The sequence below is a fragment of the Amycolatopsis tolypomycina genome (genome assembly GCF_900105945.1).
In the GTDB taxonomy this organism is placed as follows: Bacteria; Actinomycetota; Actinomycetes; order Mycobacteriales; family Pseudonocardiaceae; genus Amycolatopsis; species Amycolatopsis tolypomycina.
Genome location: NZ_FNSO01000004.1, coordinates 1246297 through 1476982 on the forward strand (window position 1 = coordinate 1246297; position 230686 = coordinate 1476982).

The 230686-nt window shown below is 72.3% G+C and carries 214 protein-coding genes (2 of these 214 running past the window's edge); 127 read left to right on the top strand and 87 right to left on the bottom strand.

Annotated features, from left to right (window positions below; translation table 11 throughout):
* The 3 genes in view from BLW76_RS16470 to BLW76_RS16480 are tightly spaced (at most 41 nt apart) and all read right to left on the bottom strand, a layout consistent with a single transcriptional unit that may run on beyond the window.
* Nucleotides 1–919, bottom strand: the 5' portion of a protein-coding gene (locus tag BLW76_RS16470) for an amino acid permease (protein ID WP_091319469.1). The gene continues 515 nt to the left of window position 1, outside the view; the window shows 919 of its 1434 coding nt (coding positions 1–919); it begins with the start codon at nucleotides 917–919; the stop codon falls past the left edge of the window.
* A 41-nt stretch (nucleotides 920–960) separates the two neighbouring features.
* Entirely contained in the window at nucleotides 961–1629 is a 669-nt protein-coding gene (locus BLW76_RS16475) for a response regulator (RefSeq protein ID WP_091308077.1), read from the bottom strand.
* Entirely contained in the window at nucleotides 1626–2792 is a 1167-nt protein-coding gene (locus BLW76_RS16480; protein ID WP_091308078.1) for a sensor histidine kinase, read from the bottom strand. Before BLW76_RS16480 ends, BLW76_RS16475 begins: the two co-directional genes overlap by 4 nt.
* A gap of 109 nt (nucleotides 2793–2901) precedes the next feature.
* On the opposite strand from BLW76_RS16480, the gene BLW76_RS16485 reads away from it, so the two are divergent.
* From BLW76_RS16485 to BLW76_RS16545, 13 genes are all read left to right on the top strand, one after another.
* Nucleotides 2902–3540: a hypothetical protein gene (locus BLW76_RS16485; RefSeq protein ID WP_091308080.1), complete on the top strand. Its 639-nt coding sequence runs from the start codon at nucleotides 2902–2904 to the stop codon at nucleotides 3538–3540.
* A complete protein-coding gene (locus BLW76_RS16490) occupies nucleotides 3537–3731 on the top strand; it encodes a hypothetical protein (protein ID WP_091308083.1) in 195 nt (64 codons plus the stop codon). The genes BLW76_RS16485 and BLW76_RS16490 overlap by 4 nt, the downstream gene beginning before the upstream one ends.
* A 58-nt stretch (nucleotides 3732–3789) precedes the next feature.
* Nucleotides 3790–5772, top strand: coding sequence for a 4-alpha-glucanotransferase (gene malQ / locus BLW76_RS16495; RefSeq protein ID WP_167384979.1), 1983 nt, complete (start codon nucleotides 3790–3792; stop codon nucleotides 5770–5772).
* Between the two features lie 78 nt (nucleotides 5773–5850).
* On the top strand, nucleotides 5851–7977 hold the full coding sequence (gene glgX, locus BLW76_RS16500) for a glycogen debranching protein GlgX (protein ID WP_091308088.1): 2127 nt from the start codon (nucleotides 5851–5853) through the stop codon (nucleotides 7975–7977).
* On the top strand, nucleotides 7974–10238 hold the full coding sequence (gene treY, locus BLW76_RS16505) for a malto-oligosyltrehalose synthase (protein WP_091308091.1): 2265 nt from the start codon (nucleotides 7974–7976) through the stop codon (nucleotides 10236–10238). Before glgX (BLW76_RS16500) ends, treY begins: the two co-directional genes overlap by 4 nt.
* Nucleotides 10235–11944, top strand: a complete 1710-nt coding sequence (treZ, locus tag BLW76_RS16510) for a malto-oligosyltrehalose trehalohydrolase (protein WP_091308094.1) — start codon at nucleotides 10235–10237, stop codon at nucleotides 11942–11944. Before treY ends, treZ begins: the two co-directional genes overlap by 4 nt.
* Nucleotides 11945–11994: 50 nt before the next feature.
* Nucleotides 11995–14142 carry a glycogen debranching protein GlgX gene (glgX, locus tag BLW76_RS16515; RefSeq protein ID WP_091308097.1) on the top strand — a complete coding sequence of 716 codons (2148 nt, stop codon included), beginning with the start codon at nucleotides 11995–11997 and terminating at the stop codon, nucleotides 14140–14142.
* A gap of 312 nt (nucleotides 14143–14454) precedes the next feature.
* Nucleotides 14455–16437: a maltotransferase domain-containing protein gene (locus BLW76_RS16520; protein WP_091308099.1), complete on the top strand. Its 1983-nt coding sequence runs from the start codon at nucleotides 14455–14457 to the stop codon at nucleotides 16435–16437.
* A 40-nt stretch (nucleotides 16438–16477) separates the two neighbouring features.
* Entirely contained in the window at nucleotides 16478–18289 is a 1812-nt protein-coding gene (gene treS, locus BLW76_RS16525) for a maltose alpha-D-glucosyltransferase (protein ID WP_091319472.1), read from the top strand.
* Nucleotides 18290–18294: 5 nt separating this feature from the next.
* The gene (locus tag BLW76_RS16530; RefSeq protein ID WP_091308101.1) at nucleotides 18295–19674 is read left to right on the top strand and encodes a maltokinase N-terminal cap-like domain-containing protein; all 1380 of its coding nucleotides are present in this window, start codon (nucleotides 18295–18297) and stop codon (nucleotides 19672–19674) included.
* Entirely contained in the window at nucleotides 19671–21878 is a 2208-nt protein-coding gene (gene glgB / locus BLW76_RS16535) for a 1,4-alpha-glucan branching protein GlgB (RefSeq protein ID WP_091308103.1), read from the top strand. The genes BLW76_RS16530 and glgB overlap by 4 nt, the downstream gene beginning before the upstream one ends.
* A gap of 66 nt (nucleotides 21879–21944) precedes the next feature.
* On the top strand, nucleotides 21945–22337 hold the full coding sequence (locus tag BLW76_RS16540; protein WP_091308106.1) for a hypothetical protein: 393 nt from the start codon (nucleotides 21945–21947) through the stop codon (nucleotides 22335–22337).
* A gap of 40 nt (nucleotides 22338–22377) precedes the next feature.
* Nucleotides 22378–23565 (top strand): hypothetical protein, encoded by a 1188-nt coding sequence (locus BLW76_RS16545; RefSeq protein ID WP_091308109.1) that lies wholly within the window; start codon nucleotides 22378–22380, stop codon nucleotides 23563–23565.
* 55 nt (nucleotides 23566–23620) lie between these two features.
* Here the strand turns inward: BLW76_RS16545 and BLW76_RS16550 are convergent, their stop codons facing one another.
* The gene (locus BLW76_RS16550) at nucleotides 23621–25024 is read right to left on the bottom strand and encodes an RNA polymerase sigma factor (RefSeq protein ID WP_091308111.1); all 1404 of its coding nucleotides are present in this window, start codon (nucleotides 25022–25024) and stop codon (nucleotides 23621–23623) included.
* Nucleotides 25025–25197: 173 nt separating this feature from the next.
* Nucleotides 25198–25965: a polyphosphate--glucose phosphotransferase gene (ppgK, locus tag BLW76_RS16555; protein WP_091308114.1), complete on the bottom strand. Its 768-nt coding sequence runs from the start codon at nucleotides 25963–25965 to the stop codon at nucleotides 25198–25200.
* A 64-nt stretch (nucleotides 25966–26029) separates the two neighbouring features.
* Here ppgK and BLW76_RS16560 point away from each other — a divergent pair, with 64 nt between their 5' ends.
* Nucleotides 26030–26848 carry an inositol monophosphatase family protein gene (locus BLW76_RS16560; protein WP_091308117.1) on the top strand — a complete coding sequence of 273 codons (819 nt, stop codon included), beginning with the start codon at nucleotides 26030–26032 and terminating at the stop codon, nucleotides 26846–26848.
* Between the two features lie 121 nt (nucleotides 26849–26969).
* Here BLW76_RS16560 and cei read toward each other — a convergent pair whose 3' ends face one another.
* Complete coding sequence (gene cei, locus BLW76_RS16565) at nucleotides 26970–27653, bottom strand: envelope integrity protein Cei (RefSeq protein ID WP_091308120.1); 684 nt, start codon at nucleotides 27651–27653, stop codon at nucleotides 26970–26972.
* A 515-nt stretch (nucleotides 27654–28168) separates the two neighbouring features.
* Between cei and BLW76_RS16570 the strand changes: the two genes are divergently transcribed.
* Nucleotides 28169–28477 (top strand): DUF4193 domain-containing protein, encoded by a 309-nt coding sequence (locus tag BLW76_RS16570; protein WP_013224476.1) that lies wholly within the window; start codon nucleotides 28169–28171, stop codon nucleotides 28475–28477.
* 136 nt (nucleotides 28478–28613) lie between these two features.
* Here BLW76_RS16570 and BLW76_RS16575 read toward each other — a convergent pair whose 3' ends face one another.
* Nucleotides 28614–29096, bottom strand: coding sequence for a DUF3093 domain-containing protein (locus tag BLW76_RS16575; RefSeq protein WP_091308122.1), 483 nt, complete (start codon nucleotides 29094–29096; stop codon nucleotides 28614–28616).
* Nucleotides 29097–29120: 24 nt separating this feature from the next.
* On the opposite strand from BLW76_RS16575, the gene dut reads away from it, so the two are divergent.
* The gene (gene dut, locus BLW76_RS16580) at nucleotides 29121–29624 is read left to right on the top strand and encodes a dUTP diphosphatase (RefSeq protein ID WP_091308125.1); all 504 of its coding nucleotides are present in this window, start codon (nucleotides 29121–29123) and stop codon (nucleotides 29622–29624) included.
* Nucleotides 29624–30286, top strand: coding sequence for a DUF3710 domain-containing protein (locus BLW76_RS16585; RefSeq protein WP_091308128.1), 663 nt, complete (start codon nucleotides 29624–29626; stop codon nucleotides 30284–30286). The genes dut and BLW76_RS16585 overlap by 1 nt, the downstream gene beginning before the upstream one ends.
* 40 nt (nucleotides 30287–30326) lie before the next feature.
* Here the strand turns inward: BLW76_RS16585 and BLW76_RS16590 are convergent, their stop codons facing one another.
* A complete protein-coding gene (locus tag BLW76_RS16590; protein ID WP_091308129.1) occupies nucleotides 30327–31010 on the bottom strand; it encodes an alpha/beta fold hydrolase in 684 nt (227 codons plus the stop codon).
* A gap of 137 nt (nucleotides 31011–31147) precedes the next feature.
* Between BLW76_RS16590 and BLW76_RS16595 the strand changes: the two genes are divergently transcribed.
* Both BLW76_RS16595 and BLW76_RS16600 read left to right on the top strand, forming a co-directional pair.
* Nucleotides 31148–31528 (top strand): OB-fold nucleic acid binding domain-containing protein, encoded by a 381-nt coding sequence (locus BLW76_RS16595; protein WP_003074944.1) that lies wholly within the window; start codon nucleotides 31148–31150, stop codon nucleotides 31526–31528.
* Nucleotides 31529–31537: 9 nt separating this feature from the next.
* Complete coding sequence (locus BLW76_RS16600) at nucleotides 31538–32257, top strand: DUF3159 domain-containing protein (protein WP_091308132.1); 720 nt, start codon at nucleotides 31538–31540, stop codon at nucleotides 32255–32257.
* A 454-nt stretch (nucleotides 32258–32711) separates the two neighbouring features.
* Here BLW76_RS16600 and BLW76_RS16605 read toward each other — a convergent pair whose 3' ends face one another.
* Nucleotides 32712–33368, bottom strand: coding sequence for a potassium channel family protein (locus tag BLW76_RS16605; protein ID WP_003067924.1), 657 nt, complete (start codon nucleotides 33366–33368; stop codon nucleotides 32712–32714).
* Nucleotides 33365–34030: a potassium channel family protein gene (locus BLW76_RS16610; protein ID WP_091308135.1), complete on the bottom strand. Its 666-nt coding sequence runs from the start codon at nucleotides 34028–34030 to the stop codon at nucleotides 33365–33367. The genes BLW76_RS16605 and BLW76_RS16610 overlap by 4 nt, the downstream gene beginning before the upstream one ends.
* 91 nt (nucleotides 34031–34121) lie before the next feature.
* Here BLW76_RS16610 and BLW76_RS16615 point away from each other — a divergent pair, with 91 nt between their 5' ends.
* The 5 genes from BLW76_RS16615 (at nucleotide 34122) to BLW76_RS16635 (ending at nucleotide 39404) form a co-directional block, all read left to right on the top strand.
* Complete coding sequence (locus BLW76_RS16615) at nucleotides 34122–36155, top strand: APC family permease (protein ID WP_208613310.1); 2034 nt, start codon at nucleotides 34122–34124, stop codon at nucleotides 36153–36155.
* The gene (locus tag BLW76_RS16620) at nucleotides 36152–37339 is read left to right on the top strand and encodes a class I SAM-dependent RNA methyltransferase (protein ID WP_091308139.1); all 1188 of its coding nucleotides are present in this window, start codon (nucleotides 36152–36154) and stop codon (nucleotides 37337–37339) included. The genes BLW76_RS16615 and BLW76_RS16620 overlap by 4 nt, the downstream gene beginning before the upstream one ends.
* 33 nt (nucleotides 37340–37372) lie before the next feature.
* Nucleotides 37373–37936, top strand: coding sequence for a TIGR03086 family metal-binding protein (locus BLW76_RS16625; RefSeq protein WP_091308141.1), 564 nt, complete (start codon nucleotides 37373–37375; stop codon nucleotides 37934–37936).
* Nucleotides 37937–38235: 299 nt separating this feature from the next.
* The gene (locus tag BLW76_RS16630) at nucleotides 38236–38526 is read left to right on the top strand and encodes a transposase (protein ID WP_091304319.1); all 291 of its coding nucleotides are present in this window, start codon (nucleotides 38236–38238) and stop codon (nucleotides 38524–38526) included.
* Nucleotides 38523–39404: an IS3 family transposase gene (locus tag BLW76_RS16635; RefSeq protein ID WP_091304318.1), complete on the top strand. Its 882-nt coding sequence runs from the start codon at nucleotides 38523–38525 to the stop codon at nucleotides 39402–39404. The genes BLW76_RS16630 and BLW76_RS16635 overlap by 4 nt, the downstream gene beginning before the upstream one ends.
* Before the next feature lie 442 nt (nucleotides 39405–39846).
* Here the strand turns inward: BLW76_RS16635 and BLW76_RS16640 are convergent, their stop codons facing one another.
* Nucleotides 39847–40281 carry a hypothetical protein gene (locus BLW76_RS16640; protein ID WP_091308143.1) on the bottom strand — a complete coding sequence of 145 codons (435 nt, stop codon included), beginning with the start codon at nucleotides 40279–40281 and terminating at the stop codon, nucleotides 39847–39849.
* Nucleotides 40282–40302: 21 nt separating this feature from the next.
* Complete coding sequence (locus tag BLW76_RS16645; RefSeq protein ID WP_091308146.1) at nucleotides 40303–41772, bottom strand: aldehyde dehydrogenase family protein; 1470 nt, start codon at nucleotides 41770–41772, stop codon at nucleotides 40303–40305.
* Nucleotides 41773–41947: 175 nt separating this feature from the next.
* On the opposite strand from BLW76_RS16645, the gene dxs reads away from it, so the two are divergent.
* A complete protein-coding gene (gene dxs / locus BLW76_RS16650) occupies nucleotides 41948–43861 on the top strand; it encodes a 1-deoxy-D-xylulose-5-phosphate synthase (protein ID WP_091308150.1) in 1914 nt (637 codons plus the stop codon).
* Nucleotides 43862–44011: 150 nt separating this feature from the next.
* Here the strand turns inward: dxs and BLW76_RS16655 are convergent, their stop codons facing one another.
* The 5 genes from BLW76_RS16655 to BLW76_RS16675 are packed head-to-tail and all read right to left on the bottom strand — an operon-like array spanning nucleotide 44012 to nucleotide 50886.
* The gene (locus BLW76_RS16655; protein WP_091308152.1) at nucleotides 44012–45454 is read right to left on the bottom strand and encodes a purine-cytosine permease family protein; all 1443 of its coding nucleotides are present in this window, start codon (nucleotides 45452–45454) and stop codon (nucleotides 44012–44014) included.
* Nucleotides 45451–46809, bottom strand: a complete 1359-nt coding sequence (locus tag BLW76_RS16660) for an aminobutyraldehyde dehydrogenase (protein ID WP_091308155.1) — start codon at nucleotides 46807–46809, stop codon at nucleotides 45451–45453. Before BLW76_RS16660 ends, BLW76_RS16655 begins: the two co-directional genes overlap by 4 nt.
* Nucleotides 46806–48449 carry a thiamine pyrophosphate-binding protein gene (locus BLW76_RS16665; protein WP_091308157.1) on the bottom strand — a complete coding sequence of 548 codons (1644 nt, stop codon included), beginning with the start codon at nucleotides 48447–48449 and terminating at the stop codon, nucleotides 46806–46808. The genes BLW76_RS16660 and BLW76_RS16665 overlap by 4 nt, the downstream gene beginning before the upstream one ends.
* Entirely contained in the window at nucleotides 48446–49390 is a 945-nt protein-coding gene (speB, locus tag BLW76_RS16670; RefSeq protein ID WP_091308160.1) for an agmatinase, read from the bottom strand. The genes BLW76_RS16665 and speB overlap by 4 nt, the downstream gene beginning before the upstream one ends.
* Nucleotides 49391–49395: 5 nt before the next feature.
* Nucleotides 49396–50886: a sodium:solute symporter family protein gene (locus tag BLW76_RS16675; protein WP_244170185.1), complete on the bottom strand. Its 1491-nt coding sequence runs from the start codon at nucleotides 50884–50886 to the stop codon at nucleotides 49396–49398.
* 151 nt (nucleotides 50887–51037) lie between these two features.
* On the opposite strand from BLW76_RS16675, the gene BLW76_RS16680 reads away from it, so the two are divergent.
* The 3 genes from BLW76_RS16680 to BLW76_RS16690 are packed head-to-tail and all read left to right on the top strand — an operon-like array spanning nucleotide 51038 to nucleotide 54314.
* Nucleotides 51038–52477 (top strand): PucR family transcriptional regulator ligand-binding domain-containing protein, encoded by a 1440-nt coding sequence (locus BLW76_RS16680; protein WP_091308163.1) that lies wholly within the window; start codon nucleotides 51038–51040, stop codon nucleotides 52475–52477.
* 35 nt (nucleotides 52478–52512) lie between these two features.
* Nucleotides 52513–53193, top strand: a complete 681-nt coding sequence (locus BLW76_RS16685; RefSeq protein WP_167384631.1) for a response regulator transcription factor — start codon at nucleotides 52513–52515, stop codon at nucleotides 53191–53193.
* The gene (locus BLW76_RS16690) at nucleotides 53190–54314 is read left to right on the top strand and encodes a sensor histidine kinase (protein WP_091308169.1); all 1125 of its coding nucleotides are present in this window, start codon (nucleotides 53190–53192) and stop codon (nucleotides 54312–54314) included. Before BLW76_RS16685 ends, BLW76_RS16690 begins: the two co-directional genes overlap by 4 nt.
* 119 nt (nucleotides 54315–54433) lie before the next feature.
* Here BLW76_RS16690 and BLW76_RS16695 read toward each other — a convergent pair whose 3' ends face one another.
* Complete coding sequence (locus tag BLW76_RS16695) at nucleotides 54434–55519, bottom strand: alpha/beta hydrolase (RefSeq protein WP_244170186.1); 1086 nt, start codon at nucleotides 55517–55519, stop codon at nucleotides 54434–54436.
* A gap of 32 nt (nucleotides 55520–55551) precedes the next feature.
* The gene (locus tag BLW76_RS16700) at nucleotides 55552–57078 is read right to left on the bottom strand and encodes a PHP domain-containing protein (protein WP_091308172.1); all 1527 of its coding nucleotides are present in this window, start codon (nucleotides 57076–57078) and stop codon (nucleotides 55552–55554) included.
* Nucleotides 57079–57148: 70 nt separating this feature from the next.
* On the opposite strand from BLW76_RS16700, the gene BLW76_RS16705 reads away from it, so the two are divergent.
* Entirely contained in the window at nucleotides 57149–57577 is a 429-nt protein-coding gene (locus BLW76_RS16705; RefSeq protein WP_244170187.1) for a hypothetical protein, read from the top strand.
* Here BLW76_RS16705 and BLW76_RS16710 read toward each other — a convergent pair.
* The 11 genes from BLW76_RS16710 to BLW76_RS16765 form a co-directional block, all read right to left on the bottom strand.
* A complete protein-coding gene (locus BLW76_RS16710; RefSeq protein ID WP_091308177.1) occupies nucleotides 57574–59685 on the bottom strand; it encodes a 3-hydroxyacyl-CoA dehydrogenase NAD-binding domain-containing protein in 2112 nt (703 codons plus the stop codon). The genes BLW76_RS16705 and BLW76_RS16710 overlap by 4 nt on opposite strands.
* On the bottom strand, nucleotides 59685–60875 hold the full coding sequence (locus tag BLW76_RS16715; RefSeq protein ID WP_091308179.1) for a thiolase family protein: 1191 nt from the start codon (nucleotides 60873–60875) through the stop codon (nucleotides 59685–59687). Before BLW76_RS16715 ends, BLW76_RS16710 begins: the two co-directional genes overlap by 1 nt.
* Before the next feature lie 127 nt (nucleotides 60876–61002).
* Nucleotides 61003–61632, bottom strand: a complete 630-nt coding sequence (locus BLW76_RS16720; RefSeq protein ID WP_091308182.1) for a DUF998 domain-containing protein — start codon at nucleotides 61630–61632, stop codon at nucleotides 61003–61005.
* Nucleotides 61633–61692: 60 nt separating this feature from the next.
* Nucleotides 61693–62661 (bottom strand): hypothetical protein, encoded by a 969-nt coding sequence (locus BLW76_RS49610; RefSeq protein ID WP_244170188.1) that lies wholly within the window; start codon nucleotides 62659–62661, stop codon nucleotides 61693–61695.
* Entirely contained in the window at nucleotides 62658–63908 is a 1251-nt protein-coding gene (locus tag BLW76_RS49615; protein ID WP_244170189.1) for a hypothetical protein, read from the bottom strand. Before BLW76_RS49615 ends, BLW76_RS49610 begins: the two co-directional genes overlap by 4 nt.
* Nucleotides 63905–65089 carry a hypothetical protein gene (locus BLW76_RS16740; protein WP_143060633.1) on the bottom strand — a complete coding sequence of 395 codons (1185 nt, stop codon included), beginning with the start codon at nucleotides 65087–65089 and terminating at the stop codon, nucleotides 63905–63907. Before BLW76_RS16740 ends, BLW76_RS49615 begins: the two co-directional genes overlap by 4 nt.
* A gap of 31 nt (nucleotides 65090–65120) precedes the next feature.
* Nucleotides 65121–66716: an allophanate hydrolase gene (locus BLW76_RS16745; protein ID WP_091308186.1), complete on the bottom strand. Its 1596-nt coding sequence runs from the start codon at nucleotides 66714–66716 to the stop codon at nucleotides 65121–65123.
* Nucleotides 66713–70261, bottom strand: a complete 3549-nt coding sequence (gene uca, locus BLW76_RS16750) for an urea carboxylase (protein WP_091308189.1) — start codon at nucleotides 70259–70261, stop codon at nucleotides 66713–66715. The genes BLW76_RS16745 and uca overlap by 4 nt, the downstream gene beginning before the upstream one ends.
* On the bottom strand, nucleotides 70258–70893 hold the full coding sequence (locus BLW76_RS16755) for an urea amidolyase associated protein UAAP2 (protein ID WP_091308192.1): 636 nt from the start codon (nucleotides 70891–70893) through the stop codon (nucleotides 70258–70260). The genes uca and BLW76_RS16755 overlap by 4 nt, the downstream gene beginning before the upstream one ends.
* The gene (locus BLW76_RS16760; protein ID WP_091308193.1) at nucleotides 70890–71723 is read right to left on the bottom strand and encodes an urea amidolyase associated protein UAAP1; all 834 of its coding nucleotides are present in this window, start codon (nucleotides 71721–71723) and stop codon (nucleotides 70890–70892) included. The genes BLW76_RS16755 and BLW76_RS16760 overlap by 4 nt, the downstream gene beginning before the upstream one ends.
* Nucleotides 71720–73204 (bottom strand): amino acid permease, encoded by a 1485-nt coding sequence (locus BLW76_RS16765; RefSeq protein ID WP_091308196.1) that lies wholly within the window; start codon nucleotides 73202–73204, stop codon nucleotides 71720–71722. The genes BLW76_RS16760 and BLW76_RS16765 overlap by 4 nt, the downstream gene beginning before the upstream one ends.
* Nucleotides 73205–73379: 175 nt before the next feature.
* Between BLW76_RS16765 and BLW76_RS16770 the strand changes: the two genes are divergently transcribed.
* Nucleotides 73380–74045 carry a TetR/AcrR family transcriptional regulator gene (locus BLW76_RS16770; protein ID WP_091308199.1) on the top strand — a complete coding sequence of 222 codons (666 nt, stop codon included), beginning with the start codon at nucleotides 73380–73382 and terminating at the stop codon, nucleotides 74043–74045.
* The gene (locus BLW76_RS16775) at nucleotides 74042–75067 is read left to right on the top strand and encodes a tetratricopeptide repeat protein (protein ID WP_091308201.1); all 1026 of its coding nucleotides are present in this window, start codon (nucleotides 74042–74044) and stop codon (nucleotides 75065–75067) included. Before BLW76_RS16770 ends, BLW76_RS16775 begins: the two co-directional genes overlap by 4 nt.
* A gap of 25 nt (nucleotides 75068–75092) precedes the next feature.
* On the opposite strand, the gene BLW76_RS16780 is transcribed toward BLW76_RS16775, so the two are convergent.
* From BLW76_RS16780 to BLW76_RS16790, 3 genes are all read right to left on the bottom strand, one after another.
* Nucleotides 75093–76094 carry a hypothetical protein gene (locus tag BLW76_RS16780; RefSeq protein ID WP_244170655.1) on the bottom strand — a complete coding sequence of 334 codons (1002 nt, stop codon included), beginning with the start codon at nucleotides 76092–76094 and terminating at the stop codon, nucleotides 75093–75095.
* A gap of 147 nt (nucleotides 76095–76241) precedes the next feature.
* Nucleotides 76242–77465, bottom strand: coding sequence for a ribonuclease D (locus BLW76_RS16785; RefSeq protein ID WP_091308206.1), 1224 nt, complete (start codon nucleotides 77463–77465; stop codon nucleotides 76242–76244).
* Nucleotides 77466–77563: 98 nt separating this feature from the next.
* A complete protein-coding gene (locus tag BLW76_RS16790) occupies nucleotides 77564–78280 on the bottom strand; it encodes a response regulator (protein ID WP_091308207.1) in 717 nt (238 codons plus the stop codon).
* Between the two features lie 885 nt (nucleotides 78281–79165).
* Between BLW76_RS16790 and BLW76_RS16795 the strand changes: the two genes are divergently transcribed.
* Nucleotides 79166–80317: an IS481 family transposase gene (locus tag BLW76_RS16795; protein WP_091308210.1), complete on the top strand. Its 1152-nt coding sequence runs from the start codon at nucleotides 79166–79168 to the stop codon at nucleotides 80315–80317.
* 90 nt (nucleotides 80318–80407) lie between these two features.
* Here BLW76_RS16795 and BLW76_RS16800 read toward each other — a convergent pair whose 3' ends face one another.
* Nucleotides 80408–80971, bottom strand: coding sequence for a DUF3000 domain-containing protein (locus BLW76_RS16800; RefSeq protein ID WP_167384632.1), 564 nt, complete (start codon nucleotides 80969–80971; stop codon nucleotides 80408–80410).
* Nucleotides 80972–81059: 88 nt separating this feature from the next.
* Here BLW76_RS16800 and hemE point away from each other — a divergent pair, with 88 nt between their 5' ends.
* Genes hemE through BLW76_RS16820 form a run of 4 tightly spaced genes read left to right on the top strand, consistent with a single transcriptional unit; the run spans nucleotide 81060 to nucleotide 85628 of the window.
* Nucleotides 81060–82130, top strand: coding sequence for a uroporphyrinogen decarboxylase (gene hemE / locus BLW76_RS16805; RefSeq protein ID WP_091319478.1), 1071 nt, complete (start codon nucleotides 81060–81062; stop codon nucleotides 82128–82130).
* The gene (hemG, locus tag BLW76_RS16810; protein WP_091308215.1) at nucleotides 82127–83527 is read left to right on the top strand and encodes a protoporphyrinogen oxidase; all 1401 of its coding nucleotides are present in this window, start codon (nucleotides 82127–82129) and stop codon (nucleotides 83525–83527) included. Before hemE ends, hemG begins: the two co-directional genes overlap by 4 nt.
* Before the next feature lie 56 nt (nucleotides 83528–83583).
* Nucleotides 83584–84276: a hydrogen peroxide-dependent heme synthase gene (gene hemQ / locus BLW76_RS16815; protein WP_091308218.1), complete on the top strand. Its 693-nt coding sequence runs from the start codon at nucleotides 83584–83586 to the stop codon at nucleotides 84274–84276.
* Nucleotides 84277–84290: 14 nt separating this feature from the next.
* Nucleotides 84291–85628, top strand: a complete 1338-nt coding sequence (locus BLW76_RS16820) for a CoA transferase (RefSeq protein ID WP_091319480.1) — start codon at nucleotides 84291–84293, stop codon at nucleotides 85626–85628.
* A gap of 150 nt (nucleotides 85629–85778) precedes the next feature.
* On the opposite strand, the gene BLW76_RS16825 is transcribed toward BLW76_RS16820, so the two are convergent.
* From BLW76_RS16825 to BLW76_RS16860, 8 genes are all read right to left on the bottom strand, one after another.
* On the bottom strand, nucleotides 85779–86117 hold the full coding sequence (locus BLW76_RS16825; RefSeq protein ID WP_091308221.1) for an SCO6045 C-terminal-like domain-containing protein: 339 nt from the start codon (nucleotides 86115–86117) through the stop codon (nucleotides 85779–85781).
* On the bottom strand, nucleotides 86114–86914 hold the full coding sequence (locus BLW76_RS16830; protein WP_091308223.1) for an MbnB/TglH/ChrH family RiPP precursor modification enzyme: 801 nt from the start codon (nucleotides 86912–86914) through the stop codon (nucleotides 86114–86116). Before BLW76_RS16830 ends, BLW76_RS16825 begins: the two co-directional genes overlap by 4 nt.
* The gene (locus BLW76_RS16835) at nucleotides 86907–87824 is read right to left on the bottom strand and encodes a TIGR04222 domain-containing membrane protein (protein ID WP_091308226.1); all 918 of its coding nucleotides are present in this window, start codon (nucleotides 87822–87824) and stop codon (nucleotides 86907–86909) included. Before BLW76_RS16835 ends, BLW76_RS16830 begins: the two co-directional genes overlap by 8 nt.
* Before the next feature lie 66 nt (nucleotides 87825–87890).
* A complete protein-coding gene (locus tag BLW76_RS16840; protein ID WP_091308227.1) occupies nucleotides 87891–88790 on the bottom strand; it encodes a TIGR04222 domain-containing membrane protein in 900 nt (299 codons plus the stop codon).
* Between the two features lie 89 nt (nucleotides 88791–88879).
* Nucleotides 88880–89302, bottom strand: coding sequence for a peptide-methionine (R)-S-oxide reductase MsrB (gene msrB, locus BLW76_RS16845; protein ID WP_091308230.1), 423 nt, complete (start codon nucleotides 89300–89302; stop codon nucleotides 88880–88882).
* A gap of 19 nt (nucleotides 89303–89321) precedes the next feature.
* Complete coding sequence (locus tag BLW76_RS16850; protein ID WP_043781162.1) at nucleotides 89322–89627, bottom strand: hypothetical protein; 306 nt, start codon at nucleotides 89625–89627, stop codon at nucleotides 89322–89324.
* Nucleotides 89628–89680: 53 nt separating this feature from the next.
* Nucleotides 89681–91315 carry a serine/threonine-protein kinase gene (locus tag BLW76_RS16855; RefSeq protein WP_244170191.1) on the bottom strand — a complete coding sequence of 545 codons (1635 nt, stop codon included), beginning with the start codon at nucleotides 91313–91315 and terminating at the stop codon, nucleotides 89681–89683.
* Between the two features lie 166 nt (nucleotides 91316–91481).
* A complete protein-coding gene (locus BLW76_RS16860; protein ID WP_091308237.1) occupies nucleotides 91482–92144 on the bottom strand; it encodes a TVP38/TMEM64 family protein in 663 nt (220 codons plus the stop codon).
* Between the two features lie 296 nt (nucleotides 92145–92440).
* Between BLW76_RS16860 and BLW76_RS16865 the strand changes: the two genes are divergently transcribed.
* A complete protein-coding gene (locus BLW76_RS16865) occupies nucleotides 92441–93496 on the top strand; it encodes an IS110 family RNA-guided transposase (RefSeq protein WP_208613288.1) in 1056 nt (351 codons plus the stop codon).
* A 14-nt stretch (nucleotides 93497–93510) separates the two neighbouring features.
* Nucleotides 93511–94527 (top strand): DNA polymerase domain-containing protein, encoded by a 1017-nt coding sequence (locus tag BLW76_RS16870; RefSeq protein WP_091308238.1) that lies wholly within the window; start codon nucleotides 93511–93513, stop codon nucleotides 94525–94527.
* A 3-nt stretch (nucleotides 94528–94530) separates the two neighbouring features.
* Here BLW76_RS16870 and BLW76_RS48530 read toward each other — a convergent pair whose 3' ends face one another.
* On the bottom strand, nucleotides 94531–95157 hold the full coding sequence (locus tag BLW76_RS48530) for a hypothetical protein (protein WP_167384633.1): 627 nt from the start codon (nucleotides 95155–95157) through the stop codon (nucleotides 94531–94533).
* Nucleotides 95158–95498: 341 nt separating this feature from the next.
* On the opposite strand from BLW76_RS48530, the gene BLW76_RS16880 reads away from it, so the two are divergent.
* Both BLW76_RS16880 and BLW76_RS16885 read left to right on the top strand, forming a co-directional pair.
* Complete coding sequence (locus tag BLW76_RS16880) at nucleotides 95499–95891, top strand: DUF6221 family protein (RefSeq protein WP_091308242.1); 393 nt, start codon at nucleotides 95499–95501, stop codon at nucleotides 95889–95891.
* Between the two features lie 36 nt (nucleotides 95892–95927).
* Nucleotides 95928–96926: an LLM class flavin-dependent oxidoreductase gene (locus BLW76_RS16885; RefSeq protein WP_091308245.1), complete on the top strand. Its 999-nt coding sequence runs from the start codon at nucleotides 95928–95930 to the stop codon at nucleotides 96924–96926.
* Here BLW76_RS16885 and BLW76_RS49145 read toward each other — a convergent pair.
* The 4 genes from BLW76_RS49145 to BLW76_RS16900 are packed head-to-tail and all read right to left on the bottom strand — an operon-like array spanning nucleotide 96851 to nucleotide 99753.
* A complete protein-coding gene (locus BLW76_RS49145) occupies nucleotides 96851–97315 on the bottom strand; it encodes a hypothetical protein (RefSeq protein WP_208613312.1) in 465 nt (154 codons plus the stop codon). The genes BLW76_RS16885 and BLW76_RS49145 overlap by 76 nt on opposite strands.
* On the bottom strand, nucleotides 97288–97509 hold the full coding sequence (locus BLW76_RS49150; protein WP_208613313.1) for a DEAD/DEAH box helicase family protein: 222 nt from the start codon (nucleotides 97507–97509) through the stop codon (nucleotides 97288–97290). Before BLW76_RS49150 ends, BLW76_RS49145 begins: the two co-directional genes overlap by 28 nt.
* Entirely contained in the window at nucleotides 97506–98162 is a 657-nt protein-coding gene (locus BLW76_RS16895) for a maleylpyruvate isomerase N-terminal domain-containing protein (RefSeq protein ID WP_167384634.1), read from the bottom strand. The genes BLW76_RS49150 and BLW76_RS16895 overlap by 4 nt, the downstream gene beginning before the upstream one ends.
* A gap of 19 nt (nucleotides 98163–98181) precedes the next feature.
* Nucleotides 98182–99753: a PucR family transcriptional regulator gene (locus BLW76_RS16900; RefSeq protein WP_091308246.1), complete on the bottom strand. Its 1572-nt coding sequence runs from the start codon at nucleotides 99751–99753 to the stop codon at nucleotides 98182–98184.
* 89 nt (nucleotides 99754–99842) lie between these two features.
* Between BLW76_RS16900 and pruA the strand changes: the two genes are divergently transcribed.
* Nucleotides 99843–101471: an L-glutamate gamma-semialdehyde dehydrogenase gene (gene pruA, locus BLW76_RS16905; RefSeq protein ID WP_091308249.1), complete on the top strand. Its 1629-nt coding sequence runs from the start codon at nucleotides 99843–99845 to the stop codon at nucleotides 101469–101471.
* Between the two features lie 21 nt (nucleotides 101472–101492).
* Here pruA and BLW76_RS16910 read toward each other — a convergent pair whose 3' ends face one another.
* Nucleotides 101493–102692, bottom strand: a complete 1200-nt coding sequence (locus tag BLW76_RS16910; protein ID WP_425266053.1) for an IS110 family RNA-guided transposase — start codon at nucleotides 102690–102692, stop codon at nucleotides 101493–101495.
* Between the two features lie 242 nt (nucleotides 102693–102934).
* Here BLW76_RS16910 and BLW76_RS16915 point away from each other — a divergent pair, with 242 nt between their 5' ends.
* Entirely contained in the window at nucleotides 102935–103864 is a 930-nt protein-coding gene (locus BLW76_RS16915) for a proline dehydrogenase family protein (RefSeq protein ID WP_091319485.1), read from the top strand.
* A gap of 55 nt (nucleotides 103865–103919) precedes the next feature.
* On the opposite strand, the gene trxA is transcribed toward BLW76_RS16915, so the two are convergent.
* Nucleotides 103920–104291, bottom strand: a complete 372-nt coding sequence (gene trxA / locus BLW76_RS16920; RefSeq protein ID WP_091308252.1) for a thioredoxin — start codon at nucleotides 104289–104291, stop codon at nucleotides 103920–103922.
* A gap of 85 nt (nucleotides 104292–104376) precedes the next feature.
* Between trxA and BLW76_RS16925 the strand changes: the two genes are divergently transcribed.
* From BLW76_RS16925 to BLW76_RS16935, 3 genes are all read left to right on the top strand, one after another.
* Complete coding sequence (locus tag BLW76_RS16925) at nucleotides 104377–104619, top strand: DUF2630 family protein (RefSeq protein WP_091308255.1); 243 nt, start codon at nucleotides 104377–104379, stop codon at nucleotides 104617–104619.
* Between the two features lie 97 nt (nucleotides 104620–104716).
* On the top strand, nucleotides 104717–105127 hold the full coding sequence (locus tag BLW76_RS16930) for a YciI family protein (protein ID WP_091308256.1): 411 nt from the start codon (nucleotides 104717–104719) through the stop codon (nucleotides 105125–105127).
* A 35-nt stretch (nucleotides 105128–105162) separates the two neighbouring features.
* Nucleotides 105163–106317: an RNA polymerase sigma factor gene (locus BLW76_RS16935; protein WP_091308260.1), complete on the top strand. Its 1155-nt coding sequence runs from the start codon at nucleotides 105163–105165 to the stop codon at nucleotides 106315–106317.
* Between the two features lie 133 nt (nucleotides 106318–106450).
* Here the strand turns inward: BLW76_RS16935 and BLW76_RS16940 are convergent, their stop codons facing one another.
* The 10 genes from BLW76_RS16940 to BLW76_RS16985 form a co-directional block, all read right to left on the bottom strand.
* Entirely contained in the window at nucleotides 106451–107998 is a 1548-nt protein-coding gene (locus BLW76_RS16940; protein ID WP_091308263.1) for an alpha/beta hydrolase, read from the bottom strand.
* 68 nt (nucleotides 107999–108066) lie between these two features.
* Entirely contained in the window at nucleotides 108067–109146 is a 1080-nt protein-coding gene (locus BLW76_RS16945; RefSeq protein WP_091319488.1) for an ATP-dependent DNA ligase, read from the bottom strand.
* Between the two features lie 214 nt (nucleotides 109147–109360).
* Nucleotides 109361–109960, bottom strand: a complete 600-nt coding sequence (locus BLW76_RS16950) for an alkaline shock response membrane anchor protein AmaP (RefSeq protein ID WP_091308266.1) — start codon at nucleotides 109958–109960, stop codon at nucleotides 109361–109363.
* Nucleotides 109957–110493 (bottom strand): DUF6286 domain-containing protein, encoded by a 537-nt coding sequence (locus BLW76_RS16955; protein ID WP_091308269.1) that lies wholly within the window; start codon nucleotides 110491–110493, stop codon nucleotides 109957–109959. The genes BLW76_RS16950 and BLW76_RS16955 overlap by 4 nt, the downstream gene beginning before the upstream one ends.
* A gap of 2 nt (nucleotides 110494–110495) precedes the next feature.
* Nucleotides 110496–110846, bottom strand: coding sequence for an Asp23/Gls24 family envelope stress response protein (locus tag BLW76_RS16960; RefSeq protein ID WP_091308270.1), 351 nt, complete (start codon nucleotides 110844–110846; stop codon nucleotides 110496–110498).
* On the bottom strand, nucleotides 110843–111019 hold the full coding sequence (locus BLW76_RS16965) for a hypothetical protein (RefSeq protein ID WP_013224542.1): 177 nt from the start codon (nucleotides 111017–111019) through the stop codon (nucleotides 110843–110845). Before BLW76_RS16965 ends, BLW76_RS16960 begins: the two co-directional genes overlap by 4 nt.
* Before the next feature lie 34 nt (nucleotides 111020–111053).
* Nucleotides 111054–111491, bottom strand: a complete 438-nt coding sequence (locus tag BLW76_RS16970; protein WP_091308273.1) for an Asp23/Gls24 family envelope stress response protein — start codon at nucleotides 111489–111491, stop codon at nucleotides 111054–111056.
* An 80-nt stretch (nucleotides 111492–111571) separates the two neighbouring features.
* The gene (locus BLW76_RS16975; RefSeq protein ID WP_091308274.1) at nucleotides 111572–111955 is read right to left on the bottom strand and encodes a hypothetical protein; all 384 of its coding nucleotides are present in this window, start codon (nucleotides 111953–111955) and stop codon (nucleotides 111572–111574) included.
* Nucleotides 111955–112509 carry an RNA polymerase sigma factor gene (locus tag BLW76_RS16980; protein ID WP_091308277.1) on the bottom strand — a complete coding sequence of 185 codons (555 nt, stop codon included), beginning with the start codon at nucleotides 112507–112509 and terminating at the stop codon, nucleotides 111955–111957. The genes BLW76_RS16975 and BLW76_RS16980 overlap by 1 nt, the downstream gene beginning before the upstream one ends.
* Nucleotides 112506–113246, bottom strand: a complete 741-nt coding sequence (locus BLW76_RS16985) for a pyrimidine reductase family protein (RefSeq protein ID WP_091308278.1) — start codon at nucleotides 113244–113246, stop codon at nucleotides 112506–112508. Before BLW76_RS16985 ends, BLW76_RS16980 begins: the two co-directional genes overlap by 4 nt.
* Nucleotides 113247–113335: 89 nt before the next feature.
* Here BLW76_RS16985 and zapE point away from each other — a divergent pair, with 89 nt between their 5' ends.
* Both zapE and BLW76_RS16995 read left to right on the top strand, forming a co-directional pair.
* A complete protein-coding gene (gene zapE, locus BLW76_RS16990) occupies nucleotides 113336–114346 on the top strand; it encodes a cell division protein ZapE (RefSeq protein WP_091308280.1) in 1011 nt (336 codons plus the stop codon).
* Between the two features lie 11 nt (nucleotides 114347–114357).
* Entirely contained in the window at nucleotides 114358–114900 is a 543-nt protein-coding gene (locus tag BLW76_RS16995; protein WP_091308282.1) for a hypothetical protein, read from the top strand.
* On the opposite strand, the gene BLW76_RS17000 is transcribed toward BLW76_RS16995, so the two are convergent.
* Nucleotides 114889–115455, bottom strand: coding sequence for a phosphatase PAP2 family protein (locus BLW76_RS17000; RefSeq protein ID WP_244170192.1), 567 nt, complete (start codon nucleotides 115453–115455; stop codon nucleotides 114889–114891). The two genes, BLW76_RS16995 and BLW76_RS17000, sit on opposite strands and share 12 nt — an antisense overlap.
* A 173-nt stretch (nucleotides 115456–115628) precedes the next feature.
* Between BLW76_RS17000 and BLW76_RS17005 the strand changes: the two genes are divergently transcribed.
* The gene (locus tag BLW76_RS17005) at nucleotides 115629–116513 is read left to right on the top strand and encodes an FAD-dependent oxidoreductase (protein ID WP_091308286.1); all 885 of its coding nucleotides are present in this window, start codon (nucleotides 115629–115631) and stop codon (nucleotides 116511–116513) included.
* Here BLW76_RS17005 and BLW76_RS17010 read toward each other — a convergent pair.
* The 3 genes from BLW76_RS17010 to rocD all read right to left on the bottom strand — a co-directional run bounded on the left by BLW76_RS17010 (nucleotide 116500) and on the right by rocD (nucleotide 120654).
* Nucleotides 116500–117798, bottom strand: coding sequence for a glycoside hydrolase 5 family protein (locus BLW76_RS17010; RefSeq protein ID WP_091308289.1), 1299 nt, complete (start codon nucleotides 117796–117798; stop codon nucleotides 116500–116502). The genes BLW76_RS17005 and BLW76_RS17010 overlap by 14 nt on opposite strands.
* Before the next feature lie 76 nt (nucleotides 117799–117874).
* Nucleotides 117875–119233: a DUF2252 domain-containing protein gene (locus BLW76_RS17015; protein ID WP_091308291.1), complete on the bottom strand. Its 1359-nt coding sequence runs from the start codon at nucleotides 119231–119233 to the stop codon at nucleotides 117875–117877.
* A 200-nt stretch (nucleotides 119234–119433) separates the two neighbouring features.
* Entirely contained in the window at nucleotides 119434–120654 is a 1221-nt protein-coding gene (gene rocD / locus BLW76_RS17020; RefSeq protein ID WP_091308294.1) for an ornithine--oxo-acid transaminase, read from the bottom strand.
* 144 nt (nucleotides 120655–120798) lie between these two features.
* Here rocD and BLW76_RS17025 point away from each other — a divergent pair, with 144 nt between their 5' ends.
* From BLW76_RS17025 to BLW76_RS17045, 5 genes are read left to right on the top strand one after another with little or no spacing between them, the layout of a single operon-like run.
* Nucleotides 120799–121119, top strand: a complete 321-nt coding sequence (locus BLW76_RS17025) for an ArsR/SmtB family transcription factor (protein ID WP_091308296.1) — start codon at nucleotides 120799–120801, stop codon at nucleotides 121117–121119.
* A complete protein-coding gene (locus BLW76_RS17030) occupies nucleotides 121116–121583 on the top strand; it encodes an SRPBCC family protein (protein ID WP_091308298.1) in 468 nt (155 codons plus the stop codon). Before BLW76_RS17025 ends, BLW76_RS17030 begins: the two co-directional genes overlap by 4 nt.
* 17 nt (nucleotides 121584–121600) lie before the next feature.
* Nucleotides 121601–122440: a PPK2 family polyphosphate kinase gene (locus BLW76_RS17035; RefSeq protein WP_091308299.1), complete on the top strand. Its 840-nt coding sequence runs from the start codon at nucleotides 121601–121603 to the stop codon at nucleotides 122438–122440.
* A 20-nt stretch (nucleotides 122441–122460) separates the two neighbouring features.
* Nucleotides 122461–124560: a S9 family peptidase gene (locus BLW76_RS17040; RefSeq protein ID WP_091319490.1), complete on the top strand. Its 2100-nt coding sequence runs from the start codon at nucleotides 122461–122463 to the stop codon at nucleotides 124558–124560.
* Nucleotides 124557–125507, top strand: a complete 951-nt coding sequence (locus BLW76_RS17045) for an LLM class F420-dependent oxidoreductase (protein WP_091308301.1) — start codon at nucleotides 124557–124559, stop codon at nucleotides 125505–125507. Before BLW76_RS17040 ends, BLW76_RS17045 begins: the two co-directional genes overlap by 4 nt.
* Nucleotides 125508–125567: 60 nt before the next feature.
* Here BLW76_RS17045 and crcB read toward each other — a convergent pair whose 3' ends face one another.
* On the bottom strand, nucleotides 125568–125930 hold the full coding sequence (crcB, locus tag BLW76_RS17050; RefSeq protein WP_091308302.1) for a fluoride efflux transporter CrcB: 363 nt from the start codon (nucleotides 125928–125930) through the stop codon (nucleotides 125568–125570).
* Between the two features lie 4 nt (nucleotides 125931–125934).
* Entirely contained in the window at nucleotides 125935–126336 is a 402-nt protein-coding gene (locus tag BLW76_RS17055; RefSeq protein ID WP_091308305.1) for a fluoride efflux transporter FluC, read from the bottom strand.
* Nucleotides 126337–126480: 144 nt separating this feature from the next.
* On the opposite strand from BLW76_RS17055, the gene BLW76_RS17060 reads away from it, so the two are divergent.
* The 11 genes from BLW76_RS17060 (at nucleotide 126481) to BLW76_RS17115 (ending at nucleotide 142296) form a co-directional block, all read left to right on the top strand.
* A complete protein-coding gene (locus BLW76_RS17060; protein WP_091308306.1) occupies nucleotides 126481–128208 on the top strand; it encodes a pyridoxal phosphate-dependent decarboxylase family protein in 1728 nt (575 codons plus the stop codon).
* On the top strand, nucleotides 128205–129482 hold the full coding sequence (locus BLW76_RS17065; RefSeq protein WP_091308307.1) for a lysine N(6)-hydroxylase/L-ornithine N(5)-oxygenase family protein: 1278 nt from the start codon (nucleotides 128205–128207) through the stop codon (nucleotides 129480–129482). Before BLW76_RS17060 ends, BLW76_RS17065 begins: the two co-directional genes overlap by 4 nt.
* Nucleotides 129479–131212, top strand: a complete 1734-nt coding sequence (locus tag BLW76_RS17070; protein ID WP_091308309.1) for an IucA/IucC family protein — start codon at nucleotides 129479–129481, stop codon at nucleotides 131210–131212. Before BLW76_RS17065 ends, BLW76_RS17070 begins: the two co-directional genes overlap by 4 nt.
* Nucleotides 131209–132513, top strand: coding sequence for a type I glutamate--ammonia ligase (locus BLW76_RS17075; protein WP_091308310.1), 1305 nt, complete (start codon nucleotides 131209–131211; stop codon nucleotides 132511–132513). Before BLW76_RS17070 ends, BLW76_RS17075 begins: the two co-directional genes overlap by 4 nt.
* Before the next feature lie 54 nt (nucleotides 132514–132567).
* Entirely contained in the window at nucleotides 132568–133977 is a 1410-nt protein-coding gene (sthA, locus tag BLW76_RS17080; protein ID WP_244170193.1) for a Si-specific NAD(P)(+) transhydrogenase, read from the top strand.
* Nucleotides 133978–134160: 183 nt separating this feature from the next.
* A complete protein-coding gene (locus BLW76_RS17085) occupies nucleotides 134161–136050 on the top strand; it encodes an intein-containing Rv2578c family radical SAM protein (RefSeq protein ID WP_208613314.1) in 1890 nt (629 codons plus the stop codon).
* A 284-nt stretch (nucleotides 136051–136334) separates the two neighbouring features.
* Nucleotides 136335–136937 carry an organomercurial lyase gene (gene merB, locus BLW76_RS17090; RefSeq protein WP_091308317.1) on the top strand — a complete coding sequence of 201 codons (603 nt, stop codon included), beginning with the start codon at nucleotides 136335–136337 and terminating at the stop codon, nucleotides 136935–136937.
* Between the two features lie 155 nt (nucleotides 136938–137092).
* Nucleotides 137093–138868 carry an aspartate--tRNA ligase gene (gene aspS / locus BLW76_RS17095; RefSeq protein ID WP_091308319.1) on the top strand — a complete coding sequence of 592 codons (1776 nt, stop codon included), beginning with the start codon at nucleotides 137093–137095 and terminating at the stop codon, nucleotides 138866–138868.
* Nucleotides 138868–139815 (top strand): DUF389 domain-containing protein, encoded by a 948-nt coding sequence (locus tag BLW76_RS17100; protein ID WP_167384635.1) that lies wholly within the window; start codon nucleotides 138868–138870, stop codon nucleotides 139813–139815. The genes aspS and BLW76_RS17100 overlap by 1 nt, the downstream gene beginning before the upstream one ends.
* A gap of 79 nt (nucleotides 139816–139894) precedes the next feature.
* Complete coding sequence (locus BLW76_RS17105; protein ID WP_091308320.1) at nucleotides 139895–141076, top strand: phosphotransferase; 1182 nt, start codon at nucleotides 139895–139897, stop codon at nucleotides 141074–141076.
* A gap of 389 nt (nucleotides 141077–141465) precedes the next feature.
* A complete protein-coding gene (locus tag BLW76_RS17115; RefSeq protein ID WP_091319495.1) occupies nucleotides 141466–142296 on the top strand; it encodes an SGNH/GDSL hydrolase family protein in 831 nt (276 codons plus the stop codon).
* Here BLW76_RS17115 and BLW76_RS17120 read toward each other — a convergent pair.
* The 3 genes from BLW76_RS17120 to BLW76_RS17130 all read right to left on the bottom strand — a co-directional run bounded on the left by BLW76_RS17120 (nucleotide 142268) and on the right by BLW76_RS17130 (nucleotide 144994).
* Nucleotides 142268–142996 carry a metallophosphoesterase family protein gene (locus tag BLW76_RS17120; RefSeq protein WP_091308324.1) on the bottom strand — a complete coding sequence of 243 codons (729 nt, stop codon included), beginning with the start codon at nucleotides 142994–142996 and terminating at the stop codon, nucleotides 142268–142270. The two genes, BLW76_RS17115 and BLW76_RS17120, sit on opposite strands and share 29 nt — an antisense overlap.
* Nucleotides 142997–143058: 62 nt before the next feature.
* Nucleotides 143059–144267: a cytochrome P450 gene (locus BLW76_RS17125; protein WP_091308326.1), complete on the bottom strand. Its 1209-nt coding sequence runs from the start codon at nucleotides 144265–144267 to the stop codon at nucleotides 143059–143061.
* A 31-nt stretch (nucleotides 144268–144298) separates the two neighbouring features.
* Nucleotides 144299–144994: a TetR/AcrR family transcriptional regulator gene (locus BLW76_RS17130; RefSeq protein WP_091308329.1), complete on the bottom strand. Its 696-nt coding sequence runs from the start codon at nucleotides 144992–144994 to the stop codon at nucleotides 144299–144301.
* Between the two features lie 141 nt (nucleotides 144995–145135).
* On the opposite strand from BLW76_RS17130, the gene BLW76_RS17135 reads away from it, so the two are divergent.
* From BLW76_RS17135 to BLW76_RS17145, 3 genes are all read left to right on the top strand, one after another.
* Nucleotides 145136–146512, top strand: a complete 1377-nt coding sequence (locus BLW76_RS17135; RefSeq protein ID WP_091308331.1) for a replication-associated recombination protein A — start codon at nucleotides 145136–145138, stop codon at nucleotides 146510–146512.
* A 501-nt stretch (nucleotides 146513–147013) separates the two neighbouring features.
* Complete coding sequence (locus BLW76_RS17140) at nucleotides 147014–147394, top strand: VOC family protein (RefSeq protein ID WP_091308333.1); 381 nt, start codon at nucleotides 147014–147016, stop codon at nucleotides 147392–147394.
* Nucleotides 147395–147431: 37 nt separating this feature from the next.
* Complete coding sequence (locus BLW76_RS17145; protein ID WP_091308336.1) at nucleotides 147432–148277, top strand: NAD(P)-dependent oxidoreductase; 846 nt, start codon at nucleotides 147432–147434, stop codon at nucleotides 148275–148277.
* A gap of 37 nt (nucleotides 148278–148314) precedes the next feature.
* Here BLW76_RS17145 and BLW76_RS17150 read toward each other — a convergent pair whose 3' ends face one another.
* Nucleotides 148315–149214 (bottom strand): hypothetical protein, encoded by a 900-nt coding sequence (locus tag BLW76_RS17150; RefSeq protein ID WP_208613315.1) that lies wholly within the window; start codon nucleotides 149212–149214, stop codon nucleotides 148315–148317.
* Nucleotides 149215–149343: 129 nt separating this feature from the next.
* Between BLW76_RS17150 and BLW76_RS17155 the strand changes: the two genes are divergently transcribed.
* From BLW76_RS17155 to BLW76_RS17185, 7 genes are all read left to right on the top strand, one after another.
* Complete coding sequence (locus tag BLW76_RS17155; protein WP_091308338.1) at nucleotides 149344–149730, top strand: DUF948 domain-containing protein; 387 nt, start codon at nucleotides 149344–149346, stop codon at nucleotides 149728–149730.
* Nucleotides 149727–150032, top strand: a complete 306-nt coding sequence (locus tag BLW76_RS17160) for a hypothetical protein (protein ID WP_091308341.1) — start codon at nucleotides 149727–149729, stop codon at nucleotides 150030–150032. The genes BLW76_RS17155 and BLW76_RS17160 overlap by 4 nt, the downstream gene beginning before the upstream one ends.
* Before the next feature lie 77 nt (nucleotides 150033–150109).
* Entirely contained in the window at nucleotides 150110–152770 is a 2661-nt protein-coding gene (gene alaS, locus BLW76_RS17165; RefSeq protein ID WP_091308342.1) for an alanine--tRNA ligase, read from the top strand.
* Nucleotides 152771–152834: 64 nt separating this feature from the next.
* Nucleotides 152835–153263, top strand: a complete 429-nt coding sequence (gene ruvX / locus BLW76_RS17170) for a Holliday junction resolvase RuvX (RefSeq protein WP_244170194.1) — start codon at nucleotides 152835–152837, stop codon at nucleotides 153261–153263.
* Nucleotides 153260–155452, top strand: coding sequence for an endolytic transglycosylase MltG (mltG, locus tag BLW76_RS17175; RefSeq protein ID WP_091308346.1), 2193 nt, complete (start codon nucleotides 153260–153262; stop codon nucleotides 155450–155452). Before ruvX ends, mltG begins: the two co-directional genes overlap by 4 nt.
* 16 nt (nucleotides 155453–155468) lie before the next feature.
* Nucleotides 155469–156296 carry a shikimate dehydrogenase gene (locus tag BLW76_RS17180; protein ID WP_244170656.1) on the top strand — a complete coding sequence of 276 codons (828 nt, stop codon included), beginning with the start codon at nucleotides 155469–155471 and terminating at the stop codon, nucleotides 156294–156296.
* A 61-nt stretch (nucleotides 156297–156357) separates the two neighbouring features.
* Nucleotides 156358–157602 carry a GrpB family protein gene (locus BLW76_RS17185; protein WP_091308349.1) on the top strand — a complete coding sequence of 415 codons (1245 nt, stop codon included), beginning with the start codon at nucleotides 156358–156360 and terminating at the stop codon, nucleotides 157600–157602.
* Here the strand turns inward: BLW76_RS17185 and BLW76_RS17190 are convergent.
* The gene (locus tag BLW76_RS17190) at nucleotides 157589–158248 is read right to left on the bottom strand and encodes a TetR/AcrR family transcriptional regulator (protein ID WP_091308350.1); all 660 of its coding nucleotides are present in this window, start codon (nucleotides 158246–158248) and stop codon (nucleotides 157589–157591) included. The two genes, BLW76_RS17185 and BLW76_RS17190, sit on opposite strands and share 14 nt — an antisense overlap.
* Nucleotides 158249–158358: 110 nt before the next feature.
* Between BLW76_RS17190 and BLW76_RS17195 the strand changes: the two genes are divergently transcribed.
* Both BLW76_RS17195 and BLW76_RS17200 read left to right on the top strand, forming a co-directional pair.
* The gene (locus BLW76_RS17195) at nucleotides 158359–159552 is read left to right on the top strand and encodes an endonuclease/exonuclease/phosphatase family protein (protein ID WP_091308352.1); all 1194 of its coding nucleotides are present in this window, start codon (nucleotides 158359–158361) and stop codon (nucleotides 159550–159552) included.
* Nucleotides 159553–159556: 4 nt separating this feature from the next.
* Nucleotides 159557–160492, top strand: a complete 936-nt coding sequence (locus BLW76_RS17200) for a D-2-hydroxyacid dehydrogenase family protein (RefSeq protein WP_091308355.1) — start codon at nucleotides 159557–159559, stop codon at nucleotides 160490–160492.
* Between the two features lie 187 nt (nucleotides 160493–160679).
* Here the strand turns inward: BLW76_RS17200 and BLW76_RS17205 are convergent, their stop codons facing one another.
* The 4 genes from BLW76_RS17205 to BLW76_RS17220 form a co-directional block, all read right to left on the bottom strand.
* Nucleotides 160680–161507, bottom strand: a complete 828-nt coding sequence (locus BLW76_RS17205) for a serine hydrolase domain-containing protein (RefSeq protein WP_091308357.1) — start codon at nucleotides 161505–161507, stop codon at nucleotides 160680–160682.
* Nucleotides 161508–161578: 71 nt separating this feature from the next.
* On the bottom strand, nucleotides 161579–161845 hold the full coding sequence (locus BLW76_RS17210; protein ID WP_091308360.1) for an HPr family phosphocarrier protein: 267 nt from the start codon (nucleotides 161843–161845) through the stop codon (nucleotides 161579–161581).
* A gap of 38 nt (nucleotides 161846–161883) precedes the next feature.
* Entirely contained in the window at nucleotides 161884–163119 is a 1236-nt protein-coding gene (locus tag BLW76_RS17215; protein ID WP_091308362.1) for a PTS transporter subunit EIIC, read from the bottom strand.
* Nucleotides 163116–163904, bottom strand: coding sequence for a GntR family transcriptional regulator (locus BLW76_RS17220; protein WP_091308367.1), 789 nt, complete (start codon nucleotides 163902–163904; stop codon nucleotides 163116–163118). The genes BLW76_RS17215 and BLW76_RS17220 overlap by 4 nt, the downstream gene beginning before the upstream one ends.
* A 242-nt stretch (nucleotides 163905–164146) precedes the next feature.
* Here BLW76_RS17220 and BLW76_RS17225 point away from each other — a divergent pair, with 242 nt between their 5' ends.
* The gene (locus BLW76_RS17225; protein WP_167384636.1) at nucleotides 164147–164386 is read left to right on the top strand and encodes a PTS sugar transporter subunit IIB; all 240 of its coding nucleotides are present in this window, start codon (nucleotides 164147–164149) and stop codon (nucleotides 164384–164386) included.
* Nucleotides 164383–164838 carry a PTS sugar transporter subunit IIA gene (locus BLW76_RS17230; RefSeq protein WP_091308374.1) on the top strand — a complete coding sequence of 152 codons (456 nt, stop codon included), beginning with the start codon at nucleotides 164383–164385 and terminating at the stop codon, nucleotides 164836–164838. The genes BLW76_RS17225 and BLW76_RS17230 overlap by 4 nt, the downstream gene beginning before the upstream one ends.
* A gap of 70 nt (nucleotides 164839–164908) precedes the next feature.
* On the opposite strand, the gene BLW76_RS17235 is transcribed toward BLW76_RS17230, so the two are convergent.
* The gene (locus BLW76_RS17235) at nucleotides 164909–165346 is read right to left on the bottom strand and encodes a QcrA and Rieske domain-containing protein (RefSeq protein WP_091308376.1); all 438 of its coding nucleotides are present in this window, start codon (nucleotides 165344–165346) and stop codon (nucleotides 164909–164911) included.
* Between the two features lie 105 nt (nucleotides 165347–165451).
* Here BLW76_RS17235 and BLW76_RS17240 point away from each other — a divergent pair, with 105 nt between their 5' ends.
* From BLW76_RS17240 to BLW76_RS17280, 9 genes are all read left to right on the top strand, one after another.
* Entirely contained in the window at nucleotides 165452–165820 is a 369-nt protein-coding gene (locus tag BLW76_RS17240) for a hypothetical protein (protein ID WP_091308378.1), read from the top strand.
* Nucleotides 165821–165824: 4 nt separating this feature from the next.
* Entirely contained in the window at nucleotides 165825–166337 is a 513-nt protein-coding gene (locus BLW76_RS17245; protein ID WP_091308381.1) for a sigma-70 family RNA polymerase sigma factor, read from the top strand.
* Nucleotides 166334–166975: an anti-sigma factor family protein gene (locus tag BLW76_RS17250; RefSeq protein WP_091308384.1), complete on the top strand. Its 642-nt coding sequence runs from the start codon at nucleotides 166334–166336 to the stop codon at nucleotides 166973–166975. Before BLW76_RS17245 ends, BLW76_RS17250 begins: the two co-directional genes overlap by 4 nt.
* Nucleotides 166976–167257: 282 nt before the next feature.
* Nucleotides 167258–168445, top strand: coding sequence for a chorismate synthase (gene aroC, locus BLW76_RS17255; RefSeq protein ID WP_091308386.1), 1188 nt, complete (start codon nucleotides 167258–167260; stop codon nucleotides 168443–168445).
* Nucleotides 168442–168966, top strand: coding sequence for a shikimate kinase (locus BLW76_RS17260; protein ID WP_208613316.1), 525 nt, complete (start codon nucleotides 168442–168444; stop codon nucleotides 168964–168966). The genes aroC and BLW76_RS17260 overlap by 4 nt, the downstream gene beginning before the upstream one ends.
* Nucleotides 168967–168975: 9 nt before the next feature.
* Complete coding sequence (gene aroB, locus BLW76_RS17265; RefSeq protein WP_091308391.1) at nucleotides 168976–170094, top strand: 3-dehydroquinate synthase; 1119 nt, start codon at nucleotides 168976–168978, stop codon at nucleotides 170092–170094.
* Nucleotides 170091–170522, top strand: coding sequence for a type II 3-dehydroquinate dehydratase (gene aroQ, locus BLW76_RS17270; protein ID WP_091308394.1), 432 nt, complete (start codon nucleotides 170091–170093; stop codon nucleotides 170520–170522). Before aroB ends, aroQ begins: the two co-directional genes overlap by 4 nt.
* The gene (locus BLW76_RS17275) at nucleotides 170519–171427 is read left to right on the top strand and encodes a GNAT family N-acetyltransferase (RefSeq protein WP_091308397.1); all 909 of its coding nucleotides are present in this window, start codon (nucleotides 170519–170521) and stop codon (nucleotides 171425–171427) included. Before aroQ ends, BLW76_RS17275 begins: the two co-directional genes overlap by 4 nt.
* Before the next feature lie 234 nt (nucleotides 171428–171661).
* Complete coding sequence (locus BLW76_RS17280; RefSeq protein ID WP_091308400.1) at nucleotides 171662–173182, top strand: glycoside hydrolase family protein; 1521 nt, start codon at nucleotides 171662–171664, stop codon at nucleotides 173180–173182.
* 85 nt (nucleotides 173183–173267) lie between these two features.
* Here BLW76_RS17280 and BLW76_RS17285 read toward each other — a convergent pair whose 3' ends face one another.
* The gene (locus BLW76_RS17285; protein ID WP_167384637.1) at nucleotides 173268–173687 is read right to left on the bottom strand and encodes a B-4DMT family transporter; all 420 of its coding nucleotides are present in this window, start codon (nucleotides 173685–173687) and stop codon (nucleotides 173268–173270) included.
* A gap of 42 nt (nucleotides 173688–173729) precedes the next feature.
* Here BLW76_RS17285 and BLW76_RS17290 point away from each other — a divergent pair, with 42 nt between their 5' ends.
* The 3 genes from BLW76_RS17290 to nusB are packed head-to-tail and all read left to right on the top strand — an operon-like array spanning nucleotide 173730 to nucleotide 175882.
* Entirely contained in the window at nucleotides 173730–174818 is a 1089-nt protein-coding gene (locus BLW76_RS17290) for a M24 family metallopeptidase (protein WP_091308404.1), read from the top strand.
* Nucleotides 174819–174863: 45 nt separating this feature from the next.
* A complete protein-coding gene (gene efp / locus BLW76_RS17295) occupies nucleotides 174864–175427 on the top strand; it encodes an elongation factor P (protein WP_091308408.1) in 564 nt (187 codons plus the stop codon).
* A complete protein-coding gene (nusB, locus tag BLW76_RS17300) occupies nucleotides 175427–175882 on the top strand; it encodes a transcription antitermination factor NusB (protein WP_091308410.1) in 456 nt (151 codons plus the stop codon). The genes efp and nusB overlap by 1 nt, the downstream gene beginning before the upstream one ends.
* 92 nt (nucleotides 175883–175974) lie before the next feature.
* On the opposite strand, the gene bldD is transcribed toward nusB, so the two are convergent.
* A complete protein-coding gene (gene bldD / locus BLW76_RS17305) occupies nucleotides 175975–176463 on the bottom strand; it encodes a transcriptional regulator BldD (RefSeq protein WP_003096372.1) in 489 nt (162 codons plus the stop codon).
* Nucleotides 176464–176712: 249 nt separating this feature from the next.
* Here bldD and pyrR point away from each other — a divergent pair, with 249 nt between their 5' ends.
* The 16 genes from pyrR (at nucleotide 176713) to BLW76_RS17385 (ending at nucleotide 194072) form a co-directional block, all read left to right on the top strand.
* Nucleotides 176713–177315, top strand: a complete 603-nt coding sequence (pyrR, locus tag BLW76_RS17310; protein WP_091308413.1) for a bifunctional pyr operon transcriptional regulator/uracil phosphoribosyltransferase PyrR — start codon at nucleotides 176713–176715, stop codon at nucleotides 177313–177315.
* Entirely contained in the window at nucleotides 177312–178244 is a 933-nt protein-coding gene (locus BLW76_RS17315) for an aspartate carbamoyltransferase catalytic subunit (RefSeq protein WP_091308415.1), read from the top strand. The genes pyrR and BLW76_RS17315 overlap by 4 nt, the downstream gene beginning before the upstream one ends.
* Nucleotides 178241–179527: a dihydroorotase gene (locus BLW76_RS17320; RefSeq protein ID WP_091308417.1), complete on the top strand. Its 1287-nt coding sequence runs from the start codon at nucleotides 178241–178243 to the stop codon at nucleotides 179525–179527. The genes BLW76_RS17315 and BLW76_RS17320 overlap by 4 nt, the downstream gene beginning before the upstream one ends.
* On the top strand, nucleotides 179527–180021 hold the full coding sequence (locus BLW76_RS17325; protein ID WP_091308419.1) for a PH-like domain-containing protein: 495 nt from the start codon (nucleotides 179527–179529) through the stop codon (nucleotides 180019–180021). The genes BLW76_RS17320 and BLW76_RS17325 overlap by 1 nt, the downstream gene beginning before the upstream one ends.
* A complete protein-coding gene (carA, locus tag BLW76_RS17330; RefSeq protein ID WP_091308421.1) occupies nucleotides 180018–181139 on the top strand; it encodes a glutamine-hydrolyzing carbamoyl-phosphate synthase small subunit in 1122 nt (373 codons plus the stop codon). Before BLW76_RS17325 ends, carA begins: the two co-directional genes overlap by 4 nt.
* A complete protein-coding gene (locus tag BLW76_RS17335) occupies nucleotides 181136–182293 on the top strand; it encodes an AAA family ATPase (protein WP_091308424.1) in 1158 nt (385 codons plus the stop codon). Before carA ends, BLW76_RS17335 begins: the two co-directional genes overlap by 4 nt.
* On the top strand, nucleotides 182290–182895 hold the full coding sequence (locus BLW76_RS17340) for a DUF4276 family protein (protein ID WP_244170195.1): 606 nt from the start codon (nucleotides 182290–182292) through the stop codon (nucleotides 182893–182895). Before BLW76_RS17335 ends, BLW76_RS17340 begins: the two co-directional genes overlap by 4 nt.
* A complete protein-coding gene (carB, locus tag BLW76_RS17345; RefSeq protein WP_091308427.1) occupies nucleotides 182895–186209 on the top strand; it encodes a carbamoyl-phosphate synthase large subunit in 3315 nt (1104 codons plus the stop codon). The genes BLW76_RS17340 and carB overlap by 1 nt, the downstream gene beginning before the upstream one ends.
* An 8-nt stretch (nucleotides 186210–186217) precedes the next feature.
* Nucleotides 186218–187066: an orotidine-5'-phosphate decarboxylase gene (pyrF, locus tag BLW76_RS17350; protein WP_091319502.1), complete on the top strand. Its 849-nt coding sequence runs from the start codon at nucleotides 186218–186220 to the stop codon at nucleotides 187064–187066.
* Between the two features lie 107 nt (nucleotides 187067–187173).
* The gene (gene mihF, locus BLW76_RS17355) at nucleotides 187174–187491 is read left to right on the top strand and encodes an integration host factor, actinobacterial type (RefSeq protein WP_003096398.1); all 318 of its coding nucleotides are present in this window, start codon (nucleotides 187174–187176) and stop codon (nucleotides 187489–187491) included.
* Nucleotides 187488–188141 carry a guanylate kinase gene (gmk, locus tag BLW76_RS17360; protein WP_091308429.1) on the top strand — a complete coding sequence of 218 codons (654 nt, stop codon included), beginning with the start codon at nucleotides 187488–187490 and terminating at the stop codon, nucleotides 188139–188141. Before mihF ends, gmk begins: the two co-directional genes overlap by 4 nt.
* Nucleotides 188138–188407, top strand: coding sequence for a DNA-directed RNA polymerase subunit omega (rpoZ, locus tag BLW76_RS17365; RefSeq protein WP_003096400.1), 270 nt, complete (start codon nucleotides 188138–188140; stop codon nucleotides 188405–188407). The genes gmk and rpoZ overlap by 4 nt, the downstream gene beginning before the upstream one ends.
* Nucleotides 188400–189620 (top strand): bifunctional phosphopantothenoylcysteine decarboxylase/phosphopantothenate--cysteine ligase CoaBC, encoded by a 1221-nt coding sequence (gene coaBC, locus BLW76_RS17370; protein ID WP_167384638.1) that lies wholly within the window; start codon nucleotides 188400–188402, stop codon nucleotides 189618–189620. The genes rpoZ and coaBC overlap by 8 nt, the downstream gene beginning before the upstream one ends.
* A 93-nt stretch (nucleotides 189621–189713) precedes the next feature.
* Nucleotides 189714–190916: a methionine adenosyltransferase gene (gene metK, locus BLW76_RS17375; RefSeq protein ID WP_167384981.1), complete on the top strand. Its 1203-nt coding sequence runs from the start codon at nucleotides 189714–189716 to the stop codon at nucleotides 190914–190916.
* A gap of 172 nt (nucleotides 190917–191088) precedes the next feature.
* Nucleotides 191089–193185 (top strand): primosomal protein N', encoded by a 2097-nt coding sequence (locus BLW76_RS17380; RefSeq protein WP_091308431.1) that lies wholly within the window; start codon nucleotides 191089–191091, stop codon nucleotides 193183–193185.
* A gap of 95 nt (nucleotides 193186–193280) precedes the next feature.
* Nucleotides 193281–194072, top strand: coding sequence for a DUF3616 domain-containing protein (locus BLW76_RS17385; RefSeq protein WP_244170196.1), 792 nt, complete (start codon nucleotides 193281–193283; stop codon nucleotides 194070–194072).
* On the opposite strand, the gene BLW76_RS17390 is transcribed toward BLW76_RS17385, so the two are convergent.
* Nucleotides 194073–195722, bottom strand: a complete 1650-nt coding sequence (locus BLW76_RS17390) for a CotH kinase family protein (RefSeq protein WP_091308433.1) — start codon at nucleotides 195720–195722, stop codon at nucleotides 194073–194075.
* Between the two features lie 400 nt (nucleotides 195723–196122).
* On the opposite strand from BLW76_RS17390, the gene BLW76_RS17395 reads away from it, so the two are divergent.
* The 5 genes from BLW76_RS17395 (at nucleotide 196123) to BLW76_RS17415 (ending at nucleotide 202146) form a co-directional block, all read left to right on the top strand.
* Nucleotides 196123–196725 (top strand): RNA polymerase sigma factor, encoded by a 603-nt coding sequence (locus BLW76_RS17395; protein WP_091319509.1) that lies wholly within the window; start codon nucleotides 196123–196125, stop codon nucleotides 196723–196725.
* A gap of 212 nt (nucleotides 196726–196937) precedes the next feature.
* Nucleotides 196938–198743 (top strand): gamma-glutamyltransferase, encoded by a 1806-nt coding sequence (gene ggt / locus BLW76_RS17400; protein ID WP_091308436.1) that lies wholly within the window; start codon nucleotides 196938–196940, stop codon nucleotides 198741–198743.
* Between the two features lie 547 nt (nucleotides 198744–199290).
* Nucleotides 199291–200217 (top strand): methionyl-tRNA formyltransferase, encoded by a 927-nt coding sequence (gene fmt / locus BLW76_RS17405; protein ID WP_091308438.1) that lies wholly within the window; start codon nucleotides 199291–199293, stop codon nucleotides 200215–200217.
* Complete coding sequence (locus BLW76_RS17410) at nucleotides 200214–201638, top strand: RsmB/NOP family class I SAM-dependent RNA methyltransferase (RefSeq protein ID WP_091308440.1); 1425 nt, start codon at nucleotides 200214–200216, stop codon at nucleotides 201636–201638. Before fmt ends, BLW76_RS17410 begins: the two co-directional genes overlap by 4 nt.
* A gap of 10 nt (nucleotides 201639–201648) precedes the next feature.
* On the top strand, nucleotides 201649–202146 hold the full coding sequence (locus tag BLW76_RS17415) for a flavoprotein (RefSeq protein ID WP_091308443.1): 498 nt from the start codon (nucleotides 201649–201651) through the stop codon (nucleotides 202144–202146).
* Nucleotides 202147–202299: 153 nt separating this feature from the next.
* On the opposite strand, the gene BLW76_RS17420 is transcribed toward BLW76_RS17415, so the two are convergent.
* The 3 genes from BLW76_RS17420 to BLW76_RS17430 all read right to left on the bottom strand — a co-directional run bounded on the left by BLW76_RS17420 (nucleotide 202300) and on the right by BLW76_RS17430 (nucleotide 205368).
* A complete protein-coding gene (locus BLW76_RS17420; RefSeq protein WP_208613317.1) occupies nucleotides 202300–203397 on the bottom strand; it encodes a serine hydrolase domain-containing protein in 1098 nt (365 codons plus the stop codon).
* Nucleotides 203398–203509: 112 nt separating this feature from the next.
* Nucleotides 203510–204172: a response regulator transcription factor gene (locus tag BLW76_RS17425; RefSeq protein ID WP_091319510.1), complete on the bottom strand. Its 663-nt coding sequence runs from the start codon at nucleotides 204170–204172 to the stop codon at nucleotides 203510–203512.
* Complete coding sequence (locus BLW76_RS17430) at nucleotides 204169–205368, bottom strand: sensor histidine kinase (RefSeq protein ID WP_091308448.1); 1200 nt, start codon at nucleotides 205366–205368, stop codon at nucleotides 204169–204171. Before BLW76_RS17430 ends, BLW76_RS17425 begins: the two co-directional genes overlap by 4 nt.
* Nucleotides 205369–205490: 122 nt before the next feature.
* On the opposite strand from BLW76_RS17430, the gene rpe reads away from it, so the two are divergent.
* From rpe to BLW76_RS17455, 5 genes are all read left to right on the top strand, one after another.
* A complete protein-coding gene (rpe, locus tag BLW76_RS17435; RefSeq protein WP_091308450.1) occupies nucleotides 205491–206162 on the top strand; it encodes a ribulose-phosphate 3-epimerase in 672 nt (223 codons plus the stop codon).
* Between the two features lie 79 nt (nucleotides 206163–206241).
* Complete coding sequence (locus tag BLW76_RS17440) at nucleotides 206242–206862, top strand: riboflavin synthase (protein ID WP_091308453.1); 621 nt, start codon at nucleotides 206242–206244, stop codon at nucleotides 206860–206862.
* Nucleotides 206859–208181, top strand: coding sequence for a bifunctional 3,4-dihydroxy-2-butanone-4-phosphate synthase/GTP cyclohydrolase II (locus BLW76_RS17445; RefSeq protein WP_091308455.1), 1323 nt, complete (start codon nucleotides 206859–206861; stop codon nucleotides 208179–208181). The genes BLW76_RS17440 and BLW76_RS17445 overlap by 4 nt, the downstream gene beginning before the upstream one ends.
* Nucleotides 208178–208684, top strand: coding sequence for a 6,7-dimethyl-8-ribityllumazine synthase (gene ribH / locus BLW76_RS17450; protein ID WP_091308458.1), 507 nt, complete (start codon nucleotides 208178–208180; stop codon nucleotides 208682–208684). Before BLW76_RS17445 ends, ribH begins: the two co-directional genes overlap by 4 nt.
* A complete protein-coding gene (locus BLW76_RS17455) occupies nucleotides 208681–209124 on the top strand; it encodes a PH domain-containing protein (RefSeq protein ID WP_091308460.1) in 444 nt (147 codons plus the stop codon). Before ribH ends, BLW76_RS17455 begins: the two co-directional genes overlap by 4 nt.
* 5 nt (nucleotides 209125–209129) lie before the next feature.
* On the opposite strand, the gene BLW76_RS17460 is transcribed toward BLW76_RS17455, so the two are convergent.
* The gene (locus BLW76_RS17460; RefSeq protein WP_091319513.1) at nucleotides 209130–209906 is read right to left on the bottom strand and encodes an exodeoxyribonuclease III; all 777 of its coding nucleotides are present in this window, start codon (nucleotides 209904–209906) and stop codon (nucleotides 209130–209132) included.
* A gap of 71 nt (nucleotides 209907–209977) precedes the next feature.
* Complete coding sequence (locus tag BLW76_RS17465) at nucleotides 209978–210700, bottom strand: S1 family peptidase (RefSeq protein WP_091308462.1); 723 nt, start codon at nucleotides 210698–210700, stop codon at nucleotides 209978–209980.
* Between the two features lie 165 nt (nucleotides 210701–210865).
* On the opposite strand from BLW76_RS17465, the gene uvrC reads away from it, so the two are divergent.
* The 5 genes from uvrC to BLW76_RS17490 all read left to right on the top strand — a co-directional run bounded on the left by uvrC (nucleotide 210866) and on the right by BLW76_RS17490 (nucleotide 216947).
* Nucleotides 210866–212821, top strand: coding sequence for an excinuclease ABC subunit UvrC (uvrC, locus tag BLW76_RS17470; protein ID WP_091308464.1), 1956 nt, complete (start codon nucleotides 210866–210868; stop codon nucleotides 212819–212821).
* A gap of 42 nt (nucleotides 212822–212863) precedes the next feature.
* Nucleotides 212864–213721, top strand: coding sequence for an RNase adapter RapZ (gene rapZ / locus BLW76_RS17475; RefSeq protein WP_003101350.1), 858 nt, complete (start codon nucleotides 212864–212866; stop codon nucleotides 213719–213721).
* A 1-nt stretch (nucleotide 213722) separates the two neighbouring features.
* The gene (locus tag BLW76_RS17480) at nucleotides 213723–214709 is read left to right on the top strand and encodes a gluconeogenesis factor YvcK family protein (protein ID WP_091308466.1); all 987 of its coding nucleotides are present in this window, start codon (nucleotides 213723–213725) and stop codon (nucleotides 214707–214709) included.
* Nucleotides 214709–215701, top strand: coding sequence for a DNA-binding protein WhiA (gene whiA / locus BLW76_RS17485; RefSeq protein ID WP_043788299.1), 993 nt, complete (start codon nucleotides 214709–214711; stop codon nucleotides 215699–215701). The genes BLW76_RS17480 and whiA overlap by 1 nt, the downstream gene beginning before the upstream one ends.
* Before the next feature lie 286 nt (nucleotides 215702–215987).
* Nucleotides 215988–216947: a glucosyl-3-phosphoglycerate synthase gene (locus tag BLW76_RS17490; RefSeq protein ID WP_091308468.1), complete on the top strand. Its 960-nt coding sequence runs from the start codon at nucleotides 215988–215990 to the stop codon at nucleotides 216945–216947.
* Here BLW76_RS17490 and BLW76_RS17495 read toward each other — a convergent pair.
* Complete coding sequence (locus tag BLW76_RS17495; protein ID WP_091308470.1) at nucleotides 216897–217793, bottom strand: sterol desaturase family protein; 897 nt, start codon at nucleotides 217791–217793, stop codon at nucleotides 216897–216899. The genes BLW76_RS17490 and BLW76_RS17495 overlap by 51 nt on opposite strands.
* Before the next feature lie 70 nt (nucleotides 217794–217863).
* Between BLW76_RS17495 and BLW76_RS17500 the strand changes: the two genes are divergently transcribed.
* Nucleotides 217864–218472: a TetR/AcrR family transcriptional regulator gene (locus BLW76_RS17500; protein ID WP_244170197.1), complete on the top strand. Its 609-nt coding sequence runs from the start codon at nucleotides 217864–217866 to the stop codon at nucleotides 218470–218472.
* Nucleotides 218473–218867: 395 nt separating this feature from the next.
* Nucleotides 218868–219236 carry a hypothetical protein gene (locus tag BLW76_RS17505; protein WP_091308472.1) on the top strand — a complete coding sequence of 123 codons (369 nt, stop codon included), beginning with the start codon at nucleotides 218868–218870 and terminating at the stop codon, nucleotides 219234–219236.
* Between the two features lie 48 nt (nucleotides 219237–219284).
* Here BLW76_RS17505 and BLW76_RS17510 read toward each other — a convergent pair whose 3' ends face one another.
* The 3 genes from BLW76_RS17510 to BLW76_RS17525 all read right to left on the bottom strand — a co-directional run bounded on the left by BLW76_RS17510 (nucleotide 219285) and on the right by BLW76_RS17525 (nucleotide 223665).
* Nucleotides 219285–221849, bottom strand: coding sequence for a PQQ-dependent sugar dehydrogenase (locus BLW76_RS17510; protein ID WP_091308504.1), 2565 nt, complete (start codon nucleotides 221847–221849; stop codon nucleotides 219285–219287).
* 509 nt (nucleotides 221850–222358) lie between these two features.
* Nucleotides 222359–223189 (bottom strand): coproporphyrinogen III oxidase, encoded by an 831-nt coding sequence (locus BLW76_RS17520; protein WP_091308510.1) that lies wholly within the window; start codon nucleotides 223187–223189, stop codon nucleotides 222359–222361.
* 38 nt (nucleotides 223190–223227) lie between these two features.
* Nucleotides 223228–223665 (bottom strand): PPOX class F420-dependent oxidoreductase, encoded by a 438-nt coding sequence (locus BLW76_RS17525; RefSeq protein ID WP_091308513.1) that lies wholly within the window; start codon nucleotides 223663–223665, stop codon nucleotides 223228–223230.
* 62 nt (nucleotides 223666–223727) lie between these two features.
* Between BLW76_RS17525 and BLW76_RS17530 the strand changes: the two genes are divergently transcribed.
* The 4 genes in view from BLW76_RS17530 to BLW76_RS17545 are tightly spaced (at most 37 nt apart) and all read left to right on the top strand, a layout consistent with a single transcriptional unit that may run on beyond the window.
* Nucleotides 223728–225209, top strand: a complete 1482-nt coding sequence (locus tag BLW76_RS17530) for a hypothetical protein (protein WP_167384639.1) — start codon at nucleotides 223728–223730, stop codon at nucleotides 225207–225209.
* Nucleotides 225209–226009: a hypothetical protein gene (locus tag BLW76_RS17535; protein WP_043788290.1), complete on the top strand. Its 801-nt coding sequence runs from the start codon at nucleotides 225209–225211 to the stop codon at nucleotides 226007–226009. The genes BLW76_RS17530 and BLW76_RS17535 overlap by 1 nt, the downstream gene beginning before the upstream one ends.
* An 11-nt stretch (nucleotides 226010–226020) precedes the next feature.
* A complete protein-coding gene (locus BLW76_RS17540; protein WP_091308516.1) occupies nucleotides 226021–230478 on the top strand; it encodes a hypothetical protein in 4458 nt (1485 codons plus the stop codon).
* Between the two features lie 37 nt (nucleotides 230479–230515).
* Nucleotides 230516–230686, top strand: the start of a protein-coding gene (locus tag BLW76_RS17545) for a TIGR03620 family F420-dependent LLM class oxidoreductase (protein WP_091308519.1). The gene runs 615 nt beyond the window's last position; 171 of the gene's 786 nt are visible here — the first part of the coding sequence; it begins with the start codon at nucleotides 230516–230518; its stop codon lies off the right edge, out of view.

Sequence of the window (230686 nt, forward strand, 5' to 3'; positions counted from 1 at the left end):
GCTGGCCGACCCGGTCGAACGCGTCGGCCAGCGGCGCGCCCGTGTCGATGTCGGTGAACGGGACCATGCCGGTCAGCACGATCGAGACGCTGATGTAGAGCAGGGCGCAGACACCCAGCGCGCCGAGGATGCCGACGCGCAGGTCCTTGCGCGGGTTCAGCGTCTCCTCGCCGAGGTTCGCGAGCGCTTCGAAGCCGGTGTAGGCGAAGAACACCACGGCGGCCGCGGTGATCATGCCGGCCAGGCCGTAGACCGACTGCTCCAGCCCCAGCGCCGCCTGGACCACCGGCTGCTCCAGCACCGTCGTGCCGGCTTCGGGTGCCTTCGCCGGCGGGATGAACGGCGTCAGGTTCGCGCCCTTGACGTAGAACAGGCCGACCGCGAGCACCAGCACGCAGACCGCGACCTTCACGCAGACCAGCAGGTTGGTCACCCAGGCCGACTCCTTGATGCCCCGCACGGCGACCACGGTCAGCACGGCGATGATCAGCACCGCGCCGATGTTGACCTTCGCGTCCTCGCCGAACCACTCCGGCGACAGTCCGAGCAGGTTCGCCAGGTACCCCGACCAGCCGCGCGACACCACGGCGGCGCCGAGGGCGAACTCCAGCAGCAGGTCCCAGCCGATGATCCAGGCGAACACCTCGCCGAGGGTGGCGAAGGCGTAGGTGTAAGCGCTTCCCGCCGTCGGGACGCTGGAGGAGAGTTCGGCGTAGCACAGCGCCGCGAGCCCGGCGACGACCGCGCCGAGCACGAACGACAGCGTCACCGCGGGCCCCGCGTGGGTCTTCGCCTCGACGCCGGCCAAGGTGAAGATGCCGGTGCCGATGATGATCCCGACACCCATTCCGACCAGATCGCGCCCGCGCAGCCGGCGCTTGAGGTCACCGGACTCCTGGCGTTCCAGGACCTCGTCCACGTTCAGCGTTCGCCGCTCACCCATGGAGAGAAGTTAAAAGGTCACGGGTCTTTCCGCAGATCGGCGCCGGTGATGCCGGTCTCCTGGGCGAGGATCGCGGCCTGCACGCGGGAGCGCAGGTCGAGTTTGGCCAGGACGCGCGAGACGTGCGTCTTCACCGTCGCCTCGCCGATGTGCAGCCGGGACCCGATCTGGGCGTTGGACAGGCCCTCGCCGAGGCAGCCGAGCACCTCGCGCTCGCGGTCGGTGAGGTCGCCGAGGCCGTGCGGGAGCGGGAGCTGTGCCGGGGCCGACGCGGCGAATGCGGTGATCAGCCGCCGGGTGACCTGCGGGGCCAGCACGCCGTCGCCGGCAGCGACGAGCTTGACGGCTTCGATCAGCCGGGGCGCTTCGACCGATTTGAGCAGGAAGCCGGCGGCTCCGGCCCGCAGCGCGCCGTGCACGTACTCGTCGAGGTCGAACGTGGTCAGCACGAGCACCTGGGTGAGTCCCGCGGACACCAGTTCGCGGGTGGCGGCGATGCCGTCGGTGCCCGGCATCCGGACGTCCATCAGGGTGACGTCCGGCCGCAGCGCCCGCGCCTGCCGGATGGCGGCGGCACCGTCGGCGGCCTCGCCGACGACCTCGATGCCCTCGGCGTGGCCGAGGATGGTGGTGAGGCCGAACCGGATGGCGCTGTGGTCGTCGGCGACCAGGACTCGGACAGTCATCGGTTTCCGACCGGGAGCTCGGCGCGGACCAGCCAGCCGTCGCCCGCCGGGCCCGCGGTGAGGTCGCCGCCCACCGCGTCGGCGCGCTCGCGCATGTTCAGCAGGCCCGTTCCGCGGCCCGGGGCGGGCCGCGGGGTGCGGACGTCGTTGCGGACCTCGACCGCGAGGACCCCGCCGCCGCAGTGGACGGCGACGTCCACCCGGCCGCCCGGGGCGTGCTTCGCGGCGTTGGTCAGCGCCTCCTGCGCGATCCGGTACGCCGTCAGGTCGACCGCCGCCGGCAGCGGCACCCGGGAGTCCACAGTGGACTCGACGTGCACCTCCAGCCCGCTGGCCCTGGCCGACTCCACCAGCTTGGCCAGGTCGGCGAGCCGGGCGGGCGCGGTCGTCTCCGCTTCGCCGCCGTCGGCCTTGAGCAGCCCGATCATCGCGCGCATCTCCTCCAGGGCGCTGACACTGTTTTCCCGCACCGATTCCAGCACGGCCTTCGCCAGTTTCGGGTCCGGCAGCGACAGCGCCGCCTCCGATTGGATGGCGATGGCCGAGAGGTGCCCGGCGATCACGTCGTGCAGGTCGCGGGCCATCCGCCCGCGCTCGGCGGCGACCGCCGCCCGCCGGTCGAGTTCCGCGATCTTCGCCAGCTGGGCGGCGTTGGCGCGCTCGGCCTCGGCGACGTCGCGTTGCTGGCGGACGTTCGCCGCCCACCACACCGGCGTGATGACGAACGGCAGCACGGCGATCGCGGCCAGCACCGCCGCCCGCCACTCCTGCGCGACCAGGAGCACCGCGGCGAGCACGCCCACCACCGAGAACGCGGCGAGGCCGATCATCACCCGGCTGGTGCGGCGGGAGCCGTAGAGCGTCGCCGCGTACAGGAAGTCGGTGTAGATGATCAGCACCGGCAGCGACGGGCTGAGCCAGACGTCCACCGCGAGCACCGCCGTGGCCAGGACGACCGCGAGGGGCACCCGCCGCCGGAGCAGCTCGAGCCCGCACAGCGCGGTCAGCTCCAGCAGCCGCACCGCCAGCGGGGCGTGGTCGTACCCCGTCACGATCCCGTGGACGCCGGTCGTGTAGACGAGGAACCCGAGCAGCCAGGTGGCCAGCGCGATCAGGCCGTCCTGCTGCCACACCGGGAGCGAGCGCAGGCGGGGGAGCGGCACCTGATCATCCCAGCACACCGCGCGCCGGGCCCGCGTCCTACGAAGTGATGACACCCGGTCCGTCCGTCCGCGGACGCGCCCGGGGGCCCGGGCGCGGGAGCGTGACGGGGTGGAAGAGATCGGGAAGTTCTTCGCGGAGAACCCGATGGCCGCCGTCATCGCGGCGGGCGAGATCGGGTTCTGGGTGTTCATCGCGGCGGGGCTGGCGGTGCGGTACGTGCTGCGCGCGCGGCGCGCGTCGGCGGTGGTGCTGGCCATGGTGCCGCTGGTCGACGTCGTGGTGCTGGTGGCGACCGTGCTCGACCTGGCCAACGGGGGCAAGCCGGGGTTCACGCACGGCCTCGCCGCGGTGTACCTGGGCTTCAGCGTCGTGTTCGGGCCGAGCATGGTCCGGTGGGCTGATGAGCGGTTCGCGCACCGGTTCGCCGGCCGCTTGTCGGGGGTTCCGGGTGGCGGAGCCCCCGGCCCGGGGCGCAGCCCCGGTTGTCACAGCGGGCCGCCGCCACCGCCGAAGCGGCAGGGGCGGGAGCGGACGCGGTACGAGTGGCGCGAGTGGGGGAAGTGCCTGCTGGCCTGCGGGCTCGCCGCGGTGGCCCTGCTGGTGGCGATCTTCGCGATCGGCGACCCGGAGCGCGTGGCGCCGCTGTGGGGCTGGTTCTCGCGGCTGGGCACCGTGACGGTGATCTGGCTGTTCGCCGGCCCGGTGTGGCAGGAGCTGTTCGGCGAGCGTGAGGAGGTGCGGCGGTGATCGAGCTGATCGGGATCCTGCTGGTGGTGCAGGGCGGTGGCGGGCTGCTCAACCGGCTGCTGGGTGCGCATTCGCCGAGCTGGTTCGTCCAGTTGCACGTGCTGCCGCCGGCGCTGCACGTGGTGGCGAGCGTGGTGATGGTGCTCCTGGGGGTGGCGGTGCTCACCGGAACCCGGAAGCGCCGGGGGTGACGGGCCGCGGGGGCGGCTGGGGGTCGCTCCCGCCGCCGGGGTGACGTCGGCCGTGCGGATGGCGGGAACCGCCCGGCACCGGAATGCTGGTCCCGTGCCCGAACAGATCCCCGCCCTGCACGAGCTCGCCGCCTCCCACGGTGTCGCCACCCGGTACGAGAACGCCGACCGGGTCTGGGTCGACGTCGACGACGAGGTGGTCATCGCCGTCCTCGGCCAGTTCGGCGTCGATGCCACCAGTGACGAGGCCATCGCCGCCGCCCTCGCCGCCGCGCGGGCAGCCCCGGCCGCCCTGCCGCCGACCGTCGTCGTGCGGGAAGGCACCGGCCGGACGCTCGGCGTCGATGCCGAGGTCGTCCTCGAAGACGGGACGCGGCGGCGGGTCGGCGGGGAACTGCCGGCGGACCTGCCGCTCGGCTGGCACCGGCTGGTCACCGCCGAGCAGGACGTCACCCTCGCCGTCGTGCCGGCGAAGCTGCCGGAGGTCCGGCCCGCCTGGGGGTGGATGCTGCAGCTCTACTCCCTGCACTCGGCCGGCTCGTGGGGCATCGGCGACTACGCCGACCTCGCCACCTTCGCCGCCCGGTCCGCCGCCGAGCTGGACGCCGGCGTCGTGCTGGTCAACCCGGTGCAGGCCATCAGCCCCGCGCACCCGATCGAACGGTCGCCGTACTCCCCGGCGAGCCGGCGGTTCGCCAACCCCGTCTACCTGCGCGTCACCGCGACCGAGACCTTCCGGGAAGCCGACGCCGCCACCCAGGCCGCCGTCGAGTCGCTGGCTCCGGACCGCGAAGGCGAGCTGATCGACTACGACGCCGTCTGGACCGCGAAGCGGGCCGCCCTCGAACTGCTGTGGCCGCACCGCGTCGAAGCGGTGCCCGAAGACGACGATCTCACGGCCTTCGCCCTCTTCTGCGCCCTCGCCGAACAGCACGGCGCGGACTGGCGGGACTGGCCCGAAGAACTGCGCGACCCCGCGGGCCCCGCGACGGCGAGGGCGCGCGAGGAGCTGAAGGAGCGCGTTGCCTTCCACGCGTGGCTGCAGCACCTCTGCCGGGTTCAGCTCGAAGCCGCGCGGACGGCCGCGCGCGAGGCCGGGATGACCGTCGGGATCGTGCACGACCTGCCCGTCGGCGTGCACCCCGGCGGTGCCGACACCTGGGCGCTCAACGACGTCTTCGCCGCCGACGTGCGGGTCGGCGCGCCGCCCGACGCCTTCAACCAGCAGGGACAGGACTGGAACCTGCCGCCGTGGCGGCCGGACAAGCTGGCCGAGGCCGGGTACGCGCCGTTCCGGGACGTCATCCGGGGCGTCCTGCGCTTCGCCGACGGCATCCGGGTCGACCACATCGCCGGCCTGTGGCGGCTGTGGTGGATCCCGCCGGGCGAGCCCGCGCACCGCGGCACGTACGTCCACTACGACGCCGAAGCGATGGTCGGCGTGCTCGCGCTCGAAGCGCACCGGGCCGGCGCCGTCGTCGTGGGGGAGGACCTCGGCACGGTCGAGGAGGTCGTCACCGACACCTTGCACGAACGGGGGATGCTCAGCTCGGCCGTGCTGTGGTTCGAACGCGACTGGGACGTACCCGGCCGGCCGTTCACCCCGCCCGAGAGCTGGGACCCGGACGCCATGGCCAGCATCTCCACGCACGACCTGCCGACCGTCGAGGGCTGGCTGAAGAGCGAGCACGTCCGGGTCCGGGCCGAGCTGGGGCTGCTGGACCGGGGGGTGGAAGCCGAAGAACGAACCGCCGCCGAGGAGCGCAAGGCACTGCTGGAACTCGTTGCGCGGGAAGGGATTCCGGACGACGACCCGGTCGTCGCGCTGCACACGCTGCTGGCGAAGGCGGCGTCGCGGCTCGTGCTGACGTCGCCGGCCGACGTGGCGGGCCAGGTGCGGCAGCCGAATCTGCCCGGAACGGTCGACCAGTACCCTAACTGGCGGATTCGCCTGCCCGTCAGCGTTGACGGCTTCTTCACCGCGAAGGGGGTCCGCGCCGCGGTCGCACCGCTGGCTGCGGCCCGGCCGCTGCCCCGGTAACGACGGTAACGACCAACCCGTCGCGCGCGACCCCCGGTGATACGTCACCGGCACGACCCAAGCTCGAGGAGAGATCCAGTGCGGCCCTGGCCCGGAACGCCCTACCCGCTCGGCGCCACCTACGACGGAGTCGGGACGAACTTCGCCCTGTTCTCCGAGGTGGCCGAGCGCGTCGAACTGTGCCTGTTCGACGCCGAGGGCAAGGAGACCCGCTACGCGCTCGAAGAGGTCGACGGCTTCGTCCACCACGGCTACCTGCTCAACGTCGGCCCCGGGCAGCGCTACGGCTTCCGCGTGCACGGCCCGTACGACCCGAAGCGCGGCCTGCGCTGCAACCCGAACAAGCTGCTCATCGACCCGTACGCGAAGGCCGTCTCGCACGGCGTGAAGTGGGACGAGTCGCTGTTCGGCTACCAGTTCGCCAACCCGGCCGAGCGCAACGACGACGACTCCGCGGGCCACGTGCCGTATTCGCTGGTGGCGAACCCGTTCTTCGACTGGGGCAACGACCGGCAGCCGAAGCGGCCGTACAACGAGACGGTCATCTACGAGGCCCACGTCAAGGGCATGACCGTGCATCACCCGTTCGTGCCCGAAGCGCTGCGGGGCACGTACGCCGGCCTCGCGCACCCCGCCGTCGTCGAGCACCTGCAGAAACTCGGTGTGACCGCGGTCGAGCTGCTGCCGGTGCACCAGTTCGTCACCGACCACGGCCTCGCCGAAAAGGGGCTGACGAACTACTGGGGCTACAACACGATCGGGTACTTCGCGCCGCACGACTCCTACGCGGCGATGCCCGGCGAGGGCGGTCAGGTCCAGGAGTTCAAGGGCATGGTCAAGGCCCTCCACGAAGCCGGGATCGAAGTCATCCTCGACGTGGTTTACAACCACACCGCCGAGGGCAACCACCTCGGGCCGACCCTGTCGATGCGCGGCATCGACAACGAGGCCTACTACCGCCTGGTCGAGGGGGAGCCCGAGTACTACATGGACTACACCGGCACCGGGAACTCGCTGAACGTGCGCAACCCGCACACCCTGCAGCTGATCATGGATTCGCTGCGCTACTGGGTGACGGAGATGCACGTCGACGGCTTCCGGTTCGACCTCGCCTCGGCGCTGGCGCGCGAGTTCTACGACGTCGACCGGCTGTCGACGTTCTTCGACCTCGTGCAGCAGGACCCGATCGTCAGCCAGGTGAAGCTGATCGCCGAGCCGTGGGACGTCGGCCCCGGCGGCTACCAGGTCGGCAACTTCCCGCCGCTGTGGACGGAGTGGAACGGGCAGTTCCGCGACACCGTGCGCGACTTCTGGCGCGGCGAGCCGTCGACGCTGGGGGAGTTCGCGAGCCGGATCACCGGCTCGTCGGACCTCTACCAGGACGACGGCCGCCGCCCGTTCGCGTCGATCAACTTCGTCACCGCGCACGACGGCTTCACGCTGCGGGACCTGGTGTCCTACAACGAAAAGCACAACGAGGCCAACGGCGAGGACGGCCGCGACGGCGCCGACGACAACCGGTCGTGGAACTGCGGCGTCGAGGGCGAGACCGACGACCCCGAGGTCCTGAACCTGCGCGTCCGGCAGCAGCGCAACATGCTCGCGACGCTGATGCTGTCCCAGGGCGTGCCGATGCTCCTGCACGGCGACGAGTTCGGCCGCACCCAGCGGGGCAACAACAATGTCTACTGCCAGGACTCGGAACTGTCCTGGATGGACTGGGAACTGGCGAAGGAGAACGCCGACCTGGTCAAGTTCACCGGCGGGCTGGGCGCGTTCCGGCACCGGCACCCGGTGTTCCGCCGCCGCCGGTTCTTCCAGGGCGGGCCGGTCGGCAAGGGCGAGAAGCTCGGCGACATCGCCTGGTTCACCCCGGCCGGCGAGGAGATGACCGAGCAGAACTGGGACGACGGCTTCGGCAAGGCGGTCGTCGTCTTCCTCAACGGCAAGGCGATCCCCGACCTCGACCAGCGCGGCATGAAGGTCGAGGACGACTCGTTCCTGCTCGCCTTCAACGCCCACTACGAGGACATCGACACCACGCTCCCGGGCAACGGCTACGGGGAGAGCTGGACCGTCGTGGTCGACACCGCGACCGGCGAGGTCGAACCCGCCGACGCCAAGCCGATCGAAGGCGGCGGCCGGCTCACCCTCCCCGCCCGGTCCCTGATCGTGCTGCAACGGACGGAGACGGAATCCGCATGACGGTCCCGGAGTCGACCTACCGGGTGCAGCTGCGCCCGGAGTTCACCTTCGCCGACGCGGCCGGCATCGCCGGCTACCTGCGTGACCTGGGCATCGGGGCGCTGTACGCGTCGCCGGTGCTGGACGCGGCGCCGGGTTCGACGCACGGCTACGACGTCGTCGACCCGACCCGCGCGCGGCCCGCGCTCGGCGGCGAAGGGGCGCGCCAGGAGCTGTCCGCGCTGCTCAAGGAGCTCGGGCTGGGCCTGGTGGTCGACATCGTGCCGAACCACATGTCGGTCGAGGTGCCGAAGGCGAACCGCTGGTGGTGGGACGTCCTGAAGCACGGCCGCGACTCGGAGTACGCCTCCTACTTCGACATCGACTGGGACCGCGGCCCGCTCCTGCTGCCCGTCCTCGGCGACGACGACGCTGTCGCCGAGCTGACCGTCGAAGGCGACGAACTGGTCTACTACGACCACCGCTTCCCGCTCGCCCCCGGCACGGAATCCGGGACGCCGCAAGAGGTCCACGAGCGCCAGCACTACCGCTTGTTCGGCTGGCGCCGCGGCAACGCCGAGCTGACCTACCGCCGGTTCTTCGACATCACCAACCTCGCCGCGGTCCGCGTCGAGGACCCGAAGGTGTTCGCCGCGACGCACGGCGAGGTGCTGCGCTGGGTCGCCGACGGCGACGTCACCGGCCTGCGCGTCGACCACCCGGACGGCCTCGCCGACCCCGGTGGCTACTTCCGGCGGCTGCGCGCGAACGCGCCGAACGCGTGGATCGTGGCCGAGAAGATCCTGCACCCGGGCGAGCCGCTGCCGCAGAGCTGGCCGGTCGACGGCACCACCGGCTACGACGCCCTGCGCGAGATCGCCGGCGTCTTCGTCGACCCGGCGGGCGAACCCGACTTCACCGCGCTGGCGAACGAGCTGGGCGTGAAGACCGGCTACCACCGCGTGGAGGCCGAGGCCCGGCGGCTGGTCACCGACCGCATCCTGGTCGCCGAGGTCCGGCGGATCGCCGCGCTGCTGCGGGACGTCGACCCCGAGGCGGCGCGCGCGGCCGTCGCCGAGACGATGATCGCCTTCCCCGTCTACCGCTCGTACCTGCCCGAGGGCGCGGCGCACTGGGCCGTCGCGATCGAAGGCGCCCGCCAGGCCCGGCCCGACCTCGCCGAGGCGCTCGCCGCCCTGGACGCGCAGGTCCGCGCCGAGCCGGACGGCGAGCTGGCCACCCGGATCCAGCAGACCTCCGGCATGGTCGTGGCCAAGGGCACCGAGGACACCACGTTCTACCGCTACACCCGCTTCGCGGCGCTCAACGAGGTCGGCGGCAACCCCGACCGCTTCGGGCTCGACGTCGAGGAGTTCCACCGGCTGGCCGCCGAGCGCGAAGCCGGGTACCCGGCCGCGATGACGACGCTGACCACGCACGACACCAAGCGGTCCGAGGACACCCGCGCCCGGATGGCCGTGCTGGCGGAACTGCCCGGCGAGTTCGCCGACGCGGTCCGGCGGTGGAGCGCGCGCCACGGCATCGACGAGCCGTCGCTCAACCTGCTCGCCTGGCAGACGCTGGTGTCCACCTGGCCGATCGAGCCGGCCCGGCTGCGGGACTACCTCGACAAGGCGGCCAAGGAAGCCAAGCTCCGGACCAGCTGGACCGACCACGACGAGGCCTTCGAGGCCGCCGTCGCCGCCTGGCCCGACGTCGTCGTGAACGACCCCGACGTGGCCGCGTTCGTCGCGCGGATCGAGCGACCGGGCTGGAGCAACTCGCTCGGCCAGAAGCTCGTCCAGCTGACCGCGCCCGGCGTCCCGGACGTCTACCAGGGCACCGAGCTGTGGGACTTCTCGCTGGTCGACCCGGACAACCGCCGCCCGGTCGACTACGCGGTCCGGCGCGAAATCCTGGCCCGGATCCTCGACGGCGAGCTGCCGGAGATCGACGCGTCCGGCGCGGCGAAGCTGCTGGTGGTGCATAGGGCGCTGAAGCTGCGCCAGGAGCACCCCGCGTTGTTCCGCGGCTACCGACCGCTGCGGGCCGAGGGCCCGGCTGCCGCTCACTGCCTGGCCTACACCCGCAGCGCCGATCTGGCCGTCGCGGTGACCCGGCTGCCCGTCGGCCTCGAAGCCGGCGGCGGCTGGCGCGACACCGTGCTGCCGCTGCCGGACGGCGTCTGGACCGACGTCCTGACCGGGCGCGAGGTCACCAGCGACCTGGCCGCCCTGTTCGACCGTTACCCCGTCGCGTTGCTGGTGCGAGGAGACGCATGAAGTTCAGCGTGTGGGCCCCGGCGGCCCGCCGGGTCCGGGTGAGCGTCGACGCGGGCGTGCACGAGATGACCGAGGGTGACGGCGGCTGGTGGCACGCCGAGGCCGACGGCGTCAACTACGCCTTCCTGCTGGACGACGAGAAGCCGCTGCCCGACCCGCGGTCGCGGTGGCAGCCGCACGGCGTCCACGCCGAGTCGCGCGTCTACGACCACGCCGAGTTCGCCTGGACCGACGACGCCTGGACCGGGCGGCAGCTGCCCGGCGCCGTCCTCTACGAGCTGCACATCGGCACCTTCACCGAGGGCGGCACCTTCGACGCGGCCATCGAGCGGCTCGACCACCTCGTCGACCTCGGCATCACGCACGTCGAGCTGCTGCCGGTGAACTCCTTCGACGGGACCGCGGGCTGGGGCTACGACGGCGTTCTCTGGGGCGCGGTCCACGAGCCCTACGGCGGCCCGGACGGCCTCAAGCGGTTCGTCGACGCGGCCCACGCGCGCGGCCTGGCCGTCGTGCTCGACGTCGTCTACAACCACCTCGGCCCGTCGGGTGCCTACCTCGACAAGTTCGGGCCGTACTTCGCCGGGCAGAACGACTGGGGGCCGGGCCTCAACCTCGACGGTCCCGGCTCCGACGAGGTCCGCCGGTACGTGATCGACAACGCGCTGAGCTGGTTCCGCGACTTCCACCTCGACGCCCTGCGCCTCGACGCCGTGCACGCGCTGCTCGACCGGCGCGCGGTCCACCTGCTCGAACAGCTCGCCACCGAGGTCGACGCGCTGTCGGCGGCGCTCAACCGGCCGCTGACCCTGATCGCCGAGTCCGACCTCAACGACCCGCGGCTCGTCACGCCCCGCGAACGCGGCGGCTACGGCCTGCACGCGCAGTGGTCGGACGACCTGCACCACGCCCTGCACGTCAAGCTCACCGGCGAGACGACCGGGTACTACACGGACTTCGCCGCGCCGGACGCCCTCGAGCGGGTGCTGCGCGAAGTGTTCTTCCACGCGAACACGTGGTCGTCGTTCCGGGAGCGGACGCACGGCCGCCCGGTCGACACGCGGACCGTGCCCGGCCACCGCTTCCTCGGCTACCTGCAGAACCACGACCAGATCGGCAACCGCGCCACCGGCGACCGGCTGTCGGCGACGGTCTCGCGCGACCGGCTGGCCTGCGGCGCGGCGATCCTGTTCTGCTCGCCGTACACGCCGATGGTGTTCATGGGGGAGGAGTGGGCGGCGAGCACGCCGTGGCAGTTCTTCGCGTCCTTCCCGGACCCGGAGCTGGCCGAGGCCGTCCGCACGGGCCGCCGTCGCGAGTTCTCCCGGCACGGCTGGGGCGAGTCGGACGTGCCGGACCCGATGGACCCGGCCACCGTCGAGCGCTCGCGGCTGGACTGGTCCGAGCCGGAGCGTCCCGGTCACCGGGACATGCTGGAGCTCTACCGCGCGTTGATCCGGCTGCGCCGCGAACGGCCCGAGCTGGCCGACCCGGGGGTCGCCGACCTGCGGATCGACTCCGCGCCGGACGGTTCCTGGCTCGTGCTGCACCGCGGCACGCTGCGGCTGGCGGTCAACTTCGGCGCCGGCCAGGTCACGCTCCCGCTCGGCGCCACCGAAACCCTGCTGACCTGGGCGCACGCCACTGTGGACGGGGGTGCCGCGCAGCTGCCGCCGGACGGTTTCGCGCTGGTCGAGACGAAGTAACCGCCCGGCACACCGCGCACGAAGCACCCCCGATCTGGGACGATTCAGGAATGGCCACACGACCCTCCGCCGACCACGTCCTCGCCGGCCGTCCCTTTCCGCTCGGAGCCCACCCCGAGGCCGGCGGGGTGCGGTTCGCGATCACGTCCGCCGTCGCGGACGCCGTCGACCTGTGCCTGATCGACGCCGACGGGTCGGAACGCCGGATCGCGCTGACCGAACGCACCTTCGGCGTCTGGCACGGCCTGGTGCCCGGGGTGACGCCGGGGCAGCGCTACGGCTACCGGATCCACGGCCCGTACGACCCGGCCCGCGGCCTGCGCTGCAACCCGCACAAGCTGCTGGTCGACCCGTACGCCCGGCAGATCACCGGCGGCCTGACCGACCTGGCCGCGGCCCAGGGCTTCACCGGCGACCCCGAGCGCGGCCCGATGTCCACTGTGGACTCCCGGGGCAGCGTGCCGCTGTCGGTGGTCACCTCGCCCGGCGGCCCGGACACCGGGATCAAGCCGGAGGTGCCGTTCGAGGAGGCGGTGGTCTACGAACTGCACGTCAAGGGCTTCACCCGGCAGCACCCGTTCATCCCGGAGGCCCTGCGCGGCACCTACCTCGGCCTGGCCCACCCGGTCGCGATCGAGTACCTGACCCGCCTCGGCGTCACCTCCGTCGAGCTGCTGCCGGTGCACGCGTTCCTCGACGAGCCGTCGCTGATGCGCGCCGGCCGGCACAACTACTGGGGCTACTCGCCGCTCGGCTTCTTCGCTCCGCACGCCGGGTACGCCAGCGAACCCGGCCACGAGGTCGAGGAGTTCCGGCTGATGGTGGCCGCCCTGCACGCGGCGGGCATCGAGGTGATCCTCGACGTCGTGTTCAACCACACCTGCGAAGGCGGGCCGGACGGGCCGACGCTGAGCTTCCGCGGGCTGAACGCGCCGGTGTACTACCTGCACACCGACCGCGGGCACATGGCCGACATCACCGGCTGCGGCAACACCCTGGAGGCGGGCTCGCCGACCGTGGTCCGGCTGGTCACCGACTCGCTGCGGTACTGGACGCAGGAGATGGGCGTCGACGGCTTCCGGTTCGACCTCGCCAGCACGCTCGGGCGGCCGCGCGGCGGCGCGTTCGACGACGCCTCGACGCTGCTGACGGCGATCACCACCGACCCGGTGCTCTCGCGGTGCAAGCTGATCGCCGAGCCGTGGGACGCGACCGGCGAGGGCTACCGCGTCGGCGGCTTCGGCGCCCAGTGGGCGGAGTGGAACGGCCGCTACCGCGACACCGTGCGCGACTTCTGGCGCGGCGCGACCGGCGTCCGCGACCTGGCTTACCGGCTGTCCGGTTCGTCCGACCTGTACGACCACAACCTGCGGCGGCCGTGGCAGTCGATCAACTTCGTCACCGCGCACGACGGCTTCACCCTGCGGGACCTGGTGTCGTACAACGAAAAGCACAACGAGGCCAACGGCGAGGACAACCGCGACGGCACCAACGACAACCGCTCGTGGAACCACGGCGCCGAGGGCGACACCGCCGACCCGGGGATCCGGGAGCTGCGGGCCCGGCAGGCCCGGAACATGTTCGCGACGCTGCTGCTGTCCACCGGCACCCCGATGCTGACCATGGGCGACGAGTTCTGGCGCACCCAGCGCGGCAACAACAACGCGTACTGCCTCGACGACGAGACGTCGTGGTTCGACTGGACCCCGGACGACCCGGAGGCCGAAGCGATGCTGGCGTTCGCCCGCCGGGTGGTGCGGCTGCGCGCGAACAGCCCGGCGCTGCGGCAGCCGGAGTTCTTCGAGGGCCGGACCACGCCGACCGGCAAGCCCGACCTGGTCTGGTTCCGCCCGGACGGCGAGGAGTTCGGCGAGAGCGACTGGTTCGAGGACCGCCACACGCTCGGCATGTGGATCGACGGCTCGAACAGCCAGGCCCGCAACCGCGAGGGCGAGCTGGTGCCGGACCACTCGTGGCTGCTGTGGCTGCACGCGGGCGACGCCCCGGCCGAGGTGATCCTCCCGGGCCGCGAGTACGGCGAGACGTTCAAGCCGACCCTGGACACGAGCACCGCCGACGGCAGCCCGGCCAACCCGGGCCCGCTCGAAGCGAAGAGCCGCCTGACGCTCCAGTCCCGCTCCCTGCTCCTGCTGCGAGCCCCCCGCCTGGCGGCGGAACCCCACCCCGAACCCTACTGACCGGTACGCGGTGGGCCGGGACGTCATGAAAGAGTCGTTCATGACGTCCGGCGTCATGAACGACTCTTTCATGACGTCTCCGGCGGTACGCGAATCGTCCGTTCGGGTACGGGTGTTGGCCGTTCGGGTTCGCGTGTCGGCGCGCGCCTGGGCGTAACCTGCCGGACATCCGCTCGAAATTCGTTGCGGCGAAAGCGTTTCGGATGATCCGGTTTGGGTACAGGGATAGAGAACCCTGCCTCGTGGGCGCTTGATCGAGTCAGGCAGACTGTCGCCGTCTGCGTCCAACCGACACACCGAGGGGCGTTGCCCATGACCGGCCGGCTCGGCATCGACGACGTCTCCCCCAGCGTGAGCTGCGGCCGGTATCCGGCCAAAGCCGTTGTGGGGGAACACATCCCGGTCTTCGCGACCGTCTGGCGCGAGGGCCACGACGCCGTCGCGGCCACGGTCGCGTGGCGTGGTCCGGAAGACCGGCTGACCCGCCAGACGCGGATGGTGCCGCGCGGCCCCGACCACCCCGACGAGTTCGCCGCGGTGATCGCCCCGGACACCACCGGCCTCTGGACGTTCCGGATCGACGCGTGGGGCGACCCCTGGGCGACGTGGGAACACGCCGTCGAGGTGAAGGTCGCCGCCGGGCAGGGGCCCGAAGACCTCGCCAACGACCTCGAGAACGGCGCCCGGCTCATCGAGCGCGTCTCCCGCCGCCCCGACCGCCGGGGGGAGAAGGCGCTCCTGGTCGGTGCGGTGAAGGCCCTGCGCGACGAGGAACGCAGCCTCGCCGAGCGCGTCGGGCCCGCGCTCTCGCCCGAGGTCCGCCAGGTCATGCACGAGTTCCCGGTGCGCGAGCTGATCACCAAGGGCAAGCCGCACAAGGTGTGGGTCGACCGCCGCCGCGCCGCGTACGGCTCGTGGTACGAGCTGTTCCCCCGCTCCACCGGCGGCCTCGACGCCGAGGGCAAGCCGGTGCACGGCACGTTCGCCACCGCCGCGACCGCGCTCGACCGGGTCGCGAAGATGGGCTTCGACGTCGTCTACCTCCCGCCGATTCACCCGATCGGGCGAGTGAACCGCAAGGGACCCAACAACACCCTCGACGCCAAGCCGGAGGACGTCGGCTCGCCGTGGGCGATCGGCGCCGACGAGGGCGGCCACGACTCGATCCACCCCGAGCTGGGCACCTTCGAGGACTTCGACGCGTTCGTCGCGCGGGCGGAGGACCTCGGCATGGAGGTGGCGCTCGACTTCGCGCTGCAGGCCGCGCCCGACCACCCGTGGGTCCTCAAGCACCCCGAGTTCTTCACCACCCGCCCGGACGGCTCGATCGCGTACGCGGAGAACCCGCCGAAGAAGTACCAGGACATCTACCCGATCAACTTCGACAACGACCCCAAGGCCGTCTACGAAGAGATGTTGCGGGTCATCACCGTCTGGATCGACCACGGGGTCAAGATCTTCCGGGTCGACAACCCGCACACCAAGCCGCCGGACTTCTGGGCCTGGCTGATCCAGTCGGTCAAGGACGCCCACCCGGACGTGCTGTTCCTCGCCGAGGCGTTCACCCGCCCGGCGCGGCTGTGGGGCCTGGCCCGGCTCGGCTTCACCCAGAGCTACACGTACTTCACCTGGCGCACCGGCAAGCAGGAACTGATCGACTTCGCCATCGACCTGCGCGAGCACTGGAACGAGGGCCGGCCGAACCTGTTCGTCAACACCCCGGACATCCTCCACGAGTCGCTGCAGCGCGGCGGCCCCGGCATGTTCGCGCTGCGGGCCGCGCTCGCGGCGACGATCTCGCCGACGTGGGGCGTCTACTCCGGCTACGAGCTGTTCGAGCACGTCCCGGTCCGCGAAGGCAGCGAGGAGTACCTCGACTCCGAGAAGTACCAGCTGCGCCCGCGCGACTTCGAGCGCGCGCTCGCCGAAGGGCGGTCGCTGGAGCTGTGGCTGGCGAAGCTCAACGCCGTCCGCAAGGCGCACCCCGCGTTGCAGCAGATGCGCACCCTGCACTTCCACCACGTCGACAACGACGCGCTGCTGGCCTACTCCAAACAGGACCCGGCCACCGGCGACACCGTGGTCACGGTCGTCACCCTCGACCCGTACGGGCCCCAGGAGGGCACGCTCTGGCTCGACACCGGCGCGCTCGGCTTCGAAGCGCACGAACGGCTGATCGCGCACGACGAGGTCACCGGTGACACCTGGGACTGGGGTCCGGCGAACTTCGTCCGGCTCGAGCCCTGGCGGGCGGTCGCGCACGTGGTGTCGGTGCGGCGACGGCTGGCCGGCTGAGAACGGAAGGACAGGAATCCGAGGGACTGAGGTGGAACAGATGGCGGATGAGGCCCGGCCCGACGCGGCGTTGTCGGGGCTGGAGGGCGTGCCGCACACCGGCGAGGCGATGACCGCCGACGGCATGCTCGTGGAACCGCAGGCCGGGGACTTCCGGTCGGCGCAGCAGGCGCCGAGCAACCCGGCGTGGTTCAAGGGCGCGGTGTTCTACGAAGTGCTGGTGCGCGCGTTCGCCGACTCCAACGGCGACGGCACCGGCGACCTGCGCGGCCTGGCCGGGAGACTCGACTACCTGGCCTGGCTCGGCATCGACTGCCTGTGGCTGCCACCGTTCTACGCCTCGCCGCTGCGCGACGGCGGGTACGACATCAGCGACTTCCGCGCGGTGCTGCCGGAGTTCGGCAGCGTCGAGGACTTCGTCTTCCTGCTCAACGAGGCGCACCGGCGCGGCATCCGGGTGATCACCGACCTGGTGCTCAACCACACCTCGGACGCGCACCCGTGGTTCCAGCAGTCCCGCAGCGAGCCCGACGGCCCGTACGGCGACTACTACGTGTGGAGCGACGACGACTCCCGCTACGCCGACGCGCGGATCATCTTCGTCGACACCGAGACGTCGAACTGGACCTACGACCCGGTCCGCGGCCAGTTCTACTGGCACCGGTTCTTCTCCCACCAGCCCGACCTGAACTACGAGAACGTCGACGTCCAGAACGCGATGATCGACGTCCTGCGGTTCTGGCTCGACCTGGGCATCGACGGCTTCCGCCTGGACGCCGTGCCGTACCTGTTCGAGCAGGAGGGCACCAACTGCGAGAACCTGCCGCGCACGCACGAGTTCCTCAAGCGCTGCCGCAAGGTCGTCGACGACGAGTACCCGGGCCGGATCCTGCTCGCCGAGGCCAACCAGTGGCCGTCGGACGTCGTCGAGTACTTCGGCGACCCGGCCGTCGGCGGCGACGAGTGCCACATGGCGTTCCACTTCCCGCTGATGCCGCGGATCTTCATGGCGGTGCGGCGCGAGTCGCGGTTCCCGATCTCGGAGATCCTCGACCAGACCCCGGAGATCCCCAGCGGCACGCAGTGGGGCATCTTCCTGCGCAACCACGACGAGCTGACCCTCGAGATGGTCACCGACGAAGAGCGCGACTACATGTACGCGGAGTACGCCAAGGACCCGCGCATGAAGGCCAACATCGGCATCCGCCGTCGGCTCGCGCCGCTGCTGGACAACGACCGCAACCAGCAGGAGCTGTTCACCGCGATGCTGCTGTCCCTGCCGGGATCGCCCGTTCTGTACTACGGTGACGAGATAGGCATGGGAGACAACATCTGGCTCGGCGACCGCGACGCGGTCCGCACCCCCATGCAGTGGACCCCGGACCGCAACGCCGGGTTCTCCTCCTGCGACCCGGGCCGGATCTACCTGCCGGTGATCATGGACCCGGTGTACGGCTACCAGGGCCTGAACGTCGAGGCGCAGTCGAACAACGACGCCTCGCTGCTCAACTGGACCCGCCGGATGATCGAGGTGCGCAAGCAGCACCACGCGTTCGCCGAGGGCGAGTTCGTCGACCTCGGCGGGTCCAACCCGAGCGTGCTGGCCTACAAGCGCCAGTGGCGGCGCCCGGACGGCGGCGAGGACGTCGTGCTCTGCGTGAACAACCTCTCCCGGTTCCCGCAGCCGGTGGAACTGGACCTGTCCGCGCACCGCGGGTGCACGCCGGTGGAGCTCACCGGCGGCGTGCGGTTCCCGAGCATCGGCGAGCTGTCGTACCTGCTGACGCTGCCCGGGCACGGCTTCTACTGGTTCCAGCTGACGAGCACGGGAGACGAAGGCGAAGCGAGGTGAGTCCCTTGTCCGACCCGCGCGAGCTGGTCGACGACCTGACCGGCGACCTGAAGCGCTGGCTGCCGGAACAGCGCTGGTTCGCCGGCAAGGACCGGCCGGTGACCGGCGTCCGGCCGCTCGGCGTGACCGAGCTGGTGTCCGGCGACCCGCAGCTGCTGCACGTCGTCGTCGAGGTCGCCCAGGACGACCGGCGCGAGCCCTACCAGCTGCTGGTGGGCCGGCGGACGCACCCGCCGGAGATCGCGTCGACCAGCTGGATCGGGGCCGTCGGCGACCTCAACGCCTACGAGGCGTCCGGTGACCTGGACGTCACCGGTGTGCTGCTGGACCTGATGGCCCGCGACGAGACCGTCGGCTCGCTGGTCTTCGAGCACGAGCCGGGGGTGGAGCTGGAGACCGGCCTGCGGGCCCGGCCGATCACCTCCGAGCAGAGCAACACCTCCCTGGTCTACGCCGGGCAGTACATCCTCAAGCTGTTCCGGAAGCTGACCCCGGGCAAGAACAAGGACCTGCTGCTGCACCGCGCGCTGCAGGCGGTGGACAGCAAGCACATCGCGCCCGTGCTCGGCTCGATCACCGGCGACCTCGACGGCGAGCCGACCACCGTCGGCATGCTCCAGCAGTTCGTCTCGGACGCGGTCGACGGCTGGGCGATGGCCACCACCAGCGTCCGCGACCTGATGGCCGCACCGGAACTGCACGCCGCGGAGGTCGGCGGCGACTTCGCCGGCGAGGCGGAGCGGCTCGGGCGGGCCGTCGCCGAGGTGCACGCGGACCTGGCCGAGGCACTCGGCACGGAGGCCGTCGACGCCGACGAGCTCGAGCGGTCGGCGAAGGCGATGCTCGACCGGCTCGACACGATCGCCGGCCGGGTCCCGGAGCTGGCCCAGCACGCCCCGAAGCTGCGAGCGGCGTACGAGAAGCTGCGCACGCTGCCCACCGGCTCGGTGGCCATGCAGTACATCCACGGCGACCTGCACCTCGGCCAGGTGCTGCGGACCGTCGGCGGCTGGCTGCTGATCGACTTCGAGGGCGAGCCGGCGGCCCCGGTGGAGGAGCGGCACGCGCTCCGGTCGCCGTTGCGCGACGTCGCGGGCATGCTGAGGTCGTTCGACTACGCGGCCCAGCAGATGCTGGTCGGCCAGCCGGACGACCCGGCGCTGGCCGAGCGCGCCCACGAGTGGTCGGAGCGCAACCGGACGGCGTTCTGCGAGGGGTACGCCGCGATCGCGGCCGACCCGCGCGACCAGGGCGAGCTGCTGCGCGCCTTCGAACTCGACAAGGCGGTCTACGAGGTGGGCTACGAACACGCGAACCGGCCGGACTGGCTGGGCGTGCCGCTCGCCTCGATCGCCCGGATCACCAGCGGAGGGACGACACCGTGAACGCGGCTGGAGAAGGCCTCCCGGCCGCGGCCCCGGCGGCCGCGGACATCGACCGGCTGCTCGCCGGCTCCCACCACGACCCGCACTCGGTGCTGGGCGTGCACGCCGTCGGCAAGGGCTTCGCGGCCCGGGCGCTGCTGCCCGGCGCGAAAGCCGTCACGCTGTGCGCCGGCGGGGAGAAGTACCCGATGGAGCCGGTGATCGACGCGCTGTTCGCCGTCGCCGTGGCCGAGCACCCCGGCGACTACCGCCTCGAGGTCGAGTACGACGGGCACACCACGACCGCCGACGACCCGTACCGCTGGCTGCCCACGGTGGGCGAGCTCGACCTGCACCTGATCGGCGAGGGCCGGCACGAGCGGCTGTGGGAAGCGCTCGGCGCGCACGTGCGGTCGTACGAGACTCCTGGTGGCGTCGTCGAGGGGACGTCGTTCGCGGTGTGGGCGCCGAACGCCCGCGGCATCCGCGTGATCGGCGACTTCAACGGCTGGGACGGGCGCGGGCACCCGATGCGCTCGCTCGGCTCGTCCGGGGTCTGGGAGCTGTTCGTGCCCGGCGTCGGCGCGGGCACCTGCTACAAGTTCCGGATCCTCGGCGCCGACGGCAACTGGCACGAGAAGGCCGACCCGCTGGCGTTCGGCACCGAGCAGCCGCCCGCGACGGCGTCGGTCGTCACGCGCTCGTCGTACTTGTGGGAAGACGACGAGTGGGTCGCGCAGCGCGAAGCCACGCAGTGGGCCGCGGCGCCGATGAGCGTCTACGAGGTCCACCTCGGCTCGTGGCGGCCCGGGCTCGACTACCGGGAGCTGGCCGACCAGCTCGGCGACTACCTCGTCGAAACCGGTTTCACCCACGTCGAGCTGCTGCCGGTGTCGGAGCACCCGTTCGGCGGCTCGTGGGGCTACCAGGTGACGTCGTACTACGCGCCGACGTCCCGCTTCGGCTCCCCGGACGACTTCCGCTACTTCGTCGACCGCCTGCACCAGCGGGGGATCGGCGTGCTGGTCGACTGGGTGCCCGCGCACTTCCCGAAGGACAGCTGGGCGCTGGCGAAGTTCGACGGCACCGCGCTGTACGAGCACGCCGACCCGCGGCGCGGCGAGCAGCCCGACTGGGGCACGCTCGTGTTCGACTTCGGCCGCAACGAGGTCCGCAACTTCCTGGTCGCCAACGCGCTGTACTGGATCGAGGAGTTCCACCTCGACGGGCTGCGCGTCGACGCGGTGGCGTCGATGTTGTATTTGGACTACTCCCGCAACGAAGGGGAGTGGCTGCCCAACCAGTACGGCGGGCGGGAAAACCTCGACGCGGTGCGGTTCCTGCAGGAGCTGAACGCGACCGTCTACAAGCGACACCCCGGCATCGTGATGGTGGCCGAGGAGTCGACGGCGTGGCCGGGCGTCACGCGCCCGACGCACCTGGGCGGCCTCGGCTTCGGCTTCAAGTGGAACATGGGCTGGATGCACGACACGCTCCGGTACCTGTCGCACGAGCCGATCCACCGCGCGTACCACCACAACGAGATGACGTTCTCGCTCGTGTACGCGTGGAGCGAGAACTTCGTGCTCCCGCTGTCGCACGACGAAGTGGTGCACGGCAAGGGATCGCTGTGGGGCCGGATGCCGGGCGACGCCTGGAACAAGGCGGCCGGGCTGCGGTCGCTGCTGGCGTTCATGTGGGCGCACCCGGGCAAGCAGCTGCTGTTCATGGGCGGCGAGTTCGGCCAGCCGGGGGAGTGGTCGGAGCAGCGGTCGCTCGACTGGCACCTGATGGAGGAGCCGCTGCACCTCGGCGTGTGGGAGCTGCTGCGCTCGCTGAACACGATCTACCGCTCGACACCGGCGTTGTACAGCCAGGACACCTCGCCGGACGGCTTCGCCTGGATCGACGCGAACGACTCCAGCGGCAACGTGCTGAGCTTCCTGCGCCTCGGCGCCGACGGCTCACGCCTGGCCTGCGTGGCCAACTTCGCGGGGGTCCCGCACCACGACTACCGGGTGGGACTGCCGTCGGCGGGGCGCTGGCTGGAGGTCGTCAACACCGACGCCGAGGCCTACGGCGGCTCCGGCGTCGGCAACATGGGCGCGGTGGAGGCCGTCGAGGAACCGTGGCACGGCCAGCCGGCGTCCGCGGTCCTCCAGCTGCCCCCGGCCGGCGTGCTGTGGCTGGTCGAAGAAACCCCACCGACCCCCGAACTCTCGTGACCCAGGGCGGCACTTTCACGTGAAAGTGCCGCCCCGCCCGGGGCGTTGCGGGCTTACCATCGGGGCATGGACGGCTCCGGTGGTGTCGTCGCGAACCTGATCCTCTTCGCCGTGGTCTGCCTCGCGCCCACGGTGTTGTTCTGGTGCGCCCTGCGCGTGCCGAAGCTGCTCGAGTGGGTCCGCGAGAAACGCGCGTCGCCGCAGCCGGACGGGCCGCCGATCGAGCGCGTCGCCGCGGACCTGCGGCGGGTGCACCGCCTGCTCGCCGGCTATCCGTCCGGGACGCCGGCGGCGCGGCGGATCGGCACCCGGCAGGCGTACGACGAGCTCCTCACCCAGGCCTGCCGCCAGGTCGGCGTGCCGCACCGGCTCGGGGAGCTGCCCGAGGGGATGGACCGCGAGATCGAACGGCTGCGCGTCGAGCAGTCGCTGCGGGAGCGCGGGCTGGCCGTGCCCTGAGTTGTACGGGCCGTGTACGCGCGCCGGGCACGCTGCCGGCATGCGACTGCTGATCGGTCTCGTGACTGTCCTGCTGCTCGGCCTGGTGACCCCTGCGGAGGCCGCGGCGAACTTCCCCCGGCTGGACTCGGCCGACGGCTTCCGGCTCACCGCCGGGGACACCTTCGCCACCTACGGTTCGCGGATCGCCGCGCTGGACGCGAAACTGCCGCCGCGCGGGCTCGGCTCGCTGCTCACCGACACCAACCGCAAGGCCCGCCCGCTCTGCCACGGCACCTACCTGGCCGCGGCCCTGAAGCCCGCGGGCTTCTGCTGGGAGGACGCGAACGACGACAAGACCAACGACTGGATCCCGCAGGGCCTCACCGGTTCGGGCGACGCTTCGCCGTCGACCGGGACCGTGGGCGGCAAGCGCGTCGTCGCGGCGTCGTGGCACACCCCCGGCGACACGATGGTCCGGCTGTCCTTTGTGGACGCCACCGGGCTCGGTTACCGCCACGTGCTGCTGGTGGAACCGACGTCCGGCACGGACTTCCGGGTCGTCACCGGCCACGGCCACGGCATGACGTGGGCCGGCAACCTGCTGTTCGTCGCGACCACCGGCGGCCTGATCCGCGTCTTCGACACGACGCACTTCTGGAAGGTCGACGCGAGTGCGGGCACGGTCGGCCTTGGCACCGACGGCAAGTACCACGCGGCGTTCTACGACTACGCGATGCCGCAGGTCGGCGCGTACTGGTACCCGGGCGGCGGCGCCTGCACGACGGCGACCGACACGCGCCCGTGCCTGTCGACGTTGTCGTACGACCACACGGATTCGACGTTCGTGACGGCGGAGCACGTCCCGTCGGCGGCGGGCGGCCGGGTGCTGCGCTGGCCGTTCGAGCCGGCCTCGGGCCGCCTGAAGGCGTCGGCCGACGGCCTGGTGCACGCGGTCGAGGGCTTCTCGTCCCCAGTGTGGGGCATGCAGGGTGCGGTGTCGCGCAACGGCTACTTCGTGCTGACGGGCGTGTGCCCGGAGTACGCGGGCGTGGCGGGCGACCACCCGTCCTGCCTGCACGGCGGCGTCGGCGGCACGTCGACGTCGAGGCTGACCGGGCAGGCCCCGGTGAACAGCCAGAACCTGTCCTACTGGCCGGCCACGGGCGAACTGTGGCTGATCAACGAGCAGCTGCGGGAACGCGTCGTCGTGCACGTCCCGTGGACGACGCTCACCGGACGGCCCTGAACGACGGAAACCCCGCCACCGTGAGCCGGTGGCGGGGTTTCCGTGACGAACTGACTCAGTCCAGGTAGTCCCGCAGGACCTGGGACCGCGACGGGTGGCGCAGCTTCGACATCGTCTTCGACTCGATCTGCCGGATGCGCTCCCGGGTGACCCCGTACACCTGGCCGATCTCGTCGAGCGTGCGCGGCTGGCCGTCGGTGAGGCCGAAGCGCAGCCGGACCACGCCCGCCTCGCGCTCGGACAGCGTCTGCAGCACCGACTGGAGCTGGTCCTGCAGCAGCGTGAACGACACCGCGTCGACCGCGACGACCGCTTCGGAGTCTTCGATGAAGTCACCGAGCTGGCTGTCGCCCTCGTCGCCGATCGTCTGGTCGAGCGAGATCGGTTCGCGCGCGTACTGCTGGATCTCGAGGACCTTCTCCGGGGAGATGTCCATTTCCTTCGCGAGCTCTTCCGGGGTCGGCTCGCGGCCGAGGTCCTGGAGGAGTTCACGCTGTATGCGGCCCAGCTTGTTGATGATCTCGACCATGTGCACCGGGATGCGGATGGTGCGGGCCTGGTCGGCCATCGCGCGGGTGATCGCCTGGCGGATCCACCACGTGGCGTACGTCGAGAACTTGTAGCCCTTGGTGTAGTCGAACTTCTCCACCGCGCGGATCAGGCCGAGGTTGCCCTCCTGGATCAGGTCCAGGAACGCCATGCCACGGCCGGTGTAGCGCTTGGCCAGCGACACGACCAGGCGGAGGTTCGCCTCGAGCAGGTGGTTCTTGGCGCGCTCGCCGTCACGCACGATCCACTTGAGATCGCGGCGCATCTGCGTGACGAGCTTCTCGCCCTCCTCCTCGGCGGTGCGCACGCGCTCGGCGGCGTAGAGCCCGGCCTCGATCCGCTTGGCCAGCTCCACCTCCTCCTCCGCGTTCAGCAGCGCGACCTTGCCGATCTGCTTGAGGTAGGCACGCACGGAGTCGGCGGAGGCGGTGAGCTCGGCGTCCTTGCGCGCCTGGCGCAGCGCCTCGGACTCCTCCTCGTCCCAGACGAAGTCCGGGTTGTCGGAGCCGCTCTTGGCCTTGTCGGCCGCGGCGCCGCGGCGACGCTGCGCCGGGGTCTCCTCGTCCGACTCCTCGTCGTCATCGTCGTCGTCGGCCGAGTCGGTGTCCGGCTCGTCGTTGACCGTTTCGTCGACGACGTCGACCTCGACCTCTTCCAGGTCCGACAGGTCGGGCGAGTCCAGTTCGACGTCGTCCTCGAGGTCGACGGGACCGTCGGGCTCGCCGTCTTCGGTCTTCGCGCCCTTGGTCGCGGCCTTCTTCGCCGGTGCCTTCTTGGCCGGCGCCTTCTTGGCGGTGGTGGTCTTGCGGGCCGCCGGCTTCGCCGTCCCGGTGGCTGCCTCTTCGGCCGGCTCGCCGGCTGCGGTCGCGGTCTTCGTCCCGCCTCGGGTTGCGGTTCTTGCGGCTGCCACTTACGCCCTTTCGCAGCGGTCGATCACGACGAGCAACGGCACGGGTGCCACTGCTGCCTCACATTCGGGGATCACGCCTCGGCCTGCGGTTTTGCCCTCCGCAGCCGTGGGCCGTGTTCCATTGTAACGACGGTACGCGCATGCGGTGCGAAGCGATCACCCTCAGCGCCGATTCAGTGCTGGATGCCCTCCGCCGCGGCGGCCGCGGCGCCGACGATGCCGGCGTTGTTCTGCAGGCTCGCCACCAGCACCGGAGTGCGGATGTCCAGCAGCGGCACCCATTTCTCGGCCTTCTTGCTGACCCCGCCGCCGACGATGAACAGATCGGGCCAGATCAGGTTCTCCAGCACGGTCAGGTAACGGTGCACGCGCTTGGACCATTCGGGGTAGGAGAGCCCCTCGTTGTCCTTCACCGAAGCGGCCGCGCGCTTCTCGGCGTCGTGGCCGTCGATCTCGAGGTGGCCGAATTCGGTGTTGGGGACGAGCTTGCCGTCCTGGAACACCGCGCTGCCGATGCCGGTGCCGAAGGTGAGCAGCGCGGTCACGCCCGTGCGCGCGACCGGGTCGCCGAAGCGGATCTCCGCCATGCCGGCCGCGTCGGCGTCGTTGAGCATCGCGACCTGGTCGACGCTGCGGCCGAGCCGCTTGGCGAACAGCGCGTCGGCGTCGGTGCCGATCCACTGCTTGTCGATGTTGGCCGCGGTGTGCGCGACGCCCTTCTTGACGACCGCCGGCAGCGTGACGCCGACCGGGCCGTCCCAGCCCGCCTGCGTGACGATGTCGTGCACGACGTCCGCCACCGCCGACGGCGTGGACGGCTTCGGCGTTTCGATCCGGATGCGGTCACCGATGAGCTGTCCCTTGTCCAGGTCGACCAAGGCGCCCTTGATCCCGCTGCCGCCGATGTCGATGCCGAAACCTCGGCGGGTCGCCTCCACCACGGACGTGGTCCCTTCTCGCACGATTCAGAAGCCTGCCTCGGAGACTTTAACCGGATGTGGTGACATGTCGGACGTGGGAGTTGACGAGTCGTTGCTGAAAAGCGTCGCGGTGCAGGTCGCGACGGAGGCCTCCGCCCTGGTCCGCGAGGCCTGGGAGGGGATGTCGTCCGGTCGCGCGGTCGCCGTCGGGACCAAGTCCGGCGCCACCGACGTGGTGACCGCGGTGGACCACGAGTCGGAGCGGCTGGTGCGGTCGCGGCTGGCTTCGCTGCGGCCCGGCGAGCCGGTGCTGGGCGAGGAAGGCGGCGGCGCCACGGGCGACGGCGTGACGTGGGTGGTCGACCCGATCGACGGGACGGTCAACTTCCTCTACGGGCTCCCGTGGTTCGCGGTCTCGGTGGCGGCCCAGGTCGCCGGCGAGTCGGTGGCGGGCGCGGTGGTCGAGCCGGCGAGCGGCCGGGTCTGGTCGGCGGCCCGCGGCCAGGGCGCGTTCCTGGACGGACGGCGCCTGGCGGTGTCGGCACCGGCGCGGCTGGAGGTGACGTTGGTCGGAACCGGTTTCGCGTACTCGCCTTCGCGGCGGGTGCGGCAGTCGCGCTTCGCGGCGTCGCTGCTCGGGCAGGTGCGGGACATCCGCCGCAACGGGGCGGCGTCCCTGGACCTGTGCGCGGTGGCGGCGGGCTGGCTGGACGCGTACGTGGAGCACGGGCTCAACCGCTGGGACTGGGCGGCGGGAGCGCTGATCGCGGCGGAGGCGGGCGCGGAGGTGTCCCTGCCGGGAACGGCACCGGAGCTGGGCGCGGACGCGACGTACGCGGCGGCGCCGTCGATCGCGGACCCGCTGCGCAAGGCGCTGGCGGACTGCGGGGCGGCGGAGGTGTGAGCGGCCCTTCGCGCGGTTCCCGGATGTCATGAACGAGTCGTTCATGACATCCGGCGCCATGAACGACTCGTTCATGACATGCGGGGCGGCGGCCGGGTGAGCGCCGGGCTTCAGCGCGGGGTCAGCACTCCACGTCGCGGGCCGAGGCGAGCAGCGTCTGGTCGACCACCGGGGCCTTCGCGCCCGCGGACTGCTCGTTGCCGCCGCCGCCCTGGTGGGCCTTCGACCAGTCCGCGAGCTGGGTGATGATCTGGCGGGCCTCGGGGCGCGGCCGCAGGTCGCCGAAGAGCGTGCCCGTCACCACGTCGACGCTGGCGTCCTTGCGGTTGTCCTGCACCAGCTCGGCGCAGGGCACCACCAGGCTCAGCGTCCGGGCCGCCGTCACGCCGTTCTCGCCGAACCGGATCTGGCCGCGGCACTTGGCCTCGCGACCGTCGTAGGCCGGGTCGTTGGCCGGCTCCGCGGCGCCGGTGAAGCCGAGCTCGCGCAGCGTTGTCGTGGTGATGCCGCCCTGGCCGCGGCTGCCCGAGGCGTTGAGGACCCGGTAGGCGATCTTGTCCGGCGACACGGGTGTGCGGTCGTCGAGCGCGTTGTGGGGGAGGGTGCTGAACGTGACGCCCGGTGGCGGGCTCGCGGGCGGGTCGCACTTGACGGCCTCGTCGATGTCGCCCTTGCCGATCGCCGCGTTCACCCAGACGACGATCGCGCCGAGGGCGAGCACGCCGATGACGATCAGCGCCGGCAGCGGCTTGTGCTTGCGATACGGCCGCGCCCCACGGTCCCCGATGCCGTTCCCCGACGCCACCTGCCCGTCCCTTCCCGAACACGAAACCGATCGTGCGTTCCGGGCACCGCCCGAGGCCGATCAGCCTAGGCGCTGCGGTCGGCGCACGTGGTCCCGGGTCACCCCCGTGGGCTCCCGCGCTCGTCCTGCGGTACCGGGCCCCAGCCGGACCGATCCCCGTGCAGCGATCGCACCACGACGGGCCCGGCCGGGGCAAGCGGACACGGGTCGCGCGTGAAGTTCTCCACCCGCGCGCAACCCGAACGGACGACAACGCGTCTTACCTGCGGGTTCCCCCTGTCGGGTGACGATTCCCCGGCAATGTCTGACTCGTTGCAGAACCCGGATCGCGGTGAGCTACCCTTCCCGGGCTCCGGCCGCAGGAAGAGGCCCGAAAAGAAGAGACCTCGGTCACTTCGGCCGTCGGGCACAAACAGGGGCCCTGGAACGTTGACCAGCGGCACGGCGGACTCGCGGGCGCATCCGGGAGTCCGGGAAAACGACTACACAAGCTGATCGCAGGGGTGAGGGACAACATGGCTACCGACTACGACGCTCCGCGCCGCAGCGAAGCCGACGAGCTGGCCGAAGACTCGTTGGAGGAGCTCAAGGCCCGGCGGAACGAGAACCAGTCCGGCGTCGTCGACGTCGACGAGGACGCGACCGCCGAGAACTTCGAGCTGCCGGGTGCCGACCTCTCCGGGCTTTCCGGTGAGGACATGACCGTGAAGGTGGTGCCGAAGCAGGCGGACGAGTTCACCTGCTCCGTGTGCTTCCTGGTGCACCACCGCAGCCGGCTGGCCGAGGACAACGGCGGACGCCTGATCTGCCGCGACTGCGCCTGAGCGACACGCAGGGGTTCTCGGACACAGGGGACGAACAGACGCGACGGAGAGCCTCGAGGGAGCACGGGGAAGGCTCGAAGCGCGCTGGGGACAAGGGGGCCGGCCGGCAGGCCGGCCCCCTTCCCCATGCCGGGGTTCAGGAGCTCTTGAGCAGCTCGGCGACCTTTTCCGGGTGCCGGGTGCTGAACAGCCAGTACGGCGTGGGGTCGTTCTCGTCGGTGAGGTGCACCTTCACGACCGGGCCGACCCAGCCGCGGTGCAGCACGTAGGCGGCCGGGTCGCCGTCGCGGCCCAGTGCCTTGCGCTTGGCCTCCTTGTCGAAGATCTCCACCTCGCCGGCGAACCGCCGCGGCAGGTGGGCGTCGCCGACCCACAGCTCCGGCTCGGCGCCGCCGGTGATCCGGACCTTCGACCGGCCCAGCGACAGCAGCAGCGCCACGACGACCGGCAACGCGATCACGTACGGCAGCCACGCCCGGATCCCCGGGTACCCGAGGTCGATCTCGGCGGCCAGGAGGATCGCGCCCAGGACCGGCAGCGGCCAGCCCCACCACGGGACGTACAGCCGTTCGGAGTGCCGGACCGCGGTGTTCGCGGCCGTCTTCGCTGATTCACCCACGGGAACAGAGTAATCTCGCGGCCCGTGTCCAGCGTTCAGGTACTCCTCTCCCGGCTCGATCCGGATGTCCCGCTGCCCGCCTACGCCCGACCGGGCGACGCGGGCGCCGATCTCGTCACCACCTCGGATATCGTGCTGCGACCCGGGGAACGCGGCGTCGTCGGCACCGGCGTCGCGATCGCGCTGCCGCCCGGGTACGCGGGGTTCGTCCACCCGCGGTCCGGCCTGGCCGCCCGGGCAGGCCTTTCGGTGGTGAACACCCCGGGCACGATCGACTCGGGCTACCGCGGCGAGATCAAGGTCTGCCTGATCAACCACGACCCGGTGCACCCGCTGGAGCTGACGCGCGGCGACCGCATCGCCCAGCTGGTCGTGCAGCGGGTCGAGCACGCCGAGTTCGTCGAGGTCGACGCGCTCGACGCGACCGAGCGGGGCGACGGAGGCTACGGCTCCACGGGTGGACACGCCACACTGGGAGCACCGGCGCTCGCCGCGAGCGCCGCCACGGGGGAAGGAACGGAGAAGTAGTGGGGATTTTCGGACGCAAGCGGCGGACCGAGGGCGGATCCGCCGGACGGCACGCCGCGCCCGAGTCTGACGACACGATCGAGGACGAGGCGTACGAAGAGGATTCGGAGCTTTCGGACGTTTCCGACGGTCCGTTCGACGTCGCCGACTTCGAAGACGACGGCATCCCGCGGATCGACCTCGGCTCGGTGAAGGTGCCGGTGCCCGACGGTTCCCAGGTCCAGGTCGAGATGGACCCGGAGGCCGGCGGCGTGCGCGCCGTGCACGTCGTCACCGAGCAGGGCCAGATCACGGTCAGCGCGTACGCCGCGCCGCGCTCGGGCGGGCTGTGGCGGGAGGTCAGCTCCGAGCTGGCCGACCAGCTGCGGTCCGACGGCGCGAAGGTCACCATCGGCCGCGGCGTGTGGGGTCTGGAGATCTCGGCCATCATCGGCGACGTCGCCCTGCGCTTCGTCGGCGTCGACCGGCCCCGCTGGATGCTGCGCGGCGTCATCGCCGGCCCGCAGTCGGAGGCCGCGGCGGCCGTCGAGGTGCTGCGCGAGATCGTCCGGCGGACCATCGTCGACCGCGGCGACGCCCCGATGCCGGTCCGCACCCCGCTGACCATCACGCTGCCCGAGGCGGTCGCCGAGCACATCGCGGCCCAGCAGCAGCAGGGCTGACGTCACCGTCCGTGAAGGCCACCTCCCGGCGAGGTGGCCTTCACGGCGTTTTCCGGGCCCTCAGGAAGGCGAGGACGGTCGCCCGGCCGAGGGACTCGCGGTCCGCGCCCAGCGCCGTGAGCGTCGTCTCCCCGAGGGCCGCGCGGGGGAGTGCGCTCGCCCACTCCGATGCGACTTTCGTCGGGTGGATCGGGTCGTCGGTGCAGGTGCCGATCCCGGCCGGGACGTCGAGCGCCGCGAGGTCGGCCAGGGTCGGCGCCGGACGGCCCGCGGCGGCGCGCAGGCTGCCGGCGAGGCCGTCGCCGTGGCGGCGCCACGCCCGGTCCAGTTCGGCCCGCAGCCAGTCTGGGCTGCCCGCGGTCTGGGCCAGTGCCGCGGCGACGCCGGAATCGGCCACCAGATCCGCCGTCAGCGTCGCGGCGAGCGATGCGGGTGCCGGGCCCGGGACGCCGTTCCAGGCCGGGAGGGCGGCCAGCAGGCCCCCGCAACGGGCCGGGTTGCGGACCGCCCACTCCGCGGCGAGGTGGGCGCCGAAGGAGATGCCGCCGACGAGGAGGGCGCCCTGCTCGTCCGCGAGCGCGTCGAGGGTCGCCAGGTAGGCGTCGCCGAGCCCGGCACCAGGGGTCGGCGGTGGCGCGATGAGCGGGACGCCGAGGGCACGCAGGGGCCGTTCGAAGACGGCCCGGACGAACACGTCGTCCGAGCCGGTGCCGGGCAGCAGCACCGCCGTGGGAACTCTGATTGCGGACGTCACGTTGCAATCCTTGCGCAAAGGCGTTTCCCTGGCGGGGACCGCAGCTACGCTGGAAATCGCACGGGCCGCATGCACCACGTCGGGGGCCCCGGAGCACAGGAGTACCTATGTCCGCCAAAGACGGCGGCTACTTCAGCCGGTTGGTTCGCAAGCTGACCAGCGACGTCGAGGATCTCGACGCCGACGAAATGTCGATGAGGTCCGGCGCCGAGGGGGCGCAGCGGGCGTGTGACTGCCGCTCCGGCGAAGAGGTCACCGTGATGGGGCGGCTGCGCAGCGTCGAACTCTGCCCGACCAACGAGGCCGCCACGCTGGAGGCGGAGCTGTTCGACGGGACACAGGGCGTGACGCTAATCTGGCTCGGCCGCCGCCGGATCCCGGGCATCGAGCCTGGCCGGACGATCAAGGTGCGCGGCCGGATGGCCGAGCGTGACGGCCAGAAGGTGCTGTACAACCCCTATTACGAGCTCCAGAGCCCAGTGAGTTGATCACCCATCGTGACTGAACCCGCCTCGAGCGAGAAGAAGACCGACGGCGAAGAGCCGCAGCCCACCCTGCTGGAGCAGATGGGCGGCGTGTCCGGCCTGATCTACTCGTCGGTACCGGTGATCGTCTTCGTGCTGGCGAACGCGTTCTTCGGCCTGACGGCGGCGATCTGGACGGCGATCGGCAGCGCGGTGGCCATCACGGTGCTGCGCGTGGTCCGCAAGGAGCCGCTGCAGCCGGCGATCTCGGGCTTCTTCGGCGTCGCGATCGCGGCGTTCATCGCCTACCGCACGGGGTCGGCGAAGGGGTTCTTCCTGTTCGGGATCTACGCGAGCCTGATCTACTGCGGCATCTTCGTGCTGTCGGTGGTGGTGCGCTGGCCGATCGCGGGCGTGGTCTGGAACCTGCTCAACGGCACGGGCCAGGCATGGCGCAAGGACAAGCCGTCCCGCTACGGCTACGACATCGCCACCCTGGCGATGGCGGCGATCTTCGCGGCCCGGTTCGTGGTGCAGCGGTGGCTGTACCAGGAGGACTACACGGGCTGGCTGGCCTTCGCGAAGATCGCGATGGGCTACCCGCTGTACGCGCTGGGCCTGCTGGTGGTCGTGTGGGCGGTCCGCCGGTCGGACAAGCGCCTGAAGGCACTGGCCGAGTCGGAGCCCACCCCGGAGACGGACGCGGAGATCGAGGCCCGCCTGCGCGAGAAGTACGCAACCCCGGAGTCCTGAGCCGCACAACCCGCGCGCGTTGGGGGCGCCCCCCGGTTTCCACTCTACCGGCCGCCACCGACAGTTTCGCCGCGCCGGCGCCCGATCACGCTGATGCCTCCACAATCACGCGTGATGCCCCTCCAGACACGCGTGATGCCTCCCTGATCACGCGAGATGCCTCGTCCAGCACGTGAGATCCGGCCCCAATCACGTGAGATCCGGGCCCGATCACGCGAGTCCCGCCCCCAATCACGCGAGTCCCGCCCCCAATCACGCGAGACGGCCAGGGCCCACGGCACGAGACCGGACGACACCCAGACCCCCGCAACCCCGATCCGAAGCCAGAACACGGCCGGCGGCGCCGGGGCAAGGCACGCTTTCCCGCCTTGACGCGGCGCTGCCGGCCGTAGTCACAATCAGGCTTCGGGGTGGCGGAGGCCGAACCAGCGGAGGCCGAACCAGAGGCAAAGCCTCAGTACCCGAGCGCCGTCCGAATCTCCGGCTCCACATCGGCAGTCGCGACGAAGAGCAGCTCGTCGCCAGGCTCCAGCGGGTCCTCCGGCTGCGGCACGATCACCCGGTCACCCCGCAGAATGGTCACCAACGCCGCATCCCGAGGCAGTGTCAGCTCGCTCACCGGCTTCCCGGCCAGCGGCGTCTCCGCCGGCAGCGTCAGCTCGACGAGGTTCGCGTTGCTCTGCCGGAACGTCATCAGCCGCACGAGGTCGCCGACGCTGACCGCCTCCTCGACCATCGCCGCCAGCATCCGCGGGGTCGAGACGGCGACGTCCACGCCCCAGGCGTCGGTGAACAGCCACTCGTTGGCCGGGTTGTTCACCCGGGCCACCACGCGCCGCACCGCGAACTCCGTCTTGGCCAGCAGCGAGACCACCAGGTTCGCCTTGTCGTCGCCCGTCGCGGCGATGACGACGTCGCACTGCTCGATCCCGGACTCCTCCAGGATCGACACCTCGCACGCGTCGCCGAGCACCCAGTCGGCCTGCTCGACCGCGTGCGGCTCGAACTGGTCGGCCTCGCGCTCGATCAGCATCACCTGGTGCCTGCCGTCGATCAGCTCGGCGGCGATGGAGCGGCCGACCGCCCCGGCGCCCGCAATCGCGACCCTCATGCCTCGTCCTCCGGTTCGCGGTGGGCCACACTCGTCACGTCGCTGACGGTGCCGGACCGCGCCGCCACCCACACGACGTCGTCGGCCTGCAGCACCGTCTTGGTGTCGGGCAGCACGCCGGTGCCGAAGCGCATGATGAACGCCACCCGCGCGCCGGTCGCCTCCTGCAGGGACCGCACCGAGTGCCCGACCCAGCCCTCGTGCAGCGGCAGCTGCAGCAGCGCCACGTTGCCCGACGGGTCACGCCACGCCGACGCGACGCCGTCCGGCAGCAGGGTGCGCAGGAACCGGTCGGTGGTCCACGGCACGGTCGCGACCGTCGGGATGCCCAGCCGCTCGTACACCGCCGCGCGCTTGTGGTCGTAGATGCGCGCGACGACGTGCTCGATGCCGAAGTTCTCGCGCGCGACCCGCGCCGAAATGATGTTCGAGTTGTCGCCGCTGGACACCGCCGCGAACGCGCCGGCCCGCTCGATGCCCGCCTCGATCAGCACCCGGCGGTCGAAGCCGACGCCGACGACCTGCTGGCCGTGGAAGTCGCTGCCGAGCCGGCGGAACGCCTGCTGGTTCTTGTCGATGACGGCCACCTCGTGGCCGAGCCGCTCCAGCGCAGCGGCCAGGGACGCGCCGACCCGGCCGCATCCCATGATCACCACGTGCACGCCCTGCCTCCTCCTCGGCGGTTACCCGTCCGACCTACCCCTATCCACCAGCGCCGAACCTACCGTGCCCCGGTGCCGTTAGGCTTTCGTGGTGTCGAAGTTCCCGACCGTGCTGAAACGCCTGGTCCTCGGACGTCCGTTCCGCAGTGACCGGCTGTCCCACACGCTGCTGCCCAAGCGCATCGCGCTGCCGATCTTCGCCTCCGACGCGCTCTCGAGCGTGGCGTACGCGCCGGAAGAAATTTTCCTGACGCTGAGCGTGGCGGGTCTCTCGGCGTACGCGCTGGCGCCGTGGATCGGCATCATGGTCGCCCTGGTCATGCTCGTCGTCGTCGCGTCCTACCGGCAGAACGTGCACGCCTACCCGAGCGGCGGCGGCGACTACGAGGTCGCCAACACGAACCTGGGCGGCAGGTTCGGCCTCACGGTGGCCAGCGCGCTGCTCGTCGACTACGTGCTCACCGTCGCGGTGTCCACTTCGTCCGGTGTGGCCAACATCGGCTCGGCGGTCCCGTGGGTGGCGCAACACAAAGTGCTCGCGTCGATCGTCATCGTGGTCGTGCTGACGTCGCTGAACCTGCGCGGCATCCGCGAGTCGGGCAAGGCCTTCGCGATCCCGACGTACGGCTTCATCATCGGCATCCTGCTCATGGTCGTCTGGGGCCTGGTCCAGGCCGCCACCGGCACCGAGATGAAGGCCGAGAGCGCCGGGTTCACGCTGAACGCCGAAGGCACCTTCGCGGGCGTCGCGTACGCGTTCCTGGTGCTGCGGGCGTTCTCCTCCGGCGCGGCCGCGCTGACCGGGGTCGAGGCGATCAGCAACGGTGTCCCGGCGTTCCGGAAGCCGAAGTCGAAGAACGCCGCGACCACGCTGCTGATGATGGGCGTGCTGGCGGTCACCATGCTGGTCGGCATCATCACCCTGGCCACGATCACCGACGTCAAGTTCGCCGAGGACCCGGCGACGCAGCTCGCCGGCGCGCCCGCGGGCTACGAGCAGAAGACGATCGTCGCGCAGATCGCGCACGCGGTGTTCGCCGACTTCCCGCCGGCGTTCTACTACATCTCCTTCTCCACCGGCATCATCCTGCTGCTGGCCGCCAACACCGCGTTCAACGGCTTCCCGGTGCTCGGCTCGATCCTGGCGCAGGACCGCTACCTGCCGCGGCAGCTGCACACCCGCGGCGACCGGCTGGCGTTCTCGAACGGCATCCTGTTCCTCGCGGCGTTCGCGCTGGTCCTGATCATCGCGTTCGACGCCGAGGTCACCCGGCTCATCCAGCTCTACATCGTCGGCGTGTTCGTGTCGTTCACGGTGAGCCAGGCCGGCATGATCCGGCACTGGAACCGGTTGCTGGCCAAGGAAACCGACCCGGGCGTGCGGCGGCGGATGCGGCGCTCGCAGACGGTCAACGCGATCGGCCTGACGATGACCGCGACCGTCCTGGTGATCGTGCTCATCACCAAGTTCCTGCTCGGCGCCTGGATCGCGATCGCCGCCATGGTGGCGATCTACGTGCTGATGACGGCGATCCGGCGGCACTACGACCGGGTGGCCGACGAGCTGAAGGACCTCGGCGACACCCCGACCGTGCTGCCCTCGCGCAACCACGCCATCGTCCTGGTGTCCAAACTGCACCGTCCGACGCTGCGCGCGCTGGCCTACGCCAAGGCGATGCGCCCGGACGTCCTCGAAGCCGTGACGGTCAATGTGGACGATGCGGACACGCGGCGCCTGACCCAGGAATGGGACGCGCACAACTTCAAGGTGCCGCTGAAGGTCGTCGAGTCGCCCTACCGCGAGATCACGAAGCCGGTGCTCGACTACGTGAAGCGCGTGCGCGGTGACAATCCGCGCAACGTGGTCACCGTGTTCATCCCGGAGTACGTGGTCGGGCACTGGTGGGAGCAGGTGCTGCACAACCAGAGCGCGCTGCGGCTCAAGGGCAGGCTGCTGTTCCAGTCCGGCGTGATCGTGGCGAGCGTGCCGTGGCAGCTGGAGTCGTCGGCCAAGGCGGCCGCGCGGGTCCGGAACGAGCGCCCGGCGGCCGGCGACGTCCGCCGCGGGTTCTCGGCCAACGGGAAGCCGGTCGCGGCGCCGAAGCCCAAGGAGCCTGCCGAATGACCAGCTGGCTGGGCCGGGTCCTCGAGGTCGAGGTGGGCGCGGTGGCGCACGGCGGGCACTGCGTCGCGCGCGCGGACGGGCGGGTCGTGTTCGTCCGGCACGCGCTGCCGGGCGAGCAGGTCCGCGTCGAGATCACCGAGGACAACGGCGGTTCGTTCTGCCGCGGGGACGCGATCGAGGTGCTTTCGGCGTCGCCGCACCGGGTGCCGCCGCCGTGCCCGCTGGCGGTGCCCGGCGGCTGCGGCGGCTGCGACTGGCAGCACGCGGACCCGGACCACCAGCGTTCGCTCAAGGCGTCGGTCGTGGCGGAGCAGCTGCGGCGGCTGGCGGGGATCGAGCGCGAGGTCGTCGTGGAGGCCCTCGACGGCGGGCCGCTGGACTGGCGCAGCCGGGTCCGGCTGGTCGCCGGGCGCGACGGCCGTGCCGGGCTGCGCGCCCACCACAGCCACCGCGTGGTGGCGCTGGACGACTGCCCGATCGCGGTCCCCGGCGAGCTCGACGACGTCCTGGCGCGGCGCTGGCGGCCGGGCAGCGAGCTGGAGGTCACCCGCGACGGTGACGGCGACGTGCACGTCCGGGAGCTGTCGACCGTGCGCGGGAAGGTGCGGGCGCGGCAGCTGAGCGGCGGCGTCGCGGTCCAGCACGCGGCGGGCCGCGACTGGCGCCTCGACGCACACGGCTTCTGGCAGGTCCACCCGGCGGCGGCGTCGACGCTGGCCGCGGTCGTGGGGGAGTGGGCGGAGGCTCCGTCCGGGGGCACGGCCTGGGACCTCTACGCGGGGGTCGGGCTGTTCGCCTCGGTGCTGGCGGCGCAGGTCGGCGCTTCGGGCCACGTGCTGGCGGTCGAGTCCGGCCGGCGCGCGGTCGCCGACGGCGAGCGCAACCTCGCGGACCTGCCGCAGGTTTCGTGGCGTGCGGGGCGCGTGGAGCACGTGCTGGCGTCGGCGGCCAAGCCGGTCGACGTGGTGGTGCTGGACCCGCCTCGCAAGGGCGCGGGCAAGGCGGTCGTGGAGTCGATCGTGGCAGGTTCACCCGATCGAGTCGTGTACGTGGCCTGCGACCCGGCGGCACTGGCCCGTGACCTGGCGTTCTTCAGCGCCCACGGCTATTCGCTGACGGATTTGAGGGCGTTCGACGCGTTCCCGATGACCCACCACGTGGAGTGCGTGGCGCTGCTGTCCTGAGTTTTTGTCGGTGGTGGTCGCCACACTGTCGCCATGACCGAATTCGATGACTTCGACCTCGCGGCTTCAACGGTGACCGGCCTGGTCACCGCGGTCCGTGCCGACCAGTGGGCGCACCCGACGGCGTGCCAGGACTGGGACGTGCGCGCGGTGGTGAACCACCTGGCGCACGGAAACGCGAAAGTGGCGTTCTGGGCGGGCGCGGGCCCGCCGGTCCCGGACGGCGATTACCTGGGGCCGTCGCCCGTTTCGGCGTTCGCCGCATCGGTGGCGGCGGCCCGGGCGGTGCTGGCCGCACCCGGGCTCCTCGCGCGGCAGGTGACAACGCCGCTCGGTGAGGTGCCGGGGGTGTTCCTGGTGCACATGAGGGTGAACGAGTACCTCGCCCACGGCTGGGACATCGCGGACGCGACCGGGCAGCCGACGGACCTGCTGCCCGACCTGGCGGCCCAGGCGCTGGCGCAGTGGCGCACCCGGTTCGGCTCGACGCCGAGGCAGCCGGGCGGCCCGTTCGGCCCGGAGATCCCGGCACCCCCGGACGCAACGGCGGCCGACCGGCTGGCGGCGTTCCTCGGCCGGAAGGCGGTGAACGGCTAGAGACCAGGCTTCCGGCCCGAGAACGGCGGCCGGACCGGGCGGGGTCGCCACGTTCCGGTGCTCGGCAGGTGCTTTCGGTGGTCGCAGGGGCGATTCGGCGGTGGTCGGGGTTCGGCGGGCCGGCGCGGGGTTGCGTGCACGCTGTCGCGTGTCGACCTTCCAGTCACGCGTGTCGACCCTCCAGTCACGCGTGTCGACCCTCCAGTCACGCGTGTCGGCCCTCCAGTCACGCGGGTGGAGTTGCCCCGTGGGGCCGGACACCTTGATTCCAGACAGTGGTCTGGAGGGAGGATGTCCTGATGTCTTCCAGGTCGAAGTATCCGGAGCAGTTCCGACGGGACGCGGTCGAGCTGGTCAACTCGAGTGACCGGCCGTTGCGGCAGATCGCCCGCGAACTAGGGGTCAACCACGAGACCCTGCGGGCGTGGGTCAACACCGCCAAGCAGGCCGCGGAGGCCGGGCCGCCGGCAGAAGACCCGGCGGAGGCCCTGGAGGTGACGCGGTTGCGGAAGCAGGTCGCTGAGCTGCAGAAAGAGAAGGAGATCCTGCGGAAAGCGGCCGCCTATTTTGCGCGCGAGATGGATCGATGATCTACCGCTACCGGTTCATCTCCGAACACCGCGCCATCTACGGCGTCAAGCGGTTGTGCCAGGTCCTGGGCCTGCGCCGGCAAGGCTTCCACGAATGGGTCGCCGCCGAAGCAGCCCGGATCCGCCGGGCGGAGGCCGAGGCCGAACTGGTCCGGCTGATCACCGAGATCCATGCCGAACACCAGGGTGCCTACGGCGTCCCGCGGATCACCGCCGAACTGCACCGCCGCGGGATCGTGGTGAACCACAAGCGGGTCGAGCGGCTCATGCGCGCACACGACCTGGCCGGGATCACCCGCCGCAAACGCCGAGCGTTGACCCGGCCTGCGGCCGGCCCGGTCACCCCAGCACAGGACCTGATCCGCCGCGACTTCACCGCCGAGAAACCCGGGACACGGCTGGTCGGGGACATCACCTGCCTGCCCACCTTCGAGGGCTGGCTCTACCTGGCCACCGTCATCGACCTGCACACCCGGGAGGTCATCGGCCACGCCATGGCCGACCACATGCGCACCGACCTCGTCTGCGACGCCATCGACCTCGCGACCGCCCGCGGCCTCATCCAGCCCGACGCGGTGTTCCACTCCGACCGCGGAGTCCAATACACGAGCAGCCAGTTCCGGGCCGCCCTCGCCGAGCACCGGATCCGCCCGTCGGTCGGGCGGGTGGGGTCCTGCTACGACAACGCCGTCGCCGAAGCCTTCTTCGCCACCCTGAAGACCGAAATCGGTGTCTCGATCTGGCGCACCCGCGCCGAGGCGCGCCAGGACGTGTTCACCTGGCTGCACTACTACAACCACAACCGGCTGCACTCAACGGTCGGCCAGAACACCCCAGCCGAAGCCCGAATCAACTATCGTCAGGCCTCAGCTGCCTGAAAACCCCGTGTCCGCCTCACCGGGGCAACTCCACGGGTCGGCCGTGTGGGTGCGCGTGTCGACCCTCCAGTCACGCGTGTCGGCCCTCCAGTCACGCGGGTCGGCCGTGTGGGTGCGCGTGTCGACCTTCCAGTCACGCGTGTCGACCCTCCAGTCACGCGTGTCGACGCTCCAGTCACGCGGGTCGGCCGTGTGGGTGCGCGTGTCGACCTTCCAGTCACGTGGGTCGGCCGTGTGGGTGCGCGAGTCGACCCCTGGGGTGCGCGGGTCACCCGATGCATGCTGCGGGACGCCCGCCGCCGCGCAGCGGCGGGCGCTCAGCCGCTGCGCCGGGATCGGGAGGTGGCTGCTGCGCGGTGGTGCGGCGGTTGCCGCTGGGCATGCGCGGCGTTGCTGCGCGCCGATACGGCGGATACCGCTCAGCCCGGGCGGCGGCGGCCGTTCAGCCTGCCCGGCGCACCGCGAACGCCGCGGCCAGCCCGGTCACCGTCATCGCCACGCCCGACACCAGCAGCACCCACGCTCCCGCACCCGGGGCGATCCGGGCCGAGGGCTGGAAGCGGGCCACGTGCGGCAGCGTCACCACCAGGTGCCGCAGCACCACGCCGGTCACCACCAGGCCGGGCAGGCACGCCATCGCCAAAGGCTCGTCGCGGTTGCGGACCAGCGTCAGGTACGTCAGCGTGCCCGCCGCGAGCACCGCCGCCGCGCACACCAGGCGGAGGCTCACCGCCAGCTCGGGGTCGGGCGTGCCCGGATCCAGCACGCCCGCGTGCCGGGCCGTGCGCAGGGTCAGCCCGGCGATCACCCCGAGCCCGGCCGCGGCCGCCAGGACCGCGCGCGGGACCCGGCTGCGCCTGCCCGGTCGCTGCTGCACTCCGGCAGCATAAGCGCGTGCTCAGCCCCCGAACCAGTGTTGCGGTCCCGGGCGCAGGTTCTGGTAGATGTGCTTGACCTCGGTGTACTCGGCCAGCCCCGTCGGGCCCAGCTCGCGGCCGAACCCGGACTGCTTGTAGCCGCCCCACTCGGCCTGGGGCAGGTACGGGTGGAAGTCGTTGATCCACACCGTCCCGTGGCGCAGCCGTCCGGCGACCCGCTGCGCCCGCGAAGCGTCGTTCGTGAACACCGCGCCGGCCAGTCCGTAGTGCGTGTCGTTGGCGATGCGGACCGCGTCGTCCTCGTCGGTGAACGTCTCGACCGTCAGGACCGGGCCGAACGACTCGTCGACGACCGCCGACGACCCCTGTTTCACCTGGTCGAGGATGGTCGGCAGGTAGTAGAAGCCGTCGGCGAGGGCCGGGTCGTCCGGGCGGCGGCCGCCCGTGCGCAGCACCGCGCCCTCGGCCAGCGCCGCCGCCACGTACGCCTCGACCTTCTCGCGGTGCGCCGCCGAGATCAGCGGGCCCGTTTCGGCCTGCGCGTCGAACGGGCCGCCGAGGCGGATCCGCTCTGCCCGGCGCACCAGCTCGTCGACGAACTCGTCGTGCCACTCGCGCTGCACGATCAGCCGCGCGCCCGCCGAGCACACCTGGCCCGAGTGCAGGAACACCGCCGTCAGCGCGTAGTCGACCGCGGTCTCGAAGTCGGCGTCGGCGAACACCACGTTCGGGTTCTTCCCGCCCAGCTCCAGTGCCACCTTCTTGACCGTCCCGGCGGCCGCCGCGGCGATCACCTTGCCGGTCGCCAGGCCGCCGGTGAACGACACCAGGTCGACGTCCGGGTGGGACGCCAGCGGCGCGCCCGCCTCGGCGCCCGCGCCGAGCACCAGGTTGCCCGCGCCCGGCGGCAGGCCGGCCTCGGTGAGCAGCTTCATGAACAGGATCGCCGTGTGCGGGGTCAGCTCGCTGGGCTTGAGCACGAACGTGTTGCCCGCGGCCAGCGCGGGCGCGATCTTCCACACGGTCTGCAGCAGCGGGTAGTTCCAGGGCGTGATCAGCCCGCAGACACCGACCGGCTCGTGCACGATCCGGCTGATCGCGTCCGGGTTGCCGGTGTCGACGACGCGCCCGGCGTCCTGGGCCGCGAGCTTGCCGAAGTAGCGCAGGCAGGCGGCGATGTCGGCCATGTCGTAGCGGCTCTCGACCAGGCGCTTGCCGGTGTCGAGCGACTCGGCGCGGGCGAACGCCTCGGCGTCGCGGTCGAGCAGGTCCGCGGTGCGCAGCAGCAGGTCGCCGCGCAGGTGCGCGGGCGTGGCGGGCCACGGACCGGTGTCGAACGCCCGGCGCGCCGCCGCGATGGCGGCCTCGGTGTCCTTCGCGGTGCCCTCGGCGACCGTCGCGACCAGGGAACCGTCGGCCGGGCAGCGGATCTCGCGGCGCCCGCCGTCCACCGCGTCCACCCATTCGCCGCCGATGAAGAAATCCGCCATGCGATCCATTCTCGTGGCCACGCCGCGTGACCGCCACAGCGCCGCGGGGAGGCGCGGGTCACCCGGCGTGCTGACCTGTGGTCGCGCTCCGGCTGTGACGCCGGACGCGGCCTGCGGCCGGGCTCTGGCGGGTCTCCGTAGACTGGCCGGAACCGAGCGAGTGAGGTGGAGACGAGTGACGATGCTGGAGTCCGTGAGCGGACCGGCGGACCTGAAGCGCATGAGTGTCGAGGACCTCGGCGAACTGGCCGCCGAGATCCGGGACTTCCTCGTCGACAAGGTCCGGCGGGCGGGCGGTCACCTGGGGCCGAACCTCGGCGTCGTCGAGCTGACACTGGCGCTGCACCGCGTGTTCGACTCGCCGCGTGACGCGATCGTGTGGGACGTCGGGCACCAGGCGTACGTCCACAAGCTCGTCACCGGCCGCGCGGCCGGGTTCGACCTGCTGCGCCAGACCGGCGGGGTCACCGGTTACCCGTCGCGCGCGGAGAGTGAGCACGACTGGGTGGAGAGCAGCCACGCGTCGTCCGGTCTGTCCTATGTGGACGGCCTGGCAAAGGCGTTCGAGCTGGCCGGCGGCGGGCGGCACGCGATCGCCGTCGTCGGCGACGGCGCGCTCACCGGCGGCATGTGCTGGGAGGCGCTCAACAACATCGCCGCGCACCGGGAGCGCCCGGTCGTCGTCGTGATCAACGACAACGGGCGCTCGTACTCGCCGACCATCGGCGGCGTGGCCGACCACCTCGCGGCGCTGCGCCTGCAGCCCGGCTACGAGCGGCTCCTCGACGGCGGCCGCGAGATCCTCAAGCACACCCCGGTCCTCGGGAAGCCGATCTACGCGGCGCTGCACGCGGCGAAGGCCGGCCTGAAGGACGCGCTGAGCCCGCAGGCGATGTTCTCCGACCTGGGCCTGAAGTATCTCGGCCCGGTCGACGGGCACGACCAGGTGGCGCTGGAGAAGGCCTTCCACAGCGCGAAGTCGTTCGGCGGCGCGGTGATCGTGCACGTGGTCACCGAGAAGGGCCACGGCTACGCGCCCGCCGTCAACCACGAGCACGACCAGATGCACCAGACCGACCCGATCGACCCGGAGACCGGCCTGCCGCCGGTGAAGGGCCCGAGCTGGACCGGCGTGTTCGGCGACGAGCTGGCGAAGATCGGCAGCAGGCGCGAGGACGTCGTCGCGATCACCGCGGCGATGCTGCGCTCGACCGGGCTGGACAAGTTCGCCGACGCGTTCCCGGACCGCTGGTACGACGTCGGCATCGCCGAGCAGCACGCGGTCACCTCGGCCGCGGGCCTGGCCATGGGCGGGCTGCACCCGGTGGTGGCGATCTACTCGACGTTCCTCAACCGCGCGTTCGACCAGGTGCTGATGGACGTGGCGCTGCACCGCCTGCCGGTGACGCTGGTGCTCGACCGGGCCGGCATCACCGGGCCGGACGGGCCGAGCCACCACGGCATGTGGGACCTGTCGCTGCTCGGCATGGTGCCGGGCATGCGGGTGGCGGCGCCCCGCGACCCGGCCACGCTGCGCGAGGAGCTGAACGAGGCCGTCGACGTCGCCGACGGGCCGACGGCGCTGCGGTTCTCGAAGGGCAAGGTCGGCACGGACGTCACGGCCGTCGAGCGGATCGGCACGGTCGACGTGCTGCGCCGCCCGGCCGAGGGTGCCGACGTGCTGCTGGTGACCGTCGGCGCGTTCGCGACGCTCGGGCTGGCGGCCGCCGACCGGCTGGCCGACCAGGGGATCGGCGTGACGGTGGTGGACCCGCGCTGGGTGCTGCCGGTGCCGGCCGAGCTGGTGGCGCTGGCGTCGCAGCACAAGCTGGTGGTGACGGTCGAGGACAGCGGGCGGCACGGCGGTTTCGGGTCGGCTTTGGCCGCGATGTTCCGGGACGCCGAGTGCGACGTGCCGCTGCGGGACCTGGCGGTGCCGCAGTCGTTCCACGACCACGGCAGCCGCGACGAGGTCCTGGGGCGGATCGGGCTGACCGCGCAGGACGTGGCTCGGCGGGTGACGGAGTGGGCCTCCGGGCGGCTGGGCACCGCGGAAGAGCCGGCGAAGAACAGCGCCGACCGCAGCTGAGTGAACCGTTTCGCGAAGCGGGCCCCAGGACGTCTGGGGCCCGCTTCGCGTTGTGGACAGCCAAGGCCCGCCGGGGACTTCAGGCCGGAAACTGTCGGTGCCCTCCGGTAGAGTGGAAAACGGGGGGCGCCCCCAGGGCCGAGGGGCGGGTCAGGCTTCGGCCGGCTGGGCGGTGGTGACCGGAATCCGGGCTGGGGCGAAGACTTCCGGTGGTTCCGGGAACAGCTTCACCAGCACCGGATACGCCACCGCGGCTGTCAGCAGCGTCACCAGGAGGCTCACGTCCACTCCGCCGGCGATGTCGCGCCACGGCCCCGCGATCATCGGTGTGTTCGCGCACAGCAAGCCCAGCGTTGTCGCCGGGATCCAGGCCGCCATGGCTCGCCAGTTCACGCCTCGGGTGAACCAGTACCGGCCGCCGCGGCGGCCCTCGTTGAACACCTGCAGGTCCGCCACGTCGTAGTACCCTCGGCGCTGGACGAAGCCGATCATCATGATCACCATCCACGGTGACGTGCACAGGACGATCAGCGTGGCGAACGTGTTGATGCTCGACACCATGTCCAGGACGAAGTTGCCCACGAAGATGAACGCCACGCTCAGCGTGCCGATCAGCAGCGTCGCCCGTACTCGGGACAGCCGGGGGAAGATCGAACTGAAGTCCAGGCCCGTTCCGTACAACGACGTCGTTCCCGTCGACAGGCCGCCGATCAGGGCCACCACGATCAGCGGGATCGCGTACCACAGCGGGGAAATCGCCGTCAGGCCCGTGATGTAGTCGGCCGGGTTCGCCACCAGGGTTGCCGTGGCGATGCCGAAGCCGAACGGCAGGAGCGTGGCCACCTGGGCCAGGAACGGCGCCGTCAGCAGAGAGCGCTTGCTGAACGACGCCGGGATGTAGCGGGCCCAGTCGCCGAGGAACGCGCCGAACGAGATCGGGTTGGCCAACGCCGTCAGTGCCGCCAACGTGAACGTCGGCCAGAACGTGCCCAGCGCGTACGTGCCCGTGCCCGCGTAGCCCGGGTCGAACGAGCCGCCGTAGGCGAACACGCCCAGGAGCATGATCGCCGTGCCCAGGACCACCGCGACGCGGTTCACCAGCAGCATGAACCGGTAGCCGTAGATGCACACCACCAGCGTCGCGATCGCGATCACGCCGTACGCGAAACCGCGCAGCACCGGTCCGCCGTCGAAGCCGAAGAGGCGCTGGGCCGCCCCGGCCACCGCGTCGCCGCTCACCCAGACCGAGATCGCGAAGAACGTGATCGCCGTCAGCAGCGACAGGAACGAGCCCACGCAGCGGCCGACCACGCCGAAGTGCGCGCCCGACGACACCGCGTTGTTGGTGCGCGTACGCGGGCCGAACAACGCCATGGGTGCCAGCACCAGGCCGCCCACCACGACGCCGAGGGTCGTGGCCAGGACCGCGTCGCGGAAGCTCAGGCCGTACGCGATCGGCAGCGTGCCCAGGATGATCGTCGCGAACGTGTTCGCGCCGCCGAACGCCAGGCGGAACAGGTCGCGGGGCCGCGAGGTCTGCTCCGCCGGCGGGATCGGCGCGATGCCGTGGTGCTCGACTTCCGTCACCTTCATGCGAACCTCGTCATCACGTGCTTGACGCGGGTGTACTCGGCGAACGCGTACGCCGACAGGTCCTTCCCGAGCCCGGAGTGGCCGAAGCCGCCGTGGGGCATCTCCGCCACCAGTGGCCCGTGCGTGTTCACCCACACGCACCCGAAGTCCAGCTCCGCCGACACCCGCGCCGCAACGCCGAGGTCCCGCGTCCACACCGAGGACGCCAGGCCGTACGGGACGCCGTTGGCCAGTGCGACCCCCGCGGCCTCGTCCGCAAAGGACTGGACCGTGATCACCGGGCCGAAGATCTCCTCCTGGACGATCTCGTCGTCCTGCCGCAGGCCCGAGATCACCGTGGGCGCAAAGAAAAAGCCCTGGGAACCGAAGCGGGTGCCGCCCGTTTCGATGCGGGCGTGGGACGGCAAGCGCGAGATGAGGCCTTCGACGCGGGAGAACTGCGCCGCGCTGTTCAGGGGCCCGTAGTCGACGCCCGGCTTCTGCGCCTCGGCCGCCTTCGTCAGCGAGGCGACGAAGTCTTCGTGGATCGACTCGTGGACCAGGACCCGGCTGCCCGCCGTGCAGTCCTGGCCCGCGTTGTAGAACGCCGCGCCCACGATGCCCTCGACCGTGGTGGCCACGTCGACGTCGGGGAACACCAGCAGTGGCGCGTTGCCGCCCAGCTCCAGGTGGGTGCGCTTGAGGTCCGCCGCCGCGACCGTCGCGACGTCGATGCCCGCGCGCGTCGACCCGGTGATCGAGACCAGGTCCGTCAGGGGATGGCGCACCAGGGCACGGCCGGTGTCGCGGTCGCCGGTCAGCACGGTGAACGCGCCCGCGGGCAGGAACTCCGCCGCCACCTCGGCCAGCAGCACCGCCGTCGACGGCGTGGTCTCCGCCGGCTTGAGCACCACGGTGTTGCCCGCCGCCAGGGCCGGGGCGATCTTCCAGACCGCCATCATCAGCGGGTAGTTCCACGGGGCGATCTGCGCGCAGACGCCGATCGGCTCGCGGCGGATCACCGACGTGTGGCCCGGCGTGTACTCCCCGGCCGCCGTGCCTTCGAGGTGGCGGGCCGCGCCGGCGAAGAAGCGCAGTGCGCTCACGCACTCCGGGATCTCCTCCGCCAGAACGACCGCGCGGATCTTGCCCGTCTCGCGCACCTCGAGGTCCGCGAGCTCCGCTGCCCTCGCCTCGAGCGCGTCGGCGATCTTCAGCAACGCCAGCTGCCGCTGCGCCGGAGTGCTGCGCCGCCAGGCCGCAAACGCTTGCGCGGCGGCCGTCAGTGCCTTGTCCACATCGGACGGCGAGGCGACGGGGGAAGTGCCGAACACCTCGCCGGTGGCCGGGTCCGTCAGGTCGAGCGTGCGGGTCATGCCTGCTCCAGGTGGGTCGGCGCGAACATCTTCAACAGGGCCGGGAGGACGACGACGGACGGGCCGGGGGTGCGCAGCGCCGCCGCCAGGTCCGCGCCCACGGTGGCCAACGAGGACAGCGTGGCCGGCACGCCGAAGGACGACGCCAGCGCCACGAAGTCGGGCCGGGCCAGCTCGGTCGCCGTCGTCCGGCCGAACGTGTCGGTGAGGTACTCGCGGAGGATGCCGTAGCCGCCGTCGTCGATGATCAGCCACGTGACGTCGAGGTCGTGCTGCACCGCCGTGGCCAGCTCGGCGACGCCGTACATCGCGCCGCCGTCGCCGGACACCGCGAGCGTCGGACGGCCCGCCGCCGCTGCGCCGAGGGCGCCCGGCAGCCCGTAGCCCAGCCCGCCCGCGCCCTGGGCCGTGTGGATCGGCGCGCCCTCGGGGTTCCACGCCGACCAGGCCCAGTACGCCGCGATCGTCATGTCCCAGAACGTCTGCGTGCCGTCCGGGAGCGCGGCGCGGATGTCGTCGATCAGCTTCCGCTCGGCCGCCAGGTCCTGACCGTCCAACCGGGACTCCACGGCCGCGAGCAGCGCCGAGACGGACGATTCGGCCCGGCCGTCCGACGCCCGCATCGGCACCCACTCCAGCAGCGCCTGCAGGGTGAGCCGGACGTCGGCGTGGATGCCCAAGGCGGGGTAGTTCGACTCCAGCTTGCCCGGGTCCGCCTCGACCTGGATCACCCGGCCGCGCGGCGCGAACCCGCGGTAGTTGCTGGACAGCTCGCCGAGGCCGGAGCCGAGCACGAGCAGCACGTCGGCGGCCGCGAGGAACTCCGTGGTGTGCCAGTCCTCCAGCCACGACCGGCCGGACAGCTCGTGGTCCCAGCCGAAGACGCCCTTGCCGCCGAACGTCGAGATCACCGGCGCCCGCAGCGCCTCGGCCAGCGCCGTCAGCTCGGCCGCCGCGCCGGACCGCAAGGCACCGCCGCCGGCGAGGATCACCGGATTCGAAGCCGCACCCAGCAGCTGTGCGGCCTCGGTCACCAGCTCCGGCAGCGGTTCCAGGGGAACCGGCGCGGCCGACACCGACGTGATCGGCGGCAGGCCGGCCGGCCCGAGCAGCACGTCCTGGGGGATCTCGACCCACACCGGGCCGTAGGGCGCGGTCGCCGCCGACGTCCACGCCTCCCGCAGCGCCGTCGGGATCTGGCTCGCGCGCCGCACGACGTGCACCGACTTGACGACGTCCCGGAAGCTGGCCTGCTGGTCGGGCAGCTCGTGCAGGTAGCCGTGCCGCCCGCCGCCCAGCCCGGCGACCGGGACCTGGCTGGAGATACCCAGCACCGGCACCGAAGCCGCCCGCGACTCCTGCAGCGAAGCCAACGTGAGCAGCGCACCCGGGCCGGTGGAGACGACCAGCGGAGTCACCGGCACCGGGCCGTCCGGGTCCGCCGCGAGCCGGGCGCGGGCGTGGCCGTCGGCGGCGAAGGCGAGGTTGTTCTCGACGCGCCCGCTGATCACGCGCACGTCGTCGGCGCGCCGCAGGGCCTCGAACAGCCCCAGCGCGTGCTGGCCCGGCAGGCCGAACACCGTGTCGGCGCCCAGCGCCCGCAGGGTCTCGACGACGACGTCGCCGCCGATGCGGCTCATGCGCCCTTCCCCAGCGCCAGCAGGCTCACCAGGTCGTAGGCGACGTGGGAGGCCGCGATGGCGGTGATCTCGGCGTGGTCGTAGGCCGGGGCGAGCTCGACGACGTCCGCGCCGACCAGGTTGAGGCCGCGCAGCCCGCGCAGGATCTCCAGCAGCTCGCGGCTGGTCATGCCGCCCGCTTCCGGCGTGCCCGTGCCGGGGGCGTGGGCCGGGTCGAGCACGTCGATGTCGACCGAGACGTACAGCGGGCGGTCGCCGATGCGCTGCCGCAGCGCGTCGACGGTTTCGGCGACCCCGCGGCGCATGACGTCGCCGGAGGTGACGATGCCGAAGCCGAGCCGTCGGTCCTCTTCGAGGTCGCGCTTGCCGTACAGCGGCCCGCGCGTGCCGACGTGCGAGAGCGCGCTCGTGTCGAGGATGCCCTCCTCGGACGCCCGCCGGAACGGGGTGCCGTGGGTGTACGGCTCGCCGAAGTAGGTGTCCCAGGTGTCGAGGTGCGCGTCGAAGTGCAGCAGGGCAACGGGTCCGTGCCGCTTCGCCGCCGCGCGCAGCAGCGGCAGCGCGATGGTGTGGTCGCCGCCGACGGTCACCAGCTGCGTCCCGTTCGCCTGCAGCGCCTCGGCTTCCTGCTGCAGCGTCTCGATCGCCTCGCCGATGTTGAACGGGTTGACCGCGATGTCCCCGGCGTCGACGACCTGCTTCTCGGCGAACGGCGAGACGTCCAGCTCCGGGTGGTACGGCCGCAGCAGCCGGCTCGCCTCGCGGACCGCGGCCGGGCCGAACCGCGCGCCGGGCCGGTAGGACACGCCGGAGTCGAAGGGCACCCCGACGACGGCGACGTCGGCGCGTTCGACCTGGTCGATCCGCGGCAGCCGCGCGAAGGTCGCGAAACCGGCGAACCGGGGGATGCGCGACGAGTCGAGGGGTCCGATGTTAGGCACTGCTGTCACTCCTGATTCTCGGGAAGGGGCACTTTTACGTGAAAGTGCCCTGGCGGTGCGGGCTCCGGGGCACTTTCACGTGAAAGTGCCGGCTCGGCGCCGGCGAGGCGGCGGGTCCAGACGGAGAGAACGGCGTCGGACGTGCGGGGCGTCGCGAGGCTGACCGCCAGGTACACGACCAGGCTCACGCCGAGACCCCAGTAGATCGGGGTGTTGGCGTCGACGCCGTCGATGACCATGAATGCGATGACCGAGATCGTGCCGGCCACCATCGACGCGTACGCGCCCTGGCGCGTGCCGCGCTTCCAGAACAGCGCGCCGACGATCGCCACCAGCAGGCCGCCGACCAGGATGTCGTAGGCGATGGTGAGCGCGTTGACGACGTCGTCGACGATCATCGCGATGCCGATGGCCAGCAGGCCGAGCAGCAGCGTGGCGATCCGGTTGCGGCTGACCTCGCCGCCCTTCTTCAGGCCCAGCTTGGTGAGCAGGTCCGACGTCGTCGTGGTCGAACACGCGATCAGCGCGCCGCTTGCCGTCGACATCATCGCCGAGAGCGCGGCGGCCAGCACCAGGCCGCGGACGCCGGTGGGCAGCAGGCGTTCGACGATCGTCGCGAAGGCGTCCTGCGCGCTGGCGATGTCCGGGTAGAGCGTGTGCGCGGCGGTGCCGATGAGCGCGCCGGCCAGGCCGTAGACGAGGCAGTAGACGCCGGAGGTGATGCCGCCGGACGTCGCGATCGCCGGCGTGCGGGCGGTGAAGACGCGCTGCCAGATGTCCTGGCCGATCAGCAGGCCGAAGGTGTAGATCACGAAGTACGTGATGATCGTGTCGGTGCCGATCGCGGTGAAGCTGAAGAAACTCGCGTCGAGCTTCTCGCTCATCCCCGAGAAGCCGCCCGCCGACGAGATCGCCACCGGCAGCAGGATCAGCAGGATGCCGATGGTCTTGATGACGAACTGCGCGATGTCGGCGAGCGTGATCGACCACATGCCGCCGAGCACCGAGTAGAGCACCACGATCGAGCCGCCGATCGCGATCCCGGCCCAGTTCGGCAGGTCGAACAGCACCTTGAAGATCGTCGCGAAGGCCAGCGTCGAGGTCACCGTGAGCATCAGCGTGTAGCCCCACATGACGACGCCGGACACCGCGCTGGTGCGGCCGCCGTAGCGCAGGTCGAGCATCTCGCCGACGGTGTAGACCTTCAGCCGCACCAGCCGCCGCGCGAACAGCGCGTGCAGCACCAGGATGCCGACGCCGATGCTGACGACCAGCCACATCCCGGAGATGCCGTAGGTGTAGCCGAGCTTCACGCCGCCGACCGTCGACGCGCCGCCGAGGACGACGGCCGACATCGTCCCGGAGTACATGAACCAGCCCAGCCGCCGCCCGGCGACGAGGTAGTCCGACTTCGTCTTCGCGAGCCGGAGGCCGTACCAACCGACCCCGAGCATGGCCGCGATGTACAGCGCGATCACTGCGTAGTCGCCGGTCACGGTGTCCTCCTCACGTCGTTTCGGGTCACCGTAGGTTCGCCCGCGGTCTCCGTGGCATGGGATGATTCGTCCCTATGTCGACTTGAGTGAGGACGAAATGGCCACAGCCGCGGATTCGTTGTCCACGGAGGTGAATGTCCCGTTACGGGACGTGGTCGGCAACCGGGAGCTCGCCCTGGAAGTCGTCCCCGAGACCCTGCGGCCGGGTGCGCTGGACCTGCCCGTGCGCTGGGCCCACGTCAGCGAGCTGCAGGATCCCGCGCCCTACCTGCTGGGCGGCGAGCTGATCCTCACCGCGGGCGTCAACCTGCCCGAGCGGATCGACGGGTACGTGCGCGGGCTGCGGGACGCCGGCGTCACGGCGCTCGGCTTCGGCCTCACCCCGTCGGTGCACGAGACGCTGCCGGAGTCCCTGCGCCGGGCCTGCGCGCGCCGCGGGCTGCCGCTGCTCGTGGTGCCGTCGCGCACGCCGTTCCTGGCGGTCAACCGGGCCGTCTCGGTCGCGCTGACCGAGGCCGGGCAGCGCGACCAGCGGCGGATCACGGCGGCCCGCGAGACGTTGACGCGTGCGGCCGGCGGCGGGCTCGGCGAACTGACGTCGGCGCTGGCGGACGTGCTGCGGTCGTGGGTCGCCCTGGTCGGCGCCGGGGACGTGCTGGCTTCGGCGCACGACGCGCCGGTGCCGCTGCCGCCCGAGGTGCGCGAGCTGATGGCGACCGTGCGGGCGGGCAGCGGGATCCGGAGCGCGACGACGGAGACCGACGGCGGGTTCGTCGTCGTCCAGCCGGTGTACCCGCAGGCCACGGCGTCGCACCTGGTGGTCGTCGGCAGGCGCGCGCGGCTCGACGGCGCCGAGCGGACGATCCTCGCCGTCGGCGCGGCCCTGCTCGGCCTGGTCGGCCGCGCGGGCTCGGACGCGGCCGAGCTGGGCGCGGCGGCCACCGGCCTGCTGCTCGGCCGGACGTCGCCCGGGGAGGTGGCCCGGGCGCTGCTGGGCGCGGACGTCGTCCGGCTGGTCGCCGGGGCGGCGTACCGGCGGGGGCCGGACGAGGTGGCCCAGCGTGCGGACTGGCTGCGCGCCCGGCTGGACACGCCGCTGGTTTCGGTGCGGCCGGGGACGTTCGTGGCGGTGGCCGGCTCGGTCCCGCGGCTGGAAGACCTGCGTGCCCACGGCTGGCTGGCGGCGGTGGGGTCGCCGGTGCCGGCTGCCCAGGCGGCCTCGGCGGGGGCCGAGGTGGAGCTGCTGCTGGCGCGGGCGCTGGCGCTCGGCCGCCCGGTCGTGGCCGGGAGCGAGCCGCTCGACTTCGAGGCCCTGCTGGACCCGGGCGCCTCCCGCGGGTTCGCCTCGCGGGCGTTGGCGCCGCTGGTGGCCCTCGACGAGGCCGGCGACCGGTCGTTGGTGCTGACGCTGCGGACGTGGCTGGCCCACCACGGCGGCTGGGAACCGACGGCCGCGGAACTGGGCGTGCACCGGAACTCCGTGAGGCACCGGATCGCGCAGGTGGAGCGGGCTTTGGACGTGGACCTGGCGGACCCCGAGACCCGGATGCGGCTGTGGTTCGCGCTGCGCTGGATGGCACAGGGTCCTTAAAGGGCACTCTCAGGAAAATATGGGATTGTGGGCTCGTGCGAGTTTTGGTAGTCGAGGACGAAGAACCCCTGGCCGACGCGATCGCCCGCGGGCTGCGCCGTGAGGGGATGGCGGTGGACGTCGCGCTCACCGGGGACGACGGGCACGAGAAGGCCGCCGTCACGCGGTACGACGTCGTGCTGCTGGACCGGGACCTGCCCGGGATGTCCGGCGACGAGCTGTGCCGGGAGATCGTCGCCTCCGGGGAGCTGACCCGGGTGCTGATGCTCACCGCGAGCAGCTCGGTGTCCGACCGCGTCGAAGGGCTGTCGCTCGGCGCCGACGACTACCTCGCCAAGCCGTTCGCCTTCCCCGAGCTGGTCGCGCGGGTGCGGGCGCTGGGCCGCCGGGCCACGCCGGCCGCGCCGCCGCTGCTCACCGCCGGCGACGTCGAACTCGACCCGGCCAAACGCACGGTCCGGCGCGCGAGCGGGCCGGTGGAGCTGACGCGCAAGGAGTTCGGCGTCCTCGAGGTCCTGCTGCAGGCCGCCGGGTCCGTCGTCAGCAGCGAAGAACTCCTCGAACGCGTCTGGGACGAGAACGCCGACCCGTTCACCACGACCGTCCGGGTCACCGTCATGACGCTGCGCAAGAAGCTCGGCGAGCCGGGGATCATCGAGACCGTCGTCGGCTCCGGGTACCGCGTGCCGGAACCCGGCACACCGCAGCGCGCGTGAACCTGCCGGGCACCCGCACCCTCCGCGCCCGGATCACCCTGCTGGCGACCGTGCTGGTCGCCGCCGTCAGCCTGCTGCTGCTCTGGCTGGCCTGGACGCTGGTGCGGGACTCGCTCGACACCGTCCCGCAGATGCCGCCGGGCAGCGTGGTCGTCGTCGACGGCGTCACGGTCGACGCCTCGACGCTGTCCGAGCACCTGCGCGTGCACGCCCGCGACCGGATGCTGCTGTTCGGCTCGATCGCGTTCCTGCTGGTGGTGGCGGCCGCGGCGATCCTCGCCTGGACGTTCACCTCCCGCGTCCTGCTGCCGCTGCGCGAGATCACCGGCACCGCGCGGCGGCTGTCGGTCGAGTCGCTGGGGGAGCGGATCGGCGAGATCCGGTCCCGCGACGAGCTGGCCGAGCTGGCGAGCACGTTCGACGACATGCTCGACCGGCTCCAGGCCGCCTTCGACGCGCAGCGGCATTTCGTGGCGAACGCGAGTCACGAGCTGCGGACGCCGTTGTCGGTGATCCGCACGGAACTCGACGTCACCCTCGCCGACGACGACGCCGACGAAGCCGAGCTGCGGCGGATGGCCGGCGTGGTCCGCGACGCGACCGAGCGGGCCGGGCAGCTGGTGAACTCCCTGCTGCTGCTGGCCCGCACCGACGGTGCCGGGCTGGGCGTGCACGAGCCGGTGGACCTGGCGGTCGTCGTCGACCGGGCGTGGCGGGCGGTGCAGCGGGAAGCCGCGCAACGCGGCATCCGGGCGACGTTCGCCGTGGTGCCCGCGTCGGCGTTCGGCGACCCGGCGCTGCTGGAGCGGATCGCGGGCAACCTGCTGGAGAACGCGGTCCGCCACAACGTCGACGGCGGCTGGCTGGAGGTCGTGACCCAGCCGGGGCCGCGGTGGTCGACCCTGCGCGTCCGGTCTTCGGGCGGCCTGGTCGACCCGGCGGCGGTGCCGGAGCTGTTCGAGCCGTTCCGCCGCGCCGGGGTCGCCCGCACGGCCCGCCACGGCGCGGGTCTCGGGTTGTCGATCGTCCGGGCCGCGGTGTCGGCCCACGGCGGAACGGTCACGGCCGAGCCCATCGTGGGCGGCGGCCTCGGCGTCACGGTCCACCTCCCCGCCCACTGACCCGTGATCGAGCACGAATCTCGCGTGATCGGGAGCGGAACTCGCGTGATCAGAGGCGGATCTCGCGTGATTGGAGGCGGATCTCGCGAGTTCCGTGCTCAATCACGCGAGATCCGGCCTCAATCACGCGAGTTCCGTGCTCGATCACGCGGTGGGGCGAGGGCGAGGGCGGCGCGGAGGACTCCGGCGGCGTGGAGCATGGCTGCGCGGGCGTCCGGGTCCACGCCTACTCGGTTGGCGAAGCCGTGGAGCTGGCCTTCGTGACGTCGGTGGACCAGGGGGACTCCCGCCGAGGCGAGGCGTTCGGCGTAGGCCTCGCCTTCGTCGCGCAGGAGGTCGAAGCCGCACGTGGCCACGTACGTCGGGGGGAGGCCGTCGAGGCAGTCGTCGTACAGGACCGATGCGCGGGGGTCCTTGTAGCGGGCCGGGTCGCGGAGGTACTGCTCGCGGTACCAGGCCCACTCGTCCCGGTCGAGGCGGAAACCCGAGCCGAACTGCTGGTGGGACCGTGACGAACCGAGCGCGTCCGTCGCCGGGGTGAGCAGGAGGCTGAAGACCGGCCGGGGCAGCTCGCCGCGGGCGGCCGCGTGCGCGACCACCGCCGCCAGGTTGCCGCCGCTGCTGTCGCCGCCCACCGCCAGCCGGTCCGGGTCGATGCCGAACTCCGCCGCGTGGGCGTGCACGTGGGCGAAGGCGCCCATCGCGTCCGTGGCCGCCGCCGGGAACCGGTGTTCCGGAGCCAGCCGGTAGCCGGCCGACACCACCCGCACCCCGGCTTCCTCGGCCAGCAGCCGGCACGCGCCTTCGTGCGTGTCGAGGCTGCCGAGCACGAACCCGCCGCCGTGGAAGTACACGAGCGCCGGGCCGTGCGCCGGGACGCCCTCCGGTTCGTACAGCCGCAGCGGCAGCGGGCCGCCCGGTCCGGGCCACGAGAGGTCGCGGGTCCGGACGCCGGGGCAGATCCCCGCGCCGGCGAGCGCGCCGGCCAGGTTCAGCTCGGCCCGGGCCCGCGCGAGGTCGCCGTTGCGGTGCGGCGCGTCGAACGGCGCCAGCCGCGACACCCGCATCAGCACCCGTGCGGAAAGCACCGGCTGCCGCCCGGCCACCACCACCGGACGGCCGGCGATCACCCGCAGCACCGGCTCCGGCAGCCGCAGCAGGAACTTCAACCCGGTCATGATCGACCACACGAGCAGTTTTCTCACACCGTATACAATGGACACTGGGGCCGGGTTGTTCAACAAACATCCGCAAAAAGCGGATTCGTGTACAGCCACAGGTCCTCGAACGGGTTGGCTTGGCCGACGACGTCCGGCGTGGGCTCGGCGTCGCCGTTCGAGCCCCGGACGCGGAAGTAGAACGGCTCCCGCACGTTCCGGAACGTGTGCCGGAAGACGACCTGCCGTCCCGGCGCCCACCGCGGCTCGAACGACGCGACCACCCGCGTGCCCGGCGCGGTCATCGCGTCGCGGTCGGCGACCGGGCCGGTGACCGGCCCCGCGACGACGTCCAGGCGCGCCAGCCGCGGCACCGAGCCACCGCCGTTCGGCCGCGACGCCAGCCGTGCCCGCACCACGACCGTGACGTCCGAGCCGCGCCGCACCCGCAGCCGCCCGCCCAGCGTCGCCGAGGAACCGCCGCCGTGCGCGTCGACCGCCAGGTCCTGGACCAGGCCGCCGTGCGTCAGCCAGATCCGCCCGGCCCGCAGGCCCTCCAGGACGCCTTCGAGGCTGCGCCGCGTGACGCCGACGTACGTGCGGCTGAACTCGCCCGGGTAGAAGTCCGCGTACGGCGCGGCCAGCTGCGGCGTGCCGGCATCGACCGGGTCGGGGAACTTGCCGTGCGTGTCGTACCAGTCGCCCGGCACGTCCGGGCGGACCAGCGTGTCGCCGCGGTTGTAGTGCGAGTCGGAGTTCGTGGTGATCCACCACGGCTTGCCCTCGGCGAGCAGCGAGTCCCACAGCCCGCCGACCTTCGCCGTCGCCCAGTCCCAGCCGCCGTGCGTCCGGTAGGCCTCGGCCGGGTAGCCCGGCCACGAGTTCGGGCCCGGGGTGTTGATGTAACCGCCGCGCGCGCCGCCGTTGCCGAGCGGCTTCGGGAAGCCGTCCGCCTGGGCGCCGGGCGCGCCTTCCATGCCGATGACGATGCCCGGCGCGGCGTCGCGGTAGGCGCGCAGCTCGTGCGGGGCGACGCGGCCGTTGCGCAGCGGGTGGTTGATCAGCACGACCGGCGCGTGGATCCGCCGCGCGCGTTCGGAGTCGGAGAGCCAGCGCAACGCCCGCAGCGCGAGGGCCTCGTTCGCCGGGCTCGACGCCTCCGAGTTCGTCAGCCGCCAGTCGAAGGCCCGCTCGAACTCGCGCAGCTTCGCCGCCTGCTGGTCCCCGGCCTGGAAGAACACCGTCGCGTGCTCGGCGCCCGGGACGTTCCACTCCAGGCCGTGCCACAGCAGCAGGTCCGGGTACTTCGCCCGGGCGGCGAGGAAGTCGGCTTCGGTGGGCTCGACCGACACCTTCTCGTGCTCGGCGTGGCCGTGGTCGGTGAAGACGATCCAGTCCGCGCCGTGCGCCCGGCCGCCGCGCGCGATGTCGTCGATCCGGTACATCGCGTCGTAGGAGTACTGGCTGTGCGTGTGGTGGTCGCCGACCAGCCACTGGTAGCGGCCGGGGGCGAAGCCGGCGAAGGTCTCGGGGGCGGGCAGCGGCAGGCCCGCGGCGGCGGCCGCGAGGCCGGCGCCCTTGAGGAAGCGGCGTCGATCGGTGGTCACGGCGGGGGACGCTAAGCCGCCGGGGTGAACGGGCGGTGTCCCGGCGGCCAACTGTGCTGTGATCTTCGGTGTGGAGGAGAAACCCCTGGGCCGGGTGCTGCTGCCGGTGATCGCGCTGGCACTGGCCGCGGGCGTGGGGCTCGCGTTCTTCGTCGACGCGCTCGTCCGGCCGCCGGAGCTGCCGGTCGACACGAACCCGGCGCCGCTGGCGGGACACACGTTGTGCGCGGCGGTCGTCGTGACCTTTTTGTCCGAAGAGGACATGCGGGCCGCGCTGCCGTCCTTCCGCGACGACCCGAAGGCCCGGCGGGTGTTCGTCGACCCGCCGTCGGCGTCCCTGCTCGCCGTCCCGGGCACCGACCTGAAGGCGTGGGCGCAGGAGCTGCACGCCCGCTACCGGACCGCCGAGCGGGTGACGGTGATCGACTCCGACACGACGGCGGCGCAGCTGAACCTCACTGCGCCGCCGCCGAAGTGCCCTCGTGAGGGCGAGTACTAGCGCGCCGGGACCGAAGCCACACCCGGGGCGAGGAACGGCTTGCCGTTCACCCGCTCGGACACGCCGGAGCGGTCCAGGTACGGCGTGATGCCGCCGTTCCAGAACGGCCAGCCGGCGCCCAGGATCAGGCACAGGTCGATGTCCTGCGCCTCGGCGACCACGCCCTCGTCGAGCATGATCCGGATCTCCTCGGCGATCGCGGCCAGCGCCCGCTCGCGCACCTGCTCCGAAGTGGACGGCTGGTCGCCCTGCGTCCACAGCGCGACGACCTCGGGGTCGGCCGAGGCGTTGCCCTGGGCGTCCCAGATCCAGACGCCCTTCTTGCCCGCCTTGACGAACTTCGCGAGGTTTTCGGACACGGTGAACCGGTCCGGGAACGACTCGTGCAGCGTCTCGCCGACGTGCAGCGCGATGGCCGGGCCGACGAGCTGCATCAGCGTCAGCGGCGTCATCGGCAGGCCCAGCGGCTCGAGGGCCTTGTCGGCGACGTCGAACGGCGTGCCCTCGTCGACGGTGACCAGCACCTCGCCGAGGAAGCGCAGCAGGAGCCGGTTGACGACGAACGCCGACGCGTCCTTCACCAGCACGCTGGACTTCTTCAGCTGCTTGCCGACGGAGAACGCCGTCGCCAGCGAAGCGTCGTCGGTCTGCTCGCCGCGGACGATCTCCAGCAGCGGCAGCACGGCGACCGGGTTGAAGAAGTGGAAGCCGACGACCCGCTCGGGGTGCTGCAGCTTCGACGCCATCGCGGTGATCGACAGCGACGAGGTGTTCGTCGCCAGGATCGCCTCGGGCTTGACGTGCTGCTCCAGCTCGGCGAACACCTGCTGCTTGACGCCGAGCTCCTCGAAGACGGCTTCGATGACGAAGTCGGCGTCGGAGAACGCGGCCTTGTCGAGCGAGCCGGTCACCAGGGCCTTGAGCCGGTTGGCGGCGTCCGGGGACAGCCGCTTCTTGCCCAGGAGCTTGTCGATCTCGGCGTGGACATAGCCGACGCCCTTGTCGACGCGTTCCTGGTCGACGTCGGTGAGCACGACCGGCACCTTGAGGCGGCGCACGAACAGCAGCGCGAGCTGGCTGGCCATCAGGCCGGCGCCGACGATGCCGACCTTGTTCACCTTGCGCGCCAGGGACTTGTCCGGCGCGCCGGCCGGGCGCTTGGCACGCTTGTTGACCAGGTTGAACGAGTACAGCCCGGCGCGCAGGACGTCGGACATGAGCAGCTCGGCGAGGCCGTCGGTCTCGGCCGCGTAGCCGCGGTCCAGATCGTTTTCGCGGGCCAGTTCGAGCAGCTCGACGGCCTTGGTCGCGCCCGGCGAGGCGCCGTGCGTGCGGCCGTCCACAATGGACTTCGCGCGGGCGATGGCCGCGTCCCACGCGGAGCCGCGGTCGATCTCGCGGCGAGCCGGGGTGATCTCGCCGTTGACCACCTTCGCGAGCCACAGCAGCGACTGCTCGAGGTAGTCGGCCGAGCCGAAGACCTGGTCGACGATGCCGAGCTCGGCCGCCTGCTTGACGGAGAGCATCTTGTTCTGTGCCAGGGCGTTCTCGATGATCACCGTGACGGCGGCGTCGGCGCCGATGAGGTTCGGCAGCAGCTGCGTGCCGCCCCAGCCCGGGAACAGGCCGAGGAAGACCTCGGGGAACGCGATGGCGGCGGTGTTCTCCGACAGCGTCCGGTAGTGGCAGGACAGCGCCAGTTCCAGGCCGCCGCCCATGACCGCGCCGTTGACGAACCCGAAGGTCGGGATCGAAGACTCGGTGAGGCGGCGGAACACGTCGTGCCCGGTCTGGGCGATCTCGCGCGCCAGCTGCGGGTCGCTGACGGCCTCGACGCCGGACAGGTCGGCACCGACGGCGAAGATGAACGGCTTGCCGGTGACGGCGATCGCGGCCGGCTCGGCGGCGAAGGCCTCGTCCAGCGCGGCGTTCAGCGACACCAGGCCCTGGGGGCCGAAGGTGTTCGGCCGGGTGTGGTCGTGGCCGTTGTCGAGCGTGATCAGCGCGACGGGCTTCTGGAGCCCGGGCACCTTGACCAGGCGGGTCTTCGCAACCGTGACGACCTCGTCCGGGAACGCGGCCTTCGCTGCTTCAGCGGTGAAAGTCATTACTTCGCCCCCTCGAACGCCGGGTTCTCCCAGATCACGGTGCCGCCCATGCCGATACCGATGCACATCGTGGTCATGCCGTACCGCACGTCGGGCCGCTCGGCGAACTGGCGGGCCAGCTGCGTCATGAGCCGGACACCGGACGAGGCGAGCGGGTGGCCGCACGCGATGGCGCCGCCCCACTGGTTGACGCGCGGGTCGTCGTCGGCGATGCCGAAGTGGTCGAGGAAGGCCAGCACCTGGACGGCGAAGGCCTCGTTGATCTCGAACAGGCCGATGTCGTCGATGGACAGGCCGGTGCGCTTGAACAGCTTCTCGGTGGCCGGCACCGGGCCGATGCCCATGACCTCCGGCTCGACGCCGGCGAAGGAGTAGCCGACCAGCCGCATGGCGACGGGCAGGCCCAGCTCGCGGGCGGTTTCCTCGTCGGCGAGGATCGACGCGGTCGCGCCGTCGTTGAGGCCCGCGGCGTTGCCCGCGGTGATCCGGCCGAACGGGCGGAACGGCGTCTTGAGGTTCGCCAGCTGCTCGACCGTGGTGCCCGGCCGCGGCGGCTCGTCCTCGGTGGCCAGGCCCCAGCCGAGCTCGGCGCTGCGGGTGGCGACCGGCACCAGCTCCGGGCCGATCTTGCCGGTCTTGACGGCTTCGGCGTACTTCTCCTGGCTGCGCGCGGCGTAGGTGTCGGTGCGCAGCTTGGTGATCGCGGGGAACCGGTCGTGCAGGTTCTCGGCGGTCTGGCCCATGACCAGCGCGGTGGGGTCGACGAGCTTGTCGGCGATGATCCGCGGGTTCGGGTCGACGCCCTCGCCCATCGGGTGGCGGCCCATGTGCTCGACGCCGCCGGCGATGGCGATGTCGTAGGCGCCGAAGCCGATGCCGGACGCGGCGGTGGTGACGGCCGTCATGGCGCCGGCGCACATGCGGTCGATGGCGAAGCCGGGCACGGACTTGGGCAGCCCGGCCAGCAGCGCGGCGGTGCGGCCGATGGTCAGGCCCTGGTCACCGGTCTGGGTGGTGGCGGCGATGGCCACCTCGTCGACGCGCTCGGGCGGCAGTTCGGGGTGCCGCCGCAGCAGCTCGCGGATGGCGTTGACGACGAGGTCGTCGGCCCGGGTCCCGGCGTACATGCCCTTGTCGCCGGCCTTGCCGAAGGGGGTGCGGACCCCCTCGACGAAGGCGACGTTGCGCACGCCCCGCGCGTTCGGCGCGAGCGGCGTTGCTGGTGCGGCCACGAATGCTCCAGAAAGTAGACGTTGTTGACCGCACGATAGCCCTTGTTACCCACCGGTAACCAGTGGTGTGGCCCGGTCGAGTGGGCTACGGCACACTCTTGGGCTCCAGCGTCCGTCCTTTCACGAGCCACGCGACGCCGAACGCCTCCACGGCGATCGCCTCCAGCCACAGGGCGGGGTGCAGGTCCGGCGTCAGGCCGAGGTACTTCGCCAGGGCGATCAGCACCAGGCAGGCCAGGATCACGGCCCCGCAGACGCGGTAGAGCGCGCCGAACCGTTCCGGCTGCTCGCCGTCGTGGGGGAACAGCCGCAGGCAGAAGCAGGCGAGGGAGAGGAAGAACACGGCCGCGAACGCGAGGTGCAGGACACCCGCGGTCCGGTCCCACGCCGTGACGTCGTGGTCGGGGGTCGTCGGGAACAGCGCGAGCCCGATCGCGCCGAGTCCGGCGACCGTGCTGACGATGTTGTCGATCGAGTCGTGGCCGTAGTAGGCGAGGAGGAACACTCCGGCGGCGCACATCGAGCCGACGAGGACGTCGCGGAGGTCGGTGTAGTAGTAGCTGCTGAGCGAGCCGGCGACGTCGCCGCCCTGGACGAGCTGCTTGCCGAGGATCAGCACGAACGGCAGCGCGAGGCCGATGAGGCCGATCGCGCGCCGCAGGAACAGGTACGAGTGGACGAGGGTGTGCTGCGGGGATCTGGTCGCCGTGGTCATGGCCGCCTCCGGGGGTTCACTCAGGTGGATCGGCGGCGAGGTGCCCACGGGTGAGGCTTGTTACCGCGCAGTTGTCCAAGTTCTCAGCTGATCGTTACGCAGTTCGGCGAAGGTGCCGTCGTTGTGGGCGATCGGCGTGAAGCCTTCGAGGAGCTCGATCCGGGCGCCTTCGGCCGGGTCCCAGACCTCGAGCCCGGCTTCGGCGGCCACGTAGAGCAGGCCGTCGTGGGCCCACATCCGCCCGGCCGGCCCGGCGAACATCCCGGTGCGGCGCCCGGTCGCGGCCTCGCGCAGGTCGACGCCGTCGGGGCCCTGGAGAGCGACGGTGTGCTCGTCCAGCCAGGCGATCGGGGTGTCCCAGACGTCGTCGCGGTCGGCGAGGTGGCGGCCGTGCTCGGGGGCGTGCCGGTCGCCCGCGAGCCACGCCGCGCAGTCGATCACCAACGGGATGCCCACCGGGTGCCAGGCCCAGCCGTCGGTGAGCAGCGCGCGGCCGGACGGGCTCGGGTGAAGTGCGCCCAGGAAGTAACCGAGGTAGTGCTCGGGGTTGTCTTCGCGGGTCGTGGTGCGTTCGGTGAGCAGCCGGCCCGTTGCCGACTCGAACACGTCGAGACGGTTCCAGTCGGTGGCGGCAACGAACTTCTCCTCGTCGAGGAAGGCGAAGGGGAAGCGGGTCCACTCGTTGTCGTTCCAGTCGCGGTCGAGGTGGCGGACGGTGACCCACTCGTCGAGGTCGACGACCGTGCCGTACTGCCCGTAGTCCGAGACGATCGCCGCGAACCGCCCGTCGGGCGAGGCGTGCAGGGCGGGGCCGCGCGGCCGGTCCGGCCCGTCGTTCCGCTCGACGTCTCGCTCTTCGGGCAGCACGACCGGCCCGATGAGCCACTGGTCGTCGTCGGTGATCCGCACGAAGCCCTCCGCGGTGAGCGCGAGCCAGCCCTCCGGGTAGGGCGCGAGGCACCGGTCGTTCAGCGGACGGACCGGACAGGCACGTGCCGACCACGTGCCGCCGCGGGGCGGGGTGCTCATGCTTCCGCTGTCCAGGTCCGGAGCTGGTCGTCGCGCAGCTCGGCGAAGGTGCCTTCGCAGTGGGCGGTCGGGCGGAACCCGGCAGCGAACCCGATCCGGGCGCCTTCGGCCGGGTCCCAGACCTCGAGCCCGGCTTCGGCGGCGACGTACAGCAGGCCACCGTGTCCCCACATGCGTCCGGCCGGCCCGGCGAGCATCCCGGTGCGGCGCCCGGTCTGCGCGTCGTAGAGCTCGACGCCGTCGAGCATCCGCTGCCAGGAAGCGCCCATGCGCTGGATGGCGATCGTGGTGTCGTCCAGCCAGGCGATCGGGGTGTCCCAGTCGCTGCTGCGACCGGGGGTGAGGTGCCGGCCCGTCTCGGCCGCGTGGACGTCGCCGGCGAGCCACGCCGCCACGTCCACGACCAGCGGGGAACCCACGGGCATCCAGACCCAGCCGTCCACGACCAGCGATCGTTCGGACGGGCTCACCTGGAGCGCGCCCTGGAAGTAGTCGAGGTAGTGCTCGGGTTCCGGCGCACCCTCCTGCGGTGCCGCGGTTTCCCGGTCGGTCAGCAGCTCGCCGCCGGGGAGGGCGAACACGTCGAGGCGGTTCCAGTCGGTGCCCGCGACCACCTTGGCCGTTTCGCCTTCGCCGAGGAAGGCCAGCGGGTACCGGGTGAGCTCGTTGTCGTTCCAGTCCCGGTCGAGGTGGAGCACGGTCGACCACTCGTCGAGGTCGACGACGGTGGCGAACTGGCCGTAGTCGGAGACCACGGCGGCGAACCGGCCGTCGCGGGAGGTGTGCAGGCTGCGGCGGGGGCGGTCGGGGAAGTCGCGCATGTCCACGGGGTTCTCTTCGGGCAGCTCGACCGGCCCGACGAGCCACTGGTCGTCGTCGGTGATCCGCACGAAGCCCTCCGCGGTGAGGGCGAGCCAGTGCCCGGGCATGGGCGCCAGGCAGCCGTCGTTCAGCGGCCGCACCGGGCAGGGGCGTGCCGACCACGTGCCGCCGAGTTCCCGGTCTCGCAGGAGGACCTCGGTCTCGCCGTGCCAGCCCGAGGGGAAGCTCCGCTGGTCGGCCCGGTCGGCGCAGCTTGCGCAGACGTCGACCAGGTCGGCCGGGGTGCACTCGCCGCAGACGAGGTCGTAGCGGGTGCCCACGCCGGTGAGGTGGCGGGTGGACGAGGGAGGTTCTTCGACAGCCAGGTGCGGACAGAGGCGCAAGCTGCCGATCGAGCCCGGGTGGCCGCAGGGGAGGGTGGTCATGCTTGCGGTGTCCAAGTTCTCAACTGATCATCGCGCAGCTCGGCGAAAGTGCCGTCGCGGTGGGCGAGGGGGTGAAATCCCGGGGCGAAGCCGACTCGGGCGCCTTCGGCCGGGTCCCAGACCTCGAACCCGTCGTCGGTGGTCACGTACAGCAGGCCGCCATGTCCCCACATCCGCCCGGCGGACCCCGCGAACATCCCGGTGCGGCGCCCGGTCCGCGCGTCGTGGAGCTGGATGCCGTCGATCGGCAGGTCATCGCCGATCCGTTGCAGAGCAACCGTTGCGTCGTCCACCCAGGCCATCGGTACGTCCCACGGATCGCGGAAAGCAAGCGCCTGGCCGTGCTCGGGTGCGTGCCGGTCGCCGGCGAACCAGGCCGCGCAGTCGAGTACCAGCGGAATCCCCTCGGGCTGCCAGACCCAGCCGTCCACGAGCAGGGAACGCCCGGACGGGCTCGGCAGCAGCGCGCCGAAGAAGTAGTCGAAGTAGTGCTCGGGGTTCTCGTCGTAGTCCGTCACGCGCTCGGTGAGCAGGCGGCTCGTGGCCGGGTCGAAGGCGTCCAGCCATTTCCAGTCGGTGGCGGCGACGACCAGCGGGCCGAGGAACGCGACCGGGAAGCGGGTCGTCCTGTTCCCATAGTCCTGCCGGTCCAGCGCCAGGGTCACCGCGCCCGAGGCGAGGTCGACGACCGTGCCGTACCGGCCGTAGTCGGTGACCGCGGCGGCGAACCGGCCGTCGGCGGTGGTGTGCAGCGCCGGTGCGGCCGGCGGGGATTCCGGCGGGAGGTCCACGGTGGCGACGTGCCGGGGCGCCGGGTCGAGGGCGACCAGACCGTCGGCGGTCCAGGCAAGCCAGCCGTCCGGCAGGGCCGCGAGGCACCGGTCGCCGAGCGGCTCGGGCACCCCGGCGAGCGTCGTCCAGGTGCCGCCGAGGTCCCGGTCTCGCCGGAGGATCTCGGGGCTGCCGCGCCAGCCGAGGTCGGCGTCGCCTTCGAAGCAGCCGGTGCACGCGTCGACCAGCTCCGGGGTGTCCGCCTCGGCGCAGGTCTTGCACAGCAGGTCGTATCGGGTTGCGACGCCGGTGAGCACGCGGAAGCACCCGGGTCCGTTGTCGGTGGTGAGGTGGGCGCAGACACGCGCCCCGGCGGCCGGTGCGAGATGGCCGCACGAAGAAGCTTTCACCACCTCAGTGTCGATCGGCCGCGCAACCCATTTACCGGACGCCGAGGTGCGCCAGCCAGCCGCCCTTCGCCGAGATGTCCTCCGCCCCGTCCGTTGCCGACGGCTCACAGAGGAAACCGGAAACCCGTGTGCCGTCCGCGAGTTCGAGCTTCCCGATGGCCAGGGGAGCCGGGATTCCGGCCACGAACTCGCCGAAACCCCGCGCCGGCAGCTCCCACACCTCCGCGGCCACCGACACGCCTCCCGACGCCACCCGCACCAGCCCGGGCTTCGGCGGGACCGTGTCCAAGGCGTACAACCGGTACGCGGGCGCCGTCGAAACCGCGGACACGAACCGGCCGCCGCGGGACGTCAGCTCGTGGTTCAGCGGCTGGCCGCGCAGGTGCGCGCCGACCACGACGATCGGGATCCGCTCGCGGCGCAGCCCGGCCAGGGCCGCCAGCTTGAGGTCGTCGTGCGGCGCGCCGAGGAACATCACGCCGAACGGGCGTCCGGCCACCGTCCCCGCCGGGACAGCCAACGCCGACAGCCCGAACAGGTTGGTGGAGTTGGTGAACCGGCCCAGCCGGGCGTTGACCGCCACCGGGTCCGCCGCGACCTCCGCGAGCGTCGGGTGCTCGGTCGTCGTCGGGACGAGCAGCGCGTCGACCCCGGCCAGCGTGGCCAGCGCCTCCGCCCGCAGGCTCGCCAGGGTGGCCTGGTCGGCGAACAGCCGGTGCGCGGGGATGTCGCGGGCCGGGCCGATGATCGAGCGCACGACCGGGTCGACGGCGTCCGGGTGCGTGTCGATGAACTCGCCGACCGCGGTGTACCGCTCGGCGACGAACGCGCCGCCGTACAACAGCTGCGCCGCCTCCAAGAACGCCGAAATGTCCACTGTGGTCACTTCGGCGCCCGCTGCCGCGTACTCCGCGACGGCCGCCTCGAACGCCTCGGCCCAGCCCGGAGCCAAGGGGCCCAGCTCGGAAGGCACGCCGATGCGGAACCGTCCCGTGTGGACCTGCGCGGGCTCGGCCAGGCAGGTCAGCGCGAACGACGCTTCCTCGACCGTCCGCGCGAACAGCGAGACGCAGTCGATGCTCGCGCAGGCGGGCACCACGCCTTCCGTCGGCAGCAGGCCCGGGGTCGGCTTGAGCCCGACGATCCCGTTGAACGCCGCCGGCACCCGGCCCGAACCGGCGGTGTCCGTGCCGAGGGCCAGGTCCACGATGCCGAGGGCGACCGCCACCGCCGAACCCGAACTGGACCCGCCCGAGACGTACGCCGGGTCAACGGCGTTCCGCACCGCGCCGTACGGGCTGCGCGTCCCGACCAGGCCGGTCGCGAACTGGTCGAGATTCGTGGTGCCGAGCACCAGAGCACCCGCCGCCCGCAGCCGTGCGACGACCGGCGCGTCGGCCTCCGGCTTGTACGCGTAGTCCGGGCAGGCCGCCGTCGTCGGCAGGCCCGCGACGTCGATGTTGCCCTTGACCGCCACGAGCTTGCCGTACAGCGGCAACCCACTTCCCGACAGGGCCGCGGCCTCGGCCAGCACGTCGGCTTCCGGCCGGAGGTCGATCCAGATCTCCGGCCGGTCCACCCGCTCGATCCGCCGGTACGCGGCCCGCACTCGTTCGACAAGGCTCATCCGAGCACCACCAACGGCGTGCCGGGCGCCACCTGGTCACCGGGGGACACGAGCACCTCGACCACCTCACCGCTCGCCGGCGCGGGGATCCGCGCCTCCGTCTTCATCGCCTCCAGCGTCACCAGCGACTGCGCGTTCTCGACGCGCTCGCCCGCGGTGACGTCGACCCGCCACACCGTCGCCGCGAAGGGCGCCTCGACGACGTGCCCGCCCGGCGGTGCCTCGACCCGCGCCGGCGGCCGGGTGACCGGCTCCGGTTTCGGGTCGAACTCGCCCGCCGCCGCCCACGCCTGCCGCTCCGCGTCGAACGCGGCCGCCTGCGTCGCACGGAACCCGGCGATGCTCTCGGCGTTGTCCGCCAGGAACTTCTGGTAGTCCGCCAGGGCGAAGGTGCCCTCGGTGGTGTCGAGCTCCAGCGTTCCGGACGCGCTCTGCGCCCGCAGGTCCAGCAGCTCCTCGGCGGACACGGGGTACCAGGAGATCCGGTCGAAGAACCGCAGGTTCCACGGCTGCTCGCCGCCGCGCCAGCTGTTCCACACCTGGACCGTGCGCCCGACGAACTGGTAGCCGCCCGGGCCCTCCATGCCGTAGATGCACAGGTACGCGCCGCCGATGCCGACCGAGTTCTCCGCCGTCCACGTCCGGGCCGGGTTGTACTTCGTCGTCACCAGGCGGTGGCGCGGGTCCAGCGGCGTCGCCACCGGCGCGCCCAGGTAGACGTCGCCGAGGCCGAGCACGAGGTACTCCGCGTCGAACACCGTCCGGTACACCTCGTCCACACTGGACAGTCCGTTCACGCGCCGGATGAACTCGATGTTCCACGGGCACCACGGCGCGTCGTCGCGGACACCCGTCATGTACCGCTCGATCGCCTCGCGGGTGGCCGGGTCGTCCCACGACAGCGGCAGCCGCACGCTGCGGCTCGGCACCACGAGGTCGTGCGTCGGCGGCAGGTCGCGCTCCAGCTCGCGGACCAGCCCGAGCGCCTTGCCGACCGGCAGCGCGTCCGGGTCGACGTGCACCTGCAGCGACCGGATGCCCGGCGTCAGGTCCACGATCCCCGGCACGCCCTCGGCCGCCAGCCGCTCGGCCAGCGCGTGCACCCGCATCCGCAGGGCGAGGTCGAGCTTCATCTCGCCGTACTCGACGAGCAGGTTGTCGTCGCCGCTGCGGCGGTAGGTGACCGACGGCTCGCCCGAAGAGTCCGAGCTGCCCGACGCGGACGACCGCGCGAGGACGCCGCCGTCGTCGCGCACGGGCCGGCTCGGCTCGAGCGCCGACACCGGGCGCGTCCGCAGCGCCGCCGCGTGGTCGGTGCCGATCGGCACGAATCGCACGGTGTCGCCCGGCCGCAGCTGTCCGAGCTTCCAGCGCTCGCCGGTGGCGACCGTCGCCGGGCAGACGAACCCGCCGAGGCTGGGCCCGTCCGGGCCGAGCAGGATCGGCAGGTCGCCGGTGTAGTCGACGGCGCCGATCGCGTACGGCGTGTCGTGGATGTTCGACGGGTGCAGGCCCGCCTCGCCGCCGTCCGGCCGCGCCCACTGCGGCCGCGGCCCGACCAGCCGGACGCCGGTGCGCGCCGAGTTGAAGTGCACCTGCCAGTCGGTGGCGTAGAACGTGTCGACGTCTTCCGGGGTGAAGAACTCCGGCGCCGCGTGCGGTCCTTCGAGCGCGCCGATCGTCCAGTGGGCGGCGAACTCCGGCCGGTCGGCCGGAGCGACCGGTCCGACAACCGGGTCCGCCGGCGCGGGCCCGGGCCGCAGGACGTCCCCGGCGGCCAGCGCGCGGCCGCCGTGCCCGCCGAACTTCCCCAGCGTGAACGTCGCCGCGCTGCCGAGGAACTCCGGCACGTCGACGCCGCCGCGCACCAGGACGTAGCTGCGCAGCCCGGCCGTGCACGCCCGGACGTCGAGGATCCGGCCCGCGGGCACCTCGACGGGTGTCCACAAGGGAACTTCGGCACCGTCGACGAGCACGGTCGCCGGTGCCCCGGTGACGCACACCTCGGTGGCGTGCGAGAAGCGCAGCGCGACACCGTCCACAGTGCACTCCAGGCCGGGTGCGCCCTCCGGGTTGCCGAGCGCGAGGTTGCCCAGCCGCAGGGAACGGTCGTCCATCGGCCCGCTCGGCGGCACCCCGACGGCCCAGTACCCGGTGCGGCCCGGCCAGTCCTGCACGGTCGTCATCGTCCCGCCGCGCAGGACGTCGATCCGCGGCTCGGCGTCCCCGATGTCGTCCAAAGTGGACGTGTCGTGCGTCGCCGCCGCGAAGGCCGCGTCGGCCACCGCGGCCCGCAGCTGGCCCAGGTTGGTCTGGACGCCGTCGAACCGGGTCGCGGCGAGCGCTTCCGCCAGGTTCGCCAAGGCCTCGGCGCGGTCGGCGCCGGTGCAGATCACCTTGGCCAGCATGGGGTCGTAGTGCGTGGTGACGGTCGCGCCCGGCTCGACCCACGTGTCGACGCGGGTCTGGGCGGGCAGCGTGACGCGGGTGACGAGGCCCGCGCTCGGCCGGTGCCCGGCGCCCGGGTCTTCGGCGTACACGCGTGCCTCGACGGCGTGCCCGCGCGCGACCGGGACCGCCCGGAACATCCCGCGGTCGCCCTGGGCGAGCCGCAGCATCCAGGCGACCAGGTCGACGCCGTAGACCGCCTCGGTGACCGGGTGCTCGACCTGCAGCCGGGTGTTGACCTCGAGGAACGCCGGTTCGCCGCGCTCGGCGTCGTAGACGTACTCGACCGTGCCCGCCGAGCGGTACCGCACCGACGAGCACAGCGCGACGGCGGAGTCGACCAGGTGCTTGCGGACGGCCTCGGGCAGGCTGGGCGCCGGGCACTCCTCGACGACCTTCTGGTTGCGCCGCTGCAGCGAGCAGTCGCGCGTGCCCAGGGCCATGACCTCGCCGAAGCCGTCGCCGAACACCTGGACCTCGACGTGCCGCGCGCGCGTCACCAGGCGTTCGAGGAAGACCCCGGAGCTGGCGAAGCTCTTGGCCGCGACGCTGCGCACGGTCTCCCAGGCGGCGCGCAGCTCGTCGGGTGAGGCGCAGGCGCGCATCCCGATCCCGCCCCCGCCGCCGGTCGCCTTGAGCATCACCGGGTAACCGATTTCTTCGGCGTGCGCGAGTGCCTCGTCCACTTCGGACAGCAGGCCGGTGCCGGCCAGCAGCGGCACGCCCGCCGCGATCGCCGCCTCGCGCGCGGTGTGCTTGCTGCCGAACACCTCCAGGTGCTCCGGGGACGGCCCGGCGAAGGCGATCTTGGCGTCTTCGCAGGCACGCGCGAACGCCGCGTCCTCCGAGAGGAAGCCGTAGCCGGGGTGGATCGCGTCGCAGCTGGTGTCGAGCGCGGCCTGGATGATCGCGCCGGCCCGCAGGTAGCTTTCCGCCGCGGGGGCCGGGCCGAGCCGCACGGCCCGGTCGGCGAGCCGCACGTGCGGGGCGAGGCGGTCGGCGTCGGAGTACACCGCGACGGTCTCGAGACCCAGTTCCCTGGCGCTGCGCAGGATCCGGACCGCGATCTCGCCGCGGTTGGCGACGAGCAGCCTCACTCGCCGCCTCCGGGGGAGATGACGACCATCCGCACCGGCGTCGGGTCGAAGCCGTTGCAGGGGTTGTTGATCTGCGGGCAGTTCGAGACGAGCACCAGCACGTCGGTCTCCGCGCGCAGCCGGACTTCCAGGCCCGGCGCGGAGATGCCGTCGACGATGCCGAGCGTGCCGTCTTCTTCGACCGGCACGTTCATGTACCAGTTGACGTTGCTGACCAGGTCGCGCTTGCCCAGGCCCCACTTGGCGCCCTCGATGAGGAAGTTCTCGACGCAGGCGTGCTGGTAGCGGGTGTGCTGGCCGTAGCGGAGGCTGTTGGACTCCTTGCTGCACGCGCCGCCGATGGTGTCGTGGCGGCCGCAGGTGTCGGCGACGACGGTCAGCAGCGGCGCGCCCTCCTGGGTGCGCAGGACGCTGCCGGTGGTCAGGAAGATATTGCGCTGCGCGGCGATCGTCGCGGCCGCGCTGTAGCGCTTCGAGGTGTCGTGCGCGTCGTAGCAGAGGAAGTCGACGGCCTGGTTGCCGCCCAGGTCCATGATCGCCAGCTCCTGGCCCGCCTTCAGCACCGTCGAGAACGGCGCCCGCGCGGGGACGTCGAAGCTGACTTCCAGCTGGGACTCGTACGCCGTGCTCATGCGATCCCCCGTGCGGTCAGGTAGTCGGCGGTGTTCTCGAACGCGCGCTGCGCCTCCGGCGTGTGTGTCCACTCCGGACTGTCCGGGGTGGTCGGCCGGTCGCGCCAGGCGAGGACCTCGAGCTTGGACACGGTGTAGTCCGGGCGCGGGTCGATCGCGTGCGGGACGTTCGCGACGAGCACGATCGACGGGATTTCGATGCGCAGGTCGACGGCCTTGCCCGCGCCCGCGGACCCGGTGAACTCCAGCCGGCCGTCCGGCTGGACCCGCACGCCCTGGAAGAACGACAGGCTGGGCGGCAGGTCCCGCGGGCCAAGGCCGTGCTTCGCCGCGGCGAGGGTGAACAGCGGCAGCCCGGCGGGGGCGGGGCCCTGCGGGGAGCCATCGCCGTACCGCTCCGCGTTGCCGTCCACAGTGGACGTCCCGCACAGCGTGTCGTGCTTCCCGCTCGAGTCCGCGACGATGGTGGCCAGCACCCGCGCCTGGTCCGACAGCAGCGCCACCGACTCGCCGACGTAGGCGTTCCACTGCACCTTGACCGTGTCGGCGACGTTGAGCCGCTCCCACGGCTGGTCGGCGTTGAACAGCAGCAGGTGGGCGCAGGCGTCGCCGTCGACGTCGGTCAGCCGCAGCCGCGTGCCCCGGGCCAGCACCTTGTGCGTGTACCCGCCGCCGGCCACGGTCTCGGCCCAGGTCAGCGCCTCGGGGGCGACCCCGGGGGGCGGTGACGGCCAGCTGCTCGCCGGGATCGACGGCATCGTGTCGACGACGGTGCCTGCCTGGGCGCGGGCGTGGTCGCGAGCGCCGTAGGTCGTCGCGGTGCTGCTCATGGCGTCCTTTCCGAGAGCGCGGGTTCGAGGGCGGGAGCGGGGCGCAGCCGCAGCCAGCAGAGCCGGCCGAGCACGAGCGCACCGCCGACGAACTCTATCGGGAACAAGAGCATCCAGGGGGAGCCCGAACCGGCGAGATCGTAGATCTCCGCACGCGGCCAGGCGATGTTCACGATCATGCCGATTCCGTACAGAACGGCTGCTCCGTTCAGCGGTACGCCCCACCGGCCGAGGGAGAACCGGCCCGGCTCGGCCGGGAAGCCCCCGCGCAGCCGCTTGATCAACAGGGGGCCGGTCACGAGCAGGTAGGCCAGGTAGACGACCACCACCGACGTCCCGGTGATCGTGCTGAACAGCGTCGGGTTGCCGACGTTGAGCAGCAGCAGCCCGATCGCCAGCGCCCCGGACAGCAGCGCGGGCGCGACCGGCGTCCCGGTGCGCGGGCTGACGCCGGCGAGGCGGGCGGACGCGGGGAGGGCGCCGTCGCGGGCCATCGCGTAGATCAGCCGGATCGTCCCGGTCTGGATGGTCAGGGTGCAGACGACGACGGCGATCGCGACGTCGGCGAGGAAGACCCGGCCGAGGGTGTCGCCGAAGACGGCGGTGATCACGTACGGCAGACCCTTGCCGGCGAGCTGCCCGTCGGTGAGGCTCGGCGCGGCCATCAGCGCGGTGACGACCACGGCGAGGCCGCCGATCCCGGAGACCAGCACGGCCCGCAGCACCGCCCGCGGCGCCGTCTTGCGCGCCTCCTTCGTCTCTTCCGCGACCGACGCGGCGGTGTCGAAGCCGTAGAGGACGTACGCCGCCATGAGCGCCGAAGCGAGCACGCCGCCGATCCCGGCGCTGGTGCCGGGCGCGTCGTGCAGCACCACCTGCGGGCCGCGGACGGCGAACAGGAGCAGCCCGGCGATGAGGACGACGACGCCGAGGAGCTCGGCCGCGACACCGACGTCGTTGATCCGCGCCATCAGCCGGACGCCGCCGGCGTTGACGGCGGTGGTGAAGACGAGCAGCAGGGTGCCGAGCAGCACGGCGTTGGCCGCGCCGGTCGGCGACGTCACCGCACTGTCGCCGCCGACGAGCTGGAAGCCGTCCCACACCGACGGCAGCACGACCTGGAGCGCGATGGCCGCGGCGGCGAGGGCGACGATGCAGCCGATGAGCATCATCCAGCCGGCCAGCCAGCCGAGAAAGCCCTTGCTGAGCTGTTTCGCCCACTGGTACACGGAGCCGGCGAGCGGGTAGCGCGCGGCGAGCTCGGCGAAGACCAGCGCGACGAGCACCTGGCCGGCCAGGACGACCGGCCACGTCCAGAAGAAGAGCGGGCCGCCGAAGGTGTAGCCGAAGCCGAAGAGCTGGAAGACGGTGGTGAGGATGGAGACGAAGGAGAAGCCGGCGGCGAAGGCGGAGAACCCGCCCAGCGACCGGCGAAGCTCCTGGCGGTAACCGAAGGCGGCGAGTTCGTCGGGTGGCGTCATGCGGGCTCCTTGTTTCGGTCGCTTGACAGAAATTAGGTTTCCGCGGCTTCGCGATGATCTCCGCCGTGTTAGGGGTCCGTTAACGGCGGGATCGACACGGCGTCAATGACGACATCCGGGCGTAACCGCACCTCCGTGCGCGTGTTGCGCGCTGTGACCTGGCAAGATCACATCCGTGGTCAAAGGGTCGGGAGTCGGCAGGCCGAGGGCGAGCGGAGCGGCGGCCAACCGGCCGGACGCGCGCCAGGCCGTGCTCGACGCGGCGGGGGAACTGTTCACCGGAGCCGGGTACGCGGCGACGACGACGAGAGCGATAGCCGAACGCGCGGGCCTGCGCCAGGCGTCGCTGTACTACCACTTCCCGGCGAAGGAAGACATCCTCGCGGCCCTGCTGGCCGAGACGGTCCGCCCGTCGCTGGCACTGGCGGCCCGGCTGGCCGACGGCCCGGCCCCGGCGGCGGTCCGGCTGTGGGCGCTGGCGTACGCGGACATCGGGTTGCTCGGCGGGGCCCGGCACAACCTGGGCGCGTTGTACCTGCTGCCGGAGGTCGGCTCGCCGAACCTGGCCCGTTTCCGCACCGAACGCGCGGAGCTGAAGGCGGCGTACGGCCGGCTGGTGGCGGCGTCGGGCGTGGCGCCCGCGGCCGTCGGGATCCGGACGGACCTGGTGTTCGGGCTGGTGGAGAGCATCGCGGTGATCCGCAGGGACGACCCGGAGCTGGACGTCGAGGCCCACGTGCGCGAAGGGGCCGACGGGGTGGTCCGCCTGGTGGGGCTGGGTGACCCGTCGGACGAGCTGCGGGCGGAGGCGCACACGCTGCTGGCGGCCCTGGCGGAATGAGCGTCGACCGGCTTCGCGGCGAGATCGCCTGGCTGGGCGCGAAGCTGCAGCGCCGTCGCCGCCAGGACGACCTGACGGCGCTCGACCTGCGCGACCAGATCGCGGACCGGCTCGCGGAGCTGCGCGACCCGGGCACGGAGGCCTGGCTGCGCGCGCTGGTCGCGGACCAGGCCCGCGTGTTCGGGGCCCGGCACCACGCAACGCTGGGGTCGTGGTTCCTCATCGCCGCACGCTGTTCGCAGACCGGCCGGGTCGACGAAGCCCTGGAGCTGTTCGCGTCGGTCCGCGCGGCTTACGCGTATGTGCACGGGCCCGACCACGACGCGGTGGTGCACTGCGGGTACGCGATCGCGACGGCGCTGTTCGACGCGGGCCGGTACGCGGCGGCGATCGACGCCTTCCGGGCTCTGGGGTTCACCGCCGACGTCGCCCGCGCCCAGGTCAAGCTGGCGAGGTTCGACGAGGCCGAGCAGACGTTGCGCGCGGTTCCCCCGGAGGAGGCCGCGTTCGTGCGCGCGACGATCCAGGCCGAGCTGGGCGCGCCGGGCCCGTTGATCGAGCGGACGCGCGCACTGCCGGCCGCGGGCACGGAGGACCCGGAGGCGGCCCGGATGTGGCTGGCGTACGGCTTGCTGCTGGCCGGCGAAGCGGCGGAAGCGGCGGATCTCGCGTCGGCGGTGGTGACGTCCCGGGTGACCCACCCGGGCCCCGACGACCGGCTGACGTGGGAGGCCCGGGTGCTGCTGGCCCGGGCACTGGCGGAGACGGACCGCTTGGCGGACGCGGAGCACTACGCGCGGGCCGCGCTGGATGCGGCGCCCTTGCCGCCGGGCCACCCGGTCCTGCTGCACGCCTTGGCCACCGTGGCTCGGGTGCACTACCGCCGGGAGAAGTGGGCGGTGGCGGTGGAGACGTACGAGTTCGCGGTCGAGGGGTTCAAGACGGTGCTGGGTGCGGGACATCCGTACACGCTGAAGGCGGCAGAGGCGTTGGCGGCCGCCCGCGAGGCGGCGGGCTTGTGATGCCGGCCGGCGGGGCTGTGCCGCGTCAGTACCCGCGGTCGTAGAGCGCCCGCAGCCACGGTTCCCTGACGGCGGGCAGCCGCGCGAGCGTGTACCGGAACGCGTGGCTGGACGGCTGGAACGGGCAGAGCGGGTGCGGTGGCAGCGGATCGTCCCGCTCCACGCCCGCCGGCAGCCCGCCGCTCACCGGCAGCCGGGTCCGGTGCGGCGGGAACGCGAGCTCGGCCCACAGCCCGGCGTCCAGCGGGACCGGCACCGCCCCGCCGCGCGGCTGCCAGAGGTCTCCGGTCTGCGGGTGAATCGGCACCAGCAGCAGGTCGGCGGCCGGCTCGCCGAACCCCGGTCCGGCCAGGTCGAGCCGCTTCGCGCCCGGCCCGGCGGGCAGCAGCGCGTCGAGTGAGCGGCCGAAGAGCTCGGCGACCGGTCCGGGCGCCACCTCGACCGGCGCGCCCGCGGCCGCCACCACCACGTGCGCGAGAGCCACGCCCGCCGGGATGTCTCGGAATGCGCTCAGCCGGTGTTCCAGTGCGCCGGTGGCGAGTAGCTCAGCCCAGTCCGAGACGGGCCGCTCCGGCGGGGCGGGCAGCCGCACCACGGCCTGCGGGAGGAGCCGGACGACCTGCCAGCACCCGCAGTCGTCCAGCCTCGTCCCGACCGGCAGGGCACAGCCCAGGCAGGCGAGATTCGGTCCGTCGCTCCCGTCGATCCCCTGGCAGTAGCCCGCGGCCCGCTCGAGGATCAGCCGGGTGCCGTGCACGTCGCCGGGCGCGAGCAGGACGGTGCCCACCGGCCCGCCGGACAAGGCACCGAACGGCGCGAAGCGCCCGAGCTTCGCAGCCTCGCCCGCCTCGACCTCGTCGAACTGCCGCCACGGCGGCCCGTCGGGTGCGGGGTCGACGGCGAAGGACCCGGCTTCCAGCAGGGGCGGGTGCAGCGTCTCCCAGTGGGTGTCGGCCCAGTGCACCGGCAGCGCCACCTCCGACACCGCTGCCGTCAGGACCGCACCGCAGCCCGCACAACCGAACACCGCCAAGCCGTTTCCCTCCCCCGCGCGTAGTCCACAGCTTGCCCGGGATGTGCACAACTCGGCCTGTGCTGCGGTCTCACCCCGGCTTTTCGTCGGCAGCTCTCGATAGGCTGGAATCGGGGGCCGGCCCCGCGGCCGTGGCGGCCGTCAGGAAGCCGTCGTCTGCAGAGCCTTGCTCAGCACCGCAACGGTCAGCTCGACCTGCCAAGGCCGGGCCCCGCCCGCCCGCAGGACCTCCGCCACCGAGTCCTCATCGGTCTCCGCCGGTGGCCGCCAGCAGGTTCGCCGGACCAGGTCCGGCAGTAGCAGGTTCTCCACCGGCAGCCGGCGGTCCTCGGCGATCGCCGTCAACGCCGTACGCGCCGCCGACAGGCGGGCCGCCGCGTCCGGGTCCTTGTCCGCCCAGCGGTTCACCGGGGGCGGGCCGTCCGTCGGCTGCGAAGGTGACGGCAGTTCCGATGCCGGCAAAGCCCGGGCCGCCTGCAGGTGGCGCAGCCAGCTCGCCGTGTACTTCCGCTGCACGCGGCCGCTGAACACCGGCAGCGCCTGCAGCTCCTCGACCGTCTTCGGGTCCGCCGTCACCGCGTTCACGATCGCGCTGTCCGGGAGGATGCGGCTCGGCGCGCGGTCGCGCTTGCGGGCCAGCTCGTCGCGGGCCTGCCACAGCTCGCGGACCGCCGCCAGGCCACGCGGGCTGCGGATCTTGTGCACGCCGGACGTCCGCCGCCACGGCTCGGCACGCGGGGGCGGTGGCGGGGCCATCCGCACGAACTCGAACTCCTGCCGGGCCCACTCCAGCTTGCCCTGGGCGCCCAGCTCCGCTTCCAGCTTTTCGCGCAGCTGGACGAGCAGCTCGACGTCGAGGGCGGCGTAGTTCAGCCAGTCGACCGGCAGCGGCCGCTTCGACCAGTCGGCCGCGCTGTGCCCCTTCTCGAGGGTGTACCCCAGCAGGAGCTCGACCAGCGTGCCCAGTGCGACGCGCTCGTAGCCCGCCAGCCGGCCGGCCAGCTCGGTGTCGAACAGCGCCGCCGGGTGCAGGCCCAGCTCGGCGAGGCAGGGGAGGTCCTGGGAGGCCGCGTGCAGCACCCACTCCAGGTTGTTGAGGACTTCGCGCAGCGGCTCGAGTTCGCCGTCCAGCGCGATCGGGTCGATCAGCACCGTGCCGGCACCTTCGCGGCGCAGCTGCACGAGGTAGGCCTTGGGCCAGTAGCGGTAGCCGGACGCACGTTCGGTGTCGACGGCGACCGCACCCGAGCCCGCGGCGAGCTTCGCGCAGGCCTCGGCCAGCGCGGCGGGGTCGGTGACCACCGGGGGCGTGCCCTCGGCGGGTTCGCGTAGCAGCACAGGGCCGCCCGTGGACTCGATCTCCATCCCGGTGTCCTCGGCCTCTGCACTTCCCATGGTTGACGACCCTACGGGACGGGCATACCGCGCCTGGTCTGCCCGCCCCGCAGGGCTGTTTGCTTGCGTCAGCGGATCACGCCGGCTCGCATGGCCAGCGCCACCATCTGGGCCCGGTCGCCCGTGCCGAGCTTGCGCCCGATCCGGGACAGGTGGGACTTGACGGTGAGGGCGGAGAGCGAAAGCTCCTCGCCGATCTCCTTGTTGGACTGCCCGTCGGCGACCAGCTGGAGCACCTCCACCTCACGAGCGGACAGCTCGCGCGGGGTGTTGTCGGTGCCCGCGACGCGGGTCCCGGTGGCGAGCACCGGAGCCACGCTCGGGTCGGCGTAGACGCCGCCTTCGAGCACGCGCCGCACGCCGTCGGTCACCACGACCGGCGACGCGGACTTCAGCAGGTACGCCTGGGCCCCGGCCTGGAAGGCCGAGCGGACCGCGTACGGGTCGTCCGAGGATGCGAGGACCACCACGCGCGGCCAGCCGTGGCTACGGAGTTCCGTGACCAGCTCGATGCCGCTGCCGTCCGGCAGTCCGAGATCGAGGATCGCCAGGTCACAAGGCCCGGTGGCCTGTGCTCGCGCCCTCGCCTCGGCCACCGGGGCGGCTTCGTGGACGGTGCCCGCACCCATCTGTGCGAGTCTTGCTGCGATTGCCTCCCTCAACAGCGGGTGGTCATCGACCACCAACACGGAAAACAGCTCTTCCCGCGGGTGCGGAACCATGCTCGCCGGCAACGCGCCGGCTGGCGTGGATCGGACGGCCTGAGATAAGCCGACGGTAGCCACGTCACTACCTCCCTGGAGTCGGTCGTGCCCCCCGACCGGCACCGGGACCTTCGGCCGTTCAGCCGCGCCAGCTTTAGACCGAAAGTGGTGTCGTCGAAGGCACTGTAGCCGTCCTGAGGCCGTTGCGGGGGGATCGAATGGGTATCTATCTCAAACGAACAGTCACTCAGTGGGTTCGAGGTAACACGATCGGGCTAGTACACGGCCGGTTGCTAACGGATAGCCCAGCGAACACGATGCACAGTGGTTACCGGCGTCCAAATGGCCGTGCAGATGGGCCGTGCAGCTTCCGGTGCGCCTAGTGACGAGGGGCCGGATGGGCTCCCCCAGTCCGCGAAATGTGGCCCCGGCCGGGGCATGATCAACTCGGCCGCACGGCTCCGCCGTCGCCTGTCGAAGCCGGGAACTGTGACTGTCCGTGTCCGCCGCGGGGTGACGGCGGCGACCGGACGCCCGATTTGATCTTGTTGCGGTGTGTGACCGCGGGGAGTCACGAACGAGGAGACGTGAAACGGCCTCGCAGACCGTGGCGGGCGCCGGGGGTGTCCCGATGGCCGACCGGCCGGTTCGGCGGGCCTGGCGGTCGCTCAGGCGCCGGTAACGATGTGAACGGTGTTCAGCAGACGTGAATTTTGCTCACATCCGTACAACTGCGGGTCCGGGGGCACCCGTTCGCGAGGAGGCCGTTGCCGATTCGTTGCGGAACATCGCCCGGACAGCCGCCCGCAGGTCGTGAGGGGTAAGGCGGGTAAGAACCCGCTGTTGAGTCTCAGGACTTGTCGGACAGTTGATGTCTCAGGACCTCACGGACACTGACCGGCCTGTCGGGGTTGTGATCGGGTGGGTTGTACCGATCATGCGGCGATGGGCAGAGCAGGGTTTGCGATGGATCCTGAGTTCGTCGCCGCGGTCGCTCGGGCCGCGGGCGGGGAGAAGATCAACGTCGCGGTGTTCTGCCGCGAGCACGGCCTGTCCCGGGACACCTTCTACCGGTATGTGACCCGGTTCCGCGCCGAGGGCGCCGACGGGTTCATCCGCCGCAGCACCGCCCCGCACCATCACCCCACCGCGCTCGCGCTGGAGGTGGTCGAGGCGGTGCTGCGGGCCCGCAAGCAACTGGCCGAGGCAGGCTTGGACAACGGGCCGATCTCGATCCGCTGGCGACTGCAGGACGCCGGGTTCCACCCGCTGCCCTCCCGGGTGTCGATCTACCGGATCCTGCGCGAGCGGGGCCAGATCGTGGCCCAGCCACGCAAACGCCCCAAGACCCGGCGGCGGTTCAGCTACGCCGACCCCAACGGCTGCTGGCAGATCGACGGCATGGAACACCACCTCGCCGACGGCACCACCGTCTGCATCATCCAGATCCTGGACGACCACTCCCGCCTCGACGTCGGCACCTGCGCCGCCACCGGTGAAACCACCGCCGGCACCTGGGCCGCCCTGCAACGAGCGTTCGCCGGCTACGGCCTGCCGGTCAGAATCCTCTCCGACAACGGGCTGGCCTTCACCGGCCGCCACCGCGGCTGGATGGTCGAACTGGAACGCCTGCTCGCCGCGCTCGGGGTCACCACCATCGCCGCCACCCCACGTCACCCCCAGACCTGCGGGAAGAACGAACGCGCCCACCAGACCCTGCAGAAATGGCTCGCCGCCCGGCCACCCGCCCACACCCTCACCGAACTGCAGAACCTGCTCGACGAGTACCGGCAGATCTACAACCACCGCCGCCACCAGAGCCTCAACGGCGACACACCCCAGCAGCGCTACGACACCCGCCCGAAAGCCACCCCCAGCACCGGCCCGCACCGGCCCAGCGGCATGACCACCCGACCCGTCTCGGCCACCGGCGTGATCGCGTTCTCCGGCTGCTCCATCGTGCTGGGACGCACCTGGGCCGGACGCACCGCCAGCGTCTACTGGCAAGGCGACCGCGTCACCGTCATGATCGACAACACGGTCACCCGCCAGCTCACCCCCGACAGATCAGTACGCTACCAACGCCTCACCAACCAGAAACTGTCCGACAAGTCCTGAGACACATCTGTCCGTGAGGTCCTGAGACAGCACAGCGGGTAAGAACCCGCCTTGCCACTCACGAGTGGGCAGGTGGCCGGCGAAGGTGGCTCAGGAGCCCTGGCGCTGCCCGAAGAGCGTCACGCCGACCGGCGGCAGGCCCACGACGCTCGCCATCACCTGGCAGAAGGCCTGCCCGTGGGGCAGCAGCCCGGCGTCCGTCGGCGTCCACGACGCCCGCAGCTCCAGGTCGTCGGTGCGGGCGGGCCCGGAGATGTCGCCGAAGCGGGCCGACGACGTCTCGGTCACCGTGCCGCCGAGTGCCTTCCAGCTCGCGCCGGACACCTCGAGCGCGTCGGTCAGCCACGACCAGCCGACCGCCGGCAGGAACGGGTCCGTCGCCAGCTCGCGGTCCAGCTCCGCGCGCACGTACATGACGAGCCGGAGCACGCCGTCCCAGCCGTCCTGGCCTTCGGGGTCGTGCAGCAGCACCAGCCGGCCCGAGGCCAGCACGTCCGCCGGCCCGGACACCTCGCAGCTGACCGCGTACGACCACGGCGCGAGCCGCTGCGGGGCGCGCATCGGCTCCAGCAGCACCTCCCGGCGGGGCCGGACGGACTGCAGCGCCGCGACTGCTTCGCGGAAGAGTTCGGGCACTGGCGTCATCGCGGTCACGCTTCGACTTTAGGGCGGGCACGGCCTGTTGCGGGCGCAGGCGCGCCGAGGAACGGGCCCGCCGCGGCTCGTGGCACGATTGACGGCGATGTCTCAGACCACGCCCCTGCCGCGCCCGGCCGCCCCGGCCGCCCGCCGCGAGCTGCCCGAAGCCCCGTTCCTGGCCGCCGCGCGCGGCGAACGCCCGGCCCGCACGCCCGTCTGGTTCATGCGCCAGGCCGGCCGCTCGCTGCCGGAGTACCGCGCGCTGCGCGAGGGCGTGCCGATGCTCGACGCCTGTTTCGACCCGGAAATGCTCGCCGAGATCACGCTGCAGCCGGTGCGCCGGCACGGCGTCGACGCGGCGATCCTCTTCAGCGACATCGTGGTGCCGCTCAAGGCCGCCGGCGTCGACATCGACATCGTGCCCGGCACCGGGCCGGTGGCCGCCGCGCCGGTGCGCGACCTCGCCGCCGTGAAGGCGCTGCCGGAGCTGGAGCCCGAGCAGGTGGCGAAGGTCGCCGACGGTGTCCGGCTGCTGGTCGAGCGGCTCGGCGAAACCCCGCTGATCGGCTTCGCCGGCGCGCCGTTCACGCTGGCCAGCTACCTCATCGAGGGCGGCCCGAGCCGCAACCACGAGCACACCAAGGCGCTCATGCACTCCGAGCCCGAGGTGTGGCACGAGCTGGCCGGGCGGCTGGCCGACGTCGCGCTGACGTTCCTGCGCGCCCAGCTCGACGCCGGCGTCGACGCGATCCAGCTGTTCGACTCCTGGGCCGGCGCGCTGTCCGAGCGGGACTACCGCGAGTTCGTCCTGCCGCACTCGGCGAAGGTCCTCGCCGGCGTCGCGGAGTACGGCGTGCCGCGGATCCACTTCGGCGTCGGCACCGGCGAGCTCCTCGCCGCGATGCGCGACGCGGGCGCCGACGTCGTCGGCGTCGACTGGCGGATCCCCCTCGACGAGGCCGTGCGGCGGCTGGGCGGCCGCGCGATCGTGCAGGGCAACCTCGACCCGGCGCTGCTGCACGCGTCCTGGCCGGTCCTCGAAGCCGAGGTCCGGCGGATCGCCGAGGAGGGCAAGGCGGCCGACGGCCACATCTTCAACCTCGGCCACGGCGTGCTGCCCGGCGTCGACCCCGACGTGCTGACCCGCGTGGTCGGGCTGGTGCACGAGCTGTGAAGCGCGTCGCGGTCGTCGGCGGCGGCGTCTCCGGGCTGACCGCGGCCTACCGGCTGCGGCGGCTGCTCGGCGCGGGCGCGGAGATCACCGTCTTCGAGAAGACGACCGCGCCGGGCGGGAAGCTGCGCACCGCCGAACTCGCCGGGGTGCCCTACGACGTCGGCGCCGAGGCGTTCCTCGTCCGCCGTCCCGAGATGCTCGGCCTGGTCCGCGAGCTCGGGCTCGACGTCGTCAACCCCACGAAGGCCCGCGCGAAGATCCACGCGGGCGGCGCCGTCACCGGCCTGCCGCCCGGCACGGTCATGGGCGTGCCCGCGTCCGCGGAGTCGGTGGCCGGCGTGCTGTCCGAGGCGGGCCGGAAGGCCGTCGAGGCCGAGCCGTCACTGCCTGAGCTGCGGCTGCCGGGCGGGGACGTGCCGCTGGGGCCGCTGCTGCGCGAGCGCTTCGGCGACGAACTGGTCGACCGGCTGGTCGACCCGCTGCTCGGCGGCGTCTACGCGGGCGGGGCCGACGGCCTCGGCCTGCGCGCTTCCATGCCCGGCCTGGCCACCGCGCTGGCCTCGGGCGCGGGCTCGCTGACCGCGGCGGCGGCCGCCCAGCTGCCGGCGAACACGTCGGCGGCGCCGGTGTTCGGCAGCGTCCCGGGCGGCCTGGGCGCGGTGATCGACCGGCTCACCACGGCGTCCGGCGCCGAGCTGCGGACCGGCCTGCCGGTGTGCGGCATCGAGCGGCACGACACCGCCTGGCGGCTGCGCATCGGCGCGGCACCGACCGCGCACGCCCCGGCGGACAACACCTTCGAAGCCGACGCCGTGGTCCTGGCGGTCCCCGCGCCCTCGGCCCGCCGGCTCCTGGCCGACCTCGTCCCGGCCGCCTCGGCGGCCTTCGGCGAGGTCGAGCTGGCGTCGATGGCCGTGGTCGCGCTGGCGCTGCCGCCGGGCACCGCGCTGCCCGAGGCGTCGGGGATCCTGATCGGCGCCGGCGAAAGCGACGCCGCGGGCAAGCCGTACGCGTCGAAGGCGTTCACGTTCTCTTCGCGCAAGTGGGCGCACTACGGCACCGGGCCGGTCCTGGTCCGCGGCTCGGTCGGCCGGTTCGGTGAGCCGGGCGCCCTGCAGTTCGACGACGTCGAGCTGGTCCGGGTGGTCCGCGACGACCTCGCCCGGCTGACCGGCATCACGGCGGCGCCGATCGAGACACTGGTGACGCGGTGGGGCGGCGGGCTGCCGCAGTACGGCACCGGCCACCTCGACCGCGTCGAGCGGATCGAGAAGGCCGTGGCGGCGGTGCCGGGCCTCGCGATCGCCGGAGCGACCCTGCACGGCGTCGGGCTGCCGGCGTGCGTGGCGACGGCGGAGGCGGCGGCCCAGCGGATCGCGGCGCACCTGTCTTCGTGAGTGCGCTCACCTGACCCGTGGCAGCGGCCGGGGCACCGCGGTGACAGGATGGACTCATGGCGCGGGTCAACTACAACGAGCTCAACGACACCATCCGCTACACCACCTGGTCGGTCTTCCGGATCGAGCCGGGCCGGCTGGGCGAGGACCGCGGGACCGCCGGCCGGGAGACCGCCGAGTACCTCGACGGCCTCGAGGCCAAGGGCGTGGTCGTCCGCGGTGTCTACGACCTGTCCGCGCTGCGCGCCGACGCCGACTTCATGGTCTGGTGGCACGCCGAGGAGATCGAGCAGGTCCAGGCCGCGTACGCCGGGTTCCGCCGGACGCCGCTGGGCCGCGCGTCGACGCCGGTCTGGAGCCAGACCGCGCTGCACCGGCCCGCCGAGTTCAACAAGAGCCACATCCCGGCGTTCCTGGCCGGGGAAGAGGCGCGCAAGTACGTCTGCGTCTACCCGTTCGTGCGGTCCTACGAGTGGTACCTGCTGCCGGACGCCGACCGGCGCAAGATGCTCGCCGACCACGGCAAGGAAGCCCGCGACTACCCGGACGTCCGCGCGAACACCGTCGCGTCGTTCGCCCTCGGCGACTACGAGTGGATCCTCGCCTTCGAGGCCGACGAGCTGCACCGGATCGTCGACCTCATGCGCCACCTGCGCGGCACCGAGGCGCGGCTGCACGTGCGCGAGGAGATCCCGTTCTACACCGGCACCCGCGTGCCGCCCGCCGAGCTCGTCGCGGCTCTCCCGTAGTGCCCGAGAAGACAGTGCGCGAGATCGTCGAGGGTGTCTGGGACGCCCTGACCGGGTCATCGCCGGGGGCGTTCGAGCTGACCGGAACCGAAGAGGTGCTGCCCGGTCCGTACCGGGTGGCGGCCGCCGCCACGGCGTCGATCGCGGCGGCGACGCTGGCCGCCGGCGAGATGCTCCGGCTTCGCGACATCGAGCCCGGCGTGGTCACGGCGGACACGCGGCACGCGGCGGCGGCGTTCCGGAGCGAGCAGCTGCTGCGCGTGGACGGCGTCGGCGCGGAGAACGTCTGGGCACCGCTGTCGGGCGACTACCGCGCGGCCGACGGCTGGGTGCGGCTGCACGCCAACTACCCGCGCCACGAGGCGGCGATCTGCTGGGGGCTCGGGGTGCCCGGGGCTCGCGAGGCCGTCGAGAAGGCGGTCGCCGGGCGGAGCGCGCGCGAGGTGGAGCACGCCGTCGTCACCGCCGGGGGAGCGGCCGCCGAGCTGCGGTCGCCGTCGGACTGGGCCGCGCATCCGCAAGGTGAGGCGGTGTCCTCGCTGCCACTGGTCTCGCTGTCTTCGATCGCCGACGCGCCGAAGCGGACGTTGTTCTACTCGGACCGGCCGCTGGGCGGCATCCGGGTCCTGGAGCTGACGCACGTGCTCGCCGGCCCGGTGGCCGGCCGGGTGCTGGCCGCGCACGGCGCCGACGTCCTGCACGTCGGGGCGGCGCACCTGCCGCGGGTCGAGGCGCTGGTGCGCGACACGAACCAGGGCAAGCGCTCGGCGTTCGTGGCACTGGACACCGAGGGCGGCCGCGCGCGGCTGAAGAAGCTGATCAGCCGGGCGGACGTGCTGGTGCAGTCGTTCCGGCCGGGCGCGTTGGAGCGCATCGGGTTCGGGCCCGCGGAGCTGGCCGAGCTGCGGCCGGGCCTGGTGATCGCGGACCTGAGCGCGTACGGCTGGACGGGGCCGTGGGCCCGGCGGCGCGGGTTCGACAGCCTGGTCCAGATGTCGAGCGGCCTGGCCTGGGGCGACCCGCCGTCGCCCCTGCCGGTCCAGGCACTGGACCACGCCACGGGCTGGCTCACGGCGGCGGCGGTGATGACGGCCCTGCGCCGGCAGGTGACCGACGGCGGCACCTGGCGCGCGCGGCTGTCACTGGCGGGCACGGGCCGCTGGCTGGATTCCTTGGGCCGCAAGGACCCCGCGGCCACCGACGTCGACTTCGGCGACCTGCTGGAGGAGGTGGACAGCGGTTACGGGCGCCTGACGCGGGTGAAGATGGCCGGCGGGCTGCCGGGCGCGGAGCCCCACTGGGACTTCGGGACGCGGCTGCCAGGTGTCGACAAACCGACCTGGACGCCCTGAGGCGGGCGGCCGACGGCGGGCGGGAGCGGTCGCCGCTGCACTGAACGACTCTTTCATGACGTCTGACGTCATGAAAGAGTCGTTCATGACGTTCAAATCCGCTGCCACGCCCGGCTGAGCCCGGCAGCACGACCCCCAACTCGGTTCGCGTCAGCGACGCCGGAGGCGGTCGACCAGCCGGCGCTTCGGCTTGGGCAGGTGGCCGCCTTCGATCAGCCATGTCACGAACTCGTCCGCGTACGCCCCCGACCGCTCCGCCGCCTTCTTCGGGCGGCCTCGGTTGAACTCCGCGAACAGGGGCCCGAACCGCTCGCCCAGTGCCTCCGCCAGCTCGGGCCGCTGGTAGGCCAGTACCCGGCCGTGCTTGCGTCGCAGCACGGTCGCCTCCACCCGCAACCGGTCCGGGTCGAAGCCCGCCGGTGCCGGGCCGTCGGCCAGCAAGGCGTGCAGCAGCTCCGCCTGGCGCCCGGCCAGGTCCTCGCGGCTCACGTCGTCACCGCTGCCCGCAGCGCCGCCAGCTCCGCCGCGAGTTCGTCGTCCGTGGGGTAGTCGTCGTCGCGCTCCAGCAGGACGCCCGGCGGGTCCGTGCGGCGGCGCAACTCCGTCAACAGGGACAGCACCTCCGGCAGGACCGGGTGCGCGTGCGTGTCGTGGTAGACGCCGTCGCGCTCGATGCCGCCCGCCATGTGCACGTACGCCAGCCGCTCCCAGGGGATGCCGTCCAGGAACGCCTCCGGGTCGGTGCCGATGTTGCGGGCGTTGGCGTACAGGTTCGCGACGTCGATGATCAGCAGGCAGTCCGTCCGCTCGGTCAGCTCGGTGAGGAACTGCTCCTCGGTCAGCTCGGCGTCCGGCCAGTCGAGCACCGCGGCGATGTTCTCCAGCGCCAGCGGTACGTCCACAATGGACTGGGCGAGCCGGACGTTCGCCACCAGCACGTCCAGTGCCTCGCGCGTGCGGGGGAGCGGCATCAGGTGCCCCGAGTCGAGCCCGCCCGCGCGCACGAAGCACACGTGGTCGCTGACCAGCGGCGCGTCCAGGGCCCGCGCGATCTCCGCGAGGTGCTGGACGCGGCCGGTGTCCAGCGGCTCGGCGCCGCCGAGGGACAGCGAGACGGCGTGCGGCAGCACCGGCAGCCCTCGCTTCCGCAGCGCCACGAGCGTCTCCGGCAGGTGGTCGGCGTGCAGGTTCTCGGCGACGACCTCGACCCAGTCGACGCCCGGCAGCCGCGCGATCGACAGGTCGAGCTCGTGCCGCCAGCCGATCCCGATCCCCAGCTCACCCACCGCAACCCCCTCCGCCGCCGCACGACGAACCACACGAGGACCCGCTGCTGCACGACGAGCCGCTGCTGCAGGAAGACCCGCTGCTGCACGACGACCCGGACGAGCCCCCGCCGCCGGACGCCGTCACCGGCGGGGCCAGCGCCGCGCTCAGCTCCTCGTCCGGGTACATCGCCCAACCGCCCAGCGCGACCGCGGCCGCGGCCCCGCCGAGCAGCACGCCGCCCGCCAGCATCCCGGCCGGCACCGGCCCGCTCGCCGCGGAGCGGACCTGGCCGAGCACGCGGTACCCCGCGGCCGATGGCTGCCGCGCGCCCGGCTTCGCCCGGCGAACCGCCGCCACCACCGCCAGCACTGCCGCGACGATCACCAGGAACACCAGGATCCCTACCGGGCGGCCGAGCGCGATGCCGTTGACCAGCCGGACCAGGCCGAACGCCAGCACGCCCACCTGCAGGAGCAGCCCGAACGTCCGTGCCTGCCGCTTCGCCGAAGCCGACACCAGCAGCCCACGCTGGTCGAGGCCGTCCTCCAGGGCCCGCATCGCCGCCGAGCCGCGCACGGACGCCCGGATCGTCGCCGTCGTCTTCAGGTGCGCGACGTCGAAGACCGCCCGCTCCACCGGGTCGGACGGCCGTGCCGCGGTCCGGCTGATCTGTTTGTAGCTGTTGACGCGCAGCTGCCCGCGCTCGACCAGGGCCGCGATCGCCGCGTCGACGGCCCGGTCGGGGCCACCGGCGAGGAAGGCGAGCTGGTACACCGTGGGCGGCGGACCGGCGAGATCGGCGCCCGCCCGCATCGCCCGGCGGTTCACGACGCCGGTCACGATGACCCTGACCAGCAGGGCCGCGCCGAGCAGCGCGATGTAGAGGACCACGAAATCCGGTCCGGAAATGCCCCACGGGTCGTCCATCGCCCGTCTCCCCTCAGTGTGTCGCGGTTACCGTAGCTGTGAGACGCACGCGCTCGCGTCGGCGTTTCAACCGCCGCAGCCCCCGCCTCCGCCGCCACCTCCGCCGCCGCAGCTGCTGCCCCCGCCGCCTCCGCCGCAGCTCGCGCCGCCGTAGAAACCGGCGCTGCCCCCACTGGCGGCCGCCCACCCGCGGCGTGGGCCGTGGCCGCGGGACGGCGAGACGTGCGTGGCGCGGCTGACAGCCAGCCGGACGTCCTTGTCGGGGTGGCTGCCGAACCCGCCGGCCGCGACGGCCGCCACGGCGCCGGACGCCAGCGGCCCGGCCCGCTCGGCTTCGGTGGCCGCGGCCCGCCCGGCGGTGGTGGTGGTCCCCAGTCCGGGGAGGGTCACGGCGCAGTACGTGCCGACGGCGGCCGCGCCGATGTTCAGCACCAGCAGGCCCACCAGGAAGCCGACCGGGTGCCCGGCCGCCGAGCCCGCGACCAGCCGGACCGCGCCGAGCACCAGCAGCGCCACGTAGGCCAGCACCGTGAAAACCCAGGTCAGGCGCACCTTCCGGACGTCGACCAGCAGGCCGCGGGCGATCAGCCCGGCCTCGAGCGCGGCCACCTCCGGGTGCTGCAGCACCTCGCGGCGCACCGATTCGACGGCGGTGCCGGTCTTGCCGATCCGCACCAGCACGGCCCGGCCCAGGTCGTCCGGCGCCGAACCGCGGACGTGGTGCACCCGGCCGGTGCCGTCCATCCGGATGGTCTGCTGCTCCAGCAGGCGCGCGACGACGACCTCGCCGACGCGCGTGCGGCCGCCGGTGAGCAGCGCGAGTTCTTCGGCCCGCTCCGGCACGCCCCCGCTCCGGCCGCGCCGCAGGACGCCGAGCCGGAGCCCGGCGGCCAGCGCCGGGACCAGCAGCAACCCCAGGTAGAGCCCCGCGAACACCGGTCCGGGAATACCCCAGGTGTCGGTCATGAGTCCGCCCTCCCTCGTCCGTGTGCGGAGACTACGTTCGAGGAAGGGCGGGGGGTTGCTCCCTTAAGGAGGATTTAGGCTGGTGCCTTCTACGACTGGGGTACCAATTTGAGCGAGATCGAGTTGATGCAGTAACGCTGGTCGGTCGGGGTCGGGTAGCCCTCGCCCTCGAAGACGTGCCCGAGGTGGCTGTGGCAGGAGCCGCAGAGCACCTCGATGCGCTTCATGCCCATGGTGCGGTCTTCGCGCAGCAGCACGGCGTCGGAATCGGCCGGGTCGTAGAAGGACGGCCAGCCGCAGTGGCTGTCGAACTTCGTGTCGCTGCGGAACAGCTCGGCACCGCAGGCGCGGCACTCGTAGACGCCGGTGGTCTTCGTGTCGGTGTACTCACCGGTGAACGGCCGTTCGGTCCCCGCCTGGCGGAGGACGGCGAACTCGTCGGGGCTGAGCTGCGCCCGCCATTCCTGCTCGGACTTCACGACGCGCGGGGTCGCGCCGACAACGGGTTTCATACCTTTCACCCGATCCACGTTACGCCGCGAGCCAGGCGAGGGCGTGCACGACGATGTCCCATGCGGCCACGATCACGCCGAGCACGATGAGGACGACGATCAGGGCCGCGACCCAGTAGCGCAGCCCCCCGAGCCGGTTGCTGGAGTCGGCGAAGTCGGCAACCCCGTCCAGTGCGGCTTCGATGGTGAAGTTCGGTCCGCACCGCTCGATGCGGTCGAGGTGCTCGGCGAACGCGCGCGCCTCCGGATCGTACGGGTCCAGGCCGACCAGGTCCTCGTGGAAGCGAGGATTCTGGCCCGGCAGCGAAGCTCCGTCGTCGGCCATGCCACCACGGTAGGCCATCCGGCCCGCTCAGCACACCGGACGCGCGTTAAGTCTCAGTTGCCCGTGCTCGACCCGGCGTCGGCGTTGGCCTTGGTCTGGGCGTCGATGAGCAGCTGCCCGCCGGAGTTCACGATCCGGAACGAGTGCGACTCTTCGTGATCCGGGAAGACCACCGTGGCGGTGATGGTCACCGCGCCGTCATCGTTGTACGCGCCGCTCGCGCGCTTGGCGCTGACCGACTTGAACTTGCTCCAGTACTCGGTGAAGGCGTCCTGGCTGCCGTAGACCTGCTGGGCCGCCGGCGTGAGCATCGACCAGGAGGCCGCGGCCCCGCCGGGGAAGTCGTAGAACGCGATGATCCGCTGGCCGGCCGGAGAAAATTCGATCTTGCCCGACGTGGGGGTCTTGCCAAGGCCGGCGGGTGCGTTCGGGGCACTGCTCGAGCTGTTGGGCTTGGACGAGTTCTGGCCCGAGGTCGGCTGGGTGCCCGGCGACTGGGCCACCTGGTTGCCGCCCGAACCGCCGTTGCCCGAGTTCAGGACCAGGAACACGACGACCGCGACCACCACGACCGCCGCGCCGGCGCCGGCGAACATCGCGTACTTGCGCTTGTTGTCCGGCTTGCTCGTGGTCGACGAGTACTGGGGAGCCCTGGCCGTCGGCGCGGCCGCGGGCATCGGTCTGGGCGGGGTGTTCGGCGGGGCGGCCGGGGAGCGCATCGGCATGAACGCCGCCGTCGGGCGGGGCGGGTTCGACGGTGACTTGGCTGCCGGCTTGTTCGCCGGCACGGGTGTGCCGACCGGCGGCGACGACGGCGCCTTGCCGACCGTGCGCTGCCACGGCGGCCGCTCGCCTTCGTCGGCGGCGGGCGTGGCCGGTTTGCGGCCCGCGCCGCCGGAGAGCAGCGGCGGGGACGCCGACTGGCCGCCGGGCTCGGTGCGGGCCAGCGCGGCCAGCCGCTCGCGGGCCTCGGCCATGCTCGGCCGCTCGCCCGGCTCGCTGCGCAGCAGGCTCATCAGCAGCGCGGTGGCCGCGCCCGCCTGCACCGGCGGGTTGATCTGGCCGTTCGCCGCCGCGTAGAGCAGCGCGAGCTGGTTGGTCGTGTTGCCGTACGGCGTGGTGCCCTCGATCGCCTGGTAGAGGGTCGCGCCGAGGGCGAAGACGTCGGAGCTGGGCACCGGGTCGGCGCCGCGGGCCAGCTCGGGGGCCAGGTACGCGGGGGTGCCGCCGATCAGGCCGGTCGCCGTCAGCGTCATGTCGCCGGCCGCGCGGGAGATGCCGAAGTCGGTGATCTTCGCGGTGCCGGTCTCGTCGATGAGGATGTTGCCGGGCTTGACGTCCCGGTGCACGATCCCGGCGCGGTGGGCGGCCACCAGCGCGGACGCGACCTGCTCGCCGATCCGGGCGACCCGGCCCAGCGGCAGGGTGCCCTCCTCGGCGAGGATCGTGGAGAGGCTGGGCCCGTTCAGGTACTCCATCACCAGGCACGGGTCGCCGTTGTGCTCGGCGATGTCGAACACCACGATGGCGTTCGGGTGCTGGAACCGGGCGGCGTTCTTCGCCTCGCGCATCGCGCGCTGGCGCATGTTGTCGCGTTCGGTCTCGGAGACACCCGGCTGCGGGAGGATCTGCTTGATCGCGACGGTGCGTTCGAGGCGCACGTCGGTCGCGCGCCACACGACACCCATGGCACCGCTACCAATGTGCTCGACGAGGCGGTAGTGCCCCGCGATCAGCTGACCGGTGTCGATGGCGACTGCTCCTGACGAAATTCCCGGTGGTGGTGGCCCTGCTCAGCGCGTTACCGCTTCGCGCACCCGATCGAGTGTAGCGGTCGGGCCTGTGCTCTTCGCGTCAGCCAGCCTGTCCGGCAGGCTGCGGTTCGGCCGGTGCCCGCTTCTTGAACACCTTGACCAGCCCGATCGCTCCGGCCAGCGCGAACACGCCGTAACAGGCGAGCAGCGCGGGCGGCGTGTCGCCGGTCAGAGCGTCGCCGAGGACGACCACGGCGACCGTGCCGGGCACGCTCCCGAGCAGCGTACCGGTCAGGTACGGGACGAGCCGCACCGAGGACACCCCGCAGAGGTAGCTGAAGGGGGCGAACGGCACCACCGGGATCAGCCGCAGCGACGTGATGGCGAGGACGCCGCCGTCGGCGAGGCGGTCGTTGACCGTTCTGACGGCCGAGCGGTGCAGGTGCCGGGTGACGAGGTCACGGCCGAGCAGCCGCGCCAGCCCGAAGGAGAGGCCGGCCGCGATGGTGGTGGCGACCAGGCCGATCGCGATCCCGGCCGCGGTGCCGACGAGCAGGCCGGCGGCCAGGTTGAACACCGTGCGCGGGATGGGCGCCACGGTGAGCAGCGAGTAGGCGACGAGCAGCACGAGCGGGGTGGCGGGGCCGGTGGTGGCGGCCCAGGCCCGCAGTTCGGCCGGACCGGGGATCGGCAGCAGCACCGCGGCCGCCGCGAAGGCGGCGAGCACGGCGAGCGCGACGATCAGCTTGGTGCGGCCGGACACCCGATCGAGCCTACCGGCGGCATTCTCGCGGGCGCCGCCCAGGCGCGATCACCGCTAGCGTGGCCTCAGTGTCAGGGTGGTGTTGCCGCTGTTGCGGTGGTTGGGATCCTGGCCGCTGGTGACCTGGCTCGTAGCGTCGCTGCCACCTGCTTGCGGGTTGGCGATCATGCGTTGTGCCGGTCACCGGTGAGCCAGGGCCGACCGGCGTGACTTGATAGGAGCGTGGCAGCGCCCCCACTGAGGTGTGTCCGCCGGCCGGCCCAGCCGTCCCTTCGAGCTGGAAGGAGACCATCCCCATGGTGGTGATGCTGGGTATCGATGTCCACAAGAACACCCACACCGCGGTCGCGGTCGAGCAGGTAGGGCGCAAACTCGACCAGAAGACGGTGCGCGCGACCGATGCCGGTCACCGGCAGCTGCTGCGCTGGGCACTGCGCAACTGGCCAGACACCGAGCTGACGTTCGCGGTGGAGGACTGCCGGCACGTGTCGACCCGGCTGGAACGAGCGCTGCTCGCCGCAGGCCAGACCGTGGTCCGGGTCCCGCCGAAGCTGATGGCCGGAGCTCGCTCCTCGGCGCGCACGCGCGGCAAGTCAGACCCGATCGACGCACTGGCCATCGCCCGGGCCGCGCTGCGCGAACCGAACCTGCCGGCCGCCACACACGACAGCGTCTCCCGCGAGGTCAAACTGCTCGTCGACCACCGCGAAGACCTGGTCAACACCCGCACCCAGGTGCAGAACCGGCTGCGCTGGCACCTACACGAACTCGACCCCGAACTCGACCCCACCGCCCGCAGCCTGGACCGGCTCTGCGAACTCGACCGGCTCACCGCCTGGCTGGCCCAGCAGCCGGCATCGATGGTGGTGCGCATCGCCACCGAGCTGGTCACCGACATCCGGGCACTCACCGTCCGCGCCAACGCACTGGAGCGGGAACTCGCCCAGCGGATGGCTCACCTCGCACCCCGCCTGCTCGCCATACCCGGCTGCGGTGCCCTGACCGCAGCGAAAATCGTCGGCGAAACCGCCAACGTGACCCGGTTCCGCTCCGAAGCCTGCTTCGCCATGCACGCCGGCGTCGCCCCCATCCCCGCCTCCTCCGGCAAGACAAACCGACACCGCCTCGCCCGCGGCGGCAACCGACAACTCAACGCCGCGCTGCACCGCATCGCCGTCACCCAAACCCGCCTGGCCGGCCCCGGCCGCGACTACATCCACCGACGCCGAACCACCGGAGACACCACCATGGAAGCACTCCGCGCCCTCAAACGACGCCTCGCCCGCGTCGTCTACAACACCCTCCACCACGACACGACCCAACAACCAACCACGCTCCCCGCAGCGGCTTGACATAGGAGCAACGCATGCCCAAGCACGGTGACCCGGTGGAGTACGAGGTGGGCGGCCGCACGGTCCGCGTCTCGAGCCCGGACAAGGTGTACTTCCCCCAGCGCGGCATCACGAAGCGGCAGGTCGTGGAGCACTACCTGACGGTCGGCGGGCCGCTGCTGCGCGCGATCGGCGAGCGCCCGACGACGCTGAAGCGCTACGTCGACGGCGTCGAGGGGGACTGGTTCTACGCCAAGCGCCTGCCGAAGGGCGCGCCACCGTGGGTGGCGACCGCCGAGATCACGTTCCCGTCGGGCCGCAAGGCGGCCGAAGTGTGCCCGACCGAGCCTGCGGTGTTCGCGTGGGCGGCCAACCTGGGCACGTTCGACTTCCACCCGTGGCCGGTCCGCAGCGCGGACGTCGACCACCCGGACGAGCTCCGCATCGACGTCGACCCGCCGGACCGGGCGGGCTTCGCGGACGCGGTCGAGGTGGCCAGGGTCGTCCGCGAGGTGCTGGCGGACGCCGGCCTGACGGGCTGGCCGAAGACATCGGGTGGCCGCGGCGTGCACGTGCTGGTCAGGATCCGCCCGGAGTGGGACTTCGTCGCGGTCCGCCACGCGGTGATCGCGCTGGGTCGCGAGGTCGAGCGCCGGATCCCGGAGAAGGCGACGATCTCCTGGTGGAAGGAGGAACGCGGCGGCCGCGTGTTCCTGGACTACAACCAGGCGGCACGTGACCGCACGGTGGCCTCGAGCTGGTCGGTCCGCGGCACCCCGCGCGCAACGGTGTCGACGCCGCTGACGTGGGACCTGCTGGACGAGGTGGACGCGGACGACTTCGACGTACTGACGATCCCGGCGTTCCTGGCGGAGCACGGCGACCTGCACGCGCCGATGGACGAGACGCCGTTCGGCCTGGAGACGGCGTTGGAGTGGTACGAGCGGGACCTGCGGGACCACGGGCTCGGGGATCTGCCTTATCCGCCGGACTATCCGAAGATGCCGGGGGAGCCGAAGCGGGTGCAGCCGAGCAAGGCGCGCCCCGAGTGACGTTCACGGCTTGCGGCAGCTGACCGCCGTCACGGTCGCCTGGGGGACGACTTTGCTCGTCTTGGTGCTCATGCTGGTGCGGTCGACGCGGTACGCCGTGCCGCCCTGGGCGTAGGCGGTTTCGATGAGCTCGCCGGACGTGTCACCCGAGATGCTGTAGGTGATGTCGCACTCCCAGAGCAGGGTGCTCGCGCCGAGGAAATTGAGCTTCGGCTCGACGACCACGTTGCATCCCGCCGAACCGAAACACTGCTTGGACTGGATGGCCAGCTCGACCGAGTAGTCCTTCGGCGTGGGCTCGGGCAGCGCCGGCTCGGTGGTGGCCGGAGCGGCGAGAGCGGGAATCGACGGGCTGGTGGTGGCAGGAGCGGCGGCGTCACGCGGCCGGCCGACACCGTCGGCGGAGATCCACGTTTGGCCGGGCCCGACGCACGGGACTTGCTGGGACTTGTCCAGGCACGGACTGGCGGTGGTCTTGCCGAACGCGGTCGCCAGCACGATGCCGGCCGCCAGCGCAGGCAGCACGACGAGTACACCGACCACCCATGGCCACTTCCTGCGCCGGGGCCGCGGGGCGGGCGGCAGCGGGAAGTGCGGCTCGTGCGGGCCGGGTGAGGCCGGAACGGACATGACCACCTCCGTGACTCTGTGCCCGGGACAGACGCGACGGAGGAACCCTGCGTCACGGCGTGGCACGGATGGAAGCCTCGTCCGGTACCGGCTTGTAACCACGCCCACAGCAGTGGCGGCCATCACCGAATCAGGGGCTTACCCGGCAAATTCCTGTCGGCCAAAAGAACCAACCCGAACGCGGAGTGATCACCCAAGCGCCCGCTGTCGCCTTTCGGGTCACAAATGTTGCACGGCCGATCTCGATGTCACGATCTTGGTCTTCGACGGCGTAACGTGCGGTCCCGGATCGGCGACTCCCCGGGGCCATCGGGGAGCGGGTTCGAGGAAGGAGGCCGTTCGTGGACGACCTGATCGCTTTCCTCGCGGCGCGCGTGGGCGCGCGGCAGGCGTTGATCATGCAGGCCGTCAACAAGGCCAAGGCCGGCGAGGCCATGAACCGCGGCGAGACGAAGGTTGCCGTGGAGCAGAAGATCCGCGGGCTCACCGATCTCGAGCTCGACGTGGTCAACCAGATGATCAACGAGATCGAGGCGGCCCGGCGGATCCTGCTCGCCCACCGCACCACCGTCTCGGAGAAGGTGCCCGGTTTTCCGCTCTACGGCAGCGAATACTGGTGTGAAACCTGCCACGTGCCCGCCGACGAGGCCGGCTCCAACTGGTGCCTCACGCTGCGCCTGCTGGCCCTGCCGTACGCCGACCACCCGGAGTACAGCGAGCGCTGGCGTCCCTGACGGGAATCCCGCCGCACGCCGGGCGTTGTAGCCTGCGTGACGCTGTTTTCCGTGCTCGACCGCTCGCCCGTGCGGCGGGATCGCGGGCCCGCGCAGGCACTGCGGGACACCGTCGCCTTCGCCGGCGGGATCGAACGGCTGGGCTACCACCGGTTCTGGGTTTCCGAACACCACGGCGTGCCCGGGGTCGCCGGGTCCGCGCCGACCGTGCTGGCCGCCGCCGTCGCGGGGGCGACGAGCCGGATCCGCGTCGGCACCGGGGGCGTGATGCTGCCGAACCACCGCCCGCTGGTCGTGGCCGAGCAGTTCGGCGTCCTGGAAGCGCTTCACCCCGGGCGCATCGACATGGGTCTCGGCCGCTCGGTCGGCTTCACCGGCGGCGTCCGATCGGCGCTGGGGCAGGGCAAGGAGGCCGCCGACGACTTCGGCGCGCAGGTGCGCGAACTGCTCGGGTTCTTCACCGGCTCGCACGCGTACCCGGGCGTGCACGCCTATCCGGCCGAGGGGTTGCGCGTGCCGCCGTTCCTGCTGGCCACGGGATCCGGCGCGGACCTCGCCGCGGAACTCGGGCTGCCGCTGGTGATCGCCCCGGTGCGAGGCGAAGCCGCCCTGGTCGACGCCGTGACGCGCTACCGCGACGGCTTCCGGCCGTCGGCGTGGGCGCGCGAGCCGTACGTGGTGGTGTCGACGGCGATCGCCGTGGCGGACTCGGCGGCGGACGCGCGGCGCCTGCTGGTTTCGGAGGCCTGGGCGACGGTGTACTCGCGCTCCCACGGCGTCTTCCCGCCCCTGGACCCGCCCGCCGAGATCCTCGCGGCACCGATGACCGACCGCGAGCGCGGGCGGCTCGAGGAGACCTTGGCCGGGCAGGTTTCCGGGACGCCGGCGGAGGTGGCGGACCGGCTGGGCCGGTTGGTCGAAGTCACCGGCGCGGACGAAATCCTCGCCACGACGGCGGCCTACGACCAATCCGCGCGGTTCGATTCCTTCGCCGCGCTGGCCCGATTGGCCGAACTGCGTGAGCCCGTTTCCTGATATCCGGATATCGCGTCGGGAATTGGCGGAGGTATTGCGGTGGCCCGGTTTTCGGTGACCGCCGGGTCGGCCTCGAGCCGCGACCGGACCCGTCCGGCGATGTCCCGCGCCACCTCGGCCGGCGTCTTCCCTTCCGTCGGCACGAGTGTTCCCGACCGGCGCAGCCACGGCAGGGCCTCGGCGTAGCGGTCGACGTGGTCGAGCCGCCACTGCCGGGCGAGGGTGTCGGCCGACTCCTCGATCCGGCGGCGCAGTTCGGCCGGCCCCGCGTGCACCACGAAGTGCGCGACCGGGACGCCGCGGCCGGCCAGGCCGTCGAAGATCTCCCGCGCGTACGCCTCGACCAGGACGGTCTGCGGGATCACCAGCGGGCCGGCGTGTTCGTGCACCCGCGCGGTGTTCTCGACGACCAGCGGCCGCCACAGCGGCAGGGCTGGAAGTCGCCTCCGTGCTCGGGAAACGCCGTGCGCAGCAGGTAGCCGACGAACTCCGTGTCGAACGTGCGGGCACCCAGCAGGCGCGCCAGTTCGGCCGCGGTCGTCGTCTTGCCCGCGCCGAACGTGCCGTTCAGCCAGACGATCACCCGAGGACCAGCGGCAGCCGCGCGGCCAGGTCGCCCAGTGCGGTCTCCTCCGCCTCCGTCGGCGCCCGCCGGCCCGTCGCCACCAGCAGCACGTCCGCATCCGGCCACGACGGCGGGAACTCCGCCCCCGCGATCCGCTCCACCATCGCCCGGGTCCGGGCCAGGCCCTCCGCCGGCGGGCCGGCCACCGACGGCACGTGCGCCACCAGGTCCAGGTGGTGCAACGTCCACTCCAGCACGTACGCCGACAGGTAGTCGCCCGCTGTCAGCACCATTTCCTGCGTCGACACGCGCATGCCCGGGTCCGCCAGGTCCGCCGCGCGGCCCGCCGCCGAGCCCACGTCGTCGAGGTGGAACTGCAGCAGCGCCGGGTCTTCGTACGCCGCCGCCAGGCGGACGATCAGCGCCGACAGCGGGTCTTCGCCCGTCGGTGGGGTGGCTGACACCGCCCAGTACGTGATCGCGTCGTGCGTCACCGCCGTCGATGCCGGGGTGGCCAGGGTGATCAGCACGTCCTGCGCGTCGATCACCAGGTGGCAGACCAGGTCCCGGACCAGCCACCCGCGACACCCCGAGGGCTGGGAAAACGCCGAGGGGGGAAGGGCGGCGACGGCGGCACACAACGCCGCCCACGTGCGCGAAAAGAGATCCACGCGCGCGAAGCTAGCAGGGTCACAACCTCAGCTGCAGCTGAGTCAGCAGCCGCTGCGCCGGGTCGTCGAAGTCCACTCCGGACACTTCGGCCGCGCGGCGGACGCGGTACCGCACCGTGTTCGGGTGGATGTTGAGCACCCGGGCCGCCGCGCGGACGTCGCCGAACGCGTTCAACCAGGCCAGCACCGCCGGGACCAGGATGCCGCCGTGCTCGGCGTCGTGCTCCGCGAGCACCACCAGCCGCGGGTCGCGGATCCGGGGCTGGGAGCCCAGGAAGGCCAGCACCTCCGACAGCAGCACCTCCGCGCGGACGTCGGCCAGCGAGGCGACGTCGGCGGCCCAATGCCCGCGCGTCATCGCCGCGAGGACGCGGTCGGCGTCGCCGCGGGAGGCCGCCGCCTCCGAGAGGCGGGGCACGACGCCGCCGAGGGCCGCGCGGACCGGGACGTCGAGGTGACGGCGAGCCGTCGCGGTGATCTCGCGGGCGAGCGCCAGCACCGCCGCGTCGGAGTGCTCGGGCAGGTCCGGCAGCAGCGCGTAGACGCGGCCGCCGATCACGCTCACCAGCGCGCTGCGCCGGTAGGCCGCCGTGTGGACGGCGATCAGGTGCACCAGTTCTGCCCGCCGCAGCTGCCGGTTGTCCGAGCGCTCCAGCGAGAACGCCAGTACCTGCGCCGGCCGCGCGGGGTCCGCGCCGATGTCGTCGGCGACGGACTCGGCGTCGAGCCTGCCCTCCAGCAGGCTGGCCAGGAGGTCTTCGCGCAGCCGCAGCTCCGGGCTCGGCAGCGTGCGCGCGCGGATCAGCTGCGGGGCGAGCGTGCGGCTCGCCCCGAGCAGCGCCGTCTCGGCCCGTTCGGTGAGCGGCTGGGCGCCCTCCTGGACCCAGATCGTGCCGAGGGGCTGCTTGCCCGCGTGGATGCCGGCGGCGATGCGGCGGCGGATGCCCAGCTCGGGCCGCTCGTCGATCCGGACGATCCCTTCGCCCGCGCGAAGCCGCTGGTAGACGCCCCATTCGCGGAGCATCGCGAGGTAGCGCTCCGGCCCTTCGCGGCCGAGGATCGACAGCCGCCGCAGCTCGTCGACCTCGTCGCCCGCCCGCGAATACGCGAGCACGCGGTTCGCCGTGTCCTCGATGCTGACCAGGCCGCCGGTGAGCGTCGCGATCGTCTGGGCCAGCGCGAACAGGTCGCCGAGCACCTCGCCGCTGGCCGCTTCGCCGCCCGCGCGCGCCGCCTCGACGACCCCGCGGGCCAGCGCCTCCACCTGCTCCCAGCGGGCCTCCGCCCCGACCGTCAGCAGTGCGACGCCCGCGTCGGCGGCGACGTCGGCGCCGGTTGCGCCCTTGACCGCGACCGCGGCCGCGCCGCCACGCCCGGCCGCGCGGATCGCCGGGGCCGCCGCCCGGCCGCGGGCGCCGATCACCAGCACCAGGTCGCCGGGGGAGGCCTCCAAGGGGTCCTCGGGGTCGAGGATCACCACGTCGGTGACGCCGACACCGAGGCCGTGCGGCGCCACGACGACCTCGACGAGCGGCTCGCCCAGCGTCGCGAGGACGTGGCGCAGGGAGGTTGTTTGATCGGCCAAAGCCATGCGAGCGATTTTAGCCGTTCGGACAAGCCGCCCGAGTGTGTCCGGAGTTACCGTTCGGGGCATCAGGACTACAGAGCAGAGGAGCCGCCGTGGACGCCGTGACCCAGACCCCCGCCCCGACGAACGAGCCGGTGCTCACCTACGCGCCGGGCAGCGCTGAGCGCGCCGAACTCGAGGGTGCGCTCCAGCGGCTGGGCCAGGCGGAACCGGTCGACCTGACCGTCACCATCGGCGGCGAGCAGCGCCCCGGCGGCGGCGAGAAGATCGACGTCGTCCAGCCGCACAACCACAAGCACGTCCTCGGCACCATCCACAGCGCCACCCAGCAGGACGCGGCCGACGCCATCGCGGCCGCCGCGCAGGCCGCCCCGGAGTGGCGTGCGCTGTCCTACGACGACCGCGCCGCGATCCTGCTGCGCGCCGCCGACCTGCTCACCGGCAAGTGGCGCGCCACGCTCAACGCCGCCACCATGCTCGGCCAGTCCAAGACCGCGACCCAGGCCGAGATCGACTCCGCCTGCGAGCTCGCCGACTTCTGGCGCTTCAACGTCGAGTTCGGCCGCCGCATCCTCGCCGAGCAGCCGATCAGCTCGCCGGGCGTGTGGAACCGGATGGAGCACCGGCCCCTCGAGGGTTTCGTCTACGCGATCACGCCGTTCAACTTCACCGCGATCGCCGGCAACCTGCCCACCGCGCCCGCGCTGATGGGCAACACCGTGCTGTGGAAGCCGTCGCCGACGCAGTCGTTCGCCGCGCACCTGACCATGCGGCTGCTCGAAGAAGCCGGGATGCCGCCGGGCGTGATCAACCTGCTGCCGGGCGACGGCAAGGCGGTCTCCGAGGTCGCCCTGACCCACCGCGACCTGGCCGGCATCCACTTCACCGGCTCGACCGCGACCTTCCAGCACCTGTGGGGCACGGTCGGCGCGAACATCGCGGGCTACCGCGGCTACCCGCGCCTGGTCGGCGAGACCGGCGGCAAGGACTTCGTGCTCGCGCACGCCTCCGCCGACGTCGACGTCCTGCGCACCGCCCTGGTCCGCGGCGCGTTCGAGTACCAGGGCCAGAAGTGCTCCGCCGCTTCGCGGGCGTACATCCCGCGCAGCGTCTGGAACGAGCTGAAGGACGGCCTGGTCGCCGAGACCGAGGCGCTGACCTACGGCGACGTCACCGACCTGTCCCACTTCGGCGGCGCGGTGATCGACCAGCGCGCGTTCACGAAGCACTCCGACCTGTTCGACCGCGTGCGCGAGGATGCCTCCGTCGAGGTGCTCACCGGCGGCACCGCCGACGACAGCGTCGGCTACTTCGTGCAGCCGACGATCCTCGTCTCGGACAACCCGAAGCACGAGATCTTCTCGACCGAGTACTTCGGCCCGATCCTGTCGGTCTACGTCTACGAGGACGGCGGCTTCGACGACGTCCTGAAGCTGATCGACTCCTCCGCCGCGTACGCGCTGACCGGCGCGGTGATCGCCAACGACCGCAGCGCCGTGGCGAAGGCGTCGGAGGCGCTGAAGTTCTCCGCGGGCAACTTCTACGTCAACGACAAGCCGACCGGTGCCGTCGTCGGCCAGCAGCCGTTCGGCGGCGCGCGGGCCTCGGGCACCAACGACAAGGCCGGTTCGATCTTCAACCTGCTCCGCTGGACGAGCCCGCGCTCGGTCAAGGAGACCTTCGTGCCGCCGACCAGCGTGCGTTACCCGCACCAGGGCTGAGAGGGAGTTTCAATGATCGTGTCAAGCGGCGGCTGTGGCCGTGAGCGGTGGTGAGGGATGGAACTCGCGGCCGTCGCGCAGCAACGCCCAGATGACGTCGACCAGGCGGCGGGCCAAGGCGATCAGGGCTTGGGTGTGCCGTTTCCCTTCGCCGCGTTTGCGCAGGTAGAAAGCCCGAGAGGGACCGTCGGGGCGTTTGATGGCCGACAGGGCGGCCAGGTAGAACACCCGGCGCAGGCCGCGGTGGTAGCGCTTCGCCCGGTGCAGGTTGCCCCGTATCCGCCCGGAATCGCGGGGCACCGGCGCGAGACCCGCGTAGGCGGCCAGATGCGCGGAACTGCGGAACGCGGCCTGCAGGTCGCCGCCGGTCCCGGCGAGCAGCTGGGCCCCCAGGATGGGGCCGAATCCGTCGAGGCTGGTGATGGGCCCGGCGTCGGGGTGCTCGGCGAACCGTGCACCGAGCTGCTTGTCCAGGTCTTTGATTTCCCGGTCCAGTTCCAGCAGCTGCCGGGCCAGCCGGGCGATCAACGGTGCGGTCACCGATTCTCCCGGCAGGGCCACGGTTTGCTCCGCTGCCGCGGCGAGGGCCTTGTCCACCATGGCCGGAATGCCCTTGGTCCACGCACCATGCTCGGCCAGATAGGCCGACAGGCCAGTCGCTTCGGCCGCGCGGATGCCGGCCGGGGTCTGGAACCCGGTGAGCAGCACCAGCGCCGAGCGGGTGGAGTAGTCGAACGCCCGTTCCAGCGCGGGAAAAATCGAGGCCAGCAGTTCCCGGATCCGGTTGACCCCGCGCACCCAGTCGGCCATCAGGTCCTCGCGGCGCGCGGTGAGCACCTGCAGATCGGTGACGACCGCGTCGGGGCTGGTGATCGGGGCGAGATCGCTACGCAGGCGGGCGGTTTCGGCGATGGTGCGGGCGTCACGCGCGTCGGTTTTGCCTTCACCGGCGAACGCGCCGGCCATCCGGTTGACCAACCGGCCCGGCACCGACACCACCGGCTGGCCGGTGGCCAGCAGCAGCGTGATCAGCAGGCTCGCCGCACCGGAGGTCATGTCGACCGCCCACACCACCTCCGCGGCTTTCGCGGTGGTGCGGGTGATCAGCTGCTCGATCGCGGCTTGGCTGTTGGCGACCTTCCGGGAGAACACGATCTTGCCGGTCTCGTCCACCGCGCAGGCGTGGTGGAAGCCTTTGCCGACGTCGATCCCGACCCACATCTTGTGCACTGCCACGCAGCCTGTCCTCCCGTCTTCGCAGCTCAGCCCGGTGGACGACCCGCCGACAGCTCCATAAACAGCGACCGAGCGCAGATTTCAATCAGCGGCCAGGGCGTCCAGAACGACGGGGCGGCCACTCCTTCGAAGCCACCACACGAGGCAAGCCGTCATCAGCCACACCCCATCGCCCTGGGCATCCAGAACATCCCGTCCTGAACACCAACAATCTTATGGAGACCGTCATGTTGCGTGCCCCGCTGCTCGCCGCCGCCCGGTCGAAGCGCATCCGGGCGCTGGTCGAGGCCGTGCCCGCCACGCGCTCCGTGGTGCGCCGGTTCGTCGCCGGGTCCGAGACCGCCGACGCCGTCCGCGTGGCCAGGGAACTGGCCGCCGACGGGCGCCGGATCACCCTCGACCACCTGGGCGAGGACACCGCCGACGCCGCCCAGGCGGCGGCGACCGTGGCGGCCTACGAAGCCGTGCTGACCGCGCTGGCCGCGGAAGGACTCGCCGAGGGCGCCGACGTGTCGGTGAAGCTCTCGGCGGTCGGGCAGTTCCTGCCGTCGAACGGCGAGGACGTCGCCCTCGAGAACGCGCGGAAGATCTGCGCGGCGGCCGACGCGGTCGGGGCGACCGTGACACTCGACATGGAGGACCACACCACCACGGACTCGACGCTCGGCATCCTGCGCGAGCTGCGCGGCGAGTACCCGTGGGTGGGCGCGGTGCTGCAGGCCTACCTGCGGCGCACCGAGCAGGACTGCCGTGAGCTGGCCGGGCCGGGCTCCCGGGTCCGGCTGTGCAAGGGCGCCTACGCCGAGCCGGAGTCGGTGGCGTTCCAAGAGAAGTCCGAAGTGGACAAGTCCTACGTCCGCTGCCTGCGCGTCCTGATGGCGGGCGAGGGCTACCCGATGGTGGCCTCGCACGACCCGCGGATGATCGAGATCGCCGCCGCGCTGGCCGAGGAGCACGGCCGGACCGACGACGACCACGAGTTCCAGATGCTCTACGGCATCCGGCCGGAGGAGCAGGCGCGGATCGCGGCGTCGGGCGCGCGCATGCGTGTCTACGTGCCGTACGGCGACGAGTGGTACGGCTACTTCATGCGGCGGCTGGCCGAGCGGCCGGCGAACCTGGCGTTCTTCCTGCGCGGGCTCGCCACCCGTTCCTGAGACACGACGAAGGCCGCCCCGCCGAGCTGGGGCGGCCTTCGTCGTGTGGTGGTGGTCAGGCCTGTTCGGCCTCGGCTTCGGCGGCCTTGCGCTTGACCTCGGCCATGTCGACCTCGCGAGCCTGCTTGATGAGCTCTTCGAGGGCAGGCTCGGGGAGCGCGCCGGGCTGGGCGTAGATCAGCGTCTTGTCCCGGATGATGGCCAGCGTCGGGATCGAGCGGACGTCGAAGGCGGCGGCGAGCTGCTGCTGCGCTTCGGTGTCGACGCTCGCGAAGACGATGTCTTCGTGCTTTTCGGAGGCCTTCTCGTAGACCGGCGCGAACTGGCGGCACGGTCCGCACCAGCTCGCCCAGAAGTCGATCAGGACGAAGTCGTTGTCGGTCAGCGTCTGGTCGAAGTTCTCGGCGGTCAGCTCAACGGTGCTCATGCCCTGGTCAACGACGCGAGCCCGGCGGGAATTCCCGGGGCCGGGGTAGCGTCTGGGTGAGCGCACCCTGTCAGAGGAGGAACAGATGGCCGACGGCGAGATCCTGGGCCGGATCGACGAGCTGATCGCGGAGGAGCACGAGCTCCGGTCGCGCTCGGTCGGCGTGGGGCTCAGCGGCGGCGACAAGGACCGGCTCACCGCGGTCGAGCAGCAGCTCGACCAGTGCTGGGACCTGCTGCGGCAGCGGCGCGCCAAGGCGGAGTTCCACGAGAACCCGGACGACGCCGCCGCGCGCCCGGTGTCCGAGGTGGAGTCCTACCGCCAGTGAAAAAACTTCTCGGCGCGATGTCGAGAACGTCCGACCGGCTCCGTCCCCGGGGTGGCAGCGGCCAGAATGGGCCGTCCGACACCGAGGGAGCACCACGATGGCGAAGTACCTGTTGCTCAAGCACTACCGCGGCGCGCCGGCCCCGGCCAACTGCGACACGAGCATCGACCAGTGGACGCCGGAGGAGGTCGCGGCGCACATCCAGTACATGCGGGACTTCGGGGAAAAGCTCGTCGCGACCGGCGAGTTCGTCGAGCACCAGGCACTCGCCCCGGAGGGGACGTTCGTCCGCTACGACGGCGAGGGCAGGCCGCCGGTCACCGACGGCCCCTTCCCCGAGACCAAGGACCTCATCGCCGGCTGGACGGTGATCGACGTCGACAGCTACGAGCGGGCCCTCCAGCTGGCCGCGGAGCTGTCGGCCGCGCCCGGCCCGAAGGGGGAGCCGATCCACGAGTGGCTCGAGCTGCGCCCGTTCCTGGCCGCGCCGCCGACCATCACGGAATGACGGGGGACGTCGTGGGCACGGGGATCGGCTGAGCCGTGGACGAGACCCTGCTCCGCAGCCTCACCCCGGGCGTCCTGGCCGTCCTCGTCCGCCGCGGAGCCGAATTCGCGGCGGCCGAGGACGCCGTCCAGGAGGCGCTGGTCGAGGCGCTGCGCGTCTGGCCGGCCGATCCGCCACGGGACGCCAAGGGCTGGCTGGTCACCGTCGCGTGGCGCAAGTTCCTCGACGCGACCCGGGCGGACGCCGCCCGCCGGCGGCGCGAGGACGTCGTCGACACCGAAGTCGCGCCCGGGCCCGCGGCGGCCGTGGACGACACGCTCCAGCTGTACTTCCTGTGCGCGCACCCGTCGCTGACGCCGTCGTCGGCGGTCGCGCTCACGCTGCGGGCCGTCGGCGGGCTGACCACGCGGCAGATCGCGCAGGCGTACCTGGTGCCCGAGGCGACCATGGCGCAGCGCATCAGCCGCGCCAAGCGGACCGTGTCGGGGGTGCGGTTCGACCGGCCCGGCGACGTCGCGACCGTGCTGCGCGTGCTGTACCTGGTCTTCAACGAGGGCTACTCCGGCGACGTCGACCTCGCCGCCGAGGCCGTCCGGCTCACCCGGCAGCTCGCGGCGGCGATCGACCACCCGGAGGTGGCCGGGCTGCTCGCCCTGATGCTGCTGCACCACGCCCGGCGGGCCTCCCGGACGACCGAGAGCGGAGCCCTGGTCCCGCTGGCCGAGCAGGACCGGTCCCGCTGGGACACCGCGTTGATCGCCGAGGGCGTGGCGGTCCTGCAGCGGGCGCTGTCCCGCGACCGGCTGGGCGAGTTCCAGGCCCAGGCCGCCATCGCGGCCCTGCACGCCGACGCGCGGGACGCCGCGGAGACCGACTGGGTCCAGATCGTCGAGTGGTACGACGAGCTGGTGCGCCTGACCGGCAGCCCCGTCGTGCGGCTCAACCGCGCGGTGGCCGTCGGCGAGGCGGACGGCCCGCGCGCGGGCCTGGCGGCGCTCGCGGAGGTCGACGCCGCCGTCCCGCGCTACACGGCGGCGTCGGCGTACCTCCACGAGCGCGACGGCGACCTGGAGACGGCGGCAAAGCTGTACGCCGAGGCCGCGGCCAAGGCCACGAGCCTTGCCGAGGTCGACCACCTCACCCGCCAGGCCGCCCGCCTCAACACCCGCCACAACCCGGATCCCGCGTGATCAAGCCCGTAACTCGCGTGATTGGGCCCGGAACTCACGTGATTGGAGCCGTAACTCGCGAGTTACGGCTCCAATCACGCGAGATCCGGCTCTGAACACGCGAGTTACGGGTCTGGTCACGCGGGTTACGGGGTCAGGCGGGGCAGAGGGTGCCGTCGGCGGGGATCTTGCCGTCGACGAGGAAGGCGCGGGCCGCGTCGGTGACGCAGGGGGAGGCGCCGAGGGCGCCGTGGCCCGCGCCCTGCCAGGTGATGGTGACCGCGGACGGCATCTGGTCGGCCGCGCGGGTGCTGCCGACACCGGGCGTGACCGGGTCCGTCGCCGTCGCCGCGACCAGGATCGGCGGGGCGCCGGGCGCGCCCGGCGCGGGCAGCGGCTCGGTGCGCACCGGCCACGGGCCGCACCAGGCCAGCTGCTGGGCGACGACCGCGCCGAACTGGGGGTACTTGCCGCGCATGCCGGCCACGACCTGGTCGAGCTGGTCGGCGGAGAGCCGGGTCTGGCTGTCGTTGCAGCGGGTCGCGATCGTGGCGTCGATCCGCGACGGCTGGGCCCGCGAATCCTGCAGCACGGGCGCGGCGAACACGGCGAGGGGACCGGTGTTGCCGGCGCGGGCCGCGGTGATCGCGTCGGCCAGTTCGGGCCACCGCGAGCGCTGCGCGAGTCCCGTGTAGACGGCGAACATCGCGACGCCCGGGCCGAAGGCGGTCCCGTCGCCGCCCGTCGGCGGAGTGCTCCGGAGCTGGTCGGTGAGCGCGGTCAGCGCCGCCTTCGGGTCGCCGAGGGCGCAGCGCCGCGCCGCGCAGTCGGCGGCGAAGGCGTCCAATGTGGACTGCGCGCCGGCGGCGACGGCGTCGAGGACCGCGGCCGTGTCGGCGCCCGGGTCGGGCACGCCGTCGAGGACCATGCGCCCGACCTGGCCGGGGTAGCGCACGGCGTACTCGGCCAGCACCTTCGAGCCGTCGCCGTGGCCGAGCGCGTTCAGCCGGTCGGCGCCCAGCTGCTTGCGGAGCTCGTCGAGGTCGCCCGCGCCGCGCCAGCTGTCCAGCGCGGTCTGGGAGTCGTCCAGCTCGATGGCGCACTGCTGGCCGGCCTTGCGGGCGGCGTCCAGCACGTCGCCGAGGCCGCCCTGCGCCGGGTCGGCGTCGATGAGGTCGTGCCGGATGTCGGCCGGGACGCACTGGGCCGCGCCGGAGAGCCCGGTGCCGCGGCGGTCCAGGCCGATCAGCGAGAACTTCTCCAGGAACGCGGGCGGCAGCGTCGCGGCCAGCCGCGCGGCGTACACGGTGCCCGGATCGCCGTCGACGTCGTTGACCACGACCAGCGGCACCGGCCCGGTGCCGACCTTGAGCGCCAGCAGCCGGACCAGCGAGCGCCGCGGCTCGCCGGGGGCGTCGAGCGGCGCGGTGACGCGGGCGCAGGTGAAGTGCAGGCCGTCCGGCACGCCGGGGGTGCCGATGCGCTGGCGGGTGTCGTCGTCGCAGTCGGCCCACTTCAGCGTCGGCGACTGCGGCTCGCCCAGCGGCGGCAGCGGGACGCCGGGCGTCTTGGCCGGGCCGGGGGTGGCCGTCTTGCCGTCGTTCTCGACCAGCGCCGGGCGGACCGACGGCCCCGCGGCGCAGCCCGCGGCGGCGGTCACGGCGAGCAGCGCGGCCAGGAGACGGGTACGGCGGCGGCGCACGGGCGTGTCCTCACGTCTGGTCGATCATCGGGCAGGCCGAGCTTCGCACGGCCGGTGTGGGACGCGGGTTAGCGGGTCCGCACCACCTGGCCGCGGAAGACGGCGTCGAGGTCGTAGCAGGCCGGCTCGTCGAGCTGGCTGTAGTCGCACGACGCGGGCTCGCGGTCGGGCCGCCACCGCACGAACCGCGCGTTGTGCCGGAACCGCGACGGCATCCCGCCTTCGGTGTTCTCGTAGGCGACCTCGACGACGCGCTCGGGCCGCAGCGGCACCCATTCGTGCTCGGTGCCCCGCCAGCGGGTGATGCCGCCGGGGATGCGCTGGGCCTCCCCGGTGGCCCGGCCGCCCCACGGGTGGTCTTCGCCGTCGGTGACCAGCGGCGCCAGTTCGGCGGCGAGCTCGCGGCGGCGGTCCTTGGGGAACGACCCGACGGTGCCGACGTGGTGCAGCACGCCCGTTTCGTCGTGCAGGCCGAGCAGGAAGGACCCGACGAGCTCGCCGGGCCCGCCGTCGACGTGCCAGCGCAGGCCGGCGAGCACGCAGTCCGCGGTGCGCAGGTGCTTGTACTTGACCATGACGCGCTTGCCGGGGGTGTAGGGCTCGTCGAGGGGCTTGCCGATGACGCCGTCGAGGCCGGCGCCTTCGAACAGCTCGAACCAGTGCCGCGCGGTCTCCGGGTCGGTGGTGGCGGGGGTGAGCGGGAAGCGGTCGCCTGCCAGTTCCGTCAGGCGTTCCCGGCGCACGGACGTCGGCTCGTCGAGCAGGGACCGGTCGTCGAGGGCCAGGACGTCGAAGGCGACGAACTCCGCGGGCTGTTCGGCGGCCAGCAGCGTGATCCGGCTTTCGGCGGGGTGGATGCGTTCGGTGAGGGCGTCGAAGTCGAGCCGCCCGCCGCGCGCGACGACGAGCTCCCCGTCGAGCACCACCCGCGGCGGCAGGATGTCGAGCAGCCGCGCGACGGTCTCCGGGAAGTACCGGTTGAGCGGTTTTTCGGCGCGCGACTGCAGGTACAGCTCGTCGCCGTCGCGGAAGACGATGCAGCGGAAGCCGTCCCACTTGGGTTCGAAGAGCAGGCCGCCGGAGTCCGGGATGGCTTTGGCGGACTTGGAGAGCATCGGCTTCAGTGGCGGCCGCAGCGGTAGGGGCATGCCCCGCATTCTGCGGAAAACCCCGGCTCAGCGCACGCGTTTCGCCGGTGCCGTGTCGAGCTCCATGCGCGGGCGGCGTGTCCAGGGGGGCGGCCGGCGTGCCCGGGCGCTCGGTCGGCGTGCCCAGAGGGTCGGTTCGCGTGTCTGGGCGGTCGGCTCGTGTGATTGGCGGGTCGACACGCGTGATTGCGGGGTCGACACGGCCGGGGTGGGCTCAGCGCACGCGTTTCGCCGGTGCCGTGTCGAGCTCCATGCGGACCGCGGCCGGCAGCGAGTCCAGGCCGAGCGACTCGCGCGCCCTGGTCAGGACCCGCGTGTCGAGGTCCGCCCACACCGCCTTCAGGTCCGTGCCTTCGTGCAGCCACAGCGTGATGCGCAACGCCGGAGACGTGCGCGAGCCGACCGCGCGGACCCGGGCGCGGCTGACGCCGTCGAGCTGCTCCGCGTCGGCCTGGACCGCGCCGGCGATCGCGGCCGCCGTCACCACCAGCTCCGCTCCCTCCGTGCGGTCGAGGTCCAGGTCCGGGCGCGGTTCCGGGCGCAGCGCGCGCAGGGCCCACCGCAGCCCGAGCACGAACAGCAGCACCCCGAGGACGATCGCGGCGATGCGGGCCGGCGTCGCGTGCGAACCGAGCCACGCCAGCGCGATCGGGTCCAGCAGGGGACGGCGGCCGCGGAATTCGCCGAGGCCGCCGAGGCCGACGACCAGGGCCAGCGTGCCGCCGGCGAACGCCAGCAGGCCGATCAGGAACGTCAGGGTGCGTTCGCCGGTGTAGGACCGGGAAAGGGCCTTGACGGCGGCCGTCTTGCTCATCGGCGGTCCTTCGGCGAGTCGACGACGACCGTCACCTTCGGCCGCCGCACCAGCGGGATCTCGTCGAGCAGCGCCGACACCGTCGCCAGCAGGCGCGGCCGCAGCTCGCCCTCGGTCTCGAGGGTGCTCTTCGCGCGGACGCGGATGCGGCGGGCGCTCGCGGTGACCGACGCGCCCGCGACGTTGTCCTGCGCCCGCACGGTCAGCCCGACCAGCCGGGCCAGCGACCGCGGTGACGTCGAGACGCTCACCTCACCGGCCGGATCGGTCAGCCGCACCGCGCGGTTGCCCGCGGCGAGCGCGCAGCCCACCAGGACCAGGCCCGCGGCGGCCAGCACACCGGCCGCGATGCGCACCGCGGGGGCGTCCCAGCCCAGCGACGCCAGCTCGGCCTGCCAGCGCGGCCACGGCACCAGCAGCGGCGCCGAACCAGGGCGCCACCAGTGCCAGCCGACCTCCAGGGCGAGCAGCGCCCCGGCCGCCGCGAAGGCCAGGCCGAGCAGCGTGGCGAGGATGCGGACGAACGGGCGCACGGCTACCGCACCCTCGAGGCCGAGTCCGGCACCAGCGCGGACACCGTCACGGCCAGGCTCCGCACGCGGTAGCCGGTGATGCCCTCGACCTCTTCGGCCACCCTTGCCCGCACATCGCCGACGACCGCGCGGACCGCCGCCGGGTAGTGCAGGGCCAGGTCGAGGGCGAGGTCGACGTCGTTGTCCTGACCGCCGACTTTGGCCTTCGGTGCCTTCTTGCCCTCGCGGGCGGTGCCGGCGACCTGGCCGGCCGCGTGCTGCGCGACCTTGCGGACCACCGCGTGCCCGATGGTGAGGGTGCCGCGCTCGGCCGGTTCGGCGAGCTGCCGCGGCACGTCGAGGGCCGGGCTCACTTGTCGCGGCCCTTGCCGAACAGCTCGCCGAGGTCGAGTTCGCCGTCGAGGACGCGGCCGGCGACCAGGCCGATGATGCCGACGGCGAGGGTCACCAGGAACGCGGTGAAGCCCTGGGTGGCGGCGAGGCCGAGGATCAGCCCGGCCAGCAGCCCGGTCTGCGTTGCGTTCACATGTCCTCCTTGGACTAGGACGGAAGGCCGGCGCTCATTCCACGCGCGTGGATTCGGGTTCTTCCTCGCCCGGCAGGAAGATGTCGTTGACCGCGATGTTCACCTCGATCACCTCGAGCCCGGTGATCTGCTCGACCGCCGTGATCACGTTGCGCCGCACCGCGCGGGCGACGTCGGTGATGCGGGCGCCGTACTCGACGACCACGTCGAGGTCGATCGCCGTCTGCTTCTCGCCGACCTCCACCGACACGCCGGTCGTGGTGACCGTGCCGGAGCCGGGGATGCGTTCGCGCAGCGCGCCGATCGCGCGCGACACGCCACCGCCGCCCAGCGTGTGGATGCCGGCGACCTCGCGGGTGGCCAGGCCGGCCACCTTCTGCACGACCAGCGAGGAGATCGTGGTGCGGCCGGCCGCGCCCTCTTCGTTGAGCGGGGTGACCGTGCCCGGGCTTTCGGTCCGTTCCGGGTGCATGCGTGCGGGCTCCTCTCGGCTGTTCACGCCCTTACGATGCCCTCGGGCGCACAACCCTCACGCAATGTCCCCCGATCGGGTTAATCCCGGCCGGGGTGGACGTCCACGACGTGCACGTTCACCGTCCAGGCGACGCCCAGCTGCCGGGCCAGCCCGGCGGTGAGCTCCCGCCGGAACGCCTCGGCGGCTTCGTCGGCCACGACGCCGAACCGGACCGACACGAGCACCTGCACGACGTCGTCCTCGACCGCGACGGCCGACACCCGCAGGCCGTCGGCCGGGATCGTCCGGGCCAGCCGGTCGACGACGTGGCCGATGCTGTCGGTGCCGCCGGTCCGGCGGCCGTGCGCGACCGCCCGCAGGACGCGTTCGACCAGGCCGGGCGGGGTCGGCACCCGGTGCGCGGCCGCCCGGCGCACCGCGTCCCAGCGGGGGTCGGACTCGGGATCCTCGGTCTCGGCCATCACCGCTCCCTCAACTCGGCGAGCAGCGCCACCCTGGCCCGGTGCAGCCGGGAACGCAAGGCACCGACGTTCACGTCGAGCACTTCGGCGACCTCTTCGTAGCTCAGCCCCTCCAGTTCGCGCAGCACGAGCGGCACCCGCTGGGACACCTCCAGCCTGCCGACCGCCCGCAGCACGGCGTCGACCTCCTCGGCCCGCACGACCCGGCCTTCGGGCCCGGGCACCGCCGCGGCGAGCAACGCGCTGTCCACAGTGGACTGCGGGACGGGGTCGTCGAGCGAGACCGTGGGGCGGTGGCGGCGCAGCACGGCGAGCGCGCTGTTGGTGACGACGCGGTAGAGCCACGTCGACACCGCCGACTCCTGCCGGAACCCGGCCAGCGACCGCCACGCGGCCAGCCACGCGTCCTGCACGACGTCCTCGGCCTCGGCCGCGCTGCCGGTGATCCGCAGCGCGACCCGGTACATCCGGGGCGTGTGCGCCCGCACCAGCGCGCCGAACGCCGTCTCGTCGCCGCCCGCGGCCCGGGTGAGCAGCTCGGCGTCGTCGCTCACCCGGCGTCCCGGCGGTAGCGCAGGAACGTGAAGCCGTCCTCGACGAGGATCGACGCGAGGGCGAGCCGGCGCGGCACGGCGGGGGCGGCGCCCGCGGCGATCCGGCCCGCGGTCCCGGCCACCAGCAGCGGCGCGACGGTCAGGCACAGCTGGTCGACGCGGTCGGCGGTGACGAGCCGGGCGAACAGGCCGGGCCCGCCTTCGCAGGCGATGCGGCGCAGGCCGCGGGCGGCCAGCAGCTCGAGGGCGCGCGGCAGGTCGACGTCGTCCGCGCCGGCCCGCAGCACCTCCGCCCCGGCGGCTTCGAGCGCGCGCGTGTCGGCGGTGTCCGTGGTGACCACGATCGGGGCGACGGCGGTCTCGGTGAACAGCCGGGACGCGGGGTCCAGCTCCGCGGTGCGCGTCACGACGGCGATCGGCGGGACCCCGGTGAACCCGAGACGGCGACGGCGCTCCAGGCGGTTCGCGCCCGGGACGACCCCGCGGTAGTTCTCGGCGCGGACGGTCCCCGCACCCACCAGCACGACGTCGGCGAGGTCGCGGCCGAGCAGGAAGACCCGGCGGTCGGCGGCGTGCGACAGCCCCGCGGACGTGGTGTCGATCTCGACGGCGCCGTCCGCGGACGCGACGAAGTTGACCTGCACCCAGGGCCGGTCCAGGTCCTCGGGGTAGGCGTAGATCCGCTCGAGGTCCGCACCGGTCAGTTCGCCCGTGGGTTCGGGCCACACACTCCGCACGTGATCATCCCAGCACGGACGTGAATCAGGTCTCTACCGGGGCATATGCCCGCTCACCGGCACGGGTGACGCGGATAGGCTCTGCGACCATGCCCGCGCACCTGACCGGCCGCCACCCCGAGCTGTCCGCCGACGAGCTGATCGGCGCGCTGGTGCCGCCGCCGCGCTTCGACGCCGTCCGGTTCGAGACCTACCTCCCGAATCCGGACGAGCCGAGCCAGGCCGCCGCGGTCGAGGCGTGCTCGGCGTTCGCCGCCAAGGTCGGGGCGCGCAAGGAGAAGAAGCGCTTCCGGCTCTTCGGCGGCTCCGCCGAGCCGGCCGGGCCGATGGGGCTCTACCTCGACGGCGGGTTCGGCGTCGGCAAGACCCACCTGCTCGCTTCGACGTGGCACGCGGCGCCGTCGCCCAAGGCGTACGGCACGTTCGTCGAGCTGACCCACCTGGTCGGCGCGCTGGGCTTCGCCGAGGCCGTCCGGCGGCTGTCGGAGCACCGGATCCTGGCCATCGACGAGTTCGAGCTGGACGACCCGGGCGACACCACGCTGGTGACCCGGCTGCTGCAGGAGCTGATGGACGCGGGCGTGTTCGTCGCGGCGACGTCGAACACGCTGCCGGAGAAGCTCGGCGAGGGCCGGTTCGCCGCCGAGGACTTCCTGCGCGAGATCCAGACGCTGTCGGCCCGCTTCGGCGTGGTCCGCGTCGACGGCCCGGACTACCGCCACCGCGGCCTGCCGGACGCGCCGCCGCCGGTCACGCCGGAGGAGCTGGAATCGTCGGCCGCCGCGCACGCAGGGTCCACAGTGGACGACTTCGACGCGCTGTGCGAGCACCTGGCTTCGCTGCACCCGTCGCGCTACGGCCGGCTGCTCGACGACGTCACCCGCGTGCACCTGCGCGGCATCCACCCGGCGCCGGACCAGAACGTGGCGCTGCGCCTGGTCGCGTTCGCCGACCGGCTCTACGACCGGGCCATCCCGCTGGTCGTGTCGGGCGAGCCGCTGTCGTCGCTGTTCACCGAGGAGATGGTGAACGGCGGCTACCGCAAGAAGTACCTGCGCGCGGTCAGCCGGCTGACGGCGCTGGCACGGGACGCGGTCTAGGCTCACGCCGCATGACGGCGCCGACGGCTTACGAGCACTCCTGGGGCCGGGTCATGGAGGAGCTGCGCGGCAGCGCATGGGGGACACCGGAAGAGCTGTTCGGCGGCGAGTTCTTCGTCCAGAACATCCGTGCGGCGCTCGCCGCTCCGCCGCCTCCCCTGTGGTACGACCCCTCGCCCGAGGAACTGCGGTTCTCCTCCGGGCTGCGGGTGGCCGACCTGAGCTGCACGGGTTCGGCCTGGCTCACCGCGATCCGGGTCGAACCGGGCGCCGCCCACGGCGAGCTGTGGTTCGACTTCGACCGCAAGCTGCCCGGCTACCGGAAGCTGGACATCGGCTACGCCGGATACCTCGCGGCTCTCCAAGTGACCAAGGGGACGAGCGGCTGGCAGCTTCTCTTCACCGACGTCTCGCTGCGGGACGACGAATTCGACTGGGTCGTCGAAGGGTTGCAGGCCATGCTGGAAACCTTCCCCGACCTCTTCCCCGGGTACGACTACGAGCCGCTGAGGCGCCGGCTCGAGGAGCGGCTGGGCCCGGGCTCAGCCGGCTGACGGCGCCGGCACGGGACGCCGTACCGGCCAGCTGAACAGCACGACCGAGACGGCGAACAACGTCCCGCCGACGACGTCGGTGAGGTAGTGGTAGCCCATCCCGACGAGCCCGGCGGCCGCGGCGAGCAGCGCCACCGCGGCGAGCACGACCACGACCACCCGGCGGGTGACGAGGACGAGCACGGTCAGCACCGCCGCCAGGCTCACCGTGTGACCGCTCGGGTAGACGAGGGTGTCGTTCTTCCAGCGGTCGTAGAGCGGTTTCAGCAGCCAGGCCGTCAGCAGGATCGCCAGCACCGGGGCGGCGAGCGCGACCGCGGCCTCCCACCGCCGTCCGGCGCGCAGGCAGCGGAAGACGCCGAGCAGGCCCAGCACGAGCACCACGTACGGCTCCGTGGGGAGGACGAGCGCCCGCGCCACCCCGGGGCCGAGGTGCGCGACGGCCCCGGCCGCGGCGGCGTCGAGCGCGCCGGGCGCCGTCCCGCCGGCGAACGGCAGGCCCAGCAGCAGCGCGAGCAGGCCGCAGACCGCGGCGGGCACCCGGATCGTCCTCACCCGCGCGAGGGTAGCCGGGCGTGGCAGCGGGTCCGAACGTCATGAAAGAGTCGTTCATGACATCTGGTGTCATGAACGACTCTTTCATGACGTCGGTGACAGCCGAGCCGGGCCCCGGGACGCGCGGCCGCCGAGGGTGCGTCACGATGCGGGGGACGGACTTGGAGGAGCGGATGCGGGTCACAGTCGCCGGGGCCGGGATCGTGGGCCTGAGCAGCGCGTACCGGCTGGTGGAGGCGGGGCACGACGTCACCGTCGTGGCGGCGTCCCCGCCCGGGGAATCGACGTCGGCCGTGGCCGGTGGGGTGCTGTACCCGCCCGGCCGGGGCGGGGACGAGCGGGTCGTGCGGTGGACCGCCGCGAGCCTCGCGGTGTTCCGCGGGCAGGACGCGCCGGGGGTCCGGTTCCGCCGCGGCCGGGTCCTGCTGGCGGCGGGCGAGCCGGACCCGCAGTGGCTCCCGGCGGTGGACGACGCGGTCCGCGACGGCGACCGCGTCGAGTTCACGACGGCGGTGGTCGACACGCCGGTGTACCTCGACTGGCTGCTGTCGCGGGTCGGCGCCCTGGGCGTGCGGATCGAGTACCGGCCCCTGACGTCGTTGTCGGGCCTCGACGCCGACGTCGTGGTCAACGCGGCCGGCCTCGGCGCGGGCCGGCTGGCGGGCGACGGCTCGATGGTCCCGGTCGGCGGCCAGGTCGTGCACCTGACCGACCCGGGCCTGCCGGAGTTCGTGGTCGACCAGACGGGCCCGGGCGTGACGTACGTGATCCCCCACGGCAGCCACGTGGTGTGCGGCGGCACGGAGGAGCCGGGCCGCGCGGACACCGACCCGAACCCGGCCGTGACGGCGGACATCCTGCACCGCTGCCGCGCACTGGAGCCACGCCTGGCGGACGCGGAGGTGCTGCGGTCGGTGGTGGGGCTCCGCCCGTCCCGGCGCGCGGTGCGGCTGGAGCGGGTGGGCGACGTCGTGCACTGCTACGGGCACGGAGGCGCGGGCATCACGCTGGCCTGGGGCTGCGCGGCCGACGTCGCCGAGCTGGTCACAGCCGGATGAGTTCCGTGATGCCGCGGGCGCGCAGGTAGTTCGTGTCCGCGGCGCGGCTCTGCAGCACGAACGCGACCTGCTTCCCCTCCGCCGCCAGCTTGAAGAAGCGGTCGTTGCCCCACGTCGGGAAGAGGTCGGGGACCACGATCGCCGCCGTGCGGGGCCGGGGGGCCGGCGGGGTGCGGTCGAACTCGGCCACCAGCGCCTTCAGCGCCTGGCCCGCGGGCTTCAGCCTGCGGTCGTTCGTGTACAGCCCGAGGTCGTACTCCAGCGGGTTCAGGTTCGGCACCAGCGCCGGGTGCACGTCGTGCGAACACCACCAGGTGAAGCCGAGCGTGGACGTGCAGGAGGCCGCGTTGCGGATCGAGCGGGACAGCCATTCGCCGTACTGGGCCCGGGTCGCGTCGCTGAAGTGGATCGACGGCGCCGCGCCGTCTTCCTGGATCCAGACGCGGCGCGCCGGGTCCGTCGCGTACGCCTGGGCCACCTGGATCAGCCGCTCCGCGTTGTGTGTCGCGACCGCGCCGAGCGGGTCGGTCTTGAGCGTGCCGGAGAACGACGTCCACGGGTGGATCGCCACCACGTTGCCCGCGTCCGCGAGCCCCGGCCGGGTGAAGTACGTGCCGTTGTCCCACGGTGCCCGGTCGCAGCCGACCGTGTGCTCCTTGCCGGGGGCCACCTGCTCGGCGTGGGCGCACAGCGTCCGGGCCCACGTGTCGGCCTGGGCCTGGGTGACGAACAGGCCGGCGTAGTCGTCCCAGTAGTAGTACGGCTCGTTCGACAGGTCGAAGCCCAGGAAACGCGGGTGCCGCCCGATCCGCTCGGCCAGCGCCGTCAGCAGGGTCCGCTGCGCGTCCAGGGCCGCCGGGTCGGTGAACCAGTTGACCGGCTTCGGCTTCGTCTGCAGCCAGTTCGGCGTCCAGTAGCGGGCCGAGATGTGGCCGTTGAACACGGTGACCTCGACGTCCAGCCCGGCCGCGTCCGCGAGGTCGAGGAACCGGTGCAGCCGGTCGAGCTTCTCGCCGCTCACCAGGGCGGGTTCCGGCTGGAAGGCCGACCACAGCAGCATGAGCCGGAGGTGGTCGAGCCCGAGCGCGGCGATGTCGTCGAGGTCGCGGCGCAGGTCGTCCTCGCGCCAGTCCTCCCACATGTGGAACCAGCGCGTCGACGGCGTGTAGTTGACGCCCAGCCGGAACGCCCGCCGCGGGGGCGCCGCCAGTGCGGGTGCCGCCGTGGCGACCAGGGCCGTCGCGACCGCTCCCGTGAGCACCGACCGCCGCTTGAGATCCGCCACGCCGCCTCCTCGGTTGATCGCGCAGATCTAGCACGGCGGGGAAGTCGATCTCCAGGGTTGACCGGCGATCTGTCCGTCAGTTGCGGGAGAAGGCGGCATGATCGGCTTCCGTTTGGTCGGCATACCGCACGGCGTACGCACCCATCGCCTCGTCGAGTTCCGAGTCGTCGGCGAAGTAGCCCGCGAGCAGCTTGGGGTGCAGCGACCGCGTGTGGGCGCGGGCCAGCAGCGCCCCGGCCAGCCTGCCGTAGTCGTCGAGGTGGTCCTTGGCCAGTTCCGCGGGGTTGATGTCGCCCTTGAGATTGCGGAACTGGCGGACGATGAACGGGAGGCCGCCGATCGTGGTCCAGCCGAGGAGGATGTCCGTCTCGGCCTGCACCAGGCGGGCGCCGTCGACGATCCGGCGGCCTTCGTGCGCGGCCGGCGGCAGGTCGAGGTACGGCGCGAGGGCCGGGCGCTGGGCCTGTTTCACCTGCAGGATCAGGTCTTCGTCGTCGTTGCCGTGCAGCAGGGCGACGTAGCTGCGCAGGCCCACGCTGCCCGTGCCGACCACCCGGAAGGCGACGTCGGCGAGCCGGTACCGGGCGATCAGCGTCCGCCGCGACTCGCGCAGGGTGTCCACATAGGACATCAGCCCGGCGGCGACGGCCTCGGCGGCCGGCGCGTCGACGTGGGTCAGCACGGGCGCGTCTTCGACGAACCGGTGGCGCGAGAGGCCGGTCTCGTGGTCGTCGACGCGCTCGGTCCAGCGCGCGGAAACCTTGGCGCTGTCGTTCTTGCGGGCCTTTTCGGCCGCGTCGGCGAAGTCGTCGATCAGCTCGTCGGCGCGGGCTTTGGACAGCACGGACGAGTCCGGCAGGGCGTTCCAGCTGCGCAGGAACGGCAGTTCGGCCAGCGCGCGGATCGTCCGGCGGTAGGACTTCACGGCGTCTTCGGCGGCCTCGCGGCAGCCCGCCTCACGGATGCCGCCCTCGCGGCCGGCGAGCACGAGGCTGGCCGTGAGCCGCTTGAGGTCCCACTCCCACGGGCCCGGCACCGTCTCGTCGAAGTCGTTGATGTCCATCACGATCTTGCCTTCGGGGGTGCCGTAGAGCCCGAAGTTCGCGGCGTGCGCATCACCGCAGAGCTGCGCGGCGACCCCGGAGGAGGGGGTGCCCGCGAGATCGGCGCCCATCAGCCCGGCGGCGCCCCGGAAGAAGGTGAACGGCGAGGTGCGCATCCGTTCCCGCCGCAGTTCGGCCAGCTCAGGCAGCCGCCCGGCGCCGGTGGCCTCGAAGTACTCGTGCGGCGTCGGCCGGTCCTTCCCCGCGGCCGCGTGGTCGTGCAGCGCGGCGGGGGTCTTTTCCCGGAGCCGCTTCCCCTGTTCGTACAGCTCGGCCGGTGTCACGCTCTCGGCGCCCACCAGCGGCCGTTCGGCCCATTCCCCTGATCCCATACCGGCACAACGTCCGGCGGGGACGTTGTGCTCCCGGACGCGCCGGGTCCCGACGTCATGAACGAGTCGTTCATGACGTCGGACGTCATGAACGACTCGTTCAGTGCATCGGCGACCGGCCGGACCGGGCCGGTGACCCGGACGTTGTGCTCCCGGACGCCGCCGGGGCGGGAGGCTCACCCGGCGGCGTCCGGGTGGTTTCAGGGGCGGATGACCTCGGCGATCGCGTCGATGCCGCGGTCCAGTTCCGCGCGGGTGATCACCAGCGGCGGGGCCACCCGCAGGGTGCGCTCGTGCGTCTCCTTGCACAGCACGCCCCGCGCCATCAGGGCCTCCGACGCCGCCCGGCCCGAGGGGCCGCCGGGGGCGATGTCGATGCCCGCCCACAGGCCTCGGCCGCGGACCTCCGACAGGCCGTGGCCGACCAGCTCGTTCAGCCGGCTGTGCAGGTGGGCGCCCAGCTCGGTCGCCCGCTGCTGGAACTCGCCCGTCGAAAGCAGGCGCACGACCGCGCGCCCGACCGCGCAGGCCAGGGGGTTGCCGCCGAAGGTCGAGCCGTGCTCGCCCGGCTTCAGCACGCCCAGCACGTCGCGGCGGCCGGCCACCGCGGACACCGGCAGGATGCCGCCGCCGAGGGCCTTGCCCAGCGTGTACATGTCGGCGCGGACGCCTTCGTGGTCCAGGGCCAGCACCGTGCCGGTGCGGGCCAGCCCGGACTGGATCTCGTCGGCGATCAGCAGCACGCCGTGCTCGTCACAGGCCTGCCGGACGTCGGCGAAGTAGCCCTCCGGCGGCACGATCACGCCGGCCTCGCCCTGCACCGGCTCCAGCAGCACCGCGGCCGTGCGCGGGGTGATCGCGTCGCGCAGCGCGGCCGCGTCGCCGTACTTCACCGTGACGAAGCCCGGGGTGAACGGGCCGAAGTCGGCGCGGGCGGTTTCGTCGGTGGAGAACGACACGATCGTTGTGGTCCGGCCGTGGAAGTTCGAGCCGGCGACGATGATCTCCGCGGTGCCGTCCGGGACGCCCTTGACCCGGTGCGCCCACTTGCGGGCGATCTTGACCGCGGACTCGACGGCTTCGGCGCCGGAGTTCATCGGCAGCACCAGCTCGGTGCCGGTCAGCTCGGCCAGCTCGCGGCAGAACAGCCCCAGCTGGTCGTGGTGGAACGCGCGCGACGTCAGCGTGACGCGGCCGAGCTGCTCGACCGCGGCGGCGACCAGGTCCGGGTGGCGGTGGCCGAAGTTCAGGGCCGAGTACCCGGACAGGAAGTCGAGGTAGGTCCTGCCCTCGACGTCGGTCACCGAGGCGCCGGTGGCTTCGGCGATCACGACGGGCAGCGGGTGGTAGTTGTGCGTGCTCCACTGCTCGTCGAGCTCGATGAAGCTGGCGGCGGTCTCGCGGCCGGCGAACGTCGTCATGCGTTCAGGTTAAGGCCAGAAGACGCAGAGTTCAGCCGGGAATCATTGCTTTCACTCGTTGTTCGTTGCGCAATATGACGGTAACACCCCCGAAACGCTGCGCGAGCATTGACGACCACATTGGTAAGCCGTAACTTACGGTTCGTGGCGACTTACGGAAGCGACCAGCTGGCCGCCCTCGCCGACCCTTCGCGCCGCGCGATCTTCGAGGCGCTGCGGGACGGGCCGCGGGCGGTCGGCGAGCTGGCCGCGGACCTGCCGATCAGCCGCCCGGCCGTGTCCCAGCACCTCAAGGTGCTCAAGGAAGCCGGCCTGGTCACCGACCGGGCCGTCGGCACCAAGCGGCTCTACCGGCTCGAACCGGCCGGGATCGCCGCCCTGCGCGCCTACCTCGACGGGATGTGGTCGGACGCGCTGAAGGCCTTCGCCGAACTGGCGGAATCCACCGAAGAGGAGCAGTCATGACACTCGAGCCGATCCGCAGGAGCGTCACCGTCGCGTGCTCGCGCGAGCACGCGTTCAAGACCTACACCGAGGCCTTCGACAGCTGGTGGCCGCGGCAGCACCACATCGGCGCGGGCGACCTCGCCGAAGCCGTCCTCGAGCCGAAGCCCGGCGGCCGCTGGTACGAGCGCACGGTCGACGGCGCCGAGTGCCAGTGGGGCGAGGTGCTCGTCTGGGAGCCGCCCGCCCGGGTGGTGCTGTCCTGGCGGATCGACGGTGACTGGAAGATCAACCCCGATCCCGCGTACGCCAGCGAGATCGAGGTCAGATTCATCGAAGAGGGTCCGCGCAGCACCCGCGTCGAGCTGGAGCACCGCGACTTCGAGCGGCACGGCGAAACCGGGCCCAAGGTCCGCGAAGGCGTCTCGGGTGACGGCGGGCACGGCGCCCTGCTGAAGCTCTTCGCCGAGAAAGCCGCCGCCTGAGCGGTTAGCCTGCGTGGATGGCCAAGAAGGACGAGGGAAGCCGGGTCCGGGACGCGCTGCGCGTCGGCGGCGAGCTGCCGGACCCGGGCTCGACCCCGGTCGGGCCGGGCAAGAAGGCGAAGGCCCTCGAGGAGCTCGGCAGCGCGGGCGAGCGGCTGTCCGCGCTGCAGGAGGCGCTCTACGCCGAGGGCGTCGGCGGCGGGCGGCGCAGCGTCCTGCTCGTGTTGCAGGGCATGGACACCTCGGGCAAGGGCGGCACGGTCTCCCACGTGCTCGGCCTGGTCAACCCGATGGGTGTCCGGTACGCGGCGTTCAAGAAGCCGACCGCGACCGAGCGGCGGCACCACTACCTCTGGCGGATCCGCAAGCAGCTGCCCGCGCCCGGCCAGATCGGCGTCTTCGACCGCTCGCACTACGAGGACATCCTCGTCCCGCGGGTGAACGGCCTGCTCACCGCGGCCGAGCGCCGCCGCCGCTACGCCGAGCTCACCGCCTTCGAAGCGGAGCTGGCCGAGGCGGGCACGACCGTGCTCAAGGTGTTCCTGCACATCTCGCCGGAAGAGCAGCTCAAGCGGCTCAAGGCCCGGCTCGTCACGCCCGAGAAGCGCTGGAAGTACAACCCGGGCGACCTGGAAGCGCGGTCGCACTGGCCGGCCTACGCGAAGGCCTACGCGGACATCTTCGAGAAGACGCCGACCTGGTATGCGGTGCCCGCCGACCACAAGTGGTACCGCAACTGGGCCGTTGCCGAGCTGCTCATCGAGACCCTCGCCGAGCTGAAGCCGCGGTTCCCGGCGCCGGACTACGACGTCGACGCGGAGCTGGCCAAGCTGAAGGGTGTTGGCGCGCGATCGTGATCGTCTGGAAGAGTGCGGGCGTGACCGATGTCGACGACCTCCCGTTCCTCCGCAAGCAGGCCCGGACCCAGCGCTTCACCCTCGGCGCGCCGAAGGAGTTCCGGGTCGCCCCGGACGGCTCCCGCGTGCTGTTCCTGCGCGCGGAGTCGGGCACCGACCCCCGGCACAGCCTCTGGTCGGCCGACCTGGTGACCGGCGCCGAAACCAAGCTCGTCGACGCCGCCGAGCTGCTGCCCGGCGAAGAGGAGCTGCCCGCCGAAGAGCGCGCGCGGCGCGAGCGGGCCCGCGAGACCGGCGGCGGCGTCGTCCACTACGGCGTCGACGCGGCCTTCACCGTCGCGGTGTTCTCGCTGTCGGGGAAGCTCTACACGCTGGACCTCGCCTCGGGCGAGGTGACGCTGCGCGTCGACGGCGCGGTCATCGACCCGCGGCCCAGCCCGGACGGCACGCACGTCGCCTACGTCCAGAACCGGCGGCTGCACGTGCTGGAGCTGGCCACCGGCGACGACCGCGTCCTCGTCGAGGAGGACGGCGAAGACATCGCCTGGGGCCTCGCCGAGTTCATCGCCGCCGAGGAGATGGACCGCACCCGCGGCTACTGGTGGGCCCCCGACGGCCGCGGCATCCTGGCCGAGCGCTCCGACCGCGGCCCGGTCCCGCGCTGGACCATCGCCGACCCGGCCAACCCGCAGCACCCGGCCAACGTCGTCGCCTACCCGGCCGCCGGCACCACGAACGCCCTCGTCTCCCTGGCGATCCTCGGCCTCGACGGCTCCCGCGTGGACGTGGCGCAGGGCGACTGGGAGTACCTGGCCTCGGTGCACTGGTCGGCGGGCGGCGCGCCGCTGCTGGCGGTGCAGCCGCGCGACCAGAAGCGGATGGACGTCCTCGCGGTGGACGTCGCCGACGGCTCGACGTCGGTCGTGCACACCGCGGCCGACCAGCACTGGATCGACATCGTCGGCGGCGTCCCGGCCTGGACGCCGGACGGCCGCCTGGTCGTCGAGGGCATGGTCGACGGCGACCACCGGCTGTTCGTCGGCGGCGAGGCCGTCACCCCGGCCGGGCTGCAGCTGCGCGCGGTCCTCGACATCGGCGACGAGATCCTGTTCAGCGCGTCCGAGGACGATCCGACGCAGATCCACGTCTTCCGCACCGAGGGCTCGTCCGTGCGTCGCCTGTCCACTGTGGACGGCGTGCACGTCGGCGCCGGCTCCGCCGCGGTCACCGTGCTTTCGTCGTGGAGCCTGGAGTACAGCGGCCCGCGCGTCTCTGTACTGCGCGACGGCGCGCCGGTCGCGACGATTACGTCGTCCACTGTGGACCCGGACATCGTGCCGAACCTGACCTGGCTGACGCTGGGCGAGCGCACCCTGCGCGCGGCGCTGCTGCTGCCGCGTGGGTACGAGCCGAGCGAGGGCAAGCTGCCGGTGCTGCTCGACCCGTACGGCGGCCCGCACGCCCAGCGCGTGCTGCAGAGCCGCAACGCCTTCCTGACGTCGCAGTGGCTCGCCGACCAGGGCTTCGCGGTGCTCGTCGCCGACGGCCGGGGCACGCCGGGCCGCGGCGCGGTGTGGGAGCGCGAGATCGCCGGGCGCCTCGCCGACGTCACCCTGCAGGACCAGGTGGACGCGCTGCAGGCGGCGGCCGCGCAGTTCCCGGAGCTGGACCTGGAGCGGGTGGCGATCCGCGGCTGGTCGTACGGCGGATATCTGTCGGCGCTGGCCGTGTTGCGGCGGCCGGACGTCTTCCACGCGGCGGTCGCGGGCGCGCCGGTCACCGACTGGTCGCTCTACGACACGCACTACACCGAGCGGTACCTCGGGAAACCGCAGGACGAACCGGAGAGCTACGCGCACAACTCGCTGATCGAGAGCGCGGGCGAGCTGAGCCGCGCGCTGCTGATCGTGCACGGGCTGGCCGACGACAACGTGTTCGTCGCGCACGCCCTGCGGCTGTCGTCGGCGTTGCTGGCGAAGGGCCGCCCGCACGTCTTCCTGCCGCTGGCCGGCGCGACCCACATGACGCCGCAGGCCGAAGAGGTCGCGGAGAACCTGATGCGCACGCAGGTCGACTGGCTGCTGCGCGAGCTGTCCGCCGTCGAAAAGGAGAGCGCATGAGCCGCTGGGGCCTCACGATCCCGCTGACCGGGGTGCCGCTGACGGCACACAAGGAACTGGTCGAGCAGCTGCCGGACCTGGGCTACACCGACGCGTGGACGGCCGAAACGGCGGGCACGGACGCGTTCACGCCGCTGGTGCTGGCCTCGCAGTGGGCGCCCCAGCTGCGCCTGGGCACGGCGATCGTCCCGGTGTACACGCGCGGCCCCGGCCTGCTGGCCATGCAGGCGGCGACGGTCGCGGAGCTGGCGCCGGGCCGGTTCGTGCTCGGCATCGGCGCGTCGTCCCCGGTGATCGTCTCCGGCTGGAACGCGGCGTCCTTCGACGAGCCGTTCGCGCGCTCCCGCGACACGCTGCGCTTCCTGCGTTCGGCGCTGGCGGGGGAGAAGGTCAGCGAGAAGTACGAGACGTTCGCGGTTTCGAAGTTCCGGCTGGAGCGTCCGGCCGACCCGGCGCCGTCGATCATGCTGGCGGCCCTGCGCCCGGGCATGCTGAAGCTGGCGGCGCGCGAGGCGGACGGCGCGATCACGAACTGGCTGGCGGCGTCGGACGTGCCCCAGGTGCGTTCTGTCGTGGGCCCGGACGTCGAGCTGGCGGCCCGCATCTTCGTCTGCCCGACGGAGGACGCCGAGGCGGCCCGCGGGCTGGGCCGGATGCTGATCTCGAGCTACCTGACGGTGCCGGTGTACGCGGCGTTCCACGAGTGGCTCGGCCGCGGTCCGCAGCTGGCGCCCATGCACGAGGCCTGGGCGGCAGGCGACCGGCAGAAGGCCAACCAGGTCATCCCGGATTCGGTCGTCGACGAGCTGGTGATCCACGGCAGCGTCGAGTCCTGCCGGGAGCAGGTGCAGTCCTATGTGGACAACGGGCTGACGACGCCGATCATCGCGCTGCTGCCGACCGGGGGCGACCCGTTCGAGCAGGTGCGCGGCCTGGCGCCGCGCTGATCCCGGCCCGCCACCGTCACTTTCGCGGGAAAGTGACGGTGGCGAGGGGCGTGTCCGCCCCTACGCGGCGAGCCACAGGCCGAGGGCGCCGGCCGTGAGTCCCGCGAGGACGGTCACGACCACGTTGAGAACGGCGTACAGCCGCGCCTTCTCCGAGAACAGCCGGACCGTCTCGTAGCCGAACGTCGAGAAGGTCGTCAGGCCGCCGCAGAAGCCGACGGCCACCAGCGCGCGCACCGACGACGGCTCCGCGCCGTGCAGGAGCCAGCCGCTCAGGATGCCCAGGACGAACGAGCCGACGATGTTCACCGCCAGCGTCCCGAACGGGAACGGCGAATCGCGCCACTGCCGGATTTTCCAGTCGGTCAGGTAGCGCAGGATCGAGCCTGCCGCGCCGCCGAGGGCCACCAGGACCGGCGTCACTCCGTCATCGTCCCTTCCGCGCCGCGCGCGTCGCCGCCAGGCCGGCCGCGACCGCTGCCAGGCACAGGCCCACCGACGCGGCCGCGTAGGCCAGGGATCCCGCGAGGCGGCCGGTCGTCGCCGCGTCGAGGGTGTCGGTGACGAACGTGGAGAACGTGGTGAAGCCGCCGAGGATCCCGACGCCGAGGAACGGCCGGAGCAGGTGGTGCGGGTGGGCGGCGGTCGTGAGGATCGCCATCAGGACGCCGATGAGCAGGCAGCCGAGCACGTTGGTGAGCAGCGTCGCGACGGCGAACTCGCCGCGGGCGTGCGGGATCGCGAGCGACAGGCCGTAGCGGGCGAGGCTGCCGAGCGCGCCGCCGGCACCGATCGCCGCCAGGACGTCCCACCGCGGCACGCTGATCACCTCCTCGCGGTGAACCTACTCCCGATGGCCGACGCGTTCCCGCCACCCGGTCGAGCATGCTGGACGAGGTCGGATGACAGGCAGCCGTCGGTCGCCGTAGTGTTGCTCAGCGTAGGCAAGGCAATCCTAAGGAAGGCAGGGCACATGCGGGCAGACGGGCTGGCCGGAGGCCAGGGCGGCGCGGACCGGCTCGCCGAGCTGATCCCGGCGGCCCTCCGCGGAATGGCGGCAGGAGTCGCAGAACGCGGCGGCCCGGCCCCGGCAGGCGGACCGGCCGCGGTGGCGGCGGCCCTGGTGGCGGAGCGCGGTGAGGTCGAGGCTGCCCCGACCGGCTCGGCTGTTGCCGGGGATCGCGCGCCCGCGGCGCTCTTGCCCGACGCAACTCCCGCCGGGCCGGGCTTCGCGCCCGCCGGGCCGATCTCGGCGGGCGAGCCGCGACCGGCCGCCGAGCCCGGGGACCCCGCGCGCGCCGTCGAGGCGATCGCGGCCGGCGCGGAGCCCGCCGAGTCGCACCACGCCGAGCCGCAGCCCGCCGAGCCGCACCACACCGAGCCGCACCACACCGAGCCGCACCACACGGCGCCCACCCCGCCCTCCCGAACCGGCGCCCTGCCCCGCGGCGGCGTCGGTGCCGAAGCCGCGCTCGAACAGCTCAGCCGGCTTCTCGCCGCGGGCTCTGCCGATCCCGCGGATCCCGCCTGTGCCGCCCACCTCCACTGCCCGCCCCTCGCCGTGGCCGTGGCCGCCGATGTCGTCGCCAGTGCCCTCAACCCCTCCATGGACTCCTGGGACCAGGCGCCCGTCGCCAGTGAACTCGAACGCGAGTTCACCTCCGGGATCGCGCGGCTCTGCTACCCCGACGCCGCAAACCCCGACGCCGTCGTGACCACCGGGGGCACCGAATCCAACCTCCTCGGCCTCCTCCTCGCCCGCGAAAACGGCGTCGTCCAGCCCGTCTGCGGGGCCAACGCCCACCACAGCGTCGCCCGGGCCGCCTGGCTGCTCGGCCTGCCCGCGCCGATCGTCGTCCCCTGCGCAGGCGATCGGCTGCTTCCCGACGCCCTCGAAACGGTCCTCACCCCCGGCTGCGTCGTCGTCGCCACCGCCGGGACCACCAACACCGGCACCCTCGACCCGCTGCCCGAAATCGCCCGGATCTGCCACCGGCACCAGGCCCGGCTGCACGTCGACGCCGCCTACGGGGGCATGGCGCTCTGCAGCGACACCCTCAAAACCAAGCTCGCCGGGCTCGAACTGGCCGACTCCGTCGCGCTCGACCTGCACAAGTTCGGCTGGCAGCCGGTCGCCGCCGGGCTCTTCGCCGCCCGGGACGCCGCCGATCTCGGCGCCCTCACCGTCCGCGCCGAGTACCTCAACGCCGACGACGACACCGAAGCCGGCCTGCCCGACCTGCTCGGCCGCTCCATCCGGACGTCGCGGCGGCCGGACGCCTTCCGGATGGCCGTCACCGTGCACGCCCTGGGCACCGACGGACTCGGCGCGCTCGTCGAACGCTGCTGCGCCACCGCCGCCGAGGTCGCCCGGCACGTCGACGAGCACCCCGGCCTGCGGCTCTGGGGCCCGCCCGAACTGTCCACTGTGGTCCTGCGCCCGGTCGTCGCCGACAAGACCGAGACCGCCGGTGACGAGCTCGTCGCGCGCGTCCGCCGCGCCCTCCTCGAAGCCGGCACCGCCGTCATCGGCCGGGCCGCGCTGCCGACCGGGCCGGGCGGCGCGAACCAGCTGTGGCTCAAGCTGACGCTGCTGCACCCGCACACCACCGCCGCCGACTACGTCCCGCTGCTCGACCGGATCGTCGCCACCGCCGGGGCCGAGCTCGTCGCCGGCCGGGAAAGCCCGGTCGCTTCGTGAGGCGCCACCACCTCGCCGGCGTCGGGATCGGGCCGTTCAACCTTTCGCTCGCGGCCCTCGCCGCCGGTGTCGAAAGCCTCGACGCCGTCTTCTTCGACGCCCGCCCCGAGTTCCGCTGGCACCCCGGCCTGCTCGTCGAGGGCGCGACGCTGCAGGTGCCGTTCCTGGCCGACCTCGTCACGCTGGTCGACCCGACGAACCCGTTCTCCTTCCTCAACTACCTGCGCGACCGCGGCCGCCTGCTGCCGTTCTACTTCGCCGAGCGGTTCCACATGCCGCGTGTCGAATACGACGACTACGGCCGCTGGGCCGCCGCGCGGCTGCCGTCGTGCCACTTCGGCCACGAGGTGACCGGCATCCGCTGGGCAGGCGACGCCTTCGAACTCACCATCGCCGGCCGGGAACCGGTGCTCGCGGACCACGTCGTGCTCGGCGTCGGCTCGGTGCCGTCGGTGCCGGCACCGCTGCGGGACCTCGTCGCCGATCCCGGCGTCCCGGCGTGGCATTCGGCCGACTACCTGACGCACCGGGAAGAACTCCTCGCCGCCGAGAGCGTCACCGTCGTCGGCTCCGGGCAGTCGGGTGCCGAAGTCGTGCTCGACCTGCTCCGCAACCGATCCACAGTGGACGGCCTGCGCTGGCTCGCCCGCACCCCCGCGTTCGCGCCGATGGAGTACTCGAAACTCGGCCTGGAACAGTTCACGCCGGACTACACCGCGTACTTCCACAGCCTGCCCGAAGCCGTCCGCGACCGGCTGCTGCCCACGCAGTGGCAGCTCTACAAGGGCATCGACACCGAAACGATCGGCGCGATCCACGACGAGCTCTACCGCCGCAGCATCACCGGCCCGCCGGGAGCGGTGCTGACCCCGGGCGTCGAGGTCGTCGGATCGTCCACAGTAGACGGACAGGTCGAACTGCGGGTCCGGCACGCGCAGCAGGGGCGCGAAGCCACCTTGCGCACCGGCGCGGTCGTCGCGGCCACCGGGTACGCGGAAGCGCCGACCGGGCCGCTGCTGGCCGGGCTCGGCGACGCCGTCCACCGCGACGCGCAGGGCAGGCTCGAAGTCGACGCCGGCTACCGCGTCGCGCTCGACGTGCCGGGCTCGCTGTTCGTGCAGAACGCCGAACGGCACACCCACGGGCCCGGCGCCCCCGACCTCGGTCTCGGCGCGTGGCGGGCGGCCGTGATCCTCAACGCCGTGTGCGGCAAGACCGTGCACGAGCTGCCCGACCGCACCGCCTTCACCACGTTCGGCCTGGAGGAGAAGTGAGCATGGACGAGGCGGCCGCCTGGCGCGCGGCCGGTGCGCTGATCACGCACAAGATGCTCGGCGAGCTGTCCTACGAGCACATGCTGGAGCCGGTCGCGGCCGACGACGGCGCCTACCGCCTGGAACTGCCGGGCGCGGTCTACACGTTCCGCGCCCGGCGGGGCGCGTTCGACGCCCTCACCGTCGAACCCGGCAGCGCGCGGCGGTCCGGGGAACCGGTGACCGACCCGCGGACCCTCGTCGTCGACGCCCGGGAGGTCCTCGGCCTGAGCGGGCTGCGGCTGGCCGACGTGCTCGCCGAACTGACCTCGACGGTCGCCAACGAGGCCGCCCGCCTGCGTCGCGCGCCGAGCGCGGCCGAGTTGTCCACTATGGACTACAACCTCGCCGACGGGCACCTCACCGGGCACCCGCGGCTCGTGCTCAACAAGGGCCGCGTGGGGTTCTCCGCGCGTGACCGGGCGCGCTACGCCCCGGAAGCGGGGGAGGACGTCCGGTTGCGCTGGTTCGCCGTGCACCCCGAACACGCCGAGTTCCGCTGCGTCGACGAGCTGAGCCGGGACGCGCTGCTGGCCGCCGAGCTGGGCGAGCTGCGCGACGAGTTCGCCGCGAAGGCGCCGGGGAACTACGTCTGGGTGCCCGTGCACCCGTGGCAGGCCGACGAAATCCTCGGCACGCTCTACGCCGCCGAGCTCGCCACCGGCGTCGTGATCGAGCTCGGGGAGAGCGCCGACGCCTATCGTCCGCACCAGACCGTCCGGACACTGGCGAACGTGAGCACGCCCGGCCGGCACGACGTCAAGACCGCCGTTTCGGTGCGGAACACGCTCGTCTACCGGGGGCTCAACTCGGCGGCCACGCTCGCCGGGCCGTCGGTGACGTCGTGGCTGCGGCAGGTCAGCGCCGGCGATCCGCTGCTGTCGGACGAATACCGGTTCGGGCTGCTCGGCGAGGTCGCGAGCGTTTCGGTGCAGCACCCGCTGTTCGGGCACCTCGAGGAACTGCCGTACCGGTTCCACGAGACCCTCGGTGCGCTGTGGCGCGAACCCATCCGGCTCGCCGAGGGGGAACGCGCGATCTCGTTCGCCGCGCTGCCGTACCGCGGTCCGAACGGTGGTTCGGTGCTGGCGCACCTGATCGGCGGCGGGGACGCGGAGGCGTGGCTGACGCGGCTGTTCGACCTGACGCTCACGCCGTTGCTGCAGTGGCTGTTGCGCCACGGCGTCGGGTTCTGCCCGCACGGCCAGAACCTGATCCTGGTCGTCGATGCCGCCGGATTGCCGCAGCGGGTGCTGATCAAGGACTTCGCCCAGGGCGTCGACCTGCTCGACGAACAGCTGCCGAGCTATGCGTCACTGCCGCCCGAGGCGGCCGCGGACATGCTGCGGTGGCCAGCGCACCTGCTCGCGCAGTCGCTGTTCAGCTCGGTGTTCTCCGGTCAGTTCCGGTTCTGGGCCGAACTGCTGCTCGACGAGGCCGGCCTGCCGCGGGCGGCGTTCTGGGCCCTCGTGCGCGAGATCGTCGGCCGCTACCGCGACCGGAACCCCGACCTGGCCGTGCGGTTCGACGCGTGCCGGCTGTTCGCGCCCGACGTCGAGCGGGTGACGCTCAACCGGGAGCACTTCGCCGGGCAGGGCTTCGACAAGGTGGAACGGGACGACGAGTTCGACGTCCGCTGGGGGCGGGTGCCGAACCCGCTGCGCGCCCCGGATCCGGGTGGCGCCTGGTGACGGCCTTCGCGCGGCCGGCCGGGCCGCGGTCGCTCTCCGCCCGGCGCGCGGCGGCCGCGGCAGGCTCGGCCGTGCTCCGTGGCGTGCTCGAGGAGGACGGCGCCCGGCTGCTGCTGCTGGTCCCCGATCCGCATTCCCGGTTCGCCGCGGTGGAGCTGGCCGCGCCGTTCGCCGCTTCGGCGCTCGAAGACGGCTACGGCGTCTGCAGCTACGTCTTCGCGTGGACGCCGGAGCGGGAGCCGCTGCCGGCGTCGGGCGTGCTGGGTGGGTATCTCGAAGGGTTCGGCGATCTGCGGGTGCGGCCGGACGCCGCTTCGGCCATTTCCCTGGGCGACCGGACGTGGGCAGTGGTGGCTGACGCCGAGTGGCCGTCCGGTGCGGCCGCCGAGCTGGCGCCGCGGGAGGTGCTGCGGGGGCAGCTGGCGGCTTTGGAGGGCTTGGGGCTGGTGCCTTCGGTGGGCATCGAGCACGAGGTCGTGTTCCGTGACGCGGCCGGGCCGCTCACCCCCCACGGCGTCGACTACGCGGTGGGCGGGACCGAACGGCTGGCGCCGTTGCTGCGTGACCTGCGGGCGGATCTGGCGGATGCCGGGCTCGGGGTCGAGTCCGCGCGGGCCGAGTGCCACCCGGGGCAGTACGAAATCGTGCTGCGGCACCGGGACGCCCTGGCCGCCTGCGACGACGTTCTCCTGCAGCAGCTGGTCGTGCGGCGGGCCGCCGCCCGGCACGGTGTCACCGCCGACTACCTGGCCGCTCCCGAGCCGGGGCAGGGCAACTCCGGGCACGTCCACCTGTCGTTGTCCGCCGTGGACGGCTCGGAGCCGGATCTGCTGGGCGGGTTCCTGGCCGGCGTCCTCCGTGAAGCTCGTGCGTTGACGGCCGTGTGGGCACCGACGTGGAACTCCTACGTCCGGCTGCGGACCGCGCCGTTTTCGCCGCGCGAGGTGCGGTGGGGGCACGACGACCGGACTGCGTCGGTGCGGGTCGCCGGGGCCGGGGGTGACCGGCGGCTGGAGTTCCGGTTCGCCGGCGCCGACGCCCAGCCGCACCTCGTGGTCGCGGCTCTGCTGGCGGCCGGGCGGTTCGGGCTGGAGGAGGGGCTGAGGCCGCCCGAGCCGGGGGTGTCCGTGGGGTCGCTGGCTGCTTCGCCGTGGGAGGCGTTGTCGTTGCTGGATCGGGTGGGGGAGTTGCTGGGGACCGACGTCGCGGCTCAGCTGGCGGCGCTGCTGACCGAGGAGATCGAATCCGGGCTGGACGCGGTCACCGACTGGCAGCGTCGCCGGGGGGCGTTGCGATCCTGATCCGCTCGCCGTGGGGGGTTGCGCCGGCGGCTCCGGGTGCGCAGGCTCGACGTCGTGAGCGAGCACGAGTACGACCTCATCGTCATCGGTTCGGGCCCCGGCGGGCAGAAGGCCGCGATCGCCGCGGCGAAGCTCGGCAAGAAGGTGGCGGTCGTCGACCGGCACGACATGGTCGGCGGGGTGTGCGTCAACACCGGCACGATCCCGTCCAAGACGCTGCGCGAGGCCGTGCTCTACCTGACCGGCATGAACCAGCGCGAGCTCTACGGCGCGAGCTACCGCGTCAAGCAGGACATCACCATCGCCGACCTGCTCGCGCGCACCCAGCACGTCGTCGGGCGCGAGGTCCAGGTCGTGCGCGCGCAACTGATGCGCAACCACATCGACCTGGTCGACGGCACCGGCTCGTTCACCGACCCGCACACCGTGCTGGTCGAGGGCCGCCACCGCGGCGACCGGCGGACGCTGTCGGCCGACCACGTCGTCATCGCCACCGGCACCCGGCCGGCGCGGCCGAAGCAGGTCGACTTCGACGCCGCCCGCGTGCTCGACTCCGACGAGATCCTGCGGCTCGAGCAGATCCCGTCCTCGCTGGTCGTGGTGGGCGCCGGGGTGATCGGGATCGAGTACGCGTCGATGTTCGCCGCGCTCGGATCGCGGGTCACCGTCGTCGAGCAGCGCGACCACATGCTCGACTTCTGCGACCCGGAGATCGTCGAGTCGCTCAAGTTCCAGCTGCGCGACCTCGGCGTCACGTTCCGCTTCGGCGAGAAGGTCGCGGACGTGGCGGTGAACGACCACGCGACGATCACGACCCTGGTCAGCGGCAAGCGCATCCCCGCCGACGGCGTGATGTACTCGGCGGGCCGCCAGGGCATGACCGGCGAGCTCAACCTCGAGGCGGCGGGCCTGACGGCGGACGAACGCGGCAGGCTGGCGGTCGACGAGAACTACCGCACGGCGGTCCCGCACATCTACGCGGTCGGCGACGTGATCGGCTTCCCGGCACTGGCGGCGACGTCGATGGACCAGGGCAGGCTCGCGGCCTACCACGCGTTCGGCGAGCCGGCGCACGAGCTGGGCGCGCTGCAGCCGATCGGCATCTACACGATCCCGGAGATCTCGTACGTCGGCGCGACCGAGGCCCAGCTGACGTCGTCGTCGGTGCCGTACGAGGTGGGCATCGCCCGCTACCGCGAGCTGGCACGCGGCCAGATCACGGGCGACAGCTACGGCATGCTCAAGCTCCTGGTGTCCACGGCCGACCGGAAACTCCTCGGCGTCCACGTGTTCGGCACGGGCGCAACGGACCTGGTCCACATCGGACAGGCGGTGATGGGCTGCGGCGGCACGGTCGACTACCTGGTGGACGCGGTGTTCAACTACCCGACGCTCTCGGAGGCGTACAAGGTCGCGGCACTGGACGCGACCAACAAGATCCGGGCGCTGGAGCGGTTTTCCTGAGCCGCCGGGCCGGGACCTCATGAAAGGGTCGTTCAGTGCGTCCGACGTCATGAACGACTCTTTCATGACATCCGGGCCCGGCCGGCCTCGTCCCAGCCGTCACAGCAGCACCACCGGAACCACGTGATCCGCTGGTCCCGAACCGGTTTGACACCTGTCTAGAACATATGTTCGACTGACGCCGTGCGATGGGATCGGCAGCGGACAGAGGAGGGTGAACCGGCACTGCCCGGGCTCGAGGGCCTGGTGCGATCGGTGCGGTCACCGGAATTCGACGGCGTCACCTTTCACGAGGTGCACGCGCGATCGGTGCTGAACAAGGTGCCCGCCGGCTCCGGCGTGCCGTTCGGCTGGACCGTCAACCCCTACCGCGGCTGCTCCCACGCCTGCACCTACTGCCTCGAGGGCGGCACCCGGATCCTGATGGCCGACGGCCGCACGAAGGCGTTGTCCGACCTGAAGGTCGGCGACGAGATCTACGGCACCCGCGGCCACGGCGCGTCCCGGCGCCTGGTGCCGACGCGCGTCGAAGCGCACTGGACGACCCTGCGCGCGGCCTACCGCGTCACCCTCGAAGACGGCACGCGGCTCGTCGCCGGTGGGGATCACCGGTTCCTCACGAGCAAGGGCTGGAAGCACGTCACCGGCAGCAAGTTCGGCGCCGCGCAGCGGCCGCACCTGGAGCCCGGCACCGAGCTGATCGGCGTCGGCCGGTTCGCGCCGACGCCGGACGAGACGCTCGGCTACCGGGCCGGCTACCTCTGCGGGATGCTGCGCTCCGGCGGGTTCGCCGCCGAGCCGGACGCCGCCGCGCGCGCACTGCGCTACCTGCCGGACTTCGGGGCGTCGGTGGGTTTCCTCAAGGTGCCGCCGGACCCGGACGCCCACTGGCAGCGCGGGTTCCTCGCCGGCGTCTTCGACATCGCCGGCGACTACGGCCGCGGCGTCCTCGCCGTGGCGCACGACGAGCCCGAGATCGCCGACGCCTTCGTCGCCGCGCTCGCCCGCTTCGGCTTCGCCCACCAGGTCGACGAAGTGCCGAAGTTCCCGACGCGCCAGGAGGTCCGGCTGCTCGGCGGCGTCGGCGAGGTGCTGCGGTTCTTCCACGTGAGCAACCCCGCGGTGGGGTGGAAGCGGTCGCTGGAAGGCGCGGTGATCGGCGCGAGCCGCCGCCGCGTGCAGGCGATCGAGCCGCTGGGCCTGCAACTGCCGCTGTTCGACATCACCACCGGCACCGGCGACTTCGTGGCCGACGGCGTGGTGTCGCACAACTGCTTCGCCCGCAACACCCACACCTACCTCGACTTCGACGCCGGCCGCGACTTCGACACCCAGGTGGTCGTCAAGATCAACGCCCCCCAGGTGCTGGCCGCGCAGCTGAAGAAGCCGTCGTGGCGGCGCGAGCACGTCGCGATGGGCACCAACACCGACCCCTACCAGCGCGCCGAGGGCCGCTACCGGCTGATGCCCGGCATCATCACGGCGCTGGCGCGGTCCGGCACGCCGCTGTCGGTGCTGACCAAGGGCACGGTGCTGGCCAGGGACCTGCCGCTGCTGCGTGACGTCGCCCGCGACGTGCCGGTCGGGCTCGCGGTGTCGATCGCCCTGCTCGACGAGGAGCTGCAGCACCGCCTCGAGCCGGGCACGCCGAGCCCGCGAGCGCGGCTGGAGCTGGTCCGCAAGGCACGCGAGGCCGGGCTGCCGTGCTCGGTGCTGGTGGCACCGGTCCTGCCCTGGCTGACCGACTCGGAGGAGGCACTCGACGCGCTGTTCGCCCGGCTCGCCGACGTCGGCGCGACGAGCGTGACGGCGTTCGCGCTCCACCTGCGCCCCGGTGCGCGCGAGTGGTTCGGCCGCTGGCTGGCGGGCACGCACCCGGAGCTCGTCCCGCGGTACCGGGAGCTGTACGCGCGGGGCAGTTACGTCCGGAAGGCCTATCGCGAGGGGCTGGCGGAGCGGGTGGGGCCGCTGTTGCGGCGGCACGGCCTGGACCGCAAGAGCGGGTTCGACGCGCGGGCCCCGGAGCTGCCGGCGCCCGCGGCGGCACCGGTGGAGCAGCTGCGCCTGCTGTGACGTGTGAGCAGGAGCCGGTGGCCGCGATCTCCGAGCTGTCACCGACGTCATGAAAGAGTCGTTCATGACGTCAGACGTCATGAACGACTCTTTCATGACGTTCGAGCCCGGTGCCGAGGGCCGGCCGCCGGTCCTCAGTGGACCCACCGGGTGACCTACTGGGCCGTTCGGGGCTTTCCCGGCCCCGTGTCTTCGGTTTGCGGCAAAATGTCCGGTCGTGTCGTTGTCGTCCCACCTCACCGGCGCCTAACGTCGAGGGGATCGATCCCGGAAGGAGCCGGACGGTGACGACCTCGCAGACCGACCGTGTCGCGGCTGCCCGGCTCGCCTGGGCCGCGCTGAAGCTGACCCGGGCCGGCCGGCACCCGGTGGGCGTCGACCGGCTCGCCGCGACCGTCGGCGTCGCCCCGGCCGAAGCGCGGCGGCTCGTCGAGCTGATCGGGTTCACCCTGCACCGCGACCTCGTCTCGACCGGGCCCGCACCGCGCGGCGCCCACCACCGCCTCGAGCCTGCCGAAGGCACCCTCGGCGCGGGTCCGGACGGCACGGTCGACATGTTCCTGCTCGCCATCGCGACCGGCGAGCGCGTCCACGCCGCGTCCGTCTGCCCGGTCACCGGGACGCGCATCCGCATCGAGCTGGTGTCGCAGGCGATCATGCTGGTCGACCCGCCGACGGCCGTGGTCGCGGCGGTCGACCTCGGGTTCGGGCTGGACGGCGTCGACGCGATGGCGTGCGCGGGCCAGCCGTTCTTCGCCTCCGCGTCCGCGGCGGCGAGCTGGCTGGTGGCGCACCCGGGCGGGCGCATCTACCAGGTGGCCGCCTACCTGGCCCAGGCCCACCGGCTGGTCGCGGCGCTGGAGACCCGGCCCAAGTACGTCCTCTGACCACCGCGCGGAGCCAGCCTGCCGACGTCGTACGCTGTGACATTCGGGGCTTCGCCCCGAGCCGGGGGCTCTGCCACCCGGACCCCCGAAAGCAATGTGTGGTTCGTTAGCCTTCAAGCAGCTAGAACCACCCATGTCGAAGGAGAGCAGTCGCAGTGCTCCGCACCCATCAAGCCGGCACCCTGCGTGCCGGGCAGGCCGGACAGACCGTCACCCTCACCGGATGGGTGGCCCGGCGGCGCGATCACGGCGGCGTCATCTTCATCGACCTCCGCGATGCCAGCGGCGTCGCCCAGGTCGTCTTCCGCGAAGGCGAGATGGCCGAGCGCGCCCACGCGCTGCGGTCGGAGTTCTGCGTGAAGATCGTCGGCGAGGTCGCGAAGCGGCCCGAGGGCAACGCCAACGCCGAGATCCCCACCGGCGAGATCGAGGTCCTCGCGACCGAGCTCGAGGTGCTCTCCGAGTCCGCGCCGCTGCCGTTCCCGATCGACGACCGCGTCGACGTCGGCGAAGAGGTCCGCCTCAAGCACCGCTACCTCGACCTGCGCCGCAGCGGCCCGGCCGCGGCCATGCGGCTGCGCAGCGAGGTCAGCCGCGCCGCGCGCGAGGTGCTGCACGCCCAGGACTTCGTCGAGATCGAGACCCCGACGATGACCCGCTCGACGCCCGAAGGCGCGCGCGACTTCCTGGTCCCGGCCCGGCTCAAGCCCGGCTCCTGGTACGCGCTGCCGCAGTCGCCGCAGCTGTTCAAGCAGCTGCTCATGGTCGGCGGCATGGAGCGCTACTACCAGATCGCCCGCTGCTACCGCGACGAAGACTTCCGCGCCGACCGGCAGCCGGAGTTCACCCAGCTCGACATCGAGATGAGCTTCGTCGAGCAGGACGACGTCATCGCGCTCGGCGAGGACATCGTCTCCGCGCTGTGGAAGCTGATCGGCCACGAGATCCCGCGGCCCATCCCGCGCATCACCTACCACGAGGCCATGGCCAAGTACGGCTCCGACAAGCCGGACCTGCGCTTCGACCTCGAGATCACCGACATGACGGAGTTCTTCGCCGACACGCCCTTCCGCGTGTTCCAGGCCCCGTACGTCGGCGCGGTCGTCATGGCGGGCGGCGCCGACCAGCCGCGGCGCCAGCTCGACGCGTGGCAGGAGTGGGCGAAGCAGCGCGGCGCCCGCGGCCTCGCGTACATCCTCGTCAACGAAGACGGCACGCTCGGCGGCCCGGTCGCCAAGAACCTGTCCGAGACCGAGCGGGAGAACGTCGCCGCCGCGGCGGGCGCCAAGGCCGGCGACTGCATCTTCTTCTCCGCCGGCAAGGCCGCGTCGACGCAGCCGCTGCTCGGCGCCGCGCGCGACGAGATCGGCAAGCGGCTCGGCCTGATCGACGAGAACGCCTGGTCGTTCGTGTGGGTCGTCGACGCGCCGCTGTTCGCGCCGGTCGAGGACATCGGCGACGACGTCGCCGTCGGCTCCGGCAAGTGGACGGCGGTGCACCACGCGTTCACCTCGCCGACCCCGGAGTGGATCGACAAGTTCGAGCAGGACCCGGGCAACGCGCTCGCCTACGCCTACGACATCGTCTGCAACGGCAACGAGATCGGCGGCGGCTCGATCCGTATCCACCGCGGCGACGTCCAGAAGCGCGTCTTCTCGCTGATGGGCCTCGGCGAGGAGGAGGCGCAGGAGAAGTTCGGCTTCCTGCTCGACGCCTTCCAGTTCGGCCCCCCGCCGCACGGCGGCATCGCGTTCGGCTGGGACCGGATCGTCATGCTGCTGGCCAAGGCCGACTCGCTGCGTGACGTGATCGCGTTCCCGAAGACCGGCGGCGGCTACGACCCGCTGACCGCGGCGCCGGCGCCGATCACCGCGCAGCAGCGCAAGGAGGCCGGGATCGACGCGAAACCGGCCGCCGCCCCGCAGAACTAGTGCTGCACCTGAGGGCCGTGTGCCCGCCGGACAAGACCGCCGAGGCGCTCGACATCCTGCGGGCCCACGCCGGCACCGCGCACCTCATCGTGCACCGCGGTGCCGCCGTGGACCCCGCGGGTGACCTGGTCGAGGCCGACATCGCCCGCGAGGCCGCGGACGAGATCGTCGACGCCCTGTGCGGGCTCGACCTCGACCACACCGGCGGGATCACGCTCGAAGCACTCGACACCGCGCTGTCCGACGCCGCCGACAAGGCGGAAGAGACGGCGCCGGGCGAAGCGGCGGACGCCGTCGTGTGGCAGGAACTGCTCGGCCGCACGGGTGAGGAGTCGCGGCTGAACGTGACGTTCCTGGCGTTCCTCACCATCGCCTGCCTGCTCGCGGCCGTCGGCGTGCTCACGAACTCCGCGGTGACGATCGTCGGCGCGATGGTCGTCGGCCCGGAGTTCGGGCCGCTGGCCGCGCTCGCCGTCGGCCTGGTGCTGCGGCACTGGCAGCTGGTCCGGCAGGCCGCGGTCGCGTTGTGCGCCGGGTTCCCGGCGGCGATGGTGGTCACCCTGGGTGGTGCGCTGCTCGTCCGCGTGACGGACGTCTTCGGCGCGGACGCGTTCCGGCTGGACCGGAACCACGAGGTCGACTTCGTGTTCTCCGTCGGCGTGCCGTCCCTGGTCGTCGCGATGCTCGCCGGTGCCGCCGGGATGCTCGCGATGACGTCGGCGAAGTCGGCCGCGCTGGTGGGTGTCTTCATCTCCGTGACCACGGTGCCGGCCGCGGGCTACGCGGTCGTCGCGGCCGTGGCGGGGGAGTGGAGCCGGTGCCTCCAGTCCGTCGGGCAGCTGCTGGTCAACCTTCTCGGAATCGTTGCAGCTGCGGCCATTGTGTTGATCGTGCGCCGGAATGGGCAACGTTCACGGGTGGAAATGCGTCCGCTTTCACGCGGGTGACCCGTCTCCGGGTGGGATGCCCTTTTTTGTCCGGATGTCAGTAGTCATGGTTGCTCAGTCACGAGTAGGGTCGGTGACAATGACAGTCGACACCTCCTCCGCCGGCGACGCTGGAGTCGGGGCAGGAGCCGAGCAGCTTGCCCTCGCCGCGGCGGTCACGGCGGGCGAGTCCGTTCTTTCACGCCGGTTCGGCAGCGCGATCACCCTGGTGGCGCCCGAGGACCTGGCGGGGAGCGGGCCGGCCACGGTGGTCCGCGCGCGGGTGGTGTCGTCGTTCGCGCTGCCGCGCACGCTCGTCATCAAGCACTACCCGCAGCGGCCGGAGTCCGGTGCCGACCCGTTCGCCCAGGAGGCGGTCAGCTACCAGCTGTTCACGGCGCTGGCGCCGGACGAGCGGATGTGCCCGGAGCTGGTGGCCCACGACGGCCGCGACCGCGTGCTCGTGCTGGAGGACCTCGGCCGCACGCCGACGCTGGAGGACAAGCTCTACGCGCGTGACTCCCGCGCGGCCGAGCGGGCGCTGCTGTCCTGGGCCCGCTCGCTGGGCAGGCTGCACGCGAGCACGGCGGGCCGCGAGGCCGACTTCAACGCGCTGCTGCGGCGCCTCGGCGGCCCGGCGAAGAGCGACGCGGACGACGTCGACGCGTTGTGCGCGCGGGTGCCGTCCCTGATCCAGAAGCGCCTGGGCATCCCGGTGCCTTCCGATGTTCTCGCGCAAGTGACGGCGGCGGTCGAACAGTCACGGGCGGCGGGGTTCCGGGCGTTCAGCCCGGTCGAGCTGAGCCCGGACAACAACCTCGTGACGGGCCAGGGCGTCCGGTTCCTCGACTTCGAGAACGGCCGGGTCCGATCGGCCCTGGTCGACGCAGCCCACCTGCGGCTGCCGTTCGCGAGCTGGCCCGACGCGCTCGCCCTCCCGGCCGGGATGAGCGAGGCGATGATCGCGGCCTGGCGGGCCGAGGTGGTCGGGGTGTGGCCCGCCTTCGCCGACGACGAGGTCCTGGCCGGGCACTTGACGTCGAGCGAGCTGCTGCGGGTGTGGCTGATCACCGGGGAGGAGCTGGAGTCCCTGAACCTGGCCCGGCACGCCGCCCCGGTCAGCCGCGAGGCGGCTTTCGTGACCTGGTGGCGCGATTTGGCCAAGCATGCCGGATATGTCCGGATGACGGCTGTTTCGGAGTTCGCCGCCCGGGTCGCCGCGGCTTTGGCTGCGAGGTTGGGGCCGCACGCTGATTTGGCGTTCTATCCCGCGTTTCGGTGAGTTCGGGCTCGATGGTTTTGCCGTGGTTCCCGTCGACCCGAACGCCGGATCGTGCTGAAGCGGCTGTGTATCGGTTCGGCAGGGGGGTGTGGCCGGAGGTGGGCGCGCTGCGCCCCCGCCCCCTGGCCCCGCCCTCGCGTGGGGCGCCTCCGGGCGCCCCAATGTGGCGTTCGGTGCGTTGAGCGCACCCAATGTGGCGTTCGGTGCGTTGAGCGCACCCAATGTGGCGTTCGGTGCGTTGAGCGCACCCAATGTGGCGTTCGGTGCGTTGAGCGCACCCAATGTGGCGTTCGGTGCGTTGAGGGAAGCTGTGAGGTGGGCGTCAAGAATTAGGCGCCGTGTCGCAACCGCGTTACCTCACTCTCACCGGGTGTGAGCCTGCGTGGCCGATCGTCGTGGGCGTGACCGTGATGAGCGTCGATGTCACCGCCTGGCCCGAGCCTCCCGGACCGCCACTCAAACGAGCGCGGCGCCTGGCCGTTCTCGGCGACTCCACCGCCGTCGGGCTCGGGGATCCGCTTCCGCGGCGTGCCGGCTGGCGGGGCGTGGGTCCGCTGGTCGCCGCCGCGCTCGGGGTGACCGGGAGCGGCTACCTCAACCCCTCCTTCGCCGGGGCTCGGATGCGCTGCGTGCTCACCGAACAGGTGCCCGCGGCCGTCGCGCACCGGCCCGATGTGGCCCTTCTCGTCGCCGGGATGAACGACACCCTGCGGCCGGACTTCGACGCCTCGCGCATCGCCGGCGATCTCACCGAAGTCATCCGGCGGCTCCGCGCCACCGGGACCACCGTGCTGCCCGTCCGGTTCCACGACCACAGCAAGGTCTTCCGGCTCCCGGCGTCGCTCAAGCGCGCCCTCAGCGCCCGCGTCGCCGAACTCAACGCCGCCATCGACGACGTCGTCGCCCGGGAAGGCGTGCCCTGCCTCGATCTTGCACTGCTGCCCGGCGCCTACGATCTCGCCTCCTGGAGCGTCGACCGGCTGCACCCCTCCGAACTGGGACACCGCATGCTCGCGCACGGCTTCACCGGCCTGCTCGCCGAAGCCGGGTTCGCCGTGCCCGAACCGGTGAGTCTCGCCTGCAGCGGCGGGGCCCAGCCCAGCACCACGGGACACATGGGATGGCTGGTGCTCAAGGGAATCCCGTGGCTGTGGCGCCGCGGCCGCGAATTCCTGCCCTACGCCGCCGTCATCATGTGGAACTCGTTCCGCGCCCGCTGAACACCCGCAGCGCCTCCTCGTCCGAAGCCGGGTTGCGGACGAAGGAGTCCGCCCACTCCTCGATGCCGGGATACGCCGACCGCTCAGCCAGGTACCGGCACGCCGCCTCGACGTCGTACTCCGTGCGCCGCAGGCTGACGCCGTCGCCGAGCAACGCCCAGTGTGCTCCCCTTGCGCCGTAGGGCATTCCGACACTTCCCGGGTTCACCACCAGCCGGCGGTCCGCGAGCCGCACGAACGGCATGTGCGTGTGGCCGCAGACGATCGTCGACGCGGTCACGCCGTCCAGGACCTCCGCCCAGCGCTCCGGCGGCGAGTCCACCAGCACGATTTCCGTGTCGTTGCGCGGGGTCGCGTGGCAGAACAGGACGCCGTCGAGGGTCACCGTCAGCGGCAGGGCGTCGAGCAGCGGGAGGTCGGCCGGGCGCAGCTGCCGCGCCGCCCACGGGAAGATCGGGTCGGGGACGAACGTGCCGCCGGTGCGTGCCGATTCGGCCAGCTCGCGGTCGGCGTTGCCGCGCACCCACACCGCGCGGTCGCCGAGTTGCCGGAGCCGGTCGAGGGTCTCGGCCGGCATCGGCCCGGCGAGCAGGTCGCCGAGCAGCACGATCTTCTCCGCCGCCCGGACGTCCGGCTCCGCCAGGACCGCCTCCAGCGCGGGGAGGACGCCGTGGATGTCCGCCAGCACCGCCACGTTCATCCGCTCACCTTGAGGCAGGCCGAGCGCCCCGGGCGAGGGATTTCGCCCAGGGCGCAACCGGGCTATTCCGTGGTGAGCGCCAGTTCCCGCACCCCGGTCATGTTGGGGTTGACCTGGAACTTCGGCGGCTCACCCGGGATCGTGCGCAGGGCCGGGTAGCGGTCGAACAGGATGTTCAGCGCCACCCGGCCTTCCAGCCGCGCGAGCGGGGCGCCGATGCAGAAGTGGATCCCGCGGCCGAACGCCAGGTGCGGGTTCTCCGCGCGCAGCGGGTCGAACGTGTCCGGGTTGTCGAACACCCGGTCGTCGCGGTTGGCCGCCGCCACCCAGCAGAGCAGCATCTGGTCGGCAGGCACGGTGACGCCGCCGACCTCGACCTCCCGCATGGTCACGCGGGCCACCGCCGCGAACGGCGTGAGGTACCGCAGCGACTCCTCGATCATCGGCGGCACGAGCGAGCGGTCCGCGCGCACCCGCTCGTCCCACTCCCGGTGCAGGTCCAGGCACAGCACCGCGTTGCCGAGCAGCATCGTCGTGGTGATGTGGCCGGCCAGCAGCAGGATGTTCGCGAAGTTGACGACGTCGGAGCGGGACAGCCGTTCGCCGTCGAGCTCGGCCTCGACCAGCTTCGTCAGCAGGTCCTCGCGCGGCTGCTTGCGCCGCTCGTCGACGTGCACGCCGAGGTAGTCGGCAAGCGCTTTCTGGCCCTCCAGGGAGGACAGGATCGCCGCGTCCTGCTGCTCGTCCTTCTTCACCAGCGAAACCTGGTTGGCGGACTCGAACATCTTGTCCACCCAGCCCTTGAACAGGTTCCGGTCGCTCGCCGGGACCCCCAGCAGCTCGGCGATGACGATCACCGGGAGCGGGTAGGCGAGGTCCTCGACCAGCTCGAACCGGTTGCCGGCCGGGATCGCGTCCAGCAGCTCGCGGGTGATCGTGGCGATCCGCGGCTCGAGGTCCGCCACCACCTTCGGCGTGAACGCGCGGCTGACCAGCTTGCGCATCTTGTTGTGCAGCGGCGGGTCCATCTGCAGGATGCTGCCCGTCGAGATGTCGTATTCGGGGTCCGGCATCATCTCCTTCGGGACCAGCCGCGTGGTTTCGGAGGAGAACGTCGCCGGGTCGCGGAGGATCGCTTCGATCTCCGGGTGCCCGTAGACGGTCCACATCCCCAGTTCCCCGGCGAACTCGATCCGCTTTTCCGGTTGCTTCCCCCGCAGCCAGAACTGGGCCTCGTGGAGTCCCCAGGTGTCGGCCATCGTGGTGGTCATTTCCGCCCCTTTCCCCATGGGTGGCCCCGGCTCAGCCGGGTGCCTTGGTGGGATCGTGTGCGTAGATCCCGTTCCGGAAGCCCGAGACGAGCTCCTCGAGCGTCGAACTCAGTTCCGCCGCCACCTCGGCGACCGCGGCGGGATCGGGCTCCCCGGGCGGTTCGAACGCGGTGCGGATCAGGTGTGCGAGGACAGCCGCCCGCTCTTCCAGGGGGATGCCCTCGAACTCGTGCGAAACCGTGTCGCCGACGTAGAAGCCGAGGGTCGCGGCCTGCAGGGCGTAGCTCACGTGCGGGACGTCCGCGCGGATGAGCCCCCGCCGCAGCATCACTTCCTCGAAGTGCACGGTCACCTTGGCCTGCTGCTTCTTCAGGGCGAGGTCGCCGAGCGCGCCGAACATCTCGGCGTTGCCCCGCAGCATCGCCATCACCAGCGGGCGGCGGTGGGTGATGAGGAACGACCCCGGGATCATCCGGTGGGGCAGGATCATCGCCGGGTCGGCCTTGATCATGGCCAGCAGTTCGTCGGTCAGGTCGGCCGACTCCCGCATCATCAGCGCCTGGAACAGCAGCTCCTTGGTGCGCCAGTGCAGGTAGACGGTGCCCTTGCCGATGCCGACCGCGCGCGCGACGTCGTCGATCGCCACCTTGCGGTAGCCCATCCGCAGCAGCAGCTCACCCGCCGCGTCCAGGATCCGGTCGGCACGTTCGCGGTTGGGATGGCTCATGCGTCTCCACCTGTGGTTTCGTTGAGCATTTGACCTGTTGACCGGATTCGCACTTTCGGTCAACCAGTCATCACGACGGTAGCGCGCCGGCCGAGGCCGGGGCAAGCGGTTCTGTCGGTGGGTTCGGTTAACGTCATCTCTGTGGCACAGGACGAGCTCTTCACCGTGAACGCCGACATCGCGCCGCCGCCGGAGCGCACGGCGTCGAACGAGGGCGTGGAACCGCAGGCCGACCCGGCGAGTTCGCCGCTGGCCGTGCGGATGCGGCCGCGCTCGCTCGACGAGGTCGTCGGCCAGCAGCACCTGCTGCGCGAGGGGGCGCCGCTGCGGCGGCTGGTGGAGGGCGCCGCGCCGGCGTCGGTGCTGCTCTACGGCCCGCCCGGCACGGGCAAGACGACGCTGGCGAACCTGGTCTCGATCGCGACCGGGCGCCGGTTCGTCGCGATGTCGGCCCTTTCGGCGGGGGTCAAGGAGGTCCGCGGGGTCATCGAGGAGGCGCGGCGGCGGCGTCAGTACAACACCGAGAACACGGTGCTGTTCATCGACGAGGTCCACCGGTTCTCCAAGACCCAGCAGGACGCCCTGCTCGGCGCGGTCGAGGACCGCACGGTGCTGCTGGTCGCGGCGACCACCGAGAACCCGTCGTTCTCGGTGGTGTCGCCGCTGCTGTCGCGGTCGCTGGTGCTGCAGCTGCGTCCGCTGACCGATGCCGACATCACCGCGCTGATCGAGCGGGCCCTCGCCGACGAACGCGGCCTGGGCGGCGAGCTGACGCTGACCGAGGACGCGCGGGCGCACCTGGTCCGCCTCGCGGGCGGCGACGCGCGCCGTGCGCTGACGGCACTGGAGGCGGCGGCCGACGCGGCCTCGGCCACCGAGGCGAAGACGATCGACCTGGCCATCGTCGAGTCCACAGTGGACAAGGCCGCGGTCCGCTACGACCGCGACGGCGACCAGCACTACGACGTGATCAGCGCGTTCATCAAGTCGATCCGCGGGTCCGATGTGGACGCTGCGCTGCACTACCTGGCCCGGATGATCGAAGCGGGGGAGGACCCCCGGTTCCTCGCGCGGCGGCTGGTGGTGCACGCCAGCGAGGACATCGGCATGGCCGACCCGACGGCCCTGCAGTCGGCCGTGGCGGCGGCGCACGCGGTGCAGTTCATCGGCATGCCGGAGGGCAGGCTGGCGCTCGCCCAGGCGACGGTCCACCTGGCAACGGCACCGAAGTCCAACGCGGTGATCAAGGGCATCGACGCGGCACTGGCGGACGTCCGCGCGGGCCTGGCGGGAACGGTGCCGCCCCACCTGCGCGACGGGCACTACGCGGGGGCGAAGAAGCTGGGCAACGCGCAGGGGTACCGGTACCCGCACAACGTGCCGGAGGGCGTGCTGGCGCAGCAGTACCCACCGGACGAGCTGGTGGGCCGGGACTACTACGAGCCCAGCCAGCGCGGCGCCGAGCGAACGCTGGCCGAGCGGGTGCCGAAGCTGCGGCGGACGATCCGGGGGCAGTGAGGCTGTTCGAGCTGCGGGCCGCCCCGGGTGGTGATGCGCGGGCGGTGGGGTTCGGCTGCCGCCGGGCGGGCCGTTGCGGGTGGTCGGGGCGGGGCGTGCGGCGGCGGGCCTGCCCCGGGCAGTGGCGCCGGGTTCGGCTGCGCTGGGCGAGCCGTGGGCTGGCCCAGGCGGTGATGCGCGGGGGCTTGCGGTGCTGGGCGCGCGGTGGGTTGCCTCGGGTGGTGGGGCGGGATTGGCTGCGCCGGCCGAGGCGCAGGCCGCCCCGGGCGGTGGCGCCGGGTTCGGCTGCGCCGCACCAACCGCACGTACTGTCCCGGGCCGCCAGGCACCCCCGCCCAGCCTGCCGCAGCCCCGACCGGCGACCGGCCGTGCGAGCGCCGCGTTGAACGCCGTTCGTCCCGCCGCCCGGCCCGCGGTGGCCAAGATCATCCGGATTCGTAAACTTTGCCCCTCCCGGTGGCCCTGTCCGGCAAGGGCCCCACGACCGCAGGAGGCGTGCCCGTGCCCGCGACGCTGCAGTGCATCGTCCTGGACTGTCCGGTACCCCTGGACCTCGCCCGCTTCTACCAGGCCCTGCTCGGCGGCGACGTCGACCGGCCCGATCCGCGGTGGCGCGTCGACCAGGACTGGTCGACCCTGCACCTCGACGGCGGCATGGTCCTCGGCTTCCAGCGCGCCCCCGACCACCGGCCGCCGACCTGGCCCGATCCCTCCTTCCCGCAGCAGTTCCACCTCGACTTCGAGGTCGACGACTTCCGCGAGTCCCACCACGTCGTCCTCGCGCACGGTGGCCGCCTGCTCGACCCCGACCTCGGCGGCCGCGGCTGGCGCGTCTACGCCGACCCGGCCGGGCACCCCTTCTGCCTGCTCGGCGACTACTGAGCGCGCGGCGACGCCGCGTCTCCGCGACGATGGCGGCATGACTGTCGCGTTTCTCGGAACCGGGATCATGGGCGCCCCGATGGCGGCCAACATCGCCAAAGCAGGTCTCGACGTCCGGGTCTGGAACCGGACGCGGGCCAAGGCCGAGCCGCTGTCCGACGTCGCGGCGGTGACCGGCACCGCGGCCGAGGCAGCCGACGGCGCGGACACCCTCGTGACGATGCTCGCCGACGGCCCTGCCGTCGCCGAAGCATTCGAAGCCGCTTCGCCTGCTTCGGGGACTTTGTGGCTGCAGATGAGCACGGTCGGTCTCGAGTGGACGGACCGCCTCGCGGCGATGGCGGAGAAGGCGGGCGTGGTGTTCGTCGACGCGCCGGTGCTCGGCACCCGGCAGCCCGCGGAGCAGGCCCAGCTGCTGGTGCTGGGCTCCGGCCCGGAGGAGGCGCGCCCGGCGGCGACGCCGGTGTTCGACGCGGTCGGCATGCGCACCATCTGGCTCGGCCCGGCAGGCCGGGGCAGCCGGCTGAAGCTGGTGATGAACGCCTGGGTCCTGGCGTTGACGAACGCGACGGCGGAGAGCCTCGGCCTGGCCCGCGCACTGGGCCTGGACCCGCAGCTGTTCCTGGAGACGATCACGGGCGGCGGCCTGGACGTGGGCTACGCGCACGCGAAGGGCGGCGCGATGCTGGCCGGCGAGTTCGCCCCGTCGTTCCCGGCGAGCCTGGCGGCGAAGGACGCCCGGCTGGTGGTGGAGGCCGCGGGCGACGAGGTCGACGTGGCCGGGGCGCAGGCGGCACTGGCCCACCTGGAGACGGCGGTCGAGGCCGGACACGGCGACGAGGACATGGCGGCGCTGTACCGGGCGGTGCTGAAGGGGCGTTAGACGAGCGTCGCGAGCCGGTCCACACCCAAGGCACTGGTCAAGAGGCGTTCCTTCGCGTTGCCCAGTAGCTTCCGCGTCCACGACGTGAAGCCGCCATCTCCCACTTCGGCGAGCTCGCCGCCGAAGGACGCGTACACCTTGAAGCCGAGGCCCTCGTAATACCCACCTCGGCCGCCTTCGCGGTCCGGGAACGGACGGACCGGCACGTCCGGCACCGCATCGAGCAGGCACTCGAACCGGGGTCGAGCACGGTCACGGCCAGCTCGACCGCGGACGCGCCCAGCGCCCGGCAGGCCGCGGCCATCAGCCGGGCGTGCTCGCCCAGGTGCTGCCGCTCGAAAGCCAGGTTGCCGGAGTCCCGCCCGGCCGTCACCGCGCCGAACAGCGAGAAGTGCGCGAACAGCCCCGCCGGCACCCGCTGGGCCCGCACCACCCGCTGCACCGTGGCCAGCCGGACGACGTCCTCCGCCGCGCGCCGGACCGCCGCCTCCAGTGCCAGGCCGGTGGTGGGGTCCGCGGCGACCTCGGTGCCCCGGCCGGTCGGCACCACCCGGTGCTGGGCGACCCCGGCCACCGCCGAATGGGTGCCGAGCGGGACGAGCGGCGAGAGGGTCACCAGGTCGAAGCCCGTTGCGGTGCCGAGCACGACGTCTTCGACCCGGCGCAGCAGGGCGAACGGCAGCGGGCTCGAGCCGGTGAACCGGTCGGCCCGGTGCCGGCGCAGCACGTCGGGCCCGGCCAGCCGCGCCGCGCGCCGGCGCGCGATCTCAGTGACATCCGGGGCTTCGCCCCGAGCCGGGGGCTTCGCCACCCGGACCCCTGAAAGCGGCAGCTGCACCGTCGTCAAGTCGGCGCCGGGAAGGCCGGCGAGCACATCGGCCGCGGTCCCGCCCGGCCCGGCGAGCACCCGCCTGCCGGGTCCAATGTCGTGTCCCATCGCCCAGGTGTACCGCCCCGGCCGCGCCCGCGGCGAGGCGTTTTCCGGCCCCGGCGGGGTGACACGGTCGGGGACCGGCCCAAGCGGTAACCTCAACCGGCATCCCGACCCCTGAACCGAGGAGGGCCCGTGTCGGCAGGGCAGATCGCCGCGTTGATCGCCGCAGGAGCATTCGTGGTGCTGGTCGTCCTGCTGGCGATCCCGCTGATCAAGCTCGGCAAGACGCTGGACGCGGCCACCGAGGCGATCGAGCGCACCAACAGCAACACCGACCCGCTGCTGATCGGCGCGAACGAGACCATCACGCACGTCAACACCCAGCTCGAGCGGGTCGACGGGATCACCGCGAACGCGCAGGCCGTCACCGGCAACGTCTCCGCGCTCACCTCCGTCTTCACCGCGACCCTCGGCGGCCCGCTGGTCAAGACCGCGGCGCTGTCCTACGGGCTGTCCAAGGCGATCAAGGCGCGCAAGAAGAAGAACGCACTGAAGGCCGCCAGGAAGGCCGGGAAATGAAGCGGCTGTTCTGGCTCGGCGTCGGCGTCGTCACCGGCGTCGTGCTCTCCCGCAAGGCCGCCGAAACCGCTCGTCAGGCCACTCCGGCCGGGTTAGCATCGAACCTGGGGGACGCCGTGCGCGAGCTGGCCGGCGCCGTGGGTTCGTTCGGCGCCGAGGTGCGCGCGGGCATGAACGAACGGGAACAGGAGCTGCACGACATGGTCGAGGAGCGGACGGGCGTGACCGCGCCCCGCGCCGAGGGCCGGCACGCCGCCGCGGCCCGGCGCCCGGTCCGGCGAGCTCGCCGGGCGGAGGGCTGATCCGGGCCTGCCCGGACCCCTTCGCCGGAGCCACCGCCGCCGACCCCGTTCCGAACCACAGCTACAAGGACTGACCCGTGGACACACACGAAATCACCGATCGTTTCCTGCGCCATTTCGAAGGCCGCGGCCACACGCGCGTGCCCAGCGCGCCGCTGATCCTCGACGACCCGAACCTGCTGTTCGTCAACGCCGGCATGGTGCAGTTCAAGCCGTACTTCCTCGGTGAGGCGCCGCCGCCGTACCCGCGCGCGACCTCCGTGCAGAAGTGCGTGCGCACGCCGGACATCGACGAGGTCGGCAAGACCACCCGGCACAACACGTTCTTCCAGATGGCCGGCAACTTCTCCTTCGGCGACTACTTCAAGGAAGGCGCCATCGAGGCGGCCTGGGAGCTGATCACCAAGCCCCAGAGCGAAGGCGGCTTCGGCCTCGACCCCGACCGCATCTGGGCGACCGTCTACAACGACGACTCCGAAGCGGCCGGCCTGTGGCGCAAGCTCACCGGCCTGCCCGGCGAGCGCATCCAGGCCCGCGACGGCAAGGACAACTACTGGGACATGGGCGTGCCCGGTCCCGGCGGCCCCTGCTCGGAGATCTACTACGACCGCGGCCCGGCGTACGGCCGCGAGGGCGGCCCGGTCGCCGACGAGGACCGCTACATCGAGATCTGGAACCTCGTCTTCATGCAGGACGTCCGCGGCGACCTGAGCCCCAAGCTCGGGCACGCGCCGATCGGCGAGCTGCCGAAGAAGAACATCGACACCGGCATGGGCGTCGAGCGTGTCGCGACGATCCTGCAGGGCGTCGAGAACGTCTACGAGACCGACCTCGTGCGCCCGGTCATCGGCCGCGCGGAGGAGTTCTCGGGCCGCCGCTACGGCAGCAACCACGCCGACGACGTCCGCTTCCGCGTCATCGCCGACCACGCCCGCACCGGCGTCATGCTGATCGGCGACGGCGTCACCCCGGGCAACGACGGCCGCGGCTACGTGCTGCGCCGCCTGCTGCGCCGCATCATCCGCTCCACGCGCCTGCTGGGCGTGCAGGAGCCGGTGCTGCAGGAGTTCGCGAAGGTCGTCCGCGACACCATGGGCCCGACCTACCCCGAGCTGGTCTCCGGCTTCGACCGCATCAACGAGGTCGTCCGGATCGAGGAGGAGGCCTTCCTCTCGACGCTCACCAGCGGCTCGCGCATCTTCGACATGGCGGCCGAGGAGACCAAGCGCGGCGGCGGCGACGTGCTGGCCGGCGACAAGGCCTTCCAGCTGCACGACACCTACGGCTTCCCGATCGACCTCACCCTCGAGATGGCGGCCGAGCAGGGCCTGACCGTCGACGAAGCGGGCTTCCGCACGCTCATGGACGAGCAGCGCAAGCGCGCGAAGGCGGACGCGGCGGCCCGCAAGACCGGCCACGGCGACCTCTCGGAGTACCGGAAGGTCCTGGAGCAGCACGGCGAGACCGAGTTCCTCGGCTACACCGACCTGCAGGCCGAGGCGAAGGTCGTCGCGCTGCTCGAAGACGGCCAGCCGGTGCGCAGCGTGTCGGCGGGCAAGAAGGCCGAGCTGGTCCTCGACCGGACGCCGTTCTACGCCGAGAGCGGTGGCCAGGTCGCCGACACCGGCGTGCTGCTGGGCGACGGCGTCGAGCTGAAGGTCCTGGACGTCCAGAAGATCGTGCCCGGCCTGTTCGTGCACCGCGTCGAGGTCGTCGACGGCGAGGTCGGCCTGGACACCAAGCTCACCGGTTCGGTCGACGCGCACCGCCGCCTGTCCATCGAGCGCTCGCACTCCGCGACGCACCTGGTGCACGCGGCCGTCCGCGGCGCGTACGGCAAGCGCGCGGCGCAGGCGGGTTCGCTGAACTCGCCTGGCCGCATGCGGTTCGACTTCACCACGCCCGGCTCGGTGTCGTCCGACGTGCTGACCGAGGTCGAGGAGGAGGTCAACGACTACCTCCAGACCAACGTCGAGGTGCAGAGCTACACCACGACCAAGGACAAGGCCCTCGAGCTCGGCGCGGTCGCGCTGTTCGGCGAGAAGTACGGCAACGACGTCCGCGTGGTCGACATGGGCGAGTACTCCCGCGAGCTCTGCGGCGGCACGCACGTCGACCGGATCGGCCAGCTCGGCCTGGTCAAGCTGGTCTCCGACGCCTCCATCGGCTCGGGCGTGCACCGCGTCGAGGCGCTCGTCGGCGGGGACGCGCTGAAGTACGTCCGCAAGGAGCAGCTGCTGGTCTCGCAGCTGGCGAACACCTTCAAGGTGCCGTCGGACCAGCTGCCGGGCCGCATCGAGGACGTCCTGACCCGGCTGAAGAACGCCGAGAAGGAGATCGCGCAGCTGAAGACCCAGCAGGTGCTGGGCTCGGCGGGCGCGCTGGTCGACAAGGCGCAGGACATCGGCGGCGTGACCGTCGTGGCCGAGGTCGTCCCGGACGTCGACGGCAACGGCCTGCGCGCGCTCGCCTCCGACATCCGCGGCCGGCTCGGCGCGCGGCCCGGCGTGGTGGCGCTGTTCTCGCCGTCCGGCGAGAAGCTGAGCTTCGTCGTCGCGACGACCAAGGCGGCCCAGGACAAGGGCATCGCCGCGGGAAAGCTCGTCCCGTCGTTCGCCGAGAAGATCGGCGGCCGGGGTGGCGGCAAGCCCGACATGGCCCAGGGTGGCGGCACGAACCCGGCCGGTGCGGCCGAGGCGGTCACCGCCCTGCGCTCGGCGATTGCCGGCATTGGTTAACCGCGGAAACCGCGGCCCGGACCGCCCCGGTGCGGGCGATCCGGGCCGCGGCCGCCGGCTCGGCGTGGACGTCGGATCCGTGCGGGTCGGGGTGGCACTGAGCGATCCGGCACCCATGCTCGCGTCGCCATTGGTTACCCTCTCCCGCGATGCGACCGACGACACTGACCTCGACCAGCTGGCCGCCCTCGTCACCGAGCACGAGGTGGTCGAGGTGATCGTGGGCCTGCCGAGAACGCTCGCCAACCGCCAGGGACCGGCGGCCGAGCTGGCGATCGCGTATTCTGAACGCCTGGCCGGGCGGATAGCGCCCGTGCCGGTCCGGCTGGGCGACGAGCGGCTGACCACGGTCACCGCATCCCGCATCCTCTCCCAGCGCGGGGTCAAAGGCCGCAAGCAGCGCGCGGTGGTCGACCAGGCCGCCGCCGTCGAGATCCTGCAGGCCTGGATCGACGCCGCCGCTGCGCACCGCGCCCGGGAGGGAGACCGATGAACGACGAGCAGCCCCCTCGCGGGCGCAGGCGACTCCGAGAGCCGGAGGCGGCCACCCCGCCGCCGTCCCGGCCCGCGCCGCGCCGCGCCGACCCGCGCCGCAGCCCCAGCGGGCAGCACGAGCTGCCGCCGCGCCGCGGGCAGGCACCCAGCGGCGAGTACGACCTGCCCCAGCCCACCCGCCGGGCCCGGCCCGCGGACCCGGCTGCCTACGACCCGCGCCGCGACGCGCCGCAGCCCGGCCGTCGCCGCCTCGAGCCGCCGGGCACCCTGCCGTCGGCCGATGCCGAACTCGACCCGCAGGAACGGCGGGGCGCCCCGGCCCGTGCCGTCCGCGCCCGCCACGGCCTCGACGAGGGCTCCGAGGTCGAGCAGCCGGCCCCGCGCCGTCGTCGCGCGGCTCCCGGCGAAGGCTCCGAGTTCGAGCAGCCGGCGCCGCGCCGGCGCCGCGGGGCTCCGCACCCCGACGAAAGTTCCGAGTTCGAGCAGCCGGCCCCGGGCCGCGGCGACCCCGACGAGGCCGGCCGTCGGCGTGCCCTGCCCGAGCGCATCGAGCCGGCGCCCCCGCGCCGCCGCCGCGCCGAGGCCGATGAGCCCGCACGGCGCCGTCGCCCGGACGCCGACGAGCTCACCCGAAGCCGCGCCGAGGCCGACGAACCGCCGCCGGGCCGCCGTGGAACGGGGGAGGGCCGGCGCCGGTCCGCCCCCGAGGCGCCCGAGGCCACCGAATCGCGACGGCGCCGCGCGGCGCTGGAACCCGACGCCGAACCGCCCGCCCGGCGGCCCGCCCAGCCGGGTGACCGCTCCGCAGGCGTGCCCGAACCCGGTGCCGAGCCGCGGCGCCGCCGTCCGCCGGCCCCGCCGGTGCGCGAGGAACCGCCCACCGACGTCCTGCCCGCGCTGGCGCCGCCGCCCCCGGCCGAGCCGCCCCGCGCGCCGCAGGAGGAGTCCGCGCCCTTCGCCGAGGAAGACGAGTACGCGGACTACGACGAGTACGACGAGTACGAGGAATACGACGAGTCGGAGTACGACGACTACGACGACTACGACGAAGAGCCGGCGAAGCCGCGGAAGAAGGGCAAGCGCGCCCTGGGCTGGGTCGCCGCCATCGCGGTGATCGCCCTGCTCGCGGGCGGTGCCTGGTACGGCTTCAACAAGGTCTTCGGCTACGACGACTTCGAGGGCGCCGGCAACGAAGACGTGCTGTTCCAGGTCGAGGACGGCGACTCGACGTCGGCGATCGGCGCGAAGCTCACCTCGGCGGGCATCGTGGCCAGCGGCAAGGCGTTCGTGAAGGCCGGCGAGGGCAACCCGAAGCTCGCCCGGATCCAGCACGGCTTCTACGTGATGAAGTCGCACATGTCCGGGGCCAGCGCGGTCGACCGGATCACCGCGCCCGCCTCACGCGTCGGGCAGCTGGAGATCCGGCCGTACACGCAGTTCGACGACATCACCCAGCCCGACGGCAAGGTCACGCCCGGCGTGTACAGCCTGATGGCGAAGGCGTCCTGCGCGCAGCTCAACGGCAAGAGCACCTGCATCACGGCGGACGACCTGCGCAAGGCCGTCGACGCGGCGGACCTGAAGCAGCTCGGCGTGCCGGACTGGGCGATCGAGCCGGCGAACAAGGCCGACCGCAAGGACCGCAGGCTGGAAGGCCTGATCGCGCCGGGGCTCTACGACGTCAAACCCGGCTCCAGCGCGCAGGACATCCTCGGGCAGCTGGTCCGCAGCTCGACCGAGGCGATCCAGAACGCCGGGCTCAGCCCGCAGTCGACCGGCCCCGGCGTGACGCCGTACCAGACGCTGATCATCGCGTCGATCATCGAGCGTGAGGCGGTGAAGGCCGACTTCGGCAAGCTGTCGCGGGTCATCTACAACCGGCTGAAGGAGGACATGCGGCTGCAGATGGACTCCACGGTCAACTACGTGCTGGACCGGCCGACGCTGCTGACCAACGAAGGCGACCGCGCGAAGGCCGGTGCGTACAACACGTACAAGAACACCGGGCTGCCGCCGACGCCGATCGCGGTGCCGAGCGCGGACGCGATCCAGGCCGCGGTGAAACCGCCGGCCGGGGAGTGGTTGTACTTCGTCAAGTGCGAGAAGAACGGCCTCTCGTGCTTCGGTGTCACCAACGACGACCAGAACCGCAACCGTGAGCTGGCCAGGCAACGCGGTGTCATCTGAGCCACGCAAGGCCGCCGTGCTGGGCAAGCCGGTGGCGCACTCGCTGTCCCCGGTGCTGCACGGCGCCGCGTTCGCCGCGCTCGGCCTGACCGGCTGGACGTACGAGCGGATCGAGACGAGCGCCGAGGAACTCCCGGCGCTGGTCGACGGCCTCGGCCCCGAGTGGGCCGGGTTTTCGGTCACCATGCCGGGCAAGCGCGCGGCACTGGACCACGCGGCCGAGGTGACACCGCGCGCGGCCGCCGTCGGCGCGGCGAACACGCTCGTCCGCACCGCCCGCGGCTGGCTCGCGGACTGCACCGACGTCGAAGGCGTCACCGGGGCGCTGCGGGCCGCGGGCGGCTACGAGCCGTCCCCGGCGGACACGGCGGTGGTGCTCGGCGCGGGCGGGACCGCGGCGGCGGCGGTCGTCGGGCTCGCCGCCCTCGGCGTCCGGCAGGTGCGCCTGGTCGTGCGCGAACCGGCCCGGGCCGGGGAAACCCTCGACGCGGCGAAGCGGGCCGCGCTCGACGTCGAGGTCCTGCGCTGGGCCGAAACCGACTTCGCGGCCCTGGGGTCCGCGGCGGTGCTGGTGAACACCGTCCCGCCGGACGCGGTCGTCCCGCACGTCGCCGACCTGGCGCCGATCGCGCACGTCCTCGACGTCATCTACCACCCGTGGCCGACGCCGCTCGCCGAAGCGGTCGCGGCCCGCGGCGGGCGCCTGGCGACCGGGCTGGACATGCTGCTGCACCAGGCGTTCGGCCAGGCCGAGCACTTCACCGGCCGCCCGGCCCCGCGGGCGGCGATGCGGGACGCGCTGCGCGCCGCGACCGGCAACCTGCTGCCGCTGCCGATCGACTGAAAAAACCGGTTGCGCGCGTTGATAATCTGGCCGACTGCCTTTCTGAAGGGGGTCTACCGGAATGACCAGCCAAGAAGCGTTGAACGACGAAGAGGTCCAGAGTGCGTGGGTCGGTGAAGCGCCGAAGCTGAACTCCACCGTCACCCTCGCCGACTACGACCCGGAGTGGCCGCGGCTCTTCGAGCGCGAAGCCGAGCGGATCCGGGGCGTGCTGGGGGAGCGGGTGCTCGTGCTCGAGCACGTCGGCTCGACGTCGGTGCCGGGCCTGTGCGCGAAGCCGATCGTCGACATCCTCCTGGAAGTACCGGACTCCGACGACGAGGACGCCTACGTCCCCGCGCTGGAGGCGGTGGGCTACCGGCTCGTGATCCGCGAGCCGGACTGGGAGAAGCACCGCTGCTTCAAGGGCCCGGACACGAACATCAACCTGCACGTGTACTCACCGGGCAACGGCCAGACACCGCGCTACCGCCTCTTCCGCGACCGCCTGCGTTCGCACCCGGAAGAGCTGGCGCTGTACGCGGCGAAGAAGCGGGAACTGGCCGCGAAAACGTGGAAGTACATCCAGAACTACGCCGACGCCAAGACGGAGGTGGTCGAAGAGATCCTCGGCCGCGCGCGGGCCGAGCAGTACGACGGCCACAGCGAGGCCTACGCCGAGCACGCGGAGAAGTCGACCACCAACGCCCTCTACGACCGGCCGGCGATCCTCGACCTGGCCGGCGCCGTCGACGGGCGGCGCGTGCTCGACGTCGGCTGCGCGGCCGGGCACCTGAGCGCACTGCTGGCCGAGCGCGGCGCCGACGTGCTCGGCCTCGACTCGAGCGCGGGCATGATCACGGTGGCCCGCGAGAGGTTCGGCGACGTCGCCCGGTTCGAGGTCGCGGACATCGCCCGGCCGCTGGCCCTGCCGGACGCCTCGATCGACGTCGTGACGGCGTCGCTGGTGCTGCACTACCTGGCGGACTGGGGCCCGACGCTGGCCGAGTTCCGCCGGGTGCTCGTACCCGGTGGCGCGCTGGTGTTCTCGGTGCACCACCCGGGCGAGGACTGGCGCTGGTTCGAGAAGGAGAACTACTTCGAGCTGGAGCTGCTGGAGGACGAGTTCCCGCCGGGCAACGTGGTCCGCTTCTACCGGCGCCCGCTGAGCTGGACGTTCCAGGCGGTCCGTGACGCGGGCTTCGCGGTCGACCGCCTGGTGGAGCCGATGCCGGCCCCGGAGGCGGACGCCGTCGACCCGAAGTGGGCGGCGAACCTGAAGGCGAAGCCGCGGTTCCTGTACTTCCGGGCGGTCAGTCCCGCCTAGCGAGGTCGTGGATCAGGTCGACGATCTCCCGGCTGACCGGGCGGAACACCCGCAGCCGGGAGAGCGCGGCCAGCCGGGCCAGCAGCGGGACGCTGCGCTCGACCAGCATGCGGCTGCGTTTCGTGCCGGCCGAGCGGTCGTGGACCCAGAACAGGACCACGCCCATCTGGTAGAGCCAGAGCAGTTCCGGCAGCTGCGCCCGCAGTTCCGGGTCGAGCTTGACGTCGGAGCCCTCGACGACCTCGCGCAGGAGGCCGATCGAGGCTGCGCGGGCGGCCGAGGAGTCGTCGCTGAACGGGCTCAGCGGCGACTCCGGGTCGGCCGCGTTGACGAAGAACTGCGTGCCGAACCGGTGGTGGGGCTCGGCGACGTCGAGCCAGCACAGGAGCACCGCCTTGAGCCGGTCCGCGAAGCCGGCGCGCTCGGCCAGCAGCGGCCGGGCCGCCGCCAGGTGCTGCCGCGCGATCTCGTCGTAGAAGCCCTGGATCAGCTGTTCCTTGGACGAGAAGTAGTAGTAGGCGTTTCCGACGGAGACGCCCGCCTCGGCCGCGATCGCGCGCATCGTCGTGCGGTCGTAGCCGTTCTCGGTGAACAGCCGCATCGCGGTGGTGACGATCAGGGACCGCGTTTCCTCGCTCTTGGCCACGCGCTGCACGTTAGCGCCGCCGCTTTGAACGTGTTCAAGAGGGCTGCGTCACGTCGGCCGTTCACCTGCTGCTCACCCGGACGGCTGATTTCCGGCATAGGGTGACCGCCGTGAAACGCATCGCCGCCGGCCTGTCGATCGCCGCGCTCGTCGCTTTGTCCGTGCCCGCCACCGCGTCCGCGAGCTTCGGGCAGAATGTCCGCTTCGCGACCTTCAACGCTTCGCTGAACCGGGCGGCCGCCGGCCAGCTCGTCACCGACCTCTCGACGCCGGGCAACGCCCAGGCGCAGGAGGTCGCCGAGGTCATCCAGCGCAACCGCGCGGACGTCCAGCTGGTCAACGAGTTCGACTACGTGCCGGGCAACGCGGCCGCGGACCTGTTCCGGAAGAACTACCTGGCGATCGGCCAGCACGGCGCGAAGCCCATCGACTACCCGTACGCCTACACCGCGCCGGTCAACACGGGCGTGCCCACCGGCTTCGACCTCGACCGCAGCGGCACGGTCGGCGGCGGCAACGACGCGCAGGGCTTCGGCGCCTTCGAGGGCCAGTACGGGCTGCTCGTGCTGTCGAAGTACCCGATCGACCTCGCGCACGTCCGGACGTTCCAGCAGTTCCTGTGGAAGGACATGCCGGGCGCGCTGCTGCCCGACGACCCGGCCACGCCGGCGCCGCACGACTGGTACACCCCCGCCGAGCTGGCGATCCTGCGGCTGTCGTCGAAGTCGCACTGGGACCTGCCGCTGAAGATCGGCCGCTCGACCGTGCACTTCCTGGTCTCGCACCCGACGCCGCCGAGCTTCGACGGCCCCGAGGACCGCAACGGCACCCGCAACCACGACGAGATCCGCTTCTGGGCCGACTACGTCACCCCGGGTAAGGGCGGCTACATCTACGACGACCACGGCCACCGCGGTGGCCTGGGCGCGTCGGAGCGCTTCGTGATCGCGGGCGACAACAACTCCGACCCCCTGGACGGCGACAGCGTCCCCGGCGCGATCGAGCAGCTGCTGGACGCGCGGCGCGTCGTCGAGACCTACCCGGGCAGCCGGGGCGCGGTGCTCGCCGCGCAGGCCCAGGGCGGCGCGAACGTCGGCCAGAAGAGCGACCCGTACTTCGACACCGGCGACTTCAACGACGTCGCGCCCGGCAACCTGCGGACGGACTACGTGCTGCCGTCGAAGGGCCTGCTGCCCTGGCACGCCGAGGTGTTCTGGCCGGTGCCGTCCGACCCGCTGGCCCGGCTGAACGACGCCTCCGACCACCACCTGGTCCGGGTGGACGTGTTCGTCGGGCTACGGTGAGGCCATGCGCATCGCGATTCTCGACGACTACCAGAACGTCGCCCTCACCTTCGGCGACTGGGACTCGCTGAAGGCCGACATCACGGTCTTCACCGAGCCGCTCACCGACGTCGTCAAGCAGCTGCAGGGCTTCGAATGCGTCGTCGCGATGCGCGAGCGCACCCGGTTCCCGGCCGAGGTGCTCGACGCCCTCCCCGACCTGAAGCTGCTGGTCAGCACGGGCAAGCGCAACGCGGCCGTCGACGTGGCGGCCGCGCGGCGCAACGGCGTCGTCGTGTCCGCCACCGGGTACATCGGGGAGCCGACGGCCGAGCACACCTGGGCGCTGATCCTCGCGGCGTCGCGGAACCTGCCGCAGGAGTTCCGGTCCATGCGCGAGGGCGGCTGGCAGACGGGTGTCGGCACCATGCTGCACGGCAAGACGCTCGGCCTGCTCGGCCTCGGCAGGCTCGGCGCGGGCGCGGCGAAGATCGGGCAGGTCTTCGGGATGGAGACGATCGCCTGGAGCCAGAACCTGACGCAGGAGAAGGCCGGCCCGCACGGCGTCACCGCGGTGACCAAGGAGGAGCTGTTCGCGCGCTCGGACGTGCTGTCGGTGCACCTGGTGCTCGGTGAGCGCACCCGCGGCCTGGTCGGGGCGGCGGAGCTGGCGGCGATGAAGCCGACGGCGTTGCTGGTGAACACTTCGCGCGGCCCGATCGTCGACGAGGCGGCGTTGGTGGACGCCCTGCGGCGCAAGGAGATCCGCGCCGCCGCGCTGGACGTCTACGACACCGAGCCGTTCCCCGCCGACCATCCACTGAGGACACTCGACAACGCGGTCCTGACGCCGCACATCGGCTTCGTCACCCGGGAGGTCTACGAGATCTTCTACGGCGACGCGGTCGAGGACATCGCGGCCTACCAGGCGGGGTCACCGATCCGCGTCATGGAGGGGTGAAGGTGTGCGGCCCGCCGGGGCCCGAGGTCCCCGCACCGGCCCTGCGGCGGGCCTGCACCCTTAGATGACACCACCGGCGCCCCGGCGGCGGCAGGGTCTTTGGACCCTGCCGCCGGGGGCCGTTCGGCTGATCGGCCTGCCGCGGCTGGTCGTGAGTGAGAAACCGTGTTCTAACCCGGTTTTTCACTCACGAGGTGCCGCGGGAGCCCAGTTCGGCGAGGACGGCGTCGGTGTAGCGCGGCCAGACCTCGGCGGCCCACGGGCCGAAGGCGCGGTCGGTCAGCGCGACGCAGGCCGCGCCCGCGTCCGGGTCGACCCAGAGGAACGTGCCCGACTGGCCGAAGTGGCCGAAGGTCCGCGGTGAGCTGTTCGCGCCCGTCCAGTGCGGGCTCTTGTGGTCGCGGAGCTCGAAGCCGAGGCCCCAGTCGTTGGGCTTCTGGTGGCCGAAGCCGGGCAGCACGCCGGACAGGCCGGGGAACACCACGTTCGTCGCCTCCGCGACCGTGGCCGGGTCGAGCAGCTTCGGGGCCTGGAGCTCGGCCGCGAACGCCACCAGGTCGTCCACAGTGGACACCGCACCGGCCGCGGGCGAGCCCTCCAGCGCGGTCGACGTCATGCCGAGCGGGGTGAACAGCGCCTCGGCCTGGTACTGCGCGAAGGGGATGCCGGAGTGCTCGGTGAGCGCGTCGGCCAGCTGCTCGAACCCGGCGTTGGAGTACAGCCGCCGCGTGCCCGGCTCGGCCATCGCCTTGTGCGCGTCGAAGGCGAGGCCGGAGGTGTGGGCCAGCAGGTGCCGCACGGTCGAGCCCGCGGGCCCGGCCGGGGTGTCCAGCTCGACGACGCCCTCCTCGACCGCGATCAACGCGGCGTAGGCGGTCAGCGGCTTCGAGACCGAGGCCAGCCGGAACTTCCGCGCGGTGTCGCCGTGGGCGCCGAGCACGGCACCACCGGCGGACACCACGGCCGTCGCGGCGTTGTCCACCGGCCACTCGTCGATCAGGCGCACGCTCTCCATGCGTCCACCCTACGAAACGAAGGCCCCCGCACCGGTGTCGGGGACCGGTGCGGAGGCCTTCGCGGGTTTCGTCAGGCGTCGAGGTCGGTGGCGACCAGCTGGGCGACCGCTTCCACGGCCTCCTCGGCGCCCTCGCCCTCGGCGCTGATGATGACCTCGTCGCCGTAGCCGGCGGCCAGCGTCATCAGGTTGAGCACGCTGCCGGCGGCCACCGGGTTCCCGCCGGCCTTGGCGATCTGCACCGCGACGGGCTGCGCCGCGGCCGCCTTCGCCACCAGCGCGGCCGGCCGGGCGTGCAGCCCCACCTTGCTGGCCACGGCGACGCGTTTCTCCGGCATGTTCGTCCTCTCCCTACTGGTTTACGTCGGTTCGGATGTTACTTCGCGGCCGTCCGGTCGAGGTCCGCCTCGATCGAGTCGTCCTCGCGGCCCGGCGTGCGCAGGTTCCACTTCGTGATGACGATCCGGAACACGAAGTAGTAGATCACGCCGAAGACCAGCCCGATCGGGATGAGCAGCCACGCCTTGTGCGCGGTGTCCAGGCTGGAGTTGAGCAGGAAGTCGATCGCGCCACCGGAGAACGAGAAGCCGAGGTGGATGTCCAGGGCGTTGACCAGCGCCAGCGAAAGGCCGGTCATGATCGCGTGGAAGATGTACAACGGCCACGCCACGAACATGAACGAGAACTCGATCGGCTCGGTCACGCCGGTGATGAAGGAGGTCAGCGCGGCCGCGATCATCACACCGCCGACGACCTTCTTCTGCGCCGGGCGCGCGGTCTGCCAGATCGCCAGCGCCGCCGCGGGCAGGGCGAACATGAAGATCGGGAAGAACCCGGTCATGAAGATGCCCGAGCCCTGCACGTGGTTGAAGAAGTTGGTCAGGTCGCCGCCGTTGAAGATGAACCACACCGGGACGTTCAGCAGCTGGTGCAGACCGACCGGGATGAGCAGCCGGTTGAAGAAGCCGTAGATGCCGCCGCCGACGACCGGGGCGCCGACGATCGCCTCGCCGAGGTTCTGGATGCCCGCGTCGACGAACTTGAAGACCAGGCCGAAGACCACGCCCAGGATGATCATCGCGAACGCGGTGATGATCGGCACGAACCGGCGGCCGCCGAAGAACGCCAGCCACGCGGGCAGCTTGATGCGGTGGTACCGCTGCCACAGCAGCGCCGCCACGATGCCGGACACGATGCCGGTCAGCACGCTGTAGGGCCAGTGCAGGGGCGAACCGTCCCAGCTCGGCTTGTAGCCGGTCTGGCTGCTGATCGGCGCGATCGCCTGGATCACGCGGTTGAAGACGACCCAGCCGACGGCCGCGGCCACCGCGGTCGAGCCGTCGCCCTTGCGGGCGAAGCCGACCGCGATGCCGATCGCGAACAGCAGCGGCAGCCAGTCGAAGAGCGCGTTGCCCGCCGCGCCGATGACGGCGGCGACCTTGTCCCAGCCCAGCCCGGTCTTGCCGAGAATGTCGTCCTGGCCGAACCGGTTCAGCAGACCGGCCGCCGGGAGCGTGGCGATGGGGAGCATGAGGCTGCGGCCGAAGCGCTGCAGGCCGGCGAGACCTCCGCCGCCCTTGCTCTTCGCCCCCTCCGCGGTGGTGGAGCTCATCTGGATCCTCCATAGTGGGGTGGTTGACCGGGTTCCGGGGTGTTCCGGTCCAACTGCATGGTCACCTGGTAGTGATCTCCCCGGTACCAGGACGTGATGTCTTCGATGGGGTCGCCGTTCGCGCTGGAGACCCGCCGGAACACGAGCAGCGGGCTGCCGGCGCGCATGCCGAGCAGCCGGGCCGTCTCGCGGTCCGCGCCTTCGGCCCAGACCGTCTGCCACGCCTGGTCGGGACGCACGCCGTACGTCTCGGCCAGCTGCGCGTAGATCGACTGGGTCAGGTCGAGCCCGAGCAGGCCGGGAGCCCGGCCCGCGTGGTACCAGCCGCGCTCGACGGCCAGTGGCACGCCGTCGGCGTGCCGCAGGCGCACCAGGTGGTGCGCCGGAGCGCCCTCGGCCAGGCCGAGCGCGTGTGCCGAGGCGGTGGGCGGCACCTCGGTGGCCGCGGAGACCACCTCGGTCGTCGGGGTCAGCCCCCGCCTCCGCATGTCGTCGGTGAACGACATCAGGTAGAGCTGCAGCTCCATCCGCCGGGCCGCGGTGAACGTACCTTTCCCGCGGACCCGGGCGAGCAGGCCCTCCTCGACCAGCTTGCCGATCGCCGAGCGGACCGTGAGCCGCGACACGCCGTAGCGCTGGGCCAGGTCGCGTTCCGACGGGATCGGCGCACCCGGCGGGAGCTCGCGCTCCACCGTGCGGCGGAGGATTTCCCGCAGCTGGGCGTGCTTGGGCGTGGGCCCGTTGACAACCTTGTCGGGCGGCGGGACGTGCGCGGCCGCGCTCATCGGCGTCACCCTCCTCGTTCTCGCGTCACCGGGGACCGGTGCTCGCGCCCGGGCCGGAACATTGGTACGTTCCGGTCTAGACCAATGATCTGATGGGGCAGGATGCTCCGCCGCGCGGACGGGTGTCAACCACCGTTATCCGTTCGTGGCCCACGGCGGGGTGCAAGCGGGCGAACGGCGTAGTACAGGTGGACACGCGGTGCGCGTCAGGTTGGGAACAAACAGTGATCAAGGAGACCGCGATGGCGGATGACAGGCCCGAAAAGATCCTCGCCGCACTCGGCGGCACGGAGAACCTCACGGAGATCGAGGGCTGCATCACGCGGCTGCGCTGCGAGGTCGAGGACATGAGCCTCGTCGACGAGGGCGCGCTCAAGAAGGCCGGCGCGATGGGCGTGGTCAAGATGGGGTCGACGGCCCTGCAGGTGATCGTCGGGCCGGAGGCGGACACCATCGCCAGCGACATCGAGGACCTGCTGTGACGTCGGACATCCTCAGCCCGGTCGCCGGGCGCGTGGTGCCGATCACCGAGGTCCCCGACCCGGTGTTCGCGGAGGCCATGGTGGGGCCGGGCATTGCGGTGCAGCCGTCGGGCGGGCGCTCGGACGCGGTGGCGCCGGTCGACGGCACGGTCGCGACGCTGCACCCGCACGCGTACGTCATCGCGACCGAGGACGGCAAGGCCGTGCTGGTCCACCTGGGCATCGACACGGTCAAGGAGAAGGGCGAGGGCTTCACGCTGCACGTCGTCAAGGGCGAGCAGGTGCGGGCCGGCCAGCCGGTCGTCAGCTGGGACCCCGAGGCGGTGACCGCGGCGGGCTACTCGGCGATCGTCCCGGTCGTCGCGCTGGACGCCGCGGCGGAGGTTTTGTCCGGTTTGGACACCGAGCGGGACGTCACCGCCGGCGAGAAGCTCTTCGCCTGGGACGCCTGAGTTCTTTCTGTCACACGAAGGGCCCTTGGGACGAATTGTCCACAAGGGCCCTTCGCGTGCGCCCGGCTCGTCAGCCGGTCACGACCTTCCCGTTCTCGACCTTGACCGGCACGCTCGGCAGCGGCTTGTTCGCCGGGCCCTGCTTGACCTCGCCGGTGAGCGCGTTGAACACCGAACCGTGGCACGGGCAGACCAGGTCGGCGCCCTTCGGCGTCACCGTGCAGCCCTGGTGCGTGCACACGGCGCTGAACGCGGCGCAGGCCGACTCGGACGTCCGGGCCACGATCACGTCGGAGCCGTCCGGGGCCTTCGCGGCCTTCGCCTGCCCGACCGGGACCTCGGCGAGCGCGACCAGCGGCGTTCCGGCGGCGATCGGGGCCTGCGCGGTGCCCGATTTGCCGTTCTGTTCCGACGAGCAGGCGGTGAGGGCGACGGCGCCGACGGCGGCACCGGCGACGGCGGCACCGGTGGACAGGACGGTGCGGCGGGAGTGCAGTTCGGCTGTCATGACCTAAGGAACGAGATCGCCACCCGTTCGGTTCAATTTCCGGTGAACCCGATCGGCCCCTGCCTCGTGTATGTACCGGAGTGGGTGTGGAGTGGAGGAACGATCATGGTGAATTGGGTTCTGCGCATCGTCGTGGCGGCCGCGTTGCTCGGCTCGGCGGGCGTGCACTACTTCTTGTGGACACAGGACTACCCGGGCCTCACCGGCACGCTGTTCCTGCTCGACGCGATCGCCGGGCTGGTGCTGGCGATCGCGGTGCTGGCCTGGCGGCACTGGCTGCCCGCGCTGGGCGCGTTCGGCTTCGGGGCGCTGACGCTCGGCGCGTACGTGCTCGCCGCGACGGTCGGGTTCCTGGGGAACCACGACCAGTTCAACAGCCAGCCGGAGTACTGGGGCGTCATCACGGAGGCGGTCTGCATCGTGGGTGGCCTGGCCCTGCTGTTCCTGAGGGACCGGCGCCGCGTCGCGGCCTGAGTTCGTGGGAGAAGTCGCCGAAGAGGCACTCATGCGGGCGCTGCACGAGGAGCACGCGGCCGCGCTGTGGTCCTACGCGCTGCACCTGACCTCCGGCGACCGGATCCGGGCCGAGGACGTCGTCCAGGAGACGCTGCTGCGGGCCTGGCGGTCGCCGGCGGTGCTGGACCAGTCGCAGGGCTCGGCGCGGGCGTGGCTGTTCACGGTCGCCCGGCGGATCGCGATCGACGGCTGGCGGTCGGCGTCGGCCCGGTCGGAGGTGACGACCGACCGGCCGCCGGACCGCGTGGTCGCCGACGGCACCGACCGCGCGGTGCAGGGCTGGCTGGTCGCCGAGGCGCTGGCCGAGCTGTCGGAACGGCACCGCGAGGTGCTGCTGCTGTGCTACTTCCATGGCTATTCGGTCGCCGACGCGGCGCTGAAGCTGGGGGTGGCCGAAGGGACGGTCAAGTCGCGCACGCACTACGCGTTGCGCGCACTGCGCCTGGTGCTCGAAGAGAGGGGAGTGACCCAGTGAGCGAGGATCCGTTCGCGACGTTCGACGCCGCGTACGTGCTGGGGGCGCTCGCCCCCGAGGACCGGCAGCGGTTCGAGGAGCACCTGCGCACGTGCGACCGCTGCGCGGCGTCGGTGCGCGAGCTGGCGGGGCTGCCCGGGCTGCTGGCCAGGGTGGACACGCCGGCGTCGCTGCCCGACCCCGGCCCGCCCCCGCCGGACCTGCTGCCGGCGGTGCTCCGGCGGGTGCGGCGCGGCCGCCGGCTCCGGCTGGCGGTGACGTCCGGCTCGGCCGCGGTCGCGGTGGCGGCCTGCGTCGCGCTGGGCGTGGTGGCCTCGGCGCCGCCGCCGGCGCCGCCGCCCGGGGTGGCGATGACGGCGCTGGGCGAGTTCCCGGTCCGCGCGGACGCCCGCCTGGCGGCGTTCGCCTGGGGCACGCAGGTCGACATGTCGTGCAGCTACACGGGCCGGCTCAGCGGCGGCGAGTACCTCCTGGTGGCGATCTCCCGGTCCGGGACGGAGACGCAGCTCGCGACCTGGAAGGCGGTCCCGGACAACACGGCCCGCCTGTCGATCGGCACGGCCCTGCGGCAGCCGGACCTGGCGGCACTGGAAGTCCGCCTGGCCAACGGCCCGGCCCTGCTCCGCCTGACGCTGTGAAGCCGGTGGCTCATCCGGGCCGCAGGGGGTCCCGGATGAGCCACCACCCGTGATCGGAGAGCCGACACGCGTGATTGAGGAGTCGACACGGGCATGGACGCCGTGTCGACCCTCCAATCACGCGAGTCACGCTTCCAATCACGCGAGTTACGCTTCCAATCACGTGAGATGCGCCTCCAATCACGTGAGATGCGCCTTCGGACACGCGAGCCGCCCTCCGGGGATGCGGAGTGACCGGAGGCATGTCCCGGCCCGGACCGCACCCGTGACAGGATTGAGCCCATGTTGCGCTGGATCACCGCAGGTGAATCGCACGGACCCGCGCTGGCCGCCGTGCTCGAAGGCATGCCCGCGGGCGTCGCCGTCACCACCGCCGACGTCACCGAACAGCTGGCCCGGCGCCGCCTCGGCTTCGGCCGCAGCCCGCGGATGGGCTTCGAGACCGACCACATCGAGTTCCTCGGCGGCGTCCGCCACGGCCTGACCCAGGGCGGCCCGGTCGCGGTGCACATCGAGAACGCCGAGTGGCCCAAGTGGGAGCAGGTCATGGCGGCCGACCCGGTCGACCCGCAGATCCTCGACGGCCTCGCGCGCAACGAACCGCTCACCCGGCCCCGCCCCGGCCACGCCGACCTGCCCGGCATGCAGAAGTACGGCTTCGACGAGGCCCGGCCCGTCCTGGAGCGCGCGAGTGCCCGCGAGACGGCGTCGCGGACCGCGCTCGGCACCGTCGCCCGCAACTTCCTCCAGCAGCTGCTCGGCGTCGAGATCCTCAGCCACGTCGTCTCGATCGGCGGCGCCGACGCGCCCGAGGGCCCGCTCCCGCAGCCGGGTGACCTGGCCGCCATCGACGAGAGTCCGGTGCGCTCCTTCAGCCAGGAGGGCACCGACGCCATGGTCGCCGAGGTCGACGCCGTCCGCAAAGCCGGCGACACCGTCGGCGGCGTGATCGAGGTCCTCGCCTACGGCCTCCCGCCGGGCCTCGGCTCCCACGTCCACTGGGACCGCCGCCTCGACGCGCGGCTGGCCGGCGCGCTGATGGGCGTCCAGGCGATGAAGGGCGTCGAGGTCGGCGACGGCTTCACGACCGCGCGCCGCTGGGGCAGCCAGGCGCACGACGAGATCGACCGCGGCACCGGCCCGGTCGGCGTCACCCGCCGGTCCAACCGCGCGGGCGGCCTCGAAGGCGGCATCACCAACGGCGAGCCGCTGCGCGTGCGGGTGGCCATGAAGCCGATCTCGACCGTCCCCAAAGCACTGTCCACAGTAGACGTCAAGACGGGCGAGCCCGCGGTCGCGATCCACCAGCGGTCGGACGTCTGCGCGGTGCCGCGCGCGGGTGTCGTGCTGGAGTCCGTGGTGGCGTTGATCCTCGCCGACGCCGCGCTCGAGAAGTTCGGCGGCGACTCGCTCGCCGAGAGCAAGCGCAACGCCGAGGCGTACCTCAAGGCCCTCGAGGAGCGGTGGTGAGTCCTCGCGCGGTGGTCGTCGGCCCGCCCGGCTCGGGCAAGAGCACGGTCGGGCCGCTGCTCGCCGAGGCGCTCGGCGTCGCGTTCCGCGACAGCGACGACGACATCGTCGCGCGCGCCGGGCGCAGCATCTCCGACATCTTCGCCGAGGACGGCGAACCCGCTTTCCGCGCGCTGGAAGAAGCAGCGGTCGCCACGGCGCTGGCCGAGCACGAGGGCGTGCTCTCCCTCGGCGGCGGCGCCCCGCTCACGCCCGGCACCCGGGCGCGCCTGGCCGAGCACACCGTCGTGTTCCTCAATGTCGGCCTCGCGGCGGGTGTGCAGCGCACCGGCCTGTCGAGCGCGCGGCCGCTGCTGGCCGGGGTGAACCCCCGCGCCACCTTCAAGAAACTGCTCGACGAGCGGGTGCCCGTCTACCGCGAGGTCGCCACCGTCGAGATCGTCACCGACGACCGGACGCCCGCCGAGATCGTCGCGCACCTCGTGGCGGAGCTCGCCGCGCCCGCCGAAGCCAAGGAGTGAGTCACCCCCGTGTCTGAAAAGGCGCAGTCCGATCCGGCGCGCATTCACGTCGCCACCGCCCAGCCCTACGACGTCGTGGTCGGCCGCGGCCTGCTCGGCGACCTCGTCGAGCACCTGGCCGACGCCTCGAAGATCGCGCTGATCCACCCGCCAACGCTGACCACCACGGCCGAGGCCATCCGCGACGAGCTGAACGCGGCCGGCCTCGACGCCCACCGCGTCGAGATCCCGGACGCCGAGGACGGCAAGGCGCTCACCGTCGCGGGCTTCTGCTGGGAGGTGCTCGGCCGGATCGGGCTGGACCGCCGCGGCGCCGTGGTCGGCCTCGGCGGCGGGGCCGTCACCGACCTCGCCGGGTTCGTCGCGGGCACGTGGATGCGCGGGGTCCGGCTGGTCAACGTGCCGACGACGCTGCTCGGCATGGTCGACGCCTCGGTCGGCGGCAAGACCGGCATCAACACCGACGCCGGCAAGAACCTCGTCGGCGTGTTCCACGAGCCGAGCGCGGTGTTCGTCGACCTCGCGACCCTGGAGACGCTGCCGCCGAACGAGCTCGTCGCCGGCATGGCCGAGGTCGTCAAGACCGGCTTCATCGCCGACCCGCGGATCCTCGAGCTGATCGAGGCCGACCCGGCCGCCGCGCTCGACGCGACCGGCGACGTCCTGGCCGAGCTGGTGCGGCGGTCGATCCAGGTGAAGGCCGACGTCGTCGCCGCCGACCTGCGCGAGTCCGACCTGCGCGAGATCCTCAACTACGGCCACACCCTCGGCCACGCCATCGAGCGCCGCGAGCGGTACCGGTGGCGCCACGGCGCCGCGGTCAGCGTCGGCCTGGTGTTCGCCGCCGAGCTGGCGCGGCTGGCCGGGCGGCTCGACGACGCCACGGCCGAGCGCCACGCGGCGGTGCTCAAGCTGCTCGGCCTGCCGACGACGTACGACGCCGACGCGCTGCCGCAGCTGCTGGAAACCATGAAGGGCGACAAGAAGACCCGCTCCGGGGCGCTGCGGTTCGTCGTCCTCGACGCGCTCGCCAAGCCCGGCAGGCTGGAGGGCCCGGACCCGGCGCTGCTCGCGGCCGCGTACTCGGCGATCTCGGCGGAACCGGCGTCCGGGAGCGTGCTGCTGTGAAGGCGTTCGTGTTCAACGGCCCGAACCTCGGCCGGCTCGGCAAGCGCGAGCCGTCGGTCTACGGCTCGACCACGCACGACGACCTCGTGGCGCTGTGCGTGCGCGCGGGCGAAGAACTCGGCATCGAGGTCGAGGTCCGGCAGACCGACCACGAGGGCGAGCTGGTCGGCTGGCTGCACGAAGCGGCCGACGGCGGCAACCCGGTGGTCCTCAACGCCGGCGCGTGGACGCACTACTCGATCGCGGTGCGCGACGCCGCGGCGCAGCTGAGCGCGCCGCTGATCGAGCTGCACATCTCGAACGTGCACAAGCGGGAGGCGTTCCGGCACCACAGCGTGCTCTCGGACATCGCGACGGCGGTGATCGCGGGGCTCGGCGTGGACGGCTACCCGCTCGCCCTGCGCTGGCTCGCCACCCACGCGGGATGACGCTGCTCACGACGCCCCGGCTGACGCTGCGGCCACTGACCGAGGCGGACCGCGAAGCCGTGGTGAAGGTGTTCGCCGACCCCGAGATGAGCCGGTACTTCGCGGCGGACTTCTCCGACCCGGCCGCGGCGAACGCGATGGTGGACCACCGCCTGGCCTACCGCGGCCCGGCGGGTCAGGGCCACTGGGTGATCGAGCGCGACGGCGCGGTGATCGGCGTCGCGCACCTGCGGCCGTCGTCGGAACTGCCGGGCGGGGTGCCCGAGCTGGGTTACTACGTGGCGAGCGCGCACGCGGGGCAGGGGCTGGCGACCGAGGCCGCCGGCGCGCTGCTGGACCACGGGCTCGGCACGCTTGGCCTCCCGGCGGTGTGGGCGCTGGTCCACGAGCAGAACGCGGCGAGCCGGGCGGTGGCGGCCCGCCTGGGTTTCCTCGACGTCGGCAGCGGCGTGCACTACGGCGACCTGCACCGCGTGCTGGTGGCGCTGCCGACGGCGCACGGGCGGCCGCACCACATCGAGCTGTGGGTGCCGGACCTGGCCGAAGCTTCGCGAAGCTGGGGGTGGCTGCTCGGCGAGCTCGGCTGGCGCGAGTTCCAGCGCTGGCCGGCCGGAGTCAGCTGGCGGCTGGGCGGGACGTACCTGGTGGCCGAGGAGTCACCGGCACTGAGCGCGCGGGACCACGAGCGCACCCGGCCGGGGTTGAACCACCTGGCGCTGCACGTGGGAACGCGGGCTCGCGTCGACGACCTGGCGGCCAGCGCTCTCGCCCACGGCTGGCGGCCGCTGTTCGCGGATCGGTACCCGCACGCGGGCGGGGAGAGGCACTACGCGGCGTACCTGGAGAACGGGGCCGGGTTCGAGGTCGAGCTGGTCGCGGTGGAGGGACCGGCCGCGGACGCGTGACCCGGCCCGGGTGAAGCGCCCCAATGTGGCGTTCGGTGCGTTGGACGCACCCAATGTGGCGTTCGGTGCGTTGGACGCACCCAATGTGGCGTTCGGTGCGTTGAGCGCACCCAACGCCACATTGGGGCGCTCGAGCCGAGGCCGTGAGCCCGGGCGTGGCGACCGCGATCGGGGGACCTCGATCGGGCAAGTGGCCGCCCGGCCGGGTGAAGCTTCTCGCTACACTCCGGTGTCGTGCACCCGTTTCGTCGTGGGGGTCGGCGGCCCGCTCGTGCCTTCTTCGCCAGCCTGGTGGCGGGAGTCCTCCTCGCCGGCTGCACCCAGGGTTACGCCCAGCCGCAGGCTTCGGGCGACCAGGCGGCGATCGGGGGCGGGAAGACCGCCGCGCCGCCGCGGCCCACCGATGTCAAGCTCGCTTCGGGTGACCCCCGGCAGAGTGGCGGTGTCATCGCCGCCGGTGGGGCCGATGCCGTCTACAACTACGGGCCGTCCGTGATGCTCGACCGGGGGCAGACGCGGATGTGGTGGTGCAGCCAGTACGGCGGGGCCGGGCCGGCCGGGGACGACATCCTCTACGCGCAGGCCCAGTCCTTCGACGGGCCGTTCACCGGACCGGGTGGCGGGATCCCGGCCGCCGTGTTCTCCGGCGCGCCCGGGCAGTTCGACGGCATGCACACCTGCGACCCGTCGGTGCTCCGCGTCGGCTCGACCTACTACCTCTACTACACCGGCGCCGCCGGGGACCACGCGCTCGGCAACGCCATCGGGCTCGCCACCAGCCCCGACGGGATCCACTGGACCCGCGCGGCCGGCGGGCGGCCGATCCTCGGGCCGTCGCACGACGTGCACCGCGCGAACGTCTACGGCGCGGGCCAGCCGTCCGTCGTCTACCTCGACGGCTGGTTCTACCTGATGTTCACCGACACCACCGCCCGCGCCGCGGGCAGCAACGGCGCCGGGCAGTTCCTGCTCCGCTCGCGCGACCCGGCGTTCGGGTCCGGGGTGCAGGCGCTGGACGTCGGCGGGTTCGTGCCGGTGGCGTCGACGTCGGCGCCGCGCGCCCGGTCGATCGTCGACGGCTTCAGCGCCGACCTGATGTGGGTGGGCGCGCTCGCCGCGTTCGTCGTCGCGCACGAAACCGACGGCGGGACGACGCTCACGTTCTGGACCGCGGACTTCTCCGAGCACCCGTTCCAGCCCGTGCTGATCCCCGGGCCGTGGAAGGAAGGGCCGGGGCTGGTCCGCCGCGCGGACGGGCACGCGCCGCTGTCGTCGGCCGATCCGTGCGACCGGGTGCCGTTCGACCTGGTGCGTGCGACCACGCTCGGTGGCGCCGGCGCGCCGACCGACCTGCGGCACTTCGGGCTGGACCTGCTGGGCAGCCGGGCCTGCGAGAACCCCGGCCGCGTGGCGGCGACGTTCGACGGCGTGACGGCGCCCTCCCCGGAACGCACGATGGACCTGGTCCGGGCGGGCGCCCGGATCCGGGTGGACCGCCGCGCGGTGGCGGTGGCGCTGGCGGGCGAGGTCCTCGACAAGGCCCCGGCGGCGTGGGCGACGCTGCCGCTCGCGACCCGGTTGCGCGCGGGGGCGGAGGCGGTGGTGGCGCCGGGCCGCGGCTTCGCGTTCGTGCTGGACGGCCGTCGCCGGCCGGTCCCCGACGGCGGCGTGGTGGGCAACAACGGCTCGACGGCCCGCCCGGTCACCGCGGCCCAGTGGGACGCCTACCCGCCGGGGGCCTCCCTGGCGGGGTAGCGAAGCAGCCCGCCACCGGAAGGGGCACCCGAACCGGGGGGCACTTTCACGTGAAAGTGCCCCCCGGTTCGGGGCGGGACCGCAGCTACGCCCGCGGCTCCTCGCCCGACCGCTGGGACCGTCCGATCCGGCCGCCGACGAACAGCCCCAGCCCGGCCGGGATCAGCACCAGCAGCGCCGAGAACGCCGCGCCGCCGGTCAGTGCCCCGCCCAGCTCGGACACGCCCGTCTGGTCCACGAACACCGCGCGGCCGATCACGTACAGGATCCCCGCCACCGGGCCCGCGACCAGCGCCGCGATGAACCACACGCGGCCGCGGTCGGGCAGGCCCCGCCACGCGTCCAGCGCGCTCCACAGCGCCGCCGCGCCGACCAGGACCGCCAGGGCCAGTGACACCGGAAGCGCCTGGTCCGTCGGGTGGTACACGGCGTACTTGGCCAGCAAGGTGATGGCCGCGCCGTGCAACACCGCCATGACCAGTCCGCGAATCACCCAGGCGCTCATGCTGCGGAGTGTAGGCGCCGCCGGGGAACTAGGCTGGTACGCGTGCCTGAAACCCATGGACGACGTCGTGCCGCGCTGCGCGGGCTCCTGACCGGGGCCGGTGTCGAGGCGCTGCTGGTCACCGACCTGCTGAACATCCGCTACCTCACCGGGTTCACCGGCTCCAACGCCGCCCTGCTGCTCCACGCCGGCGGGGACGGCGAGACGCTCTTCTGCACCGACGGCCGCTACACCACCCAGTCGGCCGCCGAGGTGCCCGACCTCGAGACCGTCGTCGACCGGGCCAGCGCCGCCGCGCTCGTCGCGAAAGCCGCGAAGGCCCCCCAGACGTACGGGCAGCTCGGGTTCGAGAGCCAGCACGTCAGCGTCGAGCAGTACGAAGCCCTCCGGCAGGAGGTGCCCCTCAAGCGCACCCCCGGCCTGGTCGAGAAGCTGCGCGAGGTCAAGGACGAAGCCGAGATCGAGGCGCTGCGCCAGGCGTGCGCCGCCGCCGACCGGGCACTCGACGACCTGCTCGCCGCCGGTGGCCTGCGGCCCGGGCGGACCGAGCTGGAGATCGCCCGTGACCTGGAGAACCGGATGCTGGAGCACGGCTCGGCCGCGCCCAGCTTCGCGTCCATCATCGCCGCCGGCGCGCACTCGGCCATCCCGCACCACCAGCCGACGCACGCCGAGCTCAAGCGCGGCGACTTCGTGAAGCTGGACTTCGGCGCGACCGTCGACGGCTACCACTCCGACATGACCCGCACCTTCGTCCTCGGCGCGCCCGCGGACTGGCAGCGGGAGGTCTACGAGCTCGTGCACGCCGCGCAGGCGGCCGGGGTCGACGCCGTCGTGCCGGGCACCGAGGTGTCCGATGTGGACGCCGCCGCGCGGAAGGTGATCGCGGACGCGGGCCACGGGGAGCACTTCGCGCACGGCCTCGGGCACGGCGTCGGCCTGCAGATCCACGAGGCGCCCAGCTTCGCCGCGACGGGCGTCGGTACACTGGCCGCCGGTATGGCGGTCACCGTCGAGCCCGGCGTGTACCTGGCGGGGCGCGGTGGCGTGCGCATCGAGGACACGCTCGTCGTGCGGGCTGGGGAGCCCGAACTCCTCACCCTGAGCACCAAGAACCTCGTGGTCGTCTGACAGCGGCCCCGAACCCGAAGATTCGACACAGGAGACTGCAAGCTCGTGGCCACGACCAACGACCTGAAGAACGGGCTCGTCCTCAACCTCGAGGGCCAGCTGTGGACCGTCACCGCGTTCCAGCACGTCAAGCCGGGCAAGGGCGGCGCCTTCGTGCGCACGACGCTCAAGCACGTGCTCACCGGCAAGGTGGTCGACAAGACGTTCAACGCGGGCACGAAGGTCGAGACGGCGACGGTCGACCGCCGGAACATGACCTACCTCTACAAGGAGGGGCAGGACTTCGTGTTCATGGACGGTGACACCTACGACCAGATCACCGTCTCGCCCGAGGTCGTCGGCGACAACGCCAACTACATGCTCGAGAACACCGAGGTCCAGGTCGCGGTGCACGAGAACGAGCCGCTGTACGTCGAGCTGCCGACGTCGGTCGAGCTGGTCGTCCAGCACACCGACCCCGGCCTGCAGGGCGACCGCTCCACCGGCGGCACCAAGCCGGCCACGCTGGAGACCGGCGCGGAGATCCAGGTCCCGCTGTTCCTGACCACCGGCGAGAAGATCAAGGTCGACACCCGCGACGGCCGTTACCTGGGCCGCGTCTCCAGCTGATGCCGACGTCGAAACCCCACCCGAACCGCGGCGGCGCGATCAGCCGTCGTCAGGCTCGCCGCCGCGCGGTGGAAATGCTGTACGAGGCCGCGCAGCGCGACACCGACGCGGTGACGCTGCTGGCCGACCGGGTCGGCGCGACGGACGTCGACCCGATCGCGGACTACACGATCAGCCTGGTCGAGGGCGTCACCGGGCGGAAGACCCAGATCGACGAGCTGCTGGCCGAGCACGCGCAGGGCTGGACACTGGAGCGGATGCCGAAGGTCGACCTCGCGGTGCTGCGCGTCGGCGTCTACGAGCTGCTCTGGGCCGAGGACGTGCCGGACCCGGTCGCGATCGACGAGGCCGTGGGCCTGGCGAAGGAACTGTCCACGGACGACTCGCCGCGGTTCGTGAACGGCGTGCTGGGCCGCATCGGCACGATCGCCGACCGCCTGCGCGCCGTTCTCTGAGTGCTGCGGGCCCCCCGACGAGTCAGTGAGCGTCTCCGGTGCCCCACCGGGGAACGCTCACTGCGTCGGTTTCGCGCACTCTCGGATCCGGATCAGTCCTCCTTGGAGGGCCGCGCCTCCGGCGGCAGGACGCCCCAGTCGATGAGCTGCTCGGTCAGCTCGCCCGGGGTCATGTCGTAGATGATCGCCAGGGACCGCAGGTCCTCCGTGCGGATCGAGAGCACCTTGCCGTTGTAGTCGCCGCGCTGGCTCTGGATCGTCGCGGCGTACCGCGCGAGCGGGCCCACCTTTTCGGCCGGCAGCTGCTGCAGGCGCTCGAGGTTGATCACGATCTTGGTGGCGGGCTCGGCACCGGAGGGGACCCGGCCCTCGGGCAGCAGCTCGACCACCGGCACACCGTAGAAGTCGGCCAGCTCGGCCAGCTTCTGCACGGTGACGGCGCGGTCGCCACGCTCGTACGAGCCGACGACGACGGCCTTCCAGCGCCCACCGGACTTCTGCTCGACCCCGTGCAGGGACAGGCCCTGCTGCTGGCGGATCCCGCGGAGCTTGGCCCCGAGCGCCTTGGCGTAATCGCCCATCTGGTCGTTCTCCGTTCTTCACCCCCTCCCGGTCGGGGTGACCGAGCACGGGGGACTCGCTGAGTCGAATACTCAGAGTAATGGTTACGCATTGTTGTCACCAGGTCAAGCAGAAGCTTGCCGCGAATCACGCCACACCACCCGGAAGACTGAGCAAAGTGCCTGCTACTGTCGGTGGGAAAGCCCCGACCAGCAGGGGAACAGACGTCCTTTAAGGACCCGTCCGGTGAGGCGGGGAAGGAGTCCGGTTTGTCGTCACGCCCGCGTGACGCGGCTGGTTCGGCCGGAGAGCGCGAGCTCCTGACGGCCGGCGATGTCGCGCGCACGATCGCCCGAATGGCCCATCAGGTCATCGAAAAGACCGCGAACGGTGCGGAGAGCACTACCCCGCCCGTGTTGCTCGGCATCCCGTCCCGGGGCACGCCGCTCGCCGCCCGCCTCGCCGACAAGATCGGCGAGTTCTCCGGGGCCCGCCCGCCCACCGGCGCCCTCGACGTCACCCTCTACCGGGACGACCTCCGCCGCCGCCCGCCGCGCGCGCTCGAACAGACGCAGCTGCCGCCCGACGGCATCGACGACCGCGTCGTGATCCTCGTCGACGACGTCCTCTTCTCCGGCCGGACGATCCGGGCCGCGCTCGATGCCCTCCGTGATCACGGCCGCCCGCGCGCGGTGCAGCTGGCCGTCCTGGTCGACCGCGGTCACCGGGAGCTGCCGATCCGCGCCGACTACGTGGGCAAGAACGTCCCGACCGCGCGCACCGAAGGCGTCTCCGTCCTGCTGGCCGAGATCGACGGCCGCGACGCCGTTCTGCTGCGCTCGTCGGACACTGCTGCTGGAGAGGACTCGTGAAGCACCTGCTCGCCACCGACGGCCTGGACCCGGCGCTGGCCACGGCCGTGCTCGACACCGCCGACGAGCTCAAGCACACGCTGCTCGGCCGCGAGGTCAAGAAGCTGCCGACGCTGCGCGGCCGCACGGTGATCACCCTGTTCTACGAGAACTCGACGCGCACCCGGGTGTCGTTCGAGATCGCCGGGAAGTGGATGAGCGCGGACGTGATCAACGTCTCCGCGTCCAGCTCCTCGGTCAACAAGGGGGAGTCGCTGCGGGACACCGCGCTGACGCTGGCCGCCGCGGGCGCCGACTGCGTGATCGTCCGCCACCCGGCCAGCGGCGCCGCCCAGCGGCTCTCGGAGTGGCTCGCCGAGCCGGGCACCTCGGTGGTCAACGCCGGCGACGGCACCCACGAGCACCCGACGCAGGCGCTGCTCGACGCGGCGACCCTGCGCGAGCGCCTCGGGTCCCTGAAGGACCGCCGGATCGCGATCGTCGGGGACGTCCTGCACAGCCGGGTCGCCCGCTCGAACATCCACCTGCTCGCCGCCCTCGGTGCGGAGGTGGTGCTGGTCGCGCCGCCGACGTTGCTTCCTTACGGTGTCGAAAGCCTGCCGGTGACCGTTTCGCACGACCTGGACGCCGAGCTGCCCGCGGTCGACGCCGTCATGATGCTGCGGGTCCAGGCGGAGCGCATGCACGGCGGCTTTTTCCCGAGCGCCCGCGAGTACTCGATCGCCTACGGCTTGTCGGAACGGCGGCAGAAGCTGCTGCCGGACCACGCGGTCGTGCTGCACCCCGGCCCGATGCTGCGCGGGATGGAGATCGCTTCGGCGGTCGCCGATTCCCCGGCCTCGGCCATCACCGAACAGGTCCGCAACGGCGTCCACGTGCGCATGGCGGTCCTCTACCACCTCCTGGCCAGTGAAGGAGCCGCCGCGTGAGCACCTTGATCAAGGGCGCCCGGCCCTACGGCGAGGGCGACCCGGTCGACGTCCTCATCGAGGCCGGCGTGATCACCGCGATCGGCGCGGTCGACGTCCCGGAAGACGCCGAGGTCATCGAAGCCGCGGGGCAGGTCCTGCTGCCGGGCTTCGTCGACCTGCACACCCACCTGCGCGAACCCGGCCGCGAGGACACCGAGACGATCGACACCGGCTCGGCCGCGGCGGCGCTCGGCGGCTACACCGCCGTGTTCGCCATGGCCAACACCGACCCGGTCGCCGACAACGCCGTGATCGTCGAGCACGTCTGGCGGCGCGGGCAGGAGGTCGGCCTGGTCGACGTCCACCCGGTCGGCGCGGTCACCGTCGGGCTCAAGGGCGAGAAGCTCGCCGAGCTGGGCACGATGGCGAACTCGCAGGCCCGGGTGAAGGTGTTCTCCGACGACGGCCTCTGCGTCGCCGACCCGCTGCTGATGCGCCGCGCGCTGGAGTACTCGACCGCGCTCGACGTCGTCATCGCGCAGCACGCGGAAGAGCCGCGGCTGACCGTCGGCGCCCAGGCCCACGAGGGCGAGCGCGCGGCCCGGCTCGGCTACACCGGCTGGCCCGCGGCGGCGGAAGAGTCCATCGTGGCCCGTGACTGCCTCCTGGCCCTGCACGCGAACGCGCGGCTGCACGTCTGCCACGTCTCGACGTCGGGCACGGCGGACGTGCTGCGCTGGGCGAAGGACCGCGGCACGAAGGTGTCGGCCGAGGTCACCCCGCACCACCTGCTGCTCACCGACGAGCGCCTGGCCACCTACGACCCGGTGAACAAGGTGAACCCGCCGCTGCGCACGGAGTCCGACGCCGAAAAGCTGCGGACGGCGCTGGCCGACGGGACCATCGACTGCGTCGCCACCGACCACGCCCCGCACGCGGTGCAGGACAAGGACACCGAGTGGAGCGCGGCCCGGCCGGGCATGCTCGGGCTGCAGACGGCGCTGTCCATCGTCACCGAGACCATGGTCCGCACCGGGCTGCTCGACTGGCGCGGCGTCGCCCGCGTCATGAGCGAGCGGCCGGCCGAGATCGGCAACCTCGCCGACCAGGGCCGCCCGATCGCCGTCGGCGAGCCGGCGAACCTGGCCCTCGTCGACCCGGACGCCGAGTGGACGGTCCGGGGCGCGGAGCTGGCCAGCATCGCGGCCAACACCCCGTACGAGGGAATGCGGCTGCCCGGCGTGGTGACCGCGACGCTGCTGCGCGGGCGGATCACCGCGCGGGACGGGAAGATCGGCTGATGGAGCGCTTCTGGCTCGTGCTGGCGATCGTCGCCTTCTTCCTGCTCTGCCTCTGGGGCATGTACGTGGGCTGGCGGCGCAAGTCCCGCTCGCAGAGCGCCCAGGTGCCGCCGTTCCCCGCGATCCCGCCGGAGCCGGGTGACGTCCTGCTGGAGTCCACCGGCGTCTACCTGTCGACGACGATCGCGGGGGAGTGGCAGAACCGGATCGTCACCCGCGGCGCGGGCCTGCGCACCGGTGCGGTGTGGCGGCTCCACGACGGCGGCATCGCCGTCGAGCGCGGGGGAGCGCCGGACTTCTGGATCCCGCGGGGCGCCGTCACCGGCATCCGGCGCGACACGAAGATCGCCGGGAAGGTGATGGGCACGGAGGCCCTGCTGGTCGTCACCTGGCGGCTCGGCGAGACCGAGCTCGACACCGGCTTCCGCGGCGACGACCTCGACGACTATCCACAGTGGATCGAACAGCTCAAGATCAAGGGAGGTGCCCAGTGAACGCGCGCGCTCAGGCCGCACTGGTACTCGAAGACGGCCGGGTGTTCCGCGGCGCTGCCTACGGCGCGCAGGGGCGAACCCTCGGCGAGGCGGTGTTCTGCACCGGCATGACCGGTTACCAGGAGACGCTGACCGACCCGTCCTACCACGGCCAGATCGTGGTGCAGACGGCGCCGCAGATCGGCAACACCGGCTGGAACGACGAGGACGACGAGTCCTCGAAGATCTGGGTCAACGGCTACGTGGTGCGCGACCCCGCCCGCACGCCGTCCAACTGGCGCTCGCGCCGGACCCTGGACGAGGAGCTGGTGCGCCAGGGGATCGTCGGCATCGCCGAGGTCGACACCCGCTCGCTGACCCGCCACCTGCGCGAGGTCGGCGCGATGCGCGCCGGGGTGTTCTCCGGTGACGCGCTCGGCACGGTCGACGACATGGTCGCGGCGGTGCTGGAGAGCCCGAAGATGGAAGGTGCCGACCTGGCCGGGCAGGTTTCGACGCGTTCGCCGTACGTGGTCTCGCCCGACGGTGAAGTTCGCTTCCGGGTGGCCGCGCTGGACCTGGGCATCAAGTCCAACACCCCGCGCCAGATGGTCAAGCGCGGGATCGAGGTGCACGTCCTGCCTTCGTCCGCTTCTTTGGAAGACGTGCTGGCGATCGAGCCGGACGGCGTGTTCCTGTCCAACGGCCCGGGCGACCCGGCGACGACGGTGCACGCGACCGAGCTGACCAAGCAGGTCCTCGGCCGCGAGATCCCGCTGTTCGGCATCTGCTTCGGCAACCAGGTCCTCGGCCGCGCGCTGGGCCTGGGGACGTACAAGATGCGCTACGGCCACCGCGGCATCAACATCCCGGTGATCGACGTGGCGACGAAGTCGGTGGCGATCACGGCGCAGAACCACGGCTTCGCCCTCGAAGGCGAGCCGGGCCGGCGCTTCGAGTCCCCGTTCGGGGCGGCGCAGATCAGCCACTACTGCCCCAACGACGACACGGTGGAGGGCGTGCGGGCGCTGGACGTCCCGGCGTTCTCGGTCCAGTACCACCCCGAAGCCGCAGCCGGTCCGCACGACGCGGCGCCCCTGTTCGACGAATTCGTTTCGCTCATGGAGAAGCGGTCGTGACCCTCACGACCGGTATCGAGCGGCTCCGGATCCGGAACTTCCGGGTGCTCCGGGACGTCGAGCTGGACGGCCTGACGCCGGTGACGGCGTTGCTGGGGCCGAACGGGAGCGGGAAGTCCACGGTGTTCGACGCGCTGGACTTCCTCTCCGAGTCGCTTCGGGTCGGGCTGCGCTCGGCGTGGGACAAGCGTGGGGGTGCCGCCGACATCATCACCCATGGTGCGACCGGGCCGGTCGAGATCGAACTGACGTGTCGCATCGAAGGCGCGGTGGGCGCGTACCGGCTCGCCATCGAGTACGACGATGACGAGCCGGTGGTGGCCGAGGAGAAACTGACTTGGCAGCCCGAGGGTGCCGAGACGCCCTTCGACGCCTTGCACTTCCGGCGCGGTGACGGTGGGTTCGCCAATGCCGGTGCATGGGAACTCCTCGAATTGGCGGGGCCTGACCTCCTCGGGCTGGGCGTGGTGAGCCAGCTTGCAGGCAAGGTCGAAGTCGGCAGGTTTCGCCGGTTCATCGGGCAGATCGTTCTTGCAGACCTGAATCTCGACGCAATGCGGAAAGGTTCGAGGGAGAGCAGAACGGTCTGGCTCAAACCGAACGGGGAGAACTTGGGTTCCGTCGTCCGGCTGTTCAGCCTTGAGCTCCCTCAAGAGTGGGAGAACATCAGGGCGTCGCTGCGGAAGTATGTCCCGGGGCTCGAAGACATCGAATCCTTCCAGCAGGGTGACGGCAGCTGGATTGTTCGTCTGCGCGAGCAGGGGAAAGAAGAGCTGGTGGGGCCGGAGAACATCTCCGACGGCACGTTGCTGCTGCTCGGCTACCTGTTGGCATTGCGCACATACGCCTCGGTCCTCCTCATCGAGGAGCCGGAGAACCAGGTCCACCCTCGACTGCACTATTCGCTCGCCGAAGACGCGCGCGACGCGCGAGCCGACCAGGTCATCGTCGCGACCCACGCGCCTCGCTTCGTCGACGCGTTGCGACCGGACGAGGTCTGGACGTTCGCCCGCGGGAATGACGGTTACGCCAAGACCAAACGGGCTTCCGACGAAGCACCGATCGTCCGCATGGTGGAGTCCGGGGGAGCGCTCGGCGACCTCTGGACCGAGGGATACTTCCGGTTCGGCGACCCGCTCGGGGAGCGCCCGTGACCGTCTTGGCTCCCTGTCGCCTCGAAGTGCTCGTCGAGGAACTGTCCGCGGAAGAGGCGCTGAAAGTTCTCCTCCCGAAGATCGTTCCTGGCGTCGACTTCCGGATCGTCCCCTTCAACGGCAAGCCCGATCTGCTGCGCAAGCTGCCTGTCCGGCTCCGCGACTACACCTACTACTGGGCCGAGGCGGGCTTGCGGATCGTCGTCCTGCTGGACCGGGATGACGATGACTGCGCCGAGCTGAAGAGCCGTCTCCTCGAAATCGCGCACGAAGTGGGACTGCCCGCTGAAGCGGCCCTGTTCCGCATCGTGATCGAAGAGCTCGAGGCCTGGTTCCTCGGAGACGTTCCGGCGCTGAATGCGGCCTATCCCCGAGTTCCACCGAGCTTGGGGAACCAGGCCAAGTTCCGCGACCCGGAGAACGTTCCCGGCGGTGCGTCGGAGGGGTTGGGGTACGTGCTGCACGACTACCACAAGAAGGGCCTCCAGAAGGTCCGCGCAGCGCGCGACATCGCGCCCCACATGGACATCGAGAACAACCGATCCAAAAGCTTTCAGGTCTTCCGCGACGGCTTGCGGCGCCTGGTGAAAGAAGGAAACTGATGCCGAAGAGGACGGACATCCAGCACGTGCTGGTGATCGGCTCCGGGCCGATCGTGATCGGGCAGGCCGCGGAGTTCGACTACTCCGGCACCCAGGCCTGCCGGGTGCTGCGCAGCGAAGGCCTGCGCGTCTCCCTGGTGAACTCGAACCCGGCCACCATCATGACCGACCCCGAGTTCGCCGACGCCACCTACATCGAGCCGGTCACCCCCGACTTCGTCGAGAAGGTCATCGCCGAAGAGCGTCCCGACGCGCTGCTTGCCACCCTCGGTGGGCAGACCGCGCTCAACTGCGCCGTCGCGCTGCACGAGCGTGGCGTGCTCGACAAGTACGGCGTCGAGCTGATCGGCGCCGACATCGACGCCATCCAGCGCGGTGAAGACCGGCAGAAATTCAAGGACATCGTCCGCACGGTCGGCGCCGAGGTGCCGCGCTCCCGCGTCTGCCACGACATGGACGAGGTCCGCGACACCGTCGAGGAACTCGGCCTGCCGGTCGTCATCCGGCCGTCCTTCACCATGGGCGGGCTCGGCTCCGGCATGGCGCACACGCCCGAGGACCTCGAGCGGCTCGCCTCCACCGGGCTCGCCGAATCTCCCGTCACCGAGGTGCTCATCGAGGAGAGCGTGCTCGGCTGGAAGGAGTACGAGCTCGAGCTGATGCGCGACAAGCACGACAACGTCGTGGTCGTCTGCTCGATCGAGAACATCGACGCGATGGGCGTGCACACCGGCGACTCGGTCACCGTCGCGCCGACGATGACCCTCACCGACCGCGAGTACCAGGTGATGCGCGACGTCGGCATCGCCGTGCTGCGCGAGGTCGGCGTCGACACCGGCGGCTGCAACATCCAGTTCGCGATCAACCCGCGCGACGGCCGGATGGTCGTCATCGAGATGAACCCGCGCGTGTCCCGGAGCAGCGCTCTCGCAAGTAAGGCCACCGGCTTCCCGATCGCCAAGATCGCCGCGAAGCTCGCCATCGGCTACACGCTCGACGAGATCCAGAACGACATCACCGGCGAGACGCCGGCCGCGTTCGAGCCCACTTTGGACTACGTCGTCGTCAAGATGCCGCGGTTCGCCTTCGAGAAGTTCCCGGGCGCGGACCCGACGCTGACCACGACGATGAAGAGCGTCGGCGAGGCGATGTCGTTCGGCCGCAGCTTCCCCGAAGCCCTCGGCAAGGTGATGCGGTCGATCGAGACCAAGGCGACCGGCTTCTGGACGCTGCCCGACCCCGAAGGCGTCACGCTGGAGTCCACATTGGACGAGCTGCGCACGCCGCACGAAGGCCGGCTGTACGAAGTGGAGCGCGCGCTGCGGCTCGGCGCCACCGTCGAGCAGGTCCACGAAGCGTCCGGCATCGACCCGTGGTTCATCGACCAGATCGCCCTCATCGGCGAGGTCGGCGCCGAAGTCCGCGACGCGCCGGTGCTGGACGGCGACCTGCTGCGCCGCGCCAAGCGCACCGGCCTGTCCGACCGCCAGATCGCCGCGCTGCGGCCGGAACTGGCCGGCGAGGACGGCGTCCGCGCGCTGCGGCACCGCCTCGGCGTGCGGCCGGTGTTCAAGACCGTCGACACCTGCGCGGCCGAGTTCGCGGCCAAGACCCCGTACCACTACTCGGCTTACGAGTCCGACCCCGACGCGCAGTCCGAAGTGGCCGTCCAGAGCGACAAGCCGAAGGTGCTCATCCTCGGCTCCGGCCCGAACCGGATCGGCCAGGGCATCGAGTTCGACTACTCCTGCGTGCACGCGGCGATCGCGTTGCGGGAGGCGGGTTTCGAGGCCGTCATGGTCAACTGCAACCCGGAAACCGTGTCCACCGACTACGACACCTCCGACCGGCTGTACTTCGAGCCGCTGTCCTTCGAGGACGTCCTGGAGGTCGTGCACGCCGAGCAGGCGTCCGGCACGGTCGCCGGCGTCATCGTCCAGCTCGGCGGCCAGACCCCGCTGGGCCTGGCCAAGAAGCTCGCCGACGCCGGCGTCCCGGTGGTGGGCACCCCGCCGGAGGCCATTCACCTGGCCGAGGACCGCGGCGCGTTCGGCGAGGTCCTCACCGACGCCGGGCTGCCCGCGCCGCGCTACGGCACGGCGACGTCCTTCGAGGGCGCCAAGCGGATCGCCGACGAGATCGGCTACCCGGTCCTCGTCCGGCCGTCCTACGTGCTCGGCGGCCGCGGCATGGAGATCGTCTACGACGAGGAGACCCTGGCCGGCTACATCCGCCGCGCCACCGAGGTCACGCCGGAACACCCGGTGCTCGTCGACCGGTTCCTCGACGACGCCATCGAAATCGACGTCGACGCGCTGTTCGACGGCGAGGAGCTCTACCTCGGCGGCGTCATGGAGCACATCGAGGAGGCCGGCATCCACTCCGGCGACTCCTCGTGCGCGCTGCCGCCGATCACCCTCGGCCACACCGACCTGCAGACCGTCCGCCGCTCCACCGAGGCGATCGCCCGCGGTGTCGGCGTGCGCGGGCTGCTGAACGTCCAGTACGCGCTCAAGGACGACGTCCTGTACGTCCTGGAGGCCAACCCGCGCGCGTCGCGGACGGTGCCGTTCGTGTCCAAGGCGACCGCGGTGCCGCTGGCCAAGGCCGCCGCGCTGATCATGACCGGCTCGACGATCAAGGACCTGCGCGAGAACGGGGTCCTGCCTGCCGAGGGCGACGGCGGGCAGCTGCCCGCCGACTCGCCGGTCGCGGTCAAGGAAGCCGTGCTGCCCTTCCACCGCTTCCGCACCCCCGAAGGCCACGGCGTCGACTCGCTGCTGGGCCCGGAGATGAAGTCCACCGGCGAGGTGATGGGCGTCGACGTCGACTTCGGCAAGGCGTTCGCCAAGTCCCAGAGCGGCGCGTACGGCTCGCTGCCGACGTCGGGCCGGGTGTTCGTCTCGGTCGCCAACCGCGACAAGCGCTCGCTGGTGTTCCCGGTGAAGCGGCTGGCGGACCTCGGGTTCGAGATCCTCGCCACCTCCGGCACCGCGGAAGTGCTGCGGCGCAACGGGATCGGCTGTACGGTGGTGCGCAAGCACTACGAGGGCTCCACCGAAGCGGAGCCGAACATCGTGGACGTCATCCTCGCCGGCGAAGTCGACATGGTGATCAACACCCCGTACGGGAACAGCGGTCCGCGCGTCGACGGCTACGAAATCCGCACCGCGGCGGTGTCCCGCGACATCCCGTGCGTGACCACCGTGCAGGGCGCCGCGGCGGCCGTGCACGGCATCGAAGCGCTGATCCGGGGTGACATCGGGGTCCGGTCGCTGCAGGAGCTCCAGGCGGCGCTGAAGGCCAAGTCGTGAGCGGGGTCGTGAGCGGGCCGGAGCGGTTCGGGGCGCGGCTGGCCAAGGCCGTCGCGGCCCGCGGCCCGCTGTGCGCCGGGATCGACCCGCACCCCGGCCTGATCGAGGCCTGGGGGCTCCCGGTGGACGTCTCGGGCCTGGAACGGTTCGCGCTGTCCGCCACGGAGGTCCTGGCGGCGCGCGCGGCGATCGTGAAGCCCCAGTCGGCGTTTTTCGAAAGTTTCGGACCGGGCGGCGTCCGCGTGCTCGAGCGGGTCGTCGAGACGGCCCGCGACGCCGGCGCGTTGGTGCTTTTGGACGTCAAGCGCGGCGACATCGGGTCCACGATGGCGGCGTACACGGCCGCGTACGTGGCCGAGGGGGCGGCGATCGCGGCCGACGCGATCACCGTTTCGCCGTACCTCGGCTTCGGCTCTTTGGCCCAGTGCGCCGAAACGGCCGTCGCGGCGGGACGCGGCATCATCGTGCTCGCCCGGACTTCGAACCCGGAAGCGGCCGCCGTGCAGAACGCCCGGCTGCCCGACGGGCGCACGGTGGCGCAGTCGATCGTCGATTCCGTGGCGGCGTTCAACGCATGCGCGGAACCGCTCGGCGATGTGGGTGTCGTCGTCGGCGCCACCGTTCCGCCGGGGGAGCTCGATCTCTCGCGGCTGAACGGTCCGGTGCTGGCGCCCGGTTTCGGGGCCCAGGGAGCCACTGTGGCCGATTTGCGGGCCCTGTTCGGTGTGTCCCTGCCGGGCGTGCTGCCCGCGTCGTCCCGCGACATCCTGAAGCACGGTCCGGAGCAAGCGGCTTTGCGCCAAGCGGTCGAACGGGTCGCCGAAGTGCTGGCCGACCCGCAGGAAAACGGCCAATAGCAGGGGCCGGAACGGGCCCCCACCAGGCACCCCCGCATTGTGGCCGGTGCTCACGGGTGGGTACCGTCGCGTCACCCACCCAGTTTTGAGAACTACCGGAGGAAAACGTGGCACTTCCCCAGCTGACAGAGGAACAGCGCGCTGCGGCGCTGGAGAAGGCCGCCGCCGCCCGCCGCATCCGTGCTGAGCTGAAGGAGCGGCTGAAGCGGGGCGGTACCACTCTGGTCGACGTGCTGAAGCAGGCCGAGGAGAACGAAGTCCTCGGCAAGATGAAGGTTTCGGCTCTGCTCGAGGCCCTCCCGGGCGTCGGCAAGGTCCGCGCGCAGCAGACCATGGAACGACTGGAGATCGCCCCCAGCCGTCGCCTTCGCGGCCTCGGCGACCGGCAGCGCAAGGCGCTGCTGGCCGAGTTCAGCGGCGAGTGAACGGCGCCGGTCGTGACTACCCGGTGAACCGGGGCGCCGACCGCGGCAGTGAGCCGGTGACGGGGGACCTCCCCCGGCACCGGCTCACCGTCGTATCGGGGCCTTCGGGAGTCGGGAAGTCGAGCGTGGTGGGCGAACTGCGGAAGCTGGAGCCCGACGTCTGGTTCAGCGTTTCGGTCACCACGCGCAAGCCGCGTCCCGGCGAAGTCGACGGGGCGCACTACCACTTCGTCGACCGCGCGGAGTTCGACGCGATGATCGCCGACGGCAGGCTGCTGGAATGGGCCGAGTTCGCCGGCAACTGCTACGGCACCCCGCGCGAGCCGGTCGAGAAGGCCCTCGCCGAAGGGCGGCCCGCGGTGCTCGAGATCGAGCTGCAGGGTGCCCGCCAGGTCCGCGCGGCCATGCCGGAGGCCCGGCTGGTGATGCTGATGCCGCCGTCGTGGGAGGAACTGGTCGGCAGGCTCACCGGGCGCGGCACCGAAACCGAGGCCGCGGTGCAGGCCCGGCTGGCCGAGGCGGAGCGCGAGCTGGCGGCCGCGGGGGAGTTCGACCACCGCGTCGTCAACGCCGACGTGCGGGCGGCCGCGGAGCACTTGCTAAACTTGATTACTGATCAGTCTTCCGAAGATGCGGAGCACCACGAGTGACCACCCAGGCAATCTTGACCGAAGAGCTCGAGGGCATCACCAACCCGCCGATCGACGACCTGCTCGAAAAGGTCAGCTCGAAGTACGCGCTGGTGATCTACTCGGCCAAGCGTGCCCGCCAGATCAACGACTACTACGCCCAGCTGGGCGAGGGCCTGCTCGAGTACGTCGGCCCGCTCGTCGAGCCGGGCCCGCGCGAGAAGCCGCTCTCGATCGCGCTGCGCGAGATCCACGGCGGCCTGCTCGAGCACACCGAGGGTGAGTAAACCCCGCGTCGTCCTGGGCGTGGGCGGCGGCATCGCCGCCTACAAGGCCTGTGAGGTGCTGCGCGGGCTGACCGAATCCGGTCACGACGTCCGCGTGGTCCCCACCGAAGCCGCGCTGAACTTCGTCGGCGCGGCCACCTTCGAAGCCCTCTCCGGTCACCCCGTGCACACGGGCGTGTTCACCGAGGTGCCCGAGGTCCAGCACGTCCGCGTCGGCAAGGAGGCCGATCTCGTCCTGGTCGTCCCGGCCACGGCGAACCTGCTCGCCAAGGCCGCCCACGGCCTCGCGGACGACCTGCTGACGAACACCCTGCTCACCGCCCGGTGCCCGGTCGCCTTCTTCCCGGCGATGCACACGGAGATGTGGGAGCACCCCGCGACCCGCGACAACGTGGCGCTGCTGCGCTCGCGCGGGATGATCGTCACCGAGCCCGACTCCGGCCGGCTGACCGGTGCCGACACCGGCAAGGGCCGCCTGGCGAACCCGGCCGAGATCGTCGACCTGGCCCGGCTGCTGCTGGCCCGCCCCGGCGCCCTCCCGCGCGACCTCGAAGGCGTCCGCGTGGTGGTCTCGGCAGGCGGCACGCGCGAGCCCCTCGATCCCGTGCGTTACCTGGGCAACCGCTCGTCCGGCAAGCAGGGCTACGCGCTGGCTCGCGTCGCCGCCCAGCGCGGCGCCGACGTCACCCTGGTCACCGCCCACACGGTCGCCCTCCCGGATCCGGCGGGCGCGGCGGTGGAGCACGTCTCGACGGCGGAGGAGCTGCGGCAGGCGGTGCACGCCGCGGCCCAGGCCGCGGACGTCGTCGTGATGGCCGCCGCGGTCGCCGACTTCCGGCCGGCGAACCGGGCCGAGCACAAGATCAAGAAGTCCGACGACCAGCCGGACCCGGTCATCACGCTCGACCGCAATGCGGACATCCTGGCCGAACTGGTGCAGAACCGGCGTCCCGGACAGGTCGTCGTGGGCTTCGCCGCGGAAACCGGTGACGAGCACGGCAGCGTCCTCGACCACGCCCGCGCGAAACTCAAGCGCAAGGGGGCCGACCTGCTGGTCGTCAACGCCGTGGGCGACGGCAAGGCCTTCGGCACGGAGGACAATTCGGGCTGGCTGCTGGGGGCCGACGGCACCGAGATCGCGATCCCGCTGGGCGCGAAGGCTGAACTCGCATCCACATTGTGGGACGCTGTTGTGAGCTTCATGAAGCGTTGACCGTCCCCCGAGCGATAGTCAGTACGCTTGCACAGGTAAGGGGTGCCTAACCCACTGGGCATCCGACGACTAGGTGAGGAAGTGACGGCCACCGTGACCGCGTCCAGCAGCAGATTGTTCACCTCGGAGTCGGTGACCGAAGGGCACCCCGACAAGATTTGCGACGCCATCAGCGATTCGATCCTCGACGGTCTCCTGTCGAAGGACCCGCGCAGCCGCGTCGCCGTCGAAACCCTGATCACCACCGGCCAGGTGCACGTGGCCGGCGAAGTGACCACCGAGGCGTACGCCGACATCCCGACGATCGTCCGGGACGTCATCCTCAAGATCGGCTACGACTCCTCCGCCAAGGGCTTCGACGGCAACTCCTGCGGCGTCAACGTCGCGATCGGCTCACAGTCGCCCGACATCGCCCAGGGCGTCGACACCGCGTACGAGTCGCGTGTCGAGTCCGACGACGACGAGATCAACCGCCAGGGCGCCGGCGACCAGGGCCTGATGTTCGGCTACGCCTGCTCGGACACCCCCGAGCTGATGCCGCTGCCGATCGCGCTGGCCCACCGGCTCTCCAAGCGGCTGACCGCGGTCCGCAAGGACGGCGTGCTGCCGTACCTGCGCCCGGACGGCAAGACCCAGGTGACCATCGAGTACGCCGGCGACCAGCCGGTCCGCCTCGACACGGTCGTCGTGTCCTCGCAGCACGCCGACGGCATCGACCTGGAGAAGATGCTCAGCGTCGACGTCAAGGAGCACGTCGTCGGCCCCGAGATCGAGGCACTGGGCATCGACACGTCGAACGCGCGCCTGCTGGTCAACCCGACCGGCCGGTTCGTCATCGGCGGCCCGATGGGCGACGCCGGCCTGACCGGCCGCAAGATCATCGTCGACACCTACGGCGGCATGGCCCGCCACGGTGGTGGCGCGTTCTCCGGCAAGGACCCGTCCAAGGTCGACCGCTCCGCCGCGTACGCGATGCGCTGGGTGGCCAAGAACGTCGTCGCCGCGGGCCTGGCCCAGCGGACCGAGGTCCAGGTGGCGTACGCGATCGGCAAGGCGGCCCCGGTCGGCCTGTTCGTCGAGACGTTCGGCACCGAGACGGTCGACCCGTCGAAGATCCAGCAGGCCATCACCGAGGTCTTCGACCTCCGCCCGGCCGCGATCATCCGCGACCTCGACCTGCTCCGCCCGATCTACGCCCCGACGGCGGCGTACGGCCACTTCGGCCGTCCCGAGCTCGGGCTGCCGTGGGAGAGCACGGCCCGCGCCGAGGCCCTGAAGGCCGCGGCCGGCGCCTGACACGCCTCAAACGCCCCAATGTGGCGTTCGGTGCGTCCAACGCACCGAACGCCACATTGGGTGCGCTGGACGCAACCAACGCCACATTGGGGCGCTCGGCTGCGGCAGGGTGCTCACCGCGGCCTGACCGGCGGCGGCGGGAGTGTCGGTGGGGTCTGGTAGAGATCAGGGCGTGAGCAGTTCCGAGCCCGCTGCCCTCTGGGACCTCCCGGAGAAGCCGCCCGCACCCCAGGCGGCGCCCTCGCGCGCCCGGAAGACGCCGAAGCCCGGCGAGAAGGCGAAGGGCGCCCAGTCGCCCGCGCCCGAGCGGCCGGTGGCCCGCGTCGTCGTCGACATCCCGCTGGCCCACCTGGACCGCACCTTCGACTACCTCGTCCCGGAGAAGCTGCACGAGACCGCCGTGCCGGGGTGCCGCGTCCGCGTCCGGTTCGCCGGGCAGCTGGTCGACGGCTACCTGATCGAACGCGGCGAAACCAGCGACTACGGCAGCAAGCTCGCCTTCCTCGACCGCGTGACGTCGGCCGAGCCGGTGCTGCCGCCGTCGCTGCACGCCGTGTGCCGGGCGGTCGCCGACCGCTACGGCGGCACGCTGTCCGACGTCCTGCGGCTCGCGATCCCGCCGCGGCACGCCAAGGCCGAGGGCGAGCCGCCCCTCGCGCCCGCGGCGGCGCCGGCGGCACCGGACACCACGGCCTGGGCGCGCTACCAGCGTGGCCCGGCCTTCCTGGAGGCCCTCGCCGAGGCCAAGCCCGCGAACGCCGTCTGGCAGGCCCTGCCGGGCGAGGACTGGCCGCGCCGGCTCGCCGAGGCCGCCGGTGCCGTGGCCGCCGGCGGGCGGGGCGCGGTGCTGGTCGTGCCGGACCACCGCGACCTGACCCGCGTGCACGAGGCCTGCGCGGCGGTCGTGGGCGAGGACGCCGTCGTCGCGCTGATCGCCGGGCTCGGGCCCGCCGAGCGGTACCGGCGCTGGCTGGCCGTGCTGCGCGGCGCGGTGCGCGTGGTCGTCGGCACCCGGGCGGCGATGTTCGCCCCGGTCCACGACCCCGGCCTGTTCGCGGTCTGGGACGACGGCGACGACCTGCACCTCGACCCGCACGCGCCGTACCCGCACGTCCGCGACGTCTTGATGGACCGCGCGCACGCGGCGAAGGCGTCCCTGCTGGTCGGCGGGTTCGCCCGGACGGCCGAGGCCCAGCTGCTCGTCGAGTCCGGCTGGGCCGCGCCGGTGCTGGCCGACCGCGCGACGCTGCGGTCCGCCGCCCCGCGCGTCACACCGGTGGGCGAGGACTTCGACGTCGCCCGCGACGAGGCCGCTCGGGTGGCCCGTCTGCCGGCGGTGGCGTTCGAGGCCGCGCGCCAGGCGTTCGCGGCGGACCTCCCGGCCCTGGTCCAGGTCCCGCGGCGCGGGTACGTCCCCGGCTTGGCCTGCGGGAACTGCCGGACACCCGCGCACTGCCGCCGCTGCGCGGGGCCACTGGCCCTGCCCGGCGGCTCGCTCGACGGGCAGCCGAAACCCCCGGCGTGCCGCTGGTGCGGCGTCCCGGAGACGGCGTTCCGCTGCACGGCGTGCGGCTCGGTCCGGCTGCGCGCGGTGATCGTCGGCGCGAAGCGCACGGCGGAGGAGCTCGGCCGCGCGTTCCCGGGCGTCCCGGTCCGCACGTCCGGGGCGGCGGAGGTCCTGGCATCGGTCCCGGGCCGGCCGGCGCTGGTGGTGTGCACCCCGGGAGCGGAGCCGGTGGCGGAAGGCGGCTACGGCGCGGCCCTGCTGCTGGACGGATGGGCGCTGCTCGGCCGCCAGGACCTGCGGGCGGGCGAAGAGACCCTGCGCCGCTGGATGGCGGCGGCGGCCCTGGTCCGCCCGGCGGCCGGCGGTGGCCGCGTGATCGTCGGCGCGGAGGCGGGCCTGGCCGTGGTCCAGGCCCTGGTCCGCTGGGACCCGGCCTGGCACGCGGCCCAGGAGCTGGCGGAGCGCCGCGAGCTGGGCTTCCCCCCGGCCATGCGGATGGCGAGCGTGGAGGGCAGCCCGGACGCGGTGGCCGGCCTGCTGGACGACCTCCCGTTGCCGGAGTCCGGCGAGGTTCTGGGCCCGGTCCCGATCGGCGAGGTGGACGAAGAGGGCAACGCCGACCGCGAGCGGGCACTGGTCCGCGTGTCCCGCGCGGAGGGCAGAGCCCTGGCGGCATCGATCCACGCGGCCGCGGCCCGCCGCGACGCCCGCAAGGCCACCGAACCGATCCGCATCCAGCTCGACCCGCTCGAGCTGATCTGAGTCCCGTATTTTGGGGGGCATGGCGAAAGTCCGGCCGGTTCCTTTCCCCGGAGCGCAACGGCGAAACGCCGTTCAACGCTTCCGGGGTGGCGCGGGTGGGTTCCCGGCGGTTCGTCTTCGTCGACAACAAAGATCCCACCGCCCTGTTCGAAATGACGCTCGATCCTGGCGATCTCACGGTCGAGCGCATTCACCGGCGCCCGCTGGCCGGAGTGGGCAAGGGAATGCTGCGTGATCCCGAAGGCCTCGCCCGGGTCGACGTGGCCGGGGAAATCTTCCTCGTCGTCGGTTCTTCGCTGTGTGTCGTGGAGGGGAACCGGGTCTGCGACGGCCTCGTGCGCGTCCGGTACACCCCTGACGGCGCGCTGCCCGCCGAGCCGATGGCCGGGTTCCGGGACTGGCTGCTCGCCCGCGTGCCCGCGCTCGCCGCGGCCGGGCGGCGGGAACCGGACGACGGCGGGCTCAACGTGGAAGGCCTGGCCTGGGAACGGAACGCGTTGCTGTTCGGCCTCCGGGGACCGGCGCGCCCGGGCCGTGTCACGCTGGTCCGCGTTCCGGCCGACGTCGGCGGACCGCGGTGGACGACCGCGTCGCTGGGGCCGCCGGAATCGATCGACCTGCGGCTGCCCGAGGCGGTGACCGCGGGGATCCGCGACATTTCCGGTCCCGCGCGGACCGGCGATTTCCTGCTCCTGCTCGGACGCTCGGCCGGCCACGGCGACACGCCGTTCCGGCTCGGCACGTGGAACCGCGCCGATGACCACGTCACGCTGCTCGACGTCGCCTTTCACCGGAGCGCGAAACCGGAGGGCGTCACGACGTTCTCGAGCGGTGGCAGGCAGCGGATCCTGATCGTCGACGACGGCGGCGGTTACGCGGTTCTTTGATCAGGAGAAATACAGCTTCGACGGGCTCGGCTCCTGGTGGACCCGGGGTTTTCCGGCCGCCGTGGGGTCCGTGCCGAAAGCGGCGCCGAGCCCGGTCCGCGTGCTCGTCAGCGTGAAGTGGCCGCTGAACCCGAATTCGTCGCCGACCGGGTCGATCGGCGTCACCGAGAACTCTTCGGCGGGGCCGGGCGGGTTCGCCCCGCGCGTGCACAGCAGTTCGTGGCCCTGGCCCGACTTCGTGGTGGTCGCGTGGAGGAGCCGGCCGGACGCCTTGCCGGCGACCGACTGCCCGCCGCCGAGCGGGGCGAAGCACCACAGGTCCGTGTCGTCGACCTGCGCCGGGCGGAGCCGGTGGACGACCTCGGCGCCGCCGGGTTCGGCCGGGATGGTTTCGCTGCGGCTTTCGTGCAGGCACTCGTTCGTGACGTCGTCGCGGACGTACGCGCCCTCGGTGCCGGGCAGGCCGCCGCACAGGTAGCCGGCCGAGGTGGCGAGCCGCAGCTGCTTGCGCACGGCGGTGAGCTGGGCCGGCAGGTCGGGCACGCCGAGCCCGGCCAGCAGCGTGCCCATCGCGTCGAGCATCGGCTTCAGCACGTCCTGCTGGACGCGGTGGCCGAAGACGGTGTCGCGGTACCGGCGGACCCGGTCGAGCACCTGCGCCCGCTGTCCGGCGTCGCCGCGCACGAGCTTGGCCAGCAGCCCGGCGGTGTCGAGCCGGAAGTGCCGGGCGGGCTGCAGCGTCTGGTCGAGACCCCACGGGATCAGCTTGAAGTCGATGTCGTCCACGCCCGGCCGGGCGACGGCGTCCACGTCGTTGTAGACGTAGGTGTTGTTGGTGTTGCGGGAGTAGCCGTCCCAGTGCTTGAGGAAGAACTCCATCGCGTAGATCCCGGCGAACTGGCCGAGGTCGAAGACCTCGCTCGCCCCGGCGACACCGTGCGCGGCGATGTGGTCGACGGCGAACCGCAGGTCGGCCTTGTCGTCGAACTGCGAAAGGGACTCGACGCCGATGAACGGGACGCGGGCGGCCACGAAGTCGTCCTTGTGCTCCAGTTCGTAGAGGTTGCCGTTCACGTGACCGAAGTTGCGCTCGAGGTAGCGGGGCATGATCGGCTCGACGTTCACGAAGACGCCGGGGCTGTTGACGCCGGCGACGCCCTGGCCGATCGGTGTGCCGTTCACCAGCACCCGGGCGTAATTGCCGCGGGAATGGGGGAGACCGGCGAGCGCGAACAGTTTGTAGCCGAGCAGCTGCCGGACATAGGAGAGGTCCTGGACGGAGTTGTTGAGCGTCAGGTACCGCGACCCGATCAGCTCCCGGATCGGCGCCTTGTTCGCGTCGAGGAACTTCCCGAAGTCGATGTGCAGGCAGGGCTTGCCGCTGCTGATCGAACCGCAGAAGGACTTCTTCTTGATCCCGACGTCGGCGAACTTCGCCCGCGCGGGGAACTTCGTCCCGGACAGCTCGACCGACGTCGCCTTCCGCCAGGTGTAACGGCTGCCGCCGGTCCAGTCGAAGTTGCACACCCCGCCGGCCGGCTGCTCGGTGCGCACCGCGTCCCAGTCGGCCTGCGGCATCGTGATATCGATCGTCAGCACATTGTCGACCGCGTAGAGGGAATCGAGCGCACGCTGCTCCTGGCTGCCCATCCGCCCAGTGTACGGCCGGATTTCGGCGGCGAGAAGGTGAAAGGAATTCTATCCGGGGTGGCTGTCTCACCCATTGCCGGTTCAACTGGTGGGGGAGTGCCGGAAATCGACTGATCCACACGAATGGGTGACACCGGCGTCGCGATTTCTGCCCGAATGACCCTGGCGAACCCGTTTCCCGGCGAGGAAGATTGCGGCGGGCGAGGAAGGCGGGTTGGGAATCAACCCGGAGCGAACCGACCGGGGAAGAAAGTCGCTGGTCCGGAAGGAATAGAGAATCGCGGCACCGACGTCGCACCGAATCCGTTCGTCCAGGACCGCCACGGTGCGCGCGTGCTCCGTCCTGGCGGACACCACCGCCGAAGCACACGCGGGCCGGGCGATTCAGGAGGTGTTCCGGATGAAAAGTGACGGACCGGCCGCTTCGGGGCCGCAACTGAGCCGGCACCGGCGGCTGGCGGAACTGGCCGGGTCCGCCCGGGCCGGTGACCGGGCCGCGCTGGACGAGCTGATCGTGACGCTGACCCCGATGCTCTGGCACGTGGCCAGGGCGCAGGGCCTCGATCGCGAGCTGGCGGCCGACGTCGTGCAGACCACGTGGCTGAAGTTCCTGCGGTCGCTCGCCACCATCCACAACCCGGCGGCACTGACGGCATGGCTGGTGACGGTCACCCGGCGGGAGGCCTGGAAGGAGCGCCGCAAGCAGCTCAGCGAGCTGAGCGAGCCGGGCGACTTCTTCGAACAGCGCCTCACACCGGCCGAGCGCGCGGACACGGCCGTGCTCGACGACGACCGCCGCGACCGGCTGTGGACGGCGGTCGGCCGGCTGAGCCCGCGCTGCCAGCAGCTGCTGCGGATCGTGGCGTTCGCCGACCGCCCCTGCTACCGCGACGTCGGCCAGGCCCTCGGCATGCCGCAGGGAAGCATCGGGCCGGTGCGCGGCCGGTGTCTCGCCCGCCTGCGGGAGCTGCTGGAGACGGAGGCCGAGGGAGGGTGGCGGTGACCGCCGACGGCCGGGCTCAGGCCGCCGCCCGGACGGCAGCTCCCGCCGGCTTGTTCCGGGCTCGGGCCGGCCGCAACCCCGCGTCGCCGGCCCGCTCGCCGCGGATCCGCCTCAGCCCACCCACCCGCAACCCCCGCGGCCCGGCTCCGAGAACCGGGCACAAGTCGGATGACGGCTTGAAGCTGCCTTGACCAAGGGGCAGACTCGCCCGCATGCCCGCGCACAGGAGTCGCACCACGCTTGTCCTGGCCGTTGCCGCCGTGCTCACCGCCGGTGTTGCCGCGCCCGCCACCGCCGCCACGCCCACGCCGAAGTCGCCGGTCGCCGTCGGCTTCGGGGGTGCCGTGGCCAGCATCGACGCCGATGCCACCGCGATCGGCACCCGGGTGCTACGCGACGGCGGGAACGCCGTCGACGCGGCCGTCGCGGTCGCCGCCGCGCTCGGCGTCACCGACCCGTTCTCCGCCGGCATCGGCGGCGGCGGGTTCTTCGTCTACTACGACGCCAAGACCCGCCGCGTGCACACCCTCGACGGCCGCGAAACGGCGCCGAAGACCGCCGACGAGAACCTCTTCGTCGAAAACGGCAAGCCGCTCCCGTTCGCCGACGCCGTCACCAGCGGCTTGAGCGTCGGCGTGCCCGGCACGCCCGCGACCTGGGCCGAGGCGCTGCGCAAGTGGGGCACGCGGTCGCTGGCGAAGACGCTGAAGCCCGCGGAGCAGCTCGCGCGCGACGGCTTCGTCGTCGACCAGACGTTCCAGACGCAGATCGCGAACAACGCCGCGCGGTTCTCGGCCTTCCCGTCGACGCGGTCGCTGTACCTGCCCGGCGGCGCGCCGCCCGCGCCCGGGACCGTCTTCAAGAACCCGGACTTGGCCGCCACGTACGCACAGCTCGAGCGCAAGGGCGTCGACGCGCTGTACAACGGCCCGATCGGCGCGGACATCGTCAAGACCGTGCAGAAACCGCCGGTCGACCCGGCTTCGACGCTGAACGTCCGGCCCGGCAAGCTGACCGCCGGCGACCTCGCCGCCTACGACGTGATCGAGCGCCGTCCGACCCACACGACGTACCAGGGACTGGACGTCTACGGCATGCCGGCACCGTCGTCGGGCGGGCTGACGGTCGGCGAAGCGCTCAACATCCTCGAGAACTTCGACCTCAAGGGCGCGAGCAAGGCCGACTACCTGCAGTACTTCCTCGAGTCGACCCGCTTCGCCTTCGCCGACCGCAACCGCTGGATCGGCGACCCGGCGTTCGTCGACGTCCCGGCGCGCGAGCTGCTGAGCCAGCGGTTCGCCGACTCACGGGCGTGCCTGATCTCGAAGGACAAGGCGGCGACCAGCCCGGTGGCCCCGGCCGACCCGCGCCACCCGGCCTCGTGCACCGCGGGCGCGACGGCCGCGCCGACGCCGTACGAGGGGGAGAACACGACGCACCTGACGGTGGCGGACAAGTGGGGCAACGTCGTCGCGTACACGTTGACGATCGAGCAGGAGGGTGGCAGCGGCATCGTGGTGCCGGGCCGCGGGTTCCTGCTGAACAACGAGCTGACGGACTTCTCGTTCACGCCGGTGACGCCGGGCGTGCCCGACCCGAACCTGCCGGGCCCGGGCAAGCGCCCCCGTTCGTCGATGGCCCCGACGATCATCCTCGACCACGGCCGCCCGTTCTTCGCGACGGGCTCGCCGGGCGGAGCATCGATCATCACGACGGTGCTCCAGGTGATCCTCGGCCGGGTGGATCGCGGCCTGTCCCTGGAGCAGGCGATCGCAGCCCCACGGGCATCCCAGCGCAACTCGGCGGCGGCCCAGGTGGAGCAGGCGTTCCTCGACCAGGACCAGGGAAAGCTGGTGGCGGACCTCAAGGCCCGAGGCCAGGGCTTCTCGACAGCCCCGGCGGAGATCGGCGCGGCAACGGGAGTGGAGCGCCTGCGCGACGGCCGCTGGCTGGCAGCGGCAGAACCGGTCCGGCGCGGCCAGGGCGCGGCCCAGGTGGTGTGGCCGGCGAACTGGTAGGTAGTTGAGGGCTGACCTCACCGGGAACGTCGCGAGTGGTTCATTCGCGACGCCCGGTGAGGAGCGCCCCCGCCCCCGCCAGCCGGCGCCCGCACGCTCGAACCGGGCTCGGCCACACCCCCCTGCCGAACCGATACGCAGCCGCTTCAGCGACCGTCAGGCCGGGTCAAGGCACGCTTTCCCGCCTTGACGCGGTCTGACGGCCGTTGAACAATCGAGCGTTCGGGTCGGCGGGGGGAACCCCGGCAGGGCAGCTCAGCTGGGTTCCGGCAGGGCAGCCCCGGCAGGGCAGCCCCGGAAAGCCAAAACCACCCACCCGCCCCGGGGGCGCCCCCCGGGTCCAGCGTATCGCCGTAGCCCGACACAAAACCGCGAAACCCAGCGTGATCGACCCGCTTGTCCCCATCACAACCACCCTGTGGACAACCCCACGCTGAGCTGCGGATCGGCACATCGGGGCACTGGCGCGCCCGCCCGGAGGGCGCCTTCTAGACTCGGGCTCGATGTTCCAGCCACCTGAAACCCTGCTTCCGCCGGGAGTGGGCCGATGAAGCTCGTCTTCGCCGGCACTCCCGACCCGGCGGTTCCCGCCCTGCGTGCCCTGCTCGATTCCGGGCGGCACGAGGTCGTCGCCGTCGTCACGCGCCCCGACGCGCAGGCCGGCCGCGGCCGCCGGGTCGTCCGCTCGCCCGTCGGGGCACTCGCCGACGAGCACGGCATCGAGGTCCTGACGCCCGCGCGTGCCGGTGATCCGGCCTTTCTCGCGCGCCTGGCCGAGCTCGCGCCCGATGCCTGCCCGGTCGTCGCCTACGGGGCGCTGCTGCCGCAGGCCGCCCTCGACATTCCGCGGCTGGGCTGGGTGAACCTGCACTTCTCGCTGCTGCCCGCGTGGCGGGGCGCCGCGCCCGTGCAGGCCGCGATCCGCGCCGGCGACGAGATCACCGGCGCCTCGACCTTCCGGATCGTCAAGGAACTGGACGCCGGCCCGGTCTACGGCGTCGTCACCGAGGCGATCGGGGCCACCGACACCGCCGGCGCGCTGCTCGGGCGGCTCGCGGAGTCCGGGGCCAAGCTGCTGCTGTCCACCATGGACGGTCTGGCCGACGGCAGTCTCGTCGCGCGCGAACAGCCCGCCGAAGGCGTCAGCTACGCGCCGAAGGTGACCGTCGACGACGCGCGGGTGTCCTTCGCCGATCCGGCGTCGGCGGTCGACCGGCAGATCCGGTCGGTCAGCCCCGAACCGGGTGCCTGGGCGGAGTTCCGCGGGGAACGCTTCAAGCTCGGCCCGGTCACGGTGCTCGACGAACCCGGCCCGCCGCCGGGCGAGATCGTGGTCGAACGCAAACGGGTGCTGGTCGGGACGGCGACGAAGCCGTTGCGGCTCGGCGAAGTCCAGGCACCCGGCAAGAAACGGATGGCGGCCACCGACTGGGCGCGCGGAACAAGGATCGACCAGGGAGAGCGCCTCCGGTGAACGACCACAGGGAACGACGTCCGTCACGGCCGCAGCGGGGCCGCCCGGCACCGCGCAAGGAAGGGCCGCGCCGCCCGCCGGAGGTGGATCCGGCCCGGCAGGCCGCGTTCGACGTCCTCGCCGCCGTCCGGACCAAGGACGCCTACGCCAACCTCGTCCTGCCGGACCTGCTGCGCGAGCGGCGGATCACCGGCCGGGACGCCGCGCTGGCCACCGAGCTCGCGTACGGCGCGTCGCGGGCGCAGGGCATGCTCGACGCGATCATCGAGTCCTGCGCCGAGCGCCCGCTCAAGCAGACCGACCCGGCGGTGCTCGACGCGCTGCGCCTCGGCGTCTACCAGCTGCTGCGCACGCGCATCCCGGAGCACGCCGCGGTGACGTCCACAGTGGACCTCGTGCGCGCGGAAGCCGGTTCGTGGGCCACGGGTTTCGCGAACGCCATCATGCGCAAGGTGTCCGAAAAGGACGAAGCGGCGTGGCTCGACGAGCTGGCGCCGGACGAGGCGGCCGACCCGATCGGCGCCTACGCGCTGCGCACCGCGCACCCGCGCTGGATCGCCCGGTCCTTCGCCGAAGCGCTGGGCGACAAGGGGGCCGGCCTCAAGGCCGCCCTGGAAGCCGACGACGCGCGCCCGGAGGTGCACCTCGTCGCCCGGCCCGGTGAGATCAGCGCCGACGAGCTCGCCGCGATCACCGGCGGCGACCCGGCGCCGTACTCCCCGTACGGCGTCCGCCTGCCCGCCGGCGCCGGCGACCCGGCCGACGCCGAACCGGTCCGCGAGCGCCTGGCGGCCGTCCAGGACGAGGGCAGCCAGCTGTGCGCGATCGCCGCGACGAAGGTGCCGCTCGACGGCTCCGACGAGCGCTGGCTCGACCTGTGCGCCGGCCCCGGCGGCAAGGCCGCGCTGCTCGGCGCGCTGGCCGCGTTGAGCGGGGCGACCGTCGACGCCGTGGAGAAGGCGCCGCACCGCGCGAAGCTCGTCGAGAAGGCCACGAGCGGGCTGCCGGTGAAGGTGCGCGTCGCCGACGGACGCGAGAGCGGCCTGGAGCCGGGCTACGACCGGATCCTCGTTGACGCGCCGTGCAGCGGACTCGGCGCGCTGCGGCGCCGGCCGGAGGCGCGCTGGCGCCGTCAGCCGTCCGACGTCGCGGACCTGACGAAGCTGCAGGGCGAGCTGATCACCGCCGCGTACGAGCTGCTGCGGCCCGGTGGCGCGCTGACCTACGTCGTCTGCTCGCCGCACCTGGCCGAGACCGAAGGCGTCTTCGCGGAGACGGCGCGGCGGCTGAAGGCCGAGGTGCTGGACGCGCGCGAGTTCTTCCCCGGCGTCCCGGAGCTCGGTGACGGGCCGTACGTCCAGCTGTGGCCGCACCGCCACGGCACGGACGCGATGTTCTGCGCCGTGCTGCGCAAACCGTGATGGGCAAACCGTGAGGGACCTCGGGCTGGTCGCCGGCTCGTGCGGCGGGCTGGACGTCCGGTTCGCCGCCGAGCTGGCCCGCCCGGCCGCCGAGCGCGGCTGGCGCCCGGCGATCACGCTGACGCCGACGGCGCACCGCTGGCTGGAGGCCACCGGCGGGCTCGCCGAGGTGGCGGCGTGCACCGACCTGCCGGTCCGCAGCGCGTCCCGGCTGCCCGGCGAGCCGCGGCCGCACCCCGACCCGTCGGTGTTCCTGTTCGCGCCGGCGTCGGCGAACTCGGTCGCCAAGCTGGCGCTCGGCATCGCGGACAACCAGGCGCTGACGCTGCTGGGTGACGTGCTGGGCGCGCCGGGGATCACGATGGTGGTGGCGTACCAGATCCAGGACACCCGGGTGCACCACCCGGCGTGGCAGCGCCACCTCGACACCCTCGCGGGCGCCGGGGTGACCCTGCACCGCCTGGACATCCGGCGGCCGTGGACCGAGGTGCTGGACCTGCTGCCCTGAGGCGGCTGCCGGGTGCTGGACCTGAGACCCGAGGCGGCTGCCGGGTGCTGGACCTGAGACCCGAGGCGTCAGGCCCGAGCGGCCGCGGGGGCGCCCCCCGGTTTCCACTCTACCGGCGACCACCGACAGTTTCCGCGCTGCCGCTGCCGCGACCTACGGGCAGACCGCCGCGTCCGTGGCGGCATACAGGTGCTGGTTCGCCCCGGCCGGTGGCGGGTTCTGGTTCAGCACCACCACTGCCCGGCGGTCGTGCGGGCCCACGCCCGACAGGTTCGTGAAGCCGATGATTCCGCCCTGGTGGCCCCAGAACTCGCCGCACGTCACCGGGATGCGGCCGAGGCCGAGGCCGTAGCCTCCGCCTGGTGCGCCCAGGTCGGCCGGGACCGTCCGTTGCATCTCCGCCAGCTCGGCCGGGCGCAAGAGGCGGCCGCCCAGGAGCGCTCCGTAGAACCGGTTCAGATCCGCCGGTGTGGAGATCAGGCCGCCCGCCGCCCACGCGATCGTCGCGTCGAAGTCGCTGAAGTCCACCAGCTTCCCGTTGAGCGGCAGGTAACCGACCGCGTGCGGGGCCGGCAGCCGCTCGTCGCCTCGGCGGGGCAGGTACGTGTCGTGCAGGCCCAGTGGCCGGGTGATCCGGTGGGCGATCAGGTCGCTCAGCGCCTTGCCGGTCACCTTTTCGGCGAGCATCCCCGCCACGATGTAGTTCGTGTTGGAGTACGACCACTTCGTGCCCGGCGGGAACAGCGCCGGGTGCCGCAGCGCCGTCGCCACCAGCTCGGCCGGCTCGGCTCCCCGGTGGCGCAGGGCTTCCGGGTCCGTCCGGTCGAAGTCGTCCGTGTAGTTGTAGAGCCCGCTGGTGTGCTGGAGCAGCTGCCGGACCGTGATCCGCGGGTCGGGCAGGAGCCCCGGCAGGTACCGCGCGACCGGGGCGTCGAGCCGGACGCGGCCCTCGGCGACCAGTTGCAGCACCACCGTGGCGACGAACGTCTTCGTGACGCTGCCCGCCCGGTAGGAACCGTTGCGCGGGAACGGTTTCCCGGTGGCGATGTCACCCGCGCCACTGCGGACCACCCGGGTCCGGTGGCCGTCCTGGATCACCGCTTCGGCGCCCGGGACGCCGTCCTGGGCCGTCAGGACGTCGAGGCGTTGCCGCACCGGGTCCGCCGTGGCGGCCAGTGCCGGTGCCGCGGTGGTGGCGGCGAGCAGCGCGACGAGCGTGCCGGCGGTGATGGCCCGCAATGACTTCCGCATGAAATCGAACCCCCTGGTGTGTCGGTCTCCATGAACACTAGGGATTCCGGGACGCCGGCGGGATGAGGTAAACCGCACGATCTTCCTGCGGTGAGCCTCACCCCCGTTCGGGTCAACGGCCGCCGACGTGACCGGGCCGCACGACCCCCGCTTCGTACGCGATGACCACCGCCTGGCTGCGGTTGCCCGCCCCGAGCTTGGCGAAGATGTTGCCCACGTGGGTCTTCACCGTCTCCAGGCTGATCACCAGCGCCGCTGCGATGTCCTGATTGGACAGTCCGGTGGCGATGAGCCGCAGCACCTCGGCTTCGCGGCGGGTGAGCGTCTTCGCCGCCCGCGCGTGCTCGCCGCCGCCGGGAACCCGTTCGCTCACCAGCCGGCGGATCGCCTCCGGGAACAGCAGCGACTCGCCGGTCGCCACCGTCCGGACCGCGTGCGCGATCTCCGCCTTGCGCGCCCGCTTCAGCAGGAACCCGCTGGCCCCGGCCAGCAGCGCCTCGTGCACGTAGTCGTCGTTGTCGAACGTCGTGACGACGAGGATCTTCGGCGGCTCCGCCAGCGCCGCGAGCACCTGGCGGGTGGCCTCGATGCCGTCGGTGCCGGGCATCCGGACGTCCATCAGCACGACGTCCGGCCGGGTCCGCCGCACCGCCGCCAGGACCTCGCCGCCGTCGGCCGCCTCGCCGACCACCGGCAGGCCCTGCTGCTCCAGCAGTGCTCGCAGGCCGGTGCGGACCAGCGGCTCGTCGTCGGCGAGCAGCACCGTCGGCGTCACGCGCCCGCCCGCAGCGGGATCGTCGCCCGCAGCCGCCACTGCTGCCCGTCCGGCCCGGCGTCGAGCTCGCCGCGCAGGGCCTCGACGCGCTCGGCGAGCCCGGTCAGCCCGCGCCGTCCGGTCCGCGGCCCGTCGCCGGGCAGCGCGTTGACGACCGCGATGCCGAGGCGGTCCGGCCCGGCCTCGACCCGCACGTCGACCGCGCCGGGACCGGCGTGGCGCAACGCGTTGGTCAGGCCCTCCTGGACGATCCGGTACCCCTCGCGCGACACCGTGGCGGGCAGCGCCGCGACCGGCCCGGTGACGGCCAGGCGCACGTCGAGCCCGGCTTCGCGGGCCCGCACGGCGAGCACGTCCACTTCGGCGAGCGTGCGCGTCGGCGCCGTGGCGGCCGGCTCCTCGCGCAGCAGGCCCAGGACGTGGTCGAGGTCCTCGAGGGCGCTTCGGGACGCTTCTTCGATCGTGCCGAGTGCGCGCCGGGCCTGCACCGGGTCCGTCTCGACGAGGTCGGCCGCGGCCGCCGCCTGGATCGTCGACGTCGTCAGCGTGTGCCCGATCGAGTCGTGCAGCTCCCGGGCCAGCCGGTTGCGCTGGGCGAGGACGGCGGCGCGGCGCTCGGCCAGCGCCGTGCGTTCGGAGCCGGACGGGCCCAGCAGCGCCTCCGCGCCGGCCCGGAAGGCGCGGGTGGTGGCCGCGAGCAGCACGACAGCCACGACGAGCAGCACGAACCCGAACGGGACCGTCCACCCGCCGAGCGGGACGTCGTCCCAGAACAGGCTGATGGTGTCCTGGCCGCCGGTCAGCCAGACCAGCGGCACGAGCAGGCCCAGGCTCAGGAAGGCGAGCACGGTCAGCAGGATGCCGCTCAGCCCCGTGTGCAGGGCGAGCCACAGGCCCGAGCGCAGCCGCGCGCCGGCGTCGGGGCGCCCGGCCGGGGCGGGGATCCTGGTGCCGAGCAGCACGTTCGCCAGGCCGATGCCGGCCCGTCGCACCGGCCCCAGCAGGCCCAGCAACCCCATCAGCACCGCCACGGCGACCAGGGCGAGCAACGCCCGGACCCGTGAATCGGCCTCCACGGACACGGCCGCGACAAGCGCGAAGGGCGAGGCCGGCACCGTCAGCACGGCACCCGCGACGGCGAACGGGAGGCTGCGGTAGCTGCCGATCCGCGCCAGGGACTGGAAGAATCCGGACATGACGGCGAGCCTATGGCCGCCCGTGTGGCCCCCGCCTCCCTCTCCGGAGCCAGATCCTGGTCACAACCGGTTAGCGAGCGTTAGCGCCGTCCTCCTACACTCGGGACGTGGCAGACCGACCTTTGATCGCCCCCAGCATCCTCGCGGCGGACTTCGCCCGGCTCGGCGAGGAGATCGCCGCCGTGGCCGGCGGCGGGGAGACCCGCGCCGACTGGGTCCACGTCGACGTCATGGACGCGCACTTCGTGCCCAACCTGACCCTCGGCCTGCCGGTGGCCAAGGCCCTGATCGACAGCACCGACCTGCCGATCGACTGCCACCTGATGATCGACGACCCGGACCGCTGGGCGATCGGGTACGCCGAGGCCGGCGCCTACAACGTCACCGTGCACGCCGAAGCCGCGAAGGACCCGGTCGCGCTGGCGAAGAACCTGCGGGCCGCGGGCGCGAAGGCGGGCCTGTCGATCAAGCCGGGCACCGCGCTCGAGCCGTGGCTCGACGCGCTCAAGCACTACGACACGCTGCTGGTCATGTCGGTCGAGCCCGGCTTCGGCGGGCAGTCGTTCATCGCCGACGTCCTGGAGAAGGTCCGCACCGCGCGGCGGCTGGTCGACACCGGCCACCTGAAGCTGATCGTCGAGATCGACGGCGGCATCAACACCGACACCATCGAGCAGGCCGCCGAGGCGGGCGTCGACTGCTTCGTCGCCGGGTCCGCCGTCTACGGCGCCGGCGATCCGGGCAAGGCGGTCGCCGCGCTGCGCGAACAGGCGGCCCGCGGCCGGGCCGGCTGACCTCGCAGCGGCACCGGAGAAGCCACCGGGCCGCGGCGGGTGTTGGATGGAAGGACCGGCTTACGAGGAGGCAGCGCACGTGTTCACCGGCATAGTCGAGGAGATCGGCGAAGTCACCGCGGTGGAGCAGCTGACGAACGCGGCCCGGCTGCGCGTCCGCGGCCCGCTGGTCACCAGCGACGCCGGGCACGGCGACTCGATCGCGGTCAGCGGGGTCTGCCTGACCGTCGTCGAGGTCACCGGCGGCGAGTTCACCGTCGACGTCGTCGACGAGACGCTGCAGCGGTCGAGCCTCGCCAAGGTCGCGGTCGGCGACCGGGTCAACCTCGAGCGTGCCACCCCGGCCGGCGGCCGGCTCGGCGGGCACATCATGCAGGGCCACGTCGACGGGACCGGCGTGTTCCTCGGCCGCGACGAGAACGGCGTCACGACGTTCGCGCTGCCGGCGCACCTGTCCCGGTACGTGGTCGAGAAGGGCTCCATCGCGGTCGACGGGATCTCCCTGACGGTGGCCGCGGTGACCGCCGACCAGTTCAAGGTGGCGCTGATCCCGACCACCCTGGAGGTGACCACGCTCGGCGGCCGGGAGACCGGCGACCTGGTCAACCTCGAGGTCGACGTGGTCGCGAAGTACGTGGAAAAGCTGGCCGAGGCGCACATCCGCGACCAGGTGCAGAATCAGCACGGAGGAGCGTCATGAGTGAGACGGCAGAGCCGGCGGCGGGCTGGACCCCGTGCGGCAGCGGAGCGGTGTTCGACGCCGACGCCATCGAGCGGGCGATCGCGGACATCGCGGCGGGCCGCCCGGTCGTCGTGGTCGACGACGAGGACCGCGAGAACGAGGGTGACCTCATCTTCGCCGCCGAGAAGGCGACGCCGGAGCTGCTGGCCTTCATGGTCCGCTACACCTCGGGCTACGTCTGCGTGGCGCTGACCGAGTCCGAGGCCGACCGGCTCGACCTGCCGCCGATGTACCACACGAACCAGGACGCGCGCGGCACCGCGTACAGCGTCACGGTCGACGCCGCCGACGGCATCACCACCGGCATCTCCGCCGCCGACCGCGCGCACACGATCCGGCTGCTCGCCGACCCGTCGGCCACGGCGAAGGACTTCCGCCGTCCCGGCCACGTCGTGCCGCTGCGGGCCAAGGAAGGCGGCGTGCTGCGCCGCCCCGGGCACACCGAGGCGTCGGTCGACCTGGCCCGGATGGCCGGGCTCGCCCCCGCCGGCGTGCTCTGCGAGATCGTGTCCCAGAAGGACGAAGGCGACATGGCGCGCCGCGACGAGCTCGAGGTGTTCGCCGCCGACCACGACCTGGCGATCATCACCATCGCCGACCTGATCGCCTACCGCCGCCGCACCGAGAAGCAGGTCGAGCGCGTCGCCGAGGCACGCATCCCCCTGGCCGCGGGCACGTTCCGCGCGGTCGGCTACGACTCGCTGCTCGACGGCATCGAGCACGTCGCGTTCGTCTACGGCGAGATCGGCGACGGCCAGGACATCCTGGTGCGCGTGCACTCCGAGTGCCTGACCGGCGACGTCTTCGGCTCGCTGCGCTGCGACTGCGGCCCCCAGCTGGAGGCGGCCCTGGAAGCGGTGGCCGCCGAAGGCCGCGGCGTCGTGCTCTACATCCGCGGCCACGAGGGCCGCGGCATCGGCCTGCTGCACAAGCTGCAGGCCTACCAGCTGCAGGACGACGGCGCCGACACGGTGGACGCCAACCTCCAGCTCGGCGTCCCGGCCGACGCCCGCGACTACGGCACGGGCGCGCAGATCCTGTGCGACCTCGGCGTCCGCACCATGCGGCTGCTGTCGAACAACCCGGCCAAGCGGATCGGCCTCGAGGGCTACGGCCTGCGCGTCACCGGGCGCGTGCCGCTGCCGATCTCGCCGAACCCGGAGAACCTGCGCTACCTGCGGACCAAGCGCGACCGGATGGGCCACGACCTGGCCCAGCTGGAGCACTACGACCAGGTCGGCGCGCGCCCGGAGCACACCGACGGAGGAGCACTGTGAGCGGCGAAGGCCGACCTGAGGTCAAGCTGGACCTCTCCGACTGCAAGTCGCTGAAGCTCGGCATCGTCGCCACCCGCTGGAACGCGGACATCACCGACGTCCTGCTGGAGCGGGCCCTGGTCGCGGCAAAGGAGGCCGAACTCGAGGAGGAGCCGACGGTCGTCCACGTGGCCGGCGCGGTGGAACTCCCGGTGGTGGCGCAGGCGCTGGCCCGCAACCACGACGCGGTGGTCGCGCTGGGCGTGGTCATCCGCGGCGGCACCCCGCACTTCGAGTACGTGTGCGACGCGGTGACGGCGGGCCTGACCCGGGTGGCGCTCGACGAGAGCACCCCGGTCGGCAACGGCGTCCTGACGTGCGACACGCACGAGCAGGCCGTCGACCGCTCGGGCCGTCCGGGCTCGAAGGAGGACAAGGGCTACGAGGCGACGGTGGCGGCCCTGGACTCCGCGCACGTGCTGCGGAGCCTGCGCCAGCCGTGGACCGAGCGGGGTTTCCAGTGAGCGTGGCGACGTCGCTGGTGATCCGCCCCCGCCGGGCGATGATCATGTGCAGCGTGCTGGCGGTGGCGCTGCTGGCGGTGTTCGTCGTGGTGGCGGTCCTGCTGCGCACCGGCGACACTGGCGTGCGTTTCCAGCGCTCCGACCAGGCGGCGATGGTGGGCATCGGGATCCTGCTGGCGTGCGGGGTGATGCTGTTCGCGATCGCCAGGGTGCGGGCGGACGCGGAGGGCATCGAGGTCCGGAACGTGGTGATCACGCGCCGGTTCGCGTGGAGCGAGGTGCTGTCGGTGAGCTTCCCCGACGGCGCTTCGTGGGCGCGCCTGGAGCTGCCGGACGACGAGTACCACGCGGTGATGGCGGTGCAGGCGGTGGACCGGGACCGGGCGGTGGAGGCGGTGCGGGCGTTGCGCAAGCTGCACCGCGCAGCCACCGGCGGCTAGCGGCCTCAGAGGTCGACGTCCACCACGATCGGCGCGTGGTCCGACGGCCCCTTGCCCTTGCGCGCATTCCGGTCCACATAGGAATCCGTGACGGCGGAGGTGAACGCCTCGTTCCCGTACACCAGGTCGATCCGCATGCCCTTGTTGTTCGGGAAGTTCCCCGCCCGGTAGTCCCAGTACGTGAACGGGTGGTCGTACTTCAACGGCCGCGGGAAGACGTCCGACAGGCCCAGCTTCCGCAGGCGTGCCAGTGCATCGCGTTCCGGGGGAGTCACGTGCGTCGACTCCGCGAACAGCGCGATGTCCCAGACGTCCTCGTCGGTCGGCGCCACGTTGAAGTCGCCGAGCACCGCGAACGGCCCGGACGACAGCTCCGAAGCCACCAGCGAGTGCAGCGACGACAGCCACTCCAGCTTGTACGCGTAGTGCGGGTTGTCCGGCTCGCGCCCGTTGGGCACGTACACCGACCACAGCCGCACGCCTCCGCAGGTGGCGCCCACCGCGCGCGCTTCCGCGGCACCTTCGAACGACGGCTCGCCCGGCAGCCCGCGCACGACGTCCGACAGGCCCACCCGCGACACGATGCCGACACCGTTCCAGCGCCCCAGCCCGTACGCCGCCACCTCGTAGCCCAGCGCTTCGATCTCGGCCGCCGGGAACGCCTCCGTGGTGTTCTTCAGCTCCTGCAGGCACAGCACGTCCGGCGCCGTCTCCTCCAGGAAACCCAGCACACGCGGGAGGCGGGGGATGATGGAGTTCACGTTCCAGGTGGCGATCCGCATGCCCGCGAGCATCCCACACGCCACCGACGAAAACGGGGCGGCGCCGGAAGCGCCGCCCCGTGGGAGAAATGTCAGACGCCCGAGGTCGTCCGGATCCAGGTCCGGCTCGCCGCCACGCTCGCGTAGTTGTTGGTGCCGCGCGTGTTCGACCCGCTCTGGTTCTGGACCGTCGACGCGACGCCGACCTGGACACCGTTGGCCACCTGGGGCCCGCCCGAGTCGCCCTTCCACGCCGAGCCGTTGATGCCGACGCTCTGGATCGCGCGGCCGCCGTAGGCGTCCGTGGAGCGGCCCGTCACCTGGACGTTCGCCGTCTTCAGGGACGTCGCCGGCGGGCCGGTCGGGGTCGCGCGGCCCCAGCCGTAGATCTGGTTGGTGCTGCCCGTCGCCGGGTCCGAGCTGCCCAGCGAGATCGGGGAGGCGCTGGTCGCCGAGGCCAGGTGCAGCAGCGCGATGTCGCCGTTGGGGGACTCGTACTCGCCGTCGACGGCGATCTTCGTGCCCGAGAGCAGCGTGTTGCTGCCGACCCGGACGTACATGCCCGAGCCGTCCTGGTCCAGGCAGTGCACCGCCGTCAGCACCCAGCGCGACGCGATGACCGTGCCGGAGCAGTTGAAGCCCTGGTAGTCGCGGCCGGGCGTGTTGACGTACACCTGGGCGCCCCAGGAGACCGTCGGGGCGGTGGTGCCGCCGACGATGTTCGGCTGGACGCCCGCGGAGGCGATCGCGCCACCGGCGAGGGTCAGCGCGACGGCGGCCGCCGAGGCGGCGCCGAGGAGACGGAGAGAGCTCACGGTGGTGATCCTTTCGGAGGGGGACCGGATCGGCCGGTCGGAAAGTAACCACCGGATCACCCAGGGGGACACCGACGAAGGTCGGAAACGGACGAACACCCTACTTCCGGTGGGCCAGCCGGGGGCGCTCCGGAAACTGTCGGTGCCTCCCCATAGTCTGGAGGAGTGGCTGACCCGACCACCTACCGTCCCTCGCCGGGGAGCATCCCGGATGCCCCTGGCGTGTACAAGTTCCGCGACGCGACCAAGCGGGTCATCTACGTCGGCAAGGCGAAAAGCCTCCGCAGCAGGCTGAACTCCTACTTCGCCGACCTCTCCGGCCTGCACCCGCGCACCCGCCAGATGGTCACCACGGCCGCGAGCGTCGAATGGACCGTCGTCACCACCGAGGTCGAAGCGCTCCAGCTCGAGTACAACTGGATCAAGGAGTTCGACCCCCGGTTCAACGTCCGCTACCGCGACGACAAGAGCTACCCGGTGCTCGCGGTGACGCTGAACGAGGAGTTCCCCCGCCTGCACGTCTACCGCGGCGCCCGCAAGAAGGGCGTCCGGTACTTCGGCCCGTACGCGCACGCGTGGGCCATCCGCGAGACCCTCGACCTGCTGCTGCGCGTCTTCCCCGCGCGCACCTGCTCGGCGGGGGTGTTCCGGCGCCACGGCCAGATCGGCAGGCCCTGCCTGCTCGGCTACATCGACAAGTGCTCGGCGCCGTGCGTGGGCCGCGTCTCGGCCGACGAACACCGCGACATCGTCGAGGACTTCTGCGACTTCCTGGCCGGCAAGACCGACGTCATGATCAAGCGCCTCGAAGCCGAGATGGCGGCCGCGTCCGAGGAACTGGAGTTCGAGCGCGCGGCCCGGCTGCGCGACGACCTCGGCGCCCTGCGCCGCGCCATGGAGAAGCAGGCCGTCGTGCTCGGCGACGGCACGGACGCCGACGTCGTCGCCTTCGCCCACGACGAGCTCGAAGCCGCCGTCCAGGTCTTCCACGTGCGCGGCGGCCGGGTCCGCGGCCAGCGCGGCTGGGTCATCGACAAGGCCGAGGAGATGGACGTGCCGGCCCTGGTCGACCACTTCCTCACCCAGTTCTACGGCGACGAGGCCGAGCTCGACGCCCGCGACGACGTCGACTCCGGCCCGGTCGTCCCACGCGAGGTCCTGGTCCCGGAGCTGCCCGCGGACGCCGAAGCGGTCGCGGAGTGGCTCACCGGGCTGCGCGGCTCGCGGGTCCAGCTGCGGGTGCCGCAGCGCGGCGACAAGAAGGCACTGGCCGAGACCGTGCAGCGCAACGCGGGCGAGGCCTTCACCCAGCACAAGCTGCGCCGCGCCGGCGACCTCACGGCCCGCTCGGCGGCGCTCACCGAGCTGCAGGAGTTCCTCGCCCTCGACACCGCGCCGCTGCGCATCGAGTGCGTCGACATCAGCCACATCCAGGGCAGCGACGTCGTCGCGTCGCTCGTCGTGTTCGAAGACGGCCTCGCGCGCAAGTCCGAGTACCGGCGCTTCGCGCTCCGCGAGGCCGCCACCGAGGGTGACGTCGCTTCGATCGCCGAGGTCGTGCGAAGGCGCTTCTACCGCTACCTCAAGGAAACCGCGGAAGACACGGACAAGCCCGGCCTCGACCCGGAGACCGGGCGGCCGAAGAAGTTCGCCTACCCGCCGAACCTGCTGGTCGTCGACGGTGCGGGCCCGCAGGCCACGGCGGCCGCGGACGTGCTGGCCGAGCTCGGCATCACCGACATCGCCGTGGTGGGGCTGGCCAAGCGGCTCGAAGAGGTCTGGCTGCCCGCCGACCCCGATCCGGTGATCCTGCCCCGGACGTCGGAGGCGCTGTACCTGCTGCAGCGGCTGCGTGACGAGGCCCACCGCTTCGCCATCGCCTACCACCGCGAGAAGCGCTCCAAGCGCCTGGTGACGTCCGAATTGGACAGTGTGCCCGGGCTGGGGCAGGCTCGCCGCACCGCGCTGATCAAGCACTTCGGCTCGGTGAAGAAGCTCAAGCAGGCCAGGATCGAAGAGATCGAGGCGGTGCCCGGCTTCGGCAGGCGCACCGCGGAGGCCGTGGTCGCCGCGCTGGCCGGGGAGTCCGGCGCGAGCAACGGCACGGAAGCAGGGGAGTAGGGAAACACAGTGAGTGCGCAAGAGGAGATCCGCGGCTCCGGCATGGAGGTCGCGGTCGTGTCCGGGTTGTCCGGGGCGGGCCGCAGCACGGCGGCCAAGTGCCTGGAGGACCTGGGCTGGTTCGTCGTCGACAACCTGCCCCCGGAGCTGATCGCGACGATGGTCGAGCTGGGCGCGCAGGCGCGCGGCGCGATCACGAAGGTGGCGGTGGTGATGGACGTGCGCTCGCGCGCGTTCACCGACGACCTGGCCTCGGTGATCAAGGACCTCGACGCCCGGGGCTACAAGCCGCGGGTGCTGTTCCTGGAGGCGACTGACGCGGTGCTGGTGCGGCGCTTCGAGGCCGTCCGCCGCGGGCACCCGATGCAGGGCGACGGCCGGCTCGCCGACGGCATCACCGCGGAGCGGACGCTGCTGGAGCCGCTGCGCGAAGAGGCCGACCTGGTGCTCGACACGTCGTCGCTGTCGGTGCACGACCTGCGCGCCAAGATCGAGGACGCGTTCGGCTCCGAGGCGAGCACCCAGACCCGGGTCACCGTGCTGTCCTTCGGCTACAAGTACGGCCTGCCGATGGACGCCGACCTGGTGATGGACGTCCGGTTCCTGCCCAACCCGTTCTGGATCCCGGAGCTGCGCGAGCACACCGGTCTCGACGGTGAAGTGCGCAACTACGTCCTCTCCCAGGAGGGGGCCGAGGAGTTCCTCGACCGCTACCACCAACTGCTGCGGCTGATCGGCGCCGGCTACAAGCGCGAGGGCAAGCGGTACCTGACGCTCGCCGTCGGCTGCACCGGCGGCAAGCACCGCAGCGTGGCGCTGTCGGTGGAGCTCGCCCAGCGTCTGTCCAAAGAAGACGGTATGGCCGTGAAGGTGGTGCACCGCGACCTTGGTCGTGAATAACGTGCGCGCGGTCGCCCTCGGGGGCGGCCACGGGCTGCACGCCACGTTGTCCGCGGTGCGGCGGGTGACCCCCGACGTCACCGCGGTCGTGACCGTGGCCGACGACGGCGGATCGTCCGGCCGGCTGCGGCGCGAACTCGGCCTGCTGCCGCCGGGCGACCTGCGGCAGGCGTTCGCCGCCTTCGCCGCGGAGGACGGCGGCACGCTGTGGGCCGAGGTCTTCCAGCACCGCTTCGGCGGCGACGGCGCACTGGCCGGGCACGCGGTCGGAAACCTGCTGCTGGCCGGGCTGTTCGAGGTGCTCGGCGACCCGGTCGCCGCGCTCGACGAGGCCTGCCGGCTGATGGGCGTCTCCGGCCGCGTGCTGCCGATGTCGGCGGAGCCGCTGGAGATCGTGGGGCAGGTCAGCGGCCTCGACAGCGAGGACCCGGCGGCGGTGCGCACGATCCGCGGCCAGGTCGCGGTGGCGTCGACGCCGGGCCAGGTGCAGCGCGTCAGCCTGCACACGCCGGGCCGGTCGGGGCGCCCGCCGCAGGCCTGCGCGGAAGCCGTCGACGTCGTGCTGGCCGCCGACGTCGTGTTCCTCGGGCCGGGCTCGTGGTTCACCAGTGTCCTGCCGCACCTGCTCGTGCCGGGGCTGCACGACGCGCTCGTGCGGACGGCCGCGACGAAGGTGCTGGTGCTCAACCTTGTCCCCCAGCCGGGGGAAACCGGGGGATTCTCCCCGGAGCGCCATCTCGACGTACTCTTCGAGCACGCGCCCGATCTGCGGGTCGACGCGGTGATCGCGGACCGCGATTCCGTGCCCGACCCGGCGAATCTCCGCCGCGCGGCCGAACGGCTGGGCGGCCGGGCGCACCTGGGGGCGGTGGCCGACCCCGAAGTGGCGGGACGGCATGATCCTGATGCGCTCGCGTTGTGCATGCGGGAGGCTCTCGGTCTCGGCGGGGAGCACGGGGGAGGAGCGAAAGGCAGGGAGGGGCAGTAATGGCGATGACCGCCGCGGTGAAGGACGAGCTGAGCCGGCTGGAGATCACGAAGATCGGGCCGCGCCGGGCGGAGGTCGCGTCGCTGCTTCGCTTCGCCGGCGGGCTGCACATCGTGGCCGGCCGGGTGGTGGTCGAGGCGGAACTGGACACGGGCTCGGTCGCGCGAAGGCTGCGCAAGGAGATCCACGAGCTGTACGGCCACCATTCGGACGTCCACGTGATCACCGCCAGCGGCGGCCTGCGCAAGGGCACCCGCTACGTCGTGCGCGTGGTGAAGGACGGTGAGGGCCTGGCCCGCCAGACCGGGCTGATCGACCAGCGCGGCCGCCCGGTGCGCGGGCTGCCCGCGGCCGTGGTGTCCGGGGGCGTGGCCGACGCGGAAGCGGCGTGGCGGGGCGCGTTCCTGGCGCACGGGTCGCTGACCGAGCCGGGCCGCTCGTCGTCGCTGGAGGTGACGTGCCCGGGCCCCGAAGCGGCGCTGGCCCTGGTGGGCGCGGCGCGCCGGATGGGCATCCAGGCGAAGTCGCGCGAAGTCCGTGGCGCCGACCGGGTAGTGGTCCGCGACGGCGACGCGATCGGCGCGCTGCTGACCCGCCTGGGCGCGCACGCGAGCGTCCTGCAGTGGGAAGAACGCCGCATGCGCCGCGAGGTCCGCGCAACGGCGAACCGCCTGGCCAACTTCGACGACGCCAACCTGCGGCGGTCGGCCCGCGCAGCCGTGGCGGCGGCGGCCAGGGTGGAGCGGGCGCTGGAGATCCTCGGCGACACGGCCCCGGACCACCTCCTGGCAGCGGGCCGCCTGCGGCTGTCCAACCGGCAGGCGTCCCTGGAGGAACTGGGCCAGCTGTCGGACCCGCAGATGACGAAGGACGCGGTGGCTGGCCGCATCCGCCGGTTGCTGGCGATGGCGGACAAGCGGGCCAAGGACCTGAACATCCCGGACACCGAGTCCGCGGTCACGCCGGAGATGCTGGAAGAGGAAGACGCCTAGCGGCACTCCCGGCCGATCGCGGCGAGGTGGTCCGACACGGGGCTGCCGGCCGGCACCGGCCTCACGCCCGCGCAGGTCCGCGACAAGGTTCCTGGACGCCCAGCAGCTCCCGCCGGTCCGGCCCGCCCGTGTCCGTCCATCGTCGACGAGCCCGCGCTGAGCCATCAGGCCGGTTAACGGGATCGGTGCGGCGTGGCCGATCTCGTAACACCCCGGTAGCACCGGGGAGCGGTCGCCGAAACGCGGCACCCCGAACCTCGGAAGGGAACGAGGGAAGGGGAAACGCATGCTGCAGGTTTCGCCGGAAATCGGCACCTGGCTCACCCGGCGCAGCAGCAAGGCCGGGGACTGGACCGTCCAAGAGCTCGTCGCGGCCAAGCGCGCCACCACGGTGTCCGTGGTCATCCCGGCCCGGAACGAGGAAGCGACCGTCGGCGCGATCGTCGCGGCGATCCGCGACGAGCTGTACGGCCTGCTCGTCGACGAGATCCTCGTCGTCGACAGCCACTCCACCGACGCCACGGCCGAGGTCGCCGCCGCCGCGGGGGCCACCGTCGTCGCGCAGGACGCCGTCTTCCCCGGCCTCGACGGGCTGGCCGGCAAGGGCGAGGCGCTGTGGAAGGGCGTCGCGGCGACGAGCGGCGACCTCGTCGTCTTCGTCGACGGCGACCTCTACGACTTCACCACGGACTACGTCACCGGGCTGCTCGGCCCGCTGCTCACCGACCCGACGGTCGCCTACGTCAAGGGCTTCTACCACCGCCCGCTCGGCACCGAGGCGGACGGCGGCGGCCGGGTCACCGAGCTCGTCGCCCGGCCGCTGCTCAACATGTTCTGGCCGGAGCTGGCCGGGTTCGTCCAGCCGCTGGCGGGGGAGTACGCGGGCCGCCGCGAAGTGCTGGAGAGCATCCCGTTCGTCGCGAACTACGGCGTCGAGGTCGGGCACCTGATCGACCTGCTGGAGCTGCGCGGCCTCGACGCCCTCGCCCAGGTCGACCTCGGCCACCGCGCGCACCGCCACCAGAGCACCCAGGCGCTGGGCCGGATGTCCGGCCAGATCATGCAGACACTGTTCGACCGCCTGGAACGCCACGGCCGGCTGGTCACGGCGGCCCCACCGGCGACGCTGCTGGCCCAGTTCCGGCGCGGGACGTCACCCGGGGTCGAGCGCGAGATCGTGCTGACCGATCTCACCTCACCGCAGCGCCCGCCCCTGAACAGCCTCGCCCTGCGGGACATCGCGTAGGGCGGGCTGCCAGCCGGGCGGCCCGAACACGTACCCGGCGCGCTCGCGCCACGTCCGGGCCGTGCGCAGGTCGCGCAGGATCGAGCCGTACTCGTGGAAACCCACGCGTAGCAGGTTGTACGTGCCGATGTTCTTCGTCAGCCCGTACGTCGGCCGCTTGCCTTCGGGGACGAAGCTGCCGAACAGGCGATCCCAGATGATGAGAATGCCGCCGTAGTTCGAATCGAGGTAGGCCTCGTCGCTGCCGTGGTGGACGCGGTGGTGGGACGGGGTGTTGAAGACGTACTCGAACCAGCGCGGGAGCTTGCCGACCTTCTCGGTGTGCACGAAGAACTGGTAGACGAGGTCGATCGACAGCCCGGTCAGGATCATCCACGGCGGGATGCCGCAGAGCGCCAGCACCGACCAGAACGGCAGCTGGAAGTACGGGGTCCACTTCTGGCGCAGCGCCGTCGAGAAGTTGTAGTGCTCGCTGGAGTGGTGGACCTGGTGGCCCGCCCACAGCAGCCGCACGCGGTGGCTGGCCCGGTGGTAGGCGTAGAACACGAGTTCCTGGCCGAGGAGCATGATCGCCCACGTCCACCAGTCGCGCGGGTCGAGCTTGACCGGCGCCAGCTCGAACAGCGCCGCGAACACGACCAGCATCACCAGCCGGAACAGCGCGTTGACGCCGACCGCGACGGTGCCCATCAGCATGCTCGTGCGCGTGTCGGCGACGCTGTAGCCGACGACGTTGTCGTCGTGCCCGAGGACGTGCACCGCGACGACTTCGATCGTCACGAACAGCAGGAACACCGGAATCGCGAACAGCACGGGGTCGCGCAGGTGCGCCAGGAACTCGGCCACGTCGCCTCCTCGGATCTGACCTGACGGTAACTTACCCTGGGGTCACTTTACGCACGGTAGGCTCTCGCGTGTGACGGAGTCAAGGCCGGTGGGGACCAAGGGGATGCCCCGCGAAGAGCGCGAGGCCCAGCTCGTCGTGGCCGGCACCGAGGAGTTCGGCCGCGCGGGCTACGCGGGCGCGTCGATGGTCGAGATCGCGCGCCGGGTCGGGGTCACCAAGCCGTTGCTGTACCAGTACTTCGGCTCGAAGGACGGGCTGTACCTGGCCTGCCTGCACCGCGCGGGCGGCCGCCTCACCGACGGCGTCGCGGCGACGATGGCGGCCGGCGGCGCGCCCGACCAGATGCCGCTGAAGGTGCTGTCGGCGATCTTCACGACGTTCGACCACGACCGCTACGCGTGGCGCCTGCTGCGCGACCCGACGGTGCCGTCGACGGGCGACATCGCCGCGGCGGCCGCGGACTACCGCCGCCGTCTCGACGCGTTCGCGGTGCTCGGCGCCACGCAGCTGCTGACCTCCCGCGGCCTGGCCGACCCGGCGGACATCGAGGCGGTCGCGCAGGTGTGGACGGGCGTGGTCGACTCGCTGATCAGCTGGTGGATCGACCGCCCGGACGAAGACGCCGACGCGATGACGGCCCGCTGCGCCCGGATCATGGGCGGCTTGTTCGGCTGGTGAGGCCGGTGGCGGCCGGCACGCCACCCAGTCCTCCAGCTGCCGGTCCGCCGTCGAGGCGGATCGCGCGTGAAACCCTGCCGGCAGGCCGCGATCGCGCTCGTTTCGCGGACGACCACGTCGGCCGCCGGTGCCCGGCGAAACACGCGTGCAGGTCGCCCTCGAACGGCTCCCGTCCTCGTCGTGGACGTAGATCTGTCCATAGTGGACGTGGACGTCGACCACGGTTCGCATGCGGGCCGGCATGGCAGAGCTCACCGACAGTTTCGGTTCGCCCCTTTTGTCCGTTTCCGTCGCCACGGAGAGTGCTCATCGAAAATTCGTTGCTCGAATGGCGTAGCGAAACCACCCCGGTTCGCGATTAATCTGGGAAGCCGTCGCGTCGAGAGGTCTCCCCCATGCCCGAACCAGCCGCATCCGTCCCGGCCGATCCCCGGCTCGCCGCGCGGTTCACCGAGGATCTGCTCGACGGGTGCCGGGTTCTCGCGAAGGATTTCGGCTATCGGCCCGCCCAGTTCGAACGCATGGTGCGCGAGCACGGCGGTGTCGAGGCGGCCCGGCTGCTGCTGCGCGGCGCCGGGACCGCGGGCGGGTTCACCGTGCTCTGGGAGAAGAACCAGCTGGGCCGCAGCTCCGAGGCGGTCATGCTCCGCGAGGAGTACGCCGAGCTGTTCACCCCCGACGAACTGCTGCTGGCCCGCCGCCGGCTGGAGGAACACGGCTTCGACGTCGACGCCCACCTGCGCCGGGTGGCGGGGACGCAGTAAGGGCGGCAGGGGTGACCGGCGCCGCTCCGGTCACCCCTGCCGCGGCTTTCAGGCGGCCGCGCTGGACTTGCCGCGCAGCACCACGTTCGCCGTCGACGCGCCCTTGATCGCCGTCTCGACCTGGGCCATCGTCGAGGACGACGTCAGGCCGGGGACGGTCGCGGTGTTCAGGGCGTAGAGCGTGAACGTGTACGGGTGGCTCGAACCGCCCGGGCAGGGGCCGAAGTACTTCTGCGCGTTCGCCCCGCTGCCCATCGCCTTCTGTTTGGCACCACCCTGGTTCGGCACGGTGTAGCCCGCGCCGAGGCCCTCCGGCAGCGACCGCGTGGCCGCCGGGATGTCCCAGATCGCCCAGTGCAGCTTGTTGCCGCTGTTGGCGACGTCGGCGAACACGACGGCGTAGCCCTTCGCCCCGGTGGACTCGCCCCACGCCAGCGGCGGCGACGGGTCCTGGCCCGCCGTGCCGTCCCCGGCGCAGGTGTACTTGTCCGGGATGGTGGCGTTGTCGGCGAAGGCGGAGCTGGTCAGCTTGAAGCCGCCGGGCGTGCTGCCGCCCGGGAACTTCAGCCGCACGATCACGTTGTCCAGCGTCGACGGCGTGCCGCCGTTCTTGTCGTTGTTCGTCGAGGTCAGCCAGAGCCCGCCGTCCGGGGTCTTCGTGACCGACCGCAGCCTGCCCCAGCGACCCGAGAACAGCGTCGACACCGTGCCGACGCCGGTGCCGGCGGCGTTGATCTGCGTGGCGAACAGCTGCTGCCCGGTGACGCCGGCGATGTAGATCCAGTCGTTGACGATCTCCACCCCGCTCGGCCCGGCCTGCGACGTCGACCAGGTCTTCTTCGGCGCGATGTAGCCGCTGCAGCTGCCCTGCGTGCCTTCGCAGCTGGGCCAGCCGAAGTTGCCGCCCTTCTGGATGAGGTTGAGCTCGTCCTGGCTGCTCTCGCCGAACTCCGCCGCCCACAGCTGGCCGCGGGAGTCCCAGGCCAGGCCCTGCGGGTTGCGGTGGCCGTAGCTCCAGACGTAGCGGGCGTTGCCGCCGGTGGCGTAGAACGGGTTGTCGCTCGGCGCCGAGCCGTCCGGGTTGAGCCGCAGGATCTTCCCGTTGAGCGAGCTCTTGTTCTGTGCGTTGTCGCTGTTCTTGGCGTCGCCGACGGTGGCGTACAGCTTGCCGTCCGGACCGAACTTGATCCGGCCGCCGTTGTGGTAGCGGTTCTTCGCGATCCCGGTCAGCACCGGCGTCGACGTCGACGACAGCGTGGTGCCGTCGTAGGTCATCTTCACGATCCGGTTGTCCCCGGATGCCGTGTGGTACAGGTAGATCGCGTGGTCACTCGACCAGTTCGGCGAGATCGCCAGGCCGAGGAGGCCGCCTTCGCCGCTGGTCGTGACGGCGCCGGGCACCTTGCCCAGTGTCGTCTTCTGGCCGGACGGCGTCACGAGCAGGAGCTCGAACCGGTCCCGCTCGGTCACCAGCGCGTTGCCGTTCGGGAGGAAGTCCACCGACCAGCCGAGGTCGACCTTCGCGATGTCCCGGTCGTACTCGGGGATGCCGCCCGCGCCGCCCGGCGCGCTGGTCTTCGCGGTGACGGCGTTGCTGGCCGCCGAGCTGTTGCCGTCGGGGTCGCGCGCCTTGACGGTGAACGTGTAGGACGTGTTCGGGTCGAGGTTCGTGACGGTCGTGCCCAGTGACGTCGTGGTCGCGACCTTCGCGGCGCCCTGGTAGACGTCGTAGCCCGCGATGGTGCCGCCGTTGTCCGTGGAAGCGTTCCACGCCAGGGAGACGCTGTTCGCGGTGACGCCGGTGGAGCGCAGGTTGCCCGGCACGGTGGGCGGGGTGGTGTCGTTGCTCGGCGGCGTGGTGAAGGTGACCACGTTGCTCTGCTGCGACGGGTTGCCGGCGGCGTCGTACGCGCCGACCGAGATGTCGTAGGCGGTGTTCGGGGTCAGGTTGTCGACGGTCGCGCTCGTGGTGTTCCCGTCGACGGTCTTGAGGATGTTGCCGCCGCGGTTGATCTCGTAGCGGACGACGCCGACGTTGTCCGTCGCGGCCGTCCAGGAGAACGTCGCCGCGGTGGGCAGGATGTTGCTCGCCTTGAGGTTCGACGGCGGGGACGGCGGTTCGCCGTCGACCGGCGCGGTGAAGGTGTCGGTGAGCTTGTCGGCGTTCGGGCCGCCGTTGGCGGTGGTGGCGGTGGTGCGGACCTTGTTGACGCCGGCGGTGAGCTGCACGGTCGCGGTGACGGTCTTCCAGGTCGTCCACGCGCCGGTGGCGGGGAAGTCGACGGTGCCCTTGTCGCCGCCGTCGACGGTCAGCTTGACCGGCCGGTTGTCGGCGGTTCCGTTGGCATAGCGGAAGGTCAGCGTGTGCGTGCCCGCTTGCGCGGCGTTGACGGAGTATTCGACGTAGCTGCCGACGACGTTGTCGAAGTTGACGAAGCCGGTGCCGCTGTAGCCGGCGTGGTTCGACTCGACTGCGCCCTGGACGATCGTGGCGTTCTCGGACTCGTAAGCGGTGTCGGCCGCGAAAGCGTTTACCGGGCTGACCGCGGTGAGGCCGAGCGCCGCGACCGCGGTACCGGCCAGTACCGCGCGCCACGGTGGACGGGGTGCCACTGGGAGCCTCCTGCGTTGTCGGGGGACAGGGGGTGACCGGGGCGGAATGGTCGGCGGACCACCGGCGAAAATAGTTAGGAAAGTTTCCTATTTATGGGACAGATCACACACCTTCGAGGTGGGCCCTGTCAATAGTCCACGCGACGGCTCACTCAGCGTGCCAACGGTTTCCCGCTCAGCGGGGCGTGGCCGGTCGCGCAGCTCAGCCCGCTCGGCCCCGAGCGGCCCAATGTGGCGTTGGGTGCGTTGGGCGCACCGAACGCCGCATTGGGTGCGTTGGGTGCACCGAACGCCGCATTGGGTGCGTTGGGTGCACCGAACGCCGCATTGGGTGCGTTGGGCGCACCGAACGCCACATTGGGTGCGTTGGATGCACCGAACGCCACATTGGGTGCGTTGGATGCACCGAACGCCACATTGGGTGCGTTGGATGCACCGAACGCCACATTGGGGCGCTCCCGTGCGGCCGATCGAACCGGAGCCCGCCGGGGCGCCCCCCGTTTTCGACTCTACCGGCGAGCACCGACAGTTTCGGCCGCCCAGTCGCGCGGGACGAGGAACGACGCCAGCTCCGCCTCCGCGCTCCCGGGCTCGGGCGTGAACTCCGGCGCCCAGCGGGCCAGCGGCGGCAGGGCCGCCAGGATCGCCTCGGCGTCGGCCTGGACCGCGGTCGCCGCGTCGTGGACGAGCGTGAACTCGACGTACCGGCCGCGACGGTAAAGCTGCCACAGTCGCTCGCGTTCGCCGTGCGGCATGTCCTTGCGCCGTCGCACGATGGGGAAGTACGCCGGGGCGATCGCGGCGATGCCCGCCGCTGTGAAGGCCGCCGAGCTCCGCCAGCCGTCCGGGCCGGGGAGGCTCAGGTGGTCGAAGAGGATGCCGCCGATTCCGCGGGCTTCGTCGCGGTGGGGCAGCCGGAAGCGGTCGTCGCACGCCCGCTTCGCCTGGGCGTGGAACGCCGGGTCGAGCGTGTCGCAGTGGCTCTTGAGGACGCGGTGGAAGTGCGTGGCGTCCGCGGCGAAGCCGTAGCAGGGCAGCAGGTCGACGCTGCCGCCGAACCACCACGTGTCGCCGCCTTCGCGGTAGCGGAAGTGCGCCTGGAAGGCCGGGACGTACGGGTTGCGCGGGTGCAGCACCACTGACAGCCCGGCCGCGAAGAACTCGCCGGAGAAGGCCGCGCTGACGACGGCACGTTCGAAGACGTCACCGTTTTCGAGCAGCCGAGTGCGACCGGAGCGGCCGAAGCGCCCGCCGTCGAGGCGTTCCAGCTCGGCGACCAGTTCGCGCTGGCCCGCGCTGAAGATCGCCTTGACGGCGTCCCGTCTGTCTCCCGAAGGCATACCCCCACCCCCGGGGGCAGATTACCAGCGAAACGGGGTCAGCCGGCGATGTCGGCGCGCGCGATCACCTTGGTGATCTTCGCCCGGACGAGGGATTCTTCGGGGACGGCGTTGCGCTTGCCGTACGCCTCGGCCTGCTCGGCGCCCATGTACCGGCCGCCCAGCTTCGTCGCCCACTCGAGCATTTCGTCGAGGTCGTGGGTCAGCCGCGCCTCGGCGGTGAACTGGACATACGAAAACGGCGGCTTCTGGTCGTCGACGGCGAGGGAGATGCGGCCGTCGCGGGCGATGGCCTTGCCCTTGAGCGTCTCGGTGCCGGTGGTGAAGATCAGCTCGTCGCCGTCCGGCCCCTCGTTCAGGAGGAACCAGATCGGGGTGACGATGGGGGAGCCGTCCTTCCTGACCAGCCCCAACATGCCCGTCCGGGTGCCTTCGGAGGCGAACTTCCACCACTCTTCTCGGCTCATCTCACGCATGTAGGCGACGTTAGCCCGTCACCCGCGCGTGCGCAGAGGGTGGCCGACTAGCCTGGCCTGCTGTGCGAGACGACGACACCGGCCTGACGGGCCTGGCCGACGAGGGGCTGACGCGCCGCCTCAAGGCGCTGGCCTGCACCGCGCCGCTGCACGACCTCGACGCGCGGAAGGCGAAGCTCGACTGGGCCGACGCCACGATCTACCAGATGGCCGAGATCGCGCTGCACACGATCGACCAGGTCACCATCGCGATGGACTTCGACACCGGCGCCGGCCACGACGAGGTCATCGACCGGCTGCTGCCGTTCATCGCGCAGCAGGCGCCGTCGCGGATGCCCGAAGAACACGTCCGCGTCGCCAAGTGGGTCCTGGACAACCTCATCAACGTCGGCACCACCGACCGCGGCTTCCGGCGCGTCTACGGCTCGATCGGGCCGGGCGGCTACCAGCGGCGCCAGTTCGACTTCAAGCTGCTCGTCGAGCTGGCCGCCCGCGACGGCGAGGTCTACCTGCGGGCCACCGACGAGGCCATCAACGTCCTGGTCGGCGCCCTCGACACCGACGTCGAGTCCGCGCAGATCGCCGCCGAGGTCAAGCTCGAGAACCTCATCAACCGCGGCCGGCTCGCCGACGCCAAGCTCGCTGCCGAGCAGGCCCGCTACCGGACCGTCCAGTACGGCGAGACCCTGCGCGCGAAGCTCGACGCCACCCGCCGCGACGTCCGGTCGGTCGACTGGGAACGCGAAGTGCCCGAGCTGCTGGACAGCGCGCTCAGCCACATCGAAGCCCGCTTCCGCGCCGAGAACGCCATCCTCAAGAACATCACCACCGCCCGCGACGAGACCGAAGACCTCGACAAGAAGCGCCGCGCCGCCGAACTCGTCGACATCGTCGGCGACTGCATCCGCCGCCACACCCGCCTGCAGTCCCGGCTCGCCGACGCAGGCGCGGTCTTCCGCGCCGAACAGGACCGCCAGCAGTTCTCCGGCCCACCCCAGCGCGCCACCCTCGACCTCTTCGGCCAGCTCCTCGTCCCGGCACTCGGGCTGCCGCTGGCCGACGCCGTCACCCCGGCCGAGCACTTCTTCCACGCCGTCGCGGGCATCACCCCGCCGGTCGTGCCGTCCCTTTCGAGTCTCGTCTCGCTGCTCCTGCGCCCGGCGCCCGAACGCGACCACCTGGTTGGCGAAATTCCCGAGCCGGAGCTCATGCCCGCGGAAACAACCGACCGCTTCGGCGACGACGTCTGGCGCGCCGCCGACGAGCTGCTCGACCTGCCCGAGGTGCCGCGGCGGCTCTCCGGGCTGCTCGAAGAAGCCCGCCGCAGCCGCCAGCCCGGGCTCGCCGCCCTGGTCGCGCTGCGCGCGGTCCACGCCTACAGTCCCGGAATCGGCGCGGCCCGCCGCCAGGGCGACCGCTCGGTCCTGCTCGCCGTCGACGACGGCACGCTCCTGGACGACCCCGAGTTCGGCGGCGCCGACCTGCTCCTGTCCACCGCCGCCGTCGAACGCGCCGACGAAGAAGAAAACGAGGAGGTCGCGTAATGGCGCTGTCCCACAGCAGCGTGGACGCCGAGGCCGCGGCCCGGCTGGTCGCCTTCGGCATGCGGCCGAAGCAGCTGCCCGCACGTGACGTCGTGTACGGCGACCTCGTGCGCCGCTACGGCGAGGACAACGCGTTCAAGGCCCTCACCCACGCCGTCGCCGCCGGGCTCGGCCTCATGGTCCTCGAGGTCAACCAGCAGGCCGGCGCGGTCCTCGCCGCGACCGACGAGTCCGTCTTCGAGATCAAGATGGACTCCTACGCCCGGCAGGCCAAGATCCGCGAGCGCCGCGAGACCGAGAAGGTGCTGCACGGCCTGATCCACCTCGCCACCGCCGCACTCGGCTACCCGCGTCCCGACGACCTCGCCAACGACACCTACATCGGCCGCGTAAGCGTCGAGCAGGTCGACGCGATGGTCCGCGAAGCCGCCCGCATGCTCGACGAACGCGCCGCGGCCGCCGAGGCCAACAACGACCCCCTGGCCGACGCCCCCGAGCTCGAACAGGCCTGGCGCGCCTACACCCGCCGTCCCGCCGCGGCCGCCACCAAGGACGGCAGGCTGGCCGCCGACACCACCCGCGGCATGGTCAGCCGCGCCCTGCGGTTCCTCGCCGACCAGGGCTTCCTGGTCCCGGTGAGCGACGAGCAGGGCGGCACCTACCGGACCACGCCGCGCTACCAGATCCAGGTCCGCGAACTCGCCGCCGACGCCGCCTTCGACGACCTGCTCGCGCTCGACGTCGTCGCCGTCGCGACCGCCGGGGGCACGCTGCGCGCGGCCGCCTCGGACACGCTCTAAGAGGGGAACCGATGTACGAGCTTTCGCGGGTCCGCCTGCACTCGGTGGGCCCGGCGGGTGCCCGCTACCAGGACGTCGTGCTCGACTTCAGCGGCGTCGGCGCCAAGATCACCGCGCCCAAGCAGGACGCCCTGTTCAGCGCGGGCATCCACGCGACCGGCCCGGCCGAGCTGCGCCGCCCGTCGCCGGCCAGCGTGCTGTTCCTCGAGAACGGCGGCGGCAAGTCCGTGCTCATCAAGCTGATCTTCTCGGTCATGCTGCCGGGCCGCCGCCAGGTCGTGGGCACCACCAGCACCAAGGTGCTGGAGAAGTTCGTCGCCGCCAAGGACGTCTCACACGTCGTGCTGGAGTGGCTGCACGTCGAGAGCGGCCACCGGATCATCACCGGCAAGGTCTCGGAATGGCGCGGGCACGTCGTGTCCGCCGACTCCGAGAACCTCGTCGACTCCTGGTACTGCTTCCGCCCGACGTCCGCGCTCGGGCTCGACTCCCTGCCGATGACGCAGGACGGCCGGCTGCTCACCATGTCCGGCTTCCACGACAAGCTCACCGCGGCCCAGCTGGCCGAACCCGAGCTGGAGCTGTCCTGGACCCGCCGCCACCACGAGTGGACCGGCCGCCTCGACAACCTCGGCCTCGACACCGAGCTGTTCCGCTACCAGCGCGCGATGAACGCGGGCGAAGGCGAGGCGGCGGACGCGTTCGCCTTCGGCACCGACGACGCGTTCGTCGAGTTCCTGCTGCGCGCGGTCATCTCCGAGGAGGAGCCGAAGGACCTCGCCGAGGTCGTCGCGACCTACGCGCACAACCTGGCGCAGCGCGGGGATCTGCTCTCCGAACGCGACTTCGTGGCCGGTGCCCTGGACCTGCTGGCGCCCTTGGCCGCCGAGGAAGGCGTGGCCGCGGAGTCGCGGAAGATCGCGGAGTCCGCGAAGGCCGACCTGGCTTCGCTGGCCGGGCGCGTCGTCGCGCGCAACGAGCTGGAGAACGCGCGGCTGTCCGGGCTCGAAGAGCACGTCGACGAGGTCAAATCCGCGGAGAAGCTCGCCGAGGGCGACCACCGGCGGCTCGCCGCGGCCGTCACCGAGCTGCGCCGTCTGGTCGCCGTGCTGCGGCTGGACGAGGCTCAGGAGGCCCGCAAGCGCGTCGACGCCGAGCTGGCCGCGGCGAAGACCGAGGCGGAGGCCTGGCGCGAGACGGCGACCGTCCTCAACTCGCTGAACGCCGCGCGCAAGGCGAAGGACCTGCGCGAACTCGTCGGCAGCCGCGAGGAGAAGGCGCGTCCGGCCTTGAAGGCGCGCAACGACGCGGCTTCGGCGCTGGCACGCGGGTTGCACGCGTTGGCGCAGGACGCCCAGCGGCAGGCCGACAAGGCCGAAGCGCACGCGGGCGCGTTGCGCGCCGAAGCCGAGAAGGCGCAGACCGAGCGTGACGAAGCCGCGAACCTCGCGGCCGCCCGCCGGGCCGAAGCGCGCGGGCTCACCACACGGATCACCGAGCTGCGCGAAGAGGTGCAGGCCGCGGTTCGCGCGGGGTTGCTGCCTTCGGGCGCCGACGTCGCCGAGGCCTCGCGCGCGGCTCGTGCCGCGGCCGAGCAGGCCACCGCGGAACTGACCCGGCGCGACCAGGAACTCGACCGCGTCGGCACGGACCTCCAAGCGGCGCAACGAGCCGTCAACGAGGCGCACCAGCTCGCCGGCACCACCCAGGACCGCCTGGAACGCGCCACCGAGGACCTCGACCGCGCGCACCGCCGGACCGACGCCCTCGCCGCCGAAAGCCGGCTCGTCGAGCTGCTCGGCGCCGACGACGTCAACCTCGAGAGCGACCTTCCGGTACTGCTGGAACGGCTGCGCGAGGCGAGCGCGGCCGTCGAAAAGGAGCAGACCGCGCTGCGGATGGAGGAGTCCGCCGACGAGCGGGCCCTGGCGGCGCTGGGGTCCGGCGGGCTGCTGCCGCCGCCCGAGGACGTCCAGGCCGCCCTGGACGCCCTGGAGGAGGCCGGGATCACCGCGTGGTCCGGCTGGCGCTATCTGTCCAAACTGGACGCTTCCCGGCGCGCCGAAGTCCTGGAAAGCCTGCCGCAGCTGGTGTCCGGGGTCCTCCTGAACGACGCCGCGCACGCCTCCCGTGCCCGGGAAGTCCTGACGAAGCGGCGGCTGCTACCGAGCTCGATCATCGCCGTCGGCACCACCGAAGCGGCACTTTCACGTGAAAGTGCCGCTCCTGGGGTGGAGTTCCTGGTGCCGCCGAACCCCGCGATGTACGACGAAGAAGCCGCCGACGCCGAGCGGGAGGCCGTCGCGCGGCGGCACACCGAACGTCAGCGGCGGCTCGAAGCGTTGTCCGCCAAGCTGTCCGCGGACGGCGCCCTGACGTGGAAGCTCACGACGTGGCGCGAGGACTACCCGCCCGGGGCCATCGCGACCCTCGCCGAGCAGGCCCAGGCGGCCCGGACCGCGCGGGAGACCGCCCGCACGGCGCTGGAGCAGGCGGAGGCGGAATTCGCGCGGTTGAGCGAAAAGGCCGCGTCGCTGCGCGAGCGCGTCCCGGAACTGCGCGCGGCCGCCGCCGAGGCCGAGGAGAAGGCCCGGCGGCTCGGCGAGCTGGCCGTCCGCAGCGCCCGGATCGCCCAGTGGTCCGAAGAAGCCGAGCGGGCCACGGAGATCGCCGAGCGCGCCGACCTCCAGGCGTCCGACGCGGCAGGCAAGGCCGCGCGGCTGCGGGAGCAGGCGGGGGAGGAGCAGCGCACCGCCGACGGCCACCGCCGGACAGCGACCACCGCCCGCGCCGAGCTGGCCGAGGTGCCCGGCGCGGCCGACGCCGCCGACGGCCCGGCGCCGGCCGAGCCGGTGGACGCGCTGCGCCGGACCTACCTGTCGGCGTCCGAGTCGTACGCGAAGGTCGAGGTCGGCAGCGACCTGCGGAGCGAGCTGGACCAGGCCGAATCCGCCGAAGCCGCCGCGGGCTCGGCCGTCGAGTCGCTGGACGAGGCGGTGCGTTCGCGGGCCGCCGAGCTGCTGGAGACGCCCGACGGTTCCGACGCGTCGGCCCGCGCGGCGGCGCTGGCGCGCGCCCGCCGGCTCGTGGACGGCCTCGAGGACGAGCGCACCGAGGCGATCGGGCTCGTCTCGACCCGGCGCGCCGAGCTGGACGCGCTGCCGCTGCAGAACGGCGTCAACGGCGAGAAGCCGCGGGACATCGAGCACGGCCTGGAGCTGATCGACGCGGCCGGGCAGGAGGCGTCGGCGGCCGCCCGGAAGTGGGAAGAGCTGCAGGAGCGCCGGGCGTCGGCGGAGGCGACGCTGGAGTCGGCGCGCACCTCGGCGTCGGGGTTCGCGCTGCTCGCCGAATCGCTGGCCCACCTGGTGACCGACACGGACGCGGCGGCCTACGACGGCGACGTCGAGACGGCCCGGGCCCAGCACGCGCGGCTGAACGCGACCCTGAGCCAGGCCCAGGACGCTGCCGACGCGGGTGACCGGCGGGTACGCGCGGCCGCCGACCAGCTCGCGCAGTACGCGACGGAAAAGCGCTTCGAGAAGCTCACCACGCCGGTGCGCCAGCAGGTCATCTCGGTCAAGCGCGATCAGCTCCCGGCGCACGCCGCCGAGTGGGCCGAGGCGCTGCGGCCGCGGCTGCGCTCGCTGACCGACGACCTCGCGCAGATCGACCGGCACCGCGGCGGCATCATCACGCGGCTGCAGGGCATGGTCGACGGCGCGCTGCGGACGCTGCGCTCGGCCCAGCGCGTCTCCCGGCTGCCGGACGGCCTCGGCGACTGGTCCGGGCAGGAGTTCCTCCGCATCCGCTTCACGGAGCTGGAGGACAACGCGCTCGCCGAGAAGCTGGGCGAGGTCGTCGACGAGGCCGCGGTCGGCAAGACCGCGGACGGCCGGGACGTCAAGCGCGACGGGCTTTCCCTGGTGCTGCGCGGCGTCCGGGCCGCGGCGCCCAAGGGGTTCCGCGTCGACATGCTCAAGCCGGACTCGGTGCTGCGTACCGAACGCCAGCGCGTCTCGGAGATCCGCGACGTGTTCTCCGGCGGCCAGCAGCTGACCGCGGCGATCATCCTGTACTGCACGCTGGCGGCACTGCGCGCGAACAACCGCGGCAAGGCCCGCAACCGGCACTCGGGCGTGCTGTTCCTGGACAACCCGATCGGCCGCGCGTCGGCCGGGTACCTGCTGGAGCTGCAGCGGGCGGTGGCCGAGGCGCTGGGCGTGCAGCTGATCTACACGACGGGCCTGTTCGACGCGGGCGCGCTGTCGGAGTTCCCGCTGATCGTGCGGCTGCGCAACGACGCCGACCTGCGGGCGGGCCGCAAGTACCTGTCGGTCGACTCGACGATCCGCAACTCCCTGGAGGACCTGGGCGAGCCCGACGGCGTCGCGCGGCTGTCGGCGACCCGGATGTTCACTCGGGCGGCCGAGGAGCCCGGTTCCGCCGAGGACGAACAACCGGCGTGACGGGAACAATCCGGCGTCCGCCGGGGTTGTCGGGCGCATGACGAAACTGGGGCCGCTCGGGGCCACCCACAGCGCACTGGACACCGACACGGCCGTGGCCGTCGAGCTCGAAGAGCTGGGTTACTCGGCACTGTGGCTCGCCGGCGGGCAGGGGAACAACCTGCCGCAGATCACCGAGGTCGTCCGCGCGACTTCACGGATCCAGGTG

Bases quoted from the DNA above. Each gene is read 5' to 3' on its own strand.
- BLW76_RS16995 (WP_091308282.1), top strand. From the start codon at position 114,358: ATGACGGCGCCGACGGCTTACGAGCACTCCTGGGGCCGGGTCATGGAG.
- BLW76_RS16625 (WP_091308141.1), top strand. From the start codon at position 37,373: ATGACCGAATTCGATGACTTCGACCTCGCGGCTTCAACGGTGACCGGC.
- BLW76_RS17285 (WP_167384637.1), bottom strand. From the start codon at position 173,687: ATGAGCGCCTGGGTGATTCGCGGACTGGTCATGGCGGTGTTGCACGGC.
- BLW76_RS17030 (WP_091308298.1), top strand. From the start codon at position 121,116: ATGACACTCGAGCCGATCCGCAGGAGCGTCACCGTCGCGTGCTCGCGC.
- BLW76_RS17060 (WP_091308306.1), top strand. From the start codon at position 126,481: ATGCGGGCAGACGGGCTGGCCGGAGGCCAGGGCGGCGCGGACCGGCTC.
- trxA (WP_091308252.1), bottom strand. From the start codon at position 104,291: ATGAGCACCGTTGAGCTGACCGCCGAGAACTTCGACCAGACGCTGACC.
- BLW76_RS17145 (WP_091308336.1), top strand. From the start codon at position 147,432: ATGACTGTCGCGTTTCTCGGAACCGGGATCATGGGCGCCCCGATGGCG.
- BLW76_RS17150 (WP_208613315.1), bottom strand. From the start codon at position 149,214: ATGGGACACGACATTGGACCCGGCAGGCGGGTGCTCGCCGGGCCGGGC.
- hemE (WP_091319478.1), top strand. From the start codon at position 81,060: ATGTCTCAGACCACGCCCCTGCCGCGCCCGGCCGCCCCGGCCGCCCGC.
- BLW76_RS17220 (WP_091308367.1), bottom strand. From the start codon at position 163,904: ATGAGCGCGGCCGCGCACGTCCCGCCGCCCGACAAGGTTGTCAACGGG.
- treZ (WP_091308094.1), top strand. From the start codon at position 10,235: ATGAAGTTCAGCGTGTGGGCCCCGGCGGCCCGCCGGGTCCGGGTGAGC.
- BLW76_RS16595 (WP_003074944.1), top strand. From the start codon at position 31,148: ATGTCCGCCAAAGACGGCGGCTACTTCAGCCGGTTGGTTCGCAAGCTG.
- BLW76_RS16950 (WP_091308266.1), bottom strand. From the start codon at position 109,960: ATGAGCAAGACGGCCGCCGTCAAGGCCCTTTCCCGGTCCTACACCGGC.
- BLW76_RS16870 (WP_091308238.1), top strand. From the start codon at position 93,511: ATGCCCAAGCACGGTGACCCGGTGGAGTACGAGGTGGGCGGCCGCACG.
- BLW76_RS16765 (WP_091308196.1), bottom strand. From the start codon at position 73,204: ATGACGCCACCCGACGAACTCGCCGCCTTCGGTTACCGCCAGGAGCTT.
- BLW76_RS16655 (WP_091308152.1), bottom strand. From the start codon at position 45,454: ATGAAGGTGACGGAAGTCGAGCACCACGGCATCGCGCCGATCCCGCCG.
- BLW76_RS17210 (WP_091308360.1), bottom strand. From the start codon at position 161,845: ATGCCGGAGAAACGCGTCGCCGTGGCCAGCAAGGTGGGGCTGCACGCC.
- BLW76_RS16745 (WP_091308186.1), bottom strand. From the start codon at position 66,716: ATGAGCCTTGTCGAACGAGTGCGGGCCGCGTACCGGCGGATCGAGCGG.
- BLW76_RS17205 (WP_091308357.1), bottom strand. From the start codon at position 161,507: ATGGAGAGCGTGCGCCTGATCGACGAGTGGCCGGTGGACAACGCCGCG.
- BLW76_RS16970 (WP_091308273.1), bottom strand. From the start codon at position 111,491: ATGCACCCGGAACGGACCGAAAGCCCGGGCACGGTCACCCCGCTCAAC.
- BLW76_RS16570 (WP_013224476.1), top strand. From the start codon at position 28,169: ATGGCTACCGACTACGACGCTCCGCGCCGCAGCGAAGCCGACGAGCTG.
- BLW76_RS17540 (WP_091308516.1), top strand. From the start codon at position 226,021: ATGTACGAGCTTTCGCGGGTCCGCCTGCACTCGGTGGGCCCGGCGGGT.
- BLW76_RS17525 (WP_091308513.1), bottom strand. From the start codon at position 223,665: ATGCGTGAGATGAGCCGAGAAGAGTGGTGGAAGTTCGCCTCCGAAGGC.
- BLW76_RS16775 (WP_091308201.1), top strand. From the start codon at position 74,042: ATGAGCGTCGACCGGCTTCGCGGCGAGATCGCCTGGCTGGGCGCGAAG.
- glgX (WP_091308097.1), top strand. From the start codon at position 11,995: ATGGCCACACGACCCTCCGCCGACCACGTCCTCGCCGGCCGTCCCTTT.
- BLW76_RS17395 (WP_091319509.1), top strand. From the start codon at position 196,123: ATGAAAAGTGACGGACCGGCCGCTTCGGGGCCGCAACTGAGCCGGCAC.
- carB (WP_091308427.1), top strand. From the start codon at position 182,895: ATGCCGAAGAGGACGGACATCCAGCACGTGCTGGTGATCGGCTCCGGG.
- aroC (WP_091308386.1), top strand. From the start codon at position 167,258: ATGTTGCGCTGGATCACCGCAGGTGAATCGCACGGACCCGCGCTGGCC.
- BLW76_RS17430 (WP_091308448.1), bottom strand. From the start codon at position 205,368: ATGTCCGGATTCTTCCAGTCCCTGGCGCGGATCGGCAGCTACCGCAGC.
- BLW76_RS17125 (WP_091308326.1), bottom strand. From the start codon at position 144,267: ATGACCACCACGATGGCCGACACCTGGGGACTCCACGAGGCCCAGTTC.
- BLW76_RS48530 (WP_167384633.1), bottom strand. From the start codon at position 95,157: ATGTCCGTTCCGGCCTCACCCGGCCCGCACGAGCCGCACTTCCCGCTG.
- BLW76_RS16545 (WP_091308109.1), top strand. From the start codon at position 22,378: ATGCGACTGCTGATCGGTCTCGTGACTGTCCTGCTGCTCGGCCTGGTG.
- treS (WP_091319472.1), top strand. From the start codon at position 16,478: ATGGCGGATGAGGCCCGGCCCGACGCGGCGTTGTCGGGGCTGGAGGGC.
- BLW76_RS16660 (WP_091308155.1), bottom strand. From the start codon at position 46,809: ATGACCCGCACGCTCGACCTGACGGACCCGGCCACCGGCGAGGTGTTC.
- BLW76_RS16795 (WP_091308210.1), top strand. From the start codon at position 79,166: ATGGATCCTGAGTTCGTCGCCGCGGTCGCTCGGGCCGCGGGCGGGGAG.
- BLW76_RS17445 (WP_091308455.1), top strand. From the start codon at position 206,859: ATGAGTGAGACGGCAGAGCCGGCGGCGGGCTGGACCCCGTGCGGCAGC.
- mltG (WP_091308346.1), top strand. From the start codon at position 153,260: ATGAACGACGAGCAGCCCCCTCGCGGGCGCAGGCGACTCCGAGAGCCG.
- BLW76_RS16760 (WP_091308193.1), bottom strand. From the start codon at position 71,723: ATGAGCAGCACCGCGACGACCTACGGCGCTCGCGACCACGCCCGCGCC.
- zapE (WP_091308280.1), top strand. From the start codon at position 113,336: ATGCCCGCGCACCTGACCGGCCGCCACCCCGAGCTGTCCGCCGACGAG.
- hemQ (WP_091308218.1), top strand. From the start codon at position 83,584: ATGGCGCGGGTCAACTACAACGAGCTCAACGACACCATCCGCTACACC.
- BLW76_RS16840 (WP_091308227.1), bottom strand. From the start codon at position 88,790: ATGACCGACACCTGGGGTATTCCCGGACCGGTGTTCGCGGGGCTCTAC.
- BLW76_RS17225 (WP_167384636.1), top strand. From the start codon at position 164,147: ATGGCGGATGACAGGCCCGAAAAGATCCTCGCCGCACTCGGCGGCACG.
- BLW76_RS16925 (WP_091308255.1), top strand. From the start codon at position 104,377: ATGGCCGACGGCGAGATCCTGGGCCGGATCGACGAGCTGATCGCGGAG.
- BLW76_RS17275 (WP_091308397.1), top strand. From the start codon at position 170,519: ATGACGCTGCTCACGACGCCCCGGCTGACGCTGCGGCCACTGACCGAG.
- BLW76_RS17105 (WP_091308320.1), top strand. From the start codon at position 139,895: ATGACAGTCGACACCTCCTCCGCCGGCGACGCTGGAGTCGGGGCAGGA.
- treY (WP_091308091.1), top strand. From the start codon at position 7,974: ATGACGGTCCCGGAGTCGACCTACCGGGTGCAGCTGCGCCCGGAGTTC.
- BLW76_RS16850 (WP_043781162.1), bottom strand. From the start codon at position 89,627: ATGGCCGACGACGGAGCTTCGCTGCCGGGCCAGAATCCTCGCTTCCAC.
- BLW76_RS17045 (WP_091308301.1), top strand. From the start codon at position 124,557: ATGAGCCGCTGGGGCCTCACGATCCCGCTGACCGGGGTGCCGCTGACG.
- BLW76_RS17325 (WP_091308419.1), top strand. From the start codon at position 179,527: ATGGAGCGCTTCTGGCTCGTGCTGGCGATCGTCGCCTTCTTCCTGCTC.
- BLW76_RS16945 (WP_091319488.1), bottom strand. From the start codon at position 109,146: ATGCCCCTACCGCTGCGGCCGCCACTGAAGCCGATGCTCTCCAAGTCC.
- BLW76_RS16910 (WP_425266053.1), bottom strand. From the start codon at position 102,692: ATGTGGGTCGGGATCGACGTCGGCAAAGGCTTCCACCACGCCTGCGCG.
- msrB (WP_091308230.1), bottom strand. From the start codon at position 89,302: ATGAAACCCGTTGTCGGCGCGACCCCGCGCGTCGTGAAGTCCGAGCAG.
- BLW76_RS17460 (WP_091319513.1), bottom strand. From the start codon at position 209,906: ATGCGGATCGCCACCTGGAACGTGAACTCCATCATCCCCCGCCTCCCG.
- bldD (WP_003096372.1), bottom strand. From the start codon at position 176,463: ATGGGCGATTACGCCAAGGCGCTCGGGGCCAAGCTCCGCGGGATCCGC.
- BLW76_RS17005 (WP_091308286.1), top strand. From the start codon at position 115,629: ATGCGGGTCACAGTCGCCGGGGCCGGGATCGTGGGCCTGAGCAGCGCG.
- malQ (WP_167384979.1), top strand. From the start codon at position 3,790: ATGGCGGGAACCGCCCGGCACCGGAATGCTGGTCCCGTGCCCGAACAG.
- BLW76_RS16930 (WP_091308256.1), top strand. From the start codon at position 104,717: ATGGCGAAGTACCTGTTGCTCAAGCACTACCGCGGCGCGCCGGCCCCG.
- rocD (WP_091308294.1), bottom strand. From the start codon at position 120,654: ATGACGACGTTCGCCGGCCGCGAGACCGCCGCCAGCTTCATCGAGCTC.
- BLW76_RS17185 (WP_091308349.1), top strand. From the start codon at position 156,358: ATGACCAGCCAAGAAGCGTTGAACGACGAAGAGGTCCAGAGTGCGTGG.
- BLW76_RS17035 (WP_091308299.1), top strand. From the start codon at position 121,601: ATGGCCAAGAAGGACGAGGGAAGCCGGGTCCGGGACGCGCTGCGCGTC.
- BLW76_RS16785 (WP_091308206.1), bottom strand. From the start codon at position 77,465: ATGGAGATCGAGTCCACGGGCGGCCCTGTGCTGCTACGCGAACCCGCC.
- BLW76_RS17420 (WP_208613317.1), bottom strand. From the start codon at position 203,397: ATGCGGAAGTCATTGCGGGCCATCACCGCCGGCACGCTCGTCGCGCTG.
- BLW76_RS16645 (WP_091308146.1), bottom strand. From the start codon at position 41,772: ATGGCGGATTTCTTCATCGGCGGCGAATGGGTGGACGCGGTGGACGGC.
- BLW76_RS16630 (WP_091304319.1), top strand. From the start codon at position 38,236: ATGTCTTCCAGGTCGAAGTATCCGGAGCAGTTCCGACGGGACGCGGTC.
- BLW76_RS16665 (WP_091308157.1), bottom strand. From the start codon at position 48,449: ATGAGCCGCATCGGCGGCGACGTCGTCGTCGAGACCCTGCGGGCGCTG.
- BLW76_RS17505 (WP_091308472.1), top strand. From the start codon at position 218,868: ATGCCCGAACCAGCCGCATCCGTCCCGGCCGATCCCCGGCTCGCCGCG.
- ggt (WP_091308436.1), top strand. From the start codon at position 196,938: ATGCCCGCGCACAGGAGTCGCACCACGCTTGTCCTGGCCGTTGCCGCC.
- BLW76_RS17160 (WP_091308341.1), top strand. From the start codon at position 149,727: ATGAAGCGGCTGTTCTGGCTCGGCGTCGGCGTCGTCACCGGCGTCGTG.
- BLW76_RS49615 (WP_244170189.1), bottom strand. From the start codon at position 63,908: ATGACCACCCTCCCCTGCGGCCACCCGGGCTCGATCGGCAGCTTGCGC.
- BLW76_RS16520 (WP_091308099.1), top strand. From the start codon at position 14,455: ATGACCGGCCGGCTCGGCATCGACGACGTCTCCCCCAGCGTGAGCTGC.
- nusB (WP_091308410.1), top strand. From the start codon at position 175,427: ATGCCGACGTCGAAACCCCACCCGAACCGCGGCGGCGCGATCAGCCGT.
- BLW76_RS16560 (WP_091308117.1), top strand. From the start codon at position 26,030: ATGTCGGACGTGGGAGTTGACGAGTCGTTGCTGAAAAGCGTCGCGGTG.
- BLW76_RS17235 (WP_091308376.1), bottom strand. From the start codon at position 165,346: ATGACAGCCGAACTGCACTCCCGCCGCACCGTCCTGTCCACCGGTGCC.
- BLW76_RS17535 (WP_043788290.1), top strand. From the start codon at position 225,209: ATGGCGCTGTCCCACAGCAGCGTGGACGCCGAGGCCGCGGCCCGGCTG.
- rapZ (WP_003101350.1), top strand. From the start codon at position 212,864: ATGGAGGTCGCGGTCGTGTCCGGGTTGTCCGGGGCGGGCCGCAGCACG.
- BLW76_RS17215 (WP_091308362.1), bottom strand. From the start codon at position 163,119: ATGAGCTCCACCACCGCGGAGGGGGCGAAGAGCAAGGGCGGCGGAGGT.
- BLW76_RS16865 (WP_208613288.1), top strand. From the start codon at position 92,441: ATGGTGGTGATGCTGGGTATCGATGTCCACAAGAACACCCACACCGCG.
- BLW76_RS17130 (WP_091308329.1), bottom strand. From the start codon at position 144,994: ATGAGCCATCCCAACCGCGAACGTGCCGACCGGATCCTGGACGCGGCG.
- whiA (WP_043788299.1), top strand. From the start codon at position 214,709: ATGGCGATGACCGCCGCGGTGAAGGACGAGCTGAGCCGGCTGGAGATC.
- BLW76_RS16720 (WP_091308182.1), bottom strand. From the start codon at position 61,632: ATGACCACGGCGACCAGATCCCCGCAGCACACCCTCGTCCACTCGTAC.
- BLW76_RS16755 (WP_091308192.1), bottom strand. From the start codon at position 70,893: ATGAGCACGGCGTACGAGTCCCAGCTGGAAGTCAGCTTCGACGTCCCC.
- BLW76_RS17015 (WP_091308291.1), bottom strand. From the start codon at position 119,233: ATGGGATCAGGGGAATGGGCCGAACGGCCGCTGGTGGGCGCCGAGAGC.
- BLW76_RS16855 (WP_244170191.1), bottom strand. From the start codon at position 91,315: ATGGGTGTCGTGTGGCGCGCGACCGACGTGCGCCTCGAACGCACCGTC.
- BLW76_RS16635 (WP_091304318.1), top strand. From the start codon at position 38,523: ATGATCTACCGCTACCGGTTCATCTCCGAACACCGCGCCATCTACGGC.
- BLW76_RS16475 (WP_091308077.1), bottom strand. From the start codon at position 1,629: ATGACTGTCCGAGTCCTGGTCGCCGACGACCACAGCGCCATCCGGTTC.
- BLW76_RS16835 (WP_091308226.1), bottom strand. From the start codon at position 87,824: ATGGACGACCCGTGGGGCATTTCCGGACCGGATTTCGTGGTCCTCTAC.
- BLW76_RS17240 (WP_091308378.1), top strand. From the start codon at position 165,452: ATGGTGAATTGGGTTCTGCGCATCGTCGTGGCGGCCGCGTTGCTCGGC.
- BLW76_RS16915 (WP_091319485.1), top strand. From the start codon at position 102,935: ATGTTGCGTGCCCCGCTGCTCGCCGCCGCCCGGTCGAAGCGCATCCGG.
- BLW76_RS16900 (WP_091308246.1), bottom strand. From the start codon at position 99,753: ATGGCTTTGGCCGATCAAACAACCTCCCTGCGCCACGTCCTCGCGACG.
- BLW76_RS17120 (WP_091308324.1), bottom strand. From the start codon at position 142,996: ATGAACGTGGCGGTGCTGGCGGACATCCACGGCGTCCTCCCCGCGCTG.
- BLW76_RS17200 (WP_091308355.1), top strand. From the start codon at position 159,557: ATGCGCATCGCGATTCTCGACGACTACCAGAACGTCGCCCTCACCTTC.
- BLW76_RS16975 (WP_091308274.1), bottom strand. From the start codon at position 111,955: ATGGCCGAGACCGAGGATCCCGAGTCCGACCCCCGCTGGGACGCGGTG.
- BLW76_RS17520 (WP_091308510.1), bottom strand. From the start codon at position 223,189: ATGCCTTCGGGAGACAGACGGGACGCCGTCAAGGCGATCTTCAGCGCG.
- BLW76_RS49610 (WP_244170188.1), bottom strand. From the start codon at position 62,661: ATGAGCACCCCGCCCCGCGGCGGCACGTGGTCGGCACGTGCCTGTCCG.
- BLW76_RS17490 (WP_091308468.1), top strand. From the start codon at position 215,988: ATGCTGCAGGTTTCGCCGGAAATCGGCACCTGGCTCACCCGGCGCAGC.
- fmt (WP_091308438.1), top strand. From the start codon at position 199,291: ATGAAGCTCGTCTTCGCCGGCACTCCCGACCCGGCGGTTCCCGCCCTG.
- BLW76_RS16710 (WP_091308177.1), bottom strand. From the start codon at position 59,685: ATGACTTTCACCGCTGAAGCAGCGAAGGCCGCGTTCCCGGACGAGGTC.
- BLW76_RS16620 (WP_091308139.1), top strand. From the start codon at position 36,152: ATGACCAGCTGGCTGGGCCGGGTCCTCGAGGTCGAGGTGGGCGCGGTG.
- BLW76_RS17390 (WP_091308433.1), bottom strand. From the start codon at position 195,722: ATGGGCAGCCAGGAGCAGCGTGCGCTCGATTCCCTCTACGCGGTCGAC.
- BLW76_RS16605 (WP_003067924.1), bottom strand. From the start codon at position 33,368: ATGAGGGTCGCGATTGCGGGCGCCGGGGCGGTCGGCCGCTCCATCGCC.
- BLW76_RS16540 (WP_091308106.1), top strand. From the start codon at position 21,945: ATGGACGGCTCCGGTGGTGTCGTCGCGAACCTGATCCTCTTCGCCGTG.